The organism is Serratia sp. AR11, from assembly GCF_056376275.1.
This window is the reverse complement of sequence record NZ_CM150739.1, coordinates 115,344-346,029: the sequence shown is the minus strand read 5'-3', so window position 1 is coordinate 346,029 and position 230,686 is coordinate 115,344. Positions and strand designations below refer to the sequence as shown.

189 protein-coding genes, 12 tRNA genes, 6 rRNA genes, 2 other RNA genes and 1 riboswitch (2 of these 210 only partly in view) are annotated in these 230,686 nt (G+C 55.5%); of the genes, 68 read left to right on the top strand and 141 right to left on the bottom strand.

Annotated features, from left to right (window positions below; all coding sequences use genetic code 11):
* Positions 1–2,193, top strand: partial view of a miniconductance mechanosensitive channel MscM gene (mscM, locus tag ACSOSI_RS01575; protein ID WP_476706440.1) — the 3' portion only. It extends 1,155 nt beyond the left edge of the window; 2,193 of the gene's 3,348 nt are visible here — the last part of the coding sequence; its start codon lies off the left edge, out of view; its stop codon occupies positions 2,191–2,193.
* Between the two features lie 182 nt (positions 2,194–2,375).
* Here the strand turns inward: mscM and epmA are convergent, their stop codons facing one another.
* Positions 2,376–3,353 carry an elongation factor P--(R)-beta-lysine ligase gene (gene epmA, locus ACSOSI_RS01570; protein ID WP_012004883.1) on the bottom strand — a complete coding sequence of 326 codons (978 nt, stop codon included), beginning with the start codon at positions 3,351–3,353 and terminating at the stop codon, positions 2,376–2,378.
* A 385-nt stretch (positions 3,354–3,738) separates the two neighbouring features.
* Between epmA and frdA the strand changes: the two genes are divergently transcribed.
* The 4 genes from frdA to frdD are packed head-to-tail and all read left to right on the top strand — an operon-like array spanning position 3,739 to position 7,042.
* Positions 3,739–5,535, top strand: coding sequence for a fumarate reductase (quinol) flavoprotein subunit (frdA, locus tag ACSOSI_RS01565; RefSeq protein ID WP_012004882.1), 1,797 nt, complete (start codon positions 3,739–3,741; stop codon positions 5,533–5,535).
* Positions 5,528–6,262: a succinate dehydrogenase/fumarate reductase iron-sulfur subunit gene (locus tag ACSOSI_RS01560; protein WP_012004881.1), complete on the top strand. Its 735-nt coding sequence runs from the start codon at positions 5,528–5,530 to the stop codon at positions 6,260–6,262. The genes frdA and ACSOSI_RS01560 overlap by 8 nt, the downstream gene beginning before the upstream one ends.
* Before the next feature lie 15 nt (positions 6,263–6,277).
* On the top strand, positions 6,278–6,670 hold the full coding sequence (frdC, locus tag ACSOSI_RS01555) for a fumarate reductase subunit FrdC (RefSeq protein ID WP_017891351.1): 393 nt from the start codon (positions 6,278–6,280) through the stop codon (positions 6,668–6,670).
* Between the two features lie 12 nt (positions 6,671–6,682).
* Positions 6,683–7,042 carry a fumarate reductase subunit FrdD gene (gene frdD / locus ACSOSI_RS01550; RefSeq protein ID WP_085119381.1) on the top strand — a complete coding sequence of 120 codons (360 nt, stop codon included), beginning with the start codon at positions 6,683–6,685 and terminating at the stop codon, positions 7,040–7,042.
* A 43-nt stretch (positions 7,043–7,085) separates the two neighbouring features.
* Here frdD and sugE read toward each other — a convergent pair whose 3' ends face one another.
* The 4 genes from sugE to efp all read right to left on the bottom strand — a co-directional run bounded on the left by sugE (position 7,086) and on the right by efp (position 8,640).
* Complete coding sequence (gene sugE / locus ACSOSI_RS01545; protein WP_017891350.1) at positions 7,086–7,403, bottom strand: quaternary ammonium compound efflux SMR transporter SugE; 318 nt, start codon at positions 7,401–7,403, stop codon at positions 7,086–7,088.
* Between the two features lie 217 nt (positions 7,404–7,620).
* Positions 7,621–7,752 (bottom strand): entericidin A/B family lipoprotein, encoded by a 132-nt coding sequence (locus tag ACSOSI_RS01540; protein WP_012004877.1) that lies wholly within the window; start codon positions 7,750–7,752, stop codon positions 7,621–7,623.
* Positions 7,753–7,874: 122 nt separating this feature from the next.
* Entirely contained in the window at positions 7,875–8,003 is a 129-nt protein-coding gene (locus ACSOSI_RS01535) for an entericidin A/B family lipoprotein (RefSeq protein ID WP_012004876.1), read from the bottom strand.
* A gap of 70 nt (positions 8,004–8,073) precedes the next feature.
* Positions 8,074–8,640 (bottom strand): elongation factor P, encoded by a 567-nt coding sequence (efp, locus tag ACSOSI_RS01530; RefSeq protein WP_004952647.1) that lies wholly within the window; start codon positions 8,638–8,640, stop codon positions 8,074–8,076.
* Positions 8,641–8,682: 42 nt separating this feature from the next.
* On the opposite strand from efp, the gene epmB reads away from it, so the two are divergent.
* Positions 8,683–9,711, top strand: a complete 1,029-nt coding sequence (gene epmB, locus ACSOSI_RS01525; RefSeq protein WP_012004875.1) for an EF-P beta-lysylation protein EpmB — start codon at positions 8,683–8,685, stop codon at positions 9,709–9,711.
* Positions 9,712–9,790: 79 nt separating this feature from the next.
* Here the strand turns inward: epmB and ACSOSI_RS01520 are convergent, their stop codons facing one another.
* From ACSOSI_RS01520 to ACSOSI_RS01505, 4 genes are all read right to left on the bottom strand, one after another.
* Positions 9,791–10,135 (bottom strand): DUF4156 domain-containing protein, encoded by a 345-nt coding sequence (locus ACSOSI_RS01520; RefSeq protein WP_012004874.1) that lies wholly within the window; start codon positions 10,133–10,135, stop codon positions 9,791–9,793.
* Between the two features lie 242 nt (positions 10,136–10,377).
* Positions 10,378–12,024, bottom strand: a complete 1,647-nt coding sequence (gene groL, locus ACSOSI_RS01515) for a chaperonin GroEL (RefSeq protein ID WP_012004873.1) — start codon at positions 12,022–12,024, stop codon at positions 10,378–10,380.
* 44 nt (positions 12,025–12,068) lie between these two features.
* On the bottom strand, positions 12,069–12,362 hold the full coding sequence (locus tag ACSOSI_RS01510) for a co-chaperone GroES (protein WP_012004872.1): 294 nt from the start codon (positions 12,360–12,362) through the stop codon (positions 12,069–12,071).
* 185 nt (positions 12,363–12,547) lie between these two features.
* Positions 12,548–13,039: an FxsA family protein gene (locus ACSOSI_RS01505; protein WP_017891348.1), complete on the bottom strand. Its 492-nt coding sequence runs from the start codon at positions 13,037–13,039 to the stop codon at positions 12,548–12,550.
* Between the two features lie 345 nt (positions 13,040–13,384).
* Here ACSOSI_RS01505 and aspA point away from each other — a divergent pair, with 345 nt between their 5' ends.
* The 6 genes from aspA (at position 13,385) to ACSOSI_RS01475 (ending at position 19,227) form a co-directional block, all read left to right on the top strand.
* Complete coding sequence (gene aspA / locus ACSOSI_RS01500; RefSeq protein WP_017891347.1) at positions 13,385–14,821, top strand: aspartate ammonia-lyase; 1,437 nt, start codon at positions 13,385–13,387, stop codon at positions 14,819–14,821.
* A gap of 125 nt (positions 14,822–14,946) precedes the next feature.
* The gene (locus ACSOSI_RS01495) at positions 14,947–16,248 is read left to right on the top strand and encodes an anaerobic C4-dicarboxylate transporter (protein ID WP_012004869.1); all 1,302 of its coding nucleotides are present in this window, start codon (positions 14,947–14,949) and stop codon (positions 16,246–16,248) included.
* Between the two features lie 122 nt (positions 16,249–16,370).
* Complete coding sequence (gene cutA, locus ACSOSI_RS01490; RefSeq protein WP_012004868.1) at positions 16,371–16,694, top strand: divalent cation tolerance protein CutA; 324 nt, start codon at positions 16,371–16,373, stop codon at positions 16,692–16,694.
* Positions 16,670–18,376, top strand: a complete 1,707-nt coding sequence (locus tag ACSOSI_RS01485) for a protein-disulfide reductase DsbD (RefSeq protein ID WP_476706439.1) — start codon at positions 16,670–16,672, stop codon at positions 18,374–18,376. Before cutA ends, ACSOSI_RS01485 begins: the two co-directional genes overlap by 25 nt.
* A gap of 40 nt (positions 18,377–18,416) precedes the next feature.
* Positions 18,417–18,992: a transcriptional regulator gene (locus ACSOSI_RS01480; RefSeq protein ID WP_041418443.1), complete on the top strand. Its 576-nt coding sequence runs from the start codon at positions 18,417–18,419 to the stop codon at positions 18,990–18,992.
* Positions 18,993–19,151: 159 nt separating this feature from the next.
* Positions 19,152–19,227 (top strand) — tRNA-Phe (locus ACSOSI_RS01475).
* Between the two features lie 226 nt (positions 19,228–19,453).
* On the opposite strand, the gene ACSOSI_RS01470 is transcribed toward ACSOSI_RS01475, so the two are convergent.
* On the bottom strand, positions 19,454–20,200 hold the full coding sequence (locus ACSOSI_RS01470) for a sulfite exporter TauE/SafE family protein (protein ID WP_012004767.1): 747 nt from the start codon (positions 20,198–20,200) through the stop codon (positions 19,454–19,456).
* A gap of 165 nt (positions 20,201–20,365) precedes the next feature.
* Here ACSOSI_RS01470 and actS point away from each other — a divergent pair, with 165 nt between their 5' ends.
* The gene (gene actS / locus ACSOSI_RS01465) at positions 20,366–21,115 is read left to right on the top strand and encodes an amidase activator ActS (protein ID WP_012004766.1); all 750 of its coding nucleotides are present in this window, start codon (positions 20,366–20,368) and stop codon (positions 21,113–21,115) included.
* A 65-nt stretch (positions 21,116–21,180) separates the two neighbouring features.
* On the opposite strand, the gene gltP is transcribed toward actS, so the two are convergent.
* The gene (gene gltP, locus ACSOSI_RS01460; protein WP_012004765.1) at positions 21,181–22,497 is read right to left on the bottom strand and encodes a glutamate/aspartate:proton symporter GltP; all 1,317 of its coding nucleotides are present in this window, start codon (positions 22,495–22,497) and stop codon (positions 21,181–21,183) included.
* An 821-nt stretch (positions 22,498–23,318) separates the two neighbouring features.
* On the opposite strand from gltP, the gene acs reads away from it, so the two are divergent.
* The 3 genes from acs to actP all read left to right on the top strand — a co-directional run bounded on the left by acs (position 23,319) and on the right by actP (position 27,330).
* Positions 23,319–25,277, top strand: coding sequence for an acetate--CoA ligase (acs, locus tag ACSOSI_RS01455; RefSeq protein WP_476706438.1), 1,959 nt, complete (start codon positions 23,319–23,321; stop codon positions 25,275–25,277).
* A gap of 92 nt (positions 25,278–25,369) precedes the next feature.
* The gene (locus tag ACSOSI_RS01450; protein ID WP_012004763.1) at positions 25,370–25,681 is read left to right on the top strand and encodes a DUF485 domain-containing protein; all 312 of its coding nucleotides are present in this window, start codon (positions 25,370–25,372) and stop codon (positions 25,679–25,681) included.
* Complete coding sequence (gene actP / locus ACSOSI_RS01445) at positions 25,678–27,330, top strand: cation/acetate symporter ActP (RefSeq protein ID WP_012004762.1); 1,653 nt, start codon at positions 25,678–25,680, stop codon at positions 27,328–27,330. The genes ACSOSI_RS01450 and actP overlap by 4 nt, the downstream gene beginning before the upstream one ends.
* An 85-nt stretch (positions 27,331–27,415) precedes the next feature.
* Here the strand turns inward: actP and ACSOSI_RS01440 are convergent, their stop codons facing one another.
* From ACSOSI_RS01440 to ACSOSI_RS01415, 6 genes are all read right to left on the bottom strand, one after another.
* Positions 27,416–33,319 (bottom strand): glucoamylase family protein, encoded by a 5,904-nt coding sequence (locus ACSOSI_RS01440; protein ID WP_476706437.1) that lies wholly within the window; start codon positions 33,317–33,319, stop codon positions 27,416–27,418.
* Between the two features lie 263 nt (positions 33,320–33,582).
* Positions 33,583–33,698 (bottom strand): 5S ribosomal RNA (rrf, locus tag ACSOSI_RS01435).
* A 97-nt stretch (positions 33,699–33,795) separates the two neighbouring features.
* Positions 33,796–36,704: ribosomal RNA gene (locus ACSOSI_RS01430) — 23S ribosomal RNA — on the bottom strand.
* A 208-nt stretch (positions 36,705–36,912) separates the two neighbouring features.
* Positions 36,913–36,988, bottom strand: a tRNA-Ala gene (locus ACSOSI_RS01425).
* A gap of 124 nt (positions 36,989–37,112) precedes the next feature.
* A tRNA-Ile gene (locus ACSOSI_RS01420) sits at positions 37,113–37,189 on the bottom strand.
* Positions 37,190–37,291: 102 nt separating this feature from the next.
* Positions 37,292–38,834, bottom strand: a 16S ribosomal RNA gene (locus ACSOSI_RS01415).
* Together the 16S, 23S and 5S rRNA genes with 2 tRNA genes alongside form the textbook arrangement of a ribosomal RNA operon.
* A 682-nt stretch (positions 38,835–39,516) precedes the next feature.
* Here ACSOSI_RS01415 and purH point away from each other — a divergent pair.
* Together purH and purD are read left to right on the top strand one after the other, a co-directional pair.
* The gene (gene purH / locus ACSOSI_RS01410) at positions 39,517–41,106 is read left to right on the top strand and encodes a bifunctional phosphoribosylaminoimidazolecarboxamide formyltransferase/IMP cyclohydrolase (RefSeq protein ID WP_476706436.1); all 1,590 of its coding nucleotides are present in this window, start codon (positions 39,517–39,519) and stop codon (positions 41,104–41,106) included.
* 50 nt (positions 41,107–41,156) lie between these two features.
* The gene (gene purD, locus ACSOSI_RS01405; RefSeq protein WP_017891335.1) at positions 41,157–42,440 is read left to right on the top strand and encodes a phosphoribosylamine--glycine ligase; all 1,284 of its coding nucleotides are present in this window, start codon (positions 41,157–41,159) and stop codon (positions 42,438–42,440) included.
* A gap of 45 nt (positions 42,441–42,485) precedes the next feature.
* Here the strand turns inward: purD and ACSOSI_RS01400 are convergent, their stop codons facing one another.
* From ACSOSI_RS01400 to nudC, 6 genes are all read right to left on the bottom strand, one after another.
* The gene (locus ACSOSI_RS01400; RefSeq protein WP_476707236.1) at positions 42,486–43,124 is read right to left on the bottom strand and encodes a DUF1481 domain-containing protein; all 639 of its coding nucleotides are present in this window, start codon (positions 43,122–43,124) and stop codon (positions 42,486–42,488) included.
* Positions 43,125–43,193: 69 nt separating this feature from the next.
* Positions 43,194–43,466 carry a nucleoid-associated protein HU-alpha gene (gene hupA, locus ACSOSI_RS01395; protein WP_012004757.1) on the bottom strand — a complete coding sequence of 91 codons (273 nt, stop codon included), beginning with the start codon at positions 43,464–43,466 and terminating at the stop codon, positions 43,194–43,196.
* 188 nt (positions 43,467–43,654) lie between these two features.
* Positions 43,655–44,245 carry a YjaG family protein gene (locus ACSOSI_RS01390; RefSeq protein WP_012004756.1) on the bottom strand — a complete coding sequence of 197 codons (591 nt, stop codon included), beginning with the start codon at positions 44,243–44,245 and terminating at the stop codon, positions 43,655–43,657.
* A 48-nt stretch (positions 44,246–44,293) separates the two neighbouring features.
* Positions 44,294–44,980, bottom strand: a complete 687-nt coding sequence (gene nfi, locus ACSOSI_RS01385) for a deoxyribonuclease V (protein WP_476706435.1) — start codon at positions 44,978–44,980, stop codon at positions 44,294–44,296.
* 9 nt (positions 44,981–44,989) lie between these two features.
* A complete protein-coding gene (gene hemE, locus ACSOSI_RS01380) occupies positions 44,990–46,054 on the bottom strand; it encodes a uroporphyrinogen decarboxylase (protein WP_012004754.1) in 1,065 nt (354 codons plus the stop codon).
* Between the two features lie 40 nt (positions 46,055–46,094).
* On the bottom strand, positions 46,095–46,862 hold the full coding sequence (gene nudC / locus ACSOSI_RS01375; RefSeq protein ID WP_476706434.1) for an NAD(+) diphosphatase: 768 nt from the start codon (positions 46,860–46,862) through the stop codon (positions 46,095–46,097).
* Between the two features lie 99 nt (positions 46,863–46,961).
* On the opposite strand from nudC, the gene ACSOSI_RS01370 reads away from it, so the two are divergent.
* The 7 genes from ACSOSI_RS01370 to thiH all read left to right on the top strand — a co-directional run bounded on the left by ACSOSI_RS01370 (position 46,962) and on the right by thiH (position 53,184).
* A complete protein-coding gene (locus tag ACSOSI_RS01370) occupies positions 46,962–47,465 on the top strand; it encodes an Rsd/AlgQ family anti-sigma factor (protein ID WP_012004752.1) in 504 nt (167 codons plus the stop codon).
* 39 nt (positions 47,466–47,504) lie between these two features.
* A riboswitch (TPP riboswitch) is annotated at positions 47,505–47,629 on the top strand.
* 115 nt (positions 47,630–47,744) lie between these two features.
* Positions 47,745–49,688, top strand: a complete 1,944-nt coding sequence (gene thiC, locus ACSOSI_RS01365) for a phosphomethylpyrimidine synthase ThiC (protein WP_476706433.1) — start codon at positions 47,745–47,747, stop codon at positions 49,686–49,688.
* Positions 49,681–50,319: a thiamine phosphate synthase gene (thiE, locus tag ACSOSI_RS01360; protein ID WP_476706432.1), complete on the top strand. Its 639-nt coding sequence runs from the start codon at positions 49,681–49,683 to the stop codon at positions 50,317–50,319. The genes thiC and thiE overlap by 8 nt, the downstream gene beginning before the upstream one ends.
* A gap of 4 nt (positions 50,320–50,323) precedes the next feature.
* Positions 50,324–51,073 (top strand): HesA/MoeB/ThiF family protein, encoded by a 750-nt coding sequence (locus ACSOSI_RS01355; RefSeq protein WP_476706431.1) that lies wholly within the window; start codon positions 50,324–50,326, stop codon positions 51,071–51,073.
* On the top strand, positions 51,070–51,270 hold the full coding sequence (gene thiS / locus ACSOSI_RS01350) for a sulfur carrier protein ThiS (RefSeq protein WP_135344739.1): 201 nt from the start codon (positions 51,070–51,072) through the stop codon (positions 51,268–51,270). The genes ACSOSI_RS01355 and thiS overlap by 4 nt, the downstream gene beginning before the upstream one ends.
* A 1-nt stretch (position 51,271) precedes the next feature.
* Positions 51,272–52,051: a thiazole synthase gene (locus tag ACSOSI_RS01345; RefSeq protein ID WP_012004747.1), complete on the top strand. Its 780-nt coding sequence runs from the start codon at positions 51,272–51,274 to the stop codon at positions 52,049–52,051.
* Positions 52,051–53,184, top strand: a complete 1,134-nt coding sequence (gene thiH, locus ACSOSI_RS01340; protein WP_476706430.1) for a 2-iminoacetate synthase ThiH — start codon at positions 52,051–52,053, stop codon at positions 53,182–53,184. Before ACSOSI_RS01345 ends, thiH begins: the two co-directional genes overlap by 1 nt.
* 332 nt (positions 53,185–53,516) lie before the next feature.
* Here thiH and rpoC read toward each other — a convergent pair whose 3' ends face one another.
* The 14 genes from rpoC to ACSOSI_RS01270 all read right to left on the bottom strand — a co-directional run bounded on the left by rpoC (position 53,517) and on the right by ACSOSI_RS01270 (position 67,809).
* A complete protein-coding gene (gene rpoC, locus ACSOSI_RS01335) occupies positions 53,517–57,743 on the bottom strand; it encodes a DNA-directed RNA polymerase subunit beta' (protein ID WP_012004745.1) in 4,227 nt (1,408 codons plus the stop codon).
* 118 nt (positions 57,744–57,861) lie between these two features.
* A complete protein-coding gene (gene rpoB / locus ACSOSI_RS01330; protein ID WP_012004744.1) occupies positions 57,862–61,890 on the bottom strand; it encodes a DNA-directed RNA polymerase subunit beta in 4,029 nt (1,342 codons plus the stop codon).
* 333 nt (positions 61,891–62,223) lie between these two features.
* On the bottom strand, positions 62,224–62,589 hold the full coding sequence (gene rplL / locus ACSOSI_RS01325; protein WP_012004743.1) for a 50S ribosomal protein L7/L12: 366 nt from the start codon (positions 62,587–62,589) through the stop codon (positions 62,224–62,226).
* A gap of 62 nt (positions 62,590–62,651) precedes the next feature.
* Positions 62,652–63,149, bottom strand: coding sequence for a 50S ribosomal protein L10 (rplJ, locus tag ACSOSI_RS01320; RefSeq protein ID WP_004953935.1), 498 nt, complete (start codon positions 63,147–63,149; stop codon positions 62,652–62,654).
* Between the two features lie 342 nt (positions 63,150–63,491).
* Positions 63,492–64,196 (bottom strand): 50S ribosomal protein L1, encoded by a 705-nt coding sequence (gene rplA / locus ACSOSI_RS01315; RefSeq protein WP_012004742.1) that lies wholly within the window; start codon positions 64,194–64,196, stop codon positions 63,492–63,494.
* Positions 64,197–64,199: 3 nt separating this feature from the next.
* Complete coding sequence (rplK, locus tag ACSOSI_RS01310) at positions 64,200–64,628, bottom strand: 50S ribosomal protein L11 (RefSeq protein WP_006323135.1); 429 nt, start codon at positions 64,626–64,628, stop codon at positions 64,200–64,202.
* Positions 64,629–64,786: 158 nt separating this feature from the next.
* Positions 64,787–65,332 carry a transcription termination/antitermination protein NusG gene (gene nusG / locus ACSOSI_RS01305; protein ID WP_012004741.1) on the bottom strand — a complete coding sequence of 182 codons (546 nt, stop codon included), beginning with the start codon at positions 65,330–65,332 and terminating at the stop codon, positions 64,787–64,789.
* Between the two features lies 1 nt (position 65,333).
* A complete protein-coding gene (gene secE, locus ACSOSI_RS01300; RefSeq protein ID WP_012004740.1) occupies positions 65,334–65,717 on the bottom strand; it encodes a preprotein translocase subunit SecE in 384 nt (127 codons plus the stop codon).
* 257 nt (positions 65,718–65,974) lie between these two features.
* Positions 65,975–67,159: an elongation factor Tu gene (gene tuf, locus ACSOSI_RS01295; protein WP_017891327.1), complete on the bottom strand. Its 1,185-nt coding sequence runs from the start codon at positions 67,157–67,159 to the stop codon at positions 65,975–65,977.
* A gap of 109 nt (positions 67,160–67,268) precedes the next feature.
* Positions 67,269–67,344, bottom strand: a tRNA-Thr gene (locus ACSOSI_RS01290).
* A gap of 6 nt (positions 67,345–67,350) precedes the next feature.
* Positions 67,351–67,425: transfer RNA gene (locus tag ACSOSI_RS01285), tRNA-Gly, on the bottom strand.
* A gap of 37 nt (positions 67,426–67,462) precedes the next feature.
* A non-coding RNA gene (locus tag ACSOSI_RS01280) (RtT sRNA) lies at positions 67,463–67,578 on the bottom strand.
* Positions 67,579–67,624: 46 nt separating this feature from the next.
* A tRNA-Tyr gene (locus ACSOSI_RS01275) sits at positions 67,625–67,709 on the bottom strand.
* Between the two features lie 24 nt (positions 67,710–67,733).
* Positions 67,734–67,809: transfer RNA gene (locus ACSOSI_RS01270), tRNA-Thr, on the bottom strand.
* Positions 67,810–68,247: 438 nt separating this feature from the next.
* Here ACSOSI_RS01270 and coaA point away from each other — a divergent pair.
* The gene (coaA, locus tag ACSOSI_RS01265) at positions 68,248–69,198 is read left to right on the top strand and encodes a type I pantothenate kinase (RefSeq protein ID WP_012004738.1); all 951 of its coding nucleotides are present in this window, start codon (positions 68,248–68,250) and stop codon (positions 69,196–69,198) included.
* Between the two features lie 47 nt (positions 69,199–69,245).
* On the opposite strand, the gene birA is transcribed toward coaA, so the two are convergent.
* The 11 genes from birA to ACSOSI_RS01210 form a co-directional block, all read right to left on the bottom strand.
* Complete coding sequence (birA, locus tag ACSOSI_RS01260) at positions 69,246–70,208, bottom strand: bifunctional biotin--[acetyl-CoA-carboxylase] ligase/biotin operon repressor BirA (RefSeq protein WP_476706429.1); 963 nt, start codon at positions 70,206–70,208, stop codon at positions 69,246–69,248.
* Complete coding sequence (gene murB / locus ACSOSI_RS01255; protein ID WP_476706428.1) at positions 70,205–71,242, bottom strand: UDP-N-acetylmuramate dehydrogenase; 1,038 nt, start codon at positions 71,240–71,242, stop codon at positions 70,205–70,207. The genes birA and murB overlap by 4 nt, the downstream gene beginning before the upstream one ends.
* A gap of 452 nt (positions 71,243–71,694) precedes the next feature.
* Positions 71,695–71,810, bottom strand: a 5S ribosomal RNA gene (gene rrf / locus ACSOSI_RS01250).
* Positions 71,811–71,907: 97 nt separating this feature from the next.
* Positions 71,908–74,816, bottom strand: a 23S ribosomal RNA gene (locus tag ACSOSI_RS01245).
* Positions 74,817–75,051: 235 nt separating this feature from the next.
* Positions 75,052–75,127 (bottom strand) — tRNA-Glu (locus ACSOSI_RS01240).
* Between the two features lie 143 nt (positions 75,128–75,270).
* Positions 75,271–76,813 (bottom strand): 16S ribosomal RNA (locus ACSOSI_RS01235).
* Between the two features lie 440 nt (positions 76,814–77,253).
* Positions 77,254–77,787 carry a menaquinone-dependent protoporphyrinogen IX dehydrogenase gene (gene hemG, locus ACSOSI_RS01230; protein ID WP_012004735.1) on the bottom strand — a complete coding sequence of 178 codons (534 nt, stop codon included), beginning with the start codon at positions 77,785–77,787 and terminating at the stop codon, positions 77,254–77,256.
* Between the two features lie 22 nt (positions 77,788–77,809).
* Entirely contained in the window at positions 77,810–79,261 is a 1,452-nt protein-coding gene (trkH, locus tag ACSOSI_RS01225) for a Trk system potassium transporter TrkH (RefSeq protein ID WP_012004734.1), read from the bottom strand.
* Between the two features lie 34 nt (positions 79,262–79,295).
* Positions 79,296–79,910, bottom strand: a complete 615-nt coding sequence (locus ACSOSI_RS01220; protein WP_115183416.1) for an IMPACT family protein — start codon at positions 79,908–79,910, stop codon at positions 79,296–79,298.
* Complete coding sequence (gene pepQ / locus ACSOSI_RS01215) at positions 79,910–81,241, bottom strand: Xaa-Pro dipeptidase (protein WP_115183417.1); 1,332 nt, start codon at positions 81,239–81,241, stop codon at positions 79,910–79,912. The genes ACSOSI_RS01220 and pepQ overlap by 1 nt, the downstream gene beginning before the upstream one ends.
* Before the next feature lie 117 nt (positions 81,242–81,358).
* Entirely contained in the window at positions 81,359–82,555 is a 1,197-nt protein-coding gene (locus tag ACSOSI_RS01210) for an MFS transporter (RefSeq protein WP_261277790.1), read from the bottom strand.
* Between the two features lie 233 nt (positions 82,556–82,788).
* Between ACSOSI_RS01210 and fadB the strand changes: the two genes are divergently transcribed.
* Both fadB and fadA read left to right on the top strand, forming a co-directional pair.
* Positions 82,789–84,978 carry a fatty acid oxidation complex subunit alpha FadB gene (gene fadB, locus ACSOSI_RS01205; protein ID WP_218218090.1) on the top strand — a complete coding sequence of 730 codons (2,190 nt, stop codon included), beginning with the start codon at positions 82,789–82,791 and terminating at the stop codon, positions 84,976–84,978.
* Between the two features lie 10 nt (positions 84,979–84,988).
* Positions 84,989–86,152, top strand: a complete 1,164-nt coding sequence (gene fadA, locus ACSOSI_RS01200) for an acetyl-CoA C-acyltransferase FadA (RefSeq protein WP_012004729.1) — start codon at positions 84,989–84,991, stop codon at positions 86,150–86,152.
* A 170-nt stretch (positions 86,153–86,322) separates the two neighbouring features.
* On the opposite strand, the gene fre is transcribed toward fadA, so the two are convergent.
* The 3 genes from fre to pepE form a co-directional block, all read right to left on the bottom strand.
* On the bottom strand, positions 86,323–87,024 hold the full coding sequence (fre, locus tag ACSOSI_RS01195) for an NAD(P)H-flavin reductase (protein ID WP_012004728.1): 702 nt from the start codon (positions 87,022–87,024) through the stop codon (positions 86,323–86,325).
* 50 nt (positions 87,025–87,074) lie between these two features.
* Positions 87,075–88,571: a 4-hydroxy-3-polyprenylbenzoate decarboxylase gene (gene ubiD, locus ACSOSI_RS01190; RefSeq protein ID WP_115184902.1), complete on the bottom strand. Its 1,497-nt coding sequence runs from the start codon at positions 88,569–88,571 to the stop codon at positions 87,075–87,077.
* Positions 88,572–88,659: 88 nt separating this feature from the next.
* Positions 88,660–89,385: a dipeptidase PepE gene (gene pepE, locus ACSOSI_RS01185; protein ID WP_012004726.1), complete on the bottom strand. Its 726-nt coding sequence runs from the start codon at positions 89,383–89,385 to the stop codon at positions 88,660–88,662.
* Between the two features lie 244 nt (positions 89,386–89,629).
* Between pepE and rfaH the strand changes: the two genes are divergently transcribed.
* Positions 89,630–90,118, top strand: coding sequence for a transcription/translation regulatory transformer protein RfaH (rfaH, locus tag ACSOSI_RS01180; RefSeq protein WP_012004725.1), 489 nt, complete (start codon positions 89,630–89,632; stop codon positions 90,116–90,118).
* A 46-nt stretch (positions 90,119–90,164) separates the two neighbouring features.
* Here rfaH and hemB read toward each other — a convergent pair whose 3' ends face one another.
* The 12 genes from hemB to udp form a co-directional block, all read right to left on the bottom strand.
* Positions 90,165–91,187, bottom strand: a complete 1,023-nt coding sequence (gene hemB, locus ACSOSI_RS01175) for a porphobilinogen synthase (protein WP_476706427.1) — start codon at positions 91,185–91,187, stop codon at positions 90,165–90,167.
* Positions 91,188–91,201: 14 nt separating this feature from the next.
* Positions 91,202–91,984 carry a 3'-5' ssDNA/RNA exonuclease TatD gene (gene tatD / locus ACSOSI_RS01170; RefSeq protein ID WP_476706426.1) on the bottom strand — a complete coding sequence of 261 codons (783 nt, stop codon included), beginning with the start codon at positions 91,982–91,984 and terminating at the stop codon, positions 91,202–91,204.
* A gap of 52 nt (positions 91,985–92,036) precedes the next feature.
* The gene (tatC, locus tag ACSOSI_RS01165) at positions 92,037–92,807 is read right to left on the bottom strand and encodes a Sec-independent protein translocase subunit TatC (protein ID WP_012004722.1); all 771 of its coding nucleotides are present in this window, start codon (positions 92,805–92,807) and stop codon (positions 92,037–92,039) included.
* A gap of 3 nt (positions 92,808–92,810) precedes the next feature.
* A complete protein-coding gene (tatB, locus tag ACSOSI_RS01160; RefSeq protein WP_115183420.1) occupies positions 92,811–93,377 on the bottom strand; it encodes a Sec-independent protein translocase protein TatB in 567 nt (188 codons plus the stop codon).
* A 3-nt stretch (positions 93,378–93,380) separates the two neighbouring features.
* Positions 93,381–93,644: a Sec-independent protein translocase subunit TatA gene (gene tatA / locus ACSOSI_RS01155; protein WP_006323098.1), complete on the bottom strand. Its 264-nt coding sequence runs from the start codon at positions 93,642–93,644 to the stop codon at positions 93,381–93,383.
* A gap of 80 nt (positions 93,645–93,724) precedes the next feature.
* On the bottom strand, positions 93,725–95,356 hold the full coding sequence (ubiB, locus tag ACSOSI_RS01150) for a ubiquinone biosynthesis regulatory protein kinase UbiB (protein WP_017891313.1): 1,632 nt from the start codon (positions 95,354–95,356) through the stop codon (positions 93,725–93,727).
* A complete protein-coding gene (gene ubiJ / locus ACSOSI_RS01145; protein WP_476706425.1) occupies positions 95,353–95,961 on the bottom strand; it encodes a ubiquinone biosynthesis protein UbiJ in 609 nt (202 codons plus the stop codon). Before ubiJ ends, ubiB begins: the two co-directional genes overlap by 4 nt.
* Before the next feature lie 13 nt (positions 95,962–95,974).
* Entirely contained in the window at positions 95,975–96,730 is a 756-nt protein-coding gene (gene ubiE / locus ACSOSI_RS01140) for a bifunctional demethylmenaquinone methyltransferase/2-methoxy-6-polyprenyl-1,4-benzoquinol methylase UbiE (protein WP_012004718.1), read from the bottom strand.
* Between the two features lie 79 nt (positions 96,731–96,809).
* Complete coding sequence (gene rmuC, locus ACSOSI_RS01135) at positions 96,810–98,357, bottom strand: DNA recombination protein RmuC (protein ID WP_261132873.1); 1,548 nt, start codon at positions 98,355–98,357, stop codon at positions 96,810–96,812.
* A 140-nt stretch (positions 98,358–98,497) separates the two neighbouring features.
* Positions 98,498–99,028, bottom strand: a complete 531-nt coding sequence (locus ACSOSI_RS01130) for a DedA family protein (RefSeq protein WP_012004716.1) — start codon at positions 99,026–99,028, stop codon at positions 98,498–98,500.
* Between the two features lie 87 nt (positions 99,029–99,115).
* Complete coding sequence (locus ACSOSI_RS01125) at positions 99,116–99,898, bottom strand: tyrosine-protein phosphatase (protein WP_017891310.1); 783 nt, start codon at positions 99,896–99,898, stop codon at positions 99,116–99,118.
* Between the two features lie 170 nt (positions 99,899–100,068).
* Positions 100,069–100,830, bottom strand: a complete 762-nt coding sequence (udp, locus tag ACSOSI_RS01120; protein ID WP_012004714.1) for a uridine phosphorylase — start codon at positions 100,828–100,830, stop codon at positions 100,069–100,071.
* Between the two features lie 506 nt (positions 100,831–101,336).
* Here udp and ACSOSI_RS01115 point away from each other — a divergent pair.
* Positions 101,337–102,173, top strand: a complete 837-nt coding sequence (locus tag ACSOSI_RS01115; protein WP_476706424.1) for a dienelactone hydrolase family protein — start codon at positions 101,337–101,339, stop codon at positions 102,171–102,173.
* 103 nt (positions 102,174–102,276) lie between these two features.
* Here ACSOSI_RS01115 and metE read toward each other — a convergent pair whose 3' ends face one another.
* Positions 102,277–104,553 (bottom strand): 5-methyltetrahydropteroyltriglutamate--homocysteine S-methyltransferase, encoded by a 2,277-nt coding sequence (gene metE / locus ACSOSI_RS01110; protein WP_261409611.1) that lies wholly within the window; start codon positions 104,551–104,553, stop codon positions 102,277–102,279.
* Positions 104,554–104,658: 105 nt separating this feature from the next.
* On the opposite strand from metE, the gene metR reads away from it, so the two are divergent.
* Complete coding sequence (gene metR, locus ACSOSI_RS01105) at positions 104,659–105,609, top strand: HTH-type transcriptional regulator MetR (RefSeq protein WP_012004711.1); 951 nt, start codon at positions 104,659–104,661, stop codon at positions 105,607–105,609.
* A gap of 33 nt (positions 105,610–105,642) precedes the next feature.
* Here the strand turns inward: metR and ACSOSI_RS01100 are convergent, their stop codons facing one another.
* Complete coding sequence (locus tag ACSOSI_RS01100; RefSeq protein ID WP_012004710.1) at positions 105,643–106,506, bottom strand: carboxylate/amino acid/amine transporter; 864 nt, start codon at positions 106,504–106,506, stop codon at positions 105,643–105,645.
* A 152-nt stretch (positions 106,507–106,658) separates the two neighbouring features.
* On the opposite strand from ACSOSI_RS01100, the gene ACSOSI_RS01095 reads away from it, so the two are divergent.
* Positions 106,659–106,988: a hypothetical protein gene (locus ACSOSI_RS01095; RefSeq protein ID WP_259191895.1), complete on the top strand. Its 330-nt coding sequence runs from the start codon at positions 106,659–106,661 to the stop codon at positions 106,986–106,988.
* Here ACSOSI_RS01095 and ugpQ read toward each other — a convergent pair.
* From ugpQ to ACSOSI_RS01040, 11 genes are all read right to left on the bottom strand, one after another.
* Positions 106,985–107,731, bottom strand: coding sequence for a glycerophosphodiester phosphodiesterase (gene ugpQ, locus ACSOSI_RS01090; RefSeq protein ID WP_476707235.1), 747 nt, complete (start codon positions 107,729–107,731; stop codon positions 106,985–106,987). The genes ACSOSI_RS01095 and ugpQ overlap by 4 nt on opposite strands.
* A complete protein-coding gene (locus ACSOSI_RS01085) occupies positions 107,731–108,804 on the bottom strand; it encodes a sn-glycerol-3-phosphate import ATP-binding protein UgpC (RefSeq protein WP_012004707.1) in 1,074 nt (357 codons plus the stop codon). Before ACSOSI_RS01085 ends, ugpQ begins: the two co-directional genes overlap by 1 nt.
* 4 nt (positions 108,805–108,808) lie before the next feature.
* Positions 108,809–109,654 (bottom strand): sn-glycerol-3-phosphate ABC transporter permease UgpE, encoded by an 846-nt coding sequence (gene ugpE / locus ACSOSI_RS01080; RefSeq protein WP_012004706.1) that lies wholly within the window; start codon positions 109,652–109,654, stop codon positions 108,809–108,811.
* The gene (gene ugpA, locus ACSOSI_RS01075) at positions 109,651–110,538 is read right to left on the bottom strand and encodes a sn-glycerol-3-phosphate ABC transporter permease UgpA (RefSeq protein ID WP_012004705.1); all 888 of its coding nucleotides are present in this window, start codon (positions 110,536–110,538) and stop codon (positions 109,651–109,653) included. The genes ugpE and ugpA overlap by 4 nt, the downstream gene beginning before the upstream one ends.
* Before the next feature lie 114 nt (positions 110,539–110,652).
* Positions 110,653–111,972, bottom strand: a complete 1,320-nt coding sequence (gene ugpB / locus ACSOSI_RS01070; RefSeq protein WP_012004704.1) for a sn-glycerol-3-phosphate ABC transporter substrate-binding protein UgpB — start codon at positions 111,970–111,972, stop codon at positions 110,653–110,655.
* Positions 111,973–112,163: 191 nt separating this feature from the next.
* Positions 112,164–113,351: an aminotransferase-like domain-containing protein gene (locus ACSOSI_RS01065; RefSeq protein ID WP_476706423.1), complete on the bottom strand. Its 1,188-nt coding sequence runs from the start codon at positions 113,349–113,351 to the stop codon at positions 112,164–112,166.
* 42 nt (positions 113,352–113,393) lie between these two features.
* Entirely contained in the window at positions 113,394–114,095 is a 702-nt protein-coding gene (livF, locus tag ACSOSI_RS01060) for a high-affinity branched-chain amino acid ABC transporter ATP-binding protein LivF (protein ID WP_012004702.1), read from the bottom strand.
* A gap of 3 nt (positions 114,096–114,098) precedes the next feature.
* Complete coding sequence (livG, locus tag ACSOSI_RS01055) at positions 114,099–114,866, bottom strand: high-affinity branched-chain amino acid ABC transporter ATP-binding protein LivG (protein WP_012004701.1); 768 nt, start codon at positions 114,864–114,866, stop codon at positions 114,099–114,101.
* Positions 114,863–116,146 (bottom strand): high-affinity branched-chain amino acid ABC transporter permease LivM, encoded by a 1,284-nt coding sequence (locus ACSOSI_RS01050; protein ID WP_135314713.1) that lies wholly within the window; start codon positions 116,144–116,146, stop codon positions 114,863–114,865. Before ACSOSI_RS01050 ends, livG begins: the two co-directional genes overlap by 4 nt.
* Positions 116,143–117,069, bottom strand: a complete 927-nt coding sequence (gene livH, locus ACSOSI_RS01045; RefSeq protein WP_012004699.1) for a high-affinity branched-chain amino acid ABC transporter permease LivH — start codon at positions 117,067–117,069, stop codon at positions 116,143–116,145. The genes ACSOSI_RS01050 and livH overlap by 4 nt, the downstream gene beginning before the upstream one ends.
* Positions 117,070–117,185: 116 nt before the next feature.
* Positions 117,186–118,301, bottom strand: a complete 1,116-nt coding sequence (locus tag ACSOSI_RS01040) for a branched-chain amino acid ABC transporter substrate-binding protein (protein ID WP_012004698.1) — start codon at positions 118,299–118,301, stop codon at positions 117,186–117,188.
* A 406-nt stretch (positions 118,302–118,707) separates the two neighbouring features.
* On the opposite strand from ACSOSI_RS01040, the gene panM reads away from it, so the two are divergent.
* Genes panM through ACSOSI_RS01025 form a run of 3 tightly spaced genes read left to right on the top strand, consistent with a single transcriptional unit; the run spans position 118,708 to position 122,358 of the window.
* Positions 118,708–119,100 carry an aspartate 1-decarboxylase autocleavage activator PanM gene (panM, locus tag ACSOSI_RS01035; protein WP_012004697.1) on the top strand — a complete coding sequence of 131 codons (393 nt, stop codon included), beginning with the start codon at positions 118,708–118,710 and terminating at the stop codon, positions 119,098–119,100.
* Entirely contained in the window at positions 119,097–120,314 is a 1,218-nt protein-coding gene (locus ACSOSI_RS01030; RefSeq protein WP_476706422.1) for a DUF3142 domain-containing protein, read from the top strand. The genes panM and ACSOSI_RS01030 overlap by 4 nt, the downstream gene beginning before the upstream one ends.
* On the top strand, positions 120,301–122,358 hold the full coding sequence (locus ACSOSI_RS01025) for a hypothetical protein (protein ID WP_476706421.1): 2,058 nt from the start codon (positions 120,301–120,303) through the stop codon (positions 122,356–122,358). The genes ACSOSI_RS01030 and ACSOSI_RS01025 overlap by 14 nt, the downstream gene beginning before the upstream one ends.
* A 59-nt stretch (positions 122,359–122,417) precedes the next feature.
* Here the strand turns inward: ACSOSI_RS01025 and rpoH are convergent, their stop codons facing one another.
* The 4 genes from rpoH to ftsY all read right to left on the bottom strand — a co-directional run bounded on the left by rpoH (position 122,418) and on the right by ftsY (position 126,870).
* Positions 122,418–123,275, bottom strand: a complete 858-nt coding sequence (gene rpoH, locus ACSOSI_RS01020; protein WP_012004694.1) for an RNA polymerase sigma factor RpoH — start codon at positions 123,273–123,275, stop codon at positions 122,418–122,420.
* A 316-nt stretch (positions 123,276–123,591) separates the two neighbouring features.
* Positions 123,592–124,545, bottom strand: coding sequence for a permease-like cell division protein FtsX (gene ftsX / locus ACSOSI_RS01015; RefSeq protein WP_012004693.1), 954 nt, complete (start codon positions 124,543–124,545; stop codon positions 123,592–123,594).
* A complete protein-coding gene (gene ftsE, locus ACSOSI_RS01010) occupies positions 124,535–125,206 on the bottom strand; it encodes a cell division ATP-binding protein FtsE (RefSeq protein WP_012004692.1) in 672 nt (223 codons plus the stop codon). Before ftsE ends, ftsX begins: the two co-directional genes overlap by 11 nt.
* A 5-nt stretch (positions 125,207–125,211) precedes the next feature.
* A complete protein-coding gene (ftsY, locus tag ACSOSI_RS01005; RefSeq protein WP_476706420.1) occupies positions 125,212–126,870 on the bottom strand; it encodes a signal recognition particle-docking protein FtsY in 1,659 nt (552 codons plus the stop codon).
* 223 nt (positions 126,871–127,093) lie between these two features.
* Here ftsY and rsmD point away from each other — a divergent pair, with 223 nt between their 5' ends.
* Complete coding sequence (rsmD, locus tag ACSOSI_RS01000) at positions 127,094–127,714, top strand: 16S rRNA (guanine(966)-N(2))-methyltransferase (protein WP_012004690.1); 621 nt, start codon at positions 127,094–127,096, stop codon at positions 127,712–127,714.
* Complete coding sequence (locus tag ACSOSI_RS00995; RefSeq protein WP_006317223.1) at positions 127,704–127,976, top strand: DUF1145 family protein; 273 nt, start codon at positions 127,704–127,706, stop codon at positions 127,974–127,976. Before rsmD ends, ACSOSI_RS00995 begins: the two co-directional genes overlap by 11 nt.
* Position 127,977: 1 nt before the next feature.
* On the opposite strand, the gene ACSOSI_RS00990 is transcribed toward ACSOSI_RS00995, so the two are convergent.
* From ACSOSI_RS00990 to ACSOSI_RS00970, 5 genes are read right to left on the bottom strand one after another with little or no spacing between them, the layout of a single operon-like run.
* Complete coding sequence (locus tag ACSOSI_RS00990; protein WP_476706419.1) at positions 127,978–128,343, bottom strand: DUF2500 domain-containing protein; 366 nt, start codon at positions 128,341–128,343, stop codon at positions 127,978–127,980.
* 23 nt (positions 128,344–128,366) lie between these two features.
* Complete coding sequence (locus ACSOSI_RS00985) at positions 128,367–129,851, bottom strand: MdtP family multidrug efflux transporter outer membrane subunit (RefSeq protein WP_476706418.1); 1,485 nt, start codon at positions 129,849–129,851, stop codon at positions 128,367–128,369.
* Positions 129,852–129,856: 5 nt separating this feature from the next.
* Entirely contained in the window at positions 129,857–131,806 is a 1,950-nt protein-coding gene (locus ACSOSI_RS00980) for an FUSC family protein (protein WP_476706417.1), read from the bottom strand.
* A 9-nt stretch (positions 131,807–131,815) separates the two neighbouring features.
* Complete coding sequence (gene mdtN / locus ACSOSI_RS00975) at positions 131,816–132,859, bottom strand: multidrug transporter subunit MdtN (RefSeq protein WP_135344749.1); 1,044 nt, start codon at positions 132,857–132,859, stop codon at positions 131,816–131,818.
* A 6-nt stretch (positions 132,860–132,865) separates the two neighbouring features.
* Positions 132,866–133,123 carry a YtcA family lipoprotein gene (locus ACSOSI_RS00970; protein ID WP_135345177.1) on the bottom strand — a complete coding sequence of 86 codons (258 nt, stop codon included), beginning with the start codon at positions 133,121–133,123 and terminating at the stop codon, positions 132,866–132,868.
* A gap of 265 nt (positions 133,124–133,388) precedes the next feature.
* Between ACSOSI_RS00970 and ACSOSI_RS00965 the strand changes: the two genes are divergently transcribed.
* Entirely contained in the window at positions 133,389–134,015 is a 627-nt protein-coding gene (locus ACSOSI_RS00965; RefSeq protein ID WP_012004683.1) for a lysoplasmalogenase, read from the top strand.
* A 37-nt stretch (positions 134,016–134,052) separates the two neighbouring features.
* Here the strand turns inward: ACSOSI_RS00965 and ACSOSI_RS00960 are convergent, their stop codons facing one another.
* The 3 genes from ACSOSI_RS00960 to ACSOSI_RS00950 all read right to left on the bottom strand — a co-directional run bounded on the left by ACSOSI_RS00960 (position 134,053) and on the right by ACSOSI_RS00950 (position 136,481).
* Positions 134,053–134,430, bottom strand: a complete 378-nt coding sequence (locus tag ACSOSI_RS00960) for an AprI/Inh family metalloprotease inhibitor (RefSeq protein ID WP_017891291.1) — start codon at positions 134,428–134,430, stop codon at positions 134,053–134,055.
* A 52-nt stretch (positions 134,431–134,482) separates the two neighbouring features.
* Positions 134,483–135,946 (bottom strand): serralysin family metalloprotease, encoded by a 1,464-nt coding sequence (locus ACSOSI_RS00955; protein WP_476706416.1) that lies wholly within the window; start codon positions 135,944–135,946, stop codon positions 134,483–134,485.
* Between the two features lie 310 nt (positions 135,947–136,256).
* Positions 136,257–136,481, bottom strand: coding sequence for a hypothetical protein (locus ACSOSI_RS00950; protein WP_476706415.1), 225 nt, complete (start codon positions 136,479–136,481; stop codon positions 136,257–136,259).
* 80 nt (positions 136,482–136,561) lie between these two features.
* Between ACSOSI_RS00950 and ACSOSI_RS00945 the strand changes: the two genes are divergently transcribed.
* The 4 genes from ACSOSI_RS00945 to ACSOSI_RS00930 all read left to right on the top strand — a co-directional run bounded on the left by ACSOSI_RS00945 (position 136,562) and on the right by ACSOSI_RS00930 (position 142,403).
* Positions 136,562–138,877: a zinc/cadmium/mercury/lead-transporting ATPase gene (locus ACSOSI_RS00945; RefSeq protein WP_419246410.1), complete on the top strand. Its 2,316-nt coding sequence runs from the start codon at positions 136,562–136,564 to the stop codon at positions 138,875–138,877.
* Between the two features lie 153 nt (positions 138,878–139,030).
* Entirely contained in the window at positions 139,031–140,101 is a 1,071-nt protein-coding gene (locus ACSOSI_RS00940; protein ID WP_218218113.1) for a hypothetical protein, read from the top strand.
* Positions 140,101–141,237, top strand: coding sequence for an outer membrane protein assembly factor (locus ACSOSI_RS00935; protein WP_261099571.1), 1,137 nt, complete (start codon positions 140,101–140,103; stop codon positions 141,235–141,237). Before ACSOSI_RS00940 ends, ACSOSI_RS00935 begins: the two co-directional genes overlap by 1 nt.
* Positions 141,237–142,403: a DUF4056 domain-containing protein gene (locus ACSOSI_RS00930; protein ID WP_476706414.1), complete on the top strand. Its 1,167-nt coding sequence runs from the start codon at positions 141,237–141,239 to the stop codon at positions 142,401–142,403. Before ACSOSI_RS00935 ends, ACSOSI_RS00930 begins: the two co-directional genes overlap by 1 nt.
* On the opposite strand, the gene tusA is transcribed toward ACSOSI_RS00930, so the two are convergent.
* Positions 142,379–142,624 (bottom strand): sulfurtransferase TusA, encoded by a 246-nt coding sequence (gene tusA / locus ACSOSI_RS00925; RefSeq protein WP_012004676.1) that lies wholly within the window; start codon positions 142,622–142,624, stop codon positions 142,379–142,381. The two genes, ACSOSI_RS00930 and tusA, sit on opposite strands and share 25 nt — an antisense overlap.
* A gap of 220 nt (positions 142,625–142,844) precedes the next feature.
* Here tusA and ACSOSI_RS00920 point away from each other — a divergent pair, with 220 nt between their 5' ends.
* Both ACSOSI_RS00920 and ACSOSI_RS00915 read left to right on the top strand, forming a co-directional pair.
* Positions 142,845–143,510 (top strand): 7-cyano-7-deazaguanine/7-aminomethyl-7-deazaguanine transporter, encoded by a 666-nt coding sequence (locus ACSOSI_RS00920; protein WP_012004675.1) that lies wholly within the window; start codon positions 142,845–142,847, stop codon positions 143,508–143,510.
* Between the two features lie 135 nt (positions 143,511–143,645).
* Positions 143,646–144,209 (top strand): DcrB family lipoprotein, encoded by a 564-nt coding sequence (locus tag ACSOSI_RS00915; protein WP_012004674.1) that lies wholly within the window; start codon positions 143,646–143,648, stop codon positions 144,207–144,209.
* Positions 144,210–144,244: 35 nt separating this feature from the next.
* Here ACSOSI_RS00915 and glpC read toward each other — a convergent pair whose 3' ends face one another.
* From glpC to glpA, 3 genes are read right to left on the bottom strand one after another with little or no spacing between them, the layout of a single operon-like run.
* A complete protein-coding gene (gene glpC, locus ACSOSI_RS00910) occupies positions 144,245–145,444 on the bottom strand; it encodes an anaerobic glycerol-3-phosphate dehydrogenase subunit GlpC (protein ID WP_476706413.1) in 1,200 nt (399 codons plus the stop codon).
* Positions 145,441–146,712 carry a glycerol-3-phosphate dehydrogenase subunit GlpB gene (gene glpB / locus ACSOSI_RS00905; protein WP_261132893.1) on the bottom strand — a complete coding sequence of 424 codons (1,272 nt, stop codon included), beginning with the start codon at positions 146,710–146,712 and terminating at the stop codon, positions 145,441–145,443. Before glpB ends, glpC begins: the two co-directional genes overlap by 4 nt.
* Entirely contained in the window at positions 146,702–148,345 is a 1,644-nt protein-coding gene (glpA, locus tag ACSOSI_RS00900) for an anaerobic glycerol-3-phosphate dehydrogenase subunit A (protein ID WP_476706412.1), read from the bottom strand. Before glpA ends, glpB begins: the two co-directional genes overlap by 11 nt.
* A 365-nt stretch (positions 148,346–148,710) precedes the next feature.
* Between glpA and glpT the strand changes: the two genes are divergently transcribed.
* The 9 genes from glpT (at position 148,711) to ACSOSI_RS00855 (ending at position 158,456) form a co-directional block, all read left to right on the top strand.
* On the top strand, positions 148,711–150,066 hold the full coding sequence (gene glpT, locus ACSOSI_RS00895) for a glycerol-3-phosphate transporter (protein ID WP_012004670.1): 1,356 nt from the start codon (positions 148,711–148,713) through the stop codon (positions 150,064–150,066).
* Positions 150,067–150,150: 84 nt separating this feature from the next.
* Positions 150,151–151,230 carry a glycerophosphodiester phosphodiesterase gene (glpQ, locus tag ACSOSI_RS00890; RefSeq protein ID WP_476706411.1) on the top strand — a complete coding sequence of 360 codons (1,080 nt, stop codon included), beginning with the start codon at positions 150,151–150,153 and terminating at the stop codon, positions 151,228–151,230.
* Between the two features lie 238 nt (positions 151,231–151,468).
* Positions 151,469–152,062: a tyrosine-type DNA invertase gene (locus tag ACSOSI_RS00885; protein ID WP_476706410.1), complete on the top strand. Its 594-nt coding sequence runs from the start codon at positions 151,469–151,471 to the stop codon at positions 152,060–152,062.
* Between the two features lie 418 nt (positions 152,063–152,480).
* Positions 152,481–153,029: a fimbrial protein gene (locus tag ACSOSI_RS00880; protein ID WP_476706409.1), complete on the top strand. Its 549-nt coding sequence runs from the start codon at positions 152,481–152,483 to the stop codon at positions 153,027–153,029.
* A 54-nt stretch (positions 153,030–153,083) separates the two neighbouring features.
* The gene (locus ACSOSI_RS00875; protein WP_476706408.1) at positions 153,084–153,788 is read left to right on the top strand and encodes a fimbrial biogenesis chaperone; all 705 of its coding nucleotides are present in this window, start codon (positions 153,084–153,086) and stop codon (positions 153,786–153,788) included.
* 32 nt (positions 153,789–153,820) lie between these two features.
* Entirely contained in the window at positions 153,821–156,334 is a 2,514-nt protein-coding gene (locus ACSOSI_RS00870) for a fimbria/pilus outer membrane usher protein (protein ID WP_476707234.1), read from the top strand.
* Between the two features lie 350 nt (positions 156,335–156,684).
* Positions 156,685–157,368: a fimbrial protein gene (locus ACSOSI_RS00865; protein ID WP_476706407.1), complete on the top strand. Its 684-nt coding sequence runs from the start codon at positions 156,685–156,687 to the stop codon at positions 157,366–157,368.
* A gap of 14 nt (positions 157,369–157,382) precedes the next feature.
* Entirely contained in the window at positions 157,383–157,907 is a 525-nt protein-coding gene (locus tag ACSOSI_RS00860) for a fimbrial protein (protein WP_476706406.1), read from the top strand.
* Between the two features lie 27 nt (positions 157,908–157,934).
* Positions 157,935–158,456 (top strand): helix-turn-helix domain-containing protein, encoded by a 522-nt coding sequence (locus ACSOSI_RS00855; protein WP_476706405.1) that lies wholly within the window; start codon positions 157,935–157,937, stop codon positions 158,454–158,456.
* 92 nt (positions 158,457–158,548) lie between these two features.
* On the opposite strand, the gene yigL is transcribed toward ACSOSI_RS00855, so the two are convergent.
* A complete protein-coding gene (yigL, locus tag ACSOSI_RS00850) occupies positions 158,549–159,349 on the bottom strand; it encodes a sugar/pyridoxal phosphate phosphatase YigL (protein WP_012004668.1) in 801 nt (266 codons plus the stop codon).
* A gap of 11 nt (positions 159,350–159,360) precedes the next feature.
* Complete coding sequence (gene pldB / locus ACSOSI_RS00845; RefSeq protein WP_115183438.1) at positions 159,361–160,398, bottom strand: lysophospholipase L2; 1,038 nt, start codon at positions 160,396–160,398, stop codon at positions 159,361–159,363.
* Positions 160,399–160,540: 142 nt separating this feature from the next.
* Here pldB and rhtB point away from each other — a divergent pair, with 142 nt between their 5' ends.
* Entirely contained in the window at positions 160,541–161,161 is a 621-nt protein-coding gene (gene rhtB, locus ACSOSI_RS00840) for a homoserine/homoserine lactone efflux protein (RefSeq protein WP_017891277.1), read from the top strand.
* 52 nt (positions 161,162–161,213) lie between these two features.
* Here the strand turns inward: rhtB and rhtC are convergent, their stop codons facing one another.
* From rhtC to pldA, 3 genes are read right to left on the bottom strand one after another with little or no spacing between them, the layout of a single operon-like run.
* Positions 161,214–161,840: a threonine export protein RhtC gene (gene rhtC / locus ACSOSI_RS00835; RefSeq protein ID WP_017891276.1), complete on the bottom strand. Its 627-nt coding sequence runs from the start codon at positions 161,838–161,840 to the stop codon at positions 161,214–161,216.
* Positions 161,841–161,852: 12 nt separating this feature from the next.
* Entirely contained in the window at positions 161,853–163,685 is a 1,833-nt protein-coding gene (recQ, locus tag ACSOSI_RS00830; protein ID WP_476706404.1) for an ATP-dependent DNA helicase RecQ, read from the bottom strand.
* A gap of 48 nt (positions 163,686–163,733) precedes the next feature.
* Entirely contained in the window at positions 163,734–164,612 is an 879-nt protein-coding gene (pldA, locus tag ACSOSI_RS00825) for a phospholipase A (RefSeq protein WP_012004663.1), read from the bottom strand.
* A 200-nt stretch (positions 164,613–164,812) separates the two neighbouring features.
* On the opposite strand from pldA, the gene ACSOSI_RS00820 reads away from it, so the two are divergent.
* Complete coding sequence (locus ACSOSI_RS00820) at positions 164,813–165,283, top strand: thioesterase family protein (RefSeq protein ID WP_012004662.1); 471 nt, start codon at positions 164,813–164,815, stop codon at positions 165,281–165,283.
* 64 nt (positions 165,284–165,347) lie between these two features.
* Positions 165,348–166,235 (top strand): EamA family transporter RarD, encoded by an 888-nt coding sequence (gene rarD, locus ACSOSI_RS00815; protein ID WP_012004661.1) that lies wholly within the window; start codon positions 165,348–165,350, stop codon positions 166,233–166,235.
* Between the two features lie 8 nt (positions 166,236–166,243).
* On the opposite strand, the gene ACSOSI_RS00810 is transcribed toward rarD, so the two are convergent.
* Positions 166,244–167,302 carry an AbrB family transcriptional regulator gene (locus ACSOSI_RS00810; RefSeq protein ID WP_135344753.1) on the bottom strand — a complete coding sequence of 353 codons (1,059 nt, stop codon included), beginning with the start codon at positions 167,300–167,302 and terminating at the stop codon, positions 166,244–166,246.
* Between the two features lie 111 nt (positions 167,303–167,413).
* The gene (corA, locus tag ACSOSI_RS00805) at positions 167,414–168,364 is read right to left on the bottom strand and encodes a magnesium/cobalt transporter CorA (protein ID WP_012004659.1); all 951 of its coding nucleotides are present in this window, start codon (positions 168,362–168,364) and stop codon (positions 167,414–167,416) included.
* Positions 168,365–168,809: 445 nt separating this feature from the next.
* Here corA and ACSOSI_RS00800 point away from each other — a divergent pair, with 445 nt between their 5' ends.
* The gene (locus ACSOSI_RS00800) at positions 168,810–169,289 is read left to right on the top strand and encodes a WbuC family cupin fold metalloprotein (protein ID WP_012004658.1); all 480 of its coding nucleotides are present in this window, start codon (positions 168,810–168,812) and stop codon (positions 169,287–169,289) included.
* A 42-nt stretch (positions 169,290–169,331) separates the two neighbouring features.
* Here the strand turns inward: ACSOSI_RS00800 and uvrD are convergent, their stop codons facing one another.
* The 6 genes from uvrD to lptM all read right to left on the bottom strand — a co-directional run bounded on the left by uvrD (position 169,332) and on the right by lptM (position 174,985).
* Positions 169,332–171,494: a DNA helicase II gene (gene uvrD, locus ACSOSI_RS00795; RefSeq protein WP_112363631.1), complete on the bottom strand. Its 2,163-nt coding sequence runs from the start codon at positions 171,492–171,494 to the stop codon at positions 169,332–169,334.
* A gap of 77 nt (positions 171,495–171,571) precedes the next feature.
* A complete protein-coding gene (gene yigB, locus ACSOSI_RS00790; RefSeq protein ID WP_112363627.1) occupies positions 171,572–172,288 on the bottom strand; it encodes a 5-amino-6-(5-phospho-D-ribitylamino)uracil phosphatase YigB in 717 nt (238 codons plus the stop codon).
* A complete protein-coding gene (xerC, locus tag ACSOSI_RS00785) occupies positions 172,288–173,199 on the bottom strand; it encodes a tyrosine recombinase XerC (protein ID WP_012004655.1) in 912 nt (303 codons plus the stop codon). Before xerC ends, yigB begins: the two co-directional genes overlap by 1 nt.
* A complete protein-coding gene (locus ACSOSI_RS00780; protein ID WP_012004654.1) occupies positions 173,196–173,900 on the bottom strand; it encodes a DUF484 domain-containing protein in 705 nt (234 codons plus the stop codon). Before ACSOSI_RS00780 ends, xerC begins: the two co-directional genes overlap by 4 nt.
* Positions 173,897–174,721 (bottom strand): diaminopimelate epimerase, encoded by an 825-nt coding sequence (gene dapF / locus ACSOSI_RS00775; RefSeq protein WP_017891272.1) that lies wholly within the window; start codon positions 174,719–174,721, stop codon positions 173,897–173,899. The genes ACSOSI_RS00780 and dapF overlap by 4 nt, the downstream gene beginning before the upstream one ends.
* A 57-nt stretch (positions 174,722–174,778) precedes the next feature.
* Complete coding sequence (gene lptM / locus ACSOSI_RS00770) at positions 174,779–174,985, bottom strand: LPS translocon maturation chaperone LptM (protein WP_017891271.1); 207 nt, start codon at positions 174,983–174,985, stop codon at positions 174,779–174,781.
* Between the two features lie 78 nt (positions 174,986–175,063).
* Between lptM and cyaY the strand changes: the two genes are divergently transcribed.
* The gene (gene cyaY, locus ACSOSI_RS00765) at positions 175,064–175,384 is read left to right on the top strand and encodes an iron donor protein CyaY (protein WP_012004651.1); all 321 of its coding nucleotides are present in this window, start codon (positions 175,064–175,066) and stop codon (positions 175,382–175,384) included.
* Positions 175,385–175,430: 46 nt separating this feature from the next.
* Here cyaY and ACSOSI_RS00760 read toward each other — a convergent pair whose 3' ends face one another.
* On the bottom strand, positions 175,431–177,983 hold the full coding sequence (locus ACSOSI_RS00760; protein WP_112363628.1) for a class I adenylate cyclase: 2,553 nt from the start codon (positions 177,981–177,983) through the stop codon (positions 175,431–175,433).
* Positions 177,984–178,299: 316 nt separating this feature from the next.
* Between ACSOSI_RS00760 and hemC the strand changes: the two genes are divergently transcribed.
* From hemC to hemY, 4 genes are read left to right on the top strand one after another with little or no spacing between them, the layout of a single operon-like run.
* Positions 178,300–179,241: a hydroxymethylbilane synthase gene (gene hemC, locus ACSOSI_RS00755; protein WP_115183444.1), complete on the top strand. Its 942-nt coding sequence runs from the start codon at positions 178,300–178,302 to the stop codon at positions 179,239–179,241.
* A complete protein-coding gene (hemD, locus tag ACSOSI_RS00750) occupies positions 179,238–179,978 on the top strand; it encodes a uroporphyrinogen-III synthase (protein ID WP_012004648.1) in 741 nt (246 codons plus the stop codon). Before hemC ends, hemD begins: the two co-directional genes overlap by 4 nt.
* 23 nt (positions 179,979–180,001) lie before the next feature.
* On the top strand, positions 180,002–181,126 hold the full coding sequence (gene hemX, locus ACSOSI_RS00745; RefSeq protein WP_012004647.1) for a uroporphyrinogen-III C-methyltransferase: 1,125 nt from the start codon (positions 180,002–180,004) through the stop codon (positions 181,124–181,126).
* Between the two features lie 3 nt (positions 181,127–181,129).
* Positions 181,130–182,326 carry a protoheme IX biogenesis protein HemY gene (hemY, locus tag ACSOSI_RS00740; protein ID WP_115183445.1) on the top strand — a complete coding sequence of 399 codons (1,197 nt, stop codon included), beginning with the start codon at positions 181,130–181,132 and terminating at the stop codon, positions 182,324–182,326.
* 667 nt (positions 182,327–182,993) lie between these two features.
* Here hemY and ACSOSI_RS00735 read toward each other — a convergent pair.
* From ACSOSI_RS00735 to trxA, 20 genes are all read right to left on the bottom strand, one after another.
* Positions 182,994–183,117: non-coding RNA, RtT sRNA (locus tag ACSOSI_RS00735), on the bottom strand.
* 35 nt (positions 183,118–183,152) lie between these two features.
* Positions 183,153–183,229 (bottom strand) — tRNA-Pro (locus tag ACSOSI_RS00730).
* 76 nt (positions 183,230–183,305) lie between these two features.
* Positions 183,306–183,392: transfer RNA gene (locus tag ACSOSI_RS00725), tRNA-Leu, on the bottom strand.
* A gap of 43 nt (positions 183,393–183,435) precedes the next feature.
* Positions 183,436–183,511, bottom strand: a tRNA-His gene (locus ACSOSI_RS00720).
* 62 nt (positions 183,512–183,573) lie between these two features.
* A tRNA-Arg gene (locus tag ACSOSI_RS00715) sits at positions 183,574–183,650 on the bottom strand.
* Between the two features lie 135 nt (positions 183,651–183,785).
* Entirely contained in the window at positions 183,786–185,189 is a 1,404-nt protein-coding gene (gene thrP / locus ACSOSI_RS00710; RefSeq protein ID WP_017891265.1) for a bifunctional threonine/serine APC transporter ThrP, read from the bottom strand.
* 368 nt (positions 185,190–185,557) lie between these two features.
* Positions 185,558–186,298 carry a lipopolysaccharide N-acetylmannosaminouronosyltransferase gene (wecG, locus tag ACSOSI_RS00705; RefSeq protein WP_476706403.1) on the bottom strand — a complete coding sequence of 247 codons (741 nt, stop codon included), beginning with the start codon at positions 186,296–186,298 and terminating at the stop codon, positions 185,558–185,560.
* A gap of 13 nt (positions 186,299–186,311) precedes the next feature.
* Entirely contained in the window at positions 186,312–187,688 is a 1,377-nt protein-coding gene (gene wzyE / locus ACSOSI_RS00700) for an ECA oligosaccharide polymerase (protein ID WP_012004642.1), read from the bottom strand.
* Entirely contained in the window at positions 187,685–188,770 is a 1,086-nt protein-coding gene (locus ACSOSI_RS00695) for a TDP-N-acetylfucosamine:lipid II N-acetylfucosaminyltransferase (protein ID WP_259191433.1), read from the bottom strand. Before ACSOSI_RS00695 ends, wzyE begins: the two co-directional genes overlap by 4 nt.
* Complete coding sequence (gene wzxE, locus ACSOSI_RS00690; RefSeq protein ID WP_476706402.1) at positions 188,767–190,017, bottom strand: lipid III flippase WzxE; 1,251 nt, start codon at positions 190,015–190,017, stop codon at positions 188,767–188,769. The genes ACSOSI_RS00695 and wzxE overlap by 4 nt, the downstream gene beginning before the upstream one ends.
* A 1-nt stretch (position 190,018) precedes the next feature.
* Positions 190,019–191,149: a dTDP-4-amino-4,6-dideoxygalactose transaminase gene (gene rffA, locus ACSOSI_RS00685; RefSeq protein ID WP_017891261.1), complete on the bottom strand. Its 1,131-nt coding sequence runs from the start codon at positions 191,147–191,149 to the stop codon at positions 190,019–190,021.
* The gene (rffC, locus tag ACSOSI_RS00680) at positions 191,136–191,867 is read right to left on the bottom strand and encodes a dTDP-4-amino-4,6-dideoxy-D-galactose acyltransferase (protein WP_476706401.1); all 732 of its coding nucleotides are present in this window, start codon (positions 191,865–191,867) and stop codon (positions 191,136–191,138) included. Before rffC ends, rffA begins: the two co-directional genes overlap by 14 nt.
* Entirely contained in the window at positions 191,845–192,726 is an 882-nt protein-coding gene (gene rfbA, locus ACSOSI_RS00675) for a glucose-1-phosphate thymidylyltransferase RfbA (protein ID WP_012004637.1), read from the bottom strand. The genes rffC and rfbA overlap by 23 nt, the downstream gene beginning before the upstream one ends.
* A gap of 51 nt (positions 192,727–192,777) precedes the next feature.
* The gene (rffG, locus tag ACSOSI_RS00670; RefSeq protein WP_012004636.1) at positions 192,778–193,845 is read right to left on the bottom strand and encodes a dTDP-glucose 4,6-dehydratase; all 1,068 of its coding nucleotides are present in this window, start codon (positions 193,843–193,845) and stop codon (positions 192,778–192,780) included.
* On the bottom strand, positions 193,842–195,104 hold the full coding sequence (gene wecC, locus ACSOSI_RS00665) for a UDP-N-acetyl-D-mannosamine dehydrogenase (RefSeq protein WP_112363600.1): 1,263 nt from the start codon (positions 195,102–195,104) through the stop codon (positions 193,842–193,844). Before wecC ends, rffG begins: the two co-directional genes overlap by 4 nt.
* On the bottom strand, positions 195,101–196,231 hold the full coding sequence (wecB, locus tag ACSOSI_RS00660) for a non-hydrolyzing UDP-N-acetylglucosamine 2-epimerase (RefSeq protein ID WP_012004634.1): 1,131 nt from the start codon (positions 196,229–196,231) through the stop codon (positions 195,101–195,103). Before wecB ends, wecC begins: the two co-directional genes overlap by 4 nt.
* A gap of 84 nt (positions 196,232–196,315) precedes the next feature.
* Complete coding sequence (gene wzzE / locus ACSOSI_RS00655) at positions 196,316–197,368, bottom strand: ECA polysaccharide chain length modulation protein (RefSeq protein ID WP_476706400.1); 1,053 nt, start codon at positions 197,366–197,368, stop codon at positions 196,316–196,318.
* Between the two features lie 20 nt (positions 197,369–197,388).
* Positions 197,389–198,486 carry a UDP-N-acetylglucosamine--undecaprenyl-phosphate N-acetylglucosaminephosphotransferase gene (gene wecA, locus ACSOSI_RS00650; protein WP_112349379.1) on the bottom strand — a complete coding sequence of 366 codons (1,098 nt, stop codon included), beginning with the start codon at positions 198,484–198,486 and terminating at the stop codon, positions 197,389–197,391.
* A 313-nt stretch (positions 198,487–198,799) separates the two neighbouring features.
* The gene (gene rho / locus ACSOSI_RS00645; RefSeq protein ID WP_004950874.1) at positions 198,800–200,059 is read right to left on the bottom strand and encodes a transcription termination factor Rho; all 1,260 of its coding nucleotides are present in this window, start codon (positions 200,057–200,059) and stop codon (positions 198,800–198,802) included.
* Positions 200,060–200,637: 578 nt separating this feature from the next.
* Complete coding sequence (gene trxA, locus ACSOSI_RS00640; RefSeq protein WP_012004631.1) at positions 200,638–200,964, bottom strand: thioredoxin TrxA; 327 nt, start codon at positions 200,962–200,964, stop codon at positions 200,638–200,640.
* 117 nt (positions 200,965–201,081) lie between these two features.
* Between trxA and rhlB the strand changes: the two genes are divergently transcribed.
* Together rhlB and ppx are read left to right on the top strand one after the other, a co-directional pair.
* The gene (gene rhlB, locus ACSOSI_RS00635; protein ID WP_012004630.1) at positions 201,082–202,368 is read left to right on the top strand and encodes an ATP-dependent RNA helicase RhlB; all 1,287 of its coding nucleotides are present in this window, start codon (positions 201,082–201,084) and stop codon (positions 202,366–202,368) included.
* A 6-nt stretch (positions 202,369–202,374) separates the two neighbouring features.
* Positions 202,375–203,871: an exopolyphosphatase gene (gene ppx, locus ACSOSI_RS00630; RefSeq protein ID WP_476706399.1), complete on the top strand. Its 1,497-nt coding sequence runs from the start codon at positions 202,375–202,377 to the stop codon at positions 203,869–203,871.
* A gap of 182 nt (positions 203,872–204,053) precedes the next feature.
* Here ppx and rep read toward each other — a convergent pair whose 3' ends face one another.
* Positions 204,054–206,078, bottom strand: coding sequence for a DNA helicase Rep (gene rep, locus ACSOSI_RS00625; protein ID WP_476706398.1), 2,025 nt, complete (start codon positions 206,076–206,078; stop codon positions 204,054–204,056).
* A 109-nt stretch (positions 206,079–206,187) separates the two neighbouring features.
* Between rep and ppiC the strand changes: the two genes are divergently transcribed.
* Positions 206,188–206,469, top strand: a complete 282-nt coding sequence (gene ppiC / locus ACSOSI_RS00620) for a peptidylprolyl isomerase PpiC (protein ID WP_017891252.1) — start codon at positions 206,188–206,190, stop codon at positions 206,467–206,469.
* Positions 206,470–206,496: 27 nt separating this feature from the next.
* On the opposite strand, the gene ACSOSI_RS00615 is transcribed toward ppiC, so the two are convergent.
* From ACSOSI_RS00615 to bcsR, 9 genes are all read right to left on the bottom strand, one after another.
* Entirely contained in the window at positions 206,497–207,990 is a 1,494-nt protein-coding gene (locus ACSOSI_RS00615) for a M16 family metallopeptidase (RefSeq protein WP_017891251.1), read from the bottom strand.
* A 282-nt stretch (positions 207,991–208,272) separates the two neighbouring features.
* On the bottom strand, positions 208,273–209,562 hold the full coding sequence (locus ACSOSI_RS00610) for a dicarboxylate/amino acid:cation symporter (protein ID WP_017891250.1): 1,290 nt from the start codon (positions 209,560–209,562) through the stop codon (positions 208,273–208,275).
* A 293-nt stretch (positions 209,563–209,855) separates the two neighbouring features.
* Positions 209,856–211,862: a biofilm formation regulator HmsP gene (gene hmsP / locus ACSOSI_RS00605; RefSeq protein ID WP_012004624.1), complete on the bottom strand. Its 2,007-nt coding sequence runs from the start codon at positions 211,860–211,862 to the stop codon at positions 209,856–209,858.
* A gap of 290 nt (positions 211,863–212,152) precedes the next feature.
* Positions 212,153–215,626 (bottom strand): cellulose synthase complex outer membrane protein BcsC, encoded by a 3,474-nt coding sequence (gene bcsC / locus ACSOSI_RS00600; RefSeq protein WP_476706397.1) that lies wholly within the window; start codon positions 215,624–215,626, stop codon positions 212,153–212,155.
* Positions 215,608–216,720 carry a cellulose synthase complex periplasmic endoglucanase BcsZ gene (gene bcsZ / locus ACSOSI_RS00595; protein ID WP_218217403.1) on the bottom strand — a complete coding sequence of 371 codons (1,113 nt, stop codon included), beginning with the start codon at positions 216,718–216,720 and terminating at the stop codon, positions 215,608–215,610. Before bcsZ ends, bcsC begins: the two co-directional genes overlap by 19 nt.
* Positions 216,721–216,725: 5 nt before the next feature.
* Entirely contained in the window at positions 216,726–219,035 is a 2,310-nt protein-coding gene (bcsB, locus tag ACSOSI_RS00590) for a cellulose biosynthesis cyclic di-GMP-binding regulatory protein BcsB (RefSeq protein ID WP_261132818.1), read from the bottom strand.
* Positions 219,036–219,090: 55 nt separating this feature from the next.
* The gene (gene bcsA / locus ACSOSI_RS00585) at positions 219,091–221,694 is read right to left on the bottom strand and encodes a UDP-forming cellulose synthase catalytic subunit (protein WP_012004620.1); all 2,604 of its coding nucleotides are present in this window, start codon (positions 221,692–221,694) and stop codon (positions 219,091–219,093) included.
* Positions 221,691–222,428, bottom strand: a complete 738-nt coding sequence (bcsQ, locus tag ACSOSI_RS00580; protein ID WP_476706396.1) for a cellulose biosynthesis protein BcsQ — start codon at positions 222,426–222,428, stop codon at positions 221,691–221,693. The genes bcsA and bcsQ overlap by 4 nt, the downstream gene beginning before the upstream one ends.
* Positions 222,429–222,431: 3 nt before the next feature.
* The gene (gene bcsR, locus ACSOSI_RS00575; protein WP_017891243.1) at positions 222,432–222,623 is read right to left on the bottom strand and encodes a cellulose biosynthesis protein BcsR; all 192 of its coding nucleotides are present in this window, start codon (positions 222,621–222,623) and stop codon (positions 222,432–222,434) included.
* A 198-nt stretch (positions 222,624–222,821) separates the two neighbouring features.
* On the opposite strand from bcsR, the gene bcsE reads away from it, so the two are divergent.
* The 3 genes from bcsE to bcsG are packed head-to-tail and all read left to right on the top strand — an operon-like array spanning position 222,822 to position 226,228.
* Entirely contained in the window at positions 222,822–224,390 is a 1,569-nt protein-coding gene (gene bcsE / locus ACSOSI_RS00570; RefSeq protein ID WP_012004617.1) for a cellulose biosynthesis protein BcsE, read from the top strand.
* Positions 224,377–224,592, top strand: a complete 216-nt coding sequence (gene bcsF / locus ACSOSI_RS00565; RefSeq protein ID WP_017891241.1) for a cellulose biosynthesis protein BcsF — start codon at positions 224,377–224,379, stop codon at positions 224,590–224,592. The genes bcsE and bcsF overlap by 14 nt, the downstream gene beginning before the upstream one ends.
* Positions 224,576–226,228 (top strand): cellulose biosynthesis protein BcsG, encoded by a 1,653-nt coding sequence (bcsG, locus tag ACSOSI_RS00560; RefSeq protein ID WP_261414578.1) that lies wholly within the window; start codon positions 224,576–224,578, stop codon positions 226,226–226,228. Before bcsF ends, bcsG begins: the two co-directional genes overlap by 17 nt.
* A gap of 279 nt (positions 226,229–226,507) precedes the next feature.
* On the opposite strand, the gene dppF is transcribed toward bcsG, so the two are convergent.
* The 5 genes from dppF to dppA form a co-directional block, all read right to left on the bottom strand.
* A complete protein-coding gene (gene dppF, locus ACSOSI_RS00555) occupies positions 226,508–227,497 on the bottom strand; it encodes a dipeptide ABC transporter ATP-binding subunit DppF (protein WP_012004614.1) in 990 nt (329 codons plus the stop codon).
* A complete protein-coding gene (gene dppD / locus ACSOSI_RS00550; protein ID WP_017891239.1) occupies positions 227,494–228,474 on the bottom strand; it encodes a dipeptide ABC transporter ATP-binding protein in 981 nt (326 codons plus the stop codon). Before dppD ends, dppF begins: the two co-directional genes overlap by 4 nt.
* 14 nt (positions 228,475–228,488) lie before the next feature.
* Positions 228,489–229,391, bottom strand: coding sequence for a dipeptide ABC transporter permease DppC (gene dppC / locus ACSOSI_RS00545; protein WP_012004612.1), 903 nt, complete (start codon positions 229,389–229,391; stop codon positions 228,489–228,491).
* Positions 229,392–229,402: 11 nt separating this feature from the next.
* A complete protein-coding gene (gene dppB, locus ACSOSI_RS00540) occupies positions 229,403–230,422 on the bottom strand; it encodes a dipeptide ABC transporter permease DppB (RefSeq protein WP_017891237.1) in 1,020 nt (339 codons plus the stop codon).
* Between the two features lie 142 nt (positions 230,423–230,564).
* Positions 230,565–230,686 carry the final stretch of a dipeptide ABC transporter periplasmic-binding protein DppA gene (gene dppA, locus ACSOSI_RS00535; RefSeq protein ID WP_012004610.1) on the bottom strand. Its footprint extends 1,486 nt past the window's final position, so the window shows 122 of its 1,608 coding nt (coding positions 1,487–1,608); its start codon lies beyond the right edge, outside the window; it ends in the stop codon at positions 230,565–230,567.

Below are 230,686 nucleotides of genomic sequence, written 5' to 3'. Positions count from 1 at the left end.
TTGCGTACCCAGCGCGAACTGCTCAATTCACTGCTTTCCGGCTGCGATACCCAAATTCTCGAGCTGACCAAGCTGAAAGTGGCCAACACCCAGCTGATTGAGGCCCTGAACGAAATCCGGGACGCCACCCACCGTTATCTGTTCTGGGTGCCGGACATTAATCCGATCAACCTGTCCTACCCGATTAACGTGGCGCACGATCTCACTGTGTTACTGTCACTGGATACGCTGTCACAACTCGGCGGCGCCTTTATGATGATGGTGACCAGCAAGGAAACGCTAATCCCGATTTTCGGTGCCCTGTTGCTGGTGATTTTCAGCATCAGTTCCCGCAAGCACTACCACGCCTTCCTGACCCGGGCCAGCAGCCGGGTCGGCAAAGTTACCCAGGATGAGTTTTTCCTGACGGTTCGCACCGTGTTCTGGTCGATTCTGGTGGCGCTGCCACTACCGGTGCTGTGGGCGGCGCTCGGTTTTGGCCTGCAGAGTGCCTGGAACTATCCGGTAGCCGAAGCCATCGGCAAGGGCGTCACCGCCACGCTGCCTATTTTGTGGGTCTGTATGATCTGCGCCGCCTTTGCCCACCCCCAGGGGCTGTTTATCGTGCACTTCCGCTGGCCAGTGAAGCAGGTTTCACGCGCCATGCGTTACTACAAGATGTCGATCTGGCTGATCGTGCCGCTGATCATGGCGCTGATTACCTTCGACAGCCTGAAAGAGCGCGAATTTGCCAACACCCTCGGCCGGCTGTGCTTTATCTTGCTATGTCTGGCATTGGCCCTGGTAACCAACAGCCTGAAACGTGCCGGCATCCCGCTGTATCTGGACAAGAAAGGCTCCGGCGAGAACATGGTCAACACCGCGCTGTGGGGGCTGCTGCTGTCGGCTCCGGTGCTGGCGGCGCTGGCCTCGGCCGTCGGTTACCTGACCACGGCGCAGGCGCTGCTGGCGCGTCTGGAAACCTCGGTAGCCATCTGGTTCTTCCTGCTGGTGATTTACCATATTATCCGTCGCTGGATGCTGATCCAACGGCGGCGCATCGCCTTCGACCGCGCCAAGCAGCGCCGCGCCGATATCCTGGCGCAGCGCGCCAGAGGCGAAGAGGAAACGCCGCATACGCCTAACAGTACCGAAGGCTCGATGGACATGGATGATTCGGAGATCGATCTGGACACCATCAGCGCCCAGTCGCTGCGATTGGTGCGTTCGATCCTGACCATGATCGCGCTGGTGTCGGTGATCGTCCTGTGGTCGGAGATCCATTCCGCCTTCGCTTTCCTTGAAAACATCACCCTGTGGAACGTCAGCTCCACGGTTAACGGCGTGGATACCCCACACCCCATCACCCTGGGCGCGGTGCTGATCGCCATTTTAGTGCTGATCGTCACCATGCAGTTGGTACGTAATCTACCGGCTCTGCTGGAGCTGGCGGTGCTGCAGCATCTGGATCTGACGCCGGGTACCGGCTATGCCATTACCACCATTACCAAGTACCTGCTGCTGCTGTTCGGCGCAGTACTGAGTTTTTCCTGGATCGGTATTGAGTGGTCGAAACTGCAATGGGTAGTGACCGCGCTCAGCGTGGGGTTGGGCTTTGGTATGCAGGAGATCTTCTCCAACTTTATCTCCGGCCTGATCATTTTGTTCGAAAAGCCGATCCGCATTGGCGATACCGTGACGATCCGTAATCTGACCGGCAGCGTCACCAAGATCAACACCCGTGCCACCACCATTTCGGACTGGGATCGCAAAGAGATCATCGTGCCGAATAAGGCCTTTATCACCGAACAGTTCATTAACTGGTCGCTGTCGGATAACCTGACCCGTGTGGTATTGACCGTGCCGGCGCCAGGGGATGCCAACAGCGAAGAGGTGACCAAGATCCTGACCAACGCTGCCGAACGCTGTTCACTGGTGCTCGATACCCCCGCGCCAGAGGTGTATTTGGTCGATCTGCAGCAGGGCATCCAGATCTTTGAGTTGCGTATCTATGCCGCCGAGATGGGCCACCGCATGCCGCTACGCCACGAGATCCATCAGTTGATTCTGGACGGTTATCGCGAACACGGCATTACGCTGCCATACCCACCGTTCCAGGTACGCAGCGAGACGCTCTCACGCCTGACCAGCAATGGCCGTACGCCGCCGTCCACCCCGCCGCCGAACACCAAACGCGAATCAGGCAGTCTGTAAGCGCAGAATGCAAAAAGGGTTCGGCCATGGCCGAACCCTTTTATCACCACAATATATCCTATGGCTTTCATGTTGCAGCTAGGCGCCCAGCTCGCTCATCCCCAGGCGCTTACTTCAGTAAGTAACTGGGGTGAGCGAGTGCAGGTAACAACGCTGCGGCTTGAAAGACGACGGATATATAGTTATGCGCGATCGACCGGGAACGCCAGCACTTCACTCAGGCTCTCGGCACCCAACGCCAACATCACCAAACGGTCAACCCCCAGCGCCACGCCAGAGCATTCAGGCATGCCGTGCTGCAAAGCATCCAGCAGGTTGTTATCAATCGGATGCTGTGGCAGGCCACGTTCCGCACGCTTGCGGTTGTCCTGGGCAAAACGCTGTCCTTGTTCGCGACTGTCCGTCAGTTCACGGAAGCCATTCGCCAGCTCAATGCCTTTGAAGTAAACCTCGAAACGCTCCGCCACCCGGTGATCCTCGGTACTGATCTCCGCCAGCGACGCCTGGCTGGCCGGGAAGTGATAAACGAACGCCGGTTTGTCACGGCCAATGTGCGGCTCCACGCCGACGGTGAACAGCAACTGCAACAGCGTATCGCGATCTTCTTCCGTATCGGCAATGTTGCTCAGATCCAGCTTGGCCGCCGCTTCACGCAGTTGTGCCTTCTCCGCTGACAGCGGATCGATATCCAGATGGCGCAGGAAAGCCTGCTGATAGGACAGGGTTTCCGCGCTGTCGCAATCCAGCACCTGCTGCAGCAGATCGTCCACCTCATTCATCAGACGGTACATGTCGTAATGCGGGCGGTACCACTCCAGCATGGTGAATTCCGGGTTGTGGTGACGGCCGGCTTCTTCATTACGGAAGCTGCGCCCCATCTGATAGATCGGACCGCTGCCCGCCGCCAGCAAGCGCTTCATGTGGTATTCCGGGCTGGTCATCATGTACAGCGTCAGGCCATCCGCCGCGCCGGGCCCGACGAAACGCGTCTGGAACGGGAACAGGTGGATATCGGTGACCGTCGCCTGGCTCATGGTTGGCGTCTCAACTTCCAATACGCCACGATCGGCGAAGAAACGCCGGATCTCAGTCAGGATCGCTGCGCGCTTCAACAAATTGGCGATGGGTGCACTTGGCTGCCAGCTTGCCGTTTCGCTCATGGTAATTACTCCGAAATCAAACAGGGGATGCAGTCTACTCGTATCCCGGCATGCAAACAAATTCTTAACAGGCCCTGGACTTTTAACCGCGACATTACCTGATAAATAGTTAGTAATAAGGTTAATAAAAGGTGAATAAACGTTAAATCCTGCCTGCGGTAAATTATCCTCCCGGTCGGCGGTTAAAAGGCAAAACAATCGATCACATCAAATTTCTTCTACTTAACTTTAGGTATAGTTAATTCCACATTATTGGTGGGAGATATCTATCCTTAGTATTAATGCAACGACAATAAACTCAGTTAGTTAGCACCCGAAGTTTTTTATAAATATTAAGCATAGATATTTAATTTGCCGTTCTTAACAAGAATATTGGAGGAATGCAGTGCAAACCTTTAACGCCGATCTTGCCATTATTGGGGCCGGGGGTGCTGGTTTACGTGCAGCAATAGCCGCAGCGGAAGCCAACCCCCAACTGAAAATCGCGCTAATCTCAAAAGTCTACCCGATGCGCAGCCATACGGTTGCCGCTGAAGGAGGCTCCGCCGCCGTCACTCAGGATCACGATAGCTTCGACTACCACTTCAACGACACCGTTGCCGGTGGCGATTGGCTGTGTGAACAGGACGTGGTCGACCATTTCGTCCACAACTGCCCGCGCGAAATGACCCAGCTTGAGCAATGGGGTTGTCCATGGAGCCGTAAAGAGGACGGTTCAGTCAACGTACGTCGCTTCGGCGGCATGAAGATTGAGCGCACCTGGTTCGCCGCCGACAAGACCGGCTTCCACATGCTGCACACCCTGTTCCAGACCTCGCTCAAATACCCGCAAATCCAACGTTTCGACGAGCACTTCGTGCTGGATATTCTGGTGGATGACGGCCAGGCCCGCGGCCTGGTGGCGATGAACATGATGGAAGGCACCCGCGTGCAGATCCGTGCCAATGCGGTAGTCATGGCTACCGGCGGTGCCGGCCGCGTGTACCGCTATAACACCAACGGCGGTATCGTCACCGGTGATGGCATGGGCATGGCGTTCCACCACGGCATACCTCTGCGTGATATGGAGTTCGTCCAATATCACCCTACCGGCCTGCCGGGCTCCGGTATCCTGATGACCGAAGGCTGCCGTGGCGAAGGCGGCATTCTGGTAAACAAAGACGGCTACCGCTACCTGCAGGACTACGGCATGGGGCCGGAAACCCCGCTGGGTGAGCCAAAGAACAAATACATGGAACTGGGCCCGCGCGACAAGGTTTCACAGGCTTTCTGGCATGAATGGCGTGCCGGCCGTACCGTTGCTACCCCACGCGGAGACGTGGTTTATCTCGACCTGCGCCACCTGGGTGAAAAGAAACTGCTGGAACGTCTGCCGTTCATCTGTGAACTGGCCAAGGCCTATGTCGGCGTCGACCCGGTGAAAGAGCCGATCCCGGTACGTCCGACCGCGCACTACACCATGGGCGGCATTGAAACCGATCAAAACTGCGAAACCCGTATCAAAGGGCTGTTTGCCGTCGGTGAATGTTCCTCCGTCGGCCTGCACGGCGCCAACCGTCTGGGTTCCAATTCGCTGGCGGAACTGGTGGTGTTCGGCCGGGTAGCCGGTGAACAAGCCGCTCGCCGCGCGCTGGAAACCGGCCCGGCGAACGGTAGTGCTCTGGATGCACAAGGGCGCGACGTCGAAACCCGGCTGAGCAACCTGATGAAACAGGAAGGCAACGAGAACTGGGCCAAAATCCGCGACGAGATGGGCATGTCGATGGAAGAAGGCTGCGGTATTTACCGCACGCCGGAACTGATGCAGAAAACCGTCGATAAACTGGCCGAGCTGAAAGAACGCTTCAAGCGCGTCAAAATTACCGACAGCTCCAGCGTGTTCAATACCGATCTGCTGTACACCATCGAGCTGGGTTACGGGCTGGACGTGGCCGAATGCATGGCGCATTCCGCCTTCAACCGTAAAGAATCCCGCGGTGCCCACCAGCGTCTGGACGAAGGCTGCACCGAACGTGACGACGTGAATTTCCTCAAGCATACGCTGGCGTTCCATAACCCGAACGGCGCACCACGCCTGGAATACAGCGACGTGAAGATCACCAAACTGCCACCGGCCAAACGTGTTTACGGCGCTGAAGCCGAAGCGCAGGATAAAAAGGATAAGGAGCAGGCAAATGGCTGAGATGAACACCCTGAAAATCGAGGTCATGCGCTATAACCCGGAACGCGACTCTGAGCCGCATTTCGAGACCTTCGCGGTGCCTTATGATGAGCAAACCTCGTTGCTCGACGCCCTGGGCTACATCAAGGATAACCTGGCCCCCGACCTTTCCTACCGCTGGTCATGCCGTATGGCGATCTGCGGCTCGTGCGGCATGATGGTCAACCGGGTACCAAAGCTGGCCTGTAAAACTTTCCTGCGCGAGTACACTGGCGGCATGAAGGTCGAAGCGCTGGGCAACTTCCCGATTGAGCGCGATCTGGTGGTCGACATGACCCACTTTATCGAAAGTCTGGAGGCGATTAAGCCTTACATCATCGGCAATAACCGCAAGCCGGAAGATGGCCCTAACGTGCAGACTCCGGCGCAGATGGCCAAGTATCACCAGTTCTCCGGCTGCATCAACTGCGGTCTGTGTTATGCCGCTTGCCCGCAGTTCGGCCTGAACCCTGAGTTTATCGGCCCGGCGGCGATCACCCTGGCGCACCGCTATAACCTGGATAACCGCGACCACGGCCAGAAACAGCGTATGGCGCAGCTCAACGGTGACAATGGCGTCTGGAGCTGTACCTTTGTCGGTTACTGCTCTGAAGTATGTCCGAAACACGTCGACCCGGCCGCTGCCATCCAGCAGGGCAAGGTAGAAAGTGCCAAAGACTTCATGATCGCCATGCTGAAGCCGCAATAAGGGAGATAAACAGCAATGACAACACAACGTAAGCCCTATGTGCGCACCATGACGCCGACCTGGTGGCAAAAGCTCGGCTTCTACCGTTTCTATATGCTGCGTGAAGGCACCTCGGTGCCGGCGGTCTGGTTCAGTATTGTGCTGATCTACGGCGTCTTTGCGCTAAAAGGCGGAGTAGACAGTTGGGCCGGTTTCGTCGGTTTTCTGCAAAACCCGCTGGTGCTGCTGATTAACTTCGTCGCGCTACTGGCCGCACTGCTGCATACCAAGACCTGGTTCGATTTGGCGCCAAAAGCCGCCAACATTGTGGTTAACAGCGAGAAAATGGGCCCGGGGCCAATAGTGAAAACGCTATGGGCGGTGACGATAGTTGCCAGCGTGGTCATTCTGGCCGTGGCCTTGGTGTAATCCGGAGGAAACATGATAAATCAAGCACCTAAACGCTCAGACGAACCGGTTTTCTGGGGATTATTCGGCGCCGGCGGCATGTGGGGAGCCATTATCGCCCCCGCCATAGTGCTGCTGGTCGGCATTCTGCTGCCATTGGGGTTATTCCCAGGCGATGCGCTGGGCTATGACCGCGTACTGGCCTTCTGCCAGAGCCTGATCGGCCGCCTGTTCCTGTTGCTGATGATTATCCTGCCGCTGTGGTGCGGTCTGCACCGTATCCACCATGCGATGCACGATTTGAAAATCCATGTGCCGGCCGGCAAATGGGTCTTCTACGGCCTGGCTGCCATCCTCAGCGTAGTGACCGTGATCGGCGTAGTGACTCTGTAAGCCTCTTCTGGCGGCCACTTCCGTTGGCCGCCTTTTACATCTCTTAATGACTGCTGAACTTCAGCCCGAGTATGCCGACAACGATCAGGCACAGGCTGAGAATGCGTGCGATATTGGTTGATTCGCCCAGTAGCACCATCCCCATAATCGCGGCACCTACCGCACCAATACCGGTCCAGACCGCGTAGGCCGTGCCGGCCGGCAGCGTTTTCATGGCATGCGCCAGCAACAGCATACTGACCACCATGGCGGCAATAGTGATAAGGCTGGGTGTCAGACGGGTAAAACCGTGAGTGTATTTCAAACCGATAGCCCACACTACTTCAAGCAAACCGGCAATAAGCAGAATAATCCAAGCCATGAAACAGGCTCCATTACCATGGGGTCGTCCCCGGATACAGATGCGTAAACAGGTCGTCCCGTTTAGCGTTGTGATATGCCCGGAGATTATACCTGCAGCCAGGGAGGATAACAGCACAAAGGTGCCTGCCGGGAAAGGCTCAGCGGAGAAAGCGGTATCCCACGACGATGCCCTTTTGCGGCCGTTCGCGGAATACCGCAGAAATCAGCAAGGTGGGTTATTCGGCGCTACGCTGGATGGCCTTACCACCAGCCTGAATATCTTCGCCCACGCCTTGAGTGGTATTGCATGCGGTCAATGAGGCCAAGAACATCAAAGAGAAAATCGCGATAATACTTTTCTTCAGCATATGAAAGCCCTTATTTGTCAGTGATGAAAAAGTACGGCTTTCTAAGCTTAGTAAATATCAGCGAGAGTTGCTGTTTAGAATGGTCTTATTTCGCACTAATACATTAGTGCATTTGATACTTATTAACTGGCCGTACGCGAGATAGCGCCGCCAAGGTGCTGAACGTCTTCACCGAATCCACGGAAAGTATTACATCCGCTAAGGGACATCAGTAGCAACAGGGAGATAACGGCCAACAGAGTTTTCTTCATTATGCAGATTCTGCCAACAATTTGCGGGGATAAAACAAAGGAGCCCAACGAGGCTCCTTTGTATTGAAACTTATTTTACGCGTGATACGTATTCGCCAGAGCGGGTGTCAACACGGACAACTTCGCCAATCTGCACGAACAATGGCACTTTAACCACGGCGCCGGTGCTCAGGGTCGCAGGCTTGCCGCCGGTACCGGCAGTATCGCCTTTCAGGCCAGGATCGGTATCAGTGATTTCAGCTTCGATGAAGTTCGGTGGCTGAACAGCGATAGGACGACCGTCCCACAGGGTAACGATACATTCTGCGTTATCTTGCAGCCATTTTGCCGCGTCAGATACGGTTTTCTCTTCAACACCGTGCTGCTCGAAAGTCTCAGGGTGCATGAAGTGGTAGAACTCACCGTCGTTGTACAGGTAGTTCATGTTGGTATCTACAACGTCTGCACCTTCGCAAGAGTCAGTAGATTTAAAGGTTTTCTCTACACGGCTGCCGGTCAGCAGGCGACGCATTTTAACGCGCGCAAACGCCTGGCCCTTGCCCGGCTTAACAAACTCACTGGATTCGATAGCGTAAGGCTCGCCCTCGAACATGATTTTAAGACCCGGACGGAAATCGTTGCTAGAATAAGTCGCCATGATGGCCCTCTGAATATTTAAACTGGTAGCTTAGCCAAAAAAATGGCACACATTATAACCCAAAATACGGCATATAGAGAAGATTGGTTGCATCAACTCGCCGATGTTATTACCGATCCCGATGAATTACTGCAGCTTTTGTCACTGAATACGCATCCGGAATTGCCACAGGGCCGTGAAGCCCGTCGGTTGTTTGCGCTGCGCGTCCCCCGCTCTTTCGTAGCCCGCATGCAGCCTGGCGATGCCAATGACCCGCTGCTGCGCCAGGTTCTGACTGCCAGCGAAGAATTCATCAATGCGCCTGGCTTCACCACCGATCCGCTTGATGAACAGCGTAGCGTAGTGCCGGGGCTGCTGCATAAATACCGTAATCGTGCTTTGCTGCTGGTTAAGGGCGGCTGTGCGGTCAACTGCCGCTACTGCTTCCGCCGCCATTTTCCGTATCAGGACAACCAGGGCAATAAGGCCAACTGGCGTCAGGCGCTGGATTATATCCGCCAACACCCGGAACTCGATGAGATTATTTTCTCGGGTGGCGATCCGCTGATGGCAAAAGACCATGAGCTGGACTGGCTAATCGGTGAACTGGAAGCCATTGAGCATCTAAAACGTCTGCGCATTCACACCCGCTTGCCGGTGGTTATCCCCGCGCGAATTACACCGGAGCTGTGCCGGCGGCTGTCGGCATCGCGCCTGCAGGTGCTGATGGTCACGCACATCAACCATGCCAATGAGATTGACCGCGAACTGCAGGCCAGCATGGCGCAACTGCGTCTGGCTGGCGTCACGCTACTGAATCAAAGCGTGCTGCTGCGCGGTATCAATGACGATGCCGATACGCTGGCGGCACTGAGCAACGCGTTGTTTGACGCAGGCATTCTGCCTTATTACATCCACGTACTGGATAAGGTGCAGGGGGCTGCACACTTTATGGTCAGTGATGATGAGGCACGCACTATCATGCAAGCGCTGCTGGGCAAGATTTCCGGCTATATGGTGCCACGCTTGACCCGTGAGGTCGGCGGTAAGCCAAGCAAAACTCCTCTCGATCTGCACCTGATGCAAGACTGATTAGCGGTATATTGCAGATACAAAAAGAGGCATGCCGGAGCATGCCTCTTTTTTATGTTACGCGTTGTTCATTAGGCCGTTATGGGCACTTATAAACCTGGCCGGCCATTTTGCTGTCCAGCGGAGCAAAGCTTGAAAGCAGGTTCTGACTTGGGCTGGTTGCGCCGTAAATCACATTGCCGCCCATCGCCGCTGCCTTGTTACGCAGATCGTTTGCCGCACCGCGCATGGAGCTGCCTTCACCACCGTTACCGGACAACCAGTTGCTCTGGGTACCCGTCACTTCGCCCACCAGCTGGCATTCTGCTGCCGGTTTGGTGTCGGTAAATTTAACCTGCTGGCCTGCGGCGGACAGTTCATTGGTGCTGCTGCAGCCTGCCAGCAGCACGGCTGCCGAAAGACCCAGTAAGGCTTTAATCCGCATCTTGTTCCCCATATGATATTGAGAATTCCGCAAAAGCTTATCAGAAAGCGTTGCCATCTCTTAAGCATCCGTTGCCACTGGTAGCTGGCCAACGTCTTGAGCGACGGCTGATGAACTATCAGTTTACCAGCTAAATCAGCCCGGTCTGCAAAAATATCATCAAATGCCGTGCGACAAAGCACGCAAATAAAAAGCCCCGACCAATTGGCCGGGGCTTCTGCACACGCAAGCGTGGGGGATGATTACATCATGCCGCCCATGCCGCCCATGCCACCCATACCGCCAGCGCCACCTAAATCAGGTGCGTCGCCTTTTGGCAGGTCGGTTACCATGCACTCGGTGGTGATCATCAGGCCAGCCACAGAAGCCGCGTACTGCAGAGCAGAACGGGTTACTTTGGTTGGATCCAGGATACCCATCGCGATCATGTCGCCGTATTCTTCAGTTGCTGCGTTGTAACCGTAGTTACCTTCGCCCGCTTTCACGGTGTTGGCAACAACAGATGGCTCTTCGCCGCAGTTCAGAACAATCTGACGCAGTGGTGATTCCATTGCGCGCAGCGCAACTTTGATACCCACGTTCTGATCTTCGTTCACGCCACGCAGTTCGCTCAGTTTGGACGCTGCACGAATCAGTGCAACACCACCACCAGCAACCACGCCTTCTTCTACTGCAGCACGGGTTGCGTGCAGAGCATCTTCAACGCGAGCTTTCTTCTCTTTCATTTCAACTTCGGTAGCAGCACCGACTTTGATTACCGCAACGCCGCCAGCCAGTTTCGCTACGCGCTCTTGCAGTTTTTCACGGTCGTAATCAGAAGTTGCTTCTTCGATCTGCTGACGGATCTGGGACACACGGCCCTGAATCGCAGGTTCTTCACCATTACCATCGATGATAATAGTGGTGTCTTTGTTGATAACGATGCGTTTGGCCGTACCCAGATCTTCCAGGGTAGTTTTTTCCAGCTCCAGGCCGATCTCTTCAGAGATAACGGTACCGCCAGTCAGGGTAGCGATGTCCTGCAGCATGGCTTTACGACGGTCGCCGAAGCCAGGTGCTTTAACCGCAGCCACTTTCACGATGCCGCGCATGGTGTTAACCACCAGGGTAGCCAGCGCTTCGCCTTCAACATCTTCAGCAATGATCAGCAGTGGTTTGCCGGCTTTCGCCACGGCTTCCAGTACTGGCAGCATTTCACGGATGTTGGAGATTTTTTTGTCAGCCAGCAGGATGAACGGGCTTTCCAGCTCGATAGAACCGGTTTCTGGCTTGTTGATGAAGTACGGAGACAGGTAACCGCGGTCGAACTGCATCCCTTCAACAACGTCCAGCTCGTCTTGCAGGCCGGTGCCTTCTTCAACGGTGATAACGCCTTCTTTGCCCACTTTTTCCATCGCTTCTGCAATCAGTTTACCCACGGTTTCGTCGGAGTTTGCAGAGATGGTACCAACCTGAGCAATGGCTTTGGAGTCGGAGCAAGGTACGGACAGTTTTTTCAGTTCTTCAACAGCGGCGATAACCGCTTTGTCGATACCGCGCTTCAGATCCATCGGGTTCATGCCGGCAGCCACTGCTTTGAGGCCTTCGGTGATGATGGATTGAGCCAGTACGGTTGCAGTGGTGGTACCGTCGCCCGCAGCGTCGTTCGCTTTAGAGGCAACTTCTTTCACCATCTGCGCACCCATGTTTTCGAACTTGTCTTCCAGTTCGATCTCACGAGCAACAGATACGCCATCTTTAGTGATGGTAGGAGCGCCGAAGGATTTATCCAGCACTACGTTACGGCCTTTCGGGCCCAGGGTCACTTTTACTGCATCAGCGAGAACATTCACACCGCGGAGCATTTTCACGCGAGCGTCATTGCCGAATTTTACGTCTTTAGCTGCCATTGGTATTTCCCTTCAACTCGTTCAGTTCAGAAGATAAAGCGTTCTTACGCTTCAACAATTGCCAGAATGTCGCTTTCGGACATGATCAACACTTCTTCATTGTCGATCTTCTCTGCTTTCACGCCGTAACCGTCGTTGAAAATAACGATATCGCCAACTTTCACATCCAGTGGTTGGACGTTGCCGTTTTCCAGCACACGGCCTTTACCCACTGCTACTACTTCACCACGAGTAGATTTACCCGCTGCAGAGCCAGTCAGAACGATGCCGCCAGCAGATTTTGATTCAACTTCTTTGCGCTTGACGATAACGCGGTCATGCAATGGACGAATACTCATTGAACGCTCTCCTGTAAGAAGGTCTCTATCAGATTTAGGGTTGTCACCGGATTATGATTACCGGCCTCGTGGGATTTGAAATGGGGGCATTCCATCCCCCTTCAAGGGGGCAGCCAAAAAAATTTTCGCTTTTGATGGCAAAACTGAGCTACGGATACAAGAAACGCGGCCTGGGCCGCGTTTCTTTATCTGTCGTTAGGTTTGTCACGATCTTCAGGCTGGCTTCCCAGGGTATAACGATCGTCACTCTTACGTTGAAACTCACCGTCAAAGGTGTTGCCGTTGGCAGCATCACCCCCCGTTCCCCAACCGCCAGGACGGTAGACGGAAAGATGCGGCATCAGCTTCAGCGTCAACGACTTCTGCACCGGCGGCAGCAGCAGCAACAGGCCAAGGAAGTCGGTAAAGAATCCCGGCACCAGCAGCAGGAAGCCCGCCAGTACCAGTGAAACGCTCTTCACCATTTCCGCCGCCGGGCTTTCACCCGCGGCCAGCTTCTGTTGCATCTGCATGAAAGTTTTCATGCCCTGATTACGCACCAGCGAAATGCCGACGCAGGAGGTAAACACCACCAACAACAGGGTGATCGCTACGCCCATGACGGCGGCGACTTTGATAAATAGCGATATTTCTATGTAAGCCAATAAAAATATCAGCAGTAACGGTAACCAGCGCACCTGGTTCTCCTCTGGCAGATCTACGTTGCCGCACAGTGGCGACAACGCGAAAAAGGGGCCGGTAAACGGCCGACCTAAATACAATGGGGTCAGCCGACGGCCATTTCAACCAAAGGCTCTTTTTTATTGCTAAAGTTAGTAAACGTGAATGAGATCACAGAACGGGAAACACGTGATTTTAGAAGGCTCAGAAGGTGATCTGGATTCAGTCATTTATTACTAACCAGCATATGATCTGGGCAGCAACGGGCACGGTGGTTAATCGTTTCACGCCTGAAGCCTTCGGCAACATAATTTGGTTACCTGACAATTAATTAATTCGGCAGCAATATAAAGAAGGTTCTCATGTCAAATAACATTCGTATCGAAGAAGACCTGTTAGGAACACGTGAAGTCCCCGCAGAAGCCTATTACGGTGTTCACACTTTGCGTGCGATTGAAAATTTTTATATCAGTAATAGCAAAATCAGTGACGTGCCCGAGTTTGTCCGTGGCATGGTGATGGTAAAAAAAGCCGCTGCGCTGGCGAACAAAGAACTAAAAACCATCCCACGCAAAATCGCCGATGTCATCATCCAGGCCTGTGATGAAGTGCTGGATAAAGGCAAATGCATGGATCAGTTCCCGGTAGACGTGTTCCAGGGCGGTGCAGGCACTTCGCTGAACATGAACACCAACGAAGTGCTGGCGAATATCGGTCTGGAACTGATGGGTCATCAGAAAGGCGAATACCAATACCTGAACCCTAACGATCACCTCAATAAATGCCAGTCCACCAACGACGCCTACCCTACCGGTTTCCGCATTGCGGTTTACGCTTCCAACCAAAAGTTGATCGACGCCATCAACCAACTGCGCGAAGGCTTTGACCACAAGGCCAAAGAGTTCGAAACCATCCTGAAAATGGGTCGTACCCAGTTGCAGGACGCGGTGCCTATGACACTGGGCCAGGAATTCCATGCGTTCAGCGTGTTGCTGAAAGAAGAAACCCGCAACCTGCATCGCACCGCCGAGCTGCTGCTGGAGGTGAACCTGGGCGCCACCGCTATCGGTACCGCGCTGAACACCCCGGAAGGCTATTCGCAGTTGGCGGTACAGAAACTGGCTGAAGTCAGCAACCTGCCGGTCGTGCCGGCCGAAGACTTGATCGAAGCCACCTCCGACTGCGGCGCCTACGTTATGGTGCACAGCGCGCTGAAACGTTTGGCGGTCAAACTGTCCAAAATCTGTAACGACCTGCGCCTGCTGTCTTCAGGCCCACGCGCCGGTCTGAACGAGATCAACCTGCCGGAACTGCAGGCCGGCTCCTCCATCATGCCTGCCAAGGTCAACCCGGTGATCCCGGAAGTGGTCAATCAGGTGTGTTTCAAGGTGATTGGCAACGACACTTGCGTTACCATGGCGGCCGAAGCAGGCCAGCTGCAGTTGAACGTAATGGAACCGGTGATTGGCCAGGCCATGTTTGAGTCAATCCATATCCTGACCAACGCCTGCTATAACCTGCTGGAAAAATGCATTAACGGCATCACCGCGAACAAAGAAGTGTGTGAGCACTACGTGTTCAATTCCATCGGTATCGTCACCTATCTGAACCCGTTCATTGGCCACCACAATGGTGACATCGTCGGGAAGATCTGTGCTGAAACCGGCAAGAGCGTACGCGAAGTGGTGCTGGAACGCGGTCTGTTGACCGAAGCCGAGCTGGATGACATCTTCTCCGTGGAGAACCTGATGCACCCAGCCTATAAAGCCAAACGCTATACGGATGAAAATGAACAATAACAGACACACCCGGTAGCCCAAAAAGGCACGCTAAATCCTCTGGATAGCGTGCCTTTTTACTTTCCATCGCCCACAAAATTTTAACTTTTTATTTTCAAATAATCTTATTTTAAGGAGTAGACACTATGTTAGCCGTAGAATTGGTTATCGTTCTGCTGGCCATTTTTTTAGGGGCCAGGCTGGGCGGTATCGGAATTGGATTTGCAGGAGGGCTGGGGGTTTTAGTCCTGGCGCTGATTGGCGTGAAGCCGGGCAGCATTCCGTTCGACGTGATATCCATCATTATGGCCGTCATTGCCGCGATCTCGGCAATGCAGGTCGCCGGTGGCATGGATTATCTGGTTCAGCAAACGGAAAAACTGCTGCGCAAGAACCCTAAGCACATCACTATTCTGGCACCGATCGTCACCTATTTTCTGACCATCTTCGCCGGTACCGGCAACATTTCGCTTTCCGCTCTGCCGGTGATTGCAGAAGTGGCGAAAGAACAGGGCATCAAACCTTGCCGCCCGTTGTCTACCGCCGTGGTCTCCGCCCAGATTGCCATTACCGCCTCGCCAATTTCCGCAGCGGTAGTCTACATGTCCTCAGTAATGGAAGGTCACGGCGTCAGCTACCTGCACCTGCTGATGGTGGTGATGCCTTCGACCTTCTGCGCCGTGGTACTGATGTCGCTGCTGGTAAGCTGGCTGTTTGACTCCAAACTGTCTGACGATCCGGTTTACCTGAAACGCCTTGAAGAAGGCCTGGTCACCCTGCGCGGCAACAAAGTGATGGAAATCAAACCGCGCGCCAAAGTGTCTGTGTTGCTGTTCCTGCTGGGCGTGCTGTGCGTGGTGGCCTACGCCATTATCAACAGTCCGGGTCTGGGCCTGGTGGCCAAACCCTTGATGAACACCACCAACGCGATTTTGATCATCATGCTGAGCGTCGCCACCCTGACCACCTTACTGTGTAAAGTCGATACCGATATGGTACTCAACTCCAGCACCTTTAAGGCCGGCATGAGCGCCTGTATCTGTATTCTGGGCGTTGCCTGGCTGGGTGACACCTTTGTGCAGGCCAACATCGATTGGATCAAAGATACCGCAGGCAGCGTGATCCAATCACACCCGTGGTTGTTGGCGGTGATTTTCTTCTTCTGCTCGGCGCTGCTGTACTCTCAGGCCGCCACCGCCAAGGCGCTGATGCCAATGGCACTGGCGCTGAACGTCTCGCCATTGACCGCCGTCGCGTCCTTTGCCGCCGTCTCTGGGCTGTTTATCCTGCCGACCTACCCTACGCTGGTCGCCGCAGTACAGATGGATGACACCGGCACCACACGTATCGGCCGCTTTGTGTTTAACCACCCGTTCTTTATTCCCGGCACCATCGGGGTGATATTGGCGGTGCTGTTCGGCTTCCTGCTGGGCAGCGTCATGCTGTAATGCTTTCACCGGGGCTACGGCCCCGGTTTCCCCACTCCGCCCCACTGGCGATAAACTCGCCTTCTAGCCGACCGTCCTTCAAGGTATAGTGCCCACTGATAATCTCGATGAGAGGGCTGAAGATGTCTGATTGCGAAGCTGTCGTCATACTCTGCACCGCACCCGATGAAGCCACGGCTCAAGACCTGGCGGCCCGGGTTTTGGGGGAAAAGCTGGCGGCCTGCGTCACGCTGCTGCCCGGCGCGTCATCGTTATATTACTGGGAAGGGAAACTGGAACAGGAGTACGAAGTGCAGATGCTGTTTAAAAGTCAACGCAGCCATCAAGATGCCCTGCTCAACTACCTGAAACAACATCACCCGTATCAAACGCCCGAGCTGTTGGTGCTGCCGGTGATGGCTGGAGATAAAGACTACCTGTTATGGATCAACGCCTCATTAAATTGATATTCCTGCTTTGCAGCCTGTTTTTTTTGCCACAGGCGGCTCAGGCATCGCTGTTCGCCCCTAACGGCGGCACCCAATTCGTGCCGGTCGATCAGGCGTTTGCCTTCGATTTTAAGCAGCAAGACCACCAGCTGACGCTGAACTGGCAAATTCGCCCCGGTTATTACCTCTATCGCCAGCAAATCAAGCTGGTGCCGCAGCAGGCAAGGTTAGGCTCCTTTGAGCTACCGGCCGGGCTGAGCCACAAGGATGAGTTCTTCGGCGAAGTCTCTATTTTCAAACAACAGCTGAATCTGCCGATCCCACTGCAGCAGGCCACCAGCGGTGCCAGCCTGAGCGTGACTTATCAGGGCTGCGCCGAAGCAGGTTTCTGCTATCCGCCGGAAACGCGGGTGATCCCGCTGGATGCGGTAAGTGCCACAACCGCACTGCCAGTCAGCGCACCAGAAGAACCGGTGCCAGCCAGTCTGCCGTTCTCCCCCCTGTGGGCACTGCTGATTGGTATTGGCATTGCTTTCACCCCCTGCGTGTTGCCGATGTATCCACTGATTTCCGGCATCATTCTTGGGCGTGAAAAACCGCACAGCAGCGGACGTATACTGGCACTGGCGGTGGTTTACGTACAGGGCATGGCGTTAACCTACACTGTGCTGGGTTTGGTGGTTGCCGCCGCTGGCTTGCAATTCCAGGCAGCGCTGCAACATCCGTATGTGCTCATCGGCCTGTCAGTGCTGTTTATCGCGCTGGCACTGTCGATGTTCGGTCTGTATTCGCTGCAGTTACCTTCTTCACTGCAAACCCGGCTGGCGGGCTGGAGCAATAGCCAACAAGGCGGTTCGCTGCCTGGCGTATTTCTGATGGGCGCGCTGGCCGGGCTGATTTGCTCCCCTTGCACCACAGCGCCGCTTAGCGCCATCCTGTTGTACATTGCCCAAAGCGGCAATATGTGGGCCGGCGGTGGCACTTTGTATCTGTATGCGCTGGGGATGGGCATCCCGCTGGTGCTGGTGACCCTGTTCGGTAACCGTCTGTTGCCACGCAGTGGCCCATGGATGCAGTATGTCAAAGAGGCGTTCGGCTTTGTGATCCTGGCGCTGCCGGTATTCCTGCTGGAACGAGTGATCGGTGATGTGTGGGGACTACGGCTGTGGAGCCTGCTTGGCCTGGCGTTCTTCGGCTGGGCCTTCGCGCTGAGCCTGAAGACCTCCCGCGGCTGGGTACGGGCATTGCAATTACTGCTGCTGGCTGCGGCCGTCATTGCTGCGCGACCGCTGCAAGACTGGGCCTTTGGCACCAGCAGCGCACAGCAGGCAGCGGTACAACACCTGAACTTCACGCGTATCAGTAATGTAGATCAGCTCAATGCTGCACTGCAGCAGGCGCAGGGGAAGCCGGTGATGCTGGATCTGTACGCCGACTGGTGCGTCGCTTGCAAGGAGTTCGAGAAATATACCTTCAGCGATGCGCGCGTTCAGGCTGCGCTTGCCAACACCGTGCTGCTGCAGGCGGATGTCACGGCCAACAATGCCGAGCAGGTCGCACTCCTTAAACACCTGAAAGTCCTGGGATTGCCAACTATTCTGTTCTTTAACGGCACGGGGCAAGAGTTAACCAGCCAACGGGTTACCGGATTTATGGATGCCGCAGCGTTCAACGCGCATTTGCAGAAAACGGTGCAATAAATAACACTGAGGATCGGAACCGAATTTGGAGGAAGCACAAGTGCAACGTGAACACGTCCTTGATACGGCACTGGGGCTGTTGGAACAACAGGGCCTGGCGACCACCACACTGGAAATGCTGGCGGATAAACTCGATGTACAGCCGGGCGACCTGAAACGGTTCTGGCCGGATCGTGAAGCGCTGCTGTATGACTGCCTGCGCTATCATGGCCAGCAAATTGACACCTGGCGTCGCCAGTTGCTGCTGGACGAGACTCTAAGCCCACAGCAAAAACTGTTGGCGCGCTATGACGTTTTGGCAGAGTACGTCAAACACGACCGCTATCCCGGCTGTTTGTTTATCGCTGCCTGCAGCTTTTTCCCGGAAGTGGATCACCCTATCCATCAATTGGCAGAGCAACAGAAGCTGACGTCGCTGGATCTGACCCGCGATTTGCTGCGTGAAATGGATGCCGACGACGCCGATATGGTGGCACAACAGATGGAGCTGATCCAGGAAGGTTGCCTGAGCAAACTGCTGATAAAACGCCAGCTACAGGACGTTTCCGTGGCCAAGCGGCTGGCGGAAGACATCTTGCAGGTAGCTCAGTGCCGCAGAAACGGGGCGTTAAGTTAATTCAGTGTGCGGCGGTGCACCGCCGCCGCAGAATTTTGGCCAATCCGGCGCAATTTTTGCGCCCTTTGACCGAAAAGCCAGCAACCAGACGCGTTTTACCTGATTTCATTCATAAAGCCGTTGACTGCCTTCGGCCAATACGGTTTAATGCTGCGCGTTGCCCGGATAGCTCAGTCGGTAGAGCAGGGGATTGAAAATCCCCGTGTCCTTGGTTCGATTCCGAGTCCGGGCACCATATTTAAAGAACCCAGCCTATGGCTGGGTTTTTGCTTTTCAGGGGTAGGACTCTCCATCGAACAAGTTCGATTATTCGGCCAGAGGCCTCACCCTGCGGGCCAACGCTGAAGCGTTGTTCAACCCGGCGTAAACGCCGGTTGTCCGAGTCCGGGCACCATATTTAGAAGAACCCGCCTATGGCGGGTTTTTTGCTTTCTGAGGTATAACCAGCCCCGCCATCTTCGTCAACTAAAGTACTTAATAATCAACATAGCGCCGGAAGCCAACAAGATCACATTGATGAGCTTGAGGAATTGCTCACGCGACATCTTCAACGTGAAGTAACGGCCCAGGGTAATTCCCACCAGCATGCCCGGCACCAGCACTAGCGCCAGCAGTAATAAGTCAACGTCCAGATAAACACCGGCCAGAGCAAAAATGACCACCCGAGTCAGGGTACTCATACCAATCAGAGTGGTTTGGGTTATACGGAAAGCTTCTTTTTTCTCAATCCGGCCACTGAGATAGATGGCATAAATAAAGCCACCGCTACCAAAGAGCGCGCTGAATATCCCCCCCACCAAACCAAAAGGCACCGCCGCCCTGGGTGAAAATTGCCGAGCGGGCTTTAAACCACTGAGTGAATAGAGCGCGTAAAACACCACAAAAATCCCCAGCGCCAGCAACAGAATTTCTGGTCGAGTCTTCAACAGGATCGCCGCCCCCAACAGGCTGCCGATAATCATCAGTGGGACCAGCCTTTTTAATTCAGGCCATTGAGCATTCCGCCCGTCGCGACTGACGTTAACAATCGCCGCGCACATATCCAGCAGTGCCAGCAACGGGACGATTTTCGCCACCGGCATATAAAGCGCCATTATCGGACTGGCGACTAACGCGGAACCAAAACCGGCGATGCCGAAGATCACATAAGCCACTAATAGTGTGGCTGCCAGCACCAGATAACCGGAGAGCGTTAAGGTTTCTTGCATATCAGCTGTTCCCAATCCATGAACATTATTGAGCCAAAAGGTAAAACCTTCTGCCTTAGCCCGGCAAAATTTAGTCCACGGGGGCGTTTTTGACCACCTGACCGTTGATGTTACTATAGGCAGATCACAATAGAGCGCGACGACGTTTAAGGACGATATTTGAGTATGGGAAGCACATTCGCTGTATGGCGGCTGATTGCCGTGTGCGTAATCAGTCTGGGATTACTGGGGTGCGGCTCCGGAAAGAAATCGAACAGCTACGACCGTGATTATGATCGCTTGGCCAGAGGCAGCTATAACGGCAACACCTATACCGTCAAACGTGGCGATACTCTGTTCTACATTGCCTGGATCACCAACAGCGAAGTCAGCGAGTTGGCGCGACGCAATAAAATCCCCAAACCCTACAACCTCGAGATTGGCCAAAAGCTGGCGTTAAATAACGCGACGGCAAAGAAAGGCAAGACACGCAAAACACAGTCAACCAGCCAGATTGCAGCCGTTGCACCGCCGATCCGCAGCAGTATCAAATGCTGGCGCTGGCCAACCCAGGGCAACATTATCAGCAAGTATTCGACGGCCGACGGGGGCAATAAAGGCATCGATATCGCCGGTAACCGTGGGCAACCGGTATTTGCCGCAGCCAAAGGGCGGGTGGTGTACGTTGGCAACCAACTGCGGGGTTATGGCAATCTGATTATGATCAAACACAATGATGAGTACATCAGCGCCTATGCCCACAACAACACTCTGCTGGTGCGCAATGCTCAGGAAGTGAAAGCCGGGCAGAAGATTGCCACCATGGGCAGCACAGGTACCGACAAGGTGATGCTGCACTTCCAGATCCGTTATCGTGCTACCGCATTGGATCCGCTGCGCTTCCTGCCAGCCCAGGGCTCTGCCCCCTCCTGTTGATCCCAAGACGACTAAACCCGCCATCAGGCGGGTTTAGTCGTCAAATCAATCTCGTCCAAAAGCGGTTAAGAGTCTGTTATCTGCCTGGCTTTGCCGGACAAGAACTCTTTCTCAAAGGCGAGCGCCTTTTTACTGTCGAACTGGTGTTCCCATTTAGCTACCACCAGCACCGCCAGCGCATTGCCCACCACGTTCAGTGCGGTACGCGCCATATCCAGGATGCGATCGACGCCGGCAATAAACGCCAGGCCTTCCAACGGGATCCCCACGCTCCCCAGCGTCGCCAACAGCACCACAAAGGAAACACCGGGCACGCCGGCAATCCCCTTCGAGGTGAGCATCAGCGTCACCACCAGCACAATCTCCTGGCCCAGGGACAGTTCAATCCCATACAGCTGCGCGATGAAGATGGCGGCAATGCTCTGATACAGCGTTGAGCCGTCCAGATTGAAGGAGTAACCGGTCGGTACCACAAAGCTGGTGATCGCCTTCGGCGCGCCGTAAGCCTCCATCTTTTCAATGATGCGCGGCAGCACCGTTTCCGAACTGGCGGTGGAAAAGGCCAGGATCAGTTCATCCTTCAGGATACGGATCAGCGTCCAGATACGCAGGTTACAGATGCGTGCGACAGCCCCCAACACCACCAGCGCAAAGAACGCAATGGCGAAGTACACCAGCAGTACCAGTTTGGCCAGGGGCAGCAATGAGGCGAAACCAAAGTTGGCAACCGTCACTGCAATCAGACCAAACACCCCAATCGGCGCATAGCGCATGATCATATGTGTGACTTTGAACATACTTTCGGAAACGGCTTTAAATACCTTCAGCAGCGGCTCTTTGGTTTCTTTCGGCAGTGACGACAGGCCCAGGCCAAACAGCACCGAGAAGAAGATGATCGGCAACATGTCGCCCTTCGCCATCGAGGCGAAAATATTCGACGGGATCAACGACAGAATGGTGGCAACCAGGCTGTGTGAGCCACTTTGCACCTGCTCCGTGGTTTTTTCATACTGCGAGATATCCACCGCGGTCAGCGTCGACATGTCGATACCGTGGCCGGGTTGAAAAACATTAGCCAATGTCAGCCCCACCACAATGGCGATAGTGGTGATCACTTCGAAGTAAATAATGGTTTTCAACCCGAGACGGCCTAACTTCTTCGCATCCCCCACGCCGGCAATACCCACCACCAGCGTAGAAATAACGATAGGTACCACAATCATCTTAATCAGGCGGATAAATATATCACCGGCCGGGCTTAGAATATTACTGACTAACCACTCTCGTGATTCAGTTTGATTATGGAGCACCGCCCCAACAATAATGCCCAACGCCAATGCAATCATAATTTGCCAGGCAAGACTGATTTTTACACTCTTCATACCCAAAAAGTCCTCAAAGACTCTTTTCGGCACATTTATAATAACGCGCCGAAAAGAATACTTAATCATTTAATACAGGCTTATGTTAATGACCAGGAAGCGTTCACCTGCCCTTAGTGTGACGCTGTTTAAATCTTTACCATTTGGCAGGCATACTCTGCAAGCCTTGTTTTATCTGGGTTTTGTGCAAAAAACGAACTCGCGTGATTTAATTTTCAGTGTCGCCAGGCATAATTTATTGTTATTAAAAGCTTAATTTTATGTGAGGTGAATCACAATAGCACCTGGGATCTTGAGTTTGATACATGATGAAAATGCGTTAACTTTCGTTAATCTTGCATATTTAGTCCGATAGAGATGTTTGTATTCTGTTACATTAAAGTTTTCAAAATGAAAATATCCGGGCCTCACAGGCCTCCTATTTAATAGGATGATTCCGAAATTTTTTCCTTATTAGCACTCTTGGCTGACGGCTTGGCTATTAATATCGACATCGAATATTAAAGGTGCTCTACGGTCCGAAAAGGTTTAACAGCGATTTTAACCGCGGAATTTTATATTAACTAATACCGATAAAAAGCGGAGTTATTGCCGAGTTGGTTATTCTTTTTAGTTCTTTAGATAGCGTTTTCTGACTAAAACTTCCTATTTACCAGCTTTCTCCCACCAAGCAGGCAGATGCCCCACACGAATGAGGCAGAACTATTACAAATCAATATCTTCGTTGCGTGATCTGCCGCCCAAAAAAGAAACAAAGAATCGGAGCAAACTATACTTAACCTCTAGTTGACATATTATTAACAACTTCAAGGAGAAAAGCCATGAGCCAAGTGCATAAACACGCTATTCCTTCTGCAATTGCAGAACACGCCCTGATTAATCCGACGCAATATCAACAATATTATCAACAGTCTGTGCAAGACCCAGAAACGTTCTGGGGCGAGCAGGGAAAAATCCTCGACTGGATAAAACCTTATACCCGGGTGAAAAACACCTCGTTCGATCCAGGCCATATCAGCATTCGCTGGTTTGAAGACGGCACCCTGAACCTGGCGGCCAACTGCCTCGATCGCCACCTGGCCGAACGCGGCGACCAAACCGCCATTATCTGGGAAGGTGACGATCCCACCCAGTCAAAACAGGTGACCTATAAACAACTGCACCACGATGTCTGCCAATTCGCCAACGTGCTGAAAAAGCTGGGCGTCAAGAAAGGTGACGTCGTGGCGATCTATATGCCAATGGTGCCGGAAGCCGCTGTCGCCATGCTGGCCTGCGCCCGCATCGGGGCCGTGCATTCGGTGATCTTTGGTGGTTTCTCGCCGGAAGCCGTGGCTGGCCGTATTATCGATTCCAACTCTAAACTGGTTATCACCGCTGACGAAGGCCTGCGCGCCGGGCGTGCCGTTCCGCTGAAGAAAAACGTCGATGACGCGCTGAAAAATCCAGGCGTGAAAAGCGTCACCAACGTCGTCGTGTTCCAGCGTACCGGCAAACCGGGTTACTGGCAGGAAGGCCGCGATCTGTGGTGGCATGAACTGACCCAGGGTGTTTCAGCCGACTGTCCACCGGAAGAGATGAATGCGGAAGATCCGCTGTTTATCCTTTATACCTCAGGCTCGACCGGTAAACCCAAAGGCGTGCTGCACACCACCGGCGGTTATCTGGTGTATGCCGCCATGACCTTTAAATACGTATTCGATTACCACGACGGCGACGTGTACTGGTGTACCGCCGACGTCGGTTGGGTCACCGGCCACAGCTATCTGCTGTACGGCCCGCTGGCCTGCGGTGCCATTACCCTGATGTTTGAAGGGGTGCCGAACTACCCTGGCGTTAACCGTCTGTCACAGGTGATCGACAAGCACCAGGTCAATATCCTGTATACCGCCCCTACCGCCATTCGTGCCCTGATGGCCGAAGGTGACAAGGCGATCGAAGGCACCAAACGCGACTCGCTGCGCATCATGGGCTCGGTCGGCGAGCCGATCAACCCGGAAGCCTGGGAGTGGTATTACAATAAAATCGGCAACGCTAAATGCCCAATCGTCGACACCTGGTGGCAGACCGAAACCGGCGGCTTTATGATCACTCCGCTGCCCGGTGCCACCGAGTTGAAAGCCGGTTCCGCTACGCGGCCGTTCTTCGGTGTTCAACCGGCACTGGTCGATAATATCGGCACTGTGCAGGAGGGCGCCTGTGAAGGCAACCTGGTGATCACCGACTCCTGGCCAGGCCAGGCTCGCACGTTGTTCGGCGACCACGATCGTTTCGAACAAACCTACTTCTCCACCTTTAAGGGCATGTATTTCAGCGGTGACGGCGCACGCCGTGATGAAGACGGCTATTACTGGATCACTGGCCGTGTCGATGACGTGCTTAACGTCTCCGGCCACCGTCTGGGCACCGCCGAGATTGAGTCGGCCCTGGTTTCCCACCCGAAAATTGCCGAAGCGGCGGTGGTCGGCATCCCTCATAACATCAAGGGCCAGGCGATTTACGCCTATATCACGCTGAACCACGGTGAAGAACCGACGCCTGAGCTATATACCGAAGTACGTAACTGGGTACGTAAAGAAATAGGACCGATCGCCACGCCGGACGTGCTGCACTGGACAGACTCTCTGCCAAAAACGCGTTCCGGCAAGATCATGCGTCGCATCCTGCGGAAAATTGCCGCCGGTGATACCAGCAATTTGGGAGATACCTCAACGCTGGCGGATCCGGCCGTAGTCGAAAAGCTGTTGGAAGAAAAACAATCAATGAAAGTTCCGTCGTAATTTCCGCCGCCTCAGGCCGATCAGTGGGAAAATAACCCGGTGATCGGCATCAAGCGCGGCGTACTCTATCAATACCTACTGGAGATGCTCTGATGAATGACACCATTTATCAAGGGATTGAGGAAAACCCGCGCTTTATAGAACTGGTGCGAAAACGTAGCCGATTCGCCTGGCTGCTTTCACTGATTACACTGGCGCTGTACGTCAGCTTTATTTTATTGATCGCTTTCGATCCACAGTGGTTGGGCACACCGATCGCTGAAGGATCGACCATTACCCGCGGGATCCCGGTCGGCGTCGGCCTGATCGTGATCTCTTTCGTGTTGACCGGGATCTACGTATTCCGCGCCAACGGCGAGTTCGATCGCCTGACTGCAGAAGTCCTGCGTGAGGTGAAGAAATGAAGCCTTTATTGTCTGTCGCCGCCCTGCTGATGCTGCCGGGCCTGGCTTTTGCTGATGCCATTAGTGGCGAAGTTCATCGCCAGCCGCTGAACATTCAGGCGATCGTGATGTTCGTGCTGTTTGTCGGAGCCACGCTATACATCACTTACTGGGCTTCCAAACGAACTCGTTCACGCCAGGATTACTACACCGCAGGCGGCAAAATCACCGGCCTGCAGAACGGCCTGGCGATTGCCGGCGACTTTATGTCAGCCGCTTCTTTCCTGGGTATTTCCGCACTGGTGTATACCTCTGGCTATGACGGACTGATTTATTCCATCGGCTTCCTGATCGGCTGGCCGATCATTTTGTTCCTGATTGCAGAACGCCTGCGAAATCTGGGCCGTTATACCTTTGCTGACGTGGCCTCCTACCGACTTAAGCAGAAACCAATCCGTACCCTCTCGGCCTGCGGCTCACTGGTGGTGGTCGCGCTATACCTGATTGCACAGATGGTTGGCGCCGGTAAGCTGATCCAGTTACTGTTTGGTCTTAACTACCACGTGGCGGTGATCCTGGTCGGTATTTTAATGGTGCTGTACGTGCTGTTCGGCGGCATGCTGGCAACCACCTGGGTACAGATTATCAAAGCGGTATTGTTGCTGGCCGGTGCCAGTTTTATGGCGCTGATGGTGATGAAGTCGGTCAATTTTGACTTCAATACCCTGTTTGCCGAGGCCGTGAAGGTGCATCCGAAAGGCATCGCCATCATGAGCCCGGGCGGACTGGTGTCCGATCCTATTTCCGCGCTCTCGTTGGGGCTGGCGCTGATGTTTGGTACTGCGGGTCTGCCGCACATCCTGATGCGCTTCTTTACCGTCAGCGATGCCAAAGAAGCCCGCAAGAGTGTGTTCTATGCCACCGGCTTTATCGGTTACTTCTATATCCTGACCTTTATTATCGGCTTCGGCGCAATTTTGTTAGTCGGCCCTAATCCGGCATTCAAAGACGCTACCGGAGCGCTGTTGGGCGGTACCAATATGGCAGCGGTGCATTTGGCCAACGCCGTCGGCGGTAACTTCTTCCTCGGGTTTATTTCGGCGGTCGCCTTTGCCACCATTCTGGCGGTGGTTGCCGGCCTGACGCTGGCAGGAGCTTCTGCGGTATCTCATGACTTGTACGCCAGCGTGATTAAAAACGGTAAGGCGACCGAGCGTGATGAACTGCGGGTTTCAAAGATTACCGTGGTGATCCTGGGGATCGTGGCCATTGCACTGGGGATTTTGTTCGAGAAACAGAATATCGCCTTTATGGTCGGGCTGGCCTTCTCGATTGCTGCCAGTTGTAACTTCCCGATTATCATTCTTTCGATGTATTGGTCACGCCTGACTACGCGCGGCGCCATGATCGGCGGCTGGTTAGGTCTGCTGACGGCGGTGATCCTGATGATCCTTGGCCCAACAATTTGGGTACAGATCCTGGGGCACGAGAAAGCCATTTATCCTTATGAATATCCGGCGTTGTTCTCGATGATTGTCGCGTTCGTCGGCACCTGGCTGTTCTCGGTCACCGACAGCTCATTGGCTGGGCAGCAGGAGCGTGAGCGCTTCCGTTTCCAATTTGTACGTTCGCAAACCGGCCTGGGGATTTCCCAGGGCAGTTCGCATTAAAATAAAACCGTGGGTTCAGCATGCTGAACCCACTTTTTATTATCACTGACAGCAAAAAACTGCCTCTAACTGTCTGTCAGTCACGTCACTCTCCGCTAACCTCATTGCGCGCAGTCAGGCCAATGGCGGCCACACCTCGCTTAATCGCCTCATTCTGCATATACAACCGCCAAATGATGCCTGTGCGATAATTTTCGAGCATGACGACGCTAATCCCTTTTTCCAGCCCATTAACTGATGAAGAGTACCAATACGGCTTAACATCCAGGTTATAACCGCTTTTAAAGCCGTACTTGCCCCAGGTATAAGGGTGGTTCCGGTAATAGTTTTGCATCGCCGCCAGTGATGCTTGTGGCGTGAATACAATGGCGCCTACTGCGCCGGAAAGCACCATAGTGCCATCCGTGCTGGCCGCCGTCGCCGGTGGCGCACCATAGGTGCCATGATAGGCGCCATCTGGGCCTGGCGCCGCCGACAGTCCCCATGAATCAGGACCGAACGTCTTGAAGTTATCCTGTTCATCAATGCTGTATTGGCGACTGATTTGCGAGTTGAGCACCGCATCGTTAAACCAGTCATCACCCAGCCTATCGACCTTGCCACGGAAATCGACCCAGGCATTAGAAAACTGGTTGGTAAAGCTGGAGCCAAACCAGGTATCAAACACCGGCTCGCTACCGCGGTACGATCGTTTAGCACGATTTATGCTGTAGAACATATCGCCGTTGACCGGATGCGTCGGAGAGCCTGCCGCCAGTACATACATGCTGGCCTGTTCAACCGGGCCGGACCATTTGTACTCATTGAACCCACCGCCATTCTCCGGGAACCACGCCATATAAAACTGATTGGTTATAGGATCGCGGAACCACTCCCAGTCAACTTTGTGATAAATCTGGTCCGCCATTTGTTTGATTTCACCCCCGAAGAACTCCCCGGCAACAATCACACCATTCAACGCCAGTGTGGTATCAATGGTTGAAAGTTCAGAGTTCCAGGCCCGTTTCCCCGTCCACTTATTCAGGAAGTGGTAGAAGAATCCCCGGTGTTGATCGACATTATTCAACAACATATTCAGCGTGCCCAGGGTGCGTGCTGCCCCTTCATCCCAGGTGATCCAACCGTTGTTAACGCCAATTGGAATCGCCGACAGGGCAAAACCGACCTGCGCCACATTGCAGATCGCCGAGGGCTTCGCGTCGCTAACCAAACCGTAGCCGGGGCTGGCAGGATCGCTATTGGCCATTTCCCAGAAGAAATTGAAACTTTTTCTGGTTTCCAACGCAATCAACGCGGAATCGCTGATCTCGCGCACCGGAGGATTGGCCGTATCAAAAATTTGCAGTTCGTAGATTGTGGGGGAATCACTCGCGGCCGTAATATTCAGCCTGATTTGCGATGCCTTAACGCGAGGGAAATAAAGCTCGGCGTTTTGTCCAAGGGTCGTCCCCTGATAAACCGGCAACCACTGCCCATTTTGCAGGATTTCAAGCGTGAAGGCCTCAACCCGAGACTCATACTCTTTGATTCTCACCAGATCGAAATCAATTTCAGCGCCCAAATCCACCACAAGCCACGCCGGAAGCGGCTCATCATGAGAGGCCCAGCGACTGCCAGCATCACCATCAATGGCTTTATCAGCCCCATACTGTGGTTGTTTGAACCAAACGCTGCTGGCACTGGCCTGGGCATTGATATCCCACAACAGGTTGTAACTAGGACGCACCTCAAAACTATGTCTATCCCCTTTAGTGCCCTGAGGATAGGTTTCCTGGATATAAAACTGGGAATGTTCCAACAACGACGGCAGTTCAAGGTGGAAACGTCCATCGTCTGCCACCGAGCCGAAAATCGACGCCCCGTTTTCAGTGGTGACTTCGAGCTTACTCCCCGGGGTCGCCGAACCCATCAACCAACGGCTCTTGTCGGTGAAACCTTCATTATCCAAAGTGAGAGGCGCTATCACCGTGACGTCACACTCAGCGGAATATGCACCATCTACACTTTCGACGGTGATCTTCGTGAAGCCGGGTTTAAGCGCATTAACGGTGCAAATAGTTTCATTCGCTTGCAGGATGACGACATCTTGGCGCGTATTTTTCCATTTCAAATCATCGGCCTGTACTCCCTTGATACCCGCGATCAAGGTAAACTGCTTGCCCATCTCCAACGTGACCGTTTCCTGACTCAGCGTGATGCCGAGCGGATCGCCTTGCGTCAGTGTTTGCTGCGTCAATCCAGGCAGGGTCTCATGCCCTTGCTGATTGGCAACCATCGCATCCTTGATTTGCAGGCCATACTGCGGGGAATGTCTTCGCGTCTTAAAGGTAAACAATGCCTGCCCGGCCGGTAATGGCTGGTCGGAGACAAATACCAAGCGTAACTTTTCCGCGGCAAACTCTTTGCGTAACAGCCTGATGTCGGCCAGCAGGGGAATAACCTGTTCTACCTGGGTATTATCCACCTCAATCGTAATATCGGCGGCACAGATATCATCGCTGCCGTTTGCCAGCATTAATTGATAGCTACCGACGCTGTTCGACGGCGTATTAACCACTTGGGTCATCACCCATTCAGGCAAGTCGGCATCTGACAGCTCATCTTGCCTCATGAACATATTGCGTAAACCCACTTCATCACTGGTCTGTGGGATATTCAATGCATGGCACACCATAGCGGCAATATCTTTCGTGGAGCCGCCCAACAGCGTTTTTTCACCTGCCGTCTCTCTGGCGACGGTTCGACCATTCGCCGCGATAAAGACGGTTCGCGCCAATGCGGAGTTTTGCCCATGGCTAAAGTTCTGTGTTTGAGTCCCGTCCGCCTGCTCGGTACCGCCACCGTGGTCGGGCGAGATAATCACCAAAGTATCTTCACGTAAGCCCTGCCGTTCCAGCTCACTGAGAATACTTTCGATTTGCCCATCTGCCGTGGTCAGTGCCCGGTAATACTCCGGCCCGTAGTATCCCTTTGAATGTCCGGCCAGATCGATATTGCTTAGATGAACCATCATGAATGCAGTATCTTTCATCTTGCCGCCGGCAATATAGGCAGTGACTTTTTCCACGATAGCCGCATCATAATCTTTGACGCACTCCACCCCAAGCGAAGGCTCAATCAGGCTATTGGCAATGGCATCCCAGGAAACGTAAGCGGCAAGCTTGCGGTTTGGCATGGCCTGTCGCAGCCGTTTAAATAAGGTGGGATAGCGGCTGTTTTCCGGATAGTAGTATTCGGCAGCAACACCATTGGTTACCCCGTGTTTACTCGTATCCACACCGGTGAGTATCGCCCCCCAGTTTGGGGCTGAGTCGGACGGCATGACCGATTGCGCCGTGTAGGTCACCGCGCCTTGTTCAATCATTTTTCGTAAATTCGGAATATGTAGTCGTTCGCCAACCGTTTCTTTTTTCGACTCGACTGAAGGCCAATAGGGAGCCTGCATGCTGACACCGGCACCCGCACCATCCAGACCAATAAATAGCACGCGCTTATAAGGCATAAAAGCGAGCTGCTCGGCAACATGGACTTGCCGATCATGGGGAAGGCCAATAATATCGCCTAATGTGATCACACCATCCTGGTTAGCGTCCAGAGATAACGCCTCATTGATCGTCAGATGATGTGTTTCCACATCCAGCGAGTCAATCTGATATAAACGACCATTCTCGTAGAATTGGCAATTTGACAAAGAGAACTCACCGGCACCCGCTGCTGCAGTGGTTTTGAACCGCAGTTCCCCCACTTTTGTTTTTTGCCAGTCTAAAGGGTCAGTATTGTTGAAGGTACGGCCGCCATATACGCTGATTTTCAAAACTCCGGTTGCTGTAACCTGTGCAGAAATATCTCTACCAACGGCCTCAATAAATTCAAATAAGGATGAATCATAATGAAGTTCGCTGGTGCAATCATCAATGACATTCACCATATTGTTGGTACGTAAATGCAGATTCAGCGTAAACGCAGAGTCCGTCACCGTCTGTTCCGCTCCAACGAATTTCAAACTACCGCTAAATTTCTCAGTCAAAGGTTTAACAACCAGATCGCGATATTCCTCATAGAGTGCCAGTGCTTCCTGCCTGTCTACAGCCCGGTTGATAATCCGTAGCTCATCAATCATTGTTTCGTTGCTTAGGCGATACTGGCCCATAGCATCTGCACCAACAGCGATATCCAACGCAGTTGCAGTATCCCCCGAAAAACGAATATCAATCTGTTGTTTCAGCACGCCGTCTTTAAAGAAACAGGCATTGCCAAAGCGATCGTGACTCACCGTGATCTGATGCCAGCGGCCATCTGCCACATAAATAGGATAGTCATCACCAAGATCATAACGACCGGCGCTGTCCCCCTTCCAGTTCCAACTCAGTGCATTTTTATGAACCCCTAATTGCCAACCTGGATTGCCCCCACTGTTCCAGTCTTTATTCGAAATAATCGTTTGCTCTTTATTGCCGGTAGGAGCCTTGATCCAAAAGCACAGGCTAAAATCACCTGACAAATCATTTTGTAATTCTGGATTAGGAATGGTGATAAAACTATCGCCATTGAACAAAAATGCACTATTGGCAAAGCCGGATACATATTCCTCCTTGCCATGTATAACCGCATCGTAGCCATTAACCGAGGCATCATTTAAATGATCATTAAAGTCGTAATACAGTGAGATAGGTGCCGGAGTGAGTTTTTCATAATACTCGTCATATTCTTGTTGGACTTTCTGGGCGGAGATAATGGTATTGGTTATTTTTACTCGATCGAGAAAAGTATTCGCCAATCGATATTCACCTCGACCATCCGCGCCGATATTAAAATCAAAATGGGTGTTAGTGTGTCCACTGTTGGCAATAGTGACCCGGGACAGCTCCTGACCATCGAGATAGAAAACCGCGTCTCTGGAACGATCGTGTGCAATAGCAACATGATGCCATTTAAAATCGGCGATAGGGATATCCGCCATATCTAACCGGCGACCATAAGCACCTTGCCAATTCCACCTTAGGCTTTTACCACTAATCCCTATTACCCAACCAATGTTCCCGCCAACACGCCAATCTTTGTTAGAAAATATAACCCCTTCATATTGTGCGTTAGCCTTTACCCAGAAAGAAACGCTGAAGTCACCATCCAAAGCGGGAAATAACTCACTTTGTGGTAGCGTAATATACGATTTTTCTAATTTAGCTGCCAGTCCGTCAAAACCACGAACAAAGCCAATATCCCCGGTTGCTATACCATCGTTGCTTTCGCCTGAACTGTCTTTGAGATCCCCTTCAAAGTTCATTAATACGTTCAGTGGCTTCTGCAGTTTATCTTTCAGATCATAAAATTTTTGCTTAATGTCTTCTTGAGTTAATACTTTATCGTGGATTTCAATCTCATCCAGATGACAGCCCTTTAAAGGATATTGACCCAGAGCATCCGCACCGATAACCGTTGTATATCCACTATCAATACTGCCCGAGTTAGAAATATTAATGTTATATACTTGATCTCCATCTTTATAAAAAATAACGTCACCCTGACGGTCAAAAGTGACTGCAATGTGATGCCACTGATTGTCAGCAACTTTTATATTTTGTTCAGCGCCGACATCTAAACGTGAACCGGAGACCCCTTTCCAATTACAGACCAGATAATCATGATTAATACCCACCAACCAGCCGATATTTGAGCCTTTACCCCAATCTTTATTAGAGATAATCACGCCATCACTTGATGATCCAGATTTAATCCAGAACGATAGGCTAAAATCACGATCTGTAGAAAATAAAAAACTATCCCTGACCAGTGAAATAGTGCCATTTTCGAAATAACCATTCTGGCCAATATTATTTTTAACCAGAATGATATTACCCTCAACTTTCTCTATATTATCACTCCCCGAGACATCGTTAACTTCCGTATTGAAGTCTATCCTTGCCAGCAAAGTATCGGCTTTGTCGGCAGTATTACCTTCAAATACCGTTTTTGTATATTCATTGTTCATATTTTCCGCCTATTTTAAATAATGTTTTTAAAACAAGCAGACAATACCATGGTGAATATAAGGTTATAACTTATCCCTGTAGTGTGGGAACTCACACTACAGATGAATATATGAGAACAGGTAAATAGCGGATGAGAAATATAGCGTGATTTATGTGATGCGCATTGAAGAGTGATATGAAAATTGGTGGGATAACGGTCATTTATTTATAGCAGGCAAAGCAAAAAGGCCATCCTTGCGGATGGCCTCTTGGCTTAATTGATGCCTGGCAGTGTCCTACTCTCGCATGGGGAGACCCCACACTACCATCGGCGCTACGGCGTTTCACTTCTGAGTTCGGCATGGGATCAGGTGGGACCACCGCGCTATTGCCGCCAGGCAAATTCTGTTTCATTCCAGCCGTCATTCTCATGACCACCAGAACCAATCTCGGAACGCGCTGAAAATCTCTCAAATCAAAACACTTTTGGTGTTGTAAGGTTAAGTCTCACGGATCATTAGTACTGGTTAGCTCAATGCATCGCTGCACTTACACACCCAGCCTATCAACGTCTTAGTCTTAAACGTTCCTTCAGGGGAATCAAGTTCCCAGGGAAGACTCATCTCGAGGCAAGTTTCGCGCTTAGATGCTTTCAGCGCTTATCTTTTCCGCACTTAGCTACCGGGCAATGCCATTGGCATGACAACCCGAACACCAGTGGTGCGTTCACTCCGGTCCTCTCGTACTAGGAGCAACCCCTCTCAATCTTCCAACGCCCACGGCAGATAGGGACCGAACTGTCTCACGACGTTCTAAACCCAGCTCGCGTACCACTTTAAATGGCGAACAGCCATACCCTTGGGACCTACTTCAGCCCCAGGATGTGATGAGCCGACATCGAGGTGCCAAACACCGCCGTCGATATGAACTCTTGGGCGGTATCAGCCTGTTATCCCCGGAGTACCTTTTATCCGTTGAGCGATGGCCCTTCCATTCAGAACCACCGGATCACTAAGACCTACTTTCGTACCTGCTCGAGCCGTCACTCTCGCAGTCAAGCTAGCTTATGCCTTTGCACTAACCTCACGATGTCCGACCGTGATTAGCTAACCTTCGTGCTCCTCCGTTACTCTTTGGGAGGAGACCGCCCCAGTCAAACTACCCACCAGACACTGTCCTCACCCCGGATCACGGGGCCGAGTTAGAACATCAAACATTAAAGGGTGGTATTTCAAGGTTGGCTCCACGCAGACTGGCGTCCACGCTTCAAAGCCTCCCACCTATCCTACACATCAAGGCTCAATGTTCAGTGTCAAGCTATAGTAAAGGTTCACGGGGTCTTTCCGTCTTGCCGCGGGTACACTGCATCTTCACAGCGAGTTCAATTTCACTGAGTCTCGGGTGGAGACAGCCTGGCCATCATTACGCCATTCGTGCAGGTCGGAACTTACCCGACAAGGAATTTCGCTACCTTAGGACCGTTATAGTTACGGCCGCCGTTTACTGGGGCTTCGATCAAGAGCTTCGCCTTGCGGCTGACCCCATCAATTAACCTTCCAGCACCGGGCAGGCGTCACACCGTATACGTCCACTTTCGTGTTTGCACAGTGCTGTGTTTTTATTAAACAGTTGCAGCCAGCTGGTATCTGCGACTGGCTTCGGCTCCGAGAGCAAGTCTCTTCACCTACGCGCCAGCGTGCCTTCTCCCGAAGTTACGGCACCATTTTGCCTAGTTCCTTCACCCGAGTTCTCTCAAGCGCCTTGGTATTCTCTACCTGACCACCTGTGTCGGTTTGGGGTACGATTCTGTGTTACCTGATGCTTAGAGGCTTTTCCTGGAAGCTTGGCATCAACTACTTCTGCACCGTGGTGCATCGTCATCACGCCTCAGGGTTGAATAAGCAACCGGATTTACCAGGTCACTCCCCCTACACGCTTAAACCGGGACAACCGTCGCCCGGCTAGCCTAGCCTTCTCCGTCCCCCCTTCGCAGTAACACCGAGTACAGGAATATTAACCTGTTTCCCATCGACTACGCCTTTCGGCCTCGCCTTAGGGGTCGACTCACCCTGCCCCGATTAACGTTGGACAGGAACCCTTGGTCTTCCGGCGAGCGGGTTTTTCACCCGCTTTATCGTTACTTATGTCAGCATTCGCACTTCTGATACCTCCAGCAACCCTCACAGGCCACCTTCAACGGCTTACAGAACGCTCCCCTACCCAACAACGCCTAAGCGTCGCTGCCGCAGCTTCGGTGCATGGTTTAGCCCCGTTACATCTTCCGCGCAGGCCGACTCGACCAGTGAGCTATTACGCTTTCTTTAAATGATGGCTGCTTCTAAGCCAACATCCTGGCTGTCTATGCCTTCCCACATCGTTTCCCACTTAACCATGACTTTGGGACCTTAGCTGGCGGTCTGGGTTGTTTCCCTCTTCACGACGGACGTTAGCACCCGCCGTGTGTCTCCCGTGATAACATTCTTCGGTATTCGGAGTTTGCATCGGTTTGGTAAGCCGGGATGGCCCCCTAGCCGAAACAGTGCTCTACCCCCGAAGATGAGTTCACGAGGCGCTACCTAAATAGCTTTCGGGGAGAACCAGCTATCTCCCGGTTTGATTGGCCTTTCACCCCCAGCCACAAGTCATCCGCTAATTTTTCAACATTAGTCGGTTCGGTCCTCCAGTTAGTGTTACCCAACCTTCAACCTGCCCATGGCTAGATCACCGGGTTTCGGGTCTATACCTTGCAACTATTCGCCCAGTTAAGACTCGGTTTCCCTACGGCTCCCCTATACGGTTAACCTTGCTACAAAATATAAGTCGCTGACCCATTATACAAAAGGTACGCAGTCACCCAACTAGTAGGCTCCCACTGCTTGTACGTACACGGTTTCAGGTTCTATTTCACTCCCCTCGCCGGGGTTCTTTTCGCCTTTCCCTCACGGTACTGGTTCACTATCGGTCAGTCAGGAGTATTTAGCCTTGGAGGATGGTCCCCCCATATTCAGACAGGATGTCACGTGTCCCGCCCTACTCATCGAACTCACAATTAATGCATTTTAGTGTACGGGACTATCACCCTTTACTGTGCGACTTTCCAGACGCTTCCACTAACACAAGAACTGATTCAGGTTCTGGGCTCCTCCCCGTTCGCTCGCCGCTACTGGGGGAATCTCGGTTGATTTCTTTTCCTCGGGGTACTTAGATGTTTCAGTTCCCCCGGTTCGCCTCATACGACTATGTATTCATCGTATGATAGTGCAACGAATTGCACTGGGTTTCCCCATTCGGGTATCGCCGGTTATAACGGTTTATATCACCTTACCGACGCTTATCGCAGATTAACACGCCCTTCATCGCCTCTGACTGCCTAGGCATCCACCGTGTACGCTTAGTCACTTAACCTCACAACCCAAAAGCGTCTCTTGTAAACAAATAGACACAATTGTGCTGCTACATTTGAGAGACTCTATGACAGGTTAATCCTTACTCCAATACATCTACGGAGGAGTAAGTTTCAGCTGTCATGTTTCAATTTTCAGCTTGTTCCAGATTGTTAAAGAGCAATATCTTAAACATGACTCTTGCGAATCAGTTTTAAGATTTTTTGATATGGTGGAGCTAAGCGGGATCGAACCGCTGACCTCCTGCGTGCAAGGCAGGCGCTCTCCCAGCTGAGCTATAGCCCCATATCAGAAAAGCATTTTTCACACCTTATCTACTACCTTCGCCAATTCGCTTCTAGTCAAAGCGAAGTCCTACGACGTTTATTCACATAAACGAATAGGGCGACAACGCAGGATAGGAGAGAATTGGTGGGTCTGAGTGGACTTGAACCACCGACCTCACCCTTATCAGGGGTGCGCTCTAACCACCTGAGCTACAGACCCGACAAGGTGCTTTAAGACTTAACCGCGAAGATTAAGCCTTATGCTCTCTTTCATTTCATCAGACAATCTGTGTGAGCACTTCACGCAATCAATATCATTAGGTAAGGAGGTGATCCAACCGCAGGTTCCCCTACGGTTACCTTGTTACGACTTCACCCCAGTCATGAATCACAAAGTGGTAAGCGCCCTCCCGAAGGTTAAGCTACCTACTTCTTTTGCAACCCACTCCCATGGTGTGACGGGCGGTGTGTACAAGGCCCGGGAACGTATTCACCGTAGCATTCTGATCTACGATTACTAGCGATTCCGACTTCACGGAGTCGAGTTGCAGACTCCGATCCGGACTACGACGTACTTTATGAGGTCCGCTGGCTCTCGCGAGTTCGCTTCTCTTTGTATACGCCATTGTAGCACGTGTGTAGCCCTACTCGTAAGGGCCATGATGACTTGACGTCATCCCCACCTTCCTCCGGTTTATCACCGGCAGTCTCCTTTGAGTTCCCACCATTACGTGCTGGCAACAAAGGATAAGGGTTGCGCTCGTTGCGGGACTTAACCCAACATTTCACAACACGAGCTGACGACAGCCATGCAGCACCTGTCTCAGAGTTCCCGAAGGCACTAAGCTATCTCTAGCGAATTCTCTGGATGTCAAGAGTAGGTAAGGTTCTTCGCGTTGCATCGAATTAAACCACATGCTCCACCGCTTGTGCGGGCCCCCGTCAATTCATTTGAGTTTTAACCTTGCGGCCGTACTCCCCAGGCGGTCGACTTAACGCGTTAGCTCCGGAAGCCACGCCTCAAGGGCACAACCTCCAAGTCGACATCGTTTACAGCGTGGACTACCAGGGTATCTAATCCTGTTTGCTCCCCACGCTTTCGCACCTGAGCGTCAGTCTTTGTCCAGGGGGCCGCCTTCGCCACCGGTATTCCTCCAGATCTCTACGCATTTCACCGCTACACCTGGAATTCTACCCCCCTCTACAAGACTCTAGCTTGCCAGTTTCAAATGCAGTTCCCACGTTAAGCGCGGGGATTTCACATCTGACTTAACAAACCGCCTGCGTGCGCTTTACGCCCAGTAATTCCGATTAACGCTTGCACCCTCCGTATTACCGCGGCTGCTGGCACGGAGTTAGCCGGTGCTTCTTCTGCGAGTAACGTCAATGTAATGTGCTATTAACACACTACCCTTCCTCCTCGCTGAAAGTGCTTTACAACCCGAAGGCCTTCTTCACACACGCGGCATGGCTGCATCAGGCTTGCGCCCATTGTGCAATATTCCCCACTGCTGCCTCCCGTAGGAGTCTGGACCGTGTCTCAGTTCCAGTGTGGCTGGTCATCCTCTCAGACCAGCTAGGGATCGTCGCCTAGGTGAGCCATTACCCCACCTACTAGCTAATCCCATCTGGGCACATCTGATGGCGTGAGGCCCGAAGGTCCCCCACTTTGGTCCGAAGACGTTATGCGGTATTAGCTACCGTTTCCAGTAGTTATCCCCCTCCATCAGGCAGTTTCCCAGACATTACTCACCCGTCCGCCGCTCGTCACCCAGAGAGCAAGCTCTCTTGTGCTACCGCTCGACTTGCATGTGTTAGGCCTGCCGCCAGCGTTCAATCTGAGCCATGATCAAACTCTTCAATTAAAAGCTTGATTTGCTTCAACCTGTCTTTTGCAAGAACAGGCAAGCGATGCTCGAAAATAACTTTCGTAATAGTCATTCAGTTGGACAAGCCAACAAAACAACTTATTGCTTGGTCACTCTTCAAGACTTGATATTTTTTCGAACCCGAAGGTTCTGGATATCGTCTTGTGGAGTGCCCACACAGATTGTCTGATAAATTGTTAAAGAGCAGTGAGTTAGCCGCCGTAGCTTGCTATCTCGAGGTGGCGTATATTACGCTTTCCTCTTTCAGAGTCAACCCCTAATTTTCAGGATTTTTTCTCTTCGAACCCCGGAGACTCTGTGAAGTTGTTCACATGTTCCGTGTCGATGGAGGCGCATTATAGGGAGTTCTCAGGAGGCCGCAATAGGTATTTTCGACAAAAACGATCGTTTGCTGCATTCCACAGCAAAACCCCGCTTTATACCCTGTTGTTAACAAACTTATCCACAGAAGTGATTTGCCCGGAAATTTTACGAGCGCCACGCAAACGTTTTCGCTACAATTCCCCGCGACGAAACGCTCCCCTTTTTACGGGGGCGTTACCTGAATCTGTGCCTGATTACCCCTTTATAGAGAGAAAAACCTTTCCTTATAAAGAGTAGAAGGTGGAAATTCACGTAACGCTCTTTTATTGCGACTCCAAAGCCAAGGGATAAAACCATGCAACAACCTCGTCCAATCCGCCGGGCCCTGCTCAGCGTCTCTGACAAAGCCGGTATCGTTGAATTCGCCGAAGCGCTGTCCCAGCGTGGCGTTGAACTGCTCTCCACCGGTGGCACCGCCCGTCTGCTGGCAGATGCCGGCCTGCCTGTTACCGAAGTTTCCGACTACACCGGCTTCCCGGAAATGATGGACGGACGAGTAAAGACCCTGCACCCCAAAGTACACGGCGGTATTCTCGGCCGCCGCGGCCAGGACGACGCCATCATGGGTCAGCATGACATCAAGCCGATCGACATGGTGGTGGTAAACCTCTATCCGTTCGCCCAGACCGTGGCGCGCCCGAACTGCTCACTGGAAGACGCGGTCGAGAACATCGACATCGGCGGCCCAACCATGGTGCGCTCCGCGGCCAAGAACCACAAAGACGTCGCCATCGTGGTAAAGAGCAGCGACTACGCCGCTATTATTACCGAGATGGATAACAACGACGGTTCACTGCAATACACCACCCGTTTCGATCTGGCCATCAAAGCCTTCGAGCACACCGCCGCTTACGACAGCATGATCGCCAACTACTTCGGCGCACTGGTTCCTGCCTACCATGGCGATACCGAACAACCTGCCGGTCGTTTCCCTCGCACCCTGAACCTCAACTATATAAAGAAGCAGGATATGCGCTACGGTGAGAACAGCCACCAGCAAGCGGCCTTCTATATAGAAGAGAACGTTCAGGAAGCCTCTGTCGCCACCGCGGAACAACTGCAAGGCAAAGCGCTGTCCTACAACAACATCGCCGACACCGACGCCGCACTGGAATGCGTGAAGGAATTCGCCGAGCCGGCCTGCGTGATCGTCAAGCACGCTAACCCATGCGGTGTGGCGATCGGCAATGATATTCTGGCGGCCTATGAGCGTGCCTATCAAACCGACCCGACCTCTGCTTTCGGCGGCATCATCGCCTTTAACCGCGAACTGGACGCCGCTACCGCACAGGCCATTATCAGCCGTCAGTTTGTGGAAGTGATTATCGCGCCGAGCATCAGCCAGGAAGCCCGCTCGCTGCTGGCAGCCAAACAGAACGTCCGTGTACTGGCCTGCGGCCAATGGCAGCAACGTATTGCCGCTCTCGACTTCAAACGTGTCAACGGTGGCCTGCTGGTGCAAGACCGCGACCTGGGTATGGTGAACGAAGGCGATCTGCGCGTGGTATCTGAACGTCAGCCGACCGCGCAGGAACTGCGTGATGCGCTGTTCTGTTGGAAGGTCGCCAAGTTCGTGAAGTCCAACGCTATCGTCTATGCACGTGACAACATGACCATCGGCATAGGCGCCGGCCAGATGAGCCGCGTTTACTCTGCCAAGATCGCCGGGATCAAAGCCGCGGACGAAGGCCTGGAAGTCAAAGGCTCCGCCATGGCGTCTGACGCTTTCTTCCCGTTCCGTGATGGCATCGATGCCGCCGCCGCGGTGGGCATCAGCTGCGTGATCCAGCCAGGCGGTTCGATCCGTGATGACGAAGTGATTGCCGCCGCCAATGAGCACGGCATCGCAATGATCTTCACCGACATGCGCCACTTCCGCCATTAATCCTTCTTTTGCCGCGTGCGCTACAGCGCACGCTCTGCGTGGAGCACCTGATGAATATTTTAATTATCGGCAATGGCGGGCGTGAACACGCGCTGGCCTGGAAAGCCGCTCAGTCACCGTTGGCAGATAAAGTCTATGTGGCGCCGGGCAATGCCGGTACCGCATTAGAAAGCAATCTCGAGAACGTCGCGATCTCCGCTACCGATATTCCGGCGCTGGTTGCCTTTGCCCAGAGCCATGACATTGGTCTCACCATCGTCGGGCCGGAAGCGCCGCTGGTGATTGGCGTGGTTGATGCCTTCCAGGCCGCCGGCCTGAAAATCTTTGGGCCATCTCAGGCAGCAGCCCAGCTAGAAGGCTCTAAAGCCTTTACCAAAGACTTCCTGGCGCGTCATAACATCCCAAGCGCCGAGTACCAAAACTTTACCGAGGTTGAACCGGCGCTGGCTTATCTGCGCAGTAAAGGCGCACCTATCGTCATCAAGGCCGACGGCCTGGCCGCAGGCAAGGGCGTGATCGTCGCCATGACGCTGCAGGAAGCCGAAGACGCGGTGCAGGACATGTTGGCCGGTAACGCTTTTGGCGATGCGGGTCACCGTATCGTGATAGAAGAGTTCCTTGAAGGTGAAGAAGCCAGCTTTATCGTGATGGTCGACGGCGAGAACGTGGTGCCGATGGCCACCAGCCAGGATCACAAACGCGTCGGTGACGGTGATACCGGCCCGAACACCGGTGGCATGGGTGCCTACTCCCCGGCACCGGTAGTCACCGATGAAATCCACCAGCGCGCCATGGATCAGGTCATCTGGCCTACCGTACGTGGCATGGCTGCGGAAGGTAATACCTACGTCGGTTTCCTTTACGCCGGGTTGATGATCTCCGCCGACGGCCAGCCAAAGGTGATTGAGTTCAACTGCCGCTTTGGCGATCCGGAGACGCAGCCGATCATGCTGCGCCTGCGTTCTGATCTGGTCGAGCTATGTCTGGCCGGTGCAGAAGGCAAGCTGGGCGAGAAAACGTCCGAGTGGGATGAACGTCCTGCGCTGGGCGTAGTGTTAGCAGCCGGTGGCTATCCGGGTGATTACAACAACGGTGAAGTCATCCAAGGTCTGCCACAGCAGGAAAGTGCCGACGGTAAAGTGTTCCACGCCGGTACCCGCATGCAGGGCAATGACGTGGTCACCAGCGGTGGACGCGTGCTGTGCGTAACCGCACTGGGTGAGTCGGTGGCTCAAGCGCAACAACGCGCCTATCAATTAGCGGAAGGTATTCAGTGGCCGGGGAGTTTCAGCCGCAAAGACATTGGCTACCGTGCGATTGCGCGCGGCAAATGATCTGAACACCGCAACGCTCTTGGGCTCCGCAATGCGGGGCCTTTTTTATAGCTGGTCTTCTTTCGGTTCCCAGCGGCAAAAATCGTCGTTCGCTACCAGCAGCAGTTCACGCCCTTCCGGCGCATCCAACCAGGCTATATTCACCGGCTGGCTGCTATTACGGGCACGTCGCGCGATCCAGGCTTCGGCACTGCTATCCAGATCCGGCCTCAACGTTTGACCATCACAGGTTTGTACTACTCCCTGCTGCCAACGCCCCTGCAGCAGCTTCACCTTACCGACACGCAGCGCATTGCTCAGTTCCAGCACGCGTCGTGCCTGATATTGATACAGCGCGATTTCATCGGCGGTCAGTTGTTCACGCCGCGTGGCCAGTTGGCGCTGCATAAAGCTTACTCCGCCGTCATCGGCAAAGCGCAATTGAATGGAGTCTTGATCGCCATCGGCGTCAGTGCGTTTGATTTGGCGCAGCTTGCCGTCTTGATATTCGTACAGCGTGGTAACGGTGCCCGGACCACGATAGGGACTGTAGACGCTCATCAACACCAGCGGGCGGTGCCGCTCGTCATCTTTACGCCACAGGCGCATAACGCCCTGGTCGGCCACATAACCGCTGGCACTAAAGGAAGGAAGATCTGAATGACTGCTGCAGGCGCTCAGGCCAGCGGCAATGCCGATGACCATAAGCGCCTGTCGGATAAACAAAAGGGGCACAATTGCCCCTCTGTTTAATCTTTTCACCAACACGCAGTATTACTTAACTGCGTCTTTCAGTGCTTTACCAGAAACGAACGCAGGCACGTTAGCAGCTGCGATTTTGATTTCTTTACCAGTCTGCGGGTTGCGACCAGTGCGCTCGTTGCGGTGGTTTACCTTGAAAGTACCGAAACCAACCAATTGTACTGCATCACCTTCTTTCAGAGACTCAGTAATAGCAGCCAGGGTGGATTCCAGAGCCAGTTTAGCTTGTGCTTTGGAAAGGTCAGCCTTGTCCGCGATTACATCAATCAGTTGAGTCTTGTTCATAAGTTATCCTTACAGTGTGTTTATCGTTTGCAAAGCATCGAGTGCGACGGATATGCCGATGTACAGCACTCCCTGCATACACGCACCGATAGCCACTTTTTTTCCGCCCCCCAAATGTAGACCAGACAGGGTGCGGATGTGAAGCCTTAAGGCACGACAAATGAGGCGTTAAATCACGTTTTCTTGCCTTATTGCGTTAATTTTATCCCGATATTACTAACCGCGGCCTCGCGGAGGTCAGAACGCAACCCTTTGATCAGTTCTAAATCGCGCTCTTCGCAGTCAGCCAACAGGCGGAAAATTTCCCATTGGATGTCCCATTCTTCCTCTACCGCAGGCAGAACCTTGAGCTCATCGTCGGTCATTTCTTTACCGGCCTGAGTCATTTCCAACATCGCCACGGTGCGAATAGACGTTTCGCTGATGGCGATGGCGTGCTCTAGCGTCTCCCCGCTGAGTCGCGAATGGATCAGTTCCCCTAATGCGATACAGGCGTCTATCGCCGGGTAAACGCCGTAAAGATCGTAATCTTCTGCCGCGGGTATCGCCTCTTCCAACTTCTCCAGCTGGCTGTCAAAGTTGACCTTGGCGTCCTTGACCACCAGAGTTTCCCACACCAAATCCAGAATGCGGCGGTAAATTGCCGGTTCGCCGAACTCGGTTTGCAGGCAGAACATCTGGTAATTCGGATACATACGCTCGCACAAACTGGCCATAAAGGTCAAATGTTGCCAGCTTTCAAGCTTTTCCAGACGTAAATGAATCGGGTTACGTAGCATTATTCACTCTCTTACGCGTTATCTGCGCCGCAGTGTACCCGAAATCGGTCATTGCGACACCTCTGGATGCTGCTGCAGCCAGCGCTGGAAGGCCGGGCGGCGCGAGGCGATGGCATCGGCCCAGCGTGTAGGTTCCGGCAAACGATAGCCCGCCATGCAACGTTGCACCCACGCCAGTGCACTGTCGGCGCCAACGCGATGGCCGGTGGAGATAAACAACGGATTACAGCGCGCCTTACTGCGCCATACCCAACCCAGCTGATCGCCTTTGTCCTCCAGCGGTGCCAGCGCACCTGTAGCCTCGTCTAGCGGGGCGAACTTACCGCACAGGCGCTTTTTGGCTACGCCGATGGTCGGCACGTTGACCAGCAGGCCAAAATGGCTGGCTACGCCCAGACGGCGCGGATGCGAAATGCCATGGCCATCAACCAGCACCAGGTCCGGCTTTTGATGCAGTTGCTCCCAGGCTGCGAGCAACGCTGGGTATTCACGGAACGATAAGAAACCGGGGATATAGGGCATGGTGGTGGCCACTCGTGCCACCTGGTATTCCACCAGCTCCAGCGACGGATAGCGCAGGATGGCGATAGCGGCGCGAGTCACCGCGCCCTCCTGCTCAAAGCCCACGTCGGCACCGGCGATAAAGGCCGGTGGAACGACCAGGAAATCATCCTGGCGAATGACTTCGGAGGCGCGCAGCCGTTGTTCTGCACGCAGGGCTTGAGTATCTATCACATCCAATCCTTAACGATGGTATTTCCCCGACTGCGCGTGGACTGCCTCAACGAAGGCACCGGCGTTCTCCGGCGGCACGTCCGGGTGAATACCGTGGCCCAGGTTGAACACATGCCCTTCGCCGTGGCCGAAACCGGCCAGAATGGTTTCCACTTCCTGGCCGATGCGCTCCGGTGACGCATACAGCATCGAAGGGTCCATGTTGCCCTGCAGTGCGACTTTGTCCCCTACGCGACGGCGTGCATCGGCAATATCGGTCGTCCAGTCAAGACCCAGTGCGTCACAACCGGTTGCCGCCATCGCCTCCAGCCACTGGCCGCCACCTTTGGTGAACAGCGTGACCGGCACACGGCGGCCGTCGTTTTCACGCAGCAGGCCGTCAACAATCTTGTGCATGTAATGCAGTGAGAACTCGCGGTAGTCACGACCGGTCAGCACGCCGCCCCAGGTATCGAACACCATCACCGACTGCGCGCCGGCTTTAATCTGGGCGTTAAGATACAGAATGACGCTGTCTGCCAGCTTATCCAACAGCAGGTGCAACGTCGCCGGCTCGGCGTACATCATTTTTTTCAGTTTGGTGAAGGCCTTGCTGCTACCGCCTTCCACCATATAGGTCGCCAGCGTCCACGGGCTGCCGGAGAAACCGATCAGCGGCACTTCGCCCTTCAGCTCGCGACGGATGGTACGAACTGCGTTCATCACATAACCCAGCTCCACTTCCGGGTCGAACGCCGGTAGCTTGTCGACATCGGCACGACTGGTGATAGGCGAGGAGAAACGCGGACCTTCACCGGTTTCGAAATACAGGCCCAGCCCCATGGCATCGGGAATGGTGAGGATATCGGAGAACAGGATCGCCGCGTCCAACGGGAAACGGCGCAGCGGCTGCAGCGTGACTTCACAAGCCAGCTCCGCGTTCTTGCATAGCGACATGAAATCCCCGGCCTGGGCGCGGGTGGCCTTGTACTCCGGCAAATAACGACCGGCCTGACGCATCATCCATACAGGGGTCACATCCACCGGCTGACGCAGCAGTGCGCGCAGATAGCGATCGTTCTTCAACTCATTCATTTATGGGGCTCCCTTATTCATCTGCCGGTATTGTAGCGATTTATTGCTCACGGCATAAGGCTACGGTGTCCTCTATCAGGCGACGCGCTACCGTGCCGGGCGGCGGTAATAGCGGCAACCGATCGTAGCGGTACCAACCGGCGTTAAGCAGCTCTTTCGGATCGTGACGGATCTCGCCGCGGTGGTAATCGGCCATAAAGGCCATCATCAACGAGTGCGGGAACGGCCAGGGTTGTGAGGTGACATAACGCAGGTTTTTGATTTCAATATTACTTTCTTCCATCACCTCGCGTGCAGCCGCCTGCTCCAGCGTTTCGCCAACCTCGACAAAGCCGGCCAGTACGGTATGAATACCGCCGCGATGGCGCACATGTTGCGCCAGCAGGATCTCATCGTCACGCCGAATGGCAACGATCACGCAGGGGGCGATCTGCGGGTAGTAGCGCTCCCGGCAGTGGCCGCACAGGCAGGCACTTTCGGTGCGGCTGAGATGCATTTCATGGCCGCAGTAACCGCAGTAGCGATGGGAACGGTAAAACTCGGCCAGTTGTACGCCCCGTCCGGCAAGCTGGAACAGCCCGCGATCCAGTTCTAACAGTTGGCGTACCGATCCCATCTCCTGCGGCATTGCGTGGCGCACCAGCCAGACCGGCAATCCTTCCCATTCGCCAATAACACGAGCCATTCTTCCCTGCAGGGAAAATGACGCGGCCAAACCGCACGGCAATTCACCGTTCGGTAACCAAAGTTTGCTTTCATGGCTGACGATCCACCAGCCATTTTCATTACCCGTTAATGCAAGTTCCATATCGTTGTTGCACAACCTCAGCTTCACTGGCACTCTACAAATCGGCCTTGTTACATTTTAATAACTTACTGTTACGTTTTATTACTTACGGAGTCAAACATGCTCAACCGTTTGGAAAGCCTGACTCAGCGCGTTGGTGGTAGTAATGAATTAGTAGATCAATGGCTTCAGGCACGCAAGCAGTTGCTGGTCGCCTATTGTGCCCTGGTGGGCATTAAACCTAACAAAGAAAAGCATACGCCGCTGAATGAAAAAGCGCTGGAGAACTTTTGCCATAATTTGGTGGATTATCTCTCCGCCGGCCATTTTCATATCTATGACAGAATAATCAAGCAAGTGGAAGGCGCATCCAGTCCGAAAATGTCTCTGGCGGTCAACATCTATCCCAAGCTGTGGGCCAATACCGAGCAGATCATGGCTTTCCACGATCGCTATACCGAAGTGGATATCGATCAGGACCTGTGTCTGGAATTACATCAGGCGTTGTCCGATATCGGTGAAACGCTGGCGGCTCGTTTTACCCTTGAAGACAGGCTGATCCAACTGGCGGCTGAAACCTGGCAGCAGGCTGAGCCGGACAAAACGCTGGATCCAGCCGGCTAAAATTTTGTAGTCTTTTTTATTATCCCTCCTATACTGGAGGGCATCTTGTCGGAGTGCCTAGCGCCTGATTTGTTCATCAAATTGGCCAGGCTGAGACCGTTAATTCGGGATCCGCGGAACCTGATCGGGTTAATACCCGCGAAGGGAACAAGAGTAATCTATCGCCACAGGCAGGTGACCCCGATTTGGGATAATCCTGCTTTGCTGGCCAGCATCATTACTCCCTCCGAGCTCCAGACAAGCAACTTTCCCAACCCAACACACTGGTAGGAACTTGCTATGTCTAACGTTAACAAACCCCGCGCTCGTAAAGAGCAACGCGAAGAAGCCCAGCAGTTTATCAACACCCTGCAAGGCGTTTCCTTCCCCAATTCACGCCGGATCTATCTGCAGGGCTCACGTAGTGATCTGCAGGTGCCAATGCGTGAAATTCAGCTCAGCCCGACGCTGATCGGTGGCGATAAGGACAACCCGAAGTACGAGCCAAACGAAGCGATTCCGGTGTACGACACTGCCGGCCCTTACGGTGATCCCCAATCAGAACTCAACGTGCATAGCGGCCTGGCGAAGCTACGTGCCGGTTGGATCGCTGAACGCGGTGATACCGAAGCCCTCAAGGGCGTCAGTTCAGGTTTCACCCAGCAGCGCCTGGCCGATGAAGGCCTGGATCACCTGCGCTTTGAACATTTGCCGTTGCCACGCAAGGCACAACCGGGCCAATGCGTGACCCAGTTGCACTACGCGCGTGCCGGCACCGTCACCCCAGAAATGGAATTTATCTCCATTCGCGAAAACATGGGGCGCGAGCGCATCCGTGGCGAGGTATTACGCCACCAGCATCCTGGCCAAAGTTGGGGGGCCAACCTGCCGGAGAACATCACGCCGGAATTCGTTCGCCAGGAAGTCGCCGCCGGGCGCGCCATCATCCCCGCCAATATCAACCACCCGGAATCCGAACCGATGATCATCGGCCGTAACTTCCTGGTGAAGGTTAACGCCAACATCGGCAACTCGGCGGTGACCTCATCGATCGAGGAAGAGGTCGAGAAACTGGTGTGGTCCACCCGCTGGGGCGCGGATACCGTGATGGATCTGTCTACCGGCCGCTATATTCACGAAACCCGCGAATGGATCCTGCGTAACAGCCCGGTGCCAATTGGCACCGTGCCTATCTATCAGGCGCTGGAGAAAGTGAACGGCGTGGCGGAAAACCTCACCTGGGAAATGTTCCGCGATACGCTGCTGGAGCAGGCGGAGCAAGGGGTTGACTACTTCACCATTCACGCCGGCGTGCTGCTGCGCTACGTGCCGATGACCGCCAAACGCCTGACCGGCATCGTTTCCCGCGGCGGTTCGATCATGGCCAAATGGTGCCTGTCACATCATCAGGAAAACTTCCTGTACCAGCACTTCCGCGAAATCTGTGAGATTTGCGCCGCCTATGACGTTTCTCTTTCCCTCGGCGACGGCCTGCGGCCGGGCTCAATTCAGGACGCCAACGACGAGGCACAGTTCGCCGAACTGCACACCTTGGGTGAGTTGACCAAAATTGCCTGGGAATATGACGTGCAGGTGATGATCGAAGGCCCTGGCCACGTGCCGATGCAGATGATCCGCCGCAACATGACCGAGGAGCTGGAGCACTGCCACGAAGCACCATTCTATACTCTTGGCCCACTAACCACCGATATCGCTCCGGGTTATGATCACTTTACCTCCGGCATCGGGGCCGCGATGATCGGCTGGTTCGGCTGCGCCATGCTGTGTTACGTCACGCCAAAGGAGCATCTCGGGCTGCCGAACAAAGAGGACGTCAAGCAGGGGCTGATCACCTACAAAATTGCCGCTCACGCCGCCGACCTGGCAAAAGGCCACCCCGGTGCGCAAATCCGCGATAACGCCATGTCCAAGGCGCGCTTCGAATTCCGCTGGGAAGATCAGTTCAATCTGGCGCTCGATCCAGCCACTGCTCGCGCTTATCACGACGAAACCCTGCCGCAAGAGTCCGGCAAAATCGCCCACTTCTGCTCTATGTGCGGGCCAAAATTCTGCTCGATGAAAATTTCGCAGGAAGTTCGCGACTATGCCGCCGCACAGGAAGCGGCCAAACCGATAGCAGTGCAGCTAACCGGCATGGAAAAGATGTCGGCCGAGTTCCGCTCACGCGGCAGCGAGCTGTACCACAGCGCCGGTAACCTGCAAGAGGAATTAAGCAATGACTGATATCACCACGCCCTTCCCCGCCACGCCTCACAAGTTGGGGCTATACCCGGTGGTCGACAGCGTTGAATGGATTGCCCGTTTGCTGGACGCAGGCGTCACTACCCTTCAACTGCGGATTAAGGATCTGCCGGATGAACAGGTCGAGGACGACATTACTGCCGCTATTGCCCTCGGCAAGCGCTACGACGCCCGATTGTTTATCAACGACTACTGGCAACTGGCGATTAAACACGGTGCCTATGGTGTACATCTCGGCCAGGAGGATTTGGACACTACCGATCTGGCCGCCATTCACCGCGCCGGGCTACGTTTGGGGGTTTCCACCCATGACGATAGTGAACTGGCCCGCGCCATTGCAGTAAAACCTTCCTATATCGCACTGGGGCATATTTTTCCGACGCAAACCAAAGACATGCCTTCTGCCCCACAGGGTCTGGTGGAGCTGAAACGCCATATCGCCGGGCTGAGTGACTACCCAACGGTGGCGATCGGCGGGATCAGTATCGATCGCGTGGCGGCAGTGCTGGATTGTGGCGTCGGTAGCGTCGCCGTGGTCAGCGCCATTACCCAGGCCCCGGACTGGCGCGCAGCGACTGCACAGCTGCTGCAACTGATCGAAGGCAAGGAGTGATGCCATGCTGAGCGATCAAGAGTTCCTGCGCTACAGCCGCCAGTTGCTGCTGGAAGACATCGGCCCCGCAGGCCAGGAGAAACTAAAACAGTCGACGGCACTGATCGTCGGGTTGGGGGGGTTAGGCTCCCCCGCCTCGCTTTATCTGGCCGCCGCCGGTGTCGGCACCCTGCTGCTGGCCGATGACGATAGGCTGCACATCACCAATTTGCAGCGTCAGATCCTCTATCGCAGCAGCGACGTTTCCCAAAGCAAAGCCGCCCTGGCAAAGCACCAGCTACAGACGCTGAACCCGATGGTCGAATCCATTGCGCTGGAACAGCGTCTGCAGGGGGAAGTGTTACAGCGCGCCGTACAACGCGCCGATTTAATTTTGGACTGTAGCGATAACATGGAAACTCGCCATGCGGTGAACGCCGCCTGCATCCAGGCCGGTAAACCGCTGATCAGCGGCAGTGCGGTGGGTTTCAGCGGTCAGCTGCTGGTGATAGAACCTCCCTATGCCCACGGCTGCTATGCCTGCCTGTATCCGGAACAAACTGAACCCCAACGCAACTGCCGTACCGCTGGCGTACTCGGCCCGGTGGTCGGCGTCATTGGCACGCTGCAAGCGCTGGAAGCGATAAAAATGCTGGCGGGCCTGCCTTCCGCCATCAGCGGCAAACTGCGGCTGTTCGATGGTAAACAACAAAGCTGGAGCACCTTGCAACTCAGTCAGGCCAGCACCTGTCCGGCGTGCGGAGGGACAGCATGAAAATTCGGCTTAATGACCAGCCGTTGGAGCTGGCACAACCGCTGAGCGTCAGCACCCTGCTCGAGCAACTGGAACGCCACCAGCCGGGCACTGCACTGGCTATCAACCAAATCATCATCCCGCGCACTGACTGGGCTAACCACCTGGTGCAAGACGGCGATGACATTCTGCTGTTTCAAGCGATCGCCGGAGGCTGACATGCTACAAATCGCCGATACCACTTTTACCTCACGCCTGTTTACCGGTACCGGTAAATTCGCCACCCCAACGCTGATGCTGGAGGCATTACAGGCCTCCGGCTCGCAGCTGGTCACCATGGCAATGAAGCGTGTTGACCTGCGCGGCGGTAATGACGCCATTCTGGCGCCGCTGCAGCAACTGGGCGTACGCCTGTTGCCGAATACTTCCGGCGCCAAGACCGCGGCAGAAGCGGTGTTCGCCGCCCGGTTGGCCCGTGAGGCGCTTGGCACCCACTGGGTGAAACTGGAAATCCATCCCGATGTGAAATACCTGCTGCCGGACCCGATCGAAACCCTGAAGGCGGCGGAAATATTGGTGAAAGAAGGTTTTGTGGTGCTGCCTTACTGCGGTGCCGATCCGGTGTTGTGTAAACGCCTGGAAGAAGCGGGCTGTGCCGCGGTCATGCCGCTGGGCGCACCTATTGGTTCCAACCGTGGCCTGCGCACCCGTGACTTCCTGGAGATCATTATCGAGCAGGCCAGGGTGCCGGTGGTGGTCGACGCCGGCATCGGTGCGCCAAGCCATGCGCTGGAAGCCATGGAACTGGGTGCCGATGCCGTGTTGGTGAATACCGCAATCGCCGTGGCACGCGACCCGGTGCAGATGGCTCGGGCTTTTCGCCTGGCACTTGAGGCCGGAGAATTGGCGCGTCAGGCGGGATTGGGCAGCAGTCAGCGTAATGCGGTTGCCTCCAGCCCGTTGACCGCTTTTCTCAGCCAGACAGGGGAGACATTGTGATGGCTGATGATTTCAGTAGCCGCTGGCAACAGTTGGATTGGGACGATATCTCGCTGCGTATTAACAGTAAAACGGCGCGTGATGTCGAGCATGCGCTGAATGCGGAAAAACTGTCGCGCGAAGACTTTATGGCACTGATTTCCCCTGCCGCCGCGTCCTATCTGGAGCCACTGGCGCAGCGTGCGCAGCAGATGACGCGTCAACGTTTTGGCAACGTGGTCAGTTTCTACGTGCCGCTGTACCTGTCCAATCTGTGCGCCAACGACTGCACCTACTGCGGCTTTTCGATGAGCAACCGCATCAAGCGTAAGACCCTGGATACCGCCGAGATCGAACGCGAGTGTCTGGCGATTAAGGCGTTGGGCTTTGAGCATTTGCTGTTGGTCACCGGTGAACACCAGACCAAGGTCGGCATGGACTATTTCCGCCAACACATTCCCGCGATCCGCCGCCATTTCAGCTCGCTGATGATGGAGGTACAACCGCTGGAGCAGCAAGAGTACGCCGAATTAAAGGCTCTGGGGTTGGATGGCGTGCTGGTGTATCAGGAAACCTATAATCCCGCGACCTACCTGCAGCATCATCTGCGCGGCCAGAAACAGGACTTTCACTGGCGGTTGGCCACACCGGATCGCCTGGGCCGCGCCGGGATCGACAAGATCGGCCTCGGGGCCCTGATCGGGCTTTCCAACAGTTGGCGTACCGACTGCTATATGCTGGCTGAACACCTGTTCTACCTGCAACAAACTTACTGGCAGAGCCGCTACTCGATCTCGTTCCCGCGCCTGCGCCCTTGTGCCGGAGGTATCGAACCGGCGTCGATCATGAGTGAACCGCAATTGGTGCAGCTAATCTGTGCCTTCCGGCTGTTCGCCCCCGACGTGGAGCTGTCTTTGTCGACGCGTGAGTCGCCGTTTTTCCGCGATCATATGATCCCGGTGGCGATCAACAGCGTCAGCGCCGGCTCCAAAACCCAGCCTGGCGGCTATGCCGACGATGTGCCACCGGAGCTGGAACAGTTTGAACCGCACGATGGCCGTACCCCACAGCAGGTGGCACAAGCCATCAGCGACGCTGGTTTACAGCCGGTGTGGAAAGACTGGGACGGATACCTGGGGCGCAGCCCGCAGTAATCTGCAAGCCTTGCAACGCCGTTGAAAAAACGAGGGAAGCGTTGCGCAGAAGCTATCGACACCGCTGGCGGGGCAAATCAGCCCCGCTATAGTGGCGATGCTGGTTGCCAAACCCGGTGCCAGCCGGAGCCGTCACCTACCAGACGGTTTCGCCTTACCCTCTCCCGGATCACGTCGGATTACCCTCCCGCGTGACTCCGGGACCTCAGAATGTTGATGCCCCCTGTAGCTCCTCACCCAGCCCGGTTCGCAGGCAAAAAAAAACCGCCCCCGAAGGGGCGGTTTATCTGGTCAGGGCCCGGCAATGCCGAACCCCAAGGCGCATTCAACGATTAATCGTTGTTGCCGCCACCCAGGTTGCCTGCATTGAGCAGTTCAGCCAGGTTAGCCGTTGCTTCTTCCGCGCTCACCTGCGGAACAACTGGCGTTTCACCCTGTGCTTTACGGCGCATGCGGTCCTGATGATAAGCGTAACCGGTACCGGCTGGGATCAGACGGCCCACGATGACGTTCTCTTTCAGGCCACGCAGTTCATCACGCTTACCGGCAACAGCCGCTTCGGTCAGAACGCGCGTCGTTTCCTGGAACGATGCTGCGGAGATGAAGGACTCGGTCGCCAAGGAAGCCTTGGTGATACCCAGCAGATCGCGTGAGAAGGTTGCCTCGATTTTGCCTTCAGCAGCAAGCTGACGGTTGGCAATCTTAACGCGAGACACTTCAGCCTGCTCGCCTTCCAGGAACTCGGTGCCACCAGCGCTAACGATGGTGCCTTTACGCAGCATCTGACGAACGATAACTTCAATGTGTTTATCGTTAATCTTAACGCCTTGCAGACGGTAAACTTCCTGCACTTCGTTGGTGATGTAGCGAGTAACCGCATGCACACCACGCAGACGCAGAATGTCGTGTGGAGATTCTGGGCCGTCAGAAACAACGTCACCACGTTCCACAACTTCACCTTCGAACACGTTGAGCTGACGCCATTTTGGAATCATCTCTTCGTACGCATCGCTGCCGTCCAGTGGAGAGATTACCAGGCGACGTTTGCCTTTGGTCTCTTTACCGAACGAGATAATCCCGCTGATTTCAGCCAGGATTGCCGGCTCTTTCGGACGACGTGCTTCGAACAGATCCGCAACGCGTGGCAGACCACCGGTAATATCCTTGGTACCGCCGGATTCCTGAGGAATACGCGCCAGGGTATCACCCGCACCGATCTGAATGCCGTCTTCCAGCTGTACAATCGCTTTACCTGGCAGGAAGTATTGAGCAGGCATATCAGTACCTGGGATCAATACGTCGTCGCCTTTGGCATCAACGATTTTCAGTGCCGGACGCAGGTCTTTACCGCTACCGGTACGCTCTGCGCTGTCCAGTACTACCAGAGAAGACAAACCGGTCAGTTCGTCGGTCTGGCGGGTAATGGTCTGGCCGTCAACCATATCAGCGAAGCGGATGAAACCACTCACTTCGGTGATAACAGGCATGGTGTGCGGATCCCAGTTAGCAACGGTTTCGCCGCCGTTAACTTCCATACCGTCGCCTTTGCCCATCACGGAACCGTAAGGCACTTTGTAGCGTTCTTTAGTACGGCCGAATTCGTCGATCAGCTTCAGTTCGGTGTTACGAGAGGTGATCACCAGCTTGCCTGCGGCGTTCATTACGAACTTCACATTGCTCAGCTTCAGAGTACCCTTGTTTTTCACCTGGATGCTGGATTCAGCAGCCGCACGAGATGCCGCACCACCGATGTGGAACGTACGCATCGTCAGCTGTGTACCCGGCTCACCGATTGACTGTGCCGCGATAACGCCGATAGCTTCGCCTTTGTTGATGATGTGACCACGTGCCAGGTCGCGACCATAGCAGTTTGCACACACACCAAAGTCGGTTTCACAGCTAACGACGGAACGGACTTTAACGCTGTCGACAGAGTTTTCTTCCAACAGGTCACAAGTCTTCTCGTGCAGCAGGGTGTTACGTGGCACCAGGATATCAGCCGTACCCGGCTTGATGATATCTTCTGCTGTCACACGACCCAGAACACGTTCGCGCAGTGGCTCTTTAACGTCACCACCTTCGATAACCGGAGTCATCATGATGCCGTTGTGAGTACCACAGTCGTCTTCGGTAACCACCAGATCCTGCGCCACGTCAACCAGACGACGGGTCAGATAACCGGAGTTAGCCGTTTTCAGTGCGGTATCCGCCAAACCTTTACGAGCACCGTGCGTGGAGATGAAGTACTGGAGTACGTTCAGACCTTCACGGAAGTTCGCGGTGATTGGCGTTTCAATGATGGAACCATCCGGCTTGGCCATCAGGCCACGCATACCGGCCAGCTGACGAATCTGTGCTGCAGAACCACGCGCACCGGAGTCGGCCATCATAAAGATACTGTTGAAGGAAACCTGCTGTTCAACAACACCGTCACGGTTGACGACGTCTTCAACAGACAAGTTTTCCATCATTGCCTTGGCAACACGTTCGTTCGCTGCGGCCCAGATATCGATCACTTTGTTGTAGCGTTCGCCGGCGGTAACCAAACCAGACTGGAACTGCTCCTGGATTTCGGCAACTTCGGTTTCTGCTTCTTCGATGATCTCTGCTTTCTTGGCAGGGATTACCATGTCATCGATACCTACTGACGCGCCTGAACGGGCAGCGTAAGCAAAACCGGTGTACATGATCTGGTCAGCAAAGATAACGGTCGGCTTCAGGCCCAGGATGCGGTAACAGGTGTTCAGCATCTTGGAGATAGCTTTCTTGCCCAAAGGCTGGTTAACGATCGAATACGGCAGACCGCGCGGTACGATCATCCACAGGATGGCGCGACCAACGGTAGTGTCGACGATCGAAGTCTGGTGTACAGACTCGCCTTCGGTGTTTTTAATCTCTTCGGTGATACGCACTTTGACACGCGCATGCAGAGAAGCCAGACCGGCGCGGTAAATACGCTCCGCTTCTTTCGGGCCACTCAACACCATGCCTTCGCCTTTGGCGTTAACACAGTCACGGGTCATGTAGTACAGACCCAATACAACGTCCTGAGAAGGAACGATGATTGGCTCGCCGTTCGCTGGTGACAGGATGTTGTTGGTAGACATCATCAGCGCACGCGCTTCCAGCTGAGCTTCAAGCGTCAGTGGAACGTGTACTGCCATTTGGTCACCATCGAAGTCGGCGTTGTATGCCGCACAAACCAGCGGGTGCAGCTGGATAGCCTTACCTTCGATCAGAACCGGTTCAAATGCCTGGATACCCAAACGGTGCAGGGTTGGTGCACGGTTCAGCAGTACCGGGTGTTCGCGGATAACTTCGTCCAGGATGTCCCAAACGACAGCTTCTTCGCGCTCAACCATTTTCTTGGCGGCTTTGATGGTGGTGGCCAGGCCACGCAGCTCCAGCTTGCCGTAGATGAACGGTTTGAACAGCTCCAGTGCCATTTTCTTAGGCAGACCGCACTGATGCAGACGCAGGTATGGACCTACGGTGATTACAGAACGACCAGAGTAGTCAACACGTTTACCCAACAGGTTCTGACGGAAGCGACCCTGCTTACCTTTGATCATATCGGCCAAAGATTTCAGAGGACGCTTGTTGGAACCGGTGATCGCACGACCGCGACGGCCGTTATCCAGCAGGGCATCTACCGCTTCTTGCAGCATACGCTTTTCGTTGCGCACGATGATGTCAGGCGCAGCCAGATCCAGCAGGCGTTTCAGACGGTTGTTACGGTTGATCACGCGGCGATACAGATCGTTCAGATCTGAAGTCGCGAAACGACCCCCATCCAACGGCACCAGCGGACGCAGATCCGGTGGCAGTACCGGCAGCACGGTCAGGATCATCCACTCTGGCTTGTTGCCAGACTGTACGAACGCTTCCAGCAGCTTGATACGCTTGGTCAGCTTCTTACGCTTGGTTTCGGAGTTGGTTTCGTTCAGCTCTTCGCGCAGAGTTTCACACTCTTGCTCCAGATCCATGTTTTTCAACAGGGCCTGAATAGCTTCCGCACCCATCTTGGCGTCGAATTCATCACCGAACTCTTCCAGCGCATCCAGATACTGCTCTTCAGTCAGGATCTGACGACGCTCGAGGTTAGTCATACCGCCTTCGATAACCACATAGGATTCGAAGTACAGTACACGTTCGATGTCACGCAGCGGCATATCCAGCAGCAAACCGATGCGGGATGGCAGCGATTTCAGGAACCAGATGTGCGCAGTTGGTGAAGCCAGCTCGATGTGCCCCATACGCTCACGGCGTACTTTGGTCTGGGTCACTTCAACGCCGCACTTCTCACAAATCACGCCGCGGTGTTTTAAGCGCTTGTACTTACCGCACAGGCACTCGTAGTCTTTTACTGGCCCAAAGATACGGGCGCAGAAAAGGCCGTCACGTTCTGGTTTGAACGTACGGTAGTTAATGGTTTCCGGCTTCTTGACTTCGCCGAACGACCAGGAACGGATCATGTCTGGCGATGCCAGAGCAATCTTGATCGCGTCAAACTCTTCGGTCTTGGTTTGCGCTTTCAGAAACTTTAATAAGTCTTTCACGGATTGGCTCCTGTCGGAGTTAAACCTGTTGGGCGCTCGCTGACAAATCGCGCGCCCGTGTGACCTGAACAACCACCCTCAGGCTCCCTAAGGCCGGGAGCCTGAGCCGGAAAAACGATTACTCGCCTTCCAGTTCGATGTTGATACCGAGCGAGCGGATTTCTTTCAACAGTACGTTGAAGGACTCCGGCATGCCTGGTTCCATGCGGTGATCGCCATCCACGATGTTTTTGTACATCTTGGTACGGCCGTTAACGTCATCCGACTTAACGGTGAGCATTTCCTGCAGGGTATAAGCTGCGCCGTATGCTTCCAGTGCCCACACTTCCATCTCACCGAAGCGTTGACCACCGAACTGCGCCTTACCACCCAGCGGCTGCTGAGTAACCAAGCTGTAAGAACCGGTTGAACGGGCGTGCATTTTATCGTCAACCAAGTGGTTCAGTTTCAGCATGTACATATAGCCAACGGTAACCTGGCGCTCAAATTGCTCACCGGTACGGCCATCGAACAGCGTAATCTGACCCGAGGTTGGGATCCCGCCCATTTCCAGCAATTGCTTGATTTCACTCTCTTTCGCACCATCAAACACCGGCGTTGCGATTGGCATACCTTTTTTCAGGTTCTCTGCCAGACGCAGTACTTCGTCGTCGGTGAAGGTGTTCAGGTCAACTTTCTGGCAGACATCGTCGCCCAGATCGTAAGCCTTCTGAATGAACTCACGCAGCTTGGCCACTTCCTGATGCTGCTTCAGCATTTGGTTGATCTTCTCACCAATGCCTTTCGCAGCCATACCCAAGTGGGTTTCCAGGATCTGACCGATGTTCATACGTGATGGTACGCCCAACGGGTTCAGTACGATGTCAACCGGCGTGCCGTTTTCATCGTAAGGCATATCTTCGATCGGGTTGATCTTGGAGATAACACCCTTGTTACCGTGGCGGCCTGCCATCTTGTCACCCGGTTGGATCTGACGCTTAACAGCCAGATAAACCTTAACGATTTTCAGCACGCCTGGTGCCAGATCATCGCCCTGGGTGATCTTACGACGCTTGGCGTCCAGCTTCTTCTCGAAATCGGATTTCAGCTCGTCGTACTGCTCTGCCAACTGTTCCAGCTGGTTTTGCTTTTCTTCGTCGGTCAGGCCCAGTTCCAGCCAGCGATCGCGTGGCAGTTTGCTCAGCTTTTCAGCTTCAACACCGCCGGCAACCAGCACCGCATGGATACGTGCGAACAGACCAGCTTCCAGGATCTGCAGTTCTTCAGTCAGGTCTTTTTTCGCCTGCTTCAGCTGCATCTCTTCGATTTCCAACGCACGCTTGTCTTTTTCCACGCCATCGCGGGTAAAGACCTGCACGTCGATAATCGTACCGGAAACGCCGTTTGGTACGCGCAGAGAGGAGTCTTTAACGTCAGACGCCTTCTCACCGAAGATCGCACGCAGCAGCTTCTCTTCTGGCGTCAGCTGGGTTTCACCTTTTGGTGTTACCTTACCAACCAGAATGTCGCCACCGGTCACTTCAGCACCGATATACACGATACCGGACTCATCCAGTTTGGAGAGCGCAGCTTCACCCACGTTAGGGATGTCGGCAGTGATCTCTTCAGGCCCCAACTTGGTGTCGCGAGACACACATGCCAGTTCCTGGATGTGGATGGTAGTGAAGCGATCTTCCTGAACGACACGCTCGGACACCAAGATGGAGTCTTCGAAGTTGTAGCCGTTCCATGGCATGAATGCCACGCGCATGTTCTGGCCCAGCGCCAGTTCACCCAGGTCAGTGGATGGGCCATCTGCCAGCACGTCGCCGCGCTCGATTGGCTCACCCAGATTCACACACGGCATCTGGTTGATACAGGTGTTCTGGTTAGAACGGGTGTACTTGGTCAGGTTATAAATATCGATACCTGCTTCGCCCGCGAGCATCTCGTCTTCGTTAACTTTAATAACGATACGGGAAGCATCCACGTACTGGATCACACCGCCACGTCGAGCTACGGCAGTAACACCGGAGTCAACAGCTACAGCACGTTCCATACCGGTACCTACCAGCGGCTTGTCAGCACGCAAGGTTGGAACCGCCTGACGTTGCATGTTCGCACCCATCAATGCACGGTTGGCGTCATCGTGTTCCAGGAATGGAATCAGTGAAGCACCAACGGAGACAACCTGCTGGGTTGATACGTCCATATAGTCAACCTGGTCGCGGCTGAACAGGCTTGATTCGCCTTTGCTACGACAGGTGACCAGGTCTTCTACGAAGCGGCCGTCATCATCCAGGTTGGAGTTCGCCTGAGCGATAACGAAGTTGCCTTCTTCAATAGCAGACAGATAGTTGATTTCATCGGTAACCAGGCCGTCACGCACGCGGCGGTACGGAGTTTCCAGGAAGCCATACTCGTTGGTCTGTGCGTACACGGACAAGGAGTTGATCAGACCGATGTTTGGACCTTCCGGCGTTTCGATTGGGCACACGCGACCGTAGTGAGTCGGGTGTACGTCTCGAACTTCAAAGCCGGCACGTTCACGGGTCAGACCGCCTGGGCCCAATGCAGAGATACGACGTTTGTGCGTAATCTCGGACAACGGGTTGTTCTGGTCCATAAACTGAGACAGCTGGCTGGAGCCGAAGAACTCTTTCACCGCCGCCGAAATCGGCTTGGCGTTGATCATGTCCTGTGGCATCAGGGTGTCCAGATCGCCCAGGGACAGACGTTCTTTAACCGCACGCTCAACACGCACCAGACCTACACGGAACTGGTTCTCAGCCATTTCGCCGACGGAACGGATACGACGGTTGCCCAAGTGGTCGATATCGTCCACTTCGCCTTTACCGTTACGGATACCGATGAGCTTCTTCATCACTTCGATGATGTCGTCTTTGCTCAGGATGCCCGAACCTTCGATCTCGTCACGCAGCAGAGAACGGTTGAACTTCATACGACCAACCGCAGACAGATCGTAGCGGTCTTCAGAGAAGAACAAGTTCTCAAACAGGTTTTCAGCAGCTTCGCGCGTTGGCGGCTCACCAGGACGCATCATGCGGTAGATTTCTACCAGTGCGCTCAAACGATCGCTGGTTGGATCGACACGTACAGTCTCAGAGATGTACGCACCGTGGTCCAGATCGTTGGTGAACAGCGTTTCGATACGCTTGTGGCCTGACTGGCTCAGTTTGGCCAGCAGATCCAGCGACAGCTCCATGTTGGCTGCGCAGATAAGCTCACCGGTATTGGTATCGATATAGTCCTTCGCGACCACTTTGCCCGCGATGTACTCAACCGGTACTTCAATACTCTGAATTTCGTCTTTTTCGAGCTGACGGATATGACGAGCGGTGATACGACGGCCTTTCTCAATGTAGATCTTGCCGTTGGCTTCGATATCAAACGAAGCAGTCTCACCACGCAGACGTTCTGGAACCAGCTCCATCTGCAGCTTGTTATCACGGATCTCGTAAACTACTTTCGCAAAGAACAGGTCAAGGATCTGCTCAGTGGTGTAGTTCAATGCACGCAGAATGATGGTCGCAGGCAATTTACGGCGACGGTCAATACGCACAAACAGGTTGTCTTTCGGGTCAAACTCGAAATCCAGCCATGAACCGCGGTAAGGGATGATACGTGCGTTATACAGCACTTTACCCGAAGAGTGGGTTTTACCCTTATCGCTGTCAAAGAATACGCCAGGACTACGGTGAAGCTGAGATACGATAACCCTCTCAGTACCGTTGATCACAAAGGTGCCGTTTTCGGTCATGAGCGGAATTTCGCCCATATAGACTTCTTGTTCCTTGATGTCTTTGACCGTACCTTCCGGAGCTTCGCGCTCATAGATTACCAGGCGCAGTTTTACGCGCAGCGGTGCAGAGAACGTCACACCACGGATCTGGCACTCTTTGACGTCGAAGACCGGCTCACCAAGACGGTAGCTAACGTATTGCAGCTCCGAATTGCCACTGTAGCTCTGGATAGGGAAAACAGAACGGAAGGCGGCTTCTAGGCCGTGCTGCCCTTCTGGATCTTGCTCGATAAACTTCTGGAACGAATCAAGCTGGATAGAAAGGAGATATGGTATGTCCAAAACTTGTGGACGCTTACCAAAATCCTTACGAATACGTTTTTTCTCGGTATAGGAGTAAACCATAGGGTTCCTCAGCTCGCTGGAAAGTCGAACCTATTGTCCGTCCGGATATAGGACGGTTCACGCAACACCATTTTGTCGACCGGAAAGCGGGAACACTCTCCGCAATACTCGTTTCTATCACGCTTAAATCATTTCGTTGCGTTGTGCGGCAGATTTTGCTGCGGCAGGGAAGGCAATATATTAAGTCGTCGATAGAAAGAAATATTGGGGTTAGCCAGTAGCCAAACAGTGTGAAACTCTACTGACGCCCTACAGCGCAAAAAGGCTGGTGACCAAAAAGTCACCAGCCATCAGTCTGTTAGTTAAAACAGACTGCACTCAGAAAGCAGTGGCTTATTTAACTTCAACTTCAGCGCCAGCTTCTTCCAGAGCTTTTTTCAGTGCTTCAGCGTCGTCTTTGCTGATGCCTTCTTTCAGTGCTGCTGGTGCAGACTCAACCAGGTCTTTAGCTTCTTTCAGACCCAGGCCAGTTGCGCCACGTACTGCTTTGATTACTGCAACTTTGTTCGCGCCGATACCTTTCAGTACAACGTCGAATTCAGTTTTTTCTTCAACAGCTTCAGCAGCAGCAGCAGGACCTGCAGCTACAGCAGCAGCAGAAACACCGAACTTCTCTTCCATAGCGGCGATCAGTTCAACGATTTCCATTACAGACAGAGCTGCAACGCCTTCGATAATTTGGTCTTTAGTGATAGACATAACAAATGTTCCTAAAATTCAGAAATAGTTTAAATACGTAAGCAACGGATAAGAAAAAGGGCTTATGCCGCTTCTTTCTGATCGCGCAGTGCAGCCAGAGTGCGAACCAATTTGCCGGCAGCGGCTTCTTTCATGGTTGCCATCAGGCGTGCGATTGCTTCATCGTAAGTAGGCAGAGTTGCCAAGCGGTCAATTTGTGCCGCAGGGATCATCTCACCTTCAAAGGCCGCAGCTTTAATCTCGAACTTTGCATTCGCTTTCGCGAAATCTTTGAACAGACGAGCAGCAGCGCCCGGGTGTTCATGAGAAAATGCAATCAAGGTAGGACCGACGAACGTGTCTTTCAGGCATTCGAATGGAGTGCCTTCAACTACGCGACGCATCAGGGTGTTACGAACAACACGCATGTAAACGCCAGCTTCACGACCTGCTTTACGCAGTTCAGTCATTTTATCAACGGTAACGCCACGGGAATCCGCAACAACCGCAGACAGCGCGCCTTTGGCTACTTCGTTGACTTCAGCAACAATCGCTTGTTTGTCTTGAAGATTTAATGCCATTAGCTCTTTGCTCCTGGATTTAGCCGGGGGAAATCCCCGGCACTCACATCACTCAACACCTTGTGATAAATCACGCAGTGAGAGCGTTCAAACACGGTGAGCAGAATCCAGCAAAGACTATTCTTTTATAAAAAGAAAAAATTTCTTTAGGCTCTGTCACCGTCTACGCAGGAAGGATTAAGTACCTTTCGATACACCTGCGGTCTTGGACGGAGGCCTGGATAGGCCAGGCTCCAACCGAAAAATCTTTGTTTCGCTGTGGCTATGGCCAATAGCAAAACCTTGGGGCATAAGATTCTAGACAAATCTTCGCCCCAAGTCAAAGCGATAATCGCAGGGCGATTAGTTCGCTACAGCAGTCAGGCCGCTTTGATCGATAGCAACGCCAGCACCCATGGTGGTGGAGAGGCTAACTTTCTTGATGTACACGCCTTTAGCCTGAGATGGTTTTGCTTTTTTCAGCGCAACCAGCAGAGCTTCCAGGTTTTCTTTCAGCTTGTCTGACTCGAAATCAACCTTACCGATAGTGGTATGGATGATGCCGTTTTTGTCGTTACGATAACGAACCTGACCTGCTTTAGCGTTTTTCACTGCTTCAGCAACGTTCGGAGTAACGGTACCCACTTTCGGGTTTGGCATCAGGCCACGTGGACCCAGGATCTGGCCCAGTTGACCAACAACGCGCATTGCATCAGGAGAAGCAATAACAACGTCGAAGTTCATTTCGCCTTTCTTGATCTGGTCTGCCAGATCTTCCATACCTACCAGCTCTGCGCCAGCAGCTTTAGCTGCTTCAGCGTTAGGGCCCTGGGCAAATACGGCAACGCGAACGGAACGACCGGTGCCGTTTGGCAGAACGGTAGCGCCACGAACGTTTTGGTCAGATTTACGAGCGTCGATGCCGAGGTTAACAGCAACGTCAACGCTTTCTACGAATTTAGCGGTGGCCAGCTCTTTCAGCAGAGCAACAGCTTCGGTGATGTCATACTGTTTAGTAGCATCAACTTTGTCACGGATCACGCGCATGCGCTTGGTCAGCTTAGCCATTTCTTAATCCTCCACTACCAGGCCCATGGAACGAGCAGTACCTTCGATGGAGCGAGTCATCGCTTCAACGTTGGAACCAGTCATGTCCGCAGCTTTGGTTTCTGCGATTTCACGTACCTGAGCACTTGTCACTTTACCTACTTTGTCTTTGTTCGGCTTGCCTGAACCAGACTTGATACCAGCCGCTTTTTTCAGCAGAACTGCTGCTGGCGGGGTTTTGGTAACGAAAGTGAAAGAACGGTCAGAATAAACAGTAATAACAACCGGAATCGGCAGACCTTTCTCAACGCTGTCAGTCTTAGCATTGAACGCCTTACAGAATTCCATGATGTTAACACCTTGCTGACCCAGAGCTGGACCAACTGGCGGACTTGGGTTCGCCATACCGGCTGCAACTTGCAGCTTAACGTAGGCTTGTACTTTCTTGGCCATTTACAATTCCTCGGTTTGGGTAATAACGCCTCGCAAAAGGCTCCCCGTGTATCACCTCACTCTAAAGAGCAAGGCCTATAAAAACAAAAGGCGCGAAATTATAGTTCAATTTCGCGCCTCTGACAAGCGGCAAAAGCCACTTATTGCTGATTAATTGATCAGCCCTTCTCAACCTGAGCGAAGTCCAGTTCCACCGGCGTTGCACGGCCAAAGATGGAAACGGAAACTTTCAGGCGACTCTTCTCGTAATCCACTTCTTCAACAACACCGTTGAAGTCAGCGAACGGACCATCGCTAACGCGGACCAATTCACCCGGTTCGAACAGCGTTTTCGGACGCGGCTTATCACCAACCTGCTGCAGGCGGTTCATAATCGCATCGACTTCTTTGTCGCTAATCGGCGCCGGACGGTCAGAAGTCCCGCCGATGAAACCCATTACGCGTGGAACGCTGCGTACCAAGTGCCAGCTGGCATCGTTCATCACCATCTGAACCAGTACATAGCCAGGGAAGAATTTACGTTCACTTTTACGACGTTGGCCGCCACGGATTTCAACAACTTCTTCCGTAGGAACCATGACTTCGCCGAACAGTTCTTCCATATCATGCAGTTTGATGTATTCACGCAGCGATTGCGCTACGCGACCTTCAAAACCGGAAAACGCCTGAACGACGTACCAACGTTTTTTTGGAGCTTCAGACATTTTAGAACCTCAGGCCAGTAATAAACGATACCAGACGGACCAGAATACCATCCAGCCCCCACAGAATCAGTGACATCACGGCAGTTACCGCGGCAACGATCAACGTGGTATGTAGCGTTTCCTGACGAGTTGGCCAGATCACTTTACGTACTTCAGTACGCGCTTCGCGTGCAAACGCAACGGTGGCTTTGCCTTTGGTCGTCATCAGCGCCACAGCGCCTGCAACAGCGATAACCACTACAACGGCCAGCGCGCGTAATGGCAGGCTGAAATCACGGTAGAAATAGTTACCGACAATCGCTACAACCAACAGAACAGCGACGATAAGCCATTTAGCCGTTTCCAGGCCGCGCCCGCTCCCTTGAGCCTCGGTATTCGCACTCATAAACCAACCTGTCACAATGAATTCAGAACAGACAACTTTGCCTCGCACTGCAAGGCAAACCAAACCGATCAGATGCTGCTCGGCAGCATTTCGGTGTTTTACGCTATGACGTATTTCAGTCAATACGCTTTAAGAGCCCATCTCACCAATGATTATGACTGCAAAATCGCTGATGAGATAGGTTCTAGTTCACAGCGTAGAAAAAGGGCATCAAATGATGCCCTTTTACCGCGTGTCGCGTCAAACGTTATCAGCGATTAAGCGATAACTTTGGCAACAACACCAGCGCCAACAGTACGGCCGCCTTCACGGATTGCGAAACGCAGACCGTCGTCCATCGCGATTGGGTGGATCAAGGTGACTTTCATGTTCACGTTGTCACCAGGCATTACCATCTCAACGCCTTCTGGCAGTTCGATGGTACCGGTCACGTCAGTGGTACGGAAGTAGAACTGTGGACGGTAGCCTTTGAAGAATGGAGTATGACGACCACCTTCATCTTTGCTCAGGATGTACACTTCTGAATCGAACTGAGTGTGCGGCTTGATAGAACCTGGTTTAGCCAGTACCTGACCACGTTCGATGTCTTCACGCTTGATACCACGCAGCAGAACACCAACGTTCTCACCAGCACGGCCTTCGTCCAGCAGTTTGCGGAACATTTCAACGCCAGTACAGGTAGACTTAACGGTGTCTTTGATACCAACGATTTCAACTTCTTCGCCAACTTTAACGATACCGCGCTCTACACGACCGGTAACAACAGTACCACGACCGGAGATGGAGAATACGTCTTCGATTGGCAGCAGGAACGGCTTGTCGATAGCACGCTCTGGTTCTGGGATGTAAGAATCCAGGTAACCAGCCAGCTCGATGATTTTAGCTTCCCACTCAGCTTCGCCTTCCAGTGCTTTCAGCGCTGAACCACGAACAACCGGCAGGTCATCACCAGGGAAGTCATAAGCAGACAGAAGTTCACGAACTTCCATTTCTACCAGTTCCAGCAGCTCTTCATCATCAACCATGTCGCATTTGTTCATGAATACGATGATGTAAGGAACGCCAACCTGACGACCCAGCAGGATGTGCTCACGGGTCTGAGGCATAGGGCCGTCAGTCGCAGCAACAACCAGGATAGCGCCGTCCATCTGAGCAGCACCGGTGATCATGTTTTTAACGTAGTCGGCGTGCCCTGGGCAGTCAACGTGCGCGTAGTGACGAGTCGGGGTGTCATATTCAACGTGAGAAGTGTTGATGGTGATACCACGAGCTTTTTCTTCTGGCGCGTTATCGATCTGGTCGAAAGCACGTGCAGAACCGCCGTAGGTTTTAGCCAGAACGGTGGTGATTGCTGCAGTCAGGGTAGTTTTACCGTGGTCAACGTGGCCGATAGTACCGACGTTAACGTGCGGTTTTGTACGTTCAAACTTTTCTTTAGACATCGATTGTCCCTCTAAGACACGGATAAATCGGTGGTATCACCACATCAACCAAGCATTTGCCTGTTGAATCCAGAACAGAAAGAAAATCAGGGGGCGAGATTATAAGAAGTGGTGCTGATAGGCAGATTCGAACTGCCGACCTCACCCTTACCAAGGGTGCGCTCTACCAACTGAGCTATATCAGCACATCTTGGAGCGGGCAGTGGGAATCGAACCCACATCATCAGCTTGGAAGGCTGAGGTAATAGCCATTATACGATGCCCGCATCCTGGAACTCGGCTACCTGACTTTTCTGTAGAATTTTTAGGTGGGAGAAGGATTGTTCGTCGCTTAACTCTCACCCTTCGGGCCGGCTGCGCGATGCGCTGCACAACTCGAACCTTGCTGAAGACTTTCGCCTTCCCCTTCCGCAATTTAACCGTTGCGAGTTTATCGCTGGCCAGTTAACTGCCGAAGGCAAGATATGGTGGTGGGGGAAGGATTCGAACCTTCGAAGTCTGTGACGGCAGATTTACAGTCTGCTCCCTTTGGCCGCTCGGGAACCCCACCAGATTTTAACTATTGTGACTTGATTGGTGCCGGCTACCGGAATCGAACTGGTGACCTACTGATTACAAGTCAGTTGCTCTACCAACTGAGCTAAGCCGGCATCAAGTGCAGCGCATTCTAGGTAGACCGGACGGGCTATGCAACAAAAAAATTGCGTTAACTGCACTTTCGCTCACAAATCGCCCAATTTTGCCCACTACCTGGCAATTCACACTGTAAGGCGTGCAAAAATTCATCAATCACAGTCAGCACTCCCTACACTGTAATTGTTCTTTTGCCAGTGTCGCCCACATATTTTACCTAAACAGCAGTTTCACCCCATTCGGCAAGCTGTGAATTGAAGTAAAAATACGCCGAAAGCGACTTCCGCCTACTGCGCGCCGCTTCGCACAATTGAGATAAACTCATACTAATCGCCAACTTTTGCGAAAAAAGTCTACGTCAAAAACGAAGCTGTCTATAATATGCAGCTTGATTATTATCTGGAGTTGGCGTCCGGCGCCTTTCCCAACCTGCGTTAACAGGCAGAATTTGGCTTATGATAAAAAGAGATCAATCTTTAGCGACGCCCTATCTTCAGTTCGATCGTACCCAGTGGGCTGCGTTACGGGATTCGGTGCCGCTGACACTGTCAGAAGAAGAGATTGTTAAACTGAAAGGGATTAACGAAGATCTCTCTTTGGAAGAGGTAGCACAGATTTATCTGCCGCTATCCCGATTGTTGAACTTCTATATCAGTTCGAACCTGCGCCGTCAGGCCGTACTTGAGCAATTTCTCGGTACCGATGGACAAAAAATCCCCTACGTGATCGGCATTGCCGGCAGCGTTGCCGTAGGTAAAAGTACCACGGCACGTTTGCTACAGGCATTGCTTAGCAGTTGGCCGGAACATCGTAGCGTTGAGTTGATCACCACCGACGGTTTCCTGCATCCGAATAAGGTGTTGAACGAACGCGGGCTGATGAAGAAAAAAGGCTTCCCACAGTCTTATGATATGCACAGCCTGGTGAAATTTGTTTCTGAAGTGAAATCAGGCGCTAAGCGCGTGACCGCTCCGGTCTATTCCCATCTGATTTACGATGTTGTTCCCGAAGGGAATAAAGTCATCGAGCAGCCGGATATTCTTATTCTTGAAGGGCTAAACGTATTACAGAGCGGGATGGATTACCCTCACGATCCGCATCGTGTATTTGTTTCTGACTTTGTTGATTTTTCAATATATGTCGACGCACCTGAAGAACTGCTGCAATCCTGGTATATCAATAGATTTCTTAAGTTCCGTCAGGGTGCATTTTCCAATCCTGACTCTTATTTCCATAACTATTCCAAGTTACCTGAACCAGAAGCTATCAATATAGCATCTCAACTATGGAATGAGATTAATGGATTGAATTTACAAGAAAATATCTTACCCACCCGCGAACGCGCCAGTCTGATCATGACGAAGAGTGCTAATCACGCGGTTGAAAACGTACGTTTAAGAAAGTAATTTAATAATAAGCAGGGGCTTACCGGCCCCCTTATATTTAATGATAATTACTCGGCGCTGCGCAGAGAGATTTCCCCGCCAATGAACGGTTTAATCACACCGTCCTGATCGAGCAATAATGCCCCTTGTTGATCAATGCCTCGTGCTATACCAAAAATTTGTTGTTCACCAATTAATAGTTTAACCGGCCGATCGATAAAGTTGTCCAAAGCACGCCAGCGCGCAATAAATGGCGCTAAACCATCAATCTCAAATTGCCGCAGCGATTGGCGCAATTCATTGAGTAAGGTGGCGGCCAATTCATTACGATCGATATTAATCCCCGCCTCCTGCAGGTTTATCCAGCCTTGATTAATCGCATTGGCATTGGTTTCACGCATTGCCAAATTGATACCGGCACCAATGACCAGTTGTGCCGCATCACCGGTTTTTCCTGTTAATTCGACCAAGATACCAGCTAACTTGCGATCGTTAAGGTATAAGTCGTTTGGCCATTTAACCCTGACATCTTGTGCCCCAAGGTCTTTGAGCACCTCGGCCATCACGATGCCAATCACCAGACTCAGCCCCATTGCGGCTGCAGGCCCCTGATCCAGACGCCAAAACATGGAGAGATACAGATTGGCGCCAAATGGTGAGATCCATTGACGACCGCGACGGCCACGACCGGCCTGCTGGTACTCAACAACACAGGCATCGCCAGATTGCAGTTCGGTAATACGATCCAGCAAATATTGGTTGGTGGAGTCCACAACCGGCAGCACCGTGACACGTTTATCAACCAGTTGGTCAAGAATACATTCAACATCCAGTAACTGGATCGGGCTCGGTAGGCTATAGCCCTTTCCGGGCACGGTAAACACATCCAAACCCCATTCCCGGATGGTCTGGATATGTTTATTAATAGCGGCACGACTCATGCCCAGCAACTCGCCAAGATGCTCACCAGAATGGAAATCGCCATCGGCCAGTATAGAAATGAGCTTAAGGGGAACTTTGGTGTCCTTCATGAAAGAACCTCTACGGCATTCAACTCACCGACCGTACCGATAAAGCGAACTTCCGGCTCAAGCCATACGTCGAATTTTTTCGCTACGGTATTACGTACATGCCGTGCCAGCGCCACCACGTCCTGACTGGTGGCATTATCCGTATTAACCAGCACAAGCGCCTGTTGATTATGTACCGCCGCACCGCCAATTTGGTGTCCTTTCAGCCCACACTGATCGATCAACCAGCCTGCAGCCAGCTTCACCTGACCATCCTGCTGCGGGTAATGCGGTATGCCAGGATATTCGGTGGTCAACGCGGCGGCTTTGTCACTACCAACCAGTGGGTTTTTGAAGAAGCTGCCTGCATTACCCGTCACTTTAGGGTCGGGCAATTTGCTGCGGCGCATTGCACATACAGAGTCAAATACCTGACGTGGTGTCACCGTTTCAGGATCCAGCTTTGTCAGATCGCCATAATTCAGCATCGGTTCCCATTGCTTGCTAAGGCGCAGGCCTACACCAACAATGATATGCCCCTTCTGAAAATGATGTTTAAAAATACTTTCTCGGTAGCCAAAGCCGCAGTCAGATGCGGCAATGCGATCGATGGCACCCGTAGTCAGATCCAATAGATCAACGTAGTCACATACGCTCTTGAGTTCGATACCATAGGCACCGATGTTCTGAATAGGTGCAGAGCCGACCAGGCCGGGGATTAACGCCAGGTTTTCCAGCCCGGGAATGCCGATTTCCAGAGTGCGACAAACCAAACCATGCCAATTCTCACCAGAGCTAACGTGAAGAAACCAGGCATCTTTCTCTTCTCGGATGTCGATACCTTTTAATTGATTGATCATTACCGTACCGGAAAAATCATCAAGAAACAGGACGTTACTCCCTTCTCCAAGTACCAGTAGCGGCTCTTGACGCTTCTGTGTTTTCTGCCAAACCTTGATCATTAATTCGATTGTTTCTGCAATGACCAGATGCGCTGCGTTGACCGGGAGCGCAAAAGTATTGTGTTTTTTTAATGACGCGCTTTCAGTAGACATAACGATAAATACCTATACGGAAATGAACCTGCACCTAGTCTACTCGATTCGGCACGCTAGGCTAATATTTGTTTTCATCGATAGGTTTTTTATCTGGAGAACATCCATTGGGGGAATGCTTTCGATTGTTTTATAAGGTATTTTCTATATAAATGAATTAAGTAATAAGTTTTAGATAGAAACCAAAATGATTAATAACGGCATTTCCTCATAACTGAGTCTTATTAGCACAAATTCAAACACTCCTCCTAAATTGGATTATATATATTTGAAGTTATTTATCATTTTTAAACATTGTTGATATTTATATATTAAAGATAGCCAGTTGGCTTTTATTCGGAGGATATTGTGATGTGGAGTCTGCTTCAAGGCGCAGCGTAGCTGCGTCTGTTTTTGTCTTTCGCACACAGCAAAAAGGCCATCCTTGCGGATGGCCTCTTGGCTTAATTGATGCCTGGCAGTGTCCTACTCTCGCATGGGGAGACCCCACACTACCATCGGCGCTACGGCGTTTCACTTCTGAGTTCGGCATGGGATCAGGTGGGACCACCGCGCTATTGCCGCCAGGCAAATTCTGTTTCATTCCAGCCGTCATTCTCATGACCACCAGAACCAATCTCGGAACGCGCTGAAAATCTCTCAAATCAAAACACTTTTGGTGTTGTAAGGTTAAGTCTCACGGATCATTAGTACTGGTTAGCTCAATGCATCGCTGCACTTACACACCCAGCCTATCAACGTCTTAGTCTTAAACGTTCCTTCAGGGGAATCAAGTTCCCAGGGAAGACTCATCTCGAGGCAAGTTTCGCGCTTAGATGCTTTCAGCGCTTATCTTTTCCGCACTTAGCTACCGGGCAATGCCATTGGCATGACAACCCGAACACCAGTGGTGCGTTCACTCCGGTCCTCTCGTACTAGGAGCAACCCCTCTCAATCTTCCAACGCCCACGGCAGATAGGGACCGAACTGTCTCACGACGTTCTAAACCCAGCTCGCGTACCACTTTAAATGGCGAACAGCCATACCCTTGGGACCTACTTCAGCCCCAGGATGTGATGAGCCGACATCGAGGTGCCAAACACCGCCGTCGATATGAACTCTTGGGCGGTATCAGCCTGTTATCCCCGGAGTACCTTTTATCCGTTGAGCGATGGCCCTTCCATTCAGAACCACCGGATCACTAAGACCTACTTTCGTACCTGCTCGAGCCGTCACTCTCGCAGTCAAGCTAGCTTATGCCTTTGCACTAACCTCACGATGTCCGACCGTGATTAGCTAACCTTCGTGCTCCTCCGTTACTCTTTGGGAGGAGACCGCCCCAGTCAAACTACCCACCAGACACTGTCCTCACCCCGGATCACGGGGCCGAGTTAGAACATCAAACATTAAAGGGTGGTATTTCAAGGTTGGCTCCACGCAGACTGGCGTCCACGCTTCAAAGCCTCCCACCTATCCTACACATCAAGGCTCAATGTTCAGTGTCAAGCTATAGTAAAGGTTCACGGGGTCTTTCCGTCTTGCCGCGGGTACACTGCATCTTCACAGCGAGTTCAATTTCACTGAGTCTCGGGTGGAGACAGCCTGGCCATCATTACGCCATTCGTGCAGGTCGGAACTTACCCGACAAGGAATTTCGCTACCTTAGGACCGTTATAGTTACGGCCGCCGTTTACTGGGGCTTCGATCAAGAGCTTCGCCTTGCGGCTGACCCCATCAATTAACCTTCCAGCACCGGGCAGGCGTCACACCGTATACGTCCACTTTCGTGTTTGCACAGTGCTGTGTTTTTATTAAACAGTTGCAGCCAGCTGGTATCTGCGACTGGCTTCGGCTCCGAGAGCAAGTCTCTTCACCTACGCGCCAGCGTGCCTTCTCCCGAAGTTACGGCACCATTTTGCCTAGTTCCTTCACCCGAGTTCTCTCAAGCGCCTTGGTATTCTCTACCTGACCACCTGTGTCGGTTTGGGGTACGATTCTGTGTTACCTGATGCTTAGAGGCTTTTCCTGGAAGCTTGGCATCAACTACTTCTGCACCGTGGTGCATCGTCATCACGCCTCAGGGTTGAATAAGCAACCGGATTTACCAGGTCACTCCCCCTACACGCTTAAACCGGGACAACCGTCGCCCGGCTAGCCTAGCCTTCTCCGTCCCCCCTTCGCAGTAACACCGAGTACAGGAATATTAACCTGTTTCCCATCGACTACGCCTTTCGGCCTCGCCTTAGGGGTCGACTCACCCTGCCCCGATTAACGTTGGACAGGAACCCTTGGTCTTCCGGCGAGCGGGTTTTTCACCCGCTTTATCGTTACTTATGTCAGCATTCGCACTTCTGATACCTCCAGCAACCCTCACAGGCCACCTTCAACGGCTTACAGAACGCTCCCCTACCCAACAACGCCTAAGCGTCGCTGCCGCAGCTTCGGTGCATGGTTTAGCCCCGTTACATCTTCCGCGCAGGCCGACTCGACCAGTGAGCTATTACGCTTTCTTTAAATGATGGCTGCTTCTAAGCCAACATCCTGGCTGTCTATGCCTTCCCACATCGTTTCCCACTTAACCATGACTTTGGGACCTTAGCTGGCGGTCTGGGTTGTTTCCCTCTTCACGACGGACGTTAGCACCCGCCGTGTGTCTCCCGTGATAACATTCTTCGGTATTCGGAGTTTGCATCGGTTTGGTAAGCCGGGATGGCCCCCTAGCCGAAACAGTGCTCTACCCCCGAAGATGAGTTCACGAGGCGCTACCTAAATAGCTTTCGGGGAGAACCAGCTATCTCCCGGTTTGATTGGCCTTTCACCCCCAGCCACAAGTCATCCGCTAATTTTTCAACATTAGTCGGTTCGGTCCTCCAGTTAGTGTTACCCAACCTTCAACCTGCCCATGGCTAGATCACCGGGTTTCGGGTCTATACCTTGCAACTATTCGCCCAGTTAAGACTCGGTTTCCCTACGGCTCCCCTATACGGTTAACCTTGCTACAAAATATAAGTCGCTGACCCATTATACAAAAGGTACGCAGTCACCCAACTAGTAGGCTCCCACTGCTTGTACGTACACGGTTTCAGGTTCTATTTCACTCCCCTCGCCGGGGTTCTTTTCGCCTTTCCCTCACGGTACTGGTTCACTATCGGTCAGTCAGGAGTATTTAGCCTTGGAGGATGGTCCCCCCATATTCAGACAGGATGTCACGTGTCCCGCCCTACTCATCGAACTCACAATTAATGCATTTTAGTGTACGGGACTATCACCCTTTACTGTGCGACTTTCCAGACGCTTCCACTAACACAAGAACTGATTCAGGTTCTGGGCTCCTCCCCGTTCGCTCGCCGCTACTGGGGGAATCTCGGTTGATTTCTTTTCCTCGGGGTACTTAGATGTTTCAGTTCCCCCGGTTCGCCTCATACGACTATGTATTCATCGTATGATAGTGCAACGAATTGCACTGGGTTTCCCCATTCGGGTATCGCCGGTTATAACGGTTTATATCACCTTACCGACGCTTATCGCAGATTAACACGCCCTTCATCGCCTCTGACTGCCTAGGCATCCACCGTGTACGCTTAGTCACTTAACCTCACAACCCAAAAGTGTTTCCACCTTCGTGCTGCTACATTTGAGAGACTCTATGACAGGGTACTCCTTACTCCAGTACATCTACGGAGGAGTAAGTTTCAGCTGTCATGTTTCAATTTTCAGCTTGTTCCAGATTGTTAAAGAGCAATATCTTAAACACGACTCGTTAAAGTCATCTTTAAGATGTTTTCGGCGCAGCAAGCACCGGTGATAATGTCTTTCACTCATTATCGGAATGGCGTCCCCAAGGGGATTCGAACCCCTGTTACAGCCGTGAAAGGGCAGTGTCCTAGGCCTCTAGACGATGGGGACACGAAATTCCGATCAGACTCTCGTCTTAATCGGTTCGTATCAGCATGAGTCAGAGACTCATTACATCAACAGGTAGCGCTTTTGCTCATTACTTTTCTATCAGACAATCTGTGTGAGCACTTCACGCAATCAATATCATTAGGTAAGGAGGTGATCCAACCGCAGGTTCCCCTACGGTTACCTTGTTACGACTTCACCCCAGTCATGAATCACAAAGTGGTAAGCGCCCTCCCGAAGGTTAAGCTACCTACTTCTTTTGCAACCCACTCCCATGGTGTGACGGGCGGTGTGTACAAGGCCCGGGAACGTATTCACCGTAGCATTCTGATCTACGATTACTAGCGATTCCGACTTCACGGAGTCGAGTTGCAGACTCCGATCCGGACTACGACGTACTTTATGAGGTCCGCTGGCTCTCGCGAGTTCGCTTCTCTTTGTATACGCCATTGTAGCACGTGTGTAGCCCTACTCGTAAGGGCCATGATGACTTGACGTCATCCCCACCTTCCTCCGGTTTATCACCGGCAGTCTCCTTTGAGTTCCCACCATTACGTGCTGGCAACAAAGGATAAGGGTTGCGCTCGTTGCGGGACTTAACCCAACATTTCACAACACGAGCTGACGACAGCCATGCAGCACCTGTCTCAGAGTTCCCGAAGGCACTAAGCTATCTCTAGCAAATTCTCTGGATGTCAAGAGTAGGTAAGGTTCTTCGCGTTGCATCGAATTAAACCACATGCTCCACCGCTTGTGCGGGCCCCCGTCAATTCATTTGAGTTTTAACCTTGCGGCCGTACTCCCCAGGCGGTCGACTTAACGCGTTAGCTCCGGAAGCCACGCCTCAAGGGCACAACCTCCAAGTCGACATCGTTTACAGCGTGGACTACCAGGGTATCTAATCCTGTTTGCTCCCCACGCTTTCGCACCTGAGCGTCAGTCTTTGTCCAGGGGGCCGCCTTCGCCACCGGTATTCCTCCAGATCTCTACGCATTTCACCGCTACACCTGGAATTCTACCCCCCTCTACAAGACTCTAGCTTGCCAGTTTCAAATGCAGTTCCCACGTTAAGCGCGGGGATTTCACATCTGACTTAACAAACCGCCTGCGTGCGCTTTACGCCCAGTAATTCCGATTAACGCTTGCACCCTCCGTATTACCGCGGCTGCTGGCACGGAGTTAGCCGGTGCTTCTTCTGCGAGTAACGTCAATGCAATGTGCTATTAACACACTACCCTTCCTCCTCGCTGAAAGTGCTTTACAACCCGAAGGCCTTCTTCACACACGCGGCATGGCTGCATCAGGCTTGCGCCCATTGTGCAATATTCCCCACTGCTGCCTCCCGTAGGAGTCTGGACCGTGTCTCAGTTCCAGTGTGGCTGGTCATCCTCTCAGACCAGCTAGGGATCGTCGCCTAGGTGAGCCATTACCCCACCTACTAGCTAATCCCATCTGGGCACATCTGATGGCGTGAGGCCCGAAGGTCCCCCACTTTGGTCCGAAGACGTTATGCGGTATTAGCTACCGTTTCCAGTAGTTATCCCCCTCCATCAGGCAGTTTCCCAGACATTACTCACCCGTCCGCCGCTCGTCACCCAGAGAGCAAGCTCTCCTGTGCTACCGCTCGACTTGCATGTGTTAGGCCTGCCGCCAGCGTTCAATCTGAGCCATGATCAAACTCTTCAATTAAAAGCTTGATTTGCTTCAACTCGTGAAGCGATGCTCGAAAATTAACTTTCGTAATAGTCATTCAGTTGGACAAGCCAACAAAACAACTTATTGCTTGGTCACTCTTCAAGACTTGATATTTTTTCGAACCCGAAGGTTCTGGATATCGTCTTGTGGAGTGCCCACACAGATTGTCTGATAAATTGTTAAAGAGCAGTGAGTTAGCCGCCGTAGCTTGCTATCTCGAGGTGGCGTATATTACGCTTTTCACCCGAAGAGTCAAGCGTTTATTTCGCTTTTCTCTTTCCGACTGGGCGACTTGGTTCTCGTTAGAGGAGTCGTTGTTCCCGGTCAGTGGAGGCGCATTATAGGGAGTTCTCAGAAGGCCGCAACCCCTAAATGCAAAAAACTTTTCAAGCGCGGATTATTTCAACAAAGCGCTGCACAAGTCAGCGTTTTCGTCACTTTTCATACTGAATATGACCAAACTCCTGGGCAAAACGGTCCACCTGCTGCCAGTCTGTGTACTCCACTTCTTTACTGGTATCTGTTTCGCCCCCCGTCATACGCATAATAAGTTGGATCATGACTCGATCGAACCAGCGATAACGTGGATAGCGAAGCGCGCCGGCAAACACGGCACACTGTTTGGGCTGCCAGGGAGAGGACAACAGGAACTTGCGGGTATAGGCGTTGGTCTGTGGCGAACGCTTGTCTGCCTTACGCGCGGTCAGGTTCACGCTAAAAAACGCGCTCGGCATCTGGTTCAACTGCTCAGCATGGCGCTTAACGAACTTTTCCAGCGTCGGATGGAAATGGCCATAGCGTATTGAGGCACCAATCAGCACCTGCTGATACTGGCTGAGGTCGACATTATCCGCCTGTAGTAAATCGATCACGTCACAGCGCAGCGTATCCTGCAATTTGTTTGCTATATAAGAAGCAATAGAACGTGTTTGCCCATCACGGCTAGAATAAAGAATCAGTGCCTTCACGGCGTTACTCCTTCTATCAGGATCATTCACGCCAGAATGTCGGCGTAAACAGAACCAGCAGTGTAAAGACCTCAAGGCGCCCGAACAGCATCGTCAGAACCAGGATCCACTTCGCCGGTGCAGGCATAGTAGTGAAGTTATCCGCAACCACTCCCAGCCCTGGTCCAAGGTTGTTCAGCGTCGCCGTTACGGCAGCAAAGGCAGAGAAATCATCAACGCCGGTGGCGATAATTGCCAGCATGCTGACGATAAACACCAGCGCATAAGCAGAGAAGAACCCCCATACCGCCTCCAGGATACGTTCCGGCAGCGCGCGGTTACCCAACTTGATAGTGTAAACCGCATTGGGGTGCACCAGCCTTTTTAGCTCACGCGAGCCCTGTAAATACAGCAGCAGAATGCGAATCACCTTCAAGCCGCCACCGGTCGAGCCGGCACAGCCACCAATAAATGCAGAACACAGCAACAGCATCGGCAGGAATAACGGCCATTTGGCAATACTGTCGGTGGTAAAGCCCGCCGTTGTCGCCATCGACACCACCTGGAAGAACGCCTGATTGACCGTTTCCATTCCGGTTTTGTAGACACCATGCCCCCACAGCACGGCAGTACACACCACCACCAGCGTCAACTGCACGGCAATGAACATGCGAAACTCAGGATCACGCCAGTAAACTTTCAGGCTGCGGCCGCTCAACAAGGCGAAGTGCAAGCCGTAGTTACAACCGGAGATCAGCAGGAAAATAGCAATGATAGTGTTGATGGTCGGACTGGCGTAATAACCGATGCTAGCGTCGTGGGTGGAGAAACCGCCAATAGCGATGGTTGAGAAACTGTGGCCGATGGCGTCAAACACCGACATGCCAGCGCCCCAAAGTGCCAGCGCACAGGCAATAGTCAACAGAACGTAAATCAGCCACAGGGTTTTGGCCGTTTCGGCAATGCGTGGGCGCATTTTGTTATCTTTCAGCGGACCAGGCATTTCTGCGCGGTACAGCTGCATGCCGCCGACGCCGAGGATCGGCAGTATCGCCACTGCCAACACAATGATCCCCATCCCGCCCATCCATTGCAGCATCTGCCGATAGAACAAAATCGCTTTGGGTAGTGAGTCCAGCCCCACCAGCGTGGTAGCCCCGGTGGTGGTTAAACCGGAAAACGATTCGAAGAAGGCATCGGTCAACGAAAGATTAGGCCGCTCCGAAAATAAAAACGGTAATGCCCCGACGCTGCCCAGCACCGTCCAGAACAGCACCACAATCAGAAAACCTTCTCGCGGCTTCAGCTCATGCTTTTGTTTACGGTTAGGCCACCACAGCATCAGGCCGATGGTTACCGCCACAAAGAAGGTCTGGCTGAATGCCCGCCCCGCCCCATCGCGGTATATCAATGCCACCAGACCAGGAATAAACATCGTCCCGGAGAACAGGATGACCAGCAAACCAACGATACGGGTTATAGCGCGAAAATGCATTTCAGCACGATCCTTAGCAATTCAGTTGGGGGAATTATTGCGAAATGGGGGTTAATTGCAAATTACCGCGACTAAGATCACGTAATTTATTCCCAAACGCTTCAACGCCGGTGACCGGTAAAGCCAAATGCAGCATGACGGAAGCACCATATTCCCCCTGCACTATCCGCCCTTCAGTTTGCTGCAATAAATTCTCTACCAATGCCAACTGAGCATAGTCACATTGCAAAGTATATTCGGCCTGCGGGATTTTGTAGCTCACGGCCAATTGCTTTAATGCCTGCTGCACGCCACTGCCGTAGGCTCTCACCAAACCACCGGTGCCCAACTTGATACCGCCGTAGTAACGCACTACCACGGCGGTGATTTCGCCGATTCCACTGCCCATCAGTTGTGCCAGAATGGGTTTACCGGCCGTGCCGGAAGGTTCGCCGTCGTCGGAAAAGCCCAACTGTTGTGAGTCAGTCGGTGATCCTGCGACAAATGCCCAGCAATGGTGCCTGGCCGCAGGGTGTTCATCACGAACCTGCTGAATAAACGCCTTTGCAATATCAACCCCACTGGTCGGTGCCAGCAGGGTGATAAAACGGCTCTTCTTTATTTCTTCGCTGACACTGACGGGGCCTGCCGGGATCGGGTAAGGCTGCATCAGGCCAGGTTCAGATCGCGCGTCATGTTCTCGATACGCTTTTCGTGGATCACGATATTGTCTTCAATACGTATACCACCATAAGGTTTCAGCGCATCGATGCGATCCCAGGCAAAATGTTGACTGAATTCGCCGCTGCGCCATGGCGCCAACAAGGAATCAATAAAATACATGCCGGGCTCAATGGTTAACACCATGCCAGGTTGCAACACGCGGGTGCAGCGCAGGTAAGGGTATTTGGAAGGGGCGGCCAGATGGGTGCCCTGTTCATCTTGCATAAAGCCGGCAGAGTCATGCACCTGCAAACCTAGCGGATGGCCCAGACCGTGTGGCAGGAATGGCGTGGTCAGCCCCTGCTCAACCATGGCCTCTTCACTGATGCCGGTCACCAGCTTGTGACTCTTGAGCAATTTGGCGACGCGTTGATGCATTTGCACATGGTAATCGGTGTAACGCACACCGGCTTTGATGGTATCCATCAGTGCCAGTTGTTCACCGTTAAGATCTTTTATCAGCTGCGCGAAATCACTGCCGCTCTGGCCAGCATAGGTGCGAGTCAGGTCGGCGGCGTAACCGTTATATTCGGCACCGGCGTCAAGCAGGAAGCTTAGCATTTCGGACGGAGGCTGATGATCCAGCGTGGTGTAATGCAGCACCGAAGCATGCTCATTCAGCGCAACAATGTTGTCATAAGGTACATCGGTGTCGCGATGCCCCGTGGCGGTGAGGTAAGCCTGGTTGATATCAAACTCACTCATGCCGGACAGGAAGGCCTCATGAGCGGCACGGTGGCCCATAACAGCGGTTTTCTGCGCTTCGCGCATGCAGGCCAGCTCGTAGCCCGTTTTGATTGAGCGATGGAAATCGAGGTAATTCAATACCGCTTTCGGGTTGACGTTTTCTGCCAGGATACCGAGATCGCGGGCACGTTGCTGCGCATAACCGATATAGCCTACACGCTCACGCTGGGCAGGAAGCTGCTGCGCGATATCATCAGCATTGGCCAGCGGCATCAGTTCAACGGACCTGGTCCAGAAACTCTCCGGCAGTGGCTCAACGCTATGCCAGTAATCGACCGGCGAATAGAACCACAGCTTCGGTTTGTTAACGCCATCCACCCACAGCCAGCAGTTTGGCACCGAGGTAACCGGCACCCAGGCCTTAAAGTGCGCGTTCACTTTGAACGGGTAACTACGGTCGTCCTGGAATATCCGTTGCAGTTCCCCAGAGTGAATCAACAACGCATCCAGTTTGTTGCGCGTTAACACTTCACGCGCCCGTTTTTGCAGTTCTGCCAGGTGGTCGTTATACAAAGAAGCCAGCGTTTCCATCACAATACCCTTATACATACCATTAGAACGGAATGAGTCATCTTAGCACACCGTTCAGGTGCACCAACCCCATCAGCTCTGGCATGCGGAGCGGTTCGCAAATCGCTGTAAACGCCGTTACATCCTTAGCTTAACAATTAACCAAGCGATCAGACCAAGCAACGCGATAGCAGCCGCCCACAGGCCATGATGTTCGAGTAGAACCGCACCGGCTGCAGCTATGCCTGCCAGACACTGTTGCAGAAAGCCACATAACGCCATGGCGTAGGCGCCCTGCTGTTTAACATCGCTGACCGCCATCGCCATGCTATTGGGAAACAACACCGCCTGGCCAAAAATCGTCAAACAATACAAAGCGATGAAGACTGTCATACCGGAAAGCCCCACCAGTACACCGCTCCACCACAGCACCATTATCGCAGCAGTGGCAACGGCAACGATACTCGTCCCCGCCTGCATCAGCCGCTTACCGCCAAAGCGCGCAACCGTCCGGTTTACCGCCATTGCTCCAGTAAAGTAAGCCACGCCGATCACCAGCCCCAGAGCCCCAAAGGCGGTAACGTTCAGGCCAAACCCCTGCTGCATGATAAACGGACTCACTTCCTGCAGAGTGACGGTGGTAGCAAACCCCAATCCACCGACAATGGCCGGCCAGAAGAACCCCGGACGACGCAGAATGTGCCAATAGGTTGCCGCCATGGCCGGGCGCCTGCCTGCTCCGCGGCCCGCTTCCAGTGGCAACGTCAGCATCAGTAACCATATCGCCAGCCCGGTCAGCCCCATCACCACAAAACCCATTTGCCAGTGCGAATACTGACTGAGCAGCCCACCGATAAACTGCCCACCGCCCAACGCGGCGATAAAGGCTATCGACAGCACCGAAAGGCGCCTTGCCAGCTCGTCACCGCTCCAGTTATCACGAACAATAATGCGCGCGATGATTGCAGCACCACCGGCGGCAACCCCCTGCAGTGCCCGCAGCACTAATAACTGAGTACCGTTACTGCAAAATGCCAGCAGAGCACTGCAACTGATAAACAACGCCAGAGACAATGTCAGCGGCAGGCGACGGCCAAAACGATCGGCCGCAGCACCCCAGAACAACACCGGCAAGGCGGCTCCTATCACGAATATCGATATAGAAAGTTCGGTGGCGCGGCGCGTCATTGCCAGTTCCTGCATCACCGTCGGTAATGAAGGCAAATACACCGTCGTCGCCATCTGAGCCATAAACACCAGCAGACAAGCCAGCGTCATGGTTCTGGCGGGAATACTCCAGAAACCACTGTGTTTTACACATACCGCTTTACTCATTTCACACCTCTGCGTGGGCAGCGCTCTGCTCTGGCAAGTGTATGAGTGCTTTTACACGCCGACAAATCACCATAAAGCATAAAATATAACTTCGTTTTAAATCAAAACACTAACTCAGAGTCATGTGATCAGACCAGCAAATATGCAATCTCTTATTTGCATATTGTTAACATAAAAACCACACTCCTCATCATCTGGTCATACCAGATCAAACGCTGATTCAGGAGATAGACATGCTCTACCAAGGCGAAACATTACAACTGCACTGGCTCGACAACGGTATCGCCGAGCTGGTGTTCAATGCCCCAGGCTCGGTAAACAAGCTCGATACCCGCACCGTTGCCAGCCTGGGCGAAGCGCTCGCGGTGCTGGAAAAGCAGACCGAGTTGAAAGGCCTGCTGCTGCGTTCTACCAAGGCCGCCTTTATTGTCGGCGCCGACATCACCGAATTCCTTTCGCTGTTTGCTGCCCCGGCTGAAAAGCTGCAGGAGTGGCTGAACTTCGCCAATGCGATCTTTAACCGGCTGGAAGATCTGCCGGTGCCGACCATTTCGGCCATTAACGGCTATGCACTCGGCGGCGGCTGCGAATGTATTCTGGCGACCGACTTCCGCGTCGCATCCCCGGATGCGCGTATCGGCCTGCCGGAAACCAAACTGGGTATTATGCCGGGCTTCGGCGGTTCCGTTCGCTTGCCACGCCTTTTGGGTAACGACAGCGCACTGGAAATTATTGCCGCCGGTAAGGACGTCAGTGCCAAAGATGCACTGAAAGTCGGCCTGGTGGATGCGGTCGTCGCACCAGAAAAATTGGTGGAAGCCGCGCTGAAAATGCTGCAACAGGCGATTGAGGGCAAGCTGGACTGGCGCGCCTATCGCCAGCCAAAGCTCGAGCCGTTGAAACTCAGCCCAATCGAAGCGGCCATGAGCTTCACCACCGCCAAAGGCATGGTGATGCAAACCGCTGGCAAACATTATCCGGCGCCGATGACCGCGGTCAAAACCATTGAGGCCGCCGCCAGGCTGGGCCGTGATGAAGCACTGAAACTGGAAACCGCCAGCTTTGTGCCATTGGCCCGCTCCAAAGAGGCGCGCGCGCTAGTCGGCATCTTCCTCAATGACCAGTTTGTGAAAGGTCAGGCGAAGAAGCTGGCGAAGGGTGTCGAAGCACCGAAGCAGGCGGCAGTGTTGGGCGCCGGTATCATGGGTGGCGGTATCGCTTACCAGTCCGCGCTGAAAGGCGTGCCGGTTGTCATGAAAGACATCAGCGACAAATCCCTGACTCTCGGTATGAATGAAGCCGCCAAACTGCTGAACAAGCAGTTGGAACGCGGCAAGCTGGACGGCATGAAGATGGCCCAGGTGCTATCGACCATTCAACCGACGCTGGATTACGCCGGTATCGAACGCGCGCAGGTGATCGTCGAAGCCGTGGTCGAGAATCCAAAGATTAAGGCGGCAGTATTGTCCGAAGTGGAAGGCCTGATCGGTGAAAATACCGTACTGGCGTCCAATACCTCGACCATTCCGATTAATCACCTGGCGAAATCGCTGAAGCGCCCACAGAACTTCTGCGGTATGCACTTCTTTAATCCGGTACACCGCATGCCACTGGTGGAAATTATCCGCGGAGAGCAGACCAGCGACAGCACTATCGCCGCCGTGGTGGCCTATGCCAGCCGCATGGGTAAAACGCCGATTGTGGTTAACGACTGCCCAGGGTTCTTCGTCAACCGTGTACTGTTCCCGTATTTTGCCGGTTTCAGCATGTTGCTGCGCGACGGTGCGGACTTCCGCCAGATCGACAAAGTGATGGAAAAACAGTTTGGCTGGCCAATGGGCCCGGCTTATCTGCTCGACGTAGTGGGGATTGATACCGCGCACCACGCCCAGGCGGTGATGGCGGCCGGTTTCCCTGAACGCATGGGTAAAGATTATCGCGACGCCATCGACGTGATGTTCGATAACCAGCGTTTTGGTCAGAAAAACCAGTTGGGCTTCTATCGTTACAGCCAGGACAACAAAGGCAAGCCGCGTAAAGACAACGATGAGCAGACCGATGTGCTGCTGGCCGAAGTCAGCCAACCGCGTCAGACCATCAGCGACGAAGAAATTATCGCCCGCATGATGATCCCGATGATTAACGAAGTGGTGCGCTGTCTGGAAGAAAACATTATTGCCAGCCCGGCCGAAGCCGATATGGCGCTGGTCTACGGCATCGGTTTCCCTCCGTTCCACGGCGGGGCGTTCCGTTACCTGGATACGCTTGGTACCGCCAATTATGTCGAACTGGCCCAGCGTTATGCGCATCTCGGCGCTTTGTATCAGGTGCCTGCCGGCCTGCGCGCCAAAGCTGAACATAATGAAAGCTACTACCCGGTGGCAGCGCCGCTGTCCGATGTCTCCACTGGCCAACCGGCATGAGGTCATAAAGATGGAAAACGTAGTTATTGTTGATGCCGTACGCACGCCGATGGGCCGCTCCAAGGGCGGCGCCTTCCGCCAGGTACGTGCTGAAGATCTTTCCGCTCACCTGATGCGCGCCGTACTGAGCCGTAATCCGTCGCTGGATGCCGCCGAAATTGACGACATTTATTGGGGTTGCGTGCAGCAGACACTGGAGCAGGGCTTTAACATTGCCCGTAACGCTTCGCTGCTGGCCGAAATCCCGCATAGTGTTCCGGCGGTCACCGTCAACCGGCTGTGCGGCTCCTCCATGCAGGCACTGCACGATGCCGCACGCGCCATTATGGTCGGCGATGCACACGTCAGCCTGATTGGTGGCGTAGAACATATGGGCCACGTACCGATGAATCACGGTGTGGATTTCCACCCGGGTCTGAGTCGCAGCGTGGCAAAAGCCGCCGGAATGATGGGGCTGACCGCCGAGATGCTGGCCAAGATGCACAATATCAGCCGCCAGATGCAGGATGAGTTCGCAGCACGCTCGCACCAACGCGCACATGCCGCCACCCTGGCCGGCTATTTCAAGAATGAAATCATCCCAACCACCGGCCACGACGCCGACGGTGTGCTGACCCGCTATGACTTCGACGAGGTCATCCGCCCGGAAACCACCGTTGCCAGCCTGGCAGCGCTGCGTCCGGCCTTCGATCCGGTCAACGGTACCGTGACCGCCGGGACTTCTTCGGCATTGTCCGACGGTGCCTCTGCCATGCTGTTGATGAGTGAATCACGTGCCAAAGCGCTTGGCCTGAAAGCCCGTGCCCGCATTCGTTCAATGGCCGTTGTCGGTTGTGACCCTTCCATCATGGGTTACGGCCCTGTGCCTGCCAGCAAGTTGGCGCTCAAACGTGCCGGCCTGAGCGTACAGGACATCGACCTGTTTGAACTGAATGAAGCCTTTGCCGCCCAGTCACTGCCGTGCATCAAGGATTTGGGACTGCTGGACAGCATCGACGACAAAATCAACCTGAACGGCGGCGCCATTGCTCTGGGCCACCCATTAGGCTGCTCGGGCTCACGTATCTCGACTACCCTGCTGAACAATATGGAACGCCGCGACGTACAGTTTGGTTTGGCGACCATGTGTATCGGTTTGGGTCAGGGGATTGCTACCGTTTTTGAACGCGTTTAGCTGTGTCTATTAGGGATGACTGCGTCAACACTTCAAACCGCAGCATTCCACCAAGTTTAGTTGCCGTACTTCCCGCCTGTCAGGGGCGGGTTTTTTTATGCCTGAATTCTACTGACGCCCCAATAAAAAGGGGCAGCCATTGGCCACCCCGTTTGCTACTGCTTCGCGCCTCAGATAAACGAGAAGGCGTCGCCAAACATATGCGCTTCCAGCGCGCCACGTTCGGCGCAGAAACGTTCGCGAGCGATTTTGGCCATCTCGAAGCGGCCGGCAATATAAATGTCGTGCTCTGCCAGCGTGCCGAAGTCCTGCAGCACCGCGCTGAGCACTGTGCCGCTGCGGCCGCGCCACTCCTCTTCCGGCTGTTCAACCACCGGAATGACTTTCAGATTAGGATGCCGCAACGACAGCGCTTCCAGCTCGCTCAAGTCATACAGGTGCTTCAGTTCGCGTCCGCCCCAGTAGATGGAAATATCGCGTTCCGGCTGCTGCTCCAGCGCGGCCAACAGAATCGAGCGCGCGTAGGAGAAACCAGTACCGCCGGCGATCAACACCAGCGGACGGCTGCCTTCTTCACGTAGCCAGGCGTCACCGTGCGGGATATCAACGGTAATCGCCTGCTCTTTCAGAATGCGATCCATTACCGCCATGGCGTACAGATTCAGTTCCGAAGCGCCAATATGCAGCTCAATGTAATCCTGGTCTGACGGAATGGAGGCCAGTGAGAACGGACGCTTGTCGCGCTCATCCATCACCACCATCAGATACTGTCCTGCCTTGAAAGAAAACGGTGCCTCAGGCACCAAGCGTACCCGATAAACCGTATCGGTAATGGCCTCTACGGAGGTCACTTTACAGCTCAATATTGTCATGCGTTCCCTCTGTCGGGTCATCAATGCAAAACTGAGAACAAAGCCTGGCGCTAAAGCGTCGGTTCTCTGTCACTGAAAATTGCGAGCTCATCCCAGATTTCATCGACGCGCGCACGCACCTTTTCATCCATCTGAATCGGACGGCCCCATTCGCGCTGGGTTTCACCCGGCCATTTATTGGTGGCATCCAGCCCCATCTTCGATCCCAAACCGGAAACCGGTGAGGCGAAGTCCAAATAATCGATCGGCGTATTCTCCACCAAAACGGTATCCCTTGCCGGATCCATTCGGGTGGTGATCGCCCAAATCACATCATTCCAGTCGCGTGCGTTGACGTCATCATCGCAGACGATCACAAACTTGGTGTACATAAACTGACGCAGGAATGACCAGACCCCCATCATTACGCGCTTGGCATGACCGGCATACTGTTTCTTGATAGTCACCACTGCCAGGCGATATGAGCAACCCTCAGGCGGCAGATAGAAATCGACAATTTCCGGGAACTGCTTTTGCAGGATAGGAACGAAGACTTCATTCAGCGCCACGCCCAACACCGCCGGCTCATCCGGCGGACGGCCGGTATAGGTCGAGTGATAAATGGCATCACGACGCTGGGTGATGTGGGTGATGGTGAATACCGGGAAGTGGTCAATTTCGTTGTAGTAACCGGTGTGATCGCCATACGGGCCTTCAGGCGCCATTTCACCCGGCTCGATATAGCCTTCCAATACGATTTCCGCACTGGCGGGCACTTCCAGGTCGCAGGAAATACACTTGACCACTTCGGTTTTGTTGCCGCGCAGCAGCCCGGCAAAGGCATATTCAGACAGGGTATCTGGCACTGGCGTGACCGCGCCGAGAATGGTGGCGGGGTCTGCGCCCAGCGCAACCGCAACCGGGAAACGCTCACCGGGATGCGCCTGGCACCATTCCTGGTAATCCAGCGCGCCGCCGCGGTGCGACAGCCAACGCATGATGACTTTATTCTTGCTCAGCACCTGTTGGCGATAAATACCCAGGTTCTGCCGCTCTTTTTGCGGCCCGCGGGTCACGGTCAGGCCCCAGGTGATCAAGGGTGCGGCGTCTTCCGGCCAGCAGTGCATCACCGGGATACGGCTGAGATCGACGTCATCCCCCTGCCATACCTGCTCCTGACAAGGCGCTGAACCCAACACCTTGGTCGGCATGTTCAGCACTTGCTTGAACTTCGGCAGTTTATCGAACAGATCGCGAAAGCCCTTTGGCGGCTCCGGCTCTTTAAGGAACGCCAGCAACTTGCCGACCTCGCGCAACGAGCTGACGTCTTCCTGGCCCATCCCCATCGCTACGCGACCAGGAGTACCGAACAGATTGCACAGCACCGGCATGTCGTACCCTTTCGGGTTTTCGAACAGCAACGCCGGGCCGCCCGCACGTAAAGTACGATCGGCAATTTCTGTCATTTCCAGATAGGGATCAATCGGCTGGCTGATGCGTTTTAGTTCCCCTCTCTTTTCCAGCAACGAGAGGAAATCGCGTAAGTCACGGTATTTCATGCTGATCATTATAACGGCCAGTGAGAAGGGCATTATAAGCCCTCTTCACGGTTGTTGCTGCACTTTTGTTAAACACCGGTAAAGACCTTACCGGCACTCAGTGGCACGTGAACGGCACCAGCGGGCGTAATGCCTGAGTATCCTGATACTCTTGGGTCTCTACGCCGTGGCGGAACACCTTGAAGCCTTGGTCTCTGGCACTGAAATAACGCAAGTCATTGCCCTCAACGTGCAACAGACTGCCCTCGCGCAGCGCCACCACAGATTCGCTCGGATTGACTGCACAGAATTCCGCCAGGCGCTCATCACGGGTTTCGCCCATGTGGCCACTGATATGGGCGTCAATGTAATGCGGGTTAATCTGCACCGGGAACAGGCTCAACGCCGGCAACACTACGCTGTTGCGTACCGGCATATCATTGGTGGTACGGATACTTGGCGTAGCCACGTTACAACCGGCGCTCCAGCCAACATAGGGGACGCTACGTTCACGAACAGCCCGCTGGATCGGGACAATCAGGCCCTTTTCATGCAGCATTTGGTTCAGCATCCAGGTATTACCACCGCTGACCAGGATACATTCCGCCTGTTCAATCGCCGCCGCCGGTGACTCGGCATGGTGAATGCTGGTGACCTTGATGCCCAGAGTTTGCGCCAGCTCCTGCGCGCGCTGATCGTAATCACTGCGGATCATGGCATAGGGGATAAAGACGGCGGACGTAATGCCACGGCGGGCGATCATCGCCAACAGATGGCTCTTGGCATAACCCAGCAGTTCACTCTCACCGGACAGTTTGCCGTTGCTCAACAGAAATAACTCCATTTCTCCCCCTCAATCAAAAACGATGAATACCGTCACATCAGGCGACAGCGCCCCAAGGCATACTGCGACGGTAGCAAATTTTTAGCCCTCTGTTATACCCAAGCCGTGCGGATAAGTGTGTGACCCCTCGCTAATTGCCAAAGATTCATGCAGATAGCGGCTGTTACATGCTGAAACTTGCATCACTATGTATCCGTAATGGCTTTTGATATGCTTACCGGCTGACAGAAAGGCATGTGAAATTATGGAATCCTGGTATCTATTGTATTGCAAACGCGGCCAGCTCTTACGGGCGCAGGAACATCTCGAGCGGCAGGAAGTGAACTGCCTTAGCCCGATCATTACGCTGGAAAAGATCGTTCGCGGCAAACGCATCGCGGTCAGCGAGCCTCTGTTCCCCAACTATTTGTTTGTGGAATTCGATCCGGAGCGTATCCATACCACCACCATCAGTGCAACACGTGGTGTCAGCCACTTCGTGCGCTTTGGTTCGACGCCGACCACTATCCCGCAGAAGGTAATCGAAGAGTTGCAGACACACACCTGCGAAACCTATGTCGACCCGGAAACGCCGCAACCCGGCGATAGTGTGTTGATCGTCGATGGGGTGTTCGAAGGGCTGCAGGCGATTTACACCGAGCCGGACGGCGAAGCGCGCTCAATGCTGTTGCTCAACCTGATCAACAAACAGGTCAGCCAAAGCGTGGACAACCGACAGTTCCAAAAGCTGTAATGTAAAAAAGGCGCCCAAGGCGCCTTTATCATTGGATACTCGCGCCTTAGCGCTGCATCGCGTCGTCATGCATCCACTGAGCTACCCGCTTGGCGAAGTAGGTCAGCACACCATCGGCACCGGCACGCTTGAAGCACATCAACGACTCCATCACCGCCGGTTGTTCCTGCAACCAACCGTTTTGAATCGCCGCCATGTGCATCGCATATTCGCCGGACACCTGATAGGCGAAAGTCGGCACACCAAAGGTGTCTTTCACCCGGCGTACCACGTCCAAATACGGCATGCCCGGCTTCACCATTACCATATCTGCGCCTTCCTGCAGATCCTGCGCAATTTCCTGCAGCGCTTCGTCGCTGTTGGCAGGGTCCATCTGGTAGGTTTTCTTGTTGCCACCTTTCAGATTGCCGCTGGAACCGAGCGCATCACGGAACGGACCATAGTAGCAAGACGCATATTTGGCAGAGTAAGCCATGATCTGAGTGTTAATCAGGCCCTGATGCTCCAGTTGATCGCGGATCGCACTGATACGGCCATCCATCATGTCGCTCGGCGCCACGATTTCCGCACCGGCTTCAGCATGGGACAGTGCCTGACGCACCAAAATCTCTTTGGTGATGTCGTTAATAACATAACCTTGCTCGTCAATGATGCCGTCCTGACCGTGGGTAGTGTAAGGATCGAGCGCCACATCAGTCAAAATCCCCAGATCTGGCACCGCGTCTTTCAACGCACGTACCGTACGCTGCACCAGACCGTCCGGGTTATAAGCTTCTTCTGCGTGCAGTGACTTCAGGCCAGGCTCAATCACCGGGAACAGGGAGATCACCGGCACGCCCAGCTTGGCGATAGCTTCCGCTTCTTTAACCAGCAGGTCGATGCTCATGCGCGATACGCCAGGCATGGATGCTACCGCTTCCTGACGGTTACTGCCTTCCATGACAAATACCGGGTAGATCAGGTCGTTAACCGTCAGTTGGTTCTCCGCCACCAGGCGACGACTGAAATCATGACGGCGCACGCGGCGCATACGGCGACCTGGGAAGGTGCCCGGAAATGCATAGCTCATAGTTTTCTCCTAACTCATTCCAGCCGGAATAGCCGGCGGGCGTTCTCATCGATTTTTTGCCCCAGCCATTCGGGATCTTCTTGTCGCCAGGCGGCCACCTGCCGGACGATATGAGGCAAAAAACAGGGTTCGTTGCGGCGAGATGTGGGTTTCGGAAGTAAATCCCGGGGCAACAGATAGGGGGCGTCGGTTTCCAGCAACAGACGGTCCGCCGGGATCTGCGGCAGCAACGCGCGCAGTTCCAGGCCACGCCGCTCATCGCAGACCCAACCGGTAATACCCACCGACAGGCCTAACGACAGGCAGCTTTCCAATTCTTCGGCGGTGCCGGTAAAACAGTGCACCACGGCCGCGGGCAGTTTATCCAACCACGGCGCCAGCAGCGCTGCAAAACGTGCGTGTGCATCACGACAATGAAGAAAAACCGGCATCGACAACTCTGCCGCCAGCGCCAGTTGTGCGCTGAATGCCGCCTCCTGCTGCTCTGGAGTAGAGAAGTTGCGGTTGAAATCCAGTCCACATTCACCAATAGCCGCGACCCGTGGCCGGGAGGCTAACTCGCAGATTTGTTCTGCGACTCGCTCGTCCCAACTGCTGGCATGGTGAGGATGCACACCGGCGGTGGACCAGCAAAAATCCGCATGCTGTTGCGCCAGTTCACTGGCTGCACGGCTATCCTGCAGATCGGTACCGGTAATCAGCAGCCCTGTTACGCCTGCAGCACGGGCGCGCTCCACCACCGCCGGACGGTCTTTGGCAAATTGTGAGCTGGTGAGATTGACGCCGATATCAAACATGATGTTCCCAAAGTAAAAGCCGCCCATCGGGCGGCTTAGAAACAAACAGAAATTAAGGTGCCGGGGGTTCGTCACCCTCGTCTTCTTCTTCTGGCTGCGGACGACGCTTACCGGTGTAGAAGCGGGCAAAGAACACGCCCACTTCAAACAGCAGATACATCGGGATCGCCAGCAGGGTCTGCGAGAACACATCCGGCGGGGTCAACAGCATACCGACCACGAAAGCGCCGACCAGAACATAAGGTCGTTTCTTTTTCAGATCTTCCGGTGAAGTGACGCCACTCCAGCACAGCAGAATAATGGCAACCGGCACCTCAAAGGCCACGCCAAACGCCATAAACAGCGCCATGACGAAATCGAGATAGTTATTGATGTCGGTCGCTATCATTACCCCGGCCGGTGCGGTCTTGGCAAAAAAGCCGAACGCCAGCGGGAAAACGATAAAGTAGGCAAACGCCATGCCGAGATAAAACAGCAGGCTGCTGGAGACCAGTAAAGGCATCATCAGGCGACGTTCATGTTTGTACAACGCCGGTGCGATGAAGGACCACACCTGATACAGGATCACCGGAGCAGACACAAACACCGAAACGATCATGGTCAATTTGATCGGGGTAAAGAACGGTGAAGCCACGTCGGTGGCGATCATGCTCGCCCCGGCGGGCAACTGTTTGATCAGCGGTGCTGACACCAGTTGGTAAATATCATTGGCGAAAAAAACCAGCACCAGGAAGATCGCCAGTATGCTGATAATCGAGTTTAACAACCGCTTACGCAGTTCTATCAGGTGACTGATAAGGGGTTGGGTATCTTCAACAGCCATGTTTTAACGATCGCCACTAGGTTGGTGAGACGCTGGGGTTTTATCCGCAACAGGTTCTGGGGTTGCCTGAACGCCCGAAACGACCGGTTGTTTAACCGGCTCGACCACGGGTTGTGCAACCGGCGGCGTTACCGAAACCACCGGCTCCGGCACGACAGCCGGGGACGATGCCACGGCCGCAGCCTCTGCCGGCGTCACGCCGTCATGAATGGCTTCAGGATCGGTGACCAGAGGGTTATGGATGGTGTGAGCAGGTTCGGTTTTATTGTCACTGTCACCCAGATAAGAACGCTTCAGCGATTCCGCCGCGTCTTTCAGCTCATCCATCGACGCCTTCAGCTCCGGCGACAAATTCTGCATGCCCGCCTTCTCTACCTTTTTCAGGCTGTCCTGCAATTCCTGCAGCTTCAGCTCCTGAGAAAGTTCGTTCTGCACCGAAGCCGCAAGCGAACGCAGCGCGCGGATCCAGCCCGAAACTGTTCTTACCGCTACCGGCAACCGTTCCGGCCCGAGTACCACCAGGCCGATAACCAGAACCAGCAACAGTTCACTAAACCCAATGTCAAACACGGTTTATACCTGCTCTTTGTTCTTCGACTCTTCCGTTTTCACTTCCGGCTGCTTATCGGTAATAGGCTTGGCCGTGAAGTCAGCGTCATCCAGGCTGCTTTTTTCAGCCGTGTTGGTCGGCGGCGTGTTGTCATCGCCGATCGCCTTTTTGAAACCTTTGATTGATGCACCGAGATCAGAGCCCAGCGTACGGAGCTTTTTGGTACCAAACAGCAGCACCACGATCACTGCGATGATCAACAATTGCGTAATACTAATACCGCCCATTGCAATTACCTCTATTTTTACAGGGTTTTTTCAAAATCCGTCGCATTATACGGCAGATTTTACCAGAGTTTCGAATCAATTCAGGTGGTTCGCTTCCAGCCAATCACCCAGGATACGATACCGGCCGCTATCAGCCACGCAGGGAACACTTCAACATCCCCCAACAGCAAAATCGTACCGCTTACTAACAGTGTAGCGCCAACGCCGAACAAATAACGCGATTGTCCCTGGCGAACGCGCTGGGCCTGCATTTGATTGGTCAGCTTATCAACGCTTTGTTGCAACAGTTTATGCTGCTGCAGGCTATCGTAAAATAATTCAGGCAGTTCGGGCAGTTTCTCGGCCCAAAATGGCGCTTTTTCTTTCAGTGCGCGGATCACTGCCGGTATACCGACCTGATCGCGCATCCAACTTTCCAGGAACGGCTTTGCAGTGGTCCACAAATCCAGCTGTGGATAGAGCTGCCGGCCCAGACCTTCAACATACAGCAAGGTCTTCTGCAATAACACCAGTTGGGGCTGCACTTCCATATTGAAACGGCGTGCGGTATTGAACAGGTTCAACAGCACGTTGCCGAACGAAATTTCCGACAGTGGCTTTTCGAAGATGGGTTCACACACCGTGCGAATAGCGAATTCGAAATCTTCCACGTTGGTGTCGCGCGGTACCCAGCCAGAATCAACGTGCAGTTCTGCAACCTTGCGATAGTCACGATTGAAGAAGGCAATAAAGTTTTCCGCCAGATAGCGTTTATCGTCTTTGTTCAACGAGCCGACAATACCGCAGTCAATGCCGATATAGCAGGGATCTTCAGGATGCTCATAGCTGACAAAAATATTACCGGGATGCATGTCCGCATGGAAGAAGCTGTCGCGGAACACCTGGGTAAAGAACACCTGAACCCCGCGTTCGGCCAACAGTTTCATGTTGGTGCCCTGCTTTTCCAGCGTTGGAATATCCGAAACCGGAATTCCGTAGATACGCTCCATGACCAACACGCTTTCGCGGCAGTAATCGGAGTAAACCTCCGGCACATACAGCATCGGGCTACCGTCGAAATTGCGGCGCAGCTGGATGGCGTTGGCCGCTTCACGCAGCAGGTTCAACTCGTCCAGCAAGGTCTTTTCATATTCGCGCACCACTTCACGCGGACGCAGACGGCGACCATCCGGCATCAGCTTTGGCACCCAAGCCGCCAAACGATACATCAGGCGGACGTCAGCCTTGATGATCGGCCGAATATCGGGCCGAATCACCTTCAGAACCACTTCCTGCCCGGTCGTTTTTAGCCGTGCGGTATGCACCTGAGCTATCGATGCCGAAGCCAGCGCCTGCTGGTCAAAATCATCAAACCAGGTTTCCAGCGGGCCGCCCATCGCCAACTCAATATGCTTGCGTGCCAGTGCACCATCGAAGGGGGCAACCCGGTCCTGCAACAGAGTCAGTTGATCGGCGATCTGTGGTGGGAACAGGTCGCGGCGTGTGGACATCATCTGGCCAAACTTGATCCATACCGGCCCCAGTTCCTGCAAGGCCAAACGCAGACGTTCACCCAGCGGTTTGTCTGCATGGCGGTTTGGCATCCAGAACAGCAGACGGCGCCCCACGCGCAGCGGCAACGTCAAGCGCATCTGGGGGATCAGTTCATCCAGGCCATAGCTGAGAAAAACGCGGACGATCAAATACAGGCGGCGTAGTTCGCCAGGGGTCATCGTTTACCCTCCAACTTGTCCATGCGAGCAATCAGCGCTTCGAGGTTGCGAACGGTGGCATCAACTTCCTCGTTGAACCACACAACTTCCAGTGGGCCTGGCGCCACGCGCCACTCTTCCGTCAGCGTTTCCGCTACATAATGCTGTTGACGCTGAAAGCCTGTCTTCAGCAGATTCGCGCCCTTACCGAACGCCTGCGTGATACCCTGCGCGGCAATATCGCCGATGTAGGGGGCCAACCATTCAGCCGGATCCCACTCTGCCAGATCGAGCAGCCCAACCAGTTGTTGAACCACCTGAATATCACCTTCGACAATCAGTTCACCGCTGCGCATCAATGGCGAAAGTTGCTGGCGATCCCGCAGCTTCAGCAACACCGAGATGCGGCTGCGCACCGTGCAGTCGGCGGTATCTTCAGACTGACCAAGCACATCGACACGCTGCTCACTGAACAGCAACACCAACGGTGAGGAAAGCTCCTGCAATTCAATACGCAGAACCTTACCCGCCAGGCGCAAACGGGCGGCTTTCATGCTGCGATCGCGGAACAGCAGGCTGTTGAGCGATGTTTCCAGCACGCCGGTCAACAACGGGGTTAACAGCATCGGCATTTCCATATCAGAACTTGAAGCCGCGATGCAGGGCCACAATGCCGCCGGTCAGGTTAAAATAGGTCACGTTGTCAAAGCCGGCAGCCCCCATCATACCTTTCAGGGTTTCCTGATCGGGATGCATGCGGATCGACTCAGCCAGATAACGGTAACTTTCCGGATCCTTCACCACCAGCTCCCCGATTTTCGGCAGCACGTGGAACGAGTAGGCGTCATAGGCTTTACTTAACGGCGCCAGCAGCGGCTTGGAGAACTCCAGCACCAGCAAACGGCCGCCCGGCTTAAGCACGCGGAACATGGAACGCAGCGCCTTGTCTTTGTCGGTCACGTTGCGCAGGCCGAAGGAAATGGTAATGCAGTCAAAATAGTTATCCGGGAACGGCAGCGCTTCGGCATTGGCCTGCACATAGTTGACGTTACCGATAATGCCGCGGTCGCGCAGCTTCTCGCGCCCCATCTTCAGCATGGAATCGTTAATGTCCGCCAGTACCACCTGCCCCTGCTCACCGACCATGCGGGAGAACTTGGCGGCCAGGTCACCGGTACCACCGGCCAGATCCAACACCCGCTGCCCACGGCGAACGCCGCTGCAGTCAATGGTAAAACGCTTCCAGATACGGTGGATACCAAACGACATCAGGTCGTTCATCACGTCATACTTTGCAGCTACCGAATGAAAAACATCTGCCACCATGGCCTGCTTCTCGTCTCTAGCTACGGTGCGAAAACCGAAGTCGGTGGTTTCCTGCGGTTGATCTGCCATTGTCCTGCCTGCTATTCAGTCAATTTAGTGTGGATGAGTGTACCAGAACCCTACGCAATACCCCACCTCGCAGCCGCTGTCATGCCTGCGATGCGGAGCGGGGTTCCTCTGCGGAGTCGTCGTCTTCCGCCCCGGGCAACGCGTCAACTTCATCAAAGCCCGTCGCCTCGCATTCTTCATCATGCTGCGCACTGGCCTGCTGAGCCAGCAGCGGGTTAATCGGCCTTTTCACCTCAACCCCCAAAGCGCGGAACCCCTCGGTCTGGCCGATAAGATTACCACGGCCTTCGCTCAGTTTATTCATCGCCTGGCGATAACTCCCCTGGGCCTTGTCCAGGCTCTGCCCCAGCGCCGACATATCGTCAACAAACAGCCGCATTTTGTCATACAACCGCGCCGCTCTGTCGGCAATGCGTTGGGCATTCTGGCTCTGATGCTCATAGCGCCAAAGATTGGTGATGGTGCGCAACGCCACCAGCAAGGTAGTCGGACTGACCAGCATGATGTTGTGTTTGAGCGCTTCGCTGATCAGCTCCGGCTCACGGTCGATGGCCAGCAGGAAAGCCGGCTCGACCGGAATAAACATCAGTACGTAGTCCAGCGAACGCAGGCCGGGCAACTGCTGGTAATCCTTGCGTCCCAACAGGCGGATATGGCCACGCAGCGAGCCAATATGCTCACTCAGCGCCGCCTCGCGTTCCACTTCATCTTCACTGTTGAAGTAACGTTCGTAGGCCACCAGCGACATTTTCGCATCGATGACCACGTCCTTACCCTGCGGTAAACGAACGATGACGTCGGGCTGCATACGGCTCTGATGATCCAGCCGCACATTGACCTGGGTTTCGTATTCGTGTCCTTCGCGCAGGCCGGAGGCTTCCAGTACCCGACTTAACACCACCTCACCCCAGTTACCCTGAGTTTTGTTATCCCCTTTCAGGGCCTTGGTGAGGTTAATCGCCTCGCGTGCCATTTGTGCATTGAGCTGCTGCAGGTTACGTATTTCGTGGGTCAGCGTATGGCGTTCACGCGCTTCCTGGCCAAAACTGTCTTGCACCTGGCGGCGGAAACCATCGAGTTGCTCACGTAGCGGCAGTAACAGGCGGTCCAGGCTTTGCTTATTCTGCTCGTCAACCTTGCGCCCGCTGTGTTCAAAAATGCGGTTGGCCAAATTTTCAAACTGGGTGGTGAGGCGCTGTTCGCTGTTAATCAGCAGACGCTGTTTCTCTTCTGCCGCCATACGGGTCTCTTCCAGGCGGATAGTCACCTCACGCAGCTCGGCCTCCTGAGCGCTGTTAACCTCACGCTGGGCGCGCAGTTCCTGATTCAGCAACTCGCATTCGTTGCGCCAGTGATTGAGCTGTTGAAGTTTTTCGTGCCCGGCGGCCAGCTGGCTGTGCAAATTGCGCAGTTCCAGATCGGTCTGTCGCATTTGTTGTTCATTACGCTGCAGCGTTTCTTGCCGGGCTGCTGTTTCCTGCTGCGCCTGCTGTAGCGATTGTTCCAGCAGCCGTTGCTCGGTTTCATGCTGTGCCTGCGTCTGCTGCACACGCAAACTGGCAATTAGCCACCCCAACAGCAGGCCAATTGCCACCCCGCCCATACCGTAAACCAAACTGGTATCCACCCTGCCTCCTGTTACACCTGACCGTTCTGGCGTTTTATGCGCCTGTTGCCCGTCACGTTAAGGGGATGCTGTATGGATGTCCAGTCTGTTTTTGCCCCGACGGCGCAAAATTGCGAAACGCTACGCAAGTCAGACCAGAACTAGCCAAACCACTGGCTTAACCACTTGATGCCAAACGCCCCCGGCGCGAGAATGCCAAACGCCCAGATCATCGCTGAAGTGATATTCGCCACCTGGAAATAACGCTGGGGCATGCCGCAAATGCCACCAACCAACGGCACCACGGCACGCAACGGGCCGAAGAAGCGGCCGATGAAAATGCCCAGTACGCCCCAGCGTTCAAAAAACGCATGGCCACGCGTGAGTAGCTGTGGATTGCGGGAAAGGGGCCACATATGCGCCACCCGGTCTTGATAGTGATAGCCAATCCAGTAAGAGAGCCAGTCGCCGAAAAAGGCCCCGGCGGCGGCGGCGGCCCAGATAGGCCAGAATGCAATGCCGCTTTCGCCTATCAAGGCTCCCAGCGCCAGCAGAATCACCGTGGCCGGCAACAGCAGCGACAGAAACGCCAGCGATTCACCGAACGCCAGGAAGAAGATAATCGGGATGGCCCAGGCTTCATGCTGCCGCACGGTGTCGCTGACCCAGTGGATAATGTCATTGAGGCTCAATATGGGCTCCTGATGCGGGATTTATGGCCCCAAGGATACGCAATGCCGGCCGGGGCCGATTAAACCCCGGCTAAACACCCGTGCAGTTTACTCGAGGTAGAACGCCTGCAGTGCTTCACGCTGGTTTTGGCCCAGGCCGTACTCGGCCTCCAGCCAGCGATCGGTTGAACCATATTGGTCACGGATGCAGTTCAGGGCGGTCATCAGGAATTCTTCACGGGCGCTGAGCACATAGGCAAATTGCCCCAGTGCCGAAGCGTTAAGGCGAATCGACAGTTGATCCAGCATCTGTTCGCGGAAGGTCGCCAGCGTGGTTTCGGTCAGCAGGTAATCTTCCACTACCGTCGCTTCATCTGCCCCCAGCGCGAATAACACCAGCGCCGAACCGACCCCGGTACGATCCTTGCCTACCGCGCAGTGCTGGACGATGGCACCGTTATCGACATTGCTCAGCAATTGGGCCAACTGCTTATACGCCGCATTACCGAAAGGCAGCCGACGGTAAAGTTCCAGCATAAAGGCCTGCGCGTCGAAACCGGCCAGCGTTTCGCTGGTCAGTTTTTCCAGGTTGGCATTCACCTCATTGCTCAACGGATTGGCCGGGAAATGATGATAATCGGCGCCGCTCCACAGGACATCGGGCTTGGCCTGAACTTCATCGGCGTCACGGTAATCCAGCACCGAACGCACCGGCACACCGGCCAGGAAGGTGCAGTCGTCTTCTGTCAGACGCTCCAGCGAGCCGGAGCGGAACAGCAGACCACGCTTGATACGGCGGCCATCGGCGACGCTATTGCCGCCAAGATCGCGAAAGTTAATGCCGCCATCAAGCGGCGCCAATGAAGGATGAAGCAGGATCTGGGCAGTCATAGACGTCCTCGTGGTTATTGTCTGAAAAACGCAACCTGAGAGCAGCGGAAAAACCGGGCTCAACGGGTAAAGAGGCGGCCAGAAAGATGGCACTGATGAGGTTAACCGTAACAGATTACGGCCGAATGGAGAAACGGGCCGCGTCGGCGACCCGTTGAACTGCGAGGTAATTACAGCAGGCGGCGCGCCGCATCAACCACGATCTGCACCGCTTTGCTTTCGGTGTTTTTCATGGTTTCTGCGTTCGGGATTTCCTGCTGAGTGCGGTTAACAATCACACCGGCAACCATACCGGCACGCAGGCCCTGGCTGGCACACATGGTCAGCAAGGTAGCGGATTCCATTTCATAGTTCATCACACCCATCGACTGCCATTCTTCCATCGAGCCTTTGAAGCGGCTGACGACGCGGCCGGAGAAGGTATCGTAACGTTCCTGTCCAGGGTAGAAGGTATCAGAAGACGCGGTCACGCCAATGTGCGTGGTAGCGCCGGCAGCCTTGGCGGCTTCGACCAGTGCCGTGGTACAGGCAAAGTCGGCCACGGCCGGGAATTCCATCGGTGCGAAGTGCAGGCTGGCACCGTCGAGACGAACCGCGGCGGTGGTGACCAGAACATCGCCAACATTGATGTTTGACTGGATCGCACCGGTGGTACCGATACGCAGGAAGGTACGGATCCCCAATTGCGCCAGTTCTTCAACGGCGATAGAGGTAGACGGGCCACCAATGCCGGTAGAGCAGACGATCACCGCCTTGCCGTCCAGCTCTGCGCGCCAGGAGGTAAATTCACGATGGGAAGCCAGATGCACCGGATTTTCCATCAGCTTGGCAATTTTCTCTACGCGCTGTGGATCGCCTGGAACGATGGCAAGCTGGGCCCCTTGTAAATCTTTTTTAGTGAGGCCGAGATGAAAAACGTCAGATTGGGACATGCGAGACTCCTCATGGATCATGTTTATTGGGAGGAACAAAAAAGTACTCTACTGAAAATTGCCATTCAATTTCGTGACAACCATCACTATGAATAAAGAAACAGAATGCAATCTACATAACTTTTGTGATTAAAGTCACAAAAACACACCAGAAGCTGGAATGGTTGTCTCAGATGCCCCAAGTCTAGTCGACAAAATGCACCGCCGTTTTTCACCCTGTCTCCTGAGCGCAGAGCTGATTTCCTGATGAAACTATTGACACCGCCACAGAAAATAACCTTATTTTATCGGTGACTTAGCCACAATAAAGGGAGCTAACGCACCTTATGGTATTAATGCAGGTCAACATGCGTAATAGCATGATAAAAAGGCAACAAAAACGCGCTAAAGCCAGATAATTATTCGTTTTTTACAGACTTGGCCGAAAATGCTCCACCCGGTGCCAATAACGGGTAATCTTTCCTATAGTTAATCTCAGCGCTTTTCTCGATTGCACGGAGACCGCAATGAAAACCGATCAAGTGATGACATTAAAACAGGCCCAGGGGGGATTCACCCCGGCCGTTACCCCCTTGGCTGCTTCAACCATTCTTACCGACGAACAAGGCATTCATGCCGGGGAAACCACTATTCCCTCGCAGGGTGACAATCTGCCGGCCTATATCGCCAAACCTGCCGATAGCAGCGGCCCCTTCCCGGTGGTGCTGGTGGTACAAGAGATTTTTGGCGTACATGAGCACATTCAGGACGTGTGTCGTCGCCTGGCCAAACAGGGCTATCTGGCGATAGCACCGGAACTGTATTTCCGTCAGGGAGATGCCCGGGATTACACCGACATCGGCGAACTGTTCCAAAAGCTGGTGACCAAAGTGCCGGATCGTCAGGTGCTGGCGGATCTGGATCATGCCGCTCATTGGGCCACGCGCCACGGTGGCGATGCCGGCAAGCTGGCGATTACCGGTTTCTGCTGGGGCGGGCGTATTAGCTGGCTGTATGCGGCACATAATCCGCAGTTGAAAGCGGCCGTCGCCTGGTACGGCAAACTGGTGGGCGAAAAAACGCTGAACTCGCCAAAACATCCGATCGATGTCGCTACCCAACTCTCTGCGCCGGTGCTGGGATTATATGGCGGGCAAGACACAGGTATCACGCTGGATACGGTGGAAAGCATGCGTCAGGCGCTGCGTGCGGCCAACGCCGATGCCGAGATCGTGGTCTATCCCGACGTCGGCCATGCCTTCAATGCCGATTACCGGCCAAGCTATGATGCCGAAGCGGCCGCCGACGGTTGGCAACGCATGCTGGCATGGTTCACCCAACATGGCGTTCCGGGCGTTAAGTAAACCTCACCTCACGGCTGCCTGACCAGACAGCCGCTTGCGACATAAAAACGGGCGCCGAAGCGCCCAGATTGCCGATCAAAACATCATTGCACCACGGTGGCAATCAGGCCTGCTGCTCGCGCAGGCGCTGTGCAGCCAGCACCATGTTGGCCAGCGACTGACGGGTTTCCGGCCAGCCACGGGTTTTCAGGCCGCAGTCCGGGTTAACCCACAGGCGTTCTGCCGGGATGTTCTGCGCGGCTTTACGCAACAGCGCTTCGATCCATTCCACACTTGGCACGTTTGGCGAGTGAATGTCATACACGCCCGGACCGATTTCGTTCGGATATTCGAACTCTTTAAAGGCTTCCAGCAAATCCATATCGGAACGCGAGGTTTCGATGGTGATCACGTCAGCATCCAGCGCTGCAATCGAATCCATGATGTCGTTGAACTCGCAGTAACACATGTGGGTGTGGATCTGAGTATCATCCTTCGCCACGGCGGCATTCAATTTGAACGCGTCCACCGCCCAATTCAGGTAGGCAGCCCAGTCGGATTGACGCAGCGGCAGACCTTCACGCAGTGCCGGTTCGTCAATCTGGATGATGCCAATGCCAGCTTTTTCCAGATCTTCCACTTCATCACGCAGCGCCAGGGCAATTTGTTTGGCAATCACTTCACGGGTCACGTCTTCACGCGGGAATGACCAGCAAAGAATGGTTACCGGGCCGGTCAACATGCCCTTCACCGGCTTGTCGGTCAGCGACTGAGCATACTTCGCCCACTCTACGGTGATGGCTTCCGGTCGGCTGATATCGCCGATGATCACCGGCGGTTTTACGCAGCGGGAACCGTAGCTCTGTACCCAGCCGTTTTGGGTGAATACGAAGCCGTCGAGGTTCTCACCGAAGTATTCGACCATGTCGTTACGCTCGGCTTCACCATGCACCAATACGTCCAGCCCCAGACGTTCTTGCTCAACGATCGCCTGTTTGATGTGCTCACTAATGCTGGTGCGGTAGTTGTTGCCGTCCAAACGCCCCTGCTTGAAGTCCAGACGCAGGCCGCGAATTTCGGTGGTTTGTGGGAATGAACCGATAGTGGTGGTCGGCCAGGCCGGCAGGTTAAAGCGTTCACGCTGTGCCTGAGCACGCTCGGCGTAAGGACGCTGACGTTCGCTGTCCTGCGCGGTAATAGCAGCCAGGCGTTGACCGACCTGCGCATTATGCACACGGCTGGACTGACGACGGGCACGGATTGGCGCGCTGTAGGCGTCCAGTTCAGCCTGTTTTGCTGCGCCCGGTGCGTTCAACGCCGCACTCAGCAACGCCAGTTCGCCGCATTTTTGCAGGGCGAAGGCGAACCAACTCTTCACTTCTTCGTCCAGCCGGGTTTCCACACTCAGATCGATCGGGCTGTGCAACAGTGAACAGGAAGTGCCGATCCACAGCGGGCGACTGCCCACTAATGGCTGCAAACGTTCGAACCAATTGCTCAGATCGGCACGCCAGACGTTGCGACCGTTGATTACCCCCAGTGACAGCAGCCACTCTTTCGGCAGTGCCTTGTTCAATACCGCGATATCGTCGTGACCGCCAACCAGGTCAACGTGCAGCCCCTGCACCGGTAACTCACGGAGAGTGTCAAGATTGTGGCCAACGCTGTCGAAATAGGTAGTCAGCAGCAGTTTTACCTGGCCCTGCAGCGCGTCATAAGCCGGTTTGAAGGCGTTCAGCCACGCCTGCGGCAATTCCAGCACCAGCGCAGGCTCGTCGATCTGCACCCATTCAACGCCGCGTTTCGCCAGCTCGGCCAGCACCTGCTGATAAACCGGCAGGATATCGTTGAGCAGTGACAGGCGGTCAAACGGCTCACCCTTCACTTTGCCCAGCCACAGGTATGTGACCGGCCCCAGCAGTACGGGTTTGATTTTGTGGCCCAGCGCCAGCGCTTCGTCAACTTCGTCCAGCAATTGGGTCCAGCCCAGTTTGAACTGCTGTCCCTTATGGAATTCGGGCACCATGTAGTGGTAGTTGGTGTTAAACCATTTGGTCATTTCCGCCGCTGCTGCCGGTTCACCGGTCGGTGCGCGGCCACGGCCCAGGCGGAACAACGTATCGAGATCGATTGTGCCGTCCGCATTTTGGTGACGCGCCGGCACGTTGCCGAGCAGCAGACTGGTGGTCAATACATGGTCGTACCAGGCGAAATCGCCGACCGGCACCAAATCCACCCCGGCCTGTTGTTGCTGTTGCCAATGGCGAGCGCGCAGCTCGCGGCCAACTGCCAACAGTTCTTCCTGCGTTGAGTTACCTGCCCAGTAGCTTTCCTGAGCTTTTTTCAGTTCACGTCGTAGCCCAACGCGAGGAAAACCCAGTGTGTGATTTAGAATTGCCATCGTCATATTCCCCATTTAGCCGTCCAGATGTTTACACATCCATAATCCGCAGGTACTGTATTAACCACAAGCGCAATTTATTCACTGTCACTGTGAAGGACTCTCATGATCGAACTGAAACACTTACGGACGCTGCAGGCTCTGCGCAATACCGGTTCGCTGGCGGCTGCGGCTGCCCAACTCCATCAGACGCAGTCTGCTCTTTCGCATCAGTTCAGCGATCTGGAGCAGCGCCTGGGCTTCAAGCTGTTCGTTCGTAAAAGCCAACCGCTGCGCTTTACCGCGCAGGGAGAGATCCTGTTACAGTTGGCAGAGCAGGTTCTGCCGCAAATTCAGCAGGCATTGCAAACGTGCCACGAACCGCATCAGGCCACGCTGCGTATCGCCATTGAATGCCACAGCTGTATTCAATGGCTGACACCGGCGCTGGATAACTTCCGTCAGAGTTGGCCGCAGGTGGTGATGGACTTTAAGTCCGGCGTCACCTTTGATCCGCAACCGGCCTTACAGCAAGGCGAGCTGGATCTGGTGCTGACTTCCGATATTCTGCCGCGCAGCGGTCTGCATTATTCACCGATGTTTGATTTTGAAGTGCGACTGGTGCTGGCGCCGGATCACCCGTTGGCCAGCAAGCTGCACATTGAACCCGAAGATTTGATCGATGAAACGCTGATGATTTATCCGGTACAGCGTCAACGGCTGGATATCTGGCGTCATTTCCTGCAGCCGGCGGGCATCAGCCCGGCGCTGAAAAACGTCGATAACACCCTGCTACTGATCCAGATGGTGTCCGCGCGGATGGGGATTGCGGCGTTACCGCATTGGGTGGTGGAGAGTTTTGAACGCCAGGGGTTGGTGGTGACCAAAACCCTGGGCGATGGCCTGTGGAGCCGTCTGTATGCCGCAGTTCGCGATGGTGAGCAGCGTCAGGCGGTAACCGAAGCCTTTATCCGTTCGGCACGCCAGCACGCCTGCAATCATCTGCCGTTCGTCCGGGACGCCGCCCGCCCAAGCGCCGGTGTTGCCAGCGTCAAACCGCTGGCCTCACAACCCTGACGACCAGGGCTGCCTGCGCTTGGGCAGCCCGGTTTATTTACTGATTATTTTGGGTGCCACCCAACGGCGATGTACCCACAGCGAAGCAACAATCACCGCCCCACCGATAATAAAACTTGGCCAGTGCGGCTGTTGCTGCCAGATGGCCAGATTCACCAGCAGCCCGGCAGGCACATGCATGTTATTCATGATGCCCAGCGTGCCGGCATCCACCTGCGTGGCACCGTAGTTCCACATGAAATATCCCAGCCCGGAAGCGACCACGCCCAGCCACACCAGAATGCCCCATTGCAGATTGGTGGTCGGCAACTGTTGCGGGTTGCCCCACAGGCACCAGGCCACCACCGCCACCACCAACGCGCCCAGGTAGAACCAGGAAAACGCGGTGTGCTGTGGCAACGGATGCACTTCCATCAGCCGCTTGTAACCGACCATGCCAATGGCGAAGCTGATATTCGCCGCCTGCACCAGCAGCAGCCCCAGCCAGAAATGCTCGCTAAGCTGGTGGTACCGGATGATCGCCGCACCCAAAACGGCCAGCAACGCACTGAATACGTAGCTCCAGCGCAGGCGCTGCCCACTGATCAGGTCATAAATCAGCGTGACGTAAAGCGGCGTCAGCACGGTAAACAGCAGGAATTCCGGCACCGTCAGGTACATATAAGCGCGGAAGCTGAACAGGTACATGATGCCGAGCTGGCAAGCCCCCACCAGCATGTACATCAGGATCACTTTCAGCTTGATGTTGCGCCAGCGCAGAAAAGGCAGGAACACCAATGCCGCCAGGCCGATGCGCATCAGCACCGAGAACCAGCTGTCGACCTGGCCCGCCAGATATTCGCCAATCAGGCTGAAAGAGAACGCCCACAAAATGGTAGTAATCACCAGAAGCAGCACGATGGGTTCATCCTAAAAATTCACAAAGGGCGATTGTAACGGAAGGCGGGATAGGTCGTGACGAAAAGGCAGTTTACATCTGTGCGAAATATAAACTATCGGCAAAAAATTCACCGGTGGGTTAGGCTTAATAAAAAAGCGAGGTAAACATCATGAAGACTTATCACCTGCTCTACGGCCTGTTGTTGCTGTCCGGGTTGGCTACTGCGGCCAACGGGGTTACCGAGCTTAGCTCGCAGCAGCAGTTTCTCAACCAACGCAGTCAACAGGCGCAGCAACAGCGCATGCTGAATAACCAGCAGTTGGATCAGCGCCGTCTGCAACAACAGCGGCAGTTCGACAATAACCAGCAACAACTGCTGCGAAATTCGCCGAACGGTGGGCAACTGCTGCCAAATGGCAACCAACCGCGCAATCCGTTCGATCGTACCACGCCTGCGGTACCTCAGGCGCCGCTGCCGACGCCGGTCAACCGAGGTTAGCCATTGGGAAAATCGGGGCCAATCAAATCTATTCGGTCCGTGCAAATGCAGTCAACGCCCCAGTTTAACAACAAGCGCGCCCGCGCCGGCTGGTTAACGGTATAAACCAGAATGCGTAATCCCGCCTCTTTCAGTGCTGCCACCCGTTCGGCGGTCAGCTCTTTATGGTTGATGTGCAAAGACACGCAACCCAGACGTTCGGTCAGCGCCGGCCAGTTGTCATCCCACTGATCGAGCAACAGGCCGCGCGGCAATTCAGGCACGGTGCGTTGTGCTGCCTCAAGTGCCTCAACCGAGAACGAAGAGAGCAGCGGATCGGTCTGCCCCTGCCACAGCAGGCGTGCCGCCAGCGCCACTACCCGGCCGGTTTCGTCATCACTGCCGGTGGTGGGCTTGATTTCAATGTTCGCCATCATACCGTGCTGCAGGCAGCGTTCCGCGACCTCCGCCAGCAAGGGTAAGCGTTCGCCTTTGTAGGCGGAGTTATACCAGTTGCCGGCATCGAGCTGCACCAGCTTGTCCCACGGCAACTCGCCCGCTACGCCCCAGCCGTTGCTGGTGCGATCCAGAGTATCGTCGTGCAGCAGAAAAATCTGCCCGTCCTGCGCCAGCTTGGCGTCGAACTCAATCATTTTGTGGCCGTGACGTGCGCCAACGTCGATCGCCGCCAGGGTATTTTCCGGTGCCAGAGAGCCACCGCCACGGTGGGCAACAATATGAGGGTAAGGCCAGGCTGTGGTCATCATTCCATCCGTAATCCGCTATCGGTATCAAAAAAGTGCAGCGCCTGTGCAGGCAGTTGTAAATATAGCGTGCTGCCTGCCGTCGGCATAGTTTCATGCGATAGCCGCGCAATGACCCCGTGGCCGCCCCACTGCCCGTGCGCCAGATTATCCGCACCCAGCAGCTCCAGCGTTTGCAGTACCAGCGGCACGCCCCCCTGCCCATCGGGGAGCAGTTGAATATGCTCGGGACGAATACCCAGCGTCAACCGGCGTCCGCCCCAGTGCGCCTTCGCCTGCGGTAAATTCAAGGTCATACCGTCCGCCAGTTGCAGTTGGCTGCCGTCGGCGCTCAGGGTGCCTGGCAACAGGTTCATCGCCGGTGAGCCAATAAAGCTGGCGACAAACAGCGACGCCGGGCGTTGATAGACCTCACTCGGGGTGCCAATCTGCTCTGCCACGCCCTTGTTCATCACGATCACCCGCTGCGCCAGCGTCATCGCCTCCACCTGATCGTGCGTTACGTACAGGCTGGTGGTTTTCAACCGGCGATGCAGCTGTTGTAATTCCAGACGCATCTGTACCCGCAGTTTGGCGTCCAGGTTGGACAAGGGTTCATCAAACAGGAACACCGCCGGTTCACGCACGATAGCCCGCCCCATCGCCACCCGTTGACGCTGGCCGCCGGAAAGCTCACGCGGCTTGCGCTGCAACAGCGGCTCCAGCTCTAAAATGCGCGCCGCTTCTTCTACCCGCTGCTGGATATGCTGTTTGCCAAAGCCGCGAATTTTCAAGCCATAGGCCATGTTGTCATACACGCTCATGTGCGGATACAGCGCGTAGTTCTGAAACACCATCGCAATGCCGCGATCTTTCGGCTCCATATCGGTCACGCGTTGGCTGTCGATATAGATATCGCCGCTGGTGGTACGTTCCAGCCCGGCGACCATGCGCAGCAGCGTCGATTTACCGCAGCCGGACGGGCCAACCATCACGATAAACTCACCGTCCGCCACGTCGAGATCGATCTGCTTAATCACCGGCGTTTTACCGTCGTAGGATTTGGTGACTGCCTGTAGTTTTAAACCTGCCATTTCGTTACTTCTCGCTATCAACCAGGCCGCGTACAAACCAGCGCTGCATCAGAAGAACCACCGCCAGCGGTGGGATTAAAGTCAGAATCATCGCCGCCATCACCTGATTCCACTGGGTCGGCGCGCCGGAGGTGGAGATCATGCTTTTGATGCCCGCCACCGCGGTGCCCATTGAGGCATCGCTGGTGATCAGGATCGGCCACAGGTACTGGTTCCAGCCGTAGATAAAGGTGATGACAAACAGCGCCGCCAGGTTGGTCTTCGACAGCGGCAACACGATGTCCCAGAAGAAGCGCATCGGGCCGGCACCATCAATACGCGCGGCTTCCAGCAGTTCATCCGGCAAGGTCATAAAGAACTGGCGCAGCAGGAAGGTAGCGGTTGCCGAGGCCATTAGCGGCAACGTCAGACCGGTGTAGCTGTCCAGCAGGTTGAGGTTGGATATCACCTCCACCGTGGGGAAAATACGCACTTCCACCGGCAACATCAGCGTCATGAAAATCAGCCAGAAAAACAGGCTGCGCAGCGGAAAACGAAAATAAACGATGGCATAGGCCGACAACACCGATACCACTATTTTGCCGCAGGTAATGGCCAGCGCCATGATCACGCTATTGAGCAGCAGCAGCGAGAATGGCACCTTGAGGTTGCCCACACCGCCCTGCCAGATATTGCTGATGTTTTCCCACAGGTGGCCGCCCGGGATCAGGGTCATCGGCACCTGAAACACCTGTTTGTCGTCCAGCGTGGCGGCGACAAAGGCCACGTATAGCGGGAACAGCACCACCAGCACGCCGATAATCAGCATTACGTGGCTGAAGATATCCAGCCCGCGTCGGTTCTCAATCATTGGTAACGCACCTTACGTTCGACAAAACGGAACTGGATCACCGTCAGGCCAATCACCAGCAGCATCAGGATCACCGACTGCGCCGCGGAGCTGGACAAGTCCAGACCGGCAAAGCCTTCGCGGTAGATCTTGTAGATCAACGTGGTAGTGGACTGCACCGGCCCACCGCCGGTCGCGGCATCGATCACCGGGAAGGTGTCGAAGAAGGCGTACACCAAATTGACTACCAGCAGGAAGAAGCTCACCGGCGTGATCAACGGCAGCACCAGATTGAAGAAACGCCGCACCGGGCCGGCACCGTCGATAGCCGCCGCTTCCACCAGCGATCGGGGAATGGACTGTAATGCCGCCAGGAAAAACAGGAAGTTGTAGCTGATTTGCTGCCAGACCGAAGCCAGTACCACCAGGAACATCGCTTGCCCACTGTTCTGTGCGTGGTTCCAGTTGTAGCCCAGTCCGTTAAGGAAATGAGTAATCAGCCCCAGGCCGGGGTTGAACAGGAAGATCCACAGTACCGCCGCCACCGCCGGAGCTACCGCATAAGGCAAGATCATCAGCGTCTGGTAAATCCGGCTGCCGCGCAGCACGTAATCCACCAGCGCAGCGAAGAACAACGACACGACCAGCCCGATACCCGCCACCAGGAAGCTGAAAATCAGCGTGGTGTAAAACGAATCGAGGTAGTAAGGATCCTGGAACAGCTGGGTAAAGTTATCCAGGCCGACAAACTGGCTGGACAGACCGAAGGGATCGAGGCTCTGCACCGAATACCACAGCGCCTCGCCGGCGGGCCACAGGAAAAAGATTGCGGTGATCAACAGTTGCGGCAGCACCAGTACATAGGGCAGCCAGCTACAGCCGAAACCGGGACGGGAAGATGACATAGGGGTTAACCGTTAATGTGGGGAGAGGGCTGACTGAGCCCCTCACCCCGGCCCTCTCCCAGGGGAGAGGGGGTGAAATCGGTGTCGTTCGCCGGAACGGAGTCCCGGTTGACGCTACTTGGTCTGGGACTCGAAGCGACGCAGCAATACGTCACCGCGCTGCACGGCGGCATCCAGCGCCTGCTGTGGCGTTTTCTTGCCGGTCCACACGCCTTCCAATTCTTCATCCACCACGGTACGGATCTGCGGCATGTTGCCCAAACGCAGGCCCTTGGTGAATGGCAACGGTGGCTTGTTCAGCATCTGACGTGTCGCCACATCGGCGCCCGGGTTCTTGTCATAGAAGCCCTGTTGCTTGGTCAGATCGTAGGCCGCGGTGGTGATCGGCAGATAACCGGTCTTCTGGTGCCATTCGGCGGCAATTTCCGGCTGGGCCAGATACTGCAGGAACTCGGCGACCCCTTTGTAAGTGGCGGCATCTTTGCCGTTCATCACCCACAGGCTGGCACCGCCAATGATGGCGTTCTGCGGTGCATTTTTGGCATCCGCATCGTACGGCATCATGCCCACGCCGTAGTTGAACTTGGCGTAATGCTTGATATCTGCCAGCGAACCGGATGACGCGGTAGTAATGGCACAGTCGCCGCTGTAGAACTTCTCGGTGGATTCGTCTTTACGGCCGAAATAGGTGAAATTACCCTTCTTGTTCATCTCTTCCAGCAGTTGGATGTGCTTGACCTGCAGCGGCTTGTTGAATTCCAGCTTGGCGCTGGCTCCCCCGAAACCGTTGTTCTCCGTGGCGAACGGCACCCCGTGCCAGGCGCTGAAGTTCTCGAGCTGGATCCAGCCCTGCCAGCCGCTGGCGTAGCCGCACTTCATACCGGCTGCACGCAGTTTGGCGGTGTCCGCCGCCAGTTCCTGCCAGGTTTTTGGCGGCTGGTCCGGGTTCAGGCCGGCTTTTTTGAAGGCGTCCTTGTTGTAATACAGCACTGGAGTGGAACTGTTGAACGGCTGAGACAGCAGGTGGCCGCTCTTGTTGTCGGTGTAGTAACCGGCCACCGTCGGCACGAACACCGACTCGTCAAAGTTGATACCGGCATCTTTAAACACTTCATACACCGGCTTGATCGCCTTGCTGGCCATCATGGTTGCCGTGCCCACCTCGTACACCTGCAAAATTGCCGGCGCTTTGCCTGAGCGATAGGCCGCGATGCCCGCCGCCAGGCTCTGTTCGTAGTTACCTTTATAAACCGGGACAATTTTGACGTCGGTGTGCGACTGGTTAAAGCGATCCGCCAGGGAATCCACTTCTTTACCCAATTCACCTTCCATTGAATGCCAGAACGGGATCTCGGTTGCCGCCAGTGCCTGAGTGCTGACCGCCAGGGTCAACGCGACGCACAGCGTAGTTTTGCGAATAGCGTAGGTGAGCATGCCTAACTCCTGAAAAAAGCTGGTGTAATAAGCGCGTGAGCGAAAAGAATCAGTTTTTTGTTCGGTAGCTAACATGCCATGCTCGGATGACAGAAATATAACTGCCAGATGACAGCCGTGTGACGGGAGAGTGAAGTGCAGATTGCGGTTTGATGTCGGCGGCAGGGAGAACTGCCCCGCCGCCGTGGGTATTACAGTGAACGACGCAGTCGAGCGACCGCTTCCTGCATTTGCTGTTCGGTCGCGGTGGCGAACGACAGGCGGAAGGTCGAACGATCCGGGTTGTCTGAGAAGAAGTATTCCCCCGGCACGAATACCACGCCCTGCTGCAGGGTGGTTTTCAGCCATTCGGTAGCGTTAAACGGCTGACGGAAACGCGCCCACAGGAACATACCGCCCTTCGGCATATCGAAGCTGATATGGTCGCCCAGCTCTTGTTCCACCAGCCCGGCCAGGATCTCGCCCTTGTGCTTGTAGGCCGCGCGGATCTTTTCGATCTGCGCCGCCAGACGATCCAACCCCAGATAGCATTCGACGATGCTCTGCGACAGCGCGCTGGCGTGCAGATCCGCCGCCTGCTTGATGATCGCCACTTTATGCAGCAGGAACTCAGGCAAAATTGCCCAGCCCAGGCGCAGGCCCGGCGCCAGGATCTTGGAGAAGGTCGAGGTGTAGATAATGTTATCGGTATGACCCAGCACCTGCTGGGAAATCTGGTGCAGCGTAGCGTTGCGCTCTTCGGTAAAGCGCAGTTCGCCGTACGGGTCATCCTCGATGATCAGGAAATTGTGCTCGGCCGCCAGTTTCACCAACAGTTCGCGGCGCGGTGCGCTCAGGGTGATACCGCTTGGGTTGCCGAAGTTCGGCACCACATACACGCCCTTGATGCGCTGGGTTTTCAGCAGTTCGGCCAGCTCTTCAACCACCATGCCATCGCTGTCGGACGACACCGACATGATGTTGGCCTCCGCCAGCTCCAGCGTCTGTAACGCCGCCAGATAGGTCGGACGCTCCACCACAAACACATCGCCCGGATTGACGATGGCACGCATCACCAGATCCAGCGCCTGCTGGGAACCGGCCGTGACCATCACTTCTTCGGCAGTGGCAGAAACACCACGCTGGGCGCACAGTTCGCAGATGCGCTCACGCAGCACCGGGCTGCCTTCGGTCAAACCATATTGGAAAGCGCTTTTCGGCTGCTCGGTGATCGCCTGATGAGTGGCGATGCTCAAACCTTCGAAATCAAACAGGGCATCAGAGGGGATGCCGCCCGCCAGCGAAATGACGTTTTCCATCTTACTGTGCTTGAGCAATTCACGAATTGCCGAGCTTTTTACTTTTACGATGCGCTGCGCGAGTAACCCTTCTGTGTTCATTTCTTCTTCTCATTCCTGATTATTATTAGTTACTGGGACAAACTATCCACCGAGATAAGCGGATCGAACTGCTTCGTTTGCTAACAATGCGGCTCCCGTATCTTCCAACACCACGCGGCCGTTTTCCAGTACATAACCACGATCGGCCAGTTTCAGCGCCTGATTGGCGTTTTGCTCCACCAGGAAGATGGTCATTCCCTCTTCGCGCAGTTGCTCAATAATGTCAAAAATCTGCTGAATAATGATCGGCGCCAGCCCAAGGGAAGGTTCGTCGAGCAACAGCAACTTTGGCTGGCTCATCAGCGCACGGCCGATAGCCAACATCTGTTGCTCACCGCCGGACATGGTGCCGGAACGTTGGGCACGGCGCTCCAGCAGGCGTGGGAACAGGCCGAAAACCCTTTCGATACGCTGCTGATACTGCTGACGGTCGGCAAAGAAACCGCCCATCGCCAGATTCTCTTCCACCGTCATTCGCGAGAATACCCGTCGCCCTTCCGGCACAATAGCCACCGCCTCACGCATGATGCGCGAGGTCTGCCACTGGGTAATATCCTGATCGAGGAAAGTGATGCTGCCCTCGCTGGCACGGGGTTCACCGCACAGCGTGCCGAGCAGCGTAGTTTTACCGGCGCCGTTAGCTCCGATCAGCGTGACTATCTCACCCTGCTTAATGTTCAGGCTGACCTGATGCAGCGCCTGGATTTTGCCGTAATGGGCGGATACCTGATTAAATGACAACATAATTTATTCGCCCAGATAAGCCCGGATCACGTCCGGGTTGTTGCGGATTTCTGCCGGAGTGCCCTGCGCCAGCGGCGTACCCTGGTTCACCACGTAGATGCGGTCGGAAATGCCCATCACCAGCTTCATGTCGTGTTCGATCAACAACACCGACACCTTATGCTGATTACGCAGCTCGACAATCAAATGGTCCAGTTCGTCGGTTTCCTTCGGGTTCAAACCCGCCGCAGGCTCGTCGAGCATCAGCAGCTCCGGCCGGGTAACCATGCAACGCGCAATCTCCAGCCGCCGCTGCTGGCCGTATGCCAGGTTGCCCGCCGAGCGGTTAGCCATCTCCAGCAGGCCAACCCGCTGCAGCCACACCGCCGCACGTTCCAGCGCGTCGGCTTCGGCACGACGGAAGGCCGGCGTTTTCAACAGCCCGGCGAAAACGCCGCTTTTCAGATGCTGGTGCTGCGCAACCAGCAGGTTTTCGATCACCGTCATTTCACGGAACAACCGCACATGCTGGAAAGTCCGCACTACGCCCATACGAGCGATGTTTTGGCCGGATAACCCTTCCAGATGACGTTCGCGCAGTTTAATGGTGCCGCCGGTTGGGCGGTAGAAACCGGTCAGACAGTTAAATACCGTGGTTTTTCCGGCACCGTTTGGGCCGATCAGCGAAACGATCTCGCCTTCATTGAGTTCCAGCGCCACGTTATTGACCGCCAGCAGGCCGCCGAAACGCATCGATAACCCTTCGACCTTCAGCAAAGGTTGCATACTCATGCCTGTTCCCCCTTGCCCGCGTGGATATCCGCCGCTTTCAGTTTCAGCTGTGGCCGCTTCATCGGCAGCAACCCTTGTGGCCGCCAAATCATCATCAACACCATCAGGGCGCCCAGCAGCAACATGCTGTATTCGTTCAGATCGCGCATCATTTCACGCGATACCACCAGCAGAATAGCCGCCAGGATCACGGCAAACTGCGATCCCATGCCACCCAAAACCACGATCGCCAACACGAAGGCCGACTCGACAAAGGTAAAGGATTCCGGGCTGACAAAGCCCTGACGTGCGGCAAACAGCGTACCGGCAAAACCGGCAAAGGCGGCGCTGATGGTAAAGGCGGTCAGCTTGATTTTGGTCGGGTTAAGGCCCAGTGAACGGCAGGCGATTTCATCTTCGCGCAGCGCTTCCCAGGCGCGGCCCAGCGGCATGCGCAGCAGGCGGTTGATCACAAACAGCGTCAGTACCACCAGCAGCAGTGCCACCAAATACAAAAACACAATGCGATCGCTCGGATCGTATTTCAGGCCAAAGAAGTTGTGGAAGGTGTCCCAGCCGCCGTCGCGCAGGCTGCGGTTGAACTCCAGCCCAAAGAAGGTCGGTTTTGGGATCTGGCTGATACCGTTCGGCCCGCCGGTGATCTCGGTATTGTTCAGCAGCAGGATACGCACGATCTCACCAAAGCCCAGGGTCACAATCGCCAGGTAATCGCCGCGCAGACGCAGCACCGGGAAACCGAGCAGGAAACCGAAGATGGCGGTGACGATGCCCGCCAGCGGCAGGCTTTCCCAGAAGCCGAGGCCATAGTAATGGTTCAGCAGCGCATAGGTGTAGGCGCCGATGGCATAAAAACCGCCGTAACCCAGCACCAGCAGGCCGGACAAGCCGACCACCACGTTCAGGCCCAGACCCAGCATCACGTAGATCAACGTCAGGGTGGCGATATCCACCGTGCCGCGCGATACCAGGAACGGCCAGGCGACCGCCGCGACAATGATCGCCGCGGCCAGCAGCTTCTGGCGCGCGGTGGTGCCATCAAAGCTCGGTAAGACGAATGACGGGCCGGAGATTTTTTTCAGCCCTTGCTGCATCAACGGACGCAACAATTGGAAGAAAAACACGATGACACAGCCAATGCCGATCCACATCCAGCGAACTTCCGCCGCGCCATGAACCACCAGTTTGGTTCCGTCGAGACTCAGCTGCATCCCCATCAGGAACGAAGCCATCACAAACAGCACCAGCGTGGCGATCAACGCATTGAGCAGATTGAGTTTCATACTTTCTCAACCTCCGGACGCCCAAGGATGCCGGTTGGCATGATCAGCAACACCACGATCAGCAGCGCGAACGACACCACGTCTTTATATTCGGTGCTCAGGTAGGCCGAGGTCAGCGCTTCCGCCACGCCCAGTACCAGGCCACCAATCATTGCGCCGGGAATGCTGCCGATCCCGCCCAGCACCGCCGCAGTGAAGGCTTTCATGCCTGCCATAAAACCGATGTATGGGTTAATCACTCCGTAGAACTGGCCCAGCAGCACGCCGGCCACTGCCGCCATCACCGCGCCAATCACGAAGGTCAGCGAGATAACCCGGTCGGTGTTGATGCCCAGCAGGCTGGCCATTTTCAAATCTTCCGCGCAGGCACGGCAGGCGCGGCCCATGCGGGAATAACGAATGAATATCGTCAGCGCCAGCATCGCCAGGAAGGTGACGACCCAGATAATCAACTGCATGGTAGTGATGGTGGCGGCAAAACCGTTACTTTCACCCAACACCCATTGGCCGGTGACCAGGCTAGGCAGCGCCAAATCGCGCGAGCCCTGCGTCAGGCTGACGTAGTTTTGCAGGAATATCGACATCCCGATGGCGGAGATCAGCGCGATCAGACGCTTGGAGTTGCGCACCGGCTTGTAGGCTACCCGCTCAATGCTCCAGCCGTAGGCGCTGGCAATGACGATCGACACCAGGAACCCGGCGCCAATCAGCAACCAGCTCACGTCGATGCCCACCATCATCAGGGCGGCGATAACAATAAAGGAGACATAGCTGCCGATCATATACACCTCGCCGTGGGCGAAGTTGATCATGCCGATGATGCCGTAGACCATGGTGTAACCGATGGCGATCAATGCATAGGTGCTGCCCAACGTGACGCCGTTGAACATCTGCTGCAGAAAATAGAGAACCTGCTCTGACATACTCTAACCCTTGGCTGCGAAACCTGAACGCGAAGAAAATTCAGGTAAAGGGATACGGAGCCGGCAAGCCGGCCCGCGGGCGCAGCAGAACTGCACCCTACCCTGATGATTATGGCTTATTTGATTGGTGTTGATGTGCCGTCTGCATGCCATTCAAACACGCCGAACTCGAAGCCTTTCAGATCGCCCTTGTCATCCCAGCTTAACGGCCCCATCACGGTGTCCACCGGCTTGCCGGTTTTCAAATCCTTGACGATATCGGCCGGCTCCTGGCTGCCACTGCGCTCCATCCCGGTGGTCAGAGATTGCAGTGCGGCGTAGGTGGTCCAGACAAACGGCCCGGTCGGATCCAGTTTCTTGGCTTTCAGCGCATCGACCACAGGTTTGTTGGCTGGAACCTGATCGTAGCGTTTCGGCAAGGTCACCAGCATGCCTTCGGAAGCCGCACCGGCGATGTTAGACAGTGAGGAGTTGCCCACCCCCTCTGGTCCCATAAAGCGGGTGGTCAGCCCGGCCTGTTTGGCCTGGCGCAGGATCTGGCCCATTTCCGGGTAGTAGCCGCCGAAATAAACAAAATCGACGTTCTCTTTCTTCAGGCGTGCCACCAGAGTGGAGAAATCTTTATCGCCGGCGGTGATACCTTCAAACATCACCACGTCGGTACCCTGTTTTTTCAGACTGTCGCGTACCGAGCGTGCCAGGCCTTCGCCATACTGCTGCTTGTCGTGGATCACGGCAATACGCTTGGGTTTGATTTCACTGAGGATGTACTTGGCTGCGGTCGGGCCCTGATCGGAGTCCAGGCCGGTGGTACGCATGATCATCTTGTAACCACGGGTGGTCAGATCGGCGTTAGTGGCCGCCGGGGTAATCATGATCACGCCTTCATCTTCATAAATATCGGAAGCCGGCTGCGTCGAGGAAGAACACAGGTGGCCGATCACATAACGGATACCGTCGTTGATCACCTTGTTGGCCACCGCTACCGCCTGTTTTGGGTCACAGGCATCGTCGTATTCCACACCAACCAACTTATCGCCCTTGATGCCACCCTTGGCATTGATATCGGCAATTGCCTGACGGGCACCGGTAAACTCCATATCGCCATACTGTGCGACCGGGCCGGACATCGCCCCGACGATCGCCACCTTAATGTCTTTTGCCATTGCCGCATGCCCGATTGCCATCGCGATACAGCCAGCCAACAATGCCTTACCTTTTGTTAATTTCATCCGCAAATCCCCATCTGTCGTTGTGAACGTACCTGTTGTGTTTGCCTGCACCTGACCCTTATTTACTGCTTTTATTCATAAGTAATAATGATTTAGGTGTTTTCGCGGCAATATTTTCTAATAAGACTTTATTTTTCATGCCATTAAACAGGAATTTTCTGCTGCAAATCAACTTGCACAATCAGGAACAAGCGGTGTAAACAGCATAAAATCCGGATTAAATCTGCGCTGTTTTGCATCAGGCGCAGCGCGTTATGCTGGTTCCCGATCGCTTTACTACATATTTACTCGGAAAATGCGTCTTGCAAAAAACATTTCGCGCAGTAATCGTACAGAAAAACTTACACAACGCTCTGTGCAAGATCTATTACACTGTCGGCATCGATTAGCCGTTCGGAAATCCTGCATGAAATTAACTATAGAACGATTAACCACACTGTCCCCGCAAGACCTTATCGATCTTGGCAAAATCTGGCCGCATCAGCAGCCGGAGCAGTGGCAAAGCGGGTTGAGCGGCGATAAAGCCCTGTTCGCAGCCCGCTTCAACGAACGGCTGCTCGGTGCGGTGAAAATCGAGCTGAACGGTAAGCATGCCCAACTGCAAGATTTACTGGTGCGTGAGGTGACACGCCGTCGCGGCGTCGGGCTGTATCTGGTGCAGGACGCCCAGCGTCAACTGCCGCAGATAACGCACTGGCAGCTTTCAACCGCCGGTCTGACAGCGCGCGAACGCGGTGAAGTGGATAACTTTATGCGCGCCTGCGGTTTCACTCAGCAAGGCGAACTCTGGCAGCAATGAAACGCGGGCTAATGGCGCTATTAATGCTGGCACTGGCATTCATCGCCTGGTTCGGTGGCCGCCTGCAGGCACTGCAACTGCAGCAAGCCTGGGATAACCAGGCCTACGTTTGGCAACGCGTCTGGACGCCGCAACATGCTGCGGCATTGGCGCAAAGCCGCGATCTTTTCTCTGCGTTGCGGGTGCTGGGTTTGCAGGTACATCCGCGCGAAAGCTGGCGTGAAATTCCGGTTAATCTCCCATTATTGAAACAAGATGGCCGCCCGCTGTGGCTGGTCGTGCGTCTGGATGGGCAGTTGGCGCAGTTGGACGAATCCGCCATTCGCCAGCGCCTGCTAAAGCAGGTGCAACAGTGGCAGGCCGCCGGGTTGCAGGTCATCGGCGTTGAAATAGATCACGACGCCGCCACCGCTCGCCTGCCCGACTATCAGCATTTCCTTCAACAACTGCGCCAGCAGCTGCCTCGCTCATTGCAACTGGGTATTACCGCCTTACCGACCTGGATCGGCTCAGCAGCGCTGCCCGGCGTATTACAACAGGTGGACAGTTCGGTACTGCAGGTACATGCGGTGCTGTCGCCGCAGCAAGGGTTATTTTCCGGCCCGCTGGCACTGCGCTGGGTCAAGCAGTACGCGAAAATGACGACGAAGCCCTTCCGGGTGGCCTTGCCCGCCTACGGCATGGGTCTGGTGGGGTTTGATGAGCAGGGCGCGCAGGTTGAAAGCGAAGCCTCGCTGCGCGTGGCCGGGACTTCGCGAGAGCTGACGGTCGCGCCGCAGCAGATAGCTGATTTTCTGCATCAATTGAACGCGCAAACCACGCCGCACCTGCGTGGCATTATCTGGTTCCGGCTGCCGCTGGCGGACGATCGTCGCGCCTGGTCATTGACGACGCTGCGGGCAGTGATTGAAAACCAACCGCTCAGCGTCAACTGGCTGGTAAAAATTAGTCCTCAGCCACAGCAAAATGGGCTCAATGATCTAATACTTCACAATAATGGGCCGATTGATTCCCCGCTGCCCCATGAAATTGCCATCACCGCCAGCGACTGTCTGGCGGCGGATGCCGCGGGCAACTACCGGCTGGAAAGTGAGCCTCAACGGCAACGCTTTGTCCTGATTAGCGGCGACCAGTTACGTGCCGGGCAATCCCGGCCACTGGGCTGGCTGCGCTGCCAACAACTGACGCCAGGAGGCACCCTTGTCACACCTTAATGCTCGCACTCTCCCACTGGCGGCCCTGATCGGCTCAGCGTTGGCGCTGCCGATTAACGGCTACGCCTGCGGACCGGATTTCCCTAACCGGTTGCTGGTCGATCGCAATGGCACACTGCTGTATATGCCGGAAGGCAATTTTGCCTTTGAAGCCGGCCGCCTGGTCGCGATAGATAAGCAACTACCGCAATGGAAAGCGCCACCGCCGCCCATGCCGCCGAAACCGATGCCTCTGTCGCCAGAAACCATCATCATCGGCAAAATGCGCGCGGCAAAAACCGTTGAAGAGGCCGATGCGGTCAATACTCAGGGGTTGTCTGATGCCGCTCGCCTGTACCAACTGGGCGCAGTGGCCTTTGCCGGCCAGGATCCGCGGGCCGGCGAATACTTCCAGCAGGTATTGGCGCTACCCGCTGCAGAACAGGGCGATTGGGGGCTACGAGCGCAATACTCACTCGGCCGACTGCTGATGGGCGATCACGGCACGCCAGAGAACGAAAGTGGCGAACCGGCTGCGACGGCCAAACACCCGGCAAAACCGCAGCTGGAGCAAGCGCTGGCGGCTTTCCAGCAGGTGATTGAGCGAGTGAAAAGCGGCACGGCCGATCCGGATCAACTGGCGCTGAGCAGTCTCGGCCAGCAGGCACGTATCCACCTGTGGCTCAATGACGTGACTCAAGCGGCGCGGCTGTATGCCCAGCAGGCGGCTCAGGGCGATCAAAACGGTGGACTGTCGTTGCAGTACGTTTCCAGTTATCTGGTCAATCCTGACCACTTCGATACGCTAAAACAGGCGATTACCGATCCGCTGATCCAGCAATTGGTCACTATCGAACTGTTCGCCCGCAGCAGTAATCTGCAAATGGCCGACACGGACGGCACCGGTAGCCGCTCAACGCAGATTATCAGCCAAATTCTGACGCTGTTGGACGCCTCGGTGAAAAACGGCTTCAACGGCAGCGACCGGTTGGCAGCATTGGCCTACCGCACCGGGCAATATCCGATGGCGGCCAGCCTGCTGAAACACGCCGGTGACAGTGGCCTGGCCTGGTGGCTACGAGCCAAGATGGCGCTGCGTGACGGTGATGTGAAAGCCGCTACCGCAAACTACGCCAAAGCGGCGGCCGCTTTCCCATCCAGTGAAAGCTGGGGCGAGCAGCGCAATGCCGACTTTGTGCAAGAAACCATTGTGCCCGAGTGTCGGGTGGCGGGTGAGCAGGCGATCCTGGCACTCGATCGCGGTGACTATCTACAGGCAATGGATTTCCTGTATCGCGGTAAAGAGATTTATTGGGCTGACGTCGCCGACGTAGCCGAACGGGTGCTGACCGTCGACGAGCTGAAAGGCTTTGTCGATAAACATGCGCCAGCGCCAACTACGCCGCTAAAACCGGTCAATCCGGACGAGTACAACGGTCAGCCACTTACGCCAGAGGTACAACTGCGCGAGCTGCTGGCGCGACGGCTGATGCGTGCCGGACGTCCTCAAGAGGCCATGGGCTATTTCGACATCCCGAACTATCGTCAGGTGGCGCAGCAGTACGCCGATACGCTGAAAACAGCGCAGGACAAAACCGCCGACAAACTGGCACGCGCCAAAGCCTATTATCAGGCGGCCACGCTACTGCGCACACAAGGGCTAACCTTCACCGGCTATGAGATGACGCCGGATTACGCGATTTATGACGCAGGTTATTCCTATCTGGGAGATGCGTTTGATACTCGCGAACTCAAACATAAGAGTTGGATCAGCAGCGCGGAAGCGGCACGGGCCAAAGCGGCACTGCCGCCACAGGACAACCGCTTCCTGCACTATCGTTGGCAGGCCGTCACCCTGGCCCAGCAGGCTGCCGATTTGCTGCCGCCAAAAAGCCAGACCTATGCCGCCGTGCTGTGCAATGCCGCCGGTTGGGTGATAAAACGTGATGCAAAAACCGGTCAGGCACTGTATCAGCGCTATATCAACACCGGGTCTCGTTATCCCTGGGCCAACAAGTTTGGCTATAGCTGCCCGGCGCCAGACTTCGCTGCCGTTACGCCATAGCGCCGAATTTCAGGCACAAAAAAGCCCGGCTAGCCGGGCTTTTTAACGCTTACGCGGGATTAGGCTTCGATCGCCATTTTCAGTTTCTTCATGGCATTTTTTTCCAACTGGCGGACACGCTCAGCGGAAACGCCATATTGATCGGCCAGCTCTTGCAGCGTGGACTTGTTATCGTCGTCCAGCCAACGGGCACGAATAATATGCTGACTACGCTCGTCCAGGCCTTCCATCGCGTAGGCCAGTTTGTCTGCGGCGTTGCTTTCCCAGTTATCTTCTTCGATACCTTCGGCAAAGTCAGAGCTTTTATCCTGCAGGTACAACACTGGCGCCATCGACTGGCCTTCACGGGCGTCGTCGTCCGGCGTTGGATCGAAAGTCATATCCTGTGCCGCCATGCGGGATTCCATCTCGCGTACGTCCTTGCTGGTCACGCCCAGTTCACGGGCCACCAATTCCACCTCGTCCTGGTTGAACCAGCCCAGACGCTGCTTGGTTTTACGCAGGTTAAAGAACAGCTTGCGCTGTGCCTTGGTGGTAGCAACTTTGACGATACGCCAGTTGCGCAGTACGTACTCGTGAATTTCTGCCTTGATCCAGTGCACCGCAAAGGAAACCAGGCGCACCCCAACCTCTGGGTTGAAGCGGCGAACAGCTTTCATCAAGCCGATATTACCTTCCTGGATCAGATCCGCCTGCGGCAGGCCGTAACCAGAGTAATTGCGGGCAATATGAGCGACAAAGCGCAGGTGAGACAGGATCAGCTGCTTAGCGGCTTCCAGATCGCCCTGATAATGCAGCCGTTCAGCCAGCTCCCGCTCTTCCTCTGCCGTCAGCATCGGATAGGTGTTGGCGGCCCGGATATAGGCTTCCAAACTGCCCTGGGGCACTAAAGCTAAAGTTTGCATTTCTTTGGTCATTCAAACCCTCTCTTGAAAAAACAGGTCATGCAGGTGATTTATCACGGCGGGGAAATAATTGATTCTACGGCAGTTGCTATTGCAAAAGCGGTCCACACGCCGGGCACCATAACATTTTGCTGCAGATTTTGACCGTGTTCCGCCCTATTAGTTCACAGTTTTTCGATCACATTGTGCATGACAATACGTGACGAAGACTCAGGCCGATAGGGAATTTGTGCGCAAAGAAGAGACTGAATGGGGCTTGGGTTGGTGCCGGTAGCTCTTCTCCCGCAACACGCTCGGAGCAGCAGGAGAAGAGTATACCAAAAAAACTTTATTGTGGTGTAAATCGACGTAAATGTTGCACCGTCGCCAGCCAGGCGGCGATCCAGCCGATCATCGCGGAGACAATCAGCAGCAGCAGGGCTTCATCCCAACCCAGGCCGTGCAGGGTAAAGGTGGTGCCAAACACCTTGGCTACGCCGGTGACCACCGACTCCAGACGCCACACCATCCCGCCGGATAACAGCAACGACAGCAACGCGCCAAAGAAGCCCAGCATTGCCCCGCCGTTCAGGAACGGCCGCAGGATAAAGCCGTCGGTCGCACCGATCAGCTTCATCACGTTGATAGTGTCACGACGGCTGAAGATGCTCAGCCGCACGCTGTTGCCGATCACCAGGAACACCGCCACAATCATCAGCACGCCGATCATCGCAGCCACCTGGCCCACCAGCCCGGTCAGCGCCGCCAGGCGGGCAAACCAGCTGTCGTCCATTCTGACCTCATCCACGCCCTGTACCGCGGCTACGCGATCGCGCAGGGTGTTGAGGGTGTCGGAACTTTGGAAGCTCATTTTCGGCGTGATGATGGCTACCGCCGGCAACGGGTTCTCTTCCAGCATATCCAGTGCGCCGCCAAAGCCAGACCAGTTGCGGAATTCGCCCCGGGCCTCTTCACGCGACAGGTAATTCACTTTCTCGACGCCGGCTTCCGCCTTGATGGCATCGAGCACTTTCACCGCGGCGTCGTCATCGAGGGATTTATCCAGATAAACCGTCAACTGTGGCGTCGGGTACCATTGGGTCGCTGCGGTACTGACGTTTTTCCAGACGATGTAACACACGCTCGGCAGCGTCAGAGAAATGGCGATCACCATCACCGTCAACAACGTTGCCAACGGCTGGCGCAGCATATCCTTGATGGCGTTCATCCAGGCGTAACGCCATTGTTCACGCCAGCCCCCGCGCAGCGCTTTGCTCTTGGCGGTTTTTGCGTTATTCGCCATGATGCGCTCCTCCAGCCATACGACCCTGGCTCAGGCGCAGAGTGCGGTAATTACGACGGGCAATCAGCCCGGTGTCATGGGTGGCCATCAGCACGGTCACACCAACACGGTTAAATTCTTCAAACAGACGCAGGATGCCTTCCGACAGCGCATCATCCAGGTTACCGGTTGGCTCATCCGCCAGCAGCACCGCCGGTTTGTTCACCACCGCACGGGCAATACCCACGCGCTGCTGCTCACCACCGGAAAGCTGGATTGGGAAGTTTTTGGCCTTATCCAGCAGCCCGACCTTGTCCAGCGCGGCGGAAACGCGGCGGCGGATGTCTTCGGTACTGGCACCGGCGATGATCAGCGGCATCGCCACGTTGTCATACACCGTACGATCCAGCAGCAGATGGTGATCCTGGAAAATCATGCCGATTTGACGACGCAGGAACGGCACCTCACTGTTTCTCAGGCGACTGATGTCGTGACCACCAAACCAGATATGGCCGGCGCTCGGCCGTTCGATGCCACAAATCAGTTTCAGCAGGGTACTTTTACCCGCGCCGGAATGGCCGGTCAGAAACGCCATCTCTGCCGGGCGCAGATGAAAATCTACCCCCTGCAGTGCCTGCCGTCCGCCCAGATAAGCTTTACTGACCTGTTCAAAGCGAATCATCCGTATTAATCCTCTCGGGCAAAAAGTGCCTCAATAAAATCGTCGGCCTTAAACGGCCGCAAATCTTCGATGCCTTCCCCAACGCCGATATAGCGAATCGGGATAGCGAACTGATCGGCAATGGCGAAGATCACCCCGCCCTTGGCGGTACCGTCCAGTTTAGTCAGTGTGATACCGGTTAAGCCTACGGCTTCATTAAATAATTTCGCCTGGCTGACAGCATTCTGTCCGGTGCTGGCATCAAGAATCAGCATAACCTCATGGGGGGCCTGGTCGTCCAGTTTTTTCATAACGCGGACGATTTTCTTCAGCTCTTCCATCAGATGCGCTTTATTCTGCAGACGTCCGGCGGTATCGGCCAGCAGTACGTCGATGCCGCGAGCCTTGGCGGCCTGTACCGCGTCAAAAATCACCGAAGCGGAGTCAGCACCGGTATGCTGCGCGATCACCGGGATCCGGTTACGTTCGCCCCATACCTGCAGTTGTTCCACCGCCGCGGCACGGAAGGTATCCCCCGCCGCCAACATCACCGATTTGCCTTCCGCCTGGAACTGGCGGGCCAGCTTGCCGATGGTGGTGGTTTTACCCACGCCGTTCACCCCAACCATCAGAATGACATACGGGTTTTTACCGCCAACATCCAGCGGCTGATCAACTTTAGCCAGAATTTCAGACATTTCCTCCTTCAGCTTGCCGTATAGCGCCTCGGCGTCTTTCAACTGCTTGCGGCTGGCGTGCTGGGTCAGAGAGGTAATGATTTTACTCGTGGTTTCCACGCCGACATCGGCAATCAGCAGCTGCTCTTCCAGCTCTTCAAACAGATCGTCGTCGATTTTTTTGCCGCGGAACAGGCCGATAAAACCGGAGCCCAGATTCTGCTTGGTTTTCACCAGGCTGCGTTTCAGACGGGCAAAGAAACCTTCTTTGGTCGGGCGTGCCTGCTCCTGAGTCACCGCAGGGGCCAGCAGCTCAGGTTGTTGTTCTTCAATAATGGCCGGAGCGACGATAATCGGTTCCAGCGCTACGCTGGCCGGCAGAGGCTCTGGTTCTGGTTCTGGTTCTGGTTCTGGTTCTGGCTCTGGCTCTGGCTCTGGCTCTGGCGCGATAACCTCAGGTTCAGGCTCGATCGCCTCCACTTCAGGCACCGCAATCGGTTCTGGCTCAGGCTCGATAACAGGCTCAGGCGCAATCACTTCCGGCTCGGGTTCGATAACCGGCTCAGGCTCAACCCATTCTGGTTCAGGTATGACAATCGCTTCCGGCTCAATCACCACCACCGGCTCAGGTTCAACCTCGGCAACCGGCTCGGCAATCTCTTCCTCTGTCACCGGCTGCTGCTCTGCCGCCACCTGTTCGGTGAGGGTAACAATCTCTTCCGCCAGCGCTTGTGCCGCTGCAGAGTGCTCGGCAACCACCGGCACGCTTTCTGCGATATGCTCGCCGGTCAGGCTGCCGTCCCATTCTCCTGGGGTTTCTACGGAGGCGGCAGGTTCAGATTCCTGGGCGGGGAGTTGGTCATCCAGCTTGGGAGCAACCGGTTCAGCCGGGGTCTCCACGGCCTGATTTTCCGCCGGTTCTACCGCCGTCTCAGGTTGCTGTTGCTCTTCTTCCTTCTGGCCGAAGCCCAGCCAGGAGAAAAACCCGCGTTTCTTATCTTTTGCCATGTTATGACTCTACTCCGTACCGAAGGCTTGCTTATGCTGACAATTATTCCGCCGAGTCTATCACTTTCCCTCGCCCAGCAACACGCATCCGGTATGCTTTCCACTGTGAAATCAGGCAACAAAGTTTTACCGTTTCCCCCGGCGCGTCTCACCGGTAGAATAGAGGCAACTTTTCGCTAACTTGTGCGGCCTTCACCGCCCCAAACAGAAATAAACCAATCCTATGACAAGAATATCGCCACGGGCGTCGGCAAAAAAACCGCCTCAGGCTGCGGCCGGGCAGATCCGTATTATCGGCGGCCAATGGCGCGGGCGGAAACTGCCGGTGCCAAATAGCCCTGGGCTACGTCCAACCACCGATCGCGTCCGTGAAACCCTGTTCAACTGGCTGGCGCCGGTGATCCAGGGCGCGCGCTGCCTGGACTGTTTCGCCGGTAGCGGTGCGCTCGGCCTGGAAGCGCTGTCCCGCTATGCCGGCAGCGTTACGCTGTTGGAGTTTGAACGCCCGGTGGCGCAGCAGTTGGAAAAGAATCTGGCGCTGCTGCAAGGCAAAGGCCATGTGGTCAACACCAACGCGCTGAGTTGGCTGGCGAATAATGCCCAACCGTTTGACGTCGTGTTTCTCGATCCGCCTTTTCGCAAAGGGCTGCTGGCGGAAACCGTCACGCTGCTGGAGCAGCAGGGCTGGCTGGCCGATGAGGCCTGGATTTACGTAGAGGCCGAAGCCGAAAGCGCCGCCACCGACGTTCCGGCCAACTGGCAGCTACACCGTGAAAAAGTCGCCGGTCAGGTGGCTTACCGTCTTTATATTCGCTCTCAAGAGAAAACCGACAATGCTGATTAATCTGGGTCGCCTGCTGATGCTGTGCGTATGGGGCTTTCTGCTCTCCAATCTGTTTCACCCTTTTCCCAAGCCGCTGAAGTATTTCATCGACGTGGCGCTGTTCTTTATGGTGGTGATGCACGGGCTACAGCTGGTACTGCTGAAATCCACGCAGCCTAAAGATCAGCCGATAAGCTACTGGCAGGAAGCCAAGATCTTTATCTTTGGCGTCTTCGAACTGCTGGCCTGGCAGAAAAAGCAGCCGCCAATCAAAAGAAAATAGCTTAGTGCGGCGCCGACTGAGCAGTAAATGACACAAAACGCGTGCCCTGCACCATCAACATGCCCTGCGCCCCTTTCTCAATAGGGTGGTACTGCTGCTGTTTCAGCCGCAGGGTGATGTCCTCTCCCCCACGCTGCGGGTGGAACACCACTTCATACCGCATTGCTTCATTGACGATGTGCTCACGCTGGCGTGAACGGTTATTTGAGGCAGGGAATTCACGCTTCTCGCTCACCGTAACCTGCAGGCTGCGGACCGGCGCGCGGTCGTTTTCCGCCTCAGATCGGCGCTGGTTGAAATAGCGCTGCGTGGCCAGTACGGCGATCAGTGCTATCACGGCGATAAAAAACAGCGGCGGTTTGCTCATCTTGGCTCCCAAAGGTTCAGAATCTAGTGCGGTTGGGCAGTGCTTACCGCATCGCGGGTCGCAGGCTGGCCACGATAATCGCCTCCCAGCGACTTTATCAGCGTAATGTCGGTGCTGAGCCGTTGCGCCTGAATATCCAGTAACAGCAACTGCTGCGCGATAGTGGCTCGCCGGGCTTCCTCGGCAGCATAGCGGCTGGCCAACCCGCGCTGGTAATGAGCGCCCGCGCTCTCCGTAGTGGCCATGGCGGCGATGACTTTCTGCTGCTGCAGCATGACCTGCTGGTTAAGATCATTGAGTTGGCTCGAGCTGATTGCCACATCACGCACCGCATCAAGTACTGCCTGATTATACTGTTTTATCAGAATGTTGCTGGCCGTGCGAACCGATTTCAGATTGGCGTTCAGTCGGCCGCCATCGAACAACGGCAGCTGCAAGCCGGGCAGAATATTGATCTGCTGGAAGGAGTATTTAAACAGGTCACCCACGCTTAAGGCGTTATATCCCCAGAAGGCCTTGATATCAAAATGCGGGTAAAAGGCCGCCTTGGCCGCATCGACCCGGCTTAAAGAGGCGGTCACGTAGCCGCTCAATGCTTGCAGGTCCGGACGTCTGGCCAGCAGTTCGAAAGATAAGGAAGCTGGTAAGGTTTCCTGCAGCGCCGGCAGGTCAACAGCATGAATACTCGGCATATTATGCGCATCTGCCCCTATCAGGGCGCGTAACGTTTCACGATACTGGGTCAACATCCCCTGTTCGGTAATCACCTGCTGTTGCGCCGCCAGCAGTTCAGCCTGCGCGTTGGCAATATCAACCCTATCTTCCAACCCGCGTGCGGCGCGGTTTTCGTGGGCCTGCACCGATAGCCGGGCAATGGACTCCAACTGATTGAGCAGCGCAATCTTCTGGAAGCTGCTCTGCATGGCGAAATAGAGCTGTGCGACACTGCTGGCAAGATCCAGTTCGATACCGGCCGTCTCCGCGGTTCGGGCATTTTTCTCCCCGATGGCGACAGCTACCTGAGCGCGATCCGCCCCCCATAGATCGATATCCAGGGTGGCACCCACGCCGACGGTATTGAGCGTATACCAGGGACCATTGCGGTCCGCGGGCAGCGAAAATGAGTAGGGCCAGGTAAAGTTGCGATCGGTCACTCTCACCCGATTCTGGGCCGCTACCCCCACGGCCTGAAGCCCCTGGGCCGCCTGAGCCAGCTCGACCGAAGATTGGGACTGACTAATGCGCAGGCGAGCCGCCTGCATGGTCGGTGAGTTTTGCAATGCGCGGTTGACCAGCATATTGAGCTGAGCATCATGATAGCCCTCCCACCAGTTGGCCGCCGGCCACCCGCTGTGAGCCAAATGAATCACCTGCGATAACTGCGCCTGCTGCGGATTGACTATGGTCACCTGACCGGGATCGTCCTGAATTAATGCGCACCCGCTCAGCAGCAGGCTCAAACTCAGCACTAGCGCCGCGAGACGCGGCTGGCCTCCTGCCATCATCATAATTTTCATTGCTTAATCTCGGAAAGATGAGGCTGCCGCCAGTCAGGCAAAGTTTGCATCGCCTGTGTCAGAGGATATAAAAAAGGATTTATCGGCCTGTCTCGCCCCACCGGCGTCAATATTGCAGCAGCGCCAGGCTGCTCTATGTTATCGGCGTAGCTGCGCAACAGCTGCGCGCACTGGGGCAGGAAAGTATCCCTTGGCGCCATGTACAGCCGATATCCTTCGCTCAACCGCACAATTTCCTGAGCCTGCATAAAAGCGGCGTTAATCGGCCAGCGTTTCGCTTGCGGGTAGGGGTGGGCGTAGGTATTGAAAGGTTCTGCAGAGACCCGGCCGATCAGCGTTTCGGTTTTCATCAAGGTCTGCAACAGCGGCGCTATATTAGCTTCATCCTCTTTTGCCGTCAGATAGTCGGCAATTTGGCGGTAGAGGCGCGCCAACTGCGTTTTTAACTGCGGTGCCTCACTGTCTGGCCACAGGTAAAGATGGACAATCGATGAAACCAATACCCCAAGCAGGATACCGATAACCCGATCGCGCAATTCCGTCAGGTTATACAACGGCCCGAACCAACTGAAGAAAGCCAGGGAAAAAGTAAAGGCGATCTGGATACCCGCGTAGGCAATTCTTTCGGAGCCGGCCGCCAGCCAGGCTCCCAGAGCCATAACCGGCAGCGCCATCGCCAGCAACCCGGTGAGGGAGTCCGTATGGGGCTGAATAAATACGATACATACCAGCGCCAGCAGCGTAGCCAGCAACGCTCCGCCAATGCGCAACAGAGTCTTTTGCATAGTGGCCCCCAACCCTGGCTGGGCCACAATAACGCAGCTCAACATAATGGTGTGTATCCCCTGCCAGTCTGTCGCAGTATAAAACACATAGCAGATCAAGGTCGCCAGCAGCGTCTTCAGGGCAAAGTGCAGGTAGGCCGGATTTGACCAGGCATCCGGTAACAGCAAAGGCTCTTTCACCTGCCCTTCAGTTGGCAAGGGAATCGCCTCGCCCCGAGCCAGACAAGTCAAGGTTCGAGTCATTTCCAGCAGAATGGCCAGGTTTGCGCTGTCGCTTGCAGCCGGCATCTCCATTTGAGCCGGTACAACTTCGCTATCCAGATGTTCCGCCAAATCGGCCAGTACGCCAGAGATCATCCGGGCTTGTTGTTGGAGATGCGGGTCATTTTCATCCTGCTGAAGCAGCGCAGTCAGGTGGTAACAACGGCTGGCCGCCGCCATGAGCAATTGCCATTTCTGCGGATCATTGCTGATTTCGGCACTGGAACGGCCCGCCAGCTTATGCAGCAATTGCAAACGGGAAAATTGCGCCGCCACATCCAGCAGCTTCGGTTGCCCTTCCAGCTTGAGGTTGTCGCCCAAACGGGCCCATTGTGCAGACGTTTGGCGAAGCATCTGCGCCAGCAGGGCTTTGAACTGATAGCCGGGAAAGGCCTGATAAAAACAGGCATTAACCAGCAGCGTAACCAAAATAGCGGTATTGATCGCCACCCACAGCCACAGTAACAGCCGAACCAGAACTTCGCTTTCGCTGGTCATGGAAGGGAATGTCTGGGCATAAATCACCGACAGAGCGACGACAAAAAATGCCAACCCCAGCTTGCCCAGCACCCTCATCAGATACATGGCACAGAAAAACAGCAGCGTCGAAGCCACCAGCCGTATCAGCGGATAATCATAGGTCCATTTGAAAATCAGCAGGATACCGCCGATGGCGACGCTGATGGTGATCAAGAAAACTATTCCGATCAGTTTGATCATCAGGACGTTTTGCTGGCTGACATAGAAAACCACGATCAGCGCCACGGCCAGGAAAGGGATCTGCAGCGTCATAAACAACGTGATCAACACCGCACAGCTCAGCGTCAAACGCAGGGTATAACCCCCCCTGCCAGGCGTGGCGTGTAACTCTCGGCTCAGATATTGCCAGATATTCTGCACACGCCGCCCTTACTCAGACTCGGTTCGGGGCAATAGAACCGCGCTGGCGGACGCCCCCATGCGCAATAACTGACGGTCCGGATGAGTAATTGCGATCTTCACCGGGAAACGTTGCGACACATGAACCCAGTTAATGCTCTTTTGGATAAGCGGCAAACCGCCGATCACGCTGCCTCCCTCTCCGGGCAAGACACCGGCGCCAATAGAGTCCACCACCCCGTCAAAAGTTTTGGAGTGATTGGTCATTACCGTTATCCGTGCCGGTACGCCGGCGCGAATATTTTGCAGGTCGGTTTCCCGGAAGTTGGCGACGACGAACCAGTGATCGTCATCCATTAAGGTAAATACCGGCTTTAAAGCGGAGGCATACTGACCGACGGTGGTCTTCAGCGCCACCACCACGCCATTAAAGGGAGCCCGGACCTCGGTATATTCCAGGTGCAGTTCAGCCAGCGTAATCTGGGCTATCACTTCTGCCCGCTGTGCGACCATCGCATCCACACCGGTGACCGCCGCGGCCGCCTGTTTCGCCTGCAATTGGGTGGTTGCCAGTTCTGACCGCGCCGCTTTTTCTGCCGTTCTGGCCTGATCCAGGTCTTCCTGAGAAGCGAATCCCTGAGGTACCAGAGGTTCAAGGCGAGTGCGGGTGGAGGTCGTCTGTTTAACTAACGCCTGGGCGCGGGCTACGGCGGCGGCAACGGACTGGGCGTTATACTCCTGCGCTTTGACGGTGCGATTCGTCAGCCCAATCTGGGCATCCAGCGTGGCCAACCGGGCGATGGCGTCGTCCAGCATAGCCTGATAAGGACGGGGATCGATACGAAACAGCAGATCACCTTTTTTCACCCGCTGATTATCCCGAATGGGCATCTCGGTAATGCGTCCGCTCACTTCCGGAACCACGTCAATGGTGTCCGCATAGACATAAGCGTCGTTGGTTTCCGGCGAAGTCTGTAGCTGCCATATCAACAAGATCATCGCAACGATAGCGGCCAGAACGATGACCAGCAATGGCCACTTTTTGCGTAATACACTGGAACGGGAATCAGTCATAGATGTTTACTTAACAAAGAGTAAGAACCAGAGGATCGCGGCAAACAGGAACATCAGCGCCAGGTAACTCACCACCAGCGGTGAAAAACGCGCCTGCCAGCCTTTACGCACAATCAACATATGGCAGGGGATCAACAAGAATGCGCCGCCCAGCAAACAAAAGAACCAGCCGGGGAATGTTGCACCGAATACCGGTATTGCCGGTGAGAATGAACAACCGGTGAGTGAAAAAACGCTTGAAACGGCAAGCAGCCGAACCAGCATGGAAATATGTTTCAAACGCTATCCCTGATATTTTCTTTTCTGAAGTGGAGTCTAAACAGCATTACCCGCAAATAAAAGTCTGCGGCGTATTTAACCTGGCAATCGGAAACTAAAGTCCATTTATTGCAACCTCAAATAGGTTACAGTCCATACGCAAGAAAGCGTTGTCGATTACAGGCCTGCTGCCTACACTGCAATCAGGAAGTGACACTGGTGACAATTTGGAGCCGGAGGCTGTGGCTCCCATAATGAATAAGGAAGACATATGAGTTGGCCGTTCCTTGCCGTATTCTTTTCCGGTTGGCTGTTCGTCGACGCCTCCTACCGTGGGCCACGCTGGCAACGTTGGGTATTTAAACCTGTTACTCTGCTGCTGCTGTTATTGCTGGCCTGGCAAGCGCCGGTATTGGGTGCGGCAGGCTATCTGATCGTTCTCGGCCTGTTGGCGACGCTGCTCGGCGACGCTCTGTTGCTGCTGCCGCGTGAACGCGTGCTGTACGCCATCGGCGCATTTTTCCTGTCGAGCCTGCTGTATACCCTGAGCTTTGCCAGTCAGATGACCTTCAGCCTGTTTTGGCCACTGCCACTGGCGCTGCTGGTGATTGGCGTGCTGTTGCTGGCGACCATCTGGACCCGGCTGGAAGAGATGCGCTGGCCGATTGCCACCCTGGTCGCAATGACGCTGCTAATGGTGTGGCTGGCAGGGGAACAGTATTTCATGCGCAGCACCGATTTCGGTTTCTCACTGCTGGCAGGGACCTCACTGCTGTTGCTGGCCAACGTCATTTGGCTGCTTAATCGCTATCGCTTTAGCTTCCGCGCGGCCGATGCGCTGGTGGCCTTCTGCTATTTCTCCGGCCATTTCCTGATTGTCCGTTCGCTATACCTGTAGTGACTCAGGGCGGGTTCGGCTGCCGAACCCGCTGCTACTAAGCCAGAGCCTTGAGCGTCAGGCCGCCATCTGCGCCAGGTTGGTTACGATAAACGTCCCCATCCCGCGAAAAAAAAGCCAGCGTGCTGCCGTCCGCCTGCAGTAAAGCAATGCCATCCGGTGCCGGACGCCAGCCGACCACCTCAGCCGTTAACACTTTTTTCAGGCAATTTTGCCGATCAATCAATGGGTAGCCGTTGGTTGCACTCTGTTCGCTGGCCAGAAATTCGATCTGGCATTGCTGCTGCGCATCGGCGACTTGCCATTGACCCGCCAGAGACTGCGCGGAAGGAAGAACCAAACTGCTGGCCATAGCTGCCCCCGTTACCATCATATTTCCCGCCATTATGGCGGTACGCGCCAAGCTGCCTTTCATATCGGCTCCCGCATAACGCCCGGCCAGACTGCGCCGGGCGTTATCTTCACTGTTACACGATAAAATCAGTGGTGACGTCTACCTGACCCACGATCTTCACCAGGAAGTCCGGCGTCTGATGGCCACCGATATTCAGCGCCAAATCGCTGACATTATTCGAAGCGTTGTAAGTCAGTAACGCTTCACCCACAGAGCCACTGAAATGATCGACGAAGTGGATTTGGTCACCGCTCTGTTTGCCCTGATTGAAGAACGACAGATCGATTTTATCAGTGCCTTTCTGGAAATCCTTGATCACGTCGGAAGCGCCCGGCGCGGAATCGCTGACCGCTGAGAAGACAAAGATATCCTTGCCTGCACCGCCCCACAGCTCATCTGCCCCGCCGCCACCGAACAGCACGTCGTTGCCCGCGCCGCCCTTCAGCACGTTGTTGACCGCATTGCCGACGATCACATCATTGCCCGAACCGCCGATGGCGTTTTCAATGGTCACACCCGCCGCGATAGACACGTTGCCTTTCAGCCCACCCACGTCGGAGAAGGACTTCTCATTCAGGTTAATGCGCTGGTTGGCGGTGTACCCGGAGAAATCGAAGGTGTCGTTACCGCCCGCATCCCAGGCAGCAAAGATCACTTTCTGCGAGTTGCTGGTGGTGCTGAGGAAATCGCGGCCGGTATTGGAATTGAAGCCATAGACGCTGTCACCGGTACGGGTAGACAGGTTGGCGCCATACAGATGCTGGATGGCGGCAATGTCATCCAGCAACGGTGCTGCCGCGTAGTGCCCACCGTTGTCACCGCCGGTGTTGGTTTCACTCCAGTAGCTCATCAGGCTGAACTCGCGGGTGTCCTCGGCATAGGTAACGTCATTGTAGGTTGGGTTGCCTTCCCCGGCGTTGTATTCACCTGGGTGGCTCAGGCCCAGCGCATGGCCAATCTCGTGGGTAAACGTCTGACGGCCATAGTCTTCGCTGGCCGGATGTTTGACGTTGGACTGGTTGACGTTGTACCAGGTCTGGCCACCCAGATCCTGGCCCTGATAGATGGTATTGGGCAGGAAAGCGTAGGCCTGCGTATCATAGTCATAATGGCCGGGACGATCCTGACTGTAGTTGCCGAAGGTAATATTGGCCTTTTGGCCGGCGGCAACTTCGGTGAAGGTGAGATTGGCCACGTCAGACCAGGATTGCAGCGACAGTTTCGCCTGCTGTTGCTGTTCCGCGCTGAACTTGCTCAGCCCGGTATCGCCGGCGACGTTGGTGGAGGAGAATTTATAATCCGGGAATGAGAAAGTTAATTTAGCCGGCTGGCCAAAAACTTTATAACCGTTCCAGGTTTGGTTCTCACGGGTAATAAACAGCCCAGCTTGTTCGTTAGAAAATGAGTCCTTGCCATTAACCTGGATCCCGTTGCCACGCTCGTGGTAATGCAACAGATCGTCTACAGCATTGTAGCCAGATCCTGTTGCTGCGAGGCTGGATTCAGTAACTTCAATTGCCTTTTTAGTAGATTGCATTGGTTCGATTCCACTCATTAGCTGATCGTTATCAATCAGACAGATAGACATAACCTGCCGGTCAGCCACGGAGAAGGTTCCGCCGATTAACCGGAAGGGACTTATGCGCCGTTACCGGCAGTGTGTTAGATAGAATTAATGCATATATATCAGCAAATAAGATTACCGCCATAAATGGTAATCGATTCCAATTATAGGCAGGTGCGCAAAACTGAACATAAAATAATCAGCTATATATTTTCATAACGAAGGAGAGTTATGCTGGTTTTTGGCGATACTTACAATCTAAATGAAACCTGACGGTCACAAGTTAGCAACAAACTTCAACAAAAATGCGGCCTGCAGGTGCAAGCGGATCGTGCTGGCTTTTAAGTGACGAAAAGTTAAATTTAGCTAAAGAGTTATAGATTAATAACTCTTTATTATTAGCCGCCGGGACTTTTAAGTTTCTAAGGGAATACCATTTTCTTTTTTCGTCTAACGGCCTTGCGCCACCCACGATAACGCCCGCCTCACAGTTAGCAATAATTCTCATCCCGCCGCTTGACTCTGGAGTTGACTCCAGGGTGTAGAGTCTGCCCAATGAACTTCATTAACGGCCCGGAGGGGGACGCTATGACTAACCATGAAAAGCATAATCATCAGGAACATCACCATGCGGAAGGCGGCTGCGGTTGCAACCACAGCCACAGCAAAACCCAGCACGGCTGCAGCAGTGAAAAGCAAAGTGCCGACAGCCATAGTGGGCATGCCCACACGCACGATCACGGTGCCGGCGGGTGCAACACTGACGGTCATGAAGATCCGGATGAGGAAAGCGACAGGCTGGCTGCCGCCCCTCTCTCCGGCAGCCGGCGCTACAGCTGGAAAGTCACCGGCATGGACTGCCCAAGCTGTGCCAAAAAAATTGAAAATGCCGTAACCGCGCTCCCAGGCGTCGATAATGCTCGTGTGCTGTTCGCCACCGAAAAACTGGTGGTCGATGCTCAATCCGATATCAGCCTGCGCATTCAGGACGCGGTGAAACAAGCCGGTTTCACCCTGCTCGGCACCCAGACCTCCCAAGCCGACCAGCCAAAAACATCGCGCCTCGGGGAGTTTGGTCCACTGCTGCTGCTCACCACGCTGATGATCGTCAGTTGGGCGCTCAGCATGGTCAACCCTGAACTGAGCCGCATTGCCTTTATCGCCACCACGCTGGTGGGTCTGGCTCCGGTTGCCACCAAGGCGGTACGCCTGATCCGCTCCGGCACGCCGTTTGCCATCGAAACCCTGATGAGCGTCGCGGCCATTGGTGCGTTGTTTATCGGTGCCACCGCCGAGGCGGCGATGGTGTTGCTGCTGTTTATGGTTGGCGAGATGCTGGAGTCTTACGCAGCCAACCGCGCACGCCGTGGTGTGAAGGCACTGATGGAACTGGTGCCGGAAGACGCTCTGCTGCTGCAGGGCACGGAGCGCAAACGCGTGCCGGTTGCCAGCCTGCGCCCCGGCGATGTGATTGAAATTGCACCCGGTGGCCGCCTGCCGGCCGATGCCGAACTGCTCAACCCGTTTGCCAGCTTCGACGAAAGCGCCCTGACCGGCGAGTCGGTGCCGGTCGAACGTCAACAGGGGCAGAAAGTCGCGGCGGGCAGTTTGTCGGTCGATCAGGCCGCGCAGATGAAGGTCATTTCCGAGCCGGGCAAAAACGCCATCGACCGCATTCTGCAACTGATTGAAGAAGCCGAAGAGCGCCGTGCGCCGATCGAACGTTTCCTCGACCGTTTCAGCCGTTACTACACCCCAGCCATTATGCTGCTGGCCATCGCGGTGATCCTGGTGCCACCGTTGCTGTATGCACAGCCCTGGGATGTCTGGATTTATCGCGGCCTGACTTTGCTGCTGATCGGTTGTCCTTGTGCGCTGGTGATCTCTACCCCGGCGGCGATCACCTCCGGGCTGGCAGCCGCTACCCGACGTGGTGCGTTGATTAAAGGCGGCGCGGCACTGGAACAATTGGGCCAGGTGCAAACCATCGCCTTCGATAAAACCGGCACGCTGACCGAAGGTAAACCGACGGTGACCGATGTGCTGCCGCTCAACGGCATCAGCGAACAGCAGTTGCTGACGCTGGCCGCGGCCGTCGAGGCCGGTTCCCATCACCCGCTGGCGCAAGCGATTATCAACCGTGCCGAGCAGTATGGCGCGCCTCTGCCACTGGCACAGGGTCGCCGCGCGCTGGCAGGCGTTGGGGTAGAGGGCGTTATCGACGGCAAAACCCTGCTGATCAGTGCGCCGGCCAAGTTGGCCGCAGGCCTGCTCAATCAGCAGGCTGTCAATCAGGTGGAACAGCTGGAAAACGCCGGTAAAACGGCGGTGGTGGTGCTGGAAGACGGCGTGCCGATTGGCCTGTTGGCGCTGCGCGACACGCTGCGTAGCGATGCCAAACAGGCGATTGCCGAACTGAAAGCATTAGGGATCAATGGAGTGATGCTAACCGGTGACAACCCGCGTGCGGCGGCGGCGATTGCCACTGAGCTGGGGCTGGATTACCGTGCCGGGCTGCTGCCGGAAGATAAAGTGCGTGCGGTGACCGAACTGAGTGAACTGCGCCCAACGGCAATGATCGGCGACGGTATCAATGATGCGCCAGCGATGAAAGCCTCCAGCATCGGTATCGCGATGGGCAGCGGCACCGACGTGGCGCTGGAAACCGCCGATGCAGCGCTGACCCATAACCGGCTGGTGGGCGTGGCGGAAATGATCCGCATCTCACGCGCGACGCACGCCAATATTCGGCAGAACATCACCATTGCATTGGGGCTGAAAGGGGTATTTCTGATCACCACCCTGCTGGGGCTGACCGGGCTGTGGCTGGCGGTGCTGGCAGACTCCGGCGCCACCGCGCTGGTCACCGCCAATGCCCTGCGGCTGCTGAAGAAACGTCAATAATACCCTATGAAAACCACATCATGCGCCAGACTACAGGGCGCATGATGTGACGCATTTTATGCACTATTAACTGTAGGGTTTTACTATATTCTCGCGCACTTGCATGACGGGACCGTCAAGGATGCCCCACCCTTAAATGCCAAGAGCCTAAATATGAAAAACTTTAATTATACCTACCTGTTATTTGTTCCAATGACCCTGCTCTCTCCCCTGAGCTTTGCACAGCAGCCTGAAACCGACAGTACGCAACAGTTGATCGACCAGGCCCAGCGCCCCCCATTTACCCAAGGGGTGCTACCCGCCGCCAGCCATACAGCAGTAACCGCCGAAAAATCCCAGCCCCAACCAGAGCATCGCCTGCTGCCCATTTGGGGCGATGAAGCGCGAGCTCGCGGCTATGACCTGCCGGAACCCTTTGGCATCGGCGTCAATTACATGAACATGCGGCAGAATATAGAAGTCGATAGCATCAACTTTACCGGTTTGGGTTGGGATACATTCAATCTGCCGTCAAATTTGTTCAAAATCGATGTGGGCAAAACTCGCGAACAGAGCAAAACGGAAACCATGCGTCTGGATACCTGGGTGCTGCCGTTCCTCAATGTTTACGGCATCGTCGGCCATACCAAAGGCAGTTCTTTGTCCCAGGTCTCCGTTGATGCCGATCCCAGCCAACATTCAGAAATGATGGAAAAAATCATCGCCAATGTCGTACACGGCATGAATAAGCAAGGGACACTGCGCGATCTGGATTTCAAACTTGATTTTAAGGGCACCACTTACGGCGCGGGTGCCACAATAGTCGGGGGATATGACAACTGGTTCGCCTCGGTCGATACCAACTACACCCGTACCAGTTTCGATATCCTCGACGGCCAGATTTCCGCGCTGACGGTGTCACCCCGCGTAGGTTACCGTTTCCTGGTGCCAGGTATCAGTGGGCAGAGTCATCTAAACCTCTGGGTCGGCACCATGTATCAGGACGTCCAGCAAGAGTTCAAAGGCAGCCTGTCTGATCTAAGAATGCCGGCAGAACTGCAGTCGCTGATGGCCCTGGCCAATCAGAAAGGCGAAGGTCGTTTCGAGGTTAAGCAGCATCTGCAATCCCCATGGAATGTCCTGGTTGGCACGCAATATGAGATCACACGAAACTTCAACGTGTTGACCGAGTTTGGCTTTAGCCAACGCAACAGTTTCATGGTTTCCGGTGAATATCGCTTCTGATGGCGATATTTACCCGCAGTTTACCCCTGGCCTTGTTAGTCCTGTTGCCCGGTGTTGATGCCGCTTTATTGTCACGTCAGCAAGTAGATGAAATGTTGGCCCCTCTGGGGTCTGACAACCGTTTCGACAGCAGCAAAGCCATCGATTGGGGTGTCTTGCCTGGCCCGTTTTATACTCCCGAACTCGGTCTTGGCCTCGGTACCGCTATCGTTGGGATCTATCGGCCGGACAGCCACGACAACGTCAGCCAAAATTCGACGCTGGCGTTAAAAGGCTTTGTCAGCTCGACGGGGGCCTTTGGCGTCGGTTTCCAAAACCACAGTTTTTTCGCTGACGACCAATGGCGCTTCTTTGCCGACGGCTCTCTCAATAATATGCCCACCTATTTCTGGGGCACCGGCTACCAGGCTGGGCATAACGAGGGGAACAAGGAAAAGTACACTCAACAGTCATTCCAGATAGCGCCACAGCTGTTGTACCGCATTGCCAGCGCTACCTACGCAGGAATCGGCTGGGACTTTTCCTCAACTCACGCCAGCGATCCCGATGAGGGTGACAGCAGCCTGCTAAGGGCCCAAAACGCCGGTGTGTCCTCACTGAGCTCAGGAGTCAGCGGTTCGCTGAGTTACGACACCCGTGATTTCGTTTCCAATGCCAGTCGGGGTCAGTTTTTTCGCCTGAGCGACACTTATTTTGCACCGGAATTGGGCGGTGACAGCCGTTTCAATGCCGTTGAAGGCCAATACAATGCCTACCACAGTTTGAGTGCGAAAAGCGTGCTGGCGTTGGATGCCTTCAGCCGCCTGACCACTGGCGAGGTCCCCTGGGACAGGCTGTCTGAGCTGGGGGACGACCAACGAATGCGTGGCTATTATCAAGGCCGCTATCGCGACAGGAATGTGTTCAGTAGCCAGGTCGAGTATCGTCGCAAGCTGAACTGGCGGCACGGGTACGTGCTGTGGGCCGGTGCCGGAACGCTAAGCAGCAAGGCCGGCGATCTGGGCCGTGGTCCCTGGTTGCCTACGCTGGGAGCGGGTTACCGTTTTGAATTCAAACCGAAAATGAACGTACGGCTCGATTTTGGCGTCGGGCGTGGAAGCAGCGGATTTTACTTTCAGGTTGGGGAAGCTTTTTAATGCGTTCTGTTGCACTGCTATTTTTTCTGTTGTTGCCCCTCTCGCTGCCCGCCAAACCGTTGGAAACGCTGATCACTTCGCATCCCGTCGGTGAAAGCCAAATTGCCTGGCCGGTGGCCGCGCCACTGCCACCACCGGGAGGTTTGCGCCCCTGCTGCGCCTTTGGCTATAACCTCAAAGCGCAAGCCTGGGGTATTCCCGTGCCGCTTTATCAATTAGGTAACCTGGTGGATGCCGACCGGCTTGGCACCCATCACTATAACGACAGCGCTTTCAACGCCATCAGCAACTTGCTGGGCATTGGCAGTGAGCAATTGGGCTTGATCTACACCCACCGGGGAGGGTTTATCGATATCGCCCACGTCCGTGATACCGCCGACAATACCCTTTTCCTTTTCAGCCAACTGCTACCCCGATTGGGTCAGCAGTGGCATATCGACCTTAGCCCTGAGCTGGCAACGCGTCGCATACAGCTTAACGCCTTTAGCCCACCTCAGGATGCAGCACAGCGCTATACGCTGGCGGCCTATTTGGCAGGAGAGATCGCCTTTCAAATGGCGGCATGGCATGAGATTGCACAGTGGTATGGCTACCGTTCCGTGCCGGGGTTTTCTGAGGAGGTCTCGGCTTTTTCGCCGGAAGATTTGTATTCCAATCTGCTGGGGGCACGGCTGGCGATCGATGCAATTTTGCAAGGACAGGCGGTTTCTCTCACTGCCTACAACAGCGCCATGGAGAGGCTGCTCCCTCAGGCTCTGCACCAGCTTGGCGCGGTATCCATCGCGGCGACCCAGCGGCAGTTTGACGGTATTGACGGCGACTGGTGGGACAGCCATCGCCGGGTGCCGGAGAAGTTTTTGGTGTTAAAACGGGATTACGCCACCGGAAGCAATCGCCTGCCTGCGCTGCCCCCGTTCGAAAAGACCGCCCCACAGCGCCTAACGTTACCGCTACAGCTTCAGGGGTTCAGTCTGGCCAGTCTGGGCGAGCTGCAACTCTGGCCGACGGATGACATGCGCCATCTTCCGGCACCCGCCCACTATTACCGCCCACAGGATTTCAATGGCCTGGCATTACATGCTCGCGCAGCAGACGCACAGCAAATATTACAAAACGCCAGGCAAACAGGCGGTGATAAACGTCAAACGCCTTTGCGCAACAAATAGCGGTAAGGCGCGGTGTCGGTTTCCTGCGCCACCAGCGTGTGTTCCATAAAGCGGCAGAACCCCGGAATGTCGCGGGTGGTAGCCGGATCGTCAGCGATGATCAGCAGAGTTTCACCGTTATCCATATGGCGCACGGTTTTGCGCACCATCATTACCGGTTCAGGACAACGCAGCCCCAGCGCATCAAGCGTCTGGTCGGCCTGGGCAAATAAGTCAGTCATGCAATTTTTCTCGGTCGAAAACGATCGGCGAACGCTCGCCACATCTCATTAGCGCATAGTTTACGCCGGTAGTTTTTCTGTGCAAGATGCGTTAACGTTTGCGTTAAATTTAACCATTGCATTGGTTGCGCAAACGCGTATCATGCGGCCGCGACGCTTATTTCTCGGCGCAGAAAAGACATTCTGGGTTCCCTCACCCCACTATTAAAAAGGCTACAACATGTATTCGTTTACTGCTCGGCAGCGCCTTACCGCGTTGGTCTGGCTATCGCTGTTCCATATTGTCATCATTACCTCCAGTAACTACCTGGTGCAGTTACCGATGTCCATTTTCGGCTTTCATACCACCTGGGGTGCTTTTACCTTTCCGTTTATCTTCCTGGCGACCGATCTGACGGTGCGTATTTTCGGCGCTCCGCTGGCGCGACGCATCATTCTTTCGGTGATGGTACCGGCGTTGTTCATTTCGTACGTGATCTCCACCGTGACCTATCAGGGCGAATGGCAGGGCTTTGCCGCCTTGGGCAGCTTTAATCTGTTTGTCGCCCGTATCGCCGTCGCCAGCTTTATGGCTTATGTGCTCGGTCAGATCCTCGACGTCCACGTTTTCAATCGCCTGCGTCAGCGCAGCGCCTGGTGGGTCGCTCCTGCCGCCGCCATGTTCCTCGGTAACATCAGCGATACCCTGTCGTTCTTCTTTATTGCGTTCTACAAGAGCAGCGACGCCTTTATGGCTAACAACTGGGTTGAAATCGCGCTGGTGGATTACAGCTTCAAGGTACTGATCTGCTTGCTGTTCTTCCTGCCGATGTACGGCGTACTGCTGAATATGCTGCTTAAGCGCATTGCCGCCCGCCAGAACGACGGCAGCCTGCAACCCGGCTGACCCATGTTATTATTGGCGGCCAGCCCCCCGGAGGCCGCCATCACCATCCGCCATGACAACCTCTGCTTGCATTTCACCCTGGAATAGGTTGCGATACGTGAGAGAACCCCTACCTGAAAGGAAGAAGGAAGCCCAATGCGTAAAGTAGCAAAATTGATGGGTATCAGCCTATTAGTGCTTGGCCTGGCGGCCTGTGACGGCGAAACCAAAGACACCAAGGCATCGGCAGGCGATGCCGCAGCCAGCGCCCCAGCCGGGCAACAGGTAAGCTTGCTGGATGGCAAGCTGGCGTTCACCCTGCCGGCGGGCATGGCGGACCAAAGCGGCAAGTTGGGTAATCAGGCGAACAACATGCACGTTTACGCCGACAGTACCGGCCAGCGTGCACTGATCGTGATCCTCGGCGATAAAACGGCCGACAGCCTGGAAACCCTGAGCAAGCGTCTGGAAGATACCCAGCGCTCGCGCGACGCCAACCTGCAGGTGATTACCAACAAAGCCATCGACGTTAACGGTGTTCCGCTGCGTCAGTTGGACAGCATCATCACCAGCGGCGGCGAGAAAGCCTACTCCTCTATCCTGATCGGCACGCTGGACAACAACATGCTGACCATTCAGGTGACGCTGCCGGCGGATAACCAGCAGCAGGCGCAGAGCGAGGCCGAAGGCATCATCAAAACGCTGAAACTGAAGCAATAAACTTTTCCGGGGCGCAGTACACAACTGCTGCGCCCTTAAGCCAATGCCTGCGCCAGCAGGGTGATCGGATGTTCGCAGCGCTTGCTGGTCGACATCTCGATCTGCCATTTGCAGGTTTCGCAGTCAGTCACCACCAAATCGACCCCGCTCTCCTCTATCTGGCGGAACAGCGACGCCCCAATGCCCTGCGATGTCTCATAGTTCTCCGATTTAAAACCATAGGTGCCGGCAATACCGCAGCACTGCGAGTCCAGCACCACCAGTTCCAGCCCCGGTATCTGCCGCAACAGCTCCAGCGTATAGGCGGTCCAGCCCATTTTTTCCATATGGCATGGCGTATGATAGGCCACCCGCAGCGGCGTGTGCTTCAACGGCAGCTGGCGCCCTTGATTGATCAGGCGGTACAGATAGCGCGTCGCCAGCTCCACCCGTTCACGCACCGCCGAGGTGTCCACGTCCAGCAGGTGCGGGTATTCATCACGCAGGGTAAAAGTACAGCTCGATGAGGTTGCCACGACCGGGATACCCCGCTCCAACACCGTCTCGTGCAGCGATTCGGCGTTCACTTTGGCCTGTTTCCTGGCCTGGGCGATAAAACCGTTGGCGATCAGCGGTACGCCGCAGCATTTCTCCCGCTTAAGCAACTGCACGCCGATGTCCATCGCATTAAAGACCTTGATCAAATCCTTGCCCAGTTGCGGATGGTTGTAATTAACGAAGCAGCCGTGGAAGAACGCGACCTGCTCGGCATAACGCCGTTGGGCCTGCGCCTGCTGACGGTACCAGCGGCGGAAGGTACCGAACGAGTATTTGGGCAGTTCGCGGCGATGATCAATCTTCAGCGCCTTGTCGAGCAGGGCACGCACCGGTTTAAGCCCGGTAGCGGCATTAACAATCGGTGCAAACGGCGTCGACAGCGAGCCCATGAGATCGGTATGGCTGAGGATAGCGTCACGCAGAGTGGGCTTGCTCTGGGCAAAGTCGGCGCGGGCGCGCTGAATGATGTCGCCGATTTTGACGTCGGACGGACAGGCCACCTCACAGCGTTTGCAGTTGGTGCAATATTTCAGCGCCTCATCATACAGCGCCGGATCTTTCAGTCGCAGGCGCTCACCGTCCGGCCCCGCCTGTTTTGGCCCCGGATAGAGCGGATTCACCTTGGCTACCGGACAATAGGTGGTACAGACGGTACATTTGATGCAATTCTCAAAACTGTTGTCTTTATGCCGGCTCATGGACGCTCCTCCTGTGCCGCAATCTGTTGCGCGACGTACAGCGCCCCAATCAGCGAAACACCCGCACCGCAGCCCTGCTGCAGGGGATCATAGCCGCCGGTCACTGCGCCGATGGCATACAGGTTGCTCAATGGCTCCCCCTGCCTTAAGGCACGCAGTCGGTTATCGGTACGTACCCCAAATTGCAAATAGGGTTGCGGAGCAAACAGATTGCGATCGCTCCAGTCTGCGCGATCCGCACGGCTGTCGACATCCAGCCCAAACACCGGTTCACGTATGCCGTCGAAGCCCGCCACCAGCCCGTTGCTGAAGAAGCTGCCGCTGGCCAGCACCACCTGCTGCGCCAGCAATGGAATATCGGTATGGTTGCGGGTATAGAGGCCAGTGACTCGCCCGGCTTCGATATCTGCCCGCAGTACGCTGTCACCCGGCATAAAAACGCCGCCCAGTTGCTGCAGACGCGAACGCAGCGCCTGATGCAGGCGCATACCCAGAACCGAAGGCGGCAACGTCGGTAACAGCAGAATCGGTTTACCCACCGCAGCCTGCAACGCGGCCAGTGCGCTATCATCTTCCAGCCCCAGACAGGCAGGCAGGAAAATCGCCTCGGCATCACCGGCCAACCGGCGCATTTCTTCTGCCATCGGCGTCAGGTTTTCCGGCAGATCCAGTACTCTGGCGATATTCACCGCCCGGAACTCACTGGGGTTGTTACGCAGCCGATCCAGCGCCGGCAAATGCATATAAGCCACTTCCGCCTTGATGCCCAGCGTCTGTATCAGGGAACTGGCGGCCAGCTGTGGCTGAAAATCCAAAAATCCTTCAATGCCGATCACCGCGATATTTTTCCACGCTAGTTCGCCGTCCAACGGCGTGACCGGAATAGCCTGAGGACTAAGCCAGGTGGCCCGGCGCGTACCCAGCGGAGTCACCCGCAGATGATTACGCTCATTGCTGCCTTGCAGGCTCAAGCCGCAGCGTTGCAACAGCAGAGCCGCATCATCTGACAGTGCGGCCACCCGTTCAGCGCCGATCAGCGCATAAGGATGCCGTGGCGCTTGCAGCTCAAGTGCCGGTAGCGCCATCAACGGTGATTCCACCAGGGTGCCGTCGGGCAGCTGCGCCAGCAGATCAAGCGATCCGGATGAAAAATAGAGTGCGCTTTGGCCAGAACTGACCACGGCGCAGCGCTTGCCTTGCTCTGCCAATCGAATGGCACAGCTCATGCCTGCCAGGCCACCGCCAATCACCACTACGTCAAATCGCATCATCGGCCTCCTGTTCCTTCCGGGCATCGAGCCCGCACAATCCCTGATAAACCCAGCTGGTAAACTCACTTTCACGTAGCGCATCGCCCCAGGCGATCGGTCTTACCCCTTTCCAACGCTCGTTAAGGAAATGCGATAGCTGATCGATAGACTGCTGCGGGGTGGTGACGTTAAAACGCGTCAACAGCCCGGCGGCACGGCAGGCGCAAAGCTCCCCCTGGCAGGTGCCCATGCCGACGCGGGTGCGGCGGCGCAGATCGACCAGGTTATTAACGGTGAGGGAATTTACCGCATAGCGCACTTCACCGGCGGTCACCGCTTCGCATTCGCACACCAGGCTGTTATCCAGCCGATCGCCGGCCGGTACCTGACTGGCCCTGTCGCCGTGGCGATAAACCGCCGAACCGCGAATGCTGGCAGGCAGGGAAACCACGCTGCGCACCGTTTCCTCCGCCGACTGCCGCGAACCGGGCAAGGCTTCCTGCGCGGTGGTACAGGGGCTGTCGATTCCGAGCTTTTCGCACACTTTATCGGTCGCCCACTGCGCCATCAGCCGGTAGGTCATCAGCTTGCCGCCGGTAATGGTGATAAAGCCTTCCAGGCCGTCGCGGCTGGCGTGATCGAGCAGCACGATGCCGCGGCTGACGTTGCGGCCGCTGGGGTCGTCGTCACTGGCTACCAATGGGCGCACACCGGCATAGGCGCGCAGAATACGCGTCTGCGCCAGCTCCGGTGCCAGCAGCGCCCCCTCGCGGATCAGAATGTCCACTTCCTGCGGCGTCACCAGCATGTTGTCGATCTGGTCATAGTCAATATGGGTGGAGGTGGTGCCAATCACCGAGATGGTGTCGCCCGGCACCAAAATGTCGGCGTCCGCCGGTTTGCGGCAGCGGTTGATCACCATGTTGTTGATGCGGTGGCCGAGGATCAGCAAAGCGCCCTTGGCCGGGAACATGCGAATGCGCAGATCGGCATATTCCGCTATCTGCTGGCCCCAGATGCCCGCGGCATTGACCACCACTTCGGCATGAATATCGTAGCGCTGTGCAGATTGATGGTCGAAAACGCGCACCCCGGTAACGCGATCACCCGAGCGAAGCAAACCGACCACCTGATGATAGGTGAGGATCTGCGCACCGTGCTCACGGGCGTCTAGCATATTGGCGGCAGTGAGACGGAAAGGATCGACAGTGCCGTCCGGCACGCGAACCGCACCGATCAGAGCCGGGTTGGCCGCCGGCTCCAGACGCAGCGCCAGCTGTGGGTCGATCGCTTCGGCGTTGATACCGGCGCTGTGGCAGGAGGCAATAAACTGTTGTTGATAGTCCAGCGAATCCTGCGGCAGCGTAATAAACAGCCCATCGGTACGTTCGATGCAGTGGTGCGCAATACGCTTGAGGATTTGGTTTTCTTCTATGCATTCACGCGCCGACTCACCGTCGGTCACCGCATAGCGTGCTCCACTGTGCAGCAGCCCGTGGTTACGGCCAGTGGCACCGGTGGCAATATCGTGACGCTCCAGCAGTATGCAACGCAGGCCACGACGCGCGCAGTCACGAGCAATGCCCGCACCGGTCGCGCCGCCGCCAATAATGATCACATCCGTTTCGTTATCCGGTGAATGGCTGCTCATGAGGCTCTCTCAGGATCCGTGATTATTAGCCTATTGAGCCACAGTCATTGGGGTCTTTGTTTGATAAGGAACAATAACGAACTCAAAACGAAAACCAAATGTCCACAAAAAACCATGAATGTGATCATAATCACGATTTTTAGGCGTTTTTCTATTTCATAACGTTAACGAATCGCTCAAAATCCGCCGGTGTTTCATAAAAGTGTAACAATTGCGCCATCCATCACAGCGACACCAGGCTGTTTTGACTAGGATGACGCTCGTTATGGAACAAAAAAACACCACATTCGATATCCGCTCAATCATCAAATGAACGTAAAAGGTCATATTGATGTGATAACTAGATAAAGCCATCGGAGGCGCTCATGTTGAGTATTTTTAAGCCGGCAGCACACATTTCCCGTGTGCCGGTCGACAAAGTCGACCCGCTGTACCGTAAATTGCGCTGGCAGATTTTTATGGGGATTTTCTTCGGTTATGCCGCCTACTACCTGGTGCGCAAGAACTTCACCCTGGCCATGCCTTACCTGATCGACCAGGGCTTCAGCCGCGGTGACCTCGGTTTCGCGCTGTCCGGTATTTCCATCGCCTACGGTTTTTCCAAATTCATCATGGGGTCGGTTTCTGACCGCTCCAACCCGCGCGTGTTCCTGCCCGCCGGCCTGATCCTGGCTGCCGCGGTGATGCTGTTCATGGGCTTCGTGCCATGGGCGACTTCGAGCATCGCGGTCATGTTCGTGCTGCTGTTCCTGTGCGGTTGGTTCCAGGGAATGGGCTGGCCGCCATGTGGCCGTACCATGGTGCACTGGTGGTCGCAGAAAGAGCGCGGCAGCATCGTTTCGGTCTGGAACTGTGCCCATAACGTGGGTGGCGGTCTGCCGCCACTGCTGTTCCTGCTGGGCATGGCCTGGTTCAACGACTGGCATGCAGCGCTGTATATGCCGGCCTTCGGCGCCATCCTGGTGGCTCTGATCGCCTTTGCCCTGATGCGTGATACTCCGCAATCCTGTGGCCTGCCGCCGATCGAAGAATACAAAAACGATTATCCGGACGACTACAGCGAGAAAGCGGAAGAAGAGCTGACTGCCAAGCAAATCTTCATGCAGTACATCCTGCCGAACAAGCTGCTGTGGTACATCGCCGTGGCCAACGTGTTCGTTTACCTGCTGCGTTACGGCATCCTGGACTGGTCACCGACCTACCTGAAAGAAGTGAAACACTTCACGCTGGATAAGTCTTCCTGGGCCTATTTCCTGTACGAATATGCCGGTATTCCGGGCACCCTGCTGTGCGGCTGGATGTCGGACAAGGTGTTCAAGGGCAACCGTGGCGCCACCGGCGTGTTCTTCATGACCCTGGTCACCATCGCCACCGTAGTTTACTGGCTCAACCCGGTCGGTAACCCTGGCATCGATATGGCCTGCATGATCACCATCGGCTTCCTGATTTACGGGCCGGTGATGCTGATCGGTCTGCACGCACTGGAACTGGCGCCGAAGAAAGCGGCCGGTACCGCGGCGGGCTTCACCGGTCTGTTCGGTTATCTGGGCGGCTCTGTCGCAGCCAGCGCCATCGTCGGCTACACCGTTGACTACTTCGGTTGGGACGGCGGCTTTATGGTGATGATCGGCGGTAGCGTCGGTGCAGTAGTTCTGCTGTTACTGACCATGCTGAGTGAGAAAAAACACCACGCGGAAATCGCTGCCAACAAACGCGGTTAAGCGTCATACCACTTTCGCATTATTTAAAGGCCGCACCGCGGCCTTTTTATTACCCCCTGCCCCTACAATATGGAGAACAACAGAATGCGGACTCAAGTCAAAGCCCTGCTGACAGGGATTATCCTGGCCACCTCAATGGTCAGCGCCGCACAGGCTGCCGACAAGGTGGTGATCGCCCACCGTGGCGCCAGCGGCTATCTGCCGGAACACACGCTGCCGGCGAAGGCCATGGCCTACGCGCAGGGTGCAGACTTCCTCGAGCAGGATCTGGTGATGACCAAGGACAACGAGCTGGTGGTGTTGCATGACCACTACCTCGACCGCGTCACCGACGTCGCCGAACGTTTCCCGGACCGCGCACGTAAAGACGGCCGCTATTACGCCATCGACTTTACCCTGCTGGAAATTAAATCGTTGAAGTTCACCGAAGGCTTCGAGATTGAGAACGGTAAAAAAGTGCAGGGTTACCCTGGTCGTTTCCCGATGGGCAAATCCGATTTCCGCGTCCATACCTTCCAGGAAGAGATCGAGTTTGTGCAGGGCCTGAACCATTCAACCGGCAAGAACATCGGTATTTATCCGGAAATCAAAGCGCCATGGTTCCACAAGCAGGAAGGCAAGGATATTTCCAGCAAAGTGCTGGCGGTGCTGAAGCAGTACGGTTATACCGGCAAGGGTGACAACGTTTATCTGCAATGCTTCGACGCCAACGAGCTGAAACGCATTAAAACCGAGCTGGAACCGAAGATGGGCATGGATCTGAAGCTGATCCAACTAATCGCCTACAACAAATGGCAGGAAACCTATGAGCAGAAGGCCGACGGCAAGTGGGTGGAATATGACTATGACTGGATGTTCAAGCCGGGCGCGATGAAGCAGATTGCCCAGTATGCCGACGGCATCGGGCCGGACTACCACATGCTGGTGGTGGCGGAGAAATCCAAGCCGGGCAAGGTAGTGCTGACCGACATGGTGAAAGAAGCCCATGCCAACAAGCTGGCGGTGCACCCCTTCACCATCCGTGCGGATGCGCTGCCGGACTACGTGACCAACGTGAATCAACTGTATGACGTGATTTACAACCAGGCGGGCGTTGACGGCGTGTTCACCGACTTCCCTGACAAGGGCGTGCAATTCCTGCAAAAGCAGGGCCAGCACAAGTAATCAGATAAAGGGTGCCGCCTGGCGCAATACGAAAAAGATGAGCAACAGCCCGGAGGTTATTCCATCAAGCTTAACTTCCGCTGGCATTAGCAGACGGGTGATCGGCTTATTCTCCTGCTCCTCATCTTTATTCGTCCCCTGACTGCCGATACACCGCGTTAGGCTATACTCCCCCCCACTCTGTCTGTGACAGACAACGGTCGGCACCCGCCGGCCGTTTCTTTTCGAGGAGAATACCGTGATCAAATCACAACAGCACCGCAAGCACCTCACCCGGGGTGAAGTCGGGCGTCTGCTGCTGCAAGCCGCCGCCGGCCGGGCGCCCGAGCGTGACACCTGCCTGATCTGGATGGGTTTCATTCATGGCTGTCGCGTCAGCGAACTCACCGGCTTGCGCCTCGCCGACCTCGATATGGACGACGGTTGCCTTTACATCAGCCGCCTCAAAAACGGCCTGTCCACCACCCACCCGCTGGAAACCACCGAGAAACACCTGTTGCAGCGCTGGCTGGAAAAACGCCAATTCTGCCGCAACCTGGACGACCAGGACTGGCTGTTTCTGTCACAAAAGGGCTATCGCCTGTCGCGCCAGCGTATCTTTCGTATGCTGCGTGAGTATGGCCGGCGGGCCGGGCTGGAGGTCGAGGCGCACCCGCACATGCTGCGTCATGCCTGTGGCTATGCGCTGGCGGATAACGGCGCGGATACGCGGGTGATTCAGGATTATCTGGGGCATCGCAACATTCAACACACGGTGTTGTACACCGCCGCCAATGCCGGGAGATTCAGGTACTTATGGGAGGAAAAAAGCCAAAAAAATGTAACACTTTGAGCCAAACTGACACATAAACTAAGAATTACCCGAAAAGAAGTCAATACCGCCGCCGTATTTTTTTCATCCCCAGAATAAACATCACATTATCAGTAAGATATATCCCACTCCGTTAAGGCGTTCCTTTCCGGATAAAAACCCGGTTTCGCCCAGCGCCCTGCGTGATTTTTACCCACCCCGTTCATTGACCACCATTCACCCAGATAAACACATAATTAAAACACCGTCCCTGGTGTTATCTCCTGACATCTTCTCTGTTTACCCTGACTTTTAGAACAATATGTAAAAAGTAACACTTTGGCTCAAAATGTTACCTTTTTTCCAACGGGCAACGCACCGAGACAGACCAAAAGGAACAACCTTTTCAAAGGGTTAATGGATTTTTATGTGTGGAACACATGTTGAAAGGAATTTATCAATGAAAAAGACACTGCTCGCCACTGCACTGCTCGCCACCACCGCGCTGTCCCTGTCTTCTGCCCTGGCCGCAGACGGTACCGTCAACTTCACCGGCTCCATCAGCGCCACCGCCTGTAAGGTCGATATGGGCGGCTCCACCACCCTGGCCGTCCCGATGGGGAAAATCAGCACCACCTCCTTCAGCGGTGCCGGCACCACCAGTGCCGCCTCCAAATTCAGCCTGCAACTGAAAACCTGCCCGACGGCCACCACGGCAACCGTGAAATTCGACGGTATCGCCGCCGGCGGTGACGACAAGATACTGGCCCTGACCGGCGGTGCCGGTGCCGCCACCGGCGTCGGCATCCAGCTCTCCGACAAGAGCGGTGCAGTACTGCCGCTGGCCACCAACTCGACCAGCTATACCCTGGCGCTGGGCGATGCCACCGACACCACCAAAGACGTCACCAACAACCTGGACTTCACCGCCCGCTACATTGCCACGGCCGCGACCGTGGGCGCCGGGACGGCCAACTCTACCGCCAGCTTCACCATCAACTACAACTGATACCACTCTGGGGCGGCAGCTGCTGCTGCCCCTTTTCCTGCCGGAGACAATGCCATGACCTATCGGCTCACTGCACGCTATCGCCGTGTTCTGATGACCGCCGCGCTGATGGCCGGCGTGTTGACGACCAGCTTGCCGACGCAGGCCGGCGTGGTGGTCGGCGCCACCCGCCTGGTCTACGAGGGCGACAAAAAAGAGAGTTCCCTGACCGTCAGCAACCCGGACGCCTCGCCTTACCTTATCCAGTCCTGGGTCGAAACCGCCCGGACCGACGAGAACAAGGCCCCCTTCATCCTGACCCCGCCGCTGTTTCGCCTCGACGGAGGGCAGCAAAACGTCCTGCGCGTGGTTCGGGTCGGCGGCGCGTTGCCCGAAGACCGGGAAACGCTGTACTGGCTGAATGTCAAAGCCATTCCCTCGGCCGTGCGCCAGGACAACACGCTGCAAATCGCCATCAAGACGCGCATCAAACTGATTTTCCGCCCGAAGGCCCTGAGCGGCCGCCAGCCGGAGAGCGTCGGCGGTCAACTGACCTGGCGCCGGGTGGCGGGCAAGCTGGAGGTCAGCAACCCCACGCCGTTTTACATGAACTTTCAGGGTATCAAGGTCAATGGCCAGCCGGTGAAAGACGCCACCTACGTGGCCCCGTTCAGCCGCGCGACCCTGACCCTGCCGGGCAACGGACGTGAGGTCAGTTGGCGGTTGCTGAACGATTTCGGCGGCGCGGGGCAATGGCTGAATGGCACCGTGGCCGGTTAACCGGTTACGGCGACGCAAGCAAGGAGCATGCGATGCAGCAACAACGGACGACAGGAATAAAACCGCTGAGGATGATGATACTGACCGCACTGGCGTTGTCGCCGGCGGTACAGGCGCGGGACTATTTCAACCCGGCCCTGCTGGAGCAGGGCGACGCCCGCCAAAGCCAGACCGACCTGTCGGTGTTTGAAGACGCCGGCGGACAGCCCCCCGGCACCTATCGGGTGGATATCCTGCTCAACGAACGCCTGACCGAGACCCGCATGGTCACCTTCAGCGCCGGGCCAGGCGGCCTGCAACCCTGCCTGAGCGTGGCCGACCTGGCCGGCTGGGGGGTACGGACCGCCCTGTTCCCGGCCCTCGGCAACGCAGACAGCCATTGCGCCACTCTGACGGCCATTCCCCAGGCGTCGGCGCAGCTGCGTTTCAGTCAGCAGCAGCTGTTGCTGAGCATTCCCCAGGCGGCCATGACGCCGCAACCGCGCGGCTATGTGCCGTCGTCACAATGGGACGAGGGTATCCCGGCGCTGATACTCAATTACAGCCTGACCGGCGCGGACACCACCGCCCGCGGCAGCGGTCAGGGCGGCGACAGCAACAGCCAGTTCGCCAACCTGCGCCCCGGCCTGAACGCCGGTCCGTGGCGCTTGCGCAACTACACCACCTGGAGCCGCAGCAGCGACGGCCAGGATAAATGGGACACGGTGTACACCTACGCGCAGCGCAACCTGATTGGCCTGCAAAGCCAGTTGACCCTGGGCGACAGCAATGCCCCGGCCGAGGTGTTTGACGCCGTGCCCTTTCGCGGCGTGCAGCTGGCCTCGGATGACGAGATGCTGCCCGACAGCCTGCGCGGTTACGCACCCTCGGTTCGCGGCATCGCCCGCACTAATGCCCAGGTGGTGGTGCGCCAGAACGGCTATGAAATCTACCGCACCTTTGTGGCCCCCGGCGCCTTCGTGATTAACGACATGTACCCCACCGGCGGCAGCGGCGACCTGCAGGTCACCATTAAAGAAGCCGATGGCAGCGAACAACAGTTAGTGGTGCCCTTCGCCTCCCTGCCCGTGTTGCAGCGGGAAGGCCGGCTCAAATACAGCCTGACCGGCGGCCAGTACCGCAGCTATGACAACAACGTCGACAACAGCGCCCTGATGCAGGGCACCGCGATTTACGGCCTGCCGTGGAACACCACCCTGTATGGCGGCGTGCAGGCGGCGCAACACTACCAGTCGGCGGCACTGGGGCTGGGCAACAACCTCGGCGACTGGGGGGCGTTCTCCGTGGACATGACGCAGTCGCGCAGCCAGCCGAAAGACCAGGACAGCGCCACCGGCCAGTCATGGCGGGTACGCTACAGCAAGAATCTGGTGCAGACCGGCACCAACTTCGCCATCGCCGGTTACCGTTACTCCACCGCGGGGTTCTACTCGCTGGCGGAAGTGCTGGACGGCTGGCGCAGCAGCGCCACCCCGTTCTGGCTGAACGAGCGGCGGCGCAATCGGGCCGAACTGAGCATGAACCAGCAACTGGGGCAGCAGGCAGGCAGCCTGTCGCTGAGCGCGGTACGGGAAGACTACTGGAACAGCGAGCGCAGCCTGGCGTCACTGGGGCTGGGCTACAGCAACAGTTGGCGCGGCATCAGTTACGGCGTCAACTGGAACTACAACCGCAACACCCAGGGCGCCACCCGCAGTAACGACCAGCAGATAGCGCTGAACCTCAACGTGCCGCTGAACCTGTGGGACAACAACAGCGCCTGGGTCAACTACGGCCTCAACAACACCAAAGGGGGGGCGACCAGCCACAATCTGGGGCTGAGCGGCGTGGCGCTACGTGACAACAGCCTGAGCTGGGGCGTGCAGCAGACCTACGGTAGCCGGGGCCAGGGCTATGGCGGCAACAGCAATCTGGATTACCGCGGCACCTACGGCGAAGTGGCTGCCGGTTACGGCTACGACAAATACAACCGACGCCTGAACTACGGGCTGCAGGGCAGCCTGGTGGCGCACCAGAATGGCATTACGCTGGGCCAGCCGCTGGGGGAAACCGCCGCGCTGGTGGCGGCCCCGGGCGCGCCGGGGGTGAGCGTGAGCAACCAGACCGGGGTGCGCACCGACTACCGCGGCTACGCGTTGGTGCCTTACCTGACGCCGTACCGCAACGGCAACGTGGCGCTGAACCCGGAAACGCTGCCGACGGACGCGGAGATTGAGCAGAACAGCCAGCGGGTCACCCCGACGCGGGGCGCGCTGGTACGCGCCACCTTTATCGCCAAGGTGGGCGCACGGGTGCTGATGACCTTAACCCAGGCCGATGGCCGCCCGGTGCCCTTTGGTGCCACGGTCAGCGAGGCAGACCAGAGCGCGGCGCAGGGTAGCATCGTCGGCGACGGCGGCCAGGTGTACCTGAGCGGCCTGGCCGACAGCGGCAGCCTGCGGGTGAAATGGGGCAACGGCAGCGGCGGCGCCTGCCGAGTCAATTATCGGCTGCCCACAGGAGCCCCTGTTGGGGGCATCATGCAGATAGAGGGAATCTGTCGATGAACGTTCAGATAATAAAAATATTGAAAATGAAACAGCCAAATACGCGATTGGGAGTCCACCTGCTGGTAAGTGCTATCATATTTGGAATTTATAGTTCAGGTAGCAAAGCTGCTCTTCTTTGTACGGGTGACCCCGCGTCAATCACAATAAATGTCGGCAATATTAACGTACTCAAAGACGTCCCGATAAATTCCCCCATAACTCCGGAGATTGTTGGTGCTAACGGTGGGTTCGATTGCTCCAAAGGTACTGGTTCTAGCGGACTGGGAATTAAATCGTATCTGTCCGATACCGGCAAAAAAAATACCTCAGGCGCCTCGCTGTTTGCCTCCAATGTAGCTGGAGTGGCCATGTCCATAGGAGTGAGTGGCGCGGTAGGCCTGAGATGGATTGGGGATACTATTAACGGCTGGGGAGGGCAAAACTGGAGGTTGGTTAATGCTTCCCAGGGGAGCGAGAGCTGGCCTCTGGCGCTGAAAGCCAGGATCCGACTTTATAAAACAGAGGATATTGGTTCAGGCACCTTATCAGGAAAAATTGGCGCATACATATCAAGCGATGGCGTATATCCAACAGTATGGGGACCTGAAATCCCCATCTATATCACCGGCACCGTCACCAAAATCGCCTGCTCCCTCACCAACACCACCATCAGCGTTCCCTTGGGTGACGTCTCCGCCACCCAATTCACCGGCATCACCACCACCGCTGGCGATAAAACCTTCAATCTGGGCCTGAGCTGCGACAAGGACGCCAATATCAACGTCGCGCTGGCCGGCAGCCAAAACGCGGACACCGCCGATACCAGCGTGCTGGCGCTGACCAACGCAGGGCAGAGCGGCACCGCCAAAGGCGTCGGGGTGCAACTGCTGTACGGCAGCGTGCCGCTGAAGCTCAACAACAATATCCTGCTGAAAACCTCCGCCGGCGGTCAGGAAACCCTACCGTTCAGCGCGCGCTATTACCAGACCCAAACCGCCATCAGCGCCGGGCTGGCCAACAGCAGTGCCACCCTGAATATCACCTACCAGTAAACCGGGAGAAGCGCATGACCCTTTTCAAGCCCCTGATGGCGGCCGGGCTGGCGTTGCTGCTGCCTGCCGCCGCCCTGGCCGACAGCGCCAGCATCAACGTGACCGGGCGGATACTCTCTTCCGCCTGCCAGCCGGAGGTCAATCCGCTGAACGTGCCGCTCGTCACCCTGTCGCAAAGCGCCCTGGCGGGCAAGGGCAGCACCGCCTCGGCCACCCGCTTTACCCTGCGGCTGAAAAACTGCCCGGCGGAAATCAGCCAGGTACAGGTGCGGTTTGACGGCAACGCCGTCAGCGGTGACACCAGCGTATTGGCGCTAACGGCGGGCAGCGGCGTTGCCGGCGGCGTCGGCATTCAATTGCAGGATGCCAATGCCGCCGTGCTGCGGTTTGGGCAGCCCTCGGCGGCCATGGCGATCCAGGGCGGTGCCGGCAGCGTCTCATCACTGGCCTTCACCGCCCGTTATATCGCCATCAGCGACACCGTGAGCGCTGGCAGCGCCAATGCCAGTGCTACCTTCACCATTTTGTACAGCAATTAACGCAGTCATTGCCTGCAGGAGACGCCCATGCCGTTAACCGATACCGTCCCAAGATCCCCCGTATTGTTGCCCCCGCATCTGGCAGAGAAATTAACGCCGAACGAACGTCTGGTGCTGCAGGCCCTGCTCAACGGGCAGGACCTGACCGCCATTGCCCAACGGCGCAACCGCAATATCCGCACCGTCAGCAACCACAAGCAACGGGCGATGGAAAAACTGGGCCTGAACAACAACGCCATGCTGTATGCCCTGGCCGCCCTGCTGAGTCCGCCTTTACCGCAGGCCTCCCCTCAGCAAATGCAGTCGCTCTCTCCACGGGAGCATCGGGTGCTGGCGGGCCTGCTGCAGGGTAAAACGGTGGGCGCGATTGCCCGCGAGCAGCATAAAAGCATCAAAACCATCAGCCTGCAGAAACAGCGGCTGATGGAGAAACTGAGGTTATGCAGTGCGGTAGACTTGTTCAGGTCGGCGCCCGGACAGGCGCAGACGCTGCTGGCCAACTGGAGCGCGTGGCCGGATAAACCAGGGCAGCAACAATCAGCAGTATGACGAAACGAGGTAAGCCAGAACCCGTACTACTGGCACGCCAGATGCAAAGAGAAAAACCAAAGGTCACCCGATGGTTGATCTCAATGTTCATATCAACCCAGGAACATCTTGCGCAGGTAGTGCGGCACCGCGTCATCGACGTTGGAGCCGATCACTTCCAGCTCCGGCAGCTTGTCTTTCAGCCGCTGGTGCGCGTCGCGCATGATGCAGCCCTTGCCGGCCATCGACAGCATTTCCAGGTCATTCATACCGTCGCCGAAGGCAATGCACTCTTTCAGCGTATAGCCGATGATCTTGGCCACCTCTTCCAGCGCATGGCCTTTTGACACGCCACCCGCCATGACTTCCAGGCAGGTTGGGAACGAGAAGCTGACGTTAACCCGATCGCCCCAACGCGCATTGATGGCATCTTCCAGCGGCAACAGCTTTTCATGATCGTCGCAGGTGAAGTACACCTTGCAGACGCCATCGGTTTCCAGCAGGCCCGGCTCGAAAAGTTGATACTGGAAGACGGACTCCTGAAAGAACTCTTTCTGCTCCGGACTTTCGCGGTTAATGAACCAGTCGTCATTACGATAAACGTTAGTGGTGATGTCCGGATCGTTATGCAGCATACCGTAGAGATCGCGGGCAATGTCTTCGGCCAGGTTATGGCTGAAAATCAGCTCGCCGTCGGTGTTGTGCACGCGGGCGCCGTTGGAGGTGATCATAAAGGCGCTGATCTCGAGGTTATCGCGGATCTGCGCAACGTCGATATGATGACGACCGGTAGCAAAGACAAAATGTACGCCACGCTGGGTCAGCAGCTTCAGTGTCTCTTTGGCGTAAGGGGACAGAGTGTGGTCGGGTGACAGCAGCGTGCCATCTAAATCGGAAGCGACGACGTGATACATAGCGGTAATTTCTAACCTCTAATGGTGTGGTCGGCGGTTGGGGTACCACCTAAGTGATGAGCAAAGAAACGCAGGATTGCGCTCAATGCTTCGGCGCGCATCGCGTCCCGCTCAAACAGGATCTCATGCCGTGCGCCTTCGATAACCTGCGGTTTTCCCCCTTCACAGGGATGTCCCGCTTCTGACAATGCCTGACAAAAAGCCTGATGAGAACGGTTGTCGACCACCCGATCCTCACCGGCCTGCAATAATAATAGCGGCGTGGTGATTTTAGCCGCCTGGGCGATGATTTCTCGTCCCGCCTGCAGGCTTTCCCGTACCCAGTGGTAGGTTGGCCCCCCCACCTGCAACTCGGGATAATCGGCGTAATAACGTAAACAGCGACGATAGCGCTCACGGCTGTGGGTCAACACGTTGACCACATAGGGTAGCGGTCGCCACTGGCCGGTCCCTATCGCATAGTAATCGCGCACCTTCGGGTGTTTCTCCGTCCAGTTCAGAATGCGGTTGGCCATCCAACCCGGCATCGGCAAATAAATACCGAACATCGGTGCACAAAACGCAGCAGCGTCAAATGCCTGTGGCTGGCGGGCCAGAAACTGCGCCAGGATCGCACCGCCCATCGAGTGAGCCAACGCAAAGTGCTGCCGGTAACCCAGTGGCACCACTTCCTGCTGATAAAACTGGGCGAAGTCATCAACGTAATCGGCAAAGTTTATCACATGACCACGGTGCATATCAGTCAGCAAACGGCCGGAACGGCCCTGCCCGCGGTGATCCAAAATCATCACGTCATAACCGCAATGGAACAGATCGTAGGCAACCTCGGGATATTTAATATAACTTTCGATACGACCGGGGCTTACCACCACCACCCGCTGATGGCGAGAGGAACTGAAACGCACAAAACGGATGGGTACGCCGCCGACGCCGCTGAACTCGCCTTCCTCGCGCTGCCGCCAAAAGTCCAGCAGCGGTCCCGTGGCGAAAGCAGCAAACTGCTTTTCACGCGTTAACCAGTCATCAGTGCTGAGAGTAAACGACGTCATCAAATGCTTTTCCCTGAGCCGCCAGCGGCAAAAATGTGACCTCTGGCACAAGAAATAATACTAGCGTATTGTGATTCAATTCTTACAAAAACCGAACCATTTTGGCACATATTGGCCATTGGCGCTTTCAGGGAGTACCTCAATGACCTTGGACTGGTGGTTAACCTACCTGCTGACAACCCTTATCCTCAGCCTGTCGCCCGGCTCCGGGGCGATCAATACCATGAGTACCGGTATCAGCCACGGTTATCGTGGCGCAGCGGCGTCTATTGCCGGCCTGCAGGTCGGGCTGAGCCTGCATATCGTGCTGGTGGGCATTGGCCTGGGCGCGCTGGTATCGCAGTCACTGTTGGCGTTTGAAATGCTGAAGTGGTTCGGCGCCGCCTATCTGGTCTGGCTTGGCATTCAACAATGGCGCGCTGCAGGTGCGCTGGACTTGCATACGCTGGCAGGCACTATGCCGCGTCGCCGCCTGTTCCGCCGTGCCGTGCTGGTGAATTTGACCAACCCGAAAAGCATCGTGTTTCTGGCCGCACTGTTCCCACAGTTTATTTTGCCCAACCAACCGCAGGCCGAGCAGTACCTGGTGCTCGGTATCACCACCGTGGTCGTAGATATTTTTGTCATGATTGGCTACGCCACGCTGGCCACCCGCATTGCCGGTTGGCTGAAGACGCCTCGCCAGATGCAGTTGTTGAACCGTATTTTCGGTTCACTGTTTATTCTGGTGGCCGGGCTGCTGGCTACGGCCAGAAAGGCATAATGCAAAAGGGCCGAACATGGCAGTTCGGCCCTCAAAATCTGTGCGGCAGTGTTTAGCGGGTAAAGATCAGGTGTAAACCAAAACCGGTAAACAGCACGCCCGCCAGTCCGTCTATCCACTTGGCCAGCCGTTGATAACCGCGGCGCATGGTCGGCAATGCAAACACCACCGCCACCAGGCTGAACCAGACAAAAGTCTCGGCGATGATCAGCAAGAACAAGCCCCAGCGTGCACCGGCCCCGACGTCGTCACCCACAAACAGTGAAAACACGCTGCCGAAATAGATAACCGCCTTCGGGTTGGACAGGTTGGTCAGAAAACCGCGGATAAAGCTGCGCCCAGGCTTTGGCAAGGCCACTTTCACCTCCGCCGCAGGCACCGACTGGGCATTTTGAGAACGAGCGGAGCGCAACAGTTGCCAGCCCATCCAGCACAGGTAAATCCCACCGCCAACCATGATAATCTGATGCAGCCAGGCCATTTTTTGCAGGATCAGGTGCAGGCCCATCAAGGCTACGCCCGCCCACACCACGATACCCAGTGAAATACCCAGCACGCCCATCATCGCCTCACGACGTGAGCGGCTGGCGGCGGTTTGCGAAACAAAAAAGAAGTCCGGCCCCGGACTCATCAGCGCAATCAGGTGCACCAGCGCCACGGTCAGAAACAGCATCAGCATGATTTATTGCCCTTAATCTTCGTCATTATCGAGGTGATCGCGGATCATCGCCATAAACGGCGCGCCAAAGCGCTCCAGCTTGCGCTGACCGACACCGTTAACGCTTAACAGGTCGCCGGCCTTGATAGGCATCTGCTCCGCCATTTCCAACAAGGTGGCATCGTTAAACACCACATAAGGCGGGATATTTTCTTCGTCGGCAATCGATTTTCGCAACTTGCGCAATTTGGCGAACAGTTTGCGATCGTAATTGCCGCCGTAGGACTTTTGGTTACTGCTACTGCGGGCCTTCAGGCTCTGGATGCGCGGTACCGCCAGTTGCAGTTCCAGCTCACCCCGCAGCACCGGGCGCGCGGCCTCGGTCAGTTGCAGCGCCGAGTGCATGGCAATGTTCTGGGTGATAAAGCCCAGGTGGATCAACTGACGCAGCACGCTGGTCCAGTGTTCGGTGGTCTGCTCGCGACCAATGCCGTACACCGGCAGTTTCTCATGTCCGTATTCGCGGATACGCTGGTTATTGGAACCGCGCAGCACTTCGACAATGTAACCCAGCCCGAAACGCTGGCCGACGCGATACACACAGGACAACGCCTTGCGCGCATCTTCCAGCCCATCGTAACGCTTGGGAGGATCCAGGCAGATATCGCAGTTGCCGCAGTTCTGGTGTTTACCTTCGCCAAAATAGTTGAGCAGCACCAACCGGCGGCAGGTTTGCGCTTCGGCAAAAGCCCCCATGGCGTTCAACTTGTGGCGCTCGATATCCAGTTGCTGCCCGGCGGGCTTTTCCTCCAGACAGCGGCGCAGCCAGGCCATATCGGCCGGGTCATACAGCAGGATCGCCTCGGCCGGTAAGCCGTCACGCCCGGCGCGGCCGGTTTCCTGATAATAAGATTCGATATTGCGCGGAATATCAAAGTGCACCACAAAGCGCACGTTGGGTTTGTTAATGCCCATGCCAAAGGCGACGGTGGCGACCACTACCTGCAAATCGTCGCGCTGGAACGCTTCCTGCACCTGCGCGCGGCGGTCGTTGTCCAACCCGGCATGATAGGCTCCCACGCTCAGCCCACGGCTTTGCAGGCGGGCAGTGGTGTCTTCGACCTTGGCGCGGCTGTTGCAGTAAATGATGCCGCTTTTGCCACGTTGGTCCTGCACAAACCGCCACAGTTGGTCGAGCGGCTTGAATTTCTCCACCAGCGTATAGCGGATGTTTGGCCGGTCAAAGCTGCTGACCTGCACCAGCGGATCCTGCAATGCCAGCAGGCGCACTATGTCACCACGGGTCGATTCATCAGCGGTCGCGGTCAACGCAATCACCGGCATATCAGGGAAGCGTTGCTTCAACAGCCCCAATGCACGGTATTCAGGCCGGAAATCATGGCCCCACTGCGAAATACAGTGCGCTTCATCCACCGCCAGCAAGGCAGGTGGGTTGCCGCCGAGCTGATCGAGGAAACTGTCCATCATCAGCCGCTCGGGGGCGATATACAGCATTTTGATCTGGCCGCTGCGGCAACCCGCCATTACCTCGAGCTGCTGCTCACGCGTTTGCGTTGAGTTATAGCAGGCAGCGGCGACGCCATAGGCCAGCAGTTGATCGACCTGATCTTTCATCAGCGAGATCAACGGGGAAACCACTAACGTCAGGCCATCCATCACCAGCGCCGGGATTTGGTAACACAACGATTTACCGCCACCGGTCGGCATGACCACCAGGCAATCCTGCCCGCCGATCGCCGTGTTGATAATCGTTTGTTGACCCGGTCGGAATTGCTGGTAGCCGAAGGTATCGCGTAATACCTGCTCGGCCAGCAACTCTCTGTTTATCACTGCTGCGGTTGACACACACTTCCCCATTTTTTGCTGCGATACGCCGCCTTTATGACGGCCGGATTACATAATATCGTTAAGCATGACACCAACGCCAACCCGTGTCTGCCGGAAGTTGTAATCAATCAAGGATTCGCCGTAACCGCTGAACACCTGAGTGTAGAAACGCACGTGCTTGCTGATCGGGTAGCTCCAGCCTAATTCCGCGCCGCCATAACCGCTGTTCCAGTTGTAATGGCTGTCGACACTGAACACGCTGTCACCCCAGGCATAGCCCACTTTCAGACGGTAATAGCCCATGTATTTGGTGATGTCCGGGTTATCGTCACTGCTGTCGCTTTCCGAAAAGCGGAACCAGGGCTTGAGATCCACCTGCCAGTTGCCGTTTTGTGCCATAAAGCGCGCATAACCCCGGTTCCAGCTGCGTGAAGTGGGATCAGAACGGCCGTTGGACTGGTGATTCAAGCCCACTTCAACGTCACGCAGCGTCCAGCCGGCGAAGCTGTAATCGGTCGCCCACCCCAGGAACACCTGCGGTTCGTAGTTGGTCTCACGGAACGGGGATGACTCACTGTGGTTGGAAAGCTGCCACCAGGAGCGCTGAGTATAAGAGGCGCCCAGCACCGAGTTATCACCGGCAATGCCACGCCACAGTGGGAACGCCAGGCTGAGTTGGAATTTGACCTCGTCCTTGCGGGCATTATCGGCCCAGTTATAGGACTGGATGGCCTCTTTGTTGATATTGCTGGTATCGGTATACAGCACATAGTTGGTGTCATACGGATACAGCGTGAATGGGTTGTCGTGATCCTGCAGCATATTGGCAATAATGCTGCCGCGCACCGCCGGTTTATCATGAATTTGCTGCTCTTTGGCTTCTTCCGCCTGAGCCAGCGGAGCCGCCGCCAGCGTGGCCAAAATGAACCCTGACAAAATGCGCATAACGTTCCTCACCCCAACAAAATTGACAAATTCTGAAATAAAAACAGGCCATTTTACACACAAAGAGAGTTTTACAGCAGTGCGGCGTGTATTTATTGGATTAGTCTGGAAAGCAACAAAATATAGGCATAATATCAACAAACGGTTAACCTGGACTGACCAGTTAGCTTCCCCTACTACACAGAAAAGAATGGGTATTTATGTCTACCACACCACTGACACTTGAAGCCGCCCGCCAGAAAATTGGCGAGATCTTTGTTTATCACATGCCGTTTAACCGCGAGCTGGGCCTGGAACTGCGCCGCTTTGACGACGACTATGTGGAGCTGAGTTTTACCAACCAACCCAAGCTGGTGGGTAATGCCGCGCAGAAAATTCTGCACGGCGGCGTGATCGCCTCGGTGCTGGACGTCGCCGCCGGGCTGGCGTGCGCCGGCAGCGTGTTAATGCGTCTGGATCCGTTGATCGAAGAAGAAGTCGCTACTCGTCTTTCCCGCATGGGAACCATAGATCTGCGCGTTGACTATCTGCGCCCTGGCCGTGGCGAGCATTTCGTCGCCGCCGCCAGCGTATTGCGCAGCGGCAATAAAGTCGCGGTCGCCCGCGTCGAACTGCATAATCACGATGGCCTGCATATCGCCAGCGCCACCGCTACCTACCTGGTCGGGTGATTGTGTGCGGTGAGCGTCTTAAGTACACTCACCGCATCTCCGTTTTACCCATCTGAGTAACGTCATGGACGCACAGCAAACACGGCAGGGCATCTTCTTTGCTCTGGCCGCCTATTTTATTTGGGGCATCGCCCCGGCTTATTTCAAACTGATCCAACAGGTGCCTGCCGATGAGATCCTCACCCATCGGGTGATTTGGTCGTTCTTCTTTATGCTGGCGCTGATCACTCTCGGACGTAACTGGTCACAGGTGCGGGCCGCCTGCCACGACCGTAAACGGCTGTTGCTGCTGGCCGTGACCGCGTTGCTGATCGGTGGCAACTGGCTGCTGTTTATCTGGGCGGTGAATAACCACCATATGCTGGAAGCCAGTCTGGGCTATTTCATTAATCCGCTGGTGAATGTGCTGCTGGGGATGTTGTTCCTGGGCGAACGCTTCCGTCGGATGCAGTGGTTGGCGGTGGCACTGGCTTTCGCCGGTGTCCTGATCCAGCTATGGCAGTTCGGTTCACTGCCGATTATCGGTCTGGGGCTGGCGTTCAGCTTTGCCTTCTACGGCCTGCTGCGCAAGAAGATCGCCATCGACGCGCAGACCGGCATGCTGATCGAAACCCTGTGGCTGCTGCCGGTAGCGGCCGCCTATCTGTTCCTGTTCGCCGACAGCCCGACCAGCCACCTCGGTGCCAATGCCTGGTCGCTGAACCTGTTGCTGGTGGCCGCTGGTATCGTCACCACCATACCGCTGCTGTTCTTTACCGCTGCGGCTACTCGTCTGCGCCTGTCGACGCTCGGCTTCTTCCAATACCTCGGCCCCACGCTGATGTTCCTGTTGGCCGTGACCTTCTACGGTGAAACCGTCGGACAGGACAAACTGGTCACCTTCGGCTTTATCTGGGCGGCGCTGCTGCTGTTTATCCTCGACGCGCTCTACACCCAGCGTAAACTGCGCTGAGGTCAGAGCTAGGTTGAGGCCGGCGTGGCGTGGTTGGAAATAAACCGCGCCATCGCCGGCCCCGTCAGCAGAATAGTGAACAGCCGTAGTGTCTGCATCGCCATCACAAAAGACATGTCTACCCGGCTGCCGGCGGCAATGATCGCCACGGTATCCAATCCGCCGGGGCTGGTAGCCAGATAGGCGGTCATCAAATCTACCGGCAGAAAGTGCGTCAGCATCCACGCCAGCAGGCCACAAAACAGCATCAGCGCGACGATCGACACCACCATCTGCGGCAGAGTCCGCAATGCCAGTAGAAATATCGGCCGGGTAAAACGCAGCCCGACGCTCCAGCCAATCAACGTATAAGCCAAGGCCAGTAGCCACTCTGGTATCTGCAGCGCCATAGTACCGCTGGAATGCAGTACCGCACCGATGATCATCGGCAGCAATAGCGCACCGGACGGGATACGCAGCCGAGGCCCCAACCAGGCACCGACCATGGCTACGCCCAGCGTCGCCGGAAAACGCCAATCCAGCGACGGGAACCATTCCAGCGCCGCACTGCCGTGCCCTGCCTCATCGCCCAGCCCAATGCGGGCCACCATCGCCGCTGCGGTCGCGACAAACAGTACCCGCAGATACTGCATAAATGCCACCAATCGAACGTCTGCGCCAAAATCACCGGCCATCGCCACCATCGCCGACGCTCCGCCGGGCGACGAGCCCCAGGCACCGGTCGGCCCGGGCAGGCCACTAAAGCGCACCAGGCACCAGCCGGAAATGCCACTGGCCAGCAGCGTGGCGATCAGCACCAGCAGCACCAGCGGCCAGTCATCGAGTAACGGCGTGAGAATAGCGGGAGAAAGGCTTTGTGCAATCATGCAGCCCAGCACCGCCTGCGCAGCGATAAACAGGTAGCCGGGAATGCGCACCGTGGCGCCCAGCAGCCCCATGGCTACGCCGACAATCATCGGCCCCAGCAACAGCGCAGCGGGAATATGGAAGGTTTGCAGGCCAAATCCCAACACCAGCGAAGCCAGCAGCAGGATTGACCATTGAATCAAGCGGGGGAACTTCTCCATCAAAACGCATGCCTTACAGACAGATAAGCCGTGGGGGCATTCTAACCCTATTTAGCAGGCTAAGCGTTGGCCAACGGCAGAAATGTCGGGCGAACAGGTTCGCCCGTCAGCTTACAGCCAGTTCTTGCGTTTGAAGTACAGATAAGGGGCCAGCCCTGCCAGGATCATCAAACTGATGGCGCCGGGATAACCGAACGACCACTTCAGCTCCGGCATAAACTCAAAGTTCATCCCGTAGCTTGAGGCCACCAGCGTTGGCGGCAGGAACACCACCGAAACCACCGAGAAGATCTTGATGATGCGGTTCTGTTCGATGTTGATAAAGCCCATCGCCGCCTGCATCAGGAAGTTGACCTTCTGGAACAGCGATTCGTTGTGCGGCAACAGGGATTCGATGTCGCGCAGCACTTCACGCGCCTGTTCCAGCTGACCGGTTGGCAGCCGCGCCTTGCGCACCAGGAAGTTCAGCGCCCGTTGGGTATCCATCAGGCACAGACGGACCTTCCAGCCGATATCTTCCAGTTCGGCCAGCGTCGACAGCGCCTCGTCGTATTCATCACCCTGATGGCCTTCCATGATTACCCGGCTGAGCTTTTCCAGATCGCTGTAGACGTTTTCGATCTCGTCCGCCAACTGCTCAATCTTGGTTTCGAACAAATCCAGCAACAGCTCGTAGGCGTTGCCGTCAACCATCGTCAGATTACGGGCACGCATGCGGTACAGGCGAAACGCCGGCAGTTCACGCTCACGCAGGGTATACAGGCGACCATCGCGAATGGTGAAAGCCACGGTGGAGTTGCCGGCATGGTCTTCCGCATCTTCAAAATAGAAAAAGGAGTGAATATGCAGACCATCTTCGTCTTCGAAGAAACGCGCGGAAGCTTCGATATCGTCCAGCTCCGGGCGTGTCGCCAGGCTTTGGCCCAGCTCGTTTTGCACGCGCTCACGTTCGCCTTCTTCCGGCTCAACCAGGTCAACCCACAGTGACGTAGTGAGGTCATCGGAGTCATCCAACTCCAGACGGGACAGGCGGCTGTTATCTAATTTAAACGCGCTTAGCATCTGCTAAAACTCCCTTGGGGTGACAGGGGTAAACAACGCGTGGAAGCACAGAAACAGGGGGATGTTGTATCACCAGCTTGTTTCAGACCATGTAAGGATCTGACTCATAGCGACACTGAAGAGGTCGCCGACAACCACGAAGGCTATCAGCTCAATGGGATAGCCTTAGAAGTTGCACCTGTTGTTGTCCAGGTCAGTGAGCCAGTATCTACTGGGTGTGTCCAAGGCGTATGTCCTCATTGATAATAGTGCGCGCATGTTACGCCGAGAAGAAAAAGTCTGTCAACCGGTTAGGTCCGATAATTGCGCAACAATTCATCGCTATAACCAATGGGGGAAATCAGCAAAATCGGCGATAAAGGGTAACGAAAAAGCTGCGACGATCTCTGACCACGCGCAAGAATGTTGCTAAGATTAGGCCACGATAAGCTTGCGGACTTTACCGATGAAACAAATTACTGCCCACGACCTGACCGCCATGAGTGAACAGGCCGCTAAAGTGGCACGCCTGCGCGCGCACCGTACGTTACACGAAGAGTTGAGCGACCCGGTGCAGCGACTGGCGATTGCCATGGAACCCGGCACCTATATCCGCCCCCACCGCCATCCGCAAACCTGGGAGCTGCTGACACCGCTGCGCGGCCGTTTTGTGGTGCTGCAGTTTAACGAGGACGGCGTCGTCACCCAGCGCACCCTGCTCGGCGAAGAAACCAAAGTGCTGGAGATGCCGGCGTTTACCTGGCATGCCGTGCTGTCGGTTGATCCGGGTGGCGTGGTATTCGAAGTGAAGCAAGGGCCTTATCAGGCGCTGTCGGAAGAAGACTGCATGCCGTGGGCACCGCAGGAAGGGGCCGAAGGCACCGAAGCGGTGATGCGTTGGTATGCCACCGCGCAGATCGGCGATCGCTATACCCATACTGTTTGATATCAACATAGGGGCGATAATTCGCCCCTGCCGGCACCGGGCTTACACCGTCTCCAGGCGAGCGTAAGCGGCCACCAGCCACTTGATGCCTTCACCCGGAAAAGCAATCTGCAGCCGGCTGTGTTCGCCGCTGCCTTCCAGATTGACGATAGTCCCTTCGCCAAACTTGGGGTGGCGCACTCGCTGGCCCAGCTTGTAACCGGTGTCGTTTTCGCTGATCGGCGTGCCCATGCGGCGATGATTCGCCGGCCGTGAGACGCTGGCGCGCAAACGCACTTCTTCCACACACTCCTCCGGCAGTTCGCCGATGAAGCGTGAAGGCCGGTGATAAACCTCTTTGCCGTACAGACGCCGGGTTTCGGCATAGGTCAGCGTCAGTTTCTGCATGGCGCGCGTCAACCCAACGTAGGCCAGGCGGCGCTCTTCTTCCAACCTGCCGCCTTCGTCCAGCGACATTTGGCTCGGGAACATCCCCTCTTCCATGCCGACGATAAACACCTGCGGGAACTCCAGCCCCTTGGCCGAGTGCAGGGTCATCAACTGCACCGCGTCCTGATAGGCATCGGCCTGCCCCTCGCCCGCTTCCAGCGCAGCATGTGACAAAAACGCCTGCAGCGGCATCAGATCCTGATCTTCATCCTGATAGCTGTACTGGCGCGTTGCCGTCACCAGTTCCTCAAGGTTTTCGATACGTGCCTGACCTTTTTCGCCCTTCTCTTGCTCATACATAATGAACAGCCCCGAATCGCGGATCACCCGATCGGTCTGAACGTGCAGTGGCATATCGGCGGTTTCGTGCGCCAGTGAGTCCACCAGCTCGGTAAAGCGTTGCAGCGCAGATGCCGCGCGCCCGGCCAGCACCTTGTCCTGCAACAGTGCGCGGGTGGCCTGCCACAGGGTCAATTGACGATCGCGGGCCGTACGACGCACTTCGTCCAGCGTCCGGTCGCCAATGCCACGCGTCGGCGTATTCACCACGCGTTCGAACGCAGCATCGTCGTTGCGGTTGGCGATCAGCCGCAGGTAGGCCAGGGCATCCTTGATCTCCTGACGCTCGAAGAAGCGCTGCCCACCGTAGATACGGTAAGGCATCGCCGTTTGCAGCAGCGCCTCTTCCAGTACACGCGACTGGGCATTGCTGCGATAAAGGATGGCGCAATCATTCAGCGCACCGCCGTTTTCCTGCCAGGCTTTGATACGGCCCACTACGAAGCGCGATTCATCCAGCTCGTTGAAGGCACAGTAGACTGAGATAGGCTCGCCTTCGCCGCCTTCGGTCCACAGATTTTTCCCCATGCGCCCGCCGTTGTTGGCGATCAGGGTGTTGGCCGATTTCAGGATATTGCTGGTCGAACGGTAGTTCTGTTCCAGAAGTACGCTTTGCGCACCGGGGAAATCCTTCAGGAAGCGTTGGATATTCTCCACCTGAGCGCCGCGCCAGCCGTAGATCGACTGGTCATCGTCACCGACGATCATCACGTTGCTGTTATTGCCGGCCAGCAGGCGGATCCAGGCGTACTGAATGCTGTTGGTATCCTGAAACTCGTCCACCAGCACGTTGGTGAAGCGTTCGCGGTAATGATTGAGGATATGCGGCTTGTTCAGCCACAGCTCATGGGCACGCAGCAACAGCTCGGCAAAGTCCACCAGCCCGGCACGGTCACAGGCTTCCTGGTAGGCCTGGTAGATACGCAGCCAGGTCGCTTCCACCGGGTTGTTGTAGGTTTCAACGTGCTGCGGGCGCAGGCCCTCATCTTTTTTGCCGTTGATGTACCACATTGCCTGACGCGGCGGCCATTGCTTCTCGTCGATATTCAACGCTTTGACGATACGCTTGAGCAGGCGGAACTGGTCGTCGCTGTCAAGAATTTGGAAATCCTGCGGCAGGTTGGCATCCAAATGATGAGCGCGCAGCAGCCGATGAGCCAGACCGTGGAAGGTACCAATCCACATGCCGCCCTGGCTGGTGCCAATCAGGTGTTCGATACGGTGGCGCATTTCCGCCGCCGCCTTGTTGGTGAAGGTCACCGCCATGATGGAATACGGCGAGCAGTTCTCTACCGCCAGCAGCCAGGCGATGCGATGCACCAGCACCCGGGTTTTACCGCTGCCCGCGCCGGCCAGTACCAACAGGTTGCCACGTGGCGCCGCCACCGCTTCGCGTTGTTTTTCATTCAGGCTGTCGAGCAGATCGGAAACGTCCATAGGCACCATTAATTGGTAAGGGAAAGCGCGTCAGAGACGCGATTCCACTGGGAATTTATACAGAGTTCTGGCAGGGATTATAACAATGCTGTCAGCGATGCCAACTGCGAAATCTCAATATGTGGCAGCAACCGGCTGTCGGCGGCCTGCATCAGGCTGCGCTGGCGGTCATTGATCCAACAGGCCTGCAGACCGGAACGCAATGCCCCGGCGACGTCGGTGGTCAAATCATCACCCACGTGAAGAATGCGTTCCGGGGCCACTCCCAACCGCTCGGCGGCCAGTTGATACATATCCTGATAGGGCTTGGCGCGGCCATCCGGCCCGGAACGCAGCACAAACTGGAAGTAACCATCCAGCCCGCACAGTGCCGGGTCGGCATTGCCGTTGGTGATCGCCACCAGCGGGAAACGTTCACCCAGCGCTTTCAGGGTGGCATGGGTTGCTTCCGGTACCTCGATGCGGCTGCGCCACAGCGCAAAGTTCTGCATCGCCGCATCGGCGCCGTCGGCGGCTTCGGCATCACGCAGCCCCTGACGGCTCAGCGCCAAATGGATAGCGCGCCAGCGCCACTGGGTGACATCGTGATAAATCTCCGGATCCTGTTCGCGCAGCTCCTGGCGCAGGCGATGAAAATCCGCCGACTGGAAATGGTTCAGCCCGGGATGGTAGTTCTGCAGAAAAGCGACCGATTGCAGCTCGGTCTGTTTGATCACCGGCCGATTGTCGTACAGCGTGTCGTCCAGATCAAAAGTCAGCGCCGCCAGCGGTCGCAGCGGACGATAAAAATGCATCAGGATTTCCCCCGTTTGGCGCGTGGATGCGCAGCATCGTACACGTTCGCCAGATGTTGAAAGTCGAGGTGGGTGTAGATTTGAGTGGTGGTCAGATTGGCGTGGCCGAGCAGTTCCTGCACCGCACGCAGATCGCCGCTCGACTCCAGCATATGGGTGGCAAACGAGTGGCGCAGCTTGTGCGGATGGATATGGCTGTTAACGCCCTGTTTGACGCCCCACTCGGCAAAACGCTTTTGCACGTTACGGGTCGAGATGCGCTTGCCCTGGTTGGACAGAAACATCGCGTCGTCTGACGGCCCGAACAGATCGCGCATCGCCAGCCAGTGTTCAAGCCAGGTCACCGCAGTGCGGCCCACCGGCAGTTTGCGTTCCTTACTGCCCTTACCCAACACCCAGATTTCACCGGCGGCCAGATCGACATGGCGACAGTCCAGCCCCACCAGTTCCGAAAGACGCAGCCCGGCACCGTACATGACTTCAAGCATGGCGCGATCGCGCACCGCCAAAGGATCGTTAAGATCGATATTCAGCAGCTGATTCATTTCATCAACGTCGATGTTTTTCGGCAGATGACGGCCGCTGCGTGGCGTTCGGATCCCTTTGGCCGGGTTGGCAATCAGCATACCCTGGCTGACCTGCCAGTCGAGAAAACTGCGCAACGCCGACAGGCGCAGCGCGAGGCTGGATGATTGTAATCCGGCACGTTTACTGCGCGCCGCGAGCTGACGGACTTTGGCGGCGTCCAGCAACGGCCACTCCGTGACGCCAATTTCCTGCGCCAGCGCCATCAGCGCCTGCAGTTGACGCGAATAACTCAGTTGGGTGAGCGGGCTGAGCTGGCGCTCGACCTTCAGATAGCGCAAAAAAGCGTCCACCGGCTGTTGCAGGCTGGCCGCCAGCGGGATCATGCGCGTTCGACCCAGCGTTCCAGCAGTTCCGGCAGCATGCGCGCCAGTTGATTGAGCATCACGGTGCCCATACCCTGCTGATAGTGTTGCGTATCGCGGCTGCTGAAAATCACCATGCCCAGTTCGCCGTCTTCACCCAACATCGACAGCGCTACCGAGCCGACCAGCTTGGCCTGCGGCAGCAGCAACAGCAGCTCAGGGCCATTGAGGCTGCCGAGGAAATGCTGTTGATCACCCAAACGCTGAATGCGCAGCGGTTCGAACGAAGAACGCGTCAGGGCAAGGTGGGTGAAATCGGAAGGCGCACCGATTTTCCAGCTTTCAGAAAACAGGCGAATATTGGCGCCGGCCAAACCGAAACCGCGCGCCCAACGCTGCAGGCGATTGAGCATATCCTGCAGGCTGTCGGCGGTGGCCAGATTGGCCTGCAAATGCAGCAGGCTGGCAAACAGCGTTTCGTTGGCGCTGGCCTGCTCCATCAGCAGGGTGATTTCTTCTTCCAGCCGGTTGATATGGTTGCGCTGGCGGGCCAGATGCCACTCGACCAGCGACACGGTACCGCGAACGGGATGGGGAACGCGCATCTGTTCCACCAACCGCGCGTTGCGGATAAAGAAGTCCGGGTTTTGCAGCAGAAACTGCATCACGGTGTCGTCGTCAAGCTCAATGCCTGCGACAGCCTGGTCCTCAACACTCTTCATAGATGAATAAATCCGTCATATACATGGGTTGCCGGGCCGGTCATAAACAGCGGGCTGCCCGGTCCTTTCCAGCGAATATGCAGGCTGCCGCCCGGCAGTTCTACATGCACCTCTTCTGACAGCAATTCCTGTTGGATCCCCACTGCCACTGCCGCACAGGCGCCGCTTCCACAGGCCTGGGTTTCGCCGGCACCGCGCTCATACACGCGCAATTTGATGTGCTCACGGCTGACAATTTGCATAAAACCAATGTTGGCCCGTTCAGGGAAGCGCTCATGCCCTTCCAACACCGGCCCGAGCAATTCCACCTTGGCGGTTTTTACCTCATCCACCTGTAAAACACAATGTGGGTTGCCCATCGACACCACGCCGCACAGCACCGTATGTTCCGCCGCGCGCATGATGTAAGTCTTTTCTTCTTTGGTCGCGCGAAAGGGCACCGTCTGTGGATCAAAGTTCGGCTCGCCCATGTTCACACACACCAAATCGTCATCGGTGACACTCAGCACCATACGTCCGGTCTGGGTGCTCACGCGAATATCGCGCTTGTTGGTCAGCCCTTTCAGCCGCACAAAGCGGGCAAAACAGCGAGCGCCATTGCCGCACTGCGCAACTTCACTGCCGTCGGCGTTAAAAATGCGGTAGTGGAAATCCAGTTCCGGATCGTAAGGCGGTTCTACCACCAGCAGCTGGTCAAAGCCAACGCCCAGGTGCCGATCGGCCAAACGGCGGATCAGCTCGGGTGAAAAATAGACATTCTGTGTAACGGCATCGACCACCATAAAGTCGTTGCCCAGACCGTGCATTTTGGAGAACTGCATATCATACTCCGCTATCCGTCTTGGTTTGCGGTGGCCTGTGCCGCCGCAAATAGGGTGTTACTGAGCGCTCATCGACGGTTTTTGCTGAGAGCTGGAAAGTTCCTGCTGATTTTTCTGTACCTGTTCGCCAGTCTGAACCTGAGTGGCCGGTTTCTTAGTGCTGGCCGGATCGGCTGGAGGGAAGTACAGCGGGCCTTTCAGACCACAGCCGGAGAGCCCGGCAAGCAGAACTGCCATCAGCGCATAGCGTAGTTGTTTTTTCATTTGCATTAATGCCTGTAATTCATGCGTCCAAGGTCTCTATAATCGCAGGTGGATCATGAAAAGCAATAGGAATTGAATATGAACGACAGTGAGTTTCACCAGTTGGCTGACCAACTGATGCTTAATATTGAAGAGACACTGGACGATTTTGACGGCGATGCGGATATCGATTACGAAACCAACGGTGGCGTAATGACGTTAAGCTTCGAAAATGGCACCAAAATTGTCATCAATCGCCAGGAGCCACTGCATCAGGTTTGGCTGGCAACCAAGACCGGCGGCTATCACTTTAACTACCGTGATGGCGTGTGGCTCTGCGATCGCAGCGATCGTGCGTTCTATCCGTTGCTAAGCGAAGCCGCCAGCGCACAGGCCGGCGAAGAAGTGAAATTTGCCTGAAAATAGCCGCACTCACCGGGGTTCAGTTGACTGAGCCCCTGCGATATCAGTGCAGCTGGAACTGCTGTTTCAGCGGCTGAGCCGCGCCGTCAGTCAGCGGAACGCACAGGCTCGACAACACGTTACTGCGGAACGGGATCACCTGAGTGCGGCCATCAAGCTGCACTATCTGGTAAAACTGCGGCAAATTGAAGTTGATGAAGCTGGAGCCGTAGGTGAAACGATCGTGCGAGGAAGAGTAGAAGCGGCTGACGTCGCGCACCAGCTCCTCTTTACTGCCTTCACAATGGTGATAAACCTCAACGCGGTTCGACTCATCCAGAATATAGATGTTAAAGCCCTTGTCGTCCGACGTGTCCTCAAAGAAGAACTGAATGATCCCCTCACTGGCGAAACCATCCACCACCGGCGGCAAATGCACCTGATCGGTTTCCACTTTGATCGACAGGCCATGCAATTTGTTGTTGGAAATCGCCCCGTAGAATTCCACCGCGTTTTCCAGTTTTTGCACCGACACGCTCAGCCGCTCGAAGAACAGACCCCAGGTCTGGCCGGCAACCCGCACCGCCTTAAAGCGGCCCGGTTCCAGTCGGGTGCTGGACAAGCGCAGTTCAATGCACTCTGACACCAACTGCTGGATACGGGTACGGATCAAACCGCGCAGATGCTGGCTGTAGCAGAACACCTCCACCGATTCTGGTGGGGCGGCGTCCTGATGCATTTTGCCGAGAATGGTCTTCAAGGCTTCCAACACCGATTGCTCACCGCTGAAATGCAGGGTACGCACTTCGTTCCAGGAGTTGCGGTACAGCAGATCGATACTGCCCACCAGGCACTGTTGCTGCTGGCCGAAGCTGAACACATCGAGCTTGCGGAAATCGAAATGCACCACCTGATTGCGGAAGGCGGCGGTCGGATCGTTTTCCAGATTGACGATAATCGCCAAATGGCGAATTTCACATGGACTATACAAGGCTTTTGGCGTCGGTGCCGCCAGCCGCAGCGGGAAGTGGTGCGACACATCGGCCACCAACTCCTGCAGTTTGGCGGTGTCACACAGGTTGCCGCTCTTGATATGCAAACGGGTCTTCGGCGTCAGCAGGCCGTTGAAATAAGCCCAGGCCACCAGCTTGTTCAGGTAACGGTTATATTCCAGCGGTTGATGGCTGACAATCGAGTCCATGGCCGGTGCCTGGTTGTACAGGTACCAGCCGGTGCGGTTGGCGCGGCCAACTGGCACATGAATAAAGGTTAAGTCATCTTCTGACAGGTCCGGCGAAATCTGCGGGTTCACCAGCGTCACCTTGCCGGGCAGCGCTTCAAACGCGGCGTACAGCTTGCGGGTCAGCACGCCGATATCCTGCGGGCTGGCACTGACGCTGAGGTTGTTGCGACGGGCAAAGCGGATCAGGTTGCGGTAGCTTTGCATCATCGCATCCAACAGTTCGTTGTGCGCTTCCCGCACCCGTGCGATTTTCCAGTTGGCGCGATTATCCAGGATAGCCAGACGCTCTTCGTCCCAGCCCCATTCGCTGACCAACTGGCTGAGGATCTCACGGCGCCAGCCGACGCATGCATTGGCACGCGACAGTTTTTCACAGACTTTAAGGTAGAAACAGCGGCGGACCAGATCGAGGCGGGTGGTATCGTTGATGGCGTTCAGATAATGCGTGACGCGTTCGAGCATCATACAGTAGGCGTCAAGACCAAAGCAGACGATTTCACCCTGATGCAGGCGCTGTTTGATGTCCATCGCCAGCAATTGAGTATTCGGGTATTCCCAGGAGTACGCTTCCAGCAACAGGGTCTTCAGCACCGCCTTGTATGGCGAGTCGATGCTTTTGTACAACTGCCACAGGCTGGCACCGAAGTATTCTTCCGCCGACAGCGTACCCAAACCACCGAGATCCAGCCATTCGTTCGGCGTTAGCGCGCCTTGCGAGTACAGCGACAACACATATTCATCGTAATGTGATTCTTCGTCGCCCGGCACCATGTTCCACAAAATACGTTTGCCGGCCAGGCGCACCGCGGTACGGTAAAATTCGTCCAGCAGCAGGATATGTTGGGTAGAACCACAGTCTTCACCGCCCAGGCTGCCGCTTTCATTATGGCGGAACCGGTTTTCATCGATCAGGAAGAAGCTGACTTCCACCCCCATCGACGCCGCCCATTTTTCCAACAGGCTGCATTTCTGCTGCAGGCGGTTACGCTCTTCGTTATCCAGCCAGGACTGGTGGCACACCCAGATATCGAGATCCGAGCTGCAACTCTGGCCGATCGACGACGTGCTGCCCATCGAGTAAACCCCGGTAATCGGCAGTTCACCACTGGCAGGCTTGTCAAACGGGCTGCCCCATTTGTCTTCTAAATCGTTGAGGTATTCTTGCTGGGTTTCATCAGGCGTGTAGATGCAAACGCCATGGGGAACGTTACCGTTCAGATAACCTGGCATCAGTGGGTGGTGGTGGTGCAATAAGGTAGGCAGCAGACTGTATACCCGTTGGAACGCGGGCTTCATGGCCGCTAGGGCGCGATCGATTCTTAATTGATTGATCGCATCCAGTCTCTGCTTCAATGTCTCGATGTAGAGGTACAAGACGTCTCGCCTGATTATCCCGGTATTTAGAAAAAAACCCGTATTCCATAAGCGCCGTTAGTGTTGGAAGAATATTTGGCAACTTATTGCTGGAAACGTGATCAATCTAACACCTTGCTGATTGACCGTAAAGGAAGTAACGCTTCACTATTATTGTAGCGCCACTCCAAACGATTTACCCGCAGTGTTAACTGCCCCAAAACACATCACACGTCCCGTTGATTCCGTTGTCCTTTCTTCGCCTGCGGCTTCTTGCACTGACAGTTTTCACACTCAGTGGTAGGATGAACGGCGAATTATAAAAACGGTAACAAGCATGTTAGACAAAATTATTCGAATTGCCACCCGACAAAGCCCACTCGCTCTCTGGCAGGCACATTATGTGCAGCAGCGCCTGATGGCCAGCCACCCTGGCCTGCAGGTTGAACTGGTGCCAATGGTCACTAAGGGCGACATTATTCTGGATACGCCACTGGCGAAGGTCGGTGGTAAAGGGCTGTTTGTTAAGGAACTTGAGCTGGCGTTACTCGATGGCCGTGCCGATATCGCCGTCCATTCGATGAAAGACGTCCCGGTAGATTTCCCCGCCGGCCTGGGTTTGGTGACCATTTGCGAGCGCGACGATCCGCGCGACGCATTTGTATCCAATCGTTTCACCTCGCTCGATCAACTGCCGCAGGGCAGCGTGGTTGGCACCTCCAGCCTGCGCCGCCAGTGCCAGTTACGTGAACGTCGTCCGGACCTGATCGTGCGCGATCTGCGCGGCAACGTTGGCACCCGCTTGTCAAAACTGGACAACGGTGATTACGACGCCATTATTCTGGCGGTCGCCGGGCTCAAGCGCCTGGGTCTGGAACAGCGCATCCGCAGCCCGCTTAGCCCGGAAGAGTGCTTGCCGGCGGTCGGTCAGGGTGCGGTGGGCATTGAGTGCCGCCTCGACGATGAAACCACCCGTGCGCTACTGGCCCCGCTCAATCATGCCGTCACCGAAACCCGCGTTCGTGCCGAACGTGCGATGAATACCCGGTTGGAAGGCGGTTGTCAGGTGCCGATCGGCAGCTATGCCGAACTCGATGGCGACAGCCTGTGGCTGCGTGCATTGGTAGGCTCCCCGGACGGCAGTCAGATGGTGCGCGGCGAACGTCGCGGCCCGGCAGCGCTGGCGGAACAAATGGGCATTGAGCTGGCGGAAGAGTTGCTGGCGCAGGGCGCTCGCGAAATTCTACAGGATGTTTATCAGGGAAATCCTCCGGCATGACGATTCTGGTAACCCGCCCTTCTCCTTCGGGAGAGCAATTGGTAAGCCGACTGCGTGCGCTCGGCCGGGTTGCCTATCATGCCCCGCTGATCGATTTCGCCCCTGGCGGCGATCTGCCCAAACTGCCGCAGGCATTGCAGCAACTCAATGATGGCGATTTGGTGTTTATCCTGTCGCAACATTCGGTCAGCTACGCCAACTCGGTGATGGGTCGCGTTGGGCTGCCATGGCCGGCCAGGTTGGCCTATTATGCTATCGGCCGTAACACCGCACTGGCGATGCACCGCATCAGCAGCCTGCCGGTGGAATATCCGCGCGAGCAGGAAATCAGCGAAACGCTGCTCCTGTTGCCGGCGTTGCAGAATCTGGACGGTAAGCAGGCATTGATCCTGCGCGGCAACGGCGGGCGTGAGCTGCTCGGCAACAGCCTGAGTGAGCGCGGCGCCGCCGTCAGCTATTATGAATGTTATCAACGCAGCCCGGTGCATTATGATGGCAGCGAGCAAAGCGCCCACTGGCAACGTGCCGGTGTTGATACGCTGGTAGTCACCAGCGGTGAAATGTTACAACAGCTCTATACTTTAGTTCCTGATTACTACCGTTCATCGTGGCTGTTGCGTTGCCGCCTGGTCGTAGTGAGTGAACGCCTGGCTACCCTCGCCCAGGAATTGGGCTGGAGCACAATTCGGGTAGCTGATAACGCCGATAATGACGCGCTGATCCGCGCGCTACAATAAACCTGACTATGGGATGTGCCACTATGACGGAACAAAATACCCCCTCCGCCCCGGTTGAAGAGCCAACCCCAGTGGCTGATAGCCCCAAGCCACCAGACGCTAACCAGCGTAAAGGTAAAAATACCGGCCCGATATTGGGCGCGATCGCCATCGTGCTGGTTATTGCCCTTGGCGCGGGTGGCTATTACCACACACATCGACAGGCACAGCAGTTGATCTCCGCCAATCAAAACTTGCAGCAGCAGCTCGAAGCGCTGAAACAGAGCCAACAGCAGGAAAAAAACGCGCTGGAAGGCCTGTTGCAGCAACAGGGAAAAACGCTGGATGCCGCCGACCGCGAGCAAGCGACCCTGACGCGACAACTGAGTGAACTGCAAGAAAAAGTCGCCATCATCTCCGGCAGCGACGCCAAAACCTGGTTACTGGCGCAGGCCGACTTCCTGGTGAAAATGGCCGGCCGTAAACTGTGGAGCGATCAGGACGTGACTACCGCCGCCGCCCTGCTGAAAAGTGCCGATGCCAGCCTGGCAGACATGAACGATCCGAGCCTGCTCGAGGTTCGTCGGGCGATCACCGAAGACGTCAGCACGCTGTCCACCCTGACCCAGGTGGATTTCGACGGTATCATCCTCAAGACCAATCAGTTATCCAATCAGGTTGATAACCTTCGCCTGGCGGATAACGACAGTGACGAAGCGCCGATGGATCAGGACAGCGGTGAGCTGTCGAGTTCGATCAGCGAGTGGCGACAAAATCTGACCAAAAGCTGGCACAACTTTATGGCCGACTTTATTACCGTTCGCCGCCGTGATAGCAGTGCAGAACCTTTGCTGGCGCCGAACCAGGACATTTACCTGCGCGAGAATATCCGTTCGCGCCTGCTGGTTGCCGCTCAGGCGATCCCACGCCACCAGAACGAAGTGTATAAACAGTCGCTGGAAACCATCTCGACCTGGATCCGCGCCTACTTTGATACCACCGACCCGGCCACGAAAGCTTTCCTGGAAGAGTTGGATGCCCTGAGCCAGCAGTCAATCACCATGGACGTGCCGGACCAGTTGAAAAGCCAGCCACTGCTGGAAAAACTGATGCAGACCCGGGTGCGTAATCTGATGACCCAGTCCCCTGCCGCTCATCAGGAGGGATAAGCCATGTTACGCGTGCTATTTCTGTTCCTGGTGCTGATCGCCAGCGTGGTGGTCGGGCCGATGTTGGCCGGCCATCAGGGCTATGTGCTGATTCAGACCGATAACTACAATATCGAAACCAGCGTCACCGGCCTGGTGATCATGGGCGTCCTGCTGTTTGTCGTGCTGCTGGTGATCGAATGGATCCTGCGCCGCATCTTCCGCACCGGTGCTCATACCCGCGGCTGGTTCCTGGGGCGTAAACGCAGCCGTGCGCGCAAGCAGACCAAGGCAGCGCTGATCAAACTGGCCGAAGGCGATTACAAGCAGGTCGAAAAACTGCTGACGCGCAACGCCGATCACGCCGAACAGCCGGTGGTGAACTACCTGCTGGCCGCCGAGGCCGCGCAGCAACGCGGTGACGATTTCCGCACTAACCAATACCTGGAACGCGCCGCCGAAGCCGCCGACACCGACCAGTTGCCGGTAGATATCACTCGCGTGCGTATCCAACTGGCGCAGGGCGAAAACCATGCCGCACGTCACGGTGTCGATCGCCTGCTGAACCAGGCGCCGCGTCACCCGGAAGTGTTGCGTCTGGCCGAGCTGGCTTATCTGCGCACCGGCGCTTTTGCCTCGTTGCTGGAGATCCTGCCGTCGATGAGCAAGATCAACCTGCATACCGAGGCTGAACTGCAGGCCCTGCAGCAGCAGGCCTATATTGGTTTGATGAATCAGGCCATGGCAGATGAAGGCAGCGAGGGTCTGAAACGCTGGTGGAAAGATCAGAGCCGCAAAACTCGCCATGAGGTTCCGCTGCAAATTGCGATGGTGGATCACCTGATCGAATGCAATGACCATGAATTGGCGCAGGAAATCGTACTCGATAGCCTGAAGCGTCAGTACGATGAGCGTCTGGTGTTGTTGATCCCGCGCCTGAAGTCCGGCAATCCGCAGCAGTTGGAAAAAGCGCTGCGTCAGCAGGTGAAGCAACACGGTGCCACACCGCTGCTCAACAGCACGCTGGGTCAGCTGTTGATGAAACACGGCGAATGGCAACAGGCTGCCGATGCATTCCGGGAAGCACTGAAACAGCGTCCGGATGCCTACGACTACGCCTGGTTGGCGGACGTGCTGGATAAGCTGCACCGCTCAGACGAGGCGGCCCAAATGCGTCGCGAAGGTCTGATGTTGACCCTGAAGCAGAACGGCGAGTCATAACGGCATTATCGAAAGATCAAAGCGCGGCATGGTTGCCGCGTTTTTTTTTCGCCTGTCGCTTATATTCAGGCAAAAAAAAACACTTGCCGCGGTGGCAAGTGTATAAAAAAGCAATCAGGTCTAGGACAACAGGGGCGGTGCCTCACTCAACGTTATGCCCGGAGTGTGATGTCTGCGGCTGCAAGCAACGCTGACATCGTTCTGGTGGGCAATAGGCACCTTAAATCGGCTCTGCGTCATTCCCAGGGTTTATGAAGCCTAAGGCAAACATAAGAGGTGGAATGAGCATCTACGAAATAGATATTGCACTTGACGTGCCAACTTTGGGAAAAGTGCCATTTAGCTTGAAGGAAAAAATTTAATTCTTTGAATTAAAAGAGATTTAATCGTCATATTAAATTTATCGCCTCTCATCGGATATAAACCCACTCTCCCCCTGGCCCCAGCAGATATGTCGCCTTATAACGACGACTTAAGCCAAAGTGATTTTTATCGTATTAAATCATAATGTTATATGTCTCAACCTGGCGACAATGCGCCATGCCGATGTCGCTGAAAGCCAACACGCCTCCAGAAACCCAAAGCAAGGACAGCAGGAAGATACCGAGATTTGCCGAATGGCAGAAAGCGAAAAGCCCGTTCATTGCTGAACGGGCTTTTCTGAATGTGGTCGGCGAGAGATGATTACTGCATCTGCGATGCCGCCCTGCGGGCCGTTGCTAAAGCAACGTTGTCTCGCTGCGCTCGGCTCAAACCTCCTTCGGAGGTGCTCATCCTATAAACTACAGACGTAAAAAAACCCGCTAAAAGCGGGTTTTCTTGAATGTGGTCGGCGAGAGAGGATTCGAACCTCCGACCCACTGGTCCCAAACCAGTTGCGCTACCAAGCTGCGCTACTCGCCGATTTCTTGTTGCAGATACTACCGAATTTTATCGCTTATGTCTATGTAAATATTAAATTTATTAGACATTTTGTGTGTGGTGCGAAGAGAGGGACTTGAACCCTCACGTCCGTAAGAACACTAACACCTGAAGCTAGCGCGTCTACCAATTCCGCCACCTTCGCACAGTCACAAAACAGCTTACAATTCTTCACTTCTCTTAGGAAGTGGGGTGGCTAATGGGACTCGAACCCACGACAACTGGAATCACAATCCAGGGCTCTACCAACTGAGCTATAGCCACCATTACTTCTTAACTACTTCACGCGGTAATACTACCACCGCAGCTCTTGCACACAAACTTAATGGTGCGCCCGACAGGATTCGAACCTGAGACCTCTGCCTCCGGAGGGCAGCGCTCTATCCAGCTGAGCTACGGGCGCATAGCGCCGTTGCGGGAGGGGATACTACGGTTTTAACCCAATCCTGTCTAGTGCTTTTTCGCAGAAATGTCGCGTTTGATTACGCTTTGCTCAGTCCTGCGCAGGAAAGGGCTATCCGTAGCCCTTTTTCACCGGTTATTGCTGGGTTTCTGTCCGTTTTTCAGCCGGATGATGTTTCTTGTGCATACCGAAAACAAAGTAGCACAGGCTGACTGCCGCCAAGAATATCGCCCCAACCAGCAAAGAAATACGAGTATCCGGGTTAATTCCCATGCCGATCAGCACGCAGACCAGAAAAGCGATGGTCAGATAGTTCACATAGGGGAACATGATCGACTTAAAGCTGTGGGTTTTGATCGCTTCCTTATGGGCACGGCGGAAATACAGCTGGCTAATCAGCACCACAAACCACGGCACCATGCCCGGCAGCACGCTGGCGCTGTAGACATAGACAAATACCGCCTGCGGGTTGGGGATCAGATAATTCAGGCCAGAGCCGACCAACAGACAGGCGATGGTCACGGCAATACAGTTCACCGGCACGCCGCTGGCAGACAGTCTGGTCAGTGAGGCAGGGAGTTGACGGTTTTTGGCCAGCGCATACAGCATGCGCCCCCCGCTATACATACCGCTATTGCAGCCAGAGAGTGCAGCGGTCAGCACCACGAAGTTAATGATACCGGCAGCGGCAACGATGCCGATTTTGGCAAAGGTCAGTACAAATGGGCTGCCGGTGGTGCCGATACCGTTCCATGGGAAGATGGTGACAATGACAAAAATGGCACCGACGTAGAAGATCAGGATGCGCCACAGGATGTTGTTAATCGCGCGTTTCAGCGTCACCTGCGGGTTCTTGGCCTCACCGGCGGTAATACCGACCAGCTCAACCCCCTGATAGGACGCCACGACAATACACAGCGCAAACAGGAAGCCCTTCCAGCCGCCGGCAAAGAAACCGCCGTGCTCGGTCAGGTTGGCAAAGCCGATAGGCTGCCCCCCATTGCCAAAGCCAAACAGGATCACTCCCAGCCCCACCAGAATCATCACAATGATGGTGGTCACCTTAATCATGGCAAACCAAAACTCCAGCTCGCCGTACAGGCGTACCGCCGCCACGTTAGCCAGCGCTACCATCGCCACCGCGATCAGCGCCGGCAGCCACTGCGGGATCTCCGGGAACCAGAACTGCACGTAGACCCCAATGGCGGTAATTTCCGAGATGCCGACGGCAATCCACATAAACCAATAGCCCCAGGCCGTCAGATAGCCAAAGTAAGGACTCATGTATTTATGTGCATAAACGGCAAAGGAGCCTGCGACCGGTTCAAGGAACAGCATCTCGCCCATCGAACGCATAATAAAGAACACGAACAGCCCGGCGATGATATAAGCCAATAATACCGACGGCCCCGCCCATTTCAGCGTGCTGGCCGAGCCCATAAACAGGCCAACGCCAATGGTGCCGCCCAGAGCAATCAGCTCGATATGCCGGGCTTCCAGCCCCCGGTGTAGTCCTTGCGGTTTTTCAGTGTGTGGCATAAATCCTCGATAATATTCTTTTGATTGTGTCTGCATGCCGGCCGTTACCGGTCGTTATTGTTTTAATGAAAAATAGCGCAAATCATCTCCCGCCGCTCAGGCGGACATCAGCTTGTGATAGGACGGTCTTACGGCGGAGAAAAACGTCGTTCAATGCGGCCACATCTGGCGCCAACAGCTGGGGATAATTTCTGGGCGGTATCGTTTCGCATTTTGCCGCTATAAGCAAACCGCAATTTAAAACTTTATGGAATAAACATGGAGGGGTTTAGCGGCTGAGGTTATAGAGTGCTGGATAATTGGCCACAACGCAGGTTAATTGAACAACTCATTGCGTCGGGGCAGAAAAATCCGCCCCAACGCCTTGATTACATCTTGCCGCGATAATAATAACTCACGAACTTCAGCAACCGCAGTTGGCGCCCAAGACGGCTCGGCTGGCTGAGCAGCCGGTAGAGCCATTCCAGGCCGAGGTTCTGCCAGACCTTTGGCGCACGCTTAACATGGCCGGTGAATACGTCGTAGGTCCCGCCTACGCCCATATACAACGCTTGCGGATGCACCTTGCGACAGTCACGCATCAGGATCTCCTGTTTTGGCGACCCCATGGCAACCGTTACTATGGCGGCCCCGCTGGCATGGATACGTTCAAACAGGGGTTCACGTTGCTCCGGCTTGAAATAACCGTCCTGGCTACCGACCAGATTCACATTCCACTGGCTGCGCAGCTTCTGTTCGGTTTCTGCCAACACCGACGGCTTGCCGCCAATCAGGAACACCGGCGTGCCTTCACGACCGGCGCGCTGCATCAGCGCCTCCCACAGATCGGCTCCCGCTACCCGAGACACGTCGGCACCCGGATATTTACGGCGGATTGAGCGCACCATGCTGATGCCGTCGGCATACTTATACTCAGCCTCGTCCAGCAAGGCATGCAGCTCAGTGTCCTGCTCTGCCGTCAGGATTTTTTCGGCGTTCATGGCAACCAGCGTGCCGCGCTTGACCCGGCCACCGTCAAACAGAAAATCCATGCATTGCGCCATATCGCGAAATCCCCACAGGCTGAAACCACGCAGCTCATATTTGGGAACCGAGATTTTTGCTTCCATCTTATTATTACCCTTACAAAAGGCCGTCGGCCCGCACAGAAGAAGCAGGCGGTGTCAGCGTTCGCGAACGCTGCACTCGCGCCTTAATCAATCCGGCAGTATCAAACAGCCAGTACAGCAATTTTGCCATCAGCAAACAGACGCCGAAAATGAGGCAGAAGAACACCACCCGCGAGACAAACGAATCCACCCCTTCTCGCGCCAATACGATGATGTTGAATACCGCGCCAAAGCAGAAGCCCTGCAATATGGCGGCTTTATAACGGTTCGATTCGCTTTTGCCCATCTCATACAGCCAGTCGAACCACTTGATGATCATACCCACCAGCACCGCGCCAACAGGAATAAACAGCGCGCCCCCCATCACCACCAGCGAACCGATCAGCGTCGGTGAGATCGCCAGGCCAGAATGGTTATCCAGCACTTCCCAGGTGAAATAGTTGGCAGTATTGAGCACCGTGTCCGGTCGGCCCGGCCATAGCCAGCTCGGAATAAACACGTAGAAATCACGCACTATCGGCGCCAGCCCCTGGAAATCAATCTTGTCGTAGTTTTGCAGCAGCAACGCCAAATTTTCCCACGGAGAGAAGGTGTCACGCGTCAGATAGAGGAAGGTATAAAACGCCTCGGGGCCACTGACGTCCAGGCTGTAGCGCTTTAACGCCAGCCAGAACATACCGACAATGCCGAACACCCCGGCAGCCACCAGCATCCACAGCGAGATCCAGCCGCGCACGATACCGATAAACAGGAATAGCGAGAAGGCGATAATGATATTGGCGCGGGTGCCGCCGACAATCACATAGGTGAGGATGCCGAAAGCCACCGTCGCCGCCAGGAAAAAGAACCAGGCTCGCAGATCCTGCTTCAGGAAATACACCACCAGCATCGCCGGAATGAAGAAATAGAAGAACCGCTTGAGCGCTACGCCCGACACGTCACTGGAGAAAATCTGGCTGTATGAGTTGAGCTTGAACAGCAGAAAACCGTTTTGCAAAAAGAAAATGCCGACGGTAACGATCGCCACCAATGCCAGTAAAATCCAGGTCAGATGGGTTTCAACCCGGTTCATGCTGAATACCGCTTTACGCGGTTGCACACTGCGCTTGCGCAGCCGGGTTTTATAGCTGACGTAGTAAATCGCATAAAACGCGGTGGCCGAGAGGATGGCATACAGCAAGAACTCGACCGGCACCACCTCAACGTCAAACTGAAACACCAGCAGGCAGGTCAGCGGGAAGCCGAAGTAAAACGTCAGCAAATACAACAGCGAAAAGAACACGTTGAAGTTAAAACGGACGCGCCGAAACTCCTGATAGGTCAACGTCAGAACAAACAACGTGCCAATCAGGTAGACGACAAATAACCCGCCAAATTGCGCCAGCGTCATGAATTATCCCCTGCCGCCAGGGCCAATGCCTGTTGCCAGCCATCAACATAGTTGGGATTAAAGAAGGCGATCGCCTGCTTGTCCACTGACGCCAGTTGGCGCTGCGCTTCACGCACTACCGCCTCATCCAGAGAATCACCGTAGAACAGCACCGGCAGGTGCTGCTCCGCCAGATCCTGCCAGAACGGGTTCTGCCGGCTCAGCACGAACGGCACGCCAAACTGGATCAACAGGCAAAGCGTGCCGATACCCTGTTGGCGGTTAAAGATAAAGTAGCCAAGATCGCACTCGCGCAGAATGTTCAGGTAGTCGTCGAACGCCACCTGCTGCGTCAGCACCTGCAGATTGCTGGCACTGAACAGCGCCAGCCCGGCAGTGCGGACCTGTTCAATATAAGCCTCGTTGTTGGCCGGATAACCCATCGGCAGGATCACGCGCACATCCGCGCCAAACTGCTGATGAATCGCTTTCAGTGCCTCAACGTGCCGGTTGGTGCGATCGCCGGAGTTACCCACCAGAATGGTCATCGGCCCAGCCAGATTTTTCTCGACGCTGATACCGGTCAATGCCGGATCCATCCGCGTCGGGAAATACAGCAGGGAGGCAGGCACACGCGCATGCCGCTGTTGATAGTGGATCACATCGCCACGGGTAGCGAACACGCGTCCGACGCGGCCTTGTGCAATGCGGCGCAGCAAATAGAACAGGCGGAATTTCCAACTGGTGGCGTTTTCATACAGGTCAGCGCCCCAGATATGCCAGCTCACCTGATGGGCTTTGATTTTGCCGCTCAGCAATGCCAGCCACAGCGTCGGGTTAAACTGCCCATGGAAGAAGAAACGCTGGTCGCGATCGGCCTGAGCACGGGCTATAACCGCCATCGCCAGGCTTTTCTTGTCCGGATGACATTCAAGGTTCAGCTCGGGGAACGGCCCTAACGCAGCGGTATCTTTGGCAGCCACCATGAAATGGCGTGTCTGATCGGACGGCAAGCGCTTCGCCAACACGTCGTTGAAGAAACGCAGCACCGTCTGATTGTGATGCGGGATGTCAGATCCCAATACGTGAATCAGTGTAGTCATACTCGTCTACGATAAAGAATAAATACGCAGCTACAGAGCGTGAAATACACGATGTAGGTTGCCATGTAGGCCTGTGCCGCACCCAGCGCGCCGTGCAAAGGGATCAACCAATGCGAGAACAGCGTCAACAGCAGGAACTGGCTGACTTCGGTCAGGATATAAAAACGCAGCGACGCCTTGGCAATAACCAGGTAGCCAAATACATAAGCACCCACCTTCAGCACATCCCCCACCAGTTGCCAGGCGAACAAATCGCGCATCGCGACGAACTTGTCCGTAAACAGCAACCAGATAGCGAAATCGCGTAGCAACCAGACCGTGAAGCTTGCTGCCGCCACCGCAGGCAGCACAAATTTTAGTGAGCGCACAATCTCCTGCGAGATAGCGCTTTTTTCCTTTAACCGCGACAGCGTTGGCAGCAGATAGACGGTAAACGAGGCGGTAATAAACTGCAGATACGCGTCGGAAATGCTGCTGACGCCCTGCCAAATCCCCACCTCTTCCCAACTGTAATGGCTTGCCAGCAGGTTACGCATCATCACATAGGCCACCGGCAGCGTCACTGAGGTGATCAGCGCCATAATGGTGAACTTGCCGAGATGGCTGGCCAGCGCCTTGTCCCATGCCAGCGCTAAATAGCTCAGCGGCAGGGTTTTGCGTCGCCACAGCATAAAACCGGCGGGAAACACTACCAATGCCGGTACCAATGCCAACCCCGCCAGCGCACCTTCATAACCGCCCAGCTTGAAGCACAGGTAGTAGGCCACCACGCCAATCAGGCTGCCGCCAATCACCGCCAGCGCATTGCCCATCGCATCGCGGTAGCCCTTCAGCACCGCCATAAACAGGTTGGCGTAAGCAATACCCATCTGAATAAACGCCACCGCCCGCACTACGCCGACATAATCAGCATGGCCGAATAGCCCGATACTGATAGGTTCCGCCGCGAACAGAAACACCAGCGCCAACAGCGTGGAAAAACCCAGCACGATGGTCGACGCCGTGCCAACAGCCAACCGCAACCGCTGCGGATCCTGATGATATTCGGCAACATATTTTGTGATGCCGTTAAAAATCCCGGCGCCGGACAACACGCCCAGCACGGTAATCAACTGGCGGAAGTTACCCGCTTGCCCCACCCCGCTGGGGCCAAAGGCCACCGCCAACAGTTTCACCACCAACAGCCCCACGCCAATCTTGATAAGCGTAGAGCCGGCGGTCCAAATCGATGCTTTTGCCAGCGACATATCAGGCGAAGAAGTTGAGAATGGTATTGATCACCGTGCGCTGAGTGACATCAGTCATATTGTAGAACAGCGGCAAACGTACCAACCGCGCGCTCTCCTGGCTGGTGAAGCGATCTTCCCCGGCAAAGCGGCCAAAGCGATCGCCCGCCGGGCAATCATGCAGTGGGATGTAATGGAATACCGTCATGATCTCGGCTTCTTTCATATAATCGATAAACGCCGTACGGTCTTCAACATCGCGCAGTTTGATATAGAACATATGCGCATTTTGCACGCAGTCCGCCGGGATGCTCGGCAGCACGATACGGCCCGCCTCGGCTAACGGCAGGAAACTGTCGTAATACTTCTGCCACAGCGCCAGACGGCGTTGGTTGATGCGGTCAGCCGCTTCCAGTTGGCCCCACAGATACGCGGCCTGCAGATCTGACATCAGATAGCTGGAGCCGATATCACGCCAGGTGTACTTATCCACCTGCCCACGGAAGAACTGGCTGCGGTTGGTGCCTTTCTCACGAATGACTTCCGCCCGATCAATCAGCGCCGGATCGTTAATCAGCGTAGCGCCACCCTCACCGCCTGCGGTGTAGTTTTTGGTTTCGTGAAAGCTAAAGCAGCCAATATGACCGATGGTACCCAGCGCTTTCCCCTTGTAGGTGGACATCACGCCCTGCGCGGCGTCTTCCACCACAAACAGCTCGTACTTCTTCGCCAGCGCCATGATGGTGTCCATCTCGCAGGCTACACCGGCGTAATGCACCGGTACAATGGCACGGGTCTTATCGGTGATGGCCGCTTCGATCTTGCTCTCATCGATGTTCATGGTATCCGGACGCAGATCGACAAACACCACGGTAGCGCCGCGCAGCACAAAGGCGTTGGCGGTTGAAACAAAGGTGAAGCTTGGCATGATCACTTCATCGCCCGGCTGGATATCCAGCAGGATCGCCGCCATCTCCAGCGAGGCGGTGCAGGACGGCGTCAACAGCACCTTCGGGCTGCCAAAACGCTGTTCCATCCACTGCTGGCAACGACGGGTAAATCCACCGTCACCACACAGCTTGCCACTGCCCATCGCAGCCTGCATATAGTCAAGTTCAGTGCCAACAACCGGTGGTGCGTTAAATGGGATCATGTCTTCCTCTGTATAACCAATACGAGGTGCTTTCAATAGCAGCACCCTGTCGTTGATAGAGCCGTAGTGCGGCGATGTTACCGAACTGGGTCGCAACCCGCAGACGCTGCAGTGACCGTTGGCGGCACTCGGCAATAACCGCCGCCATTAATCGAGAGCCAATTCCTTTGCCTGCCGCGCCGGGGAACGCCGCCAGCAGACCGATGCGGGCCTCCTGGCCACCGAGTTCGCGCAGGCTGACAAAGCCTTCCGGCTGCCCAGTATCGTCGAGTACCAGCAGGCATTGATGGTCAAAGGTTCCCAATACCGCCTTTTCGATCCATTCAGCATAAAAGCGGCCGCTGTCCTGGGCGTGATACCAGGGGGCGCGGAAACGGCTGGCGGTGAATACGCCGGCTGCCGCTGCGCGCAGCATCGGGATATCGGCCGGTACCGCCGGGCGAATGGCCTGCGTAGCCTCGGTATGAAGTGATGCACATTCCGTGCCGATATTCAGCACCAGATCGACTTCACCCTCAACCAGTTGGAAGCCCAAACGGGTCAAGCCGTCCACCAAAGCAGTCTGATGCGCCGGAATTTTGGCCTGCACTAATGCGTAGGCATCCAGTTCGGCCTCGGTGAGCATCGGAGCCGCCGTAGAGAAGTTGAGTTTGGCGCTGTTAAGGGCGAAAAACTCAGTTTCCCAGGCTAATGGCTCAATACTGGCGTGGGCGTGCATGCAGCAGATCCAGCAGATATTTTCCATAACCGGTTTTGAGCAACGATTGTGCGGCGCGTTTCACGCCCTCATCGTCCAGCCAGCCGTTACGCCAGGCAATCTCTTCCAGACAGGCAATTTTAAAGCCCTGACGTTTTTCCACCGTCTGCACAAAGCTGCTGGCTTCCAGCAGGCTGTCATGTGTGCCGGTATCCAGCCAGGCGAAGCCGCGCCCCAGCAGTTCAACCGTCAGTTCGCCACGCTCCAGGTACATCTGGTTAATGCTGGTGATCTCCAGCTCGCCGCGCTCCGAAGGTTTCACCTGTTTGGCGAACTCCACAACCTGGCTGTCGTAGAAATACAGCCCGGTCACCGCCCAATTGGATTTAGGCGCTTTCGGCTTTTCTTCGATCGACAGCGCACGGAAATTATCATCAAACTCCACCACGCCAAAGCGCTCGGGATCCATTACCTGATAACCGAACACGGTAGCGCCCTGCGTACGGGCGGCAACCGTCTTCAGTTTCGGACTAAAGCCCTGGCCAAAGTAAATGTTGTCACCCAGCACCAGGCAGCTCGGCTCGCCGGCGAGGAATTCTTCGCCAATCAAAAATGCCTGCGCCAGGCCGTCAGGACTGGGTTGTTCGGCATAACTGAGGTTAATGCCGAACTCTTCGCCGCTGCCCAATAAGCGTTTGAACGAGGGTAAATCTTCTGGGGTAGAGATGATTAAAATGTCGCGGATCCCCGCCAGCATCAAAACTGACAGTGGATAATAAATCATCGGCTTGTCGTAAATAGGTAATAGCTGTTTGGATACGCCGCGGGTAATCGGATGCAAGCGTGTGCCGGAACCGCCCGCCAGAATAATACCTTTCATACTCACTCCAGAATCCACAGGGCTACCGCTTAAGCGGTGGCCTCGCTAAATTTAGTCGGATAAACCTAAACGTTCACCCGCATAGGAACCGTCCTGAACGCGACGCCACCAGATTTCATTGTTCAGATACCAGGAAACCGTTTTGCGGATGCCGCTTTCAAAGGTTTCCTGCGGGCGCCAGCCCAGCTCCCGGTCAATTTTTCCGGCATCGATCGCGTAGCGCATATCATGGCCCGGACGATCCTTGACGTAGGTAATCAGGTCGCGGTATTTCTCCACGCCCTGTGGTTTGTTCGGCGCCAACTCTTCCAGCAGGTCGCAGATGGTCTGCACCACTTCAATATTCTTGCGCTCATTGTGGCCGCCGATATTGTAGGTTTCCCCTACCACGCCTTCGGTAACCACCTGGTACAGCGCGCGAGCGTGATCTTCGACGTATAACCAATCACGCACCTGCGCCCCGTCGCCATATACCGGCAAGGGTTTACCGGCAACGGCATTGAGTATCACCAGCGGGATCAGTTTCTCCGGGAAGTGATAGGGGCCGTAGTTATTGGAACAGTTGGTGACCAGGGTCGGCAGGCCATAAGTACGCAGCCAGGCGCGAACCAGGTGATCGCTGGAGGCCTTCGAGGCCGAATACGGGCTGCTTGGCGAGTAAGGCGTGGTTTCGGTAAACAGATCGTCCGTACCGTGCAGATCGCCATACACTTCGTCGGTGGAAATGTGGTGGAAACGGAAGCTTTGCTTCTTTGCCGCGTCCAGCGGCTGCCAATAATGGCGGGCCGCCTCCAGCATGGTGTAGGTGCCCACCACGTTGGTTTCAATAAATGCCGCCGGGCCGTCGATAGAACGGTCAACGTGGCTTTCTGCCGCCAGATGCATGATCACGTCCGGCTGGTACTCGGCAAACACCCGATCCAACGCCGCGCGATCGCAGATATCCACCTGTTCAAACGAATAACGAGGGTTATCGGCAACCACCGAAAGCGACTCCAGATTGCCCGCGTAGGTGAGCTTATCCAGCACCAGGACACTGTCCTGCGTGGCTTCGATAATATGCCTCACGACCGCGGAGCCAATAAAGCCGGCGCCTCCAGTGACTAAAATACGTTTCAACGCCAAACCCCTTTGGTATCCACGATCCAGGACTGCGTAATCTCTTCCGGCTTGATCGCCTTGAACTGTTTATGATCGACCAGCATCACGATCACGTCCGCCTGCTGCAACGCTTCTGGCAACTCTTTCAGCGTCACGTGGCCTACCAACGATTTCGGCAACTGTTCCACGTTTGGCTCAACGACCAGCGTTTCACCCACGTGCCAATCGGCAATCAGATGGGCCACTTCCACCGCCGGACTTTCACGCAGATCGTCGATATTTGGCTTGAAGGCCAGGCCGAAACAGGCAATTTTCACTTCTGAAGCGCGCTTGTCGGTCGCCGCCAGACAGTCGGCAACCGCCGCTTTCACGCGATCAACTACCCACAAAGGCTTTCCGTCATTCACCAGACGCGCAGTATGAATCAAACGTGCCTGCTGCGGGTTTTGCGACACGATAAACCAAGGGTCGACCGCGATGCAGTGGCCACCAACGCCAGGGCCTGGCTGCAGGATATTCACCCGCGGATGGCGGTTGGCCAAGCGAATAAGCTCCCAGACATTGATGCCCTGATCGGCGCAAATCAACGACAGTTCGTTGGCAAAGGCGATGTTCACGTCGCGGAAGCTATTTTCGGTGAGTTTGCACATCTCTGCAGTACGTGAATTGGTAATGACACACTCGCCTTCGAGGAAAATCTTGTACAACGCGCTGGCGCGCTCCGAACATTTTGGCGTCATGCCGCCAATAACGCGGTCGTTCTGAATCAGCTCAACCATCACCTGCCCTGGCAGAACGCGCTCTGGGCAATAAGCGATATTCACATCAGCGGCTTCACCCGCCTGCTGCGGGAAGCTGAGATCGCTGCGCGCCTCGGCCAGCCACTGCGCCATCTGCTCGGTGGCGCCGACCGGAGAGGTGGATTCCAGGATAACCAGATCGCCCTTTTTGAGCACCGGTGCCAGAGATTTGGCCGCAGCTTCTACATAGGCCAGATCCGGCTCATGGTCACCTTTAAACGGCGTTGGCACCGCAATCAGGAAAGCGTCCGCAGCCAGGGGTTGGGTCACCGCCTGCAGGTAGCCGCCGTCGACCGCGTCTTTCACCACTTTATCCAGATCGGGTTCAACGATGTGGATCGCGCCGCGATTAATGGTATCCACCGCATGTTGGTTAACATCTACGCCCACCACTTTTTTCTTGCGGGAGGCAAACGCCGCCGCCGTTGGCAGACCGATGTAACCCAGGCCGATAACCGAAATAGTGTTAAAACTCATAGTGTCACCTGATGATTCTTCAAAGCTTCGAGAATACGCTGGCAGGCATGCCCGTCACCGTAAGGGTTATGCGCCCGGCTCATGGCGTGATATTCGTCTTCGTCCGTCAGCAACTGGGTAACCGCATCAACAATTTTGGCTACGTCGGTTCCCACCAGACGCACCGTACCCGAATCGACCGCTTCCGGCCGCTCGGTGGTATCGCGCATCACCAGCACCGGTTTGCCCAATGACGGCGCTTCTTCCTGAATGCCGCCCGAGTCGGTCAGGATCATATAAGCGTTGGCCATCAGATACACAAAGGGCAAGTAATCCTGCGGGTCGATCAGGATGATGTTATCGATCCCTTTCAGAATGCGGTTGACCGGCTCGCTAACGTTGGGATTGAGATGTACCGGGTACACCACCTGCACATCGGGATGAGTGCGGGCAATTTCTGCCAGCGCACTGCAAATCCGCTCAAACCCGCCGCCAAAACTTTCACGACGGTGGCCGGTCACCAAGATCATTTTTTTGTCGGCATCCAGGAACGGATAACGCTGTGCCAGGCTGTCATGCAATGCAGCATCACCCATCACCCGATCGCGTACCCAGAACAATGCATCAATCACCGTGTTGCCGGTGACGAAGATATGATCGTCCGGTAACAGTTCGCGCAACAGGTTCTGACGCGAGTTTTCCGTCGGGGCAAAATGATACATCGCCAGATGGCCGGTCAGCTTGCGGTTAGCCTCTTCCGGCCATGGGGAGTAAAGGTCGCCGGTGCGCAGACCCGCCTCTACGTGCCCAACCGGGATACGCTGGTAAAACGCCGCCAAACTGGTCGCCAGCGTGGTGGTGGTATCACCATGAACCAGCACCACGTCCGGTTTGAATTCTTCAAGAACGCCTTTCAGGCCTTCCAGAATACGGCAGGTGATCTCACTCAATCCCTGGCCAGGCTTCATGATGTTCAGGTCGTAATCAGGCACTATCTCAAATAACCGCAATACCTGATCCAACATCTCACGATGCTGTGCCGTAACGCAGACTCTTGATTCAAAGGCTTCATCCTGAGCCAGGGCATGTACCAGCGGGGCCATTTTGATGGCTTCAGGTCTGGTGCCGAAAACAGTCAACACTTTCACAGCGAATCTCTTATTGTCGGTTAACCGCAGGCGTACCTGCGAATTGGGCGCTTATGCGCCCTTCAGCGAATTATTATATTATTTTTAATTACGCGGCCGACGCACCAGGGCAACACCTGCGCCAACCAAAGCACCCATCGCGCCCCACATGATCAACCAGAATATCCGCCGTGGGCTATCACGTTTTACCGGTTCTTCCGGGGTCCGCAAATAGCGGTAAGTCTGAAACTTCTCGTCCAACGTCGGGCCGACGTTTAATGTCGACAGCATCGCACGATTTTGATCGTAATCGAGATCGAAGGTTGGCCCTGAAGCCTGTAGCCCTTCCAAACGCGCCTGCAGCATAGGTTTACCCAGCAGGAACAGGTCGGAGTCCGGCAGTTGCTCTGTCGGCGTATCGGTCTGAGTCCGGCTGATACCCTGCGTCTCGGCAATCTTCAGTGCCTGTTGAATGGTATTCAATTCACGCTTATACACTGCCGCCGCCACCGCTTCCTGACGCTTGACCTGCGCCTTCATCGAGGTGGTACGGGCCGCCCAGGCACCCTGGATCTCTTCGTTCAAATGCTGCGCAGCGCGGTGACTGGCGAACGCCACATATTGACGCAACAGACGGTTGGCATCCGCCGCCGTTTCCGCCGTCAGCTTCACGCCGTCGTTCGGCACTTTTTTATCATCATGCGGTGTGAACTGAATATTGTTAATCAGTTCGTCGAGCAATGCCGCATCGGCAGCGGCATCGCCTTCCTGGCGCTGCTTGTAATAATCGCTCTGCAGCCAGAAATCGCGACGCGTATCGTAGGCCGCCAACTGCATAATGAATTCATTATAGGCTTCGTCAGCAATGCCGGGTTGATCGGTGCTGGCGGCCGGCATGGTCCGCACGTCCAGATTACGCAGGAATTGTTGCTGGGAATAATATCCCCCCAACGCATTCACTGTTGGCCGATCGGTAATCGCCGTCGCACTCCACTCCTGTTTCACCAGGTAGGAAACCATCAGCGCTACCACGGCGAATAACACCGCAATACCGATAATCCATGGCTTACCACGCCACAGGGTGCAGCACAGGCCGCGGATATCGAGTTCGTTATCCACCGCCGGGATATTCTTGTCAGACCTTGTTTCTGGATTCATCACTGCCCAAAAGCCTCTGGTTAAGATACTTGCTTATTGCCGTTCGAACGCCGCAGACGACGCTTGATACGCTTAATGTAACGTGCAACACGCCAGGCGCGTTTAATGCAGTAGCCGTACAAGAAGAAGGCAAGCAAGAATAATGCCAACATTACCCATTCAGGGATAAAAGTAAGGCGCTCGCCAAGCACGCCGATAGCCGCCAGCAAGGCTGCCGCCAGGGTAATCAACACGAAAGCCTGCCGTGGCGTAAAGCCTGCGCGCATAATCAAATGGTGAATGTGTTGGCGGTCTGGAGAGAAAGGGCTCATCCCTTTACGTAAACGGCGGTACATGATCGCAATCATGTCCATCAGCGGGATGGCAATAATCCACAACGCGGTAACCGGATTGATGGAGTGAGCTTTGCCCTGCGAACTTTGCACCAATAGCCAAATGGCGGTGAAACCGATCAGCGTGCTACCGGCATCCCCCATAAACACTTTATACCGGCGGCCAAGAATGCCGAGGTTAAGCAGAATATAAGGAACGATGGCGGCAATCATTGCGAAGCACCAGAAGGCCAGGTCAGAATGACCGCTCAGGTACAACAACACGCCCAGCGCACCGAAAGACACGCACGACAGCCCACCCAGCAGGCCATCAATACCGTCAACCATGTTAAAAGCGTTGATGGCTGCCCAAACGGCAAACAGCGTAACCAGGTAGCCAAACGGCCCCAGCAGCATTTCCCAATCGCCCAGCACATGACCCAAACTGCGCAGGTAAAGCCCGGCGAAAACCATCATCGCGATGCCGACCAGTGCCTGAACCAGCGCACGAATTTTCACGCTGATATCGAAACGATCGTCAAGAGCACCAACGAACACTAATATCCCCGCGCAAGCGAGGTAGAGTTTGCCATGCGCAATCGTTTGGTCAGAGATAAGAAAGGCGAAGCACAGCCCGGCATAAACAGAAATACCTCCGACCAGAGGGATCAGCCCCTGATGGCGTTTACGGTAATTAGGTTTATCAACCAGACCAATACGTTTTGCTGCTTTACGGGCAACAAAGAGAAAAGCCAAAGAAAACAGGAAAACAAATAGAATTTCAGTACTCATAGTGAGTAAGTTCACAGTTAACAAGATCTCTGTAGAAGATAAGGCAGCTTAACACGGGCGACAGGTTGCGCCATGGTATCCCGCTACCTTTCAGTCATTTCCTATGACGACAGCCATTCATTCTTATTCCACCGTGTTTGCCCGCTGTTTCGGCAGTAACAATGCGCGAGCGACGAAACGCCGACCGCAAATAAGATGAATTCTCAGTAAGTCACGAAAATAACTTACGTTTCCATTTCTGTTACTTATCGTATCTTCCAAAAGCAAAAAACGCCACGACTAGGCGTGGCGTTCTTGGAATATTTACTCAATTATGAGCGCATCGTCATTATGAGCGCTTCATCATATCGAAGAATTCATCGTTGGTCTTGGTCATGGCCAACTTGTTAATGAGGAATTCCATCGCATCAATCTCACCCATCGGGTGAATGATTTTACGCAGGATCCACATTTTCTGCAGTTCTTCAGAGGTGGTGAGTAATTCTTCTTTACGGGTACCAGAGCGGTTGTAATCGATAGCAGGGAATACGCGCTTCTCGGCGATTTTACGCGCCAGATGCAATTCCATGTTGCCGGTACCTTTAAACTCTTCGTAGATAACTTCGTCCATTTTCGACCCGGTATCGACCAGCGCGGTAGCGATGATGGTCAGGCTGCCGCCTTCCTCAACGTTACGTGCCGCACCGAAGAAACGCTTGGGACGATGCAGGGCGTTGGCATCCACACCACCGGTCAACACTTTACCGGAAGCCGGTACCACGGTGTTGTAGGCACGCGCCAGACGAGTGATGGAGTCAAGCAGGATGATCACGTCTTTCTTGTGCTCAACCAGACGCTTGGCCTTCTCAATCACCATTTCTGCAACCTGAACGTGGCGAGATGCCGGCTCGTCAAAGGTAGAAGCGATAACTTCACCCTTCACCAGACGCTGCATCTCGGTCACTTCTTCCGGACGTTCGTCGATCAGCAGGACCATCAGCACGCAGTCTGGGTGGTTGTAAGCGATGCTCTGCGCAATGTTCTGCAGCAGCATGGTTTTACCGGCTTTCGGCGGAGCAACAATCAGACCACGCTGACCACGACCAATCGGCGAAGCCAGGTCCAGCACGCGTGCTGTCAGGTCTTCGGTTGAGCCGTTGCCGCGTTCCATCCGCAGACGGGAGTTGGCATGCAGTGGGGTCAGGTTTTCGAACAGGATCTTGCTACGGGCGTTTTCCGGTTTGTCGTAGTTAACTTCGTTAACTTTCAACAGGGCAAAGTAGCGCTCGCCTTCTTTTGGCGGACGAATCTTACCGGAAACGGAGTCACCTGTACGGAGGTTAAAACGGCGGATTTGGCTAGGGGATACGTAGATGTCGTCGGGGCCTGCAAGGTAGGAACTGTCTCCAGAACGGAGGAAACCAAATCCATCCTGCAATATCTCCAACACGCCATCGCCGAAGATATCTTCTCCACTTTTCGCATGTTGCTTAAGGATAGAGAAGATAATGTCCTGCTTGCGCATGCGGGCAAGGTTTTCCAGCCCCATATTTTCGCCGAGAGTAATCAGCTCAGAAACCGGCGTATTCTTTAATTCGGTAAGATTCATAGTGGTGGGTTCTTAAACTCGGGGTATGTCTCGAACTTACATCGTGAATGGTATGGCAGCGGGATATCTCTTCCGGCTTTCTGGTGGTTGCATTGGCTTCCCTTGTTCATCCCAAAACTTAGCGAACTAAGCTGCGGAGACGCTTTCGGTTGCCGACTGGCCACGCCTTGAAATCCATTGGATATTCGTGCCTGTTTACTGGACGTTCGATCACCGGGCGCTGAGCCGTCACGGTAAGAAATGGCTTACAGAGGACGCGCGCAATGACGGTTTAAGATCGAAGGTACCTTAAAATTGATTTTGCAAAACCTTTTGATTGCTAAAACGCGGGCTGAGTTCATTTTTTCTTTCAACGCCAGCGGTTCAACACAGAGTAAAGCTTTAGATTTAGACTCTTTAGATTTAAAACTTCGGGCAAGTTCTATATGCAGTATGGTTAAACTTAACACGCTTCTGGGCAGGCGTCTAGCGGTGAATTGAACATCCCCGCCAGACGCCTGTATATCCCCGTTGTCTCTCACGCAGCAGCGTTTTTAGCCGCCGCATCACATCCATTGGGCATAGGGCTTCCCGCCCGATTACAGATTCGCGTTAAGGAAATCTTTGAGCTGACCTTTGGACAGCGCACCAACCTTGGTCGCGGCCACTTCACCGTTCTTGAACAGCAACAGCGTAGGGATACCACGGATACCGTACTTGGGTGCGGTTGCCGGGTTCTGGTCGATATTCAGCTTGGTGATGGTCAGCTTGCCTTCGAACTCTTCGGCAATCTCATCCAGAATCGGAGCAATCATCTTGCACGGCCCACACCATTCAGCCCAGAAATCGACCAGGATTGGCCCTTCAGCTTTCAGCACGTCGGTGTCGAAGCTGCCGTCAGTCAGGTGAATAATTTTATCGCTCATGTTCTACTCCAAAGGATTGTGTCTACCTTGTTGGTGTAGCATTAACCAACCTAAGGTGACTTTATTTCACCGGATACGCTTTCGTAAAGCAATAGTTAGCTGATATTCTACCACACTATGAGCAAAACACACTTGACCGAACAGAAGTTTTCCGACTTCGCCCTGCACCCGTTAGTCCTTGAAGCCCTTGAAAAGAAAGGGTTTCAACATTGCACGCCTATCCAGGCGTTAGCATTGCCGCTCACGCTCTCTGGGCGTGACGTTGCAGGTCAGGCGCAAACCGGTACCGGAAAGACGTTGGCATTTTTAACGTCTACTTTTCACTATTTGCTTTCTCACCCGGCGAAACAGGATCGCAAGATCAACCAGCCGCGCGCCTTGATCATGGCGCCAACGCGTGAACTCGCGGTGCAGATCCACTCCGATGCGGAAGCCCTGTCCCAGTCCACCGGCCTGAAAATGGGTCTGGCGTACGGCGGCGATGGCTACGACAAACAGCTGAAAGTGCTGGAAAGCGGCGTGGATATCCTGGTGGGAACTACCGGTCGTTTAATTGATTACGCCAAACAGAACTATATCGATCTGGGCGCGATCCAGGTTGTGGTGCTGGATGAAGCCGACCGCATGTACGATCTGGGCTTTATCAAAGACATTCGCTGGTTGTTCCGCCGCATGCCTGCGGTCGATCAACGCCTGAACATGCTGTTCTCTGCCACCCTTTCCTACCGCGTACGCGAGCTGGCTTTCGAGCAGATGAACAACGCTGAATATGTTGAAGTGGAACCGGAACAGAAAACCGGCCACCGCATTAAAGAAGAATTGTTCTACCCGTCCAACGAAGAAAAAATGCGTCTGCTGCAGACGTTGATCGAAGAAGAGTGGCCTGACCGCTGCATCATCTTCGCCAACACCAAGCACCGCTGTGAAGACGTTTGGGGCCATCTGGCTGCCGATGGTCACCGCGTAGGCCTGTTGACCGGCGATGTGGCGCAGAAAAAACGCCTGCGTATTCTCGATGACTTCACCAAGGGCAACCTCGATATTCTGGTCGCCACCGACGTCGCTGCCCGCGGCCTGCATATTCCGTTGGTTACCCACGTCTTCAACTACGACTTGCCTGACGACTGCGAAGACTACGTTCACCGTATCGGTCGTACCGGCCGTGCCGGCGAAAGCGGTCATTCCATCAGCCTGGCTTGTGAAGAGTATGCGCTCAACCTGCCGGCGATCGAAACCTACACCGGTCATAGCATTCCGGTGAGCAAGTACAACAGTGATGCGTTATTGAGTGATCTGCCTGCGCCGAAACGCCTGGCACGTCCTCGCGGCGGCAACGGCCCACGCCGTAACTCCGCGCCACGTCGTGGCGGTGCGCCACGCAATAACCGTAAACGTTCAGGCTGATAGACCATGCTCAGTTCCAGCGCACTTTATGCCGCTATCGACCTTGGCTCCAACAGCTTCCACATGTTGGTGGTGCGCGAGGTGGCCGGCAGTATTCAGACTTTGGCGCGCATCAAGCGCAAGGTGCGTCTGGCTGCCGGGCTGGATCAAAATAATCTCCTGTCGCATGAAGCCATGCAGCGCGGCTGGCAATGCCTGAAGTTGTTCTCCGAACGCCTGCAGGACATTCCACGCGCACAGATCCGAGTGGTCGCCACGGCTACGCTGCGTCTGGCATCCAATGCCGATGAGTTTCTGCAAAACGCAGAGCAAATTCTCGGCTGCCCGATCCAGGTGATCAGCGGTGAAGAAGAAGCACGGCTGATCTACCACGGCGTTGCCCATACTACCGGCGGCCCGGATCAGCGTTTAGTGGTCGATATCGGCGGCGGTAGCACCGAGCTGGTTACCGGTACCGGCGCACAGGCGGCTCAGCTGTACAGCCTGTCGATGGGTTGTGTCACCTGGCTGGAGCGGTTCTTCAGCGATCGTAATCTGGGGCTGGAGAATTTTGAGCGGGCCGAACAGGCTGCACGTGAAATGGTGCGTCCCATCGCGCCACAGCTGCGTCAGCACGGTTGGCAAGTCTGCGTTGGTGCTTCCGGCACCGTTCAGGCGCTGCAGGAAATCATGGTGGCACAGGGCATGGATGAACGCATCACCCTGTCCAAACTGCGCCAATTGAAACAGCGCGCCATTCAGTGCGGCAAGCTGGAAGAGTTGGAAATTGAAGGGCTGACGCTGGAGCGGGCTCTGGTGTTCCCAAGCGGGCTGTCGATCCTGCTGGCGATTTTCCAGGAGCTGGGCATCGAAAGCATGATGCTGGCCGGCGGCGCACTGCGCGAAGGACTGGTCTACGGCATGTTGCATCTGCCGGTCGAACAGGACATCCGCAGCCGTACCATTCGCAACCTGCAACGACGTTATCTGTTGGATACCGAGCAAGCCGAGCGCGTCAGCCAACTGGCCGCCAACTTCTCGCAGCAGGTGAGCAATGAATGGCAATTGGATGCGCGATGTCGCGAGTTATTGCACAGCGCCTGTCTGATCCACGAAATCGGCCTCAGCGTTGATTTCAAACAGGCACCGCAACACGCAGCCTACCTGATCCGCCATCTGGATTTACCCGGTTTCACCCCGGCGCAGAAAAAACTGCTGGCCACCCTGCTGCAAAACCAGAGCAACACTATCGATCTGCCACTGCTGAGCCAGCAAAACGCCCTGCCGCCGCGTACGGCGCAACGTTTATGCCGGATTTTACGCCTGGCCATCATCTTCGCCAGCCGTCGTCGCGACGACACGCTGCCGGCGGTACGCCTGCGTGCCAATAATGATGATGAGCTGACGGTGATCCTGCCGCCAGGTTGGCTGGAGCAGCACCCGCTACGGGCGGAGGCGCTGGATCAGGAAAGTCATTGGCAAAGCTATGTTCATTGGCCGTTGATACTGGAAGAACAACGTTGATATGACAAGGGCGCGAATAGCACCCTTGAGTTTGATGACAAAGTTGTCTTTGAATCCGAGATACCCGGGCCTAGCGCATCGAGGGGCGCTCCGGCGGGCAAGCCGCTACGACCCCTTCGGCACGCTCTCCCTAATAACGGGCTTTGTCAGTAGTCTGAAGGGCGCCAATAGCGCCCTTAATTTTAACTTCCGCCTTTAGCCTTAGCCAACTGGGCGCGAATATTCGCCAGATGGCTCTGCCCTTTTTGCATCCGTTCTTGCGGACTGACCACCTTACGTTCACTTTCCCACGCCAGGTCATCCTGCGGCAGCTCCAGCAAGAAACGACTGGGTTCCGGCCGCACCAGTTCGCCATATTGGCGACGTTCGCGACACAGGGTGAAAATCAGCTCTTTTTGGGCGCGAGTGATCCCCACATAGGCCAAACGCCGCTCTTCATCGACGTTATCCTCGTCAATGCTGCTCTGATGCGGCAGTAACCCCTCCTCCATCCCCACCAGGAAGACATAGGGGAACTCCAGCCCTTTGGAAGCATGCAGCGTCATCAACTGAACCTGATCCAGTTCCTCGTCGCTTTCGCCGCGTTCCATCATGTCGCGCAGGGTAAAGCGCGTTACCACCTGGGTCAGCGTCATTGGCTCGTCCAGCTCGCTGCCTTCGAGCATTTCCGTCATCCAGCCGAACAGCGTATTGACGTTTTTCATGCGCATTTCGGCGGCTTTCGGGCTGGGTGAAGTTTCAAACAGCCAGCTTTCGTAATCTACGCCGCGGATCAGATCGCGCACCGCGGCTATCGGCTCACGCTCCGCCAACTGAGCAATCCCGTCCAGCCAGTGAGTGAAGCGTTGCAGCGACTCTAACCCACGACCGGTCAGGTGCTGGCTCAGGCCGAGATCGAAACTGGCGCGGAACAGGCTTTTGTTACGTTGATTGGCCCACTCACCCAGTTTTTGCAGCGTTGCCGGGCCAATCTCGCGCTTTGGCGTGTTAACGATGCGCAGAAATGCGCTGTCATCATCCTGGTTAGTCAGAACACGCAGGTAGGCTAGCAGATCCTTGATTTCCGGCCGCGAGAAAAACGAGGTGCCACCGGAAATTTTGTAAGGGATGCGGTTTTGCATCAGCATTTTTTCAAACAGCCGTGACTGATGGTTACCACGATAAAGGATCGCATAATCGCCGTAGTTGGTTTTCTTCACGAAGTGATGAGCAATCAGCTCCCCGACGACGCGCTCGGCCTCATGATCCTCATTATTGGCGGTCACCACCTTCAGCTCTTCGCCGTAACCCAGCTCGGAAAACAGCCGTTTTTCAAACACGTGCGGGTTATTGGCGATCAGGATATTCGCCGCCTTCAGGATACGCTCGCTGGAGCGGTAGTTCTGCTCCAGCTTAATCACCTGCAGTGCCGGAAAGTCTTCCTTCAACAGCACCAGGTTCTGTGGACGCGCACCACGCCAGGAGTAAATCGACTGATCGTCATCCCCCACCACGGTGAAACGCGCGCGGTTACCCACCAGCAACTTCACCAGTTCGTACTGACTGGTGTTGGTGTCCTGATATTCATCCACCAACAGATAACGAATACGGTTCTGCCAGCGTTCGCGCACTTCTTCATTGCGCTGCAGCAGCAGAGTCGGCAGCAGGATTAAATCGTCAAAATCCAGCACGTTACAGGCACGCATATGCGCGTGATACAGGCCGTAGCAATGCGCGAACAGCTTGTCGCGTTCAGAGCGCGCCAGCTCCATCGCCTTCTGGGGATCGACCAGATCATTCTTCCAGTTGGAGATGGTGGAAATCAGCTGCGCTACCAGCGTCTTGTCATTCTCCAGCCATTTCTCGGTCAGTTCTTTCAACAGCGCCAGCTGATCCTGATCGTCGAAAAGTGAGAAGTTGGACTTCATCCCCAGCGCGACATATTCACGTTTGATGATTTCCAGCCCCAGCGTGTGGAAAGTGGAAATCATCAGTCCGCGTGCTTCTTTGCGCCCCATGGTTTGCGCCACACGCTCTTTCATCTCGCGCGCAGCCTTATTGGTAAAGGTCACGGCGGCGATTTGCCGCGCCTGATAACCACAGTTGTGGATCAGGTGAGCGATTTTGTTGGTGATGACGCGCGTCTTGCCGGAACCGGCACCGGCCAGCACCAGACAGGGCCCGGTAACGAATTCGACGGCTTGTTGTTGGCTGGGATTTAATCGCATGGCGCTTTATTGCTCGACTTTATAACGTAGGAGGGGATTGTAGCAGAAAGCACCGATGAGATTTAACGGGTATAATCAGCGCAATTTCTGTATCGATAAAGGCAATACCATGGCAAAGACGGCGTGCGCCCTGCACATTCTGGTAGATAACGAAAAACTGGCCGATGAACTGCTGGCCAAGCTTAAACGCGGCGTCAGTTTCGACACCCTGGCGCGCAAATACTCAACTTGCCCATCAAAACGCAATGGCGGCTCTTTGGGCGAGTTCAACAAGGGCACCATGGTGGCCGCCTTCGATAAAGCGGTGTTCAGCATTCCGCTGCTCAAGCCCTACGGCCCGGTCAAAACCCAGTTCGGCTACCACATCATCAAAGTGCTGTATCGCAGCTGATTGAGGGGGCAAGCGCCCCCTCTATTCTTACTGTGCGCTGGTTTCCGGCGCTGGAGCGGTATCGGTAGGTTTAACTTCTTCCGATACCACGGCTGGTGCCGGGGACATAATGCCGTTATAGGTTTCCTGTAACTGCTTCATGCTCATCTCTGGCTCGCCTTTCGGCTGCATCAACACCAGGGTCGCATCTTGCGAAAGCTGAAGTTTCAGCTCCTGATTCAGCGCTTCCAGCGTCAATCCGCTCAAGAACTCCTGACGAAGCTTTTGATACTGCTCCGGCGCGATATCCACTACGCCACTCTGTTGCGAACGCAGGCGCTGGCTCATCAACACATCCGTATCGGTACGGGCATAGGTGGCAAACAGCTTGCTGAGTTGATCGTTTTTCTGCGCCAGCAGGGCGTTAAACTCGTCTTGCGACAAACCGTTATTACGCACGTTAGCCAACTCGCGGGCGATAAAGCCCAGGCTGTTGTTCAGGTTGTTGTTTGGCGTGTCCAGATGGATGGCACATTGGGCGCGTTGGTATTGCACCCGGCAATCGAAGCCCAGATGCAGGTTTTTCTGGTCACTCTTGTCCAGCACCTGCTGGAGATGCCAGAACAACGCTTCGCGAGCCATATCCCCGCGCCAATAGCGGCTCAGATTTTGCGAGTCACGGATCGGGTGCCAGGGTGCATCCCACATGATCGACAGCGTATCCTGTTTCACCTGTTCGCTGATCAGGCTGACCGGCTGCGGTGGCAGGGACGTCAGCGTTGGCATCAGGGCCGGCGTTTCACGCTTGCCTTGTAGCGGCGAGAAGGCTTTGTTGATTTGCTCGCTCAGGCTACGGCTGTCTACCTTGCCCACCACGTACAGCGTCATCGCGTCCGGGGTGTACCACTGCTGGTAGAATTTCTTCAGTTGATCAACATTCACCGGTCGCTTGGGTGGCTGGGCCGGATCGTGTGCCAGCATCGTCGAGCCTTTCAGGCGATAGCGCCACCAGGCATCTTTGGGATTCGGTGGGAAAGTGCCAACCGGATCGATGCTGGAGTTGACCACCGCATGCACCGTATGTTCGTCGATCGCCAGCTTGCCGGTGGTATCGGAAAGCCACGTCAGCGCTTCTTTCAGCAGGTCTGGGCGGTTATTCGGCAAACTGAGATTATAAATGGTGAAGTCATAAGAACTGATGGCCGGCGGCAGTGGGCGGTCGCTGTCTACGCTTTGTTGCCACAGTGAACGCAACTGCGGTGGCGTAAAGCTTTCGCTGCGCGCCAACGACAGGCGCGGCAACAGATGGGCGAAGCCAATCTGCTGTGAAGACTCCACTAAAGAGCCAGTGTTAACCATCAACCGTAGTTCGACGCGATCGCTCGGCCGCTGCGGTGTGTCTAATATCTGCCATGAAAACCCGTTGGCCAACGCCCCCTGCTGCCAGGCAGGGTCGGGTTGTAGTGCTTCAGCCTGCACGCTGCTGTTGGCTGCAGCCAACAGCAGCCCACCTGCTATGAGATGAATTCTGGTGCCCTGCATGTGAACCCCTACTTAATGACTATCCAATTTCTTTATGCAAATGCGGATATTCCATTTACCGGAATATTAGGCTGCGACCAACAGCCTACAAACAAAACGCCCTGAGTTTCACAGTGGGGCGGAAAGCAGAAAGTGTACCATCGAGTTAGACCGCGCGCCTTTGCGGATGTCACTCATTAGTGTGAAAAATAATGGATAACCGTATTTTTAATGCAAGAAATCATTACGCGGGGGGATAAAACATCACCGATTGCCGTGGCAACCGGTGATTTGAGGATAAAATCAGGCCGAAGGCAGTGTTTTATCGGCTCCTGAGCCAGGCTTGTTGGACAGGGTGTCATGCAGCTGCTTTTCATCCAGCTGTTTACACCATTTTGCTACCACCACCGTGGCCACGCCGTTACCGACCAGGTTGGTCAGCGCACGGGCTTCGGACATAAAGCGGTCAATGCCCAGAATCAGCGCCAGACCGGCCAGCGGCAGATGACCGACGGCGGAAATGGTGGCGGCCAGCACGATAAAGCCACTGCCGGTCACCCCTGCCGCCCCTTTAGAGGACAGCAACAGCACCACCAGCAGCGTGACCTGATGGATAACATCCATATGGGTGTTGGTCGCCTGCGCGATAAACACCGCAGCCATGGTCAGGTAGATTGAGGTACCGTCCAGGTTAAAGGAATAGCCGGTCGGAATAACCAGGCCCACCACCGATTTTTTGCAGCCCAGCTTTTCCATCTTGTCGAGCATGCGTGGCAGTACCGACTCAGAAGAGGAAGTCCCGAGCACGATCAACAACTCTTCTTTGATGTAGCGAACAAACTTGAAAATGCTAAAGCCGTTGGCGCGGGCAATCGAGCCCAGCACCACCACCACGAACAGAACGCAGGTGAGATAGAAGCAGGCGATCAGCTGACCGAGCTGCAGCAGCGAGCCCACGCCATACTTGCCTATGGTGAACGCCATTGCCCCAAAGGCACCCAACGGCGCCAGGCGCATAATCATATTGATGATGCCGAAGATCACGCGGGAGAAGCTTTCGATCACATTAAAGATCAGTTGGCCCTTATCACCCAGGCGATGCAGGGCAAAACCGAACAGCACGGCAAACAGCAGCACCTGCAGAATATTGCCGCTGGCGAAAGCACCGATCACGCTACCGGGGATGATGTCCAGCAGGAACGGGACAATGCCCTGCTGCTGGGCTTGTTCGGCGTAAACCGCCACCGCCTTGGCATCCAGCGTGCCAGGGTCGATGTTCATCCCGGCACCCGGCTGTACCAGGTTGACGATCAGCAAACCAATCAGCAGCGCAATGGTGCTGACAATTTCAAAATAGAGCAGTGCAATCGCACCGGTACGGCCTACGGCCTTCATGCTTTCCATGCCCGCGATACCGGTCACCACGGTACAGAAGATCACCGGAGCGATGATCATTTTAATCAGTTTGACGAATCCATCGCCCAGAGGTTTCATCTGCGCGCCAATGTCAGGGTAGAAATGGCCAAGCAGGACACCCAGCGTAATCGCTGTCAGCACCTGAAAATAGAGGCTCTTAAAGATAGTGAGTTTCATATGAACATCCTTTGGGGGGGAAGACACGCACCAGGCGGTAGTCTAGTTATCTCGCCTGTTCATCGCTTGCGCGGAAAATAACACCCACCTAACAACATGGAAATAATTTGTTGCACCAATAGATACATGTTGATACGAATTTAAGAGCTGAAACGCGCCAGCCCAAATGCAAGGCTGTAAATTGCGTAACCCATTGTTTGCACTAACGCGAAAGAGGTAGATAACACTGGCGATTTTCGGACGGGATTATTGGGCGACGTGGCTGTCACCCATGGCGAAAGGCAAAAGGGGGATCAGGCCGGAGGCCGGCAGAACTCGGCTTCAAACTCACTGCGCGGTAACGGACGAGCAAACAAAAAGCCCTGCCCGCTATGAATACCCTGCTGCAACAGCCAGTCACGCTGCTCGGCATTTTCGACGCCTTCGGCCATCACCGGCAGCGCCAGCACCTCAGAAATCGAACTGACAATACGCACCATAGCGTCGTCCGTCGGCAGGCCCTGAATAAAGCTCTTGTCGATTTTAATCAAATCGATCGGCAGGCATTTCAATCGGTTGAGGTAATTAAGGCTGGAATATCCCATGCCGAAGTCATCCAGCGCGATGGAAAGCCCCAAATCGTGTAACTCCCGCAACAGCGCCAACGCACGATCGAGATCGTCAATACGCACCGTTTCGGTAATTTCCAGCAACAGCTTGCGCGGATCAATCTGATACTGCGCCAGCAGGCTCTTCAGGTGTGGAATAAAATCTTCATGCTTCATCTGGATTGGGGAGACATTGACCGCCAGCGGCAGCGTAATGCCACGGGCCTGCCAATCGGCCAGGATCAGGCAAGCCTCTTCCAGCACCCAGTTGCCGAGCGGCACAATCACGCCCAGTTCTTCGGCTAACGGAATAACGTCTGCCGGCAGGGTAAAGCTGCCGTCGTACTGCTGCCAGCGCAGCAAGGCCTCGGCACCGATCACCGAGTTGGACTGCATATCGACCTGCGGCTGTAAAAACAGGGTGAAACGGCGCTGCTCGATGGCATGCAGAATTTCACTTTCCTGCGTCAAACGCTTTTGAGTACGTTCCGTCAGGCTGGGTTCGAAGAACAGCACCTGATTTTTGCCTTCGCGGTGCGCCGACATCATCGCCGAGGTGGCACTGCGCAATAGCTGCTCCGCACTTTCCCCCGGATTAAGATAATGGGCGATACCGATGCTGGCGCTGGGTCGCAACGGCATCTCCTGCAGGCTCAGCGGCGCATTAATCTGCGCCATGATACGACGCGCCAGTTGCATGGCGTGGAACGGACGCTCGACGCCTTTGGCCAAAATGGCAAACTCGGTTTTGCTCAGCTGCGCCAGCACGCCGTTTTCATCGATGCACTCACGCAGCTTCTTCACCAGCGTCAACAGCAGCACTTCTCGCATTGCCGGATTGAGCACGCCGGAGGCCTCATGCAGGGTTTCAATGCTGATCACCAGCAAGTTAAAACGCTCGGGCCGCAGGCTGGAGGCAATATGCTGCTCCAGCAGGGCGGTGAACAGCGCCTGATTTGGCAGCTCGGTGACCGGATGATGGGTGCTCATGCGGCTCATTTCGGCATAGGCTTTGGCCAGCCGCTGCTGATTGCGGTTGTAGTTGCGCACCAGCAGCCCCAGTTCGTCGTCCTGGTGTAACGCCGGCAGCATCAGTTGATGGTATGGCGCCTCTTCCTGGGAAATATTTTCCAGCTCTTTGGCCATCGCCCGCAGCGGATGCACCATCAGCCGGTTCATACACCAGCTAATGGAGACCGACAGGATCAGCGCCAGCAGCAAATAGGTCGATAACATGGTCGACAACATGCTGAGAATGAACTGGTACATACGGAACGAATCGGCCTGCAGTACCAGATAAGCCAATGGCTGCGGGTTGGCCGGCACGCGCTCCAGCGAATAGAGCGGAACGGAAATCTGGATTGGCAGCTCGAACAGGCGAGCAATCAGCGTCGGTACCGGGCGTTCCGGCGGAAAATTGGCGTGTAATGCCTGGAATTCGTTCGGCAGTACGATATCCGCCCGGCTCAGAATGCCGACCGGCAGCAGGGTATTCAGCACCCGCTTGGTTTCCGGCACGTCCATGCGCAGCACGGCCTCCGCCAGCGGCTGGCGTACGGAATGAGCAATATTTTCCAGTTGCTGGGCATAGTCATCCCTGCGCTGCTGCACAAAATGGAATAACTGGATCACGATAAAGATACAGATTGTCACCAGCGCTACGCCGGAAACCGTTGCCATCTGTTTAATCGTTAATGAACGCCTGACCCGCAAACCTGCTCTCCGCTAATTCGGGCTGAAATAAAAAAGGGATGAATAATACCCATCCCTCGGACCGGTCTGAGTATACTCGATTGTCAGCTGTTTTTATCTTGCCATACCCAGGACAAAACCTAGAAAACCGCGGGTTTCAGTATTTTCCTAATGAAACGCGGCTTATAAAGCCGGTTATTAGTGATAGCGCCCCTCGGTGCGCCAGGCCCGGGTATCTCAGGCTATAGACCAAACTCACACAGGGTAGCAAAACTACCCTGTGCCGACACTCTGAATCTACCTGAATTGGGTTACTTGAAATCGGCGTATGGCGTCAGCGGCTGCGGCGGTAAATCCAGGTCGCCTTGCCAACCGGCCATCGAATAACGCAGATAGATTAACGCGTGGCTTGGCGTATAGTCTTTCGCCTGCTGGATATCAAGCCCGGCCCCCAGCGTCCAGTGCGAACTGAGGCGTCGCTCGACAATGGCCCGCAGGGTATAACCGACACCGGAAGAGGAGCTGCCGTCTTCTACCGCAAACTTGTCCGGCAGTGAATCCGGGATCAGTCCTTGCAGCGGATAACGTTGCTGACTGTTGGTTTTCGAATGGGACAACGACACCGACCCACCCAGCTCCCATGACCAGTTCTCGGTCCGCTGGCGATAATTGACCGGCACCGCCAGCGACATATATTGCTGCGGGCTGTAATAGCCGCCCTGGCCGAGAGAGTAACCACTCAAATCCTTCTGATAGTGCCACAGCATGGTGTTCAGCCCGACGGTGACGCGACGGTTATCTTCGTTGATCAGCTTATAATAATAACCGGCCATAAAACGTTCACGTTGGTTATCCTCAACGTTTTTACCGGTCAACTGATGTGCGCTGAGATCGGCCCAGACGCCATGAGCCTCGCCGCGATCGTAACTGCCGCTCAGGCTGACCCCGGTGGCGCGTACGCCGCCCCAGGTGGTGCCGGTGTTCGGATCTTTGGTGCCGCCAAACGCCAGCAATGAGCTGGAAATCGGCCGCCGCGATGCCGCCAGCGTCCAGCCAATGTGGTTCCAGTCACTGCTGTAGGCCAGCCCGCCGACCCAGTCGACCACGTCGAAGCCCATCGGCGTGGTGCCGATATCCCCCGCCCAGCGATCGTTCTTCCAGCCAACCGCCACGCTGGTGCCGGTGGTTTTCTGATGTTCGTCGCCGCTACACCCCTGGGTATTACAGGTGCCAAAGGTCTCGTAATATTTACCGCTGCCGTCGGTAGAGAAACTGCCGGCATCCAACTGCACGGTATCGGAACGGAAAAATGCCCGCCCGTCGTACAACGGCATATCCACCTGCAGCATGGTGTCGTGCGCTTTGTAATCGGAGATACCGCCGGTACCGCTCGAGCCCCAGTAATCGTGATCGAGCGTGACGTTAACGTCCTGCTGACGGTACAAATCCGCCGCGTCCGAGCGAATACCCCGCTTGAGCCAGTCGTCGCTCGGGTTGTTGCGTGTCAGATAGGTATAACTGTCGTTATCCTGCGGCACGCTCGGCGCAATGCCGCTGGCCACCATCGCCTGTTTATAATCCTGTTGCGCCAGCGCCGGTTGGAGTTGGTCGCGCTCGAGCCGGGCCGCATCGCGGTAAATCAACGCCTTCGACTGGCTTGCCGGCTCTGATTGGGCCGCGGTTTTTAGCCGGGTAAAGATATCGGTGGCTTTTTGCGGTTCGCCAACGGCATACCAGGCGTTAGCCTCCCGTCGCTCGCTGTTGCCTGAGGGAGTTGGCTCCGGCGCTTTGGTTTGCAGCCGTTGACGTGCCTCACCCAGCTTGCCCTGCGCCACATAGGCCTCGATTTCGCCCAGTCGCGCATCTGGGTTATTCGGTTCGCGAACCCGCACCCGCTGATAGTCAGCCAGTGCGGCGTCATAGTCACCCCGTGCCAGCGCCCAATCGGCCAACTGGAGGTCGATTCGGGTGTCCGCCGGCTGGCGGCGCAAATAAGCCACGGCACCCGGCTCATCACCTGCGGCGCGTAGCTGCTCGGCATGCTCCAGCGTCGCCTGCATTTTCAAACGCTGCGCCAGTTCGCGCATATTGTCGTTCCACTGTGCGCTGGGTAAAGCATTCAACTCTGCCAGCGCCTGCTGGTCGCGATCGCTGCCGGAGAGATACAGCGCATAGGCATAGGCCAACTGTGGGTTGCCACGCTGTTTTTGCGCCAGCCGAGCAAACAGGGCATCCGCCTGTTGTGACTGCCCAGCCTGACGCAGCGTTTGCGCGTAGTGGTAGGTCAACCAGACGTCATCGGGGTCCATCTGCTGGGCGCGGCGATATTTTTCCGCCGCCTGATGCCATTGCTTTTGCTGTACCAACTGCTCGGCCTGCTGCTTGAGCATATCGAGCTGCAAACCCTCGAGCGTACTGCGCATTTTGTTTTGCTGGCTGCGCGGCAGACTGTTGAGATAGGCCAGCGCCTTTTCCGGCGACTGACGCTGATAGATATTCACCAGACCGCGCACCGCACTGCCGCTGCCCGGATCCAGCCGTAGCGCCTGCTGATAGAAACGCTCGGCGGCGGAGTCATCTTTACGCGCGACCGCAACGTCACCCAGGCCGATCACGGCACTGCTGTCGGTGTTGTCGAATTGCCGCGCCTGTTGGTATTTTTGCTGCGCCAGCGCCAAATTGCCGGCTTTCAACGCCTTGTCACCTTCGTCGACCGCCAGCCAATAGCTGTTGCTCTTGATCAAACTCTGCCATTTGCTGCTGCCATAGCCGCTTTTATCGGCCTGCAACGCCTGGCGGAACAGGCTCAACGCTTGCGGACGGTTACCTGCGCGGGAATAAGCCTGCCCCAGTGCACCCAGCACTTCGGCGTCATTGGGAGAAGCCGCCAGCGCTTTCTTCAGTTCGGGAATGGCGGCACGGCTGCCGCCCTTGTCGACCTGCGCCAGCCCACGCACCCGCGCCAGATAGGTCGGGTCGGACAACAACGCCTGCTGCCGGGCCAGTTCCTGCCGGGCGCTGACCGCCTGATCGCCGGTTTCAAACACCCCGAGAAAACGGTTCAGAGCCGCCACGCTTTGCGGGCTGACCGGCATGGCTTTCACTTTCTCCAGCCACAGATCGGCGGCATCCCCGCGACCGGCCGGGTCCGCGGCCACTTTCTGCAGTAAATCATAGGCCTGCGCGTCACGATCCTGACTAAACAGCATCCGTGCCAGCGACATGCGCAGCGGCACGTTGCCGGAATATTGCTGATCCAACGTCTGCAGTTGTTTCAGCGCCGCCGCTTCCTGCCCGGGCAGCCGAGCCACCAGCCGCCAGTATTCCACCGCCAGCTCAAGCGTCGGCGGATCCCCATGGAACAGAGCGTCATATTGCGCCTTGGCCTCCGGCAAACGACCGGCGGTCGCCATCAGCCGCGCCTGCTGCAACTTTTGGCGGGTTTCCGTTTGGGTCAGCAGCATATTCATTTCCGCCTGGCGATAGGCGCTGGACTGCGGCGCAATCTTTTTCAGCTTATCCAACTGCTGTTGCGCCAATGCCTGATTCCCCTGGCGTAACGCCAGGCGCATACGCGCTGAAATCACCTCCGGGTTGTTCGGATCCATCAGTTCAAGCCGGTAGAGCGATTGGCGAACCAGCTCATCTTTGTTGCCGGCCTCGCCAACGCGCACCTGCTCCAGCAGCCACTGTTCCGGCGCGACGGTTTCTGCCCCCTGCGCCTGCGGTAGCATTGCCAGACTTAAAGGCACCAGCCCCAGCCAGTTTATTCGGAAGTTACGCATTGGCCGCCCCAGGAGGGTTGAAGTTCACCCTGCCGATTAAAACGATAACGTTGTTGATCCCATCCCTGGCCAAACAGCGCCAGCGAGGCGCTGAAATAGGCGTCGTCGCCCGGCGGGTTTTGCTTAATGCGTTGGCGTTGTACCTGTAACGCCTCGGGTTGATTGGCCAGCATCGGCAACATCGAGGCAGAAAAACCTACCGGGCCGTTACCCGTGGTTTTGCCGCTGGCGGTGTCGGTTTTCTCCGGCGGCACGCCCTGTTGAACGGTGAGCTGTGCCATAGGTTGCAACTGCTTGAGCAGCGCCGCCTTGTGTTGATCGTCGTCCGCCAGCATACCGGCCCACAAATAGGCCCGGATGGCGTCGTAGCTGCCGATGTTCGGCTTGACGGTGTCCGGTTGCCAGCCTTTGCCCACCTGCCACACTACCCAGTCCGGCAAGAAGCCGTGGGGGGCCGTCTCCAGCCATAGCCGTTGATTGGTTTGCTGCATCGCACGCCATGGGCCGTTCAACGCGGCAAAACGCGCCAACAGTTGCGGCGGCAGGTAGCTTGGGTTGAGCCGCCAGCGATCTTCCGCCACAAACCCCACCTTACCCGGTAACAACATCAGCCCCAGGCCGGGAATATCAGCCACTTCTTCACGGGCAATACGCTGCAACAGCAGGGTACCGAGAGTTTGATAGCGACGGCTTTTCCACAGGCGACCCGCCTCCAGCAGGTTATAGGCAATCCACAGATCGGAATCGGAGGCCGAATTGCTGTCCAGCACCGTCCACTGCTTTTTATCGTCCTCACCCCATAGCCAGGCAGGCAAATGGGCGCTGAGATCGCCCGCCGCCAGATTATTTTCCGTCCACGTCAGCAGTTGGTCGAAAGCAGGTCGATCGTTGGCCACCAGCGCGAAGAACAGGCCATAACTCTGGCCTTCCGAGGTTGTGATTCGATTCGGGCTACTCGGATCGATCACCCGTCCCTGCTCGCTGATATAAAACTGTTTGTACTGTTGCCAGGCCGGCCACTCGCAGGTGGCTACCGCGCTGAATGAGCACAGTAGCAACATGCCGAATGTCAGACGCTTCAATGCCGCAGGCATAGCGATTAGTCCCGATCTTCAGGCGACAGGCGACGACGGCTGAAGGCTTTCAAACCACGCCACAACAACAGCGCCAGGATCACCACCACCACGACCGCAATCACTGCCAGCAACACCGGGTGAGTCGACAGCGCATGCCAGATACGCTCCCACCACGGCAGGTGACCGACGTAATAAACGTCGCCCACGCGCAGGCTGTTCACCCCGGATTCCCGGATCACCGCCACCGAACCAAACACCGCCGCACGCTTGCCGCTGTCCAGCAGTGCATTGTTCAGCAGGTCGTAGCCACGCGGGCTGTCGGCCAGTAACGCCACAATGCTGCGCTGATCGTTAAACGGTGACTGCACGCCAACAATCGCCGACATGGCCCCTTCTGAACTGATGGTGGTTTTGCTGTCCGCCTTGGTATCCTCCGCCAGCACGTCCATGGTCGGCAGCGGCAACTGCCGCGTCGGCTGCTTCACCCAGCTCTGGGTGGCATCCACCAGCAGGTTGATTTTTTTGTCGTCCCGCAGTTCCGGCGGAATAGTGCCGATCATCAGAATATCGGCATCGCGTTCCTTGGCCTGCGACCAGTCGTCACTCACCGTCACCGCCAGCGCCGGATAACCGGTCTGGGCGCCGATAACGCCCATCGCGTTCAGCAATGCGCTGACCTGAGATGGCTGTGGCTGCTTGTTCACCAGCACCAGGGTCTGCGACAGATCGGCCAGACGGCTGAAAGGGAAACCGGCGTTGGCAAAGGCACGCAGATCCGGCATCGCCATAAAGTGGCGGTAACCGGAGAAATCAATGGTCGATGAACCGTCGATCACCGCATGGTTGGCGGTGAAGGAGTAGGTTTCACAGCGTCCTTCGGCACCGCTGGCGAGCAGGGTGGTGTAGTCAAAGTCGAAACGCAGTTGGTTGGTGGCTCCCAGCCGCAGCGCCGGGATATTGACGCTCTTGTCCGAGTCGATCAGTCCCTGTGTCAGTGGCAAACGTAACAGTTGAGCGCCCTGCTCATGCTCCGGCACCAACGAATAGGCCTGCACAAACTGGTTGTTCAGGCTGACGCTCAGGCGCGAGCCGTCCTGAATGCGCGGCGCGGTGTAGCGATATTTCAGATGCATATCAATGCCGGTACTGCGGATCAGGAACAGGTCCGGCGGCAGATTCATGGTCAGCGAGATCGGGCCAGGCTCAATGCCGCTGGTCTGCAGTTGTTCAGCATACTGCTGCAGCTCGGCAAAGGTCATTGGCCTGTCGGTACGCACCCAGTTAGGCGCGTCATACGGCCGGCGCGGCGCCAGTTGTTCGACCTTGTCCACCGTAACATTCTGGCCACGGAACAGGATGTTACCCTGCGCAATGCCTTTCACGGCGGTGATCAGGTCGTTGTCGTCACGGCCCTGCACCAGCAGCAGCTTGATGTACGGATTATCCGGATGGCTGATCATCTCCACCGTCGGGCCGTTGACCGGCGGATAATCGCGCAGGAAGTCCGGGCGCTGCTTATTGGTGGCGAAGACAATGGCATGCTGCTCCGGCAGCTTGTTATACAGCGTCGGGAACGACTGGCCGCGCCACTGCGCTTTGCTGCCGAACCACGAGGCCAGAATGCCCGCAGCCCGCTGCTGGGTGATATCCGGCTGGCCGGCAAACACCATTGGCAAGGTCAGCGGCCGGTTGTCGCGACTGTCGAAGAACGGCTCCGGGAAATGCGAAAGCTCGTTTTTCACCGGCAGGGTTTGGTAGCGTAGATTCAACGAACTGGATTTGCTGACTTCGAGCCACAGCGTGGTGCTGGCCGGGTTTTCACAAATGTTCTGGTAATGACCAACGAACACCAGCCGCACACGGTTAAAATCGGTGATATAGCGCGGATCAATGGCCATCTGGATACGATTGGGTTTGCCGAGCTGCTCTTTGGCGAGAGTGGTCACGCCCATCAGTTCGTCATTGAGGTACACCTTGACGTGCGACTCCACCGGGATCAGCGAAGGTGACGGGGTGAATTCCAGGTCGAGCATCGCCTGCGACACCACTTCATCGCTGCGCACACCGAATTCGACCTGGCCATCCGGCCGGGTGCCACGCAGGGTAAAGGTGCCCGGCGGCGGCGCAATCTTGGCAAACGGCAATTGCACGTCACGCACCGGCGCATTCGGATCCTGCGGCGCGACCGATCCCATGGGTGTCGTAACCGCTGCGTCGGCTGGCACCGCCAGCGGCGGTTGTGCGGCAACGGTCGGCGCGGTGGCAGTTTCAGCCTGAGACAGGGTGCTGATGCCTAAGGCCAGGGCGGTAAACCAGGTTATTTTTCTCGTCATCGTATCATCATCAATGTTAGAGCCTGGGGGCCAGGCGAGTAAGCGGGCGGTTTGCCTATACCACTGTCTCTTTTTGGCTGAAGGCTGGAGCCCTGCCGACGCCGTGCGGGATAAATGACACTATCCAGCCAATCAGCGTCGTGGTTCCAACCAGCAGGCGGCGCACCATCGGCGGTGCGTAATCCGCCATACGTATATAACCCCGGAAGCCCAGCGCCAGAACGTCGCGCAGGCTTTCGATCGGTTTATCTTCAGGGAACCCGTCCTGCCACAACGCCCAGGTATCGGCGCGGGCAAAGGTGCACTGAATAAAATCAATATGTTCACGGGTGCTAAGGCCTACCATGCGGATGCCCACCTTACTGCCGAAGGCGCGCGTGACCACGCACGGGAAGCTGTATTCCTGCTGACCGCGTTTGAGCAACAACGACGCCTTGTCACCGTCTTTCAGCGCGTCCGCCACGCGCATCTCAATCCCCACCCCGCCGTCGGAGTAATCGCGCAGCGTGCAGGGGAACAGATGGCCGTCGGCACGAGCAATGGCGGCCGGCATGGCAATCTCCACCCGGTGCGCCTGGCGAACTTGCTTGGCCTCTACCGCCACCGCCACCGCGCCGCCGAGGATGGTCATGTTGTACAAGACCCACACCAGGCTGATGATCACCGTCATCACTTCATCCGCCGGGCCGTAGCCCAGACGCCAGACGCCGAAGAACAGCCCGGCCAGATTCAAAATCACCAGGAACATATAGGGCCGGGTAATCACCCAGTCGACATGCTCCTCCTCCACCAGCCCGCCTTTGGCGGTCACGTTGAATTTGCCCTTGTGCGGATTAAACAGCGCCACCGTGGTCGGCCGGGCGATGTACCAGGCCAGCACCGTCTCGTAAATCTCGCTCCAGAAAGAGTGGCGGTATTTGCCCTGAATACGCGAGTTGGTCAGGCTGGCGTGGATCATATGCGGCAGCACGTACAGCGCGATCGCCAGCGCCGGAGCAAAGATGATATAGGCGTGCAGCAGCAGGAAAGCCAAAGGCGCGGTGAGGAAGATCAGCCGCGGAATGCCGGAAAGGAAGTGCAGCATGGCGTTGGCGTAACACAACCGCTGCGCCAGTTTCAGCCCCTTGCCGAACAACGGGTTATCCAGCCGGAAGATCTGCACCATGCCCCGCGCCCAGCGAATACGCTGCCCAATGTGCGCCGACAGGCTTTCGGTCGCCAGCCCCGCCGCCTGCGGGATACGGATATAGGCCGAGGTATGCCCACGACGGTGCAAACGCAGCGAGGTATGGGCGTCTTCGGTAACGGTTTCCACCGCAATGCCGCCGATTTCATCCAGCGCACTGCGCCGCAGGATAGCGCAGGAGCCGCAGAAGAAGGTCGCGTCCCACATGTCGTTGCCGTCCTGCACCAGGCCATAAAACAGCGTGCCTTCGTTCGGTGTCTGGCGGAAACGCCCGAGGTTGCGTTCAAACGGATCCGGCGAGAAGAAGTGATGCGGGGTCTGCAGCATCGCCAGCTTCTTGTCCTTGAAGAACCAGCCCATGGTCAATTGCAGGAAAGAGCGCGTCGGCACGTGGTCACAGTCGAAAATCGCCACAAACTCACCGGTCGCCTGTTTCAGTGCGTTATTGATGTTACCGGCCTTGGCGTGTTCATGGGTTGGCCTGGCAATATACTTCACCCCCACCTCTTCGGCGAAGGCCTTGAATTCAGGCCGGTTGCCGTCGTCGAGAATGTAAATGGTGACCTTCTCTTTTGGCCAGTCGATGCCCAGTGCGGCGTAGATAGTGGGCTTCACTACCCCCAGATCTTCGTTGTAGGTTGGCACCAGCAGATCGATGGTCGGCCAGGTCGAACTGTCGGCAGGCATCGGTACCGGCTGACGGTTAAGCGGCCAGACGGTCTGGAAATAGCCCAGCACCAGCACCACCCAGGCATAGGTTTCCGCCACCAGTAACAGCAGACCGCAGGTCAGACTGAGCGGATCGTCCCAGTTCAGCGTGGCGGTATAGCGCCACCACAGGTAGCGACAGGACACGGTCAGCGACAGCACGATCAGCATCAGCGCCGGCAGGCGGCCCGGTACCCGGCGCACCACCATGGCGATGCCCCACAGCAACAGCACAAACACAAACTGCGCAGGCAGGTCGAACGGCTGAGAAATACACAGGATCGCCAGGATCGCCGCCAATACGCCGACAATAATAAACAGCACGCGGCGCACTCGCTGGTTCATCCGGCTCAGCCGTGCTACCGAGCGCTGCTCCAGCCCGGCATTTTCCAGCCGTTGCGGGATAGTTTTCAGCCAGTTGGCGTAGCGCAATTGCAGGCGCTGCCAACCGGCGAAACGCTGATGGTCCATCGGCTCGCGATCGGTACGGAACACCAACAGCCACAATCCCTGCACCAGATAACGCAGTACATCCGCCGGCCGCGGGCGGCTAGACGACAGATGCGGGAACCAATAGGCACGACCGGCCCGCAGCCGTTGCCAGCCCGGCGATTCAAAGCGCAGAAAAATCCAGCCCAACGCCACCAGCAGCGTAGTGAAAAAGGCGGTAAAGGCCGATGAGCCATGGCGACGATAGGCGCGATAACGCGTCTGCACCGCCTGTTGGACCGGCGGCACCAGCAGCAGGCTCATCACCCGGCTCATGGCGCCGTATCCTTCAGGTTGATCAGACACCAGTTGGCCAGCGTCAGCACTTCATCTGCGGCCAGGCTTTCCGGTCGATACTCGCCCAGCGGCTGCTTTACCGCCAGCGCCTCGGCCATCGCCTCATCACGGTGGATAACCACCGGCAACAGCCCGCCCAGGGTTTGCAGCCATAGCTGATGCAAATCCTGCTGGAGCTGGCTGGCAGCGAAATAGTGGTTAATCAGGAAACGGCAGCCTTCCGGTAACGCCTGTTGATGCAACCGCACCTGGCAGTTAGCGTCCGGGGCGATCAGCATAAATACGCAGTCAGCCAACGGCAGTGCCTGCGCGGCCAACAGGGGGTCATCCGCCGGCAAGTCCAGCAGGATCCAGTTGTACTGCGTACTGGCGCTTAGCTGCGCCAGATTCTCCTGCCAGCGGGTGGGATGTTGCCGGCAATATTGTTGTAAATTTAACCGTTCTGCCGCGGTGAGCTGACCAAAGGGCAGAAAGTCGAGGTTTTCGCAGTAGCGCATCGCGCCCTGCTGCCATTCGCCGCCGTCCTGCTCCGCCCTGGCCCAGCCGCGTGGCAGCTCAAACGGCGTATTAAAATGCAGACGCAGCAGGTTATCCGGCGCGAAATCGACGGCCAGCACCGACTCGCCCAATTGCTGTAATGCCCACGCAAGCGCCGCGGTGACCGACGTTGCGCCCATCCCGCCTCGCAAACCCTGCAGCGCAATCACTGGCATAAATTAGTGGCTCCCCGTGTTCTGCACCAGTTCGGCCAGCAGCGGCCAGCGAGTCATCATCTGCGTTAAACGCTCCTGACGCGAAATATCGATATAACTTAATTTGGGTAAGGAAAATGCATGACTGAGGGCCAGCAGATCATCCTGTGTTTCTGGCGGTACTACTGCATGAAAGCGCGTTAATTGATTATTCATTCTGCCGCCTTTAAAAATAGGCTAATGTTAATTAACTATAGCAACTTAATAAAAAGACATGGCCAATAAGATGATTCCTAACAGATATTATTACACAGAATGTAAGATTTGTTATTATTGATCCCAATGATAATATGACTGAATAGCAATGCTCAGTTGGCCACGACGACACTTTCAACGAAAGTAGAAACATAACCTATGGCGCAATCTTTCTCATTAGGTATTCGGCAGGTTTGGGAAGAACTGTCTGTCATGCAGGCCCCGGGTCTGTATTGGGTGAATATCGACCGTCAAACCGATGCTAACCTGCTTTGCCAACAAACCCTGGCCGCCCAGGCCGCAACCAGCCAGGTGGCATTGATTTGCAGTGGGGATAAACCTGACCGACTGCTGGCCGAACTTGCCTCACCGGCGCTGAAAAAAATTCCGCTGTACCAGCTGCCGGAAAAAAAAGCCGCGCTGACGCATTTCAGCGACGACCTGATGCGCGCCTTAAAACCCCAAAACCGCTTATTAATCCTGTTGGCCCATGCCAGTTTGTGGCAAACCTTCACCAGTGAAGAACTGCGCGACTGGACCCGCACTACCGGCGCCTGGTTACGCCGACAAGGCTGCACGCTGCTGATCCTCAGCCACGGCGGCGGCGTCAACAAGCTCAAGGGGCAACTCAGCGCCCAGCACCGGATCCTTAACGGCCTGTCCAGCCTGCAGTGGCAACAGGACAGCGCACAGTATTTGGTTAACTGGTGGAGTACCGAAAACGGCATCAATGCCAACCAACTGCTGACGCTGTATGCCGGTGAAAACGGCTGGCAGGGTGACGATGACAACAACAAACCCTCGCCGACCTCCATTCGCAGCGATGAAGGACTTTATCTGGCCCAACAGAGCATTCTGGAAGGTGCGCCGCCGCTGTCGGCCAACTGGCAACTGCTGGAAAGTAATGCGCTACTGGCGCAGCACGGCATGCTGACACTCTCGGCAACGTTGATTTTTGCGCTGTACCAAAGCGATGAAATCGATGCACTGGCACACCAAATCCACAGCCTGCGCCGCCAACGCGGCAACGGGCTGAAAATCGTGGTGCGCGAGATGAGCGCCAGCCTGCGTTACAGCGACGAACGCCTGCTGCTGGCCTGCGGCGCCAACCTGATTGTGCCGCACGTGGCACCGCTGTCGCGCTTTCTGACCATGCTTGAAGGCATTCAGGGGCAACGCTTCTCACGCCACGTTCCGGCAGATATCGACGCCCTGCTGGCCGGGTTGCGGCCGTTGCAGTTGAAGGGCTACATGCGGCCGGATGATTTTAGTCAGGCAGTCATTTCGCTGATGGGCAACACGCTGTTGCCGGAGGACGGTAAAGGCGTGATGGTCGCACTGCGCCCGGCGCCGGGGCTGCGTGCCGAACAGGCAATGACCCTGTGTTTTTTGCGCCGCTTCGGCGACGTGATGACCGTGGTGCAAGGCCGGCTGGTGCTGTTCCTCTCCACCTGCCGAATTAACGATTTGGATACCGCCCTGAAATTTATCTTCCGCCTGCCGGTAGACGAAGCCTTCAGCAACCGGGTGGTCTGGCATCAGGACGTAGATATTATTTCAGAAATCAAACGGCTGGCGCACAACGCCCCGGTTCCGTTGGGCGCGGCGACCGCCGCGGTGGCACCACGTCAAACCGCCGCCGAGGCAGCAAGCCCGCAGGAACGCCGTCAACCGGTGGCCTTCACGCTAACCACCACGGCACAGGAGAACAAGCATGTTGAACCTTAGCGATATTGTGCAGTTGATTATCCTGTGCGCCATTATTTTTATTCCACTGGGCTATGCCTTTCATCGGCGTTTCCCGCACTGGCGTCAATACTGGCAAAACCTGTTGTTATCACCGCGCTATTTAAAATCCGCCGGGTTATGGGTGCGCGAAGGTTCTTCATCCCAGATTAAGCGTAAAAACAGCCATGAAGCCAACAAATAACCCGCAATCCGATAACTCCCTGTGGCGCTACTGGCGTGGGCTGGGGGGCTGGAACTACTACTTCCTGGCCAAGTTTGCCCTGCTGTGGTTCGGTTACCTGAATTTCCACGCACTGCCAAACCTGGTGTTCATGGCATTTTTGTTGATGCCGATACCGGCGCTGCGCGTGCATCGCTGGCGCCATTACCTGGCGATCCCGATCGGTTTCGCGCTGTTCTATCACGACACCTGGCTGCCCGGCATCAACAGCATCATGAGCCAGGGTTCGCAACTGACCGGCTTCAGTGCCCAGTATCTGCTGGAGTTGACCAACCGCTTTATCAACTGGCAGATGATTGGCGCCGCCTTTGTGATGCTGATTGCCTATCTGTTTTTATCCCAGTGGATACGGGTGACGGTGTTCACCGTTGCCGCGCTGGTGTGGCTGAACCTGGTCAATATTGCCGGCCCGGCAGTGTCACTGCTGCCCGCCAGCAGCACCGCTTCCACCAGCGGCACACCGGCAGCGACAGCCCCGGCGGCTGGCGGTGATAGCGCCCCGGCGGACAGTGCTCCACCCACCAGCGCCAACCTGACGGCCTATCTGAACCAGTTCTACGATAAGGAAAAGGCCCGCGCCACCGCTTTCCCGGCCAGCCTGCCTGCCGATGCTCAGCCGTTCGACCTGCTGGTGATCAATATCTGTTCGCTGGCCTGGGCCGACATGGATGCGGTGAAACTGGAAAACCACCCGCTGTGGTCGAAGATGGACATTATGTTCGACAACTTCAACTCGGCGACCGCCTACAGCGGCCCGGCGGCCATCCGTTTGCTGCGCGCCAGCTGCGGTCAACCCTCACACCACGATCTGTATCAACCGGTGAATCAGCAGTGCTACCTGTTTGATAATCTGGCCAAGCTGGGTTTCAAAGAACAGTTGATGCTCGATCACTCCGGCGTGTTCGGCAACTTCCTCAAAGAGCTGCGCGAACAGGGCGATATGCAGGCCCCGCTGATGTCTCAGGCCGGTATCGGCAATGAGTTGGCGTCGTTTGACGGCGAACCGATTTACAACGATCTGGAGCTGCTCACCCGCTGGCTGAGCCAGCAGCAAAAGGCCGGCGATACCCGCAGCGCCACCTTCTTCAACATCATTCCGCTGCATGACGGTAACCGTTTTGTCGGTTCGAACAAGAGCGCGGACTATCAGCCACGGGCGCAGAAGCTGTTCGACCAGTTGAATACCTTCCTTGACCAACTGGAGAAATCCGGACGCAAGGTGATGGTGGTGATTGTACCGGAGCACGGCGCAGCCCTGGTGGGCGATAAAATGCAGATGTCCGGCCTGCGGGATATCCCCAGCCCGAACATTACCCATACGCCAGTGGGGATCAAACTGGTGGGCATGAAAGCGCCGCATCAGGGCAGTCCGTTGCAGATTAAGACGCCGAGCAGCTACCTGGCACTTTCCGAGCTGGTCTCACGCCTGGTCGACGGTAAAGCGTTCGCCGCCCCAAGCGTCGACTGGCAGGCGCTGACGCAGAACCTGCCGCAGACGGCGGTCATTTCGGAGAATGACAACGCCATCGTGATGCAATACCAGGGTAAACCGTACATCCGCTTGAACGGCGGTGATTGGGTGCCTTACCCCCAGTAAATGCAGCTAAGAGTCTGCCCCGTTATTATTAAGCACGCCTTCGGGCGTGCTTTTTTATAGCCGATATCAGGCAAAGTTAAACTTAAGCGATTCAATTATTATGATCGTGCGAAGATTCCTAACTAACGATTATTTCGTCAGGATTTCGTTAAGAGAAATAAGCGCTATTAATACGAATTAATTATTCGCTCAATAAACTAATTAATAAACCAATGGGTTTAATCAAAAAAATGCCGGCGTAAATGCCGGCATTCTAATTAATCGTGATTGATAACAAAGTTATGCCGCAGGATTTTCATCCTGATCGACCGCAAAGCAGGCCACCATCTGTTCGCCGTATTGCTTCAACTGGGGCTGCAACTGGGTGCATGGCCCAAAAGCACGACGGCAGCGGGCATTGAATGCACAACCCGGCGGTGGATTCATCGGGCTGGGCAGCTCGCCGGTCAGTTTGATGCGTTCACGACGCATATCCGGATTCAGACGTGGCGTCGCAGACAACAACGCCTGGGTATACGGATGACGCGGGTTGTTGAAAATGGCATCTTTGCTGCCCTTTTCCACACAGCGACCGAGGTACATCACCATCACTTCGTCGGCAATATGCTCCACTACCGACAAATCGTGCGAGATGAACACATAGGACAGCCCCAAATCCTGCTGCAAATCCATCATCAGATTCAGTACCTGCGCCCGCACCGAGACATCAAGGGCAGAGACAGGTTCATCGGCAATCACCACGTCCGGGTTAAGCATCAGCCCGCGTGCGATAGCAATACGCTGGCGTTGTCCGCCGGAAAACATGTGCGGGTAGCGATCGTAATGTTCGGTTTTCAGGCCAACCTTGGCCATCATCTCCAGCGCTTTCTCACGACGTTGCGCGCTGTTTAGCCCGGTATTGATCTGCAGCGGCTCCTCGAGGATCTGCCCGACCTTTTTACGTGGGTTAAGCGATCCATAAGGATTCTGGAACACAATCTGGATCTTCTGGCGCCGCAGCTTCTCCGCGGTGACGTCCGGTTTCAGCAGATCCTGCCCCTGATAGTACAGCTCACCGCCGGTCGGCACTTCAATCATCGTCAACAAACGGCCCAGCGTTGACTTGCCACAGCCGGACTCGCCCACCACCGCCAGCGTTTTGCCACGCTCAAGGGTGAAAGAGACGCCGTCCAGCGCTTTAACCAGCCTTTCCGGGGCAAAGATGCCCTTCTTGACCGGGTAGTGTTTCTTCAGGTCAATCGCCTGCAATAAGGGTTGGTTCTGGCTCATACGGTCGGCCTCCCCGCATCATCCAGCGGTGTGTGACATTTAACCTGACGGCCGGGAATGGTGCGTAATTCCGGCTCTTCATTGCGGCAGCGCTCATTGGCGTACGGGCAACGCGGGTTGAGCAAACAACCGCTTGGGCGGTCATATTTGCCCGGTACCACGCCCGGCAGCGAAGCCAGGCGCGCCTTGTCAGCCGCGAACTCCGGCAGCGCGCGCAATAGCGCCTGAGTATAAGGATGCCGCGGTGCGCGGAAGATTTCCGATGCTTTACCGGATTCCACTACCTGACCGGCATACATCACGATGATGTGATGCGCCGCCTCGGACACCAGCGCCAAATCGTGGGTAATCAGCAGCAGCGCCATATTTTCCCGCTGCTGCAACTCCAGCAGCAGCTCGATAATTTGCGCCTGGATGGTCACGTCGAGTGCGGTGGTAGGTTCATCGGCAATCAGCAGTTTCGGCCGACAGGCAATCGCCATGGCGATCATCACGCGCTGGCTCATACCACCGGAAAGCTGGTGCGGATACACGTCCAGCCGCGAGGCCGGATCGGGAATGCCCACCTGCGTCAGCAGATCGATAGCCCGCTGACGACGGGTGCGACGGTTGCCGCCCTGATGCACCTTCAGCGCTTCCATAATCTGGAAACCGACGGTGTAGCACGGGTTCAGGCTGGTCATCGGATCCTGGAAGATCATCGCCACTTCCGAGCCCACCAGTTGGCGGCGCTCTTTTTCGGAAATTTTGCGCAGATCCTGGCCGTTAAACTCCAGCTTTTCGGCCATTACCTTACCGGGGAAATCGATCAGCCCCATAATCGCCAGCGAGCTGACGGATTTGCCGGAGCCGGATTCACCGACGATCCCCACGACCTGGCCCTGCTCCACGCTGTAACTGATACGGTCTACCGCGCGGAAAGGGGTGCCTTCGTCACCGAAGTGCACCGAAAGCTTGTCTACATTTAATAACGCCATCTCTCTCGTCCTCTTTACTGCTTGAGTTTGGGGTCGAGAGCATCACGCAAGCCGTCCCCCATCAGGTTAAATGCAAGCACCGTCAGCAGGATCGCCACGCCAGGGAAGGTTACGACCCACCAGGCGCTTTGTGCGAACTGCAGTACGTCGGAGAGCATGGTGCCCCACTCCGGCGTTGGCGGCTGTGCACCCATACCCAGGAAGCCGAGAGCGGCCATATCCAGGATAGCGTTCGAGAAACCCAGAGAAGCCTGAACGATCAGCGGCGCCAGGCAGTTTGGCAGGATATTGATAAACATTTGGCGCATCGCACCGGCCCCCGCCACGCGTGAAGCGGTGACGTAGTCGCGGTTCACTTCCACCAATACCGCAGCACGGGTCAGACGCACATAGTGCGGCAAGGCGACAAAGGTTAACGCCAGTGAAGCATTGACGATCGACGGACCGAAAATCGCCACCAATACCAACGCCAACAGCAGGCTGGGCAACGCCAGCATGATGTCGACGATACGCATGATGATGGCATCCACCACGCCGCCAAAGTATCCAGCCAGCAGGCCCAGCACCACGCCCATGATCAGCGACAGCACCACCACCAGGCAGCCAACCAACAGTGACAGCCGGGCGCCGTACATCAGGCGCGACAGCACATCGCGGCCAACGTCATCGGTACCCAGCAGATATTGCCAACTGCCGCCTTCCTGCCAGACCGGCGGTTTGAGCAGCGCGTCGCGGAACTGATCCGCCGGCGCATGCGGTGCCAGCACCCCGGCACCGATGGCAATCACAAACATCAGAACGATATACACCAGGCCGACAACGGCCCCTTTATTGCGCTTGAAATAGTGCCAGAACTCCTGGAACGGGCTCATGGGCTTCGGCGCACCTTTAACGACAGACTCAGTGACTTGAGACATTAGAGCGCCCCTTATTTCTTGTGGCGAATACGCGGGTTGACCACGCCGTAGAGCACGTCTACCAGCAGGTTAACCAGAATAATCATACAGGCGACCAGCAATACGCCGCCCTGGACAACCGGATAGTCGCGACGTTGCAATGCGTCCATCAGCCAACGCCCCAGGCCCGGCCAGGAGAAGATGGTTTCGGTCAGGATCGCACCGGCCAACATGGTGCCGACCTGCAGGCCGATCACCGTCACGACCGGCAGCAAGGCGTTACGCAGCGCATGCACCACAATCACCCGCATACGGCTCACGCCCTTGGCGCGCGCGGTACGGATATAATCTTCGCCCAGCACTTCCAGCATCGAGGAGCGCGTCATACGCACAATGACCGCCAGCGGGATGGTACCCAACACGATGGCCGGCAGGATCATATGCATCACGGCGTCAGCGAAGTCGCCCGGTTCGCCCCAGATCAGGGTGTCGATCAGCATAAAGCCGGTCAACGGCAGGCTATCGTCAAGGAACACCGTATCGCTGACCCGTCCCGATACCGGCGTCAGGTTGAGTTGCACCGAGACCAGCATGATCAACATCATGCCCCACCAGAAAATCGGCATCGAATAGCCGGTCAGTGAGATACCCACCGCGGTATGATCGAATATTGAGCCTCGCCTGACCGCCGCCAGCACCCCAACCGGAATGCCCACCAGCACGGCGAAAATCATCGCGCAGAGCCCCAACTCCAGCGTAGCCTTGAAGCGCGGAACGAACTCTTCCCAAACGGAGATTCGGCTTTTAAGCGAGGTACCCAGATCGCCATGCAACACGTTGGATACGTAAGTGAAATATTGTTGATAGAGCGGTTTATCCAGCCCCATTTCCGCCATCAGGTGTGCATGGCGTTCTGCGGAGATCCCGCGTTCCCCGGCCATGATGGTCACCGGGTCGCCGGGGATCATATGGACGAATGCAAAAGTCAGCAAAGTAATGCCGATAAACGTTGGGATAACTAACCCCAAACGTCGGAGTATGAACTGCAACATATCCCGAACTCTCTGTATCAATGCCCGGCAGCTCATCGTCCGCCAGGCTTATTAAAGCTCACACACCTCTGGTGCTTCTCTGCCTACGGGCAACCCCACCCCTCCCTTAAAGAGAGGGGCGTGGTATTAACCGGTAGTAAAATTAATCCAGAGAGACATTCTCAAAGTGATGCTTACCAAGCGGATCCACGACGTAGCCCTTCACTTCCTTACGCACTGGCTCGTAAACGGTGGAGTGGGCAACAATCAGCGCCGGAGCCTGAT

Bases quoted from the DNA above. Each gene is read 5' to 3' on its own strand.
- epmA (WP_012004883.1), bottom strand. From the start codon at position 3,353: ATGAGCGAAACGGCAAGCTGGCAGCCAAGTGCACCCATCGCCAATTTG.
- ACSOSI_RS01560 (WP_012004881.1), top strand. From the start codon at position 5,528: ATGGCTGAGATGAACACCCTGAAAATCGAGGTCATGCGCTATAACCCG.
- frdC (WP_017891351.1), top strand. From the start codon at position 6,278: ATGACAACACAACGTAAGCCCTATGTGCGCACCATGACGCCGACCTGG.
- frdD (WP_085119381.1), top strand. From the start codon at position 6,683: ATGATAAATCAAGCACCTAAACGCTCAGACGAACCGGTTTTCTGGGGA.
- sugE (WP_017891350.1), bottom strand. From the start codon at position 7,403: ATGGCTTGGATTATTCTGCTTATTGCCGGTTTGCTTGAAGTAGTGTGG.
- ACSOSI_RS01540 (WP_012004877.1), bottom strand. From the start codon at position 7,752: ATGCTGAAGAAAAGTATTATCGCGATTTTCTCTTTGATGTTCTTGGCC.
- ACSOSI_RS01535 (WP_012004876.1), bottom strand. From the start codon at position 8,003: ATGAAGAAAACTCTGTTGGCCGTTATCTCCCTGTTGCTACTGATGTCC.
- efp (WP_004952647.1), bottom strand. From the start codon at position 8,640: ATGGCGACTTATTCTAGCAACGATTTCCGTCCGGGTCTTAAAATCATG.
- epmB (WP_012004875.1), top strand. From the start codon at position 8,683: ATGGCACACATTATAACCCAAAATACGGCATATAGAGAAGATTGGTTG.
- ACSOSI_RS01520 (WP_012004874.1), bottom strand. From the start codon at position 10,135: ATGCGGATTAAAGCCTTACTGGGTCTTTCGGCAGCCGTGCTGCTGGCA.
- groL (WP_012004873.1), bottom strand. From the start codon at position 12,024: ATGGCAGCTAAAGACGTAAAATTCGGCAATGACGCTCGCGTGAAAATG.
- ACSOSI_RS01510 (WP_012004872.1), bottom strand. From the start codon at position 12,362: ATGAGTATTCGTCCATTGCATGACCGCGTTATCGTCAAGCGCAAAGAA.
- aspA (WP_017891347.1), top strand. From the start codon at position 13,385: ATGTCAAATAACATTCGTATCGAAGAAGACCTGTTAGGAACACGTGAA.
- ACSOSI_RS01495 (WP_012004869.1), top strand. From the start codon at position 14,947: ATGTTAGCCGTAGAATTGGTTATCGTTCTGCTGGCCATTTTTTTAGGG.
- cutA (WP_012004868.1), top strand. From the start codon at position 16,371: ATGTCTGATTGCGAAGCTGTCGTCATACTCTGCACCGCACCCGATGAA.
- ACSOSI_RS01485 (WP_476706439.1), top strand. From the start codon at position 16,670: ATGGATCAACGCCTCATTAAATTGATATTCCTGCTTTGCAGCCTGTTT.
- ACSOSI_RS01470 (WP_012004767.1), bottom strand. From the start codon at position 20,200: ATGCAAGAAACCTTAACGCTCTCCGGTTATCTGGTGCTGGCAGCCACA.
- actS (WP_012004766.1), top strand. From the start codon at position 20,366: ATGGGAAGCACATTCGCTGTATGGCGGCTGATTGCCGTGTGCGTAATC.
- gltP (WP_012004765.1), bottom strand. From the start codon at position 22,497: ATGAAGAGTGTAAAAATCAGTCTTGCCTGGCAAATTATGATTGCATTG.
- acs (WP_476706438.1), top strand. From the start codon at position 23,319: ATGAGCCAAGTGCATAAACACGCTATTCCTTCTGCAATTGCAGAACAC.
- ACSOSI_RS01450 (WP_012004763.1), top strand. From the start codon at position 25,370: ATGAATGACACCATTTATCAAGGGATTGAGGAAAACCCGCGCTTTATA.
- actP (WP_012004762.1), top strand. From the start codon at position 25,678: ATGAAGCCTTTATTGTCTGTCGCCGCCCTGCTGATGCTGCCGGGCCTG.
- ACSOSI_RS01440 (WP_476706437.1), bottom strand. From the start codon at position 33,319: ATGAACAATGAATATACAAAAACGGTATTTGAAGGTAATACTGCCGAC.
- purH (WP_476706436.1), top strand. From the start codon at position 39,517: ATGCAACAACCTCGTCCAATCCGCCGGGCCCTGCTCAGCGTCTCTGAC.
- purD (WP_017891335.1), top strand. From the start codon at position 41,157: ATGAATATTTTAATTATCGGCAATGGCGGGCGTGAACACGCGCTGGCC.
- ACSOSI_RS01400 (WP_476707236.1), bottom strand. From the start codon at position 43,124: ATGGTCATCGGCATTGCCGCTGGCCTGAGCGCCTGCAGCAGTCATTCA.
- hupA (WP_012004757.1), bottom strand. From the start codon at position 43,466: ATGAACAAGACTCAACTGATTGATGTAATCGCGGACAAGGCTGACCTT.
- ACSOSI_RS01390 (WP_012004756.1), bottom strand. From the start codon at position 44,245: ATGCTACGTAACCCGATTCATTTACGTCTGGAAAAGCTTGAAAGCTGG.
- hemE (WP_012004754.1), bottom strand. From the start codon at position 46,054: ATGAATGAGTTGAAGAACGATCGCTATCTGCGCGCACTGCTGCGTCAG.
- nudC (WP_476706434.1), bottom strand. From the start codon at position 46,862: ATGGAACTTGCATTAACGGGTAATGAAAATGGCTGGTGGATCGTCAGC.
- ACSOSI_RS01370 (WP_012004752.1), top strand. From the start codon at position 46,962: ATGCTCAACCGTTTGGAAAGCCTGACTCAGCGCGTTGGTGGTAGTAAT.
- thiC (WP_476706433.1), top strand. From the start codon at position 47,745: ATGTCTAACGTTAACAAACCCCGCGCTCGTAAAGAGCAACGCGAAGAA.
- thiE (WP_476706432.1), top strand. From the start codon at position 49,681: ATGACTGATATCACCACGCCCTTCCCCGCCACGCCTCACAAGTTGGGG.
- ACSOSI_RS01355 (WP_476706431.1), top strand. From the start codon at position 50,324: ATGCTGAGCGATCAAGAGTTCCTGCGCTACAGCCGCCAGTTGCTGCTG.
- thiS (WP_135344739.1), top strand. From the start codon at position 51,070: ATGAAAATTCGGCTTAATGACCAGCCGTTGGAGCTGGCACAACCGCTG.
- ACSOSI_RS01345 (WP_012004747.1), top strand. From the start codon at position 51,272: ATGCTACAAATCGCCGATACCACTTTTACCTCACGCCTGTTTACCGGT.
- thiH (WP_476706430.1), top strand. From the start codon at position 52,051: ATGGCTGATGATTTCAGTAGCCGCTGGCAACAGTTGGATTGGGACGAT.
- rpoB (WP_012004744.1), bottom strand. From the start codon at position 61,890: ATGGTTTACTCCTATACCGAGAAAAAACGTATTCGTAAGGATTTTGGT.
- rplL (WP_012004743.1), bottom strand. From the start codon at position 62,589: ATGTCTATCACTAAAGACCAAATTATCGAAGGCGTTGCAGCTCTGTCT.
- rplJ (WP_004953935.1), bottom strand. From the start codon at position 63,149: ATGGCATTAAATCTTCAAGACAAACAAGCGATTGTTGCTGAAGTCAAC.
- rplA (WP_012004742.1), bottom strand. From the start codon at position 64,196: ATGGCTAAGCTGACCAAGCGCATGCGCGTGATCCGTGACAAAGTTGAT.
- rplK (WP_006323135.1), bottom strand. From the start codon at position 64,628: ATGGCCAAGAAAGTACAAGCCTACGTTAAGCTGCAAGTTGCAGCCGGT.
- nusG (WP_012004741.1), bottom strand. From the start codon at position 65,332: ATGTCTGAAGCTCCAAAAAAACGTTGGTACGTCGTTCAGGCGTTTTCC.
- secE (WP_012004740.1), bottom strand. From the start codon at position 65,717: ATGAGTGCGAATACCGAGGCTCAAGGGAGCGGGCGCGGCCTGGAAACG.
- tuf (WP_017891327.1), bottom strand. From the start codon at position 67,159: ATGTCTAAAGAAAAGTTTGAACGTACAAAACCGCACGTTAACGTCGGT.
- coaA (WP_012004738.1), top strand. From the start codon at position 68,248: ATGATAAAAAGAGATCAATCTTTAGCGACGCCCTATCTTCAGTTCGAT.
- birA (WP_476706429.1), bottom strand. From the start codon at position 70,208: ATGAAGGACACCAAAGTTCCCCTTAAGCTCATTTCTATACTGGCCGAT.
- murB (WP_476706428.1), bottom strand. From the start codon at position 71,242: ATGTCTACTGAAAGCGCGTCATTAAAAAAACACAATACTTTTGCGCTC.
- trkH (WP_012004734.1), bottom strand. From the start codon at position 79,261: ATGCATTTTCGCGCTATAACCCGTATCGTTGGTTTGCTGGTCATCCTG.
- ACSOSI_RS01220 (WP_115183416.1), bottom strand. From the start codon at position 79,910: ATGCAGCCTTACCCGATCCCGGCAGGCCCCGTCAGTGTCAGCGAAGAA.
- pepQ (WP_115183417.1), bottom strand. From the start codon at position 81,241: ATGGAAACGCTGGCTTCTTTGTATAACGACCACCTGGCAGAACTGCAA.
- ACSOSI_RS01210 (WP_261277790.1), bottom strand. From the start codon at position 82,555: ATGAGTAAAGCGGTATGTGTAAAACACAGTGGTTTCTGGAGTATTCCC.
- fadB (WP_218218090.1), top strand. From the start codon at position 82,789: ATGCTCTACCAAGGCGAAACATTACAACTGCACTGGCTCGACAACGGT.
- fadA (WP_012004729.1), top strand. From the start codon at position 84,989: ATGGAAAACGTAGTTATTGTTGATGCCGTACGCACGCCGATGGGCCGC.
- fre (WP_012004728.1), bottom strand. From the start codon at position 87,024: ATGACAATATTGAGCTGTAAAGTGACCTCCGTAGAGGCCATTACCGAT.
- ubiD (WP_115184902.1), bottom strand. From the start codon at position 88,571: ATGATCAGCATGAAATACCGTGACTTACGCGATTTCCTCTCGTTGCTG.
- pepE (WP_012004726.1), bottom strand. From the start codon at position 89,385: ATGGAGTTATTTCTGTTGAGCAACGGCAAACTGTCCGGTGAGAGTGAA.
- rfaH (WP_012004725.1), top strand. From the start codon at position 89,630: ATGGAATCCTGGTATCTATTGTATTGCAAACGCGGCCAGCTCTTACGG.
- hemB (WP_476706427.1), bottom strand. From the start codon at position 91,187: ATGAGCTATGCATTTCCGGGCACCTTCCCAGGTCGCCGTATGCGCCGC.
- tatD (WP_476706426.1), bottom strand. From the start codon at position 91,984: ATGTTTGATATCGGCGTCAATCTCACCAGCTCACAATTTGCCAAAGAC.
- tatC (WP_012004722.1), bottom strand. From the start codon at position 92,807: ATGGCTGTTGAAGATACCCAACCCCTTATCAGTCACCTGATAGAACTG.
- tatA (WP_006323098.1), bottom strand. From the start codon at position 93,644: ATGGGCGGTATTAGTATTACGCAATTGTTGATCATCGCAGTGATCGTG.
- ubiB (WP_017891313.1), bottom strand. From the start codon at position 95,356: ATGACCCCTGGCGAACTACGCCGCCTGTATTTGATCGTCCGCGTTTTT.
- ubiJ (WP_476706425.1), bottom strand. From the start codon at position 95,961: ATGCTGTTAACCCCGTTGTTGACCGGCGTGCTGGAAACATCGCTCAAC.
- ubiE (WP_012004718.1), bottom strand. From the start codon at position 96,730: ATGGCAGATCAACCGCAGGAAACCACCGACTTCGGTTTTCGCACCGTA.
- ACSOSI_RS01125 (WP_017891310.1), bottom strand. From the start codon at position 99,898: ATGACTGCCCAGATCCTGCTTCATCCTTCATTGGCGCCGCTTGATGGC.
- udp (WP_012004714.1), bottom strand. From the start codon at position 100,830: ATGTCCCAATCTGACGTTTTTCATCTCGGCCTCACTAAAAAAGATTTA.
- ACSOSI_RS01115 (WP_476706424.1), top strand. From the start codon at position 101,337: ATGAAAACCGATCAAGTGATGACATTAAAACAGGCCCAGGGGGGATTC.
- metE (WP_261409611.1), bottom strand. From the start codon at position 104,553: ATGGCAATTCTAAATCACACACTGGGTTTTCCTCGCGTTGGGCTACGA.
- metR (WP_012004711.1), top strand. From the start codon at position 104,659: ATGATCGAACTGAAACACTTACGGACGCTGCAGGCTCTGCGCAATACC.
- ACSOSI_RS01095 (WP_259191895.1), top strand. From the start codon at position 106,659: ATGAAGACTTATCACCTGCTCTACGGCCTGTTGTTGCTGTCCGGGTTG.
- ugpQ (WP_476707235.1), bottom strand. From the start codon at position 107,731: ATGACCACAGCCTGGCCTTACCCTCATATTGTTGCCCACCGTGGCGGT.
- ACSOSI_RS01085 (WP_012004707.1), bottom strand. From the start codon at position 108,804: ATGGCAGGTTTAAAACTACAGGCAGTCACCAAATCCTACGACGGTAAA.
- ugpE (WP_012004706.1), bottom strand. From the start codon at position 109,654: ATGATTGAGAACCGACGCGGGCTGGATATCTTCAGCCACGTAATGCTG.
- ugpA (WP_012004705.1), bottom strand. From the start codon at position 110,538: ATGTCATCTTCCCGTCCCGGTTTCGGCTGTAGCTGGCTGCCCTATGTA.
- ugpB (WP_012004704.1), bottom strand. From the start codon at position 111,972: ATGCTCACCTACGCTATTCGCAAAACTACGCTGTGCGTCGCGTTGACC.
- ACSOSI_RS01065 (WP_476706423.1), bottom strand. From the start codon at position 113,351: ATGAACACAGAAGGGTTACTCGCGCAGCGCATCGTAAAAGTAAAAAGC.
- livF (WP_012004702.1), bottom strand. From the start codon at position 114,095: ATGTTGTCATTTAATCAGGTATCCGCCCATTACGGCAAAATCCAGGCG.
- livG (WP_012004701.1), bottom strand. From the start codon at position 114,866: ATGAGTATGCAACCTTTGCTGAAGGTCGAAGGGTTATCGATGCGTTTC.
- ACSOSI_RS01050 (WP_135314713.1), bottom strand. From the start codon at position 116,146: ATGAAACTCAATCTGCTCAATGCGTTGATCGCCACGCTGGTGCTGTTT.
- livH (WP_012004699.1), bottom strand. From the start codon at position 117,069: ATGTCAGAGCAGGTTCTCTATTTTCTGCAGCAGATGTTCAACGGCGTC.
- ACSOSI_RS01040 (WP_012004698.1), bottom strand. From the start codon at position 118,301: ATGAAATTAACAAAAGGTAAGGCATTGTTGGCTGGCTGTATCGCGATG.
- panM (WP_012004697.1), top strand. From the start codon at position 118,708: ATGAAATTAACTATAGAACGATTAACCACACTGTCCCCGCAAGACCTT.
- ACSOSI_RS01030 (WP_476706422.1), top strand. From the start codon at position 119,097: ATGAAACGCGGGCTAATGGCGCTATTAATGCTGGCACTGGCATTCATC.
- rpoH (WP_012004694.1), bottom strand. From the start codon at position 123,275: ATGACCAAAGAAATGCAAACTTTAGCTTTAGTGCCCCAGGGCAGTTTG.
- ftsX (WP_012004693.1), bottom strand. From the start codon at position 124,545: ATGGCGAATAACGCAAAAACCGCCAAGAGCAAAGCGCTGCGCGGGGGC.
- ftsE (WP_012004692.1), bottom strand. From the start codon at position 125,206: ATGATTCGCTTTGAACAGGTCAGTAAAGCTTATCTGGGCGGACGGCAG.
- ftsY (WP_476706420.1), bottom strand. From the start codon at position 126,870: ATGGCAAAAGATAAGAAACGCGGGTTTTTCTCCTGGCTGGGCTTCGGC.
- rsmD (WP_012004690.1), top strand. From the start codon at position 127,094: ATGACAAGAATATCGCCACGGGCGTCGGCAAAAAAACCGCCTCAGGCT.
- ACSOSI_RS00995 (WP_006317223.1), top strand. From the start codon at position 127,704: ATGCTGATTAATCTGGGTCGCCTGCTGATGCTGTGCGTATGGGGCTTT.
- ACSOSI_RS00990 (WP_476706419.1), bottom strand. From the start codon at position 128,343: ATGAGCAAACCGCCGCTGTTTTTTATCGCCGTGATAGCACTGATCGCC.
- ACSOSI_RS00985 (WP_476706418.1), bottom strand. From the start codon at position 129,851: ATGATGATGGCAGGAGGCCAGCCGCGTCTCGCGGCGCTAGTGCTGAGT.
- mdtN (WP_135344749.1), bottom strand. From the start codon at position 132,859: ATGACTGATTCCCGTTCCAGTGTATTACGCAAAAAGTGGCCATTGCTG.
- ACSOSI_RS00970 (WP_135345177.1), bottom strand. From the start codon at position 133,123: ATGCTGGTTCGGCTGCTTGCCGTTTCAAGCGTTTTTTCACTCACCGGT.
- ACSOSI_RS00965 (WP_012004683.1), top strand. From the start codon at position 133,389: ATGAGTTGGCCGTTCCTTGCCGTATTCTTTTCCGGTTGGCTGTTCGTC.
- ACSOSI_RS00960 (WP_017891291.1), bottom strand. From the start codon at position 134,430: ATGAAAGGCAGCTTGGCGCGTACCGCCATAATGGCGGGAAATATGATG.
- ACSOSI_RS00955 (WP_476706416.1), bottom strand. From the start codon at position 135,946: ATGCAATCTACTAAAAAGGCAATTGAAGTTACTGAATCCAGCCTCGCA.
- ACSOSI_RS00950 (WP_476706415.1), bottom strand. From the start codon at position 136,481: ATGAGAATTATTGCTAACTGTGAGGCGGGCGTTATCGTGGGTGGCGCA.
- ACSOSI_RS00945 (WP_419246410.1), top strand. From the start codon at position 136,562: ATGACTAACCATGAAAAGCATAATCATCAGGAACATCACCATGCGGAA.
- ACSOSI_RS00940 (WP_218218113.1), top strand. From the start codon at position 139,031: ATGAAAAACTTTAATTATACCTACCTGTTATTTGTTCCAATGACCCTG.
- ACSOSI_RS00935 (WP_261099571.1), top strand. From the start codon at position 140,101: ATGGCGATATTTACCCGCAGTTTACCCCTGGCCTTGTTAGTCCTGTTG.
- ACSOSI_RS00930 (WP_476706414.1), top strand. From the start codon at position 141,237: ATGCGTTCTGTTGCACTGCTATTTTTTCTGTTGTTGCCCCTCTCGCTG.
- tusA (WP_012004676.1), bottom strand. From the start codon at position 142,624: ATGACTGACTTATTTGCCCAGGCCGACCAGACGCTTGATGCGCTGGGG.
- ACSOSI_RS00920 (WP_012004675.1), top strand. From the start codon at position 142,845: ATGTATTCGTTTACTGCTCGGCAGCGCCTTACCGCGTTGGTCTGGCTA.
- ACSOSI_RS00915 (WP_012004674.1), top strand. From the start codon at position 143,646: ATGCGTAAAGTAGCAAAATTGATGGGTATCAGCCTATTAGTGCTTGGC.
- glpC (WP_476706413.1), bottom strand. From the start codon at position 145,444: ATGAGCCGGCATAAAGACAACAGTTTTGAGAATTGCATCAAATGTACC.
- glpB (WP_261132893.1), bottom strand. From the start codon at position 146,712: ATGCGATTTGACGTAGTGGTGATTGGCGGTGGCCTGGCAGGCATGAGC.
- glpA (WP_476706412.1), bottom strand. From the start codon at position 148,345: ATGAGCAGCCATTCACCGGATAACGAAACGGATGTGATCATTATTGGC.
- glpT (WP_012004670.1), top strand. From the start codon at position 148,711: ATGTTGAGTATTTTTAAGCCGGCAGCACACATTTCCCGTGTGCCGGTC.
- glpQ (WP_476706411.1), top strand. From the start codon at position 150,151: ATGCGGACTCAAGTCAAAGCCCTGCTGACAGGGATTATCCTGGCCACC.
- ACSOSI_RS00880 (WP_476706409.1), top strand. From the start codon at position 152,481: ATGAAAAAGACACTGCTCGCCACTGCACTGCTCGCCACCACCGCGCTG.
- ACSOSI_RS00875 (WP_476706408.1), top strand. From the start codon at position 153,084: ATGACCTATCGGCTCACTGCACGCTATCGCCGTGTTCTGATGACCGCC.
- ACSOSI_RS00870 (WP_476707234.1), top strand. From the start codon at position 153,821: ATGCAGCAACAACGGACGACAGGAATAAAACCGCTGAGGATGATGATA.
- ACSOSI_RS00865 (WP_476706407.1), top strand. From the start codon at position 156,685: ATGTCCATAGGAGTGAGTGGCGCGGTAGGCCTGAGATGGATTGGGGAT.
- ACSOSI_RS00860 (WP_476706406.1), top strand. From the start codon at position 157,383: ATGACCCTTTTCAAGCCCCTGATGGCGGCCGGGCTGGCGTTGCTGCTG.
- ACSOSI_RS00855 (WP_476706405.1), top strand. From the start codon at position 157,935: ATGCCGTTAACCGATACCGTCCCAAGATCCCCCGTATTGTTGCCCCCG.
- yigL (WP_012004668.1), bottom strand. From the start codon at position 159,349: ATGTATCACGTCGTCGCTTCCGATTTAGATGGCACGCTGCTGTCACCC.
- pldB (WP_115183438.1), bottom strand. From the start codon at position 160,398: ATGACGTCGTTTACTCTCAGCACTGATGACTGGTTAACGCGTGAAAAG.
- rhtB (WP_017891277.1), top strand. From the start codon at position 160,541: ATGACCTTGGACTGGTGGTTAACCTACCTGCTGACAACCCTTATCCTC.
- rhtC (WP_017891276.1), bottom strand. From the start codon at position 161,840: ATGCTGATGCTGTTTCTGACCGTGGCGCTGGTGCACCTGATTGCGCTG.
- pldA (WP_012004663.1), bottom strand. From the start codon at position 164,612: ATGCGCATTTTGTCAGGGTTCATTTTGGCCACGCTGGCGGCGGCTCCG.
- ACSOSI_RS00820 (WP_012004662.1), top strand. From the start codon at position 164,813: ATGTCTACCACACCACTGACACTTGAAGCCGCCCGCCAGAAAATTGGC.
- rarD (WP_012004661.1), top strand. From the start codon at position 165,348: ATGGACGCACAGCAAACACGGCAGGGCATCTTCTTTGCTCTGGCCGCC.
- ACSOSI_RS00810 (WP_135344753.1), bottom strand. From the start codon at position 167,302: ATGGAGAAGTTCCCCCGCTTGATTCAATGGTCAATCCTGCTGCTGGCT.
- corA (WP_012004659.1), bottom strand. From the start codon at position 168,364: ATGCTAAGCGCGTTTAAATTAGATAACAGCCGCCTGTCCCGTCTGGAG.
- ACSOSI_RS00800 (WP_012004658.1), top strand. From the start codon at position 168,810: ATGAAACAAATTACTGCCCACGACCTGACCGCCATGAGTGAACAGGCC.
- uvrD (WP_112363631.1), bottom strand. From the start codon at position 171,494: ATGGACGTTTCCGATCTGCTCGACAGCCTGAATGAAAAACAACGCGAA.
- yigB (WP_112363627.1), bottom strand. From the start codon at position 172,288: ATGCATTTTTATCGTCCGCTGCGACCGCTGGCGGCGCTGACTTTTGAT.
- xerC (WP_012004655.1), bottom strand. From the start codon at position 173,199: ATGATCCCGCTGGCGGCCAGCCTGCAACAGCCGGTGGACGCTTTTTTG.
- ACSOSI_RS00780 (WP_012004654.1), bottom strand. From the start codon at position 173,900: ATGAAGAGTGTTGAGGACCAGGCTGTCGCAGGCATTGAGCTTGACGAC.
- dapF (WP_017891272.1), bottom strand. From the start codon at position 174,721: ATGCAGTTCTCCAAAATGCACGGTCTGGGCAACGACTTTATGGTGGTC.
- lptM (WP_017891271.1), bottom strand. From the start codon at position 174,985: ATGAAAAAACAACTACGCTATGCGCTGATGGCAGTTCTGCTTGCCGGG.
- cyaY (WP_012004651.1), top strand. From the start codon at position 175,064: ATGAACGACAGTGAGTTTCACCAGTTGGCTGACCAACTGATGCTTAAT.
- hemC (WP_115183444.1), top strand. From the start codon at position 178,300: ATGTTAGACAAAATTATTCGAATTGCCACCCGACAAAGCCCACTCGCT.
- hemD (WP_012004648.1), top strand. From the start codon at position 179,238: ATGACGATTCTGGTAACCCGCCCTTCTCCTTCGGGAGAGCAATTGGTA.
- hemX (WP_012004647.1), top strand. From the start codon at position 180,002: ATGACGGAACAAAATACCCCCTCCGCCCCGGTTGAAGAGCCAACCCCA.
- hemY (WP_115183445.1), top strand. From the start codon at position 181,130: ATGTTACGCGTGCTATTTCTGTTCCTGGTGCTGATCGCCAGCGTGGTG.
- thrP (WP_017891265.1), bottom strand. From the start codon at position 185,189: ATGCCACACACTGAAAAACCGCAAGGACTACACCGGGGGCTGGAAGCC.
- wecG (WP_476706403.1), bottom strand. From the start codon at position 186,298: ATGGAAGCAAAAATCTCGGTTCCCAAATATGAGCTGCGTGGTTTCAGC.
- wzyE (WP_012004642.1), bottom strand. From the start codon at position 187,688: ATGACGCTGGCGCAATTTGGCGGGTTATTTGTCGTCTACCTGATTGGC.
- ACSOSI_RS00695 (WP_259191433.1), bottom strand. From the start codon at position 188,770: ATGACTACACTGATTCACGTATTGGGATCTGACATCCCGCATCACAAT.
- wzxE (WP_476706402.1), bottom strand. From the start codon at position 190,017: ATGTCGCTGGCAAAAGCATCGATTTGGACCGCCGGCTCTACGCTTATC.
- rffA (WP_017891261.1), bottom strand. From the start codon at position 191,149: ATGATCCCATTTAACGCACCACCGGTTGTTGGCACTGAACTTGACTAT.
- rffC (WP_476706401.1), bottom strand. From the start codon at position 191,867: ATGCACGCCCACGCCAGTATTGAGCCATTAGCCTGGGAAACTGAGTTT.
- rfbA (WP_012004637.1), bottom strand. From the start codon at position 192,726: ATGAAAGGTATTATTCTGGCGGGCGGTTCCGGCACACGCTTGCATCCG.
- wecC (WP_112363600.1), bottom strand. From the start codon at position 195,104: ATGAGTTTTAACACTATTTCGGTTATCGGCCTGGGTTACATCGGTCTG.
- wzzE (WP_476706400.1), bottom strand. From the start codon at position 197,368: ATGAATCCAGAAACAAGGTCTGACAAGAATATCCCGGCGGTGGATAAC.
- rho (WP_004950874.1), bottom strand. From the start codon at position 200,059: ATGAATCTTACCGAATTAAAGAATACGCCGGTTTCTGAGCTGATTACT.
- trxA (WP_012004631.1), bottom strand. From the start codon at position 200,964: ATGAGCGATAAAATTATTCACCTGACTGACGGCAGCTTCGACACCGAC.
- rhlB (WP_012004630.1), top strand. From the start codon at position 201,082: ATGAGCAAAACACACTTGACCGAACAGAAGTTTTCCGACTTCGCCCTG.
- ppx (WP_476706399.1), top strand. From the start codon at position 202,375: ATGCTCAGTTCCAGCGCACTTTATGCCGCTATCGACCTTGGCTCCAAC.
- rep (WP_476706398.1), bottom strand. From the start codon at position 206,078: ATGCGATTAAATCCCAGCCAACAACAAGCCGTCGAATTCGTTACCGGG.
- ppiC (WP_017891252.1), top strand. From the start codon at position 206,188: ATGGCAAAGACGGCGTGCGCCCTGCACATTCTGGTAGATAACGAAAAA.
- ACSOSI_RS00615 (WP_017891251.1), bottom strand. From the start codon at position 207,990: ATGCAGGGCACCAGAATTCATCTCATAGCAGGTGGGCTGCTGTTGGCT.
- ACSOSI_RS00610 (WP_017891250.1), bottom strand. From the start codon at position 209,562: ATGAAACTCACTATCTTTAAGAGCCTCTATTTTCAGGTGCTGACAGCG.
- bcsC (WP_476706397.1), bottom strand. From the start codon at position 215,626: ATGCGTAACTTCCGAATAAACTGGCTGGGGCTGGTGCCTTTAAGTCTG.
- bcsZ (WP_218217403.1), bottom strand. From the start codon at position 216,720: ATGCCTGCGGCATTGAAGCGTCTGACATTCGGCATGTTGCTACTGTGC.
- bcsB (WP_261132818.1), bottom strand. From the start codon at position 219,035: ATGACGAGAAAAATAACCTGGTTTACCGCCCTGGCCTTAGGCATCAGC.
- bcsA (WP_012004620.1), bottom strand. From the start codon at position 221,694: ATGAGCCGGGTGATGAGCCTGCTGCTGGTGCCGCCGGTCCAACAGGCG.
- bcsQ (WP_476706396.1), bottom strand. From the start codon at position 222,428: ATGCCAGTGATTGCGCTGCAGGGTTTGCGAGGCGGGATGGGCGCAACG.
- bcsR (WP_017891243.1), bottom strand. From the start codon at position 222,623: ATGAATAATCAATTAACGCGCTTTCATGCAGTAGTACCGCCAGAAACA.
- bcsE (WP_012004617.1), top strand. From the start codon at position 222,822: ATGGCGCAATCTTTCTCATTAGGTATTCGGCAGGTTTGGGAAGAACTG.
- bcsF (WP_017891241.1), top strand. From the start codon at position 224,377: ATGTTGAACCTTAGCGATATTGTGCAGTTGATTATCCTGTGCGCCATT.
- bcsG (WP_261414578.1), top strand. From the start codon at position 224,576: ATGAAGCCAACAAATAACCCGCAATCCGATAACTCCCTGTGGCGCTAC.
- dppF (WP_012004614.1), bottom strand. From the start codon at position 227,497: ATGAGCCAGAACCAACCCTTATTGCAGGCGATTGACCTGAAGAAACAC.
- dppD (WP_017891239.1), bottom strand. From the start codon at position 228,474: ATGGCGTTATTAAATGTAGACAAGCTTTCGGTGCACTTCGGTGACGAA.
- dppC (WP_012004612.1), bottom strand. From the start codon at position 229,391: ATGTCTCAAGTCACTGAGTCTGTCGTTAAAGGTGCGCCGAAGCCCATG.
- dppB (WP_017891237.1), bottom strand. From the start codon at position 230,422: ATGTTGCAGTTCATACTCCGACGTTTGGGGTTAGTTATCCCAACGTTT.